Raw genomic sequence first — 227,765 nt, 5'->3', positions numbered from 1 at the left:
ACCGATGCATCCATGAAATAAGGCTCGCCGGTGGATAGTAGAGACCATTTCCCGGTATCGCCGAAACGATCTGCGCCGCTCAGGGTGCCGAGCCTTGCCAGCCAGGAGGAGTCTGTGTCGGGCATGTGCACGACGACGGATTCTGTCTCGAGGATGACGGGTGCGTTCGAGGAGAGATCGGGTACCGAGAACACAAGCAACGGCGGTTCGGCGCTGAGCGAGGACAGGGAGCTGACAGTGAGAGCGATGTGCTGCCCGTTCTCGGTCGCGGTGACTAAGGCAAAGCCTGCGGGGTGATTGCGGAAGGCGCTCTTGAACTGGTCAGGGGAAACGGTCTCAACGGTTTGGAACACGCGGCCCTCATGCTCCTCCGGAGTTCTCGGGTTCCGTCCGGCGGCGATGGTGAGCCTGCTACGCAGCGATGCGAGCTCGGCGCGGAGAGCTGCCGGCAGCTTGTCGCCGAAGGTGTCGAAGAACTCCTCGGTCAGGTCGGCCTCGGCGAGCCAGGCGGCGGAGTCGATCGAGAACAGCTCCTCGAGATCGGCGTCGGCGATGTCGAGTCCGTCCAGATTGAGGTCCTCGACGCGCGGCAGGCGGCCGATGGGGCTGTCCACGGCGGGCACTTCACCGGCGACGCGGCGGATGATCCAGTCGATGACGCGCGAGTTGTCGCCGAATCCGGGCCACAGGAACCGGCCGTCGGAGCCGCGGCGGAACCAGTTGACCTGGAAGATCCGCGGCGCCCGGTCGAAGCGCAGGCTGCGGCCGACCTTGAGCCAGTGCGCGAAGTAGTCGCCCATGTTGTAGCCGCAGAACGGCAGCATCGCGAAGGGATCGCGGCGCAGCTCGCCGAGCGTGCCCTCGGCCGCGGCCGTGCGCTCGGAGGAGATGGTGGATCCGAGGAAGACACCATGCGTCCAGTCGGTCGCCTCGACCACCAGCGGGACGTTGGTCGCACGACGCCCCCCGAACAGGATCACATCGAGCGGAACCGCCTGCTCCCAGTCCTCGGCGATCTGCGGGCACTGGGCGGCCGAGACCGTGAACCGGGAGTTCGGATGCGCCGCCGGACGACCGGAATCGGGCGTCCAGGGGTTGCCCTCCCAGTCGATGAGCTCGGCCGGTGCCTCGTCGGTGAGGCCCTCCCACCAGACGTCGCCGTCGGGGCGGAGTGCGACGTTGGTGAAGATGGTGTTTCCCCACAGCGTCTCGACGGCGGTGACGTTCGTGGACTCGCCGGTGCCCGGCGCGACGCCGAAGAAACCGGCCTCCGGGTTGATCGCCCACATCCGTCCGTCGTCGCCGGGGCGGATCCAGGCGATGTCGTCGCCGAGCGTCTCGACCTTCCAGCCCGGGATCGTCGGGCGCAGCATCGCGAGGTTCGTCTTACCACAGGCAGAGGGGAACGCCGCCGCGACGTGGTACGCCTTGCCCTGCGGGTCGATCACCCGGATGAGCAGCATGTGCTCGGCGAGCCAGCCCTCATCACGCGCGATCACCGACGCGATGCGGAGGGCGAAGCACTTCTTCGCAAGGATCGCGTTGCCGCCGTATCCGGAGCCGAAGGAGTAGACCTCGAGCGAGTCCGGGAAGTGCACGATGTACTTCTCGTCGTTGCACGGCCACTCCACGTCCGCCTCACCTGCAGCGAGCGGGTCGCCGACCGTGTGCACCGTCTTCACCCAGGGCGCGCCCTCGGCGATCCGGCGGGTGACGGCGTCGCCGACCCTGGTCATGATGCCGATGGATGCCACAGCGTAGGCGCTGTCGGTGATCTGGACGCCGATGTGCGAGAGCGGGCCGCCGACCGGGCCCATCGAGAACGGGACGACGTACATCGTGCGACCGCGCATCGAGCCCTCGAAGAGGCCGGTCATCTTCTGGCGCATCTCGGCCGGATCCGCCCAGTTGTTCGTGGGTCCGGCATCCTCTTCACGCTCGGAGGCGATGAAGGTGCGCCCCTCGGTGCGGGCGACGTCGCCGGGGTGCGAGCGGGCGAGGTAGGAACCGGGGCGCCACTCGGGGTTGAGCTTGATGATCTTGCCCTCGTCGACGAGCCCGCGCAGCAGCCAGTCGTTCTCGGCCCGTGAGCCGTCGACCCAGTGCACGTTCGCGGGCTGAGTGAGGGTGCGGATCTCCTCGACCCAGGCGGCCAGCTCGGCCATCGCGGGCGTGTCATAGCGCGGCGCAGAGGGCGAGACGTTCAAACCTGAACTCTTCACGACGGTTCCTTCCCAAGAATCCTCGAGACCAGTTCCCACCCCACAGTGCCCCTTGATCAAAAGTGAGGGAGGGTGAGGCCACGAATCGTACGCTATCACTGAACGTCGGGCCGCGGTCAAGCATCACTTGAGTCATGACTGCGACGGCTGATTGTCACTCATCGCGCAGTTGCAAAGGATTGCATAGATGTTAAGCAAGGATTGACACTGTGAGCATGGTCCTGCGATGATTGGCCCGCTAGGCGCGTCGAACCCATTGCGGTCCCGGCCGCAATGGGCTTTGTCGGCGAGCAGGCAGCTCGCCGGCCCGACATACGAAGGCGAGATGATGGCGCAACTGGGTAACCTGCTGAATTCCCTCTCAAACGGTGACGTGACGATCATCGATCTGACGAACAAGCTGACCGAGAACACGCCCAGCCTGACGCTTCCCAAGCCGTTCCCGAGCCCGCTTCCGTTCTCGCTGGACGAGATCGCGGCCTACGACGAGCGTGGGCCGATGTGGGCGGCGAACGACATTCACATCGGCGAGCACACTGGCACTCACCTGGACGTGCCCATCCACTGGCTGACCGGACGCGAGGGCACAGACGTCTCGGAGACTCCCCTGACACGACTGGTCGGACCAGCGGTCGTCATCGACTTCACGGCCGAGGCTGCGGCCGACCCGGACTTCCTGGTGACCGTCGACCACCTGAAGGCGTGGGTAGCGGAACATGGAGAGTTCCCCGACAACGCCTGGCTTCTGTTCAGGACGGGCTGGTCAGTCCACAGCCAGAATCCGGAGAGGTTCGTCAATGCCGACAGCACGGGCTCGCATACCCCAGGATTCACCGCGGAGTGCGCACGCTGGCTGGCGGAGGAGACTCGCATCTCAGGCGTAGGGGTGGAGACCATGGGCCTGGATGCGGGACTCGGTCACGGTCTGGACCCCGAGATGCCGATGCACTACTACCTCCTCGGCAACGACAAGTACGGCGTCACCTCACTGCAGAACCTGGATCTGCTTCCGACGACGGGCGCAGTGATCGTGGTCGCCCCGCTCCCGATCGTGGGGGGCACGGGCAGTCCGGCTCGCGTCATCGCATTGGTGGAGCAGGCATGACTATCAGCATCGAACTGACGAAGTTCGGCCACGCGTGTGTGCGACTCGAGAAGAACGGTCGGCGGATCGTCATCGATCCCGGTGAGTACAGCGACCCGGCGCCGGCGCTCGAAGGCGCCGAGCACATCCTGATCACCCATCAGCATCCTGACCATCTGGAAGAGGGTGCGGTGCTGCGGCATCTCGCAGCGAACCCCGACGCCACGGTCCGCGCTCCCGAGGTCCCAGCGGCCCGTCTTCTCGCTCAGGCGGCGGGGGCCGGTGTGAAGGACAGCCAGATCATCGCCACTGGAGCGGGAGAGCAGTTCGACAGCGCAGGCTTCTCGCTCCGCACCGTCGGAGGTCAGCACGCGGTGATCCATGCCTTCATCCCGGTGGTGGCGAACACCGGGTACATCGTCGACGGCTTGGTGTATCACCCCGGCGACAGCTTCATCGTTCCGGCTGGGCCCGCCCCTGACACGCTGCTCGTGCCTTTGAGTGCACCCTGGAACAAGATGGCCGAGATGGTCGACTTCATCACTGCTGTGCGCCCGAGGCAGGCCGTCCCAGTGCACGACGCTCTGCTCAACGAGACCGTCGGGCGGCCGCTGTACATCAAGAGAGCGCGGATGTTCGCGGATCGTCACGGTGTGGAATTCACCGATCTCGGGGTGGGGGAGACGATTGTGATCGAGGGGCCGGCGCCGACTGACGTGGATGCCGGCGCGGACGCCGTCTTCTCGGACAAGTTGGATCTCCGGCACTTCAACGGCTGACAACGCCAGTAGTACGACAGCGACGCGTTCAGCGTCACAGCACGCACCCCGCCAGACCGCTGTGGCGGGGTGTTTTGCTGTCAAATCGGCCTTGGAGCGGATCTCCATCCGGAGAATCCACCCTTTGGAGTGTTAAGTATTGATTACGGCTTAACCGGTGACTTCAGTCGTGCTGTACGGTCGCGATCAGAGGACGCGAGCAATGAAGCTCAGATCCTGAGTCTGGTCGATGCCCACAAGGTGTCGAACGGGCTGACAAGTATCGAGCGATTGGCTCGAAGCCAGTCTCCTTCCGCAGCGTCCGAGAATCTCTCTGCTGCACACCCCGGTCCGTTCATTCACACATTCCGTGGGCGGGCGCCGGGGAGGGGCCCGAGCACCATCACAGAAACAGGTAGCGGTCATGACGCATCACAAATTCTCACAGGCAGCCAAGAACGTCGTATTGATCTCCTTGCTCGGCGGAAGCGTTGTCCTCGCGGGCTGCGCCGGACCTTCCGCTGACAGCAAGCCGGACTCTGCCGCCGGCGAGCTCTGCGCTGACGGCAAGATCACGATCGGCTCAGCGAAGGCGCTGAGTGGCTCCTTCTCGTTCTACGACACCGCAGGCTCCCACGCGGAAGAACTGGCTGTCGAACTCGTCAACGAGCAGGGCGGGATCAACGGTTGCAAGGTCGAGTTGGTCACGCAGGACATGAAGTCCGACCCTGCGGTCGGCCGGCAGGTGGCCCGTGAGCTGATCGCCGGCGGTGCGGAGGTCTTCCTGCCTCCGAACAACGAGGGCCTCGGCACCCCTGCTGCTCAGGCGGCCCAGAGCGAAGGGATCTTCAGCATGGCCGGTGCATCGGGCGACGACTATGCACCCGGCGTGGGATCCCTGTTCGCCACCGGCGGCAGCATGGCGAGCTTGAACGGCAGGGCGGCCGCTGCGTTCGCGAAGGAGCAGGGATATGACTCGGTCTACTACATCACCAACGATACGTTCGCGTACTTCGGCACTGTCGAGGACTACTTCCGCGAGGACGTCGGGAAGGACCTGAAGGAGCTCGGCAGCCAGGCGATCGAGTTCGGCCAGACCGACTTCGCCGCGGTGATCAGTGACATCAAGCGCACCGTGGATGGTGGTGAAAAGCCGATGATCCTCCTGGCGACGAACTACCCGGATGCACCGACCATGATCAAGCAGCTGCGCAAGGCCGGACTGGATACTCCTGTGGTAGGCAACGCGACATGGGCGACTAAGAACATGGTCGATGCCCTCGGTGGCTCGACGAACAACGTGTTCTACACGGCCGGTGCCTACACCGAGGGCGACGATGCCGATGAGGCGACCGTCGCGTACGTCAACCGCTACAAGGAGGCGTACGACACCTTCCCGGAGAACCACCAGGCGGTGGAGTCCTACTGGACGATGTGGGCGTTGTTCGACGCGATCGAGAAGGCCGATTCGACGACCGGAACGGAGATCGAGAAGGCGCTGTTCGCTCAGAAGGATGTCGAGCTTCCGATGCGCACCGTCTTCGAGTGGAAGGACGGGCACATCCTCGGCAGCAACGTGGTGGTGGGGTTCACCGCCGACGGCGCCTTCGAGCAGGTCAGCTCGTACAACCTAAGCGGCGGGGAGTGAGGACCGTTGGAGGCGCACACGCAGCCGATCGTCTCCGTCCGCGGGGTCGGGATGTCGTTCGGCCAGTTGATGGCTCTGGCCGATGTGACACTCGACCTCGAGCAGGGCGTCTGCACCGGACTGATCGGGCCTAACGGCTCGGGGAAGAGCACTCTCGTCAACTGCCTGTCGGGACTGCTGAAGCCGACGACGGGATCGATCGCCTTCGGGGGCAAGGAACTCCATCATTCATCGATGCGCGCACGCGCGAAGGCGGGTCTCGCTCGGAACTTCCAGAACCTCAGGCTGTTCGATTCCCTGACTGTTCGCGAGAACATCGCCGTGTCCGCCGGCCTGGCCAGCGGCGAGCGGCGTGCTTCCGAAGAGATCGTCACGCAGACTGCGCGTCTGTTCGGTCTCGAAGACGATCTCGATGCTCGCGTCGGTGACCTTTCCTGGGGTCACCGGCGCAGGGTGGAACTCGCGCGGGTGATCAACGGCGTTCCTCGATACCTGCTCCTGGATGAGCCGGGAGCAGGACTGGACCTGTCCGAGCGTCAGAAGCTCCCCGGCATCATCGGAGACCTCACGGCTCGCGGGGTGGGATCACTTCTCGTGGATCACGACATGTCGCTGATCTCGAGAGTGTGCACGCGGGTACTCGTGCTCCGCCAGGGGCAGCTGATATTCGACGGAACTCCGGCCAGCGCGTTCAAGGACCCGCAGGTTCTCGAGTGCTATTTGGGAGAGAGACATGACGCTGCTTGAGGTATCGGATCTCTTCGCGGGCTATGGCGCCGGTGACATGGTCCTCCATGGAGTGGACCTCAGCCTCGCCGCCGGACAGGTCACCGCTCTGACCGGAGTGAACGGTGCGGGCAAGACGACCCTCGCCTCGGCTCTTGCGGGGAGGGTGATCCCGACTGCGGGCCAGATCCTCTTCGACGGTGTGGAGGTGACCAAGACGTCGGTGCAGGACAGGGTCCGTAAGGGCATCGTGCTGTGCCCGCAGGGGCGGGAGGTGTTCCCCGCTCTTTCGGTGGCGGAGAACATCCGTCTGGGCGCGATCAACCGTCCGGCATCGACCCGGAAGGGCGCCGTGGAGCAGATCTTCGATCTCATCCCACTGCTCACGCCCTTCCGCAACAGCCGCGCCGGCTCACTGTCGGGCGGACAGCAGCAGCTGGTCGCGATCGGTCGTGCGCTGGCCGCGCAGCCCGAGGTTCTCATCGTGGATGAGCCCTCCATGGGATTGGCGCCGACGACCGTCGACTCGGTCTACGAGATCCTGGGCGCGCTGACGTCGACCGGCGTGGCGCTTCTCGTGATCGAGGAGTCGCCGCTGCGGCTGGTCGACCTCGCCGATCACGTCGTCGTGATGCGCGGTGGAGAGATCGTGATCTCCGGAGGCGCATCACTTCTGCAGGACGAACGGGTACTCACCGAGGCCCTTCTGGGTGAGGGGACGGCACAATGACTCAGCTTCTTCAAGCGCTCTTCGACGGCCTCTCGCAGGGCGGCGTCTACGCCGTGCTGGCGGTGGGTGTCGCACTGGTGAGCGCGGTGATGTCGTTCCCGAACTTCGCCCACGGCTGGCTCGTAATGTGGGCGGCGTCTCTGACCGTGTTCTTGAGCGCCTTCGTTCCGCTTCTCGTGGCGGTCTCCATCGCGACGCTCGTCGCCGTGGTGATCACGGCTGTCGGCGGTCAGCTCACTTTCATGACGGGACATCGGGCACCCAGCGAAGTGATCATGCTCAAATCGCTGGCGCTCGGGCTGGTGTTGCAGTCCGCAGCGGTCCTCATCTTCGGCGACGCACCGCGGCTGTATGCGACCCCGGAGTGGTTCGGAGAGGTCGTGGTCGTCGGAGACCTGCGCATCGGAGTGTCCAGCCTGGTCAGCCTAGCGGTCGCGGTCGTGGCGCTCACCGCGCTGCTGGTGCTGCTTCGGGGCACGGACCTCGGTTTGATGATGCGGGCCACTGCCCAGAACCTGTCGACATCGGCGCTGGTCGGAATCCGCACCCGCCGAGTCGTCCTGACAGCACTCATCATCGCGGGTGTCCTGGCGGGCATTGCCTCCTTCCTCTGGTATGCGAAGGCCGGCAGCGTCACGCCTCGCTCGGGCCTCGAAGTCACCATGGTCGCGTTCGTCGCGCTCGTCCTGGGCGGTCTGCGCAACGTGGGTGGCGCGGTCGTGGGGGGACTTCTGCTCGGAATGGTCGATGCATTCATGGCCACCTACCTGCCCGGTGAAGTCCAGGGCTACACGCGGGCGTTCACATACATCCTGCTCATCGTGGTGCTGGTGCTGAGACCCGATGGAGTGCTGCAACGAAAGGTGGTGCTGACGAAATGACACGCATCTTCACGATGTCCCAGGACCGAGTGCAGACGACGGGAGGATATCTCAGCGCTGTCTCAGGGCCGACGACACTCGCTGTCGTCGCCGTCGCGGTGGCATTGGCAGTTGACAGCATCACCGGCGGGACGCTCGAAGCGATCCTGGTATCCGGGCTCGTCTTCCTCTGCCTGACGGTCTCGCTTCAGGCCCTCATGGGCAACACGGGACTGATCTTCTTCGGCCAGTTCGCGTTCGTCGCGGTCGGCGCATACGTCTCGGGGGTGCTCACCGTTCCGGTCGCTTCTCGCGGCGCGCTCCTGCCCGATCTCCCGCCGTGGTTGGAAGAGCTCGAGGTGAGTTTCGGTGTCAGCATCCTGGCCGGCGCTCTCGCTGGCGCTGTGGTCGCGGCCATCGCGAGCCCTGTGCTGGTCAGGGTGTCCGGTCTGGCTGCCGCAGTGGTGAGCCTCGGCCTTCTGTTCATCGTCGGCGACATCATCCGCGAGTCGCCCTCGATCACGAGGGGCGCGATGATGTTCCCCGGTGTGCCCTTCGACACCAACCTCGGTGTCGCCGGACTCACGGTCGTGGTCATGACGCTGGCCGCTTCGGCGTTCAAGTTCTCCCGGTGGGGGCTGCAGGCGCGAGCCGGTCGTGATGACGCGGTCGCCGCAGAGTCGTCCGGTCTTTCCCAGACGCGGGTGAGGATGCCCGCGCTGGTGCTCGGTGGACTCCTGTCCGGCGCCGCCGGCGCTGTCTGGGCTCACTATCTGACGTCGTTCTCTCCGGCGACCTTCGGCATCGACCCCGCGATCGTGGTCGTCATCATGGCGGTGATCGGGGGACTCAACAGCGTCAGCGGAGCCATCGCCGGCGCATCGATCGTCGTCATCTGGCAAGAGCTGGCGAGGCAAGTAGAGGGTGGTCTGCTGCTGTTCGGGACACAGCTTCCTCGTCTGCCGGAGTTCGGCACATTGACGCTCGGCATCGGCCTCATCATCGTGCTCGCCGTTCGGCCGCACGGACTACTGGGCTCGCGGGAGCTCCAGTTCCTGCGTCCGTCGCTGAGCCGCTCGTCGGCGTCCTCCGGCTCTCAGCCCGGAGTGCAGGGCGCGACGGATGACTTGCAGAACCAGAGAGGAAAGGATCAGAAGTGAACAGAATCCGAATCGGAGCGATCGGCCTCGGCATGGTGGGCTCCGCGCAGGTGAAGACGATCGCACGCTCGGTCGGCGCAGGAGAGCTGGTGGCCGTCGCCGACGTAGACCAGGACCGAGCGCAGACCATCGCCGAGTCGCTGCCGGGTGATGTGAGAGTGTTCGCCACGGCGGAGGAACTGATCGCCTCCGACGCGGTCGATGCGGTGACGATCGCGTCCAACGCCGAATCTCATCTCTCGCTCGTCCTCGCCTGCATCGAACACCGCAAGCCGGTGTTCTGCGAGAAGCCTCTCGCCCTCACCGCAGCGGACTGCGAACTGATCGTCGACGCGGAGGTCCGCGCCGGACGGCGTTTCGTCCAGGTGGGGTTCATGCGCCGCTACGACGCGGCATTCGTCGATCTCAAGAACGCGGTCGACACCGGGGATCTCGGCGAGGTCGTGTCGTTGCAGTTCGTCCACCGGGCCGCAGACGTCCCGTCGAGCGTCGGTTCGTCCGCTCACACGACGGAGGCGGTCGTGCACGAGGCAGACAGCACTCGGTGGCTCCTGGACGACGACATCGTAGAGGTGCGGGTCACCGGCAACGGTGGGCGGTTCGGGCTCGACGAGTGGCTGGATCCGCAGTTCTTCTACTTCCGCACCGCACGCGGCGTCATGATCTACTCCGAGGTCTTCCTGCACGCGACCTACGGCTACGAGATCGGATGCGATGTCGTCGGTCGCTCGGGAGTGGCTCGTCTCACGAACTCGCCGCCCGTCGCGGTGAGCCTGGACTTCCGCACGGCGGGTGTGCGGGAGAAGGACTTCACCGTCCGGTTCGGTGACGCCTACCGGCGTGAGCTCGAGGTCTGGGCTGCAGACGCGGTCCAGGGCATCGTGAGCGGACCCAACGCCTGGGACGGCTACTGCGCGGCTGCGGTGACCGATGCTTGCCTGGAATCCCTACGCAGCGGTACCCCGGTCCAGGTTCAGACACGTACGCGCCCTCCGCTCTACGGATGATCCGCAGCGCGGTCGGTCCTGTTCATCAAGTGCCGGAAGGCGGTCCAGATGGTGAGATCAGCGGCCGGCCGCGTAGCCCTGCATGCCGCGAGCGTTCGCCGCGGCTACCAGCATCCCGTCCTCCCGGAATCCTGCCGCGCTGATCCTGCCGAGCGTCCACGGGGCCCCCACGACGAGCTCGTGTCCGCGCGCGCGAAGGTCCGTCAGGACGTCGGCTCCCAGCGAAGCTTCGGCCACGAGCCCGAGGGGAGTGAAGCTTCGCGGGAAGAACGAAGACGGCATGTGCGTCGAGTGCCAGGTGGCGGCGTCGATGGCTTCTTGCAGGTTCATCTTGTGGACCAGCAGGTTCAGCAGGAAGGGAACAGTCCACTGGTCCTGCTGGTCTCCTCCCGGAGTGCCGAACGCGAGAAAAGGAGCACCATCGCGAAGGAGCATGCCGGGGCTCAGCGTCGTCCGAGGACGCTTCCCCGGAGCGATCGAGTTGGGCAGGCCGGATTCCAACCAGAACATCTGCGCTCTGGTCGGAAGCGAGAACCCCAGACCGGGGACCACCGGAGAGCTCTGCAGCCACCCACCGCTGGGAGTGGCGGCGACGACGTTTCCCCAGCGGTCGACGACGTCGAGATGACACGTGTCTCCGCGAACCGTTCCCATGCTTCGCACCGTCGGTTCGCCTGTTCCGGCGCCGCCCTGGGCGCGCTCGCGGAAGATCTCGGGCGACAGGCGTGGGTGTCGACCGCCCGGAGAGCCGGGCCGCAACTTGCTGGAGGCGTGCGAGGTGACGAGCGCCGCACGTTCGCGGGCGTACGAGTCCGAGAGAAGATCATTCAGGGGAACATCGACGAAGTCAGGATCGCCGTAGAACGCCTCCCGGTCCGCGAAGGCGAGCTTCGCCGTCTCCGCGACGGTGTGCACCATCTGCGCCGAGCCGGGATCACCGATGTCTTGGTGCGCCAGCATGGCGAGCTGCTGCAGCAGAACAGGCCCCTGCCCCCACGGGCCGGTCTTCGCGACGGTGACACCGGCGAACTCGACTGTCGTCGGAGCCTCCCACGTGGGTTCCCAGCGCGCGAGGTCGTCGGCGGTGAGCAGACCGGCGTGGTCTTTACCTGTCACATCTCTGACCGGCTGTCGCATGAAGGCGTCGATCCGCTCGGCGACGAACCCGCGGTAGAAGACGTCGCGCGCACGGGCGATCACCGCCTCCCGAGTTCCCCCGCCTCGCGTCGCCTCAGCGACGATGCGTTCGAGGGTGTCCGCGAGCTGCGGATTGCGGAATCTGGCACCGGCGGCGACATGCCGATCAGAACCCAGATAGACCTCGGCAGACGACGTCCAGTGATCGGAGAACAAGTCGGACACCGACTCGATCGCCGCGACCGCGTCGGGAATCAGGGGGTAGCCATCCCGCGCGTATCCGATGGCGAATCGCGTGATGCGCTCGAGCGGAAGCGTGCCGTGACGTTCGAGCATGCTCATCCACGCCCCGAACGAGCCCGGCACGACGGCGGCGAGGTGTCCGGTTCCGGGGATGACGTCGAGCCCCAGATCCGTGAACGCCGCGCTCGTCGCTGCCGCGGGGGCGGGCCCCTGTCCGCACAGAACCCAGGGCGTGCCGGACTTCGCATCGAAGCCGATGATCGGCGTGTCCCCGCCCAGCCCGTTCAAGTGCGGTTCGACCACGTGCATCAACAGTCCGGCGGCGGCGGCGGCGTCGAACGCGTTTCCCCCCTCTTCGAGCACCGCCATGCCTGCTGCCGATACGAGCCAGTGAGTCGAGGCAACCATGCCGAACGTGCCGACCAGTTCAGGACGAGTGGTGAAGCGCATCGTGGTGATCCCTTTCTGACTCCGCGTCGTGTGGAGTTCCTTGCCCGGCCGTCGTGAACGGTAGGCGGTCGAACTTTTTTGATCGTATACGTAACGCTTCAGAATGCGCGAGAGGCGTTTGGTGTGCATTGCGCGAGAAGTCGGTAGTCCGGGCGGCTCTGGCGCCCCGCACTGATCTTCGTTGTTGCGCGGATGGCGAGTATTCTTTTGCTGCTGACCAGGCAAAAATGCGTGCAACTGTCATGCGGCAATCTGCGAGGGACGCGGTCGATCGAATCGCGACCATAACGTGACAATTGCCCTCTTGTCCTCGGGGGCATGTTGCGGCTACCTTGGCGACACCGAGAAGTCGTATACGAACATGATTGTCGGCTTGCTCTCGGACAGGCGTCCCGGCCTGGCGTTTCCTGCTCAACTGCAATGCCCGACAGAAAGTGAGTAAGCGAACCATGAGATTTTCGACACGAACGATTGCGGCCGTCAGCGTCGCGGCGGTCTCCGCTCTAGCGCTGGCCGGGTGCGTCGCCAGCGCCGCCGCTCCGGGTGGCTCCGGTGACGGCGGCAACTCGAAGACCATCCTTCTCGGCGCGGCGGTGGCCGAGACCGGCTTCATGTCCGTCGTCGACCTGCCGGCGATCAACGCCCTGAAGATCGCCATCGATCAGCTCAACGAAGACGGCGGTATCGACGGAACACCCGTCGAGCTCCGCATCATCGACACCGGCTCGGACCTCGACAAGTACGCACCGGCCAGCCAGCAGCTCGTCGACGCGGGTGCCAAGGCGATCATCCTCACCTGCGACTTCGACCTCTCCAGCCCGGGAGCCCTCGTCGCCGAGCAGGCGAACGTCCTCAGCATCTCTCCCTGCATCGGCGACGCACTGTTCGGCCCGGCGAGCGGCCTCAACCTCGCCTTCTCGATGGGCAACTCGACGATCGGCGAGGGCGTCGTTTTCGCTGAGTTCGCCGAGAGCAAGGGATGGAAGAATGCCGTCTTCCTCACCGATACGACGCTGAAGTACACGCAGAGCCAGTGTGAGATCGCACGCAAGCGATTCACGGAACTCGGTGGCACCGATGTGGGCAGCTTCGACTACGTGCAGGGCAGCAGCATCCCCGAGATCGTGTCGAAGATCTCGGGAGGCACGACTCCCGATGTGGTATTCAACTGCGGCTACAACCCCGGCGGAGCCCAGGTCGCCAAAGACCTGCGTGACGGCGGCATCGATGCTCCCATCGTCTCCGGCTTCGGCATGGACGGGACGTTCTGGCTCGACGCGATTCCCGGGCTGAGCGACTACTACGTGACCACGTACGTCTCGACGACGGGCGACGACCCCGACCCCAAGGTCAACGAGTTCGCCAACTTGTACGAGAAGACGTACAACGAGCGGCCGGTCACCGGCAGCTTCGTCGCCGGTCCGTCGGTTCTCGAAGCGCTCGTCAAGGGTCATGAGATCGCAGGAAGCTGGGACGGCGACAAGCTGGCCGAAGCCTTCCAGACCTTCAAGGATGAGAAGTTCCTGGTCGGAGACACGACTTTCACCTCCGATCTGCACATCGGTGTCGACCGGCCGCAGAGCGTGTTGGTGGTCAAGGACGGGACGCTCGAGTTCCTCGAGCGCCGTGCCCCCGAGAAGATCGACGTCAATGGTTGACATCCGCCCTGTTCCGGGAGTCGGGCACGAAGGCGCCCGGCTCCTGGGCCGCGGAATCACACGATCCTATAAAGGCGTGAAAGCGCTGAACGATGTCAACATCGAGATCCCTCGCGGCCGGGTCACCGGACTGATCGGTGCGAACGGCGCCGGAAAGTCGACGCTTGTCAACATCCTTAGCGGATATGACCGGCCGGACGACGGCGTCATCTCGATCGACAGCGAAGAGATCGCCCGCGAGTCGGCGCAGCGGAGGACTCGCCGAGGCATTGCGCGGACGTTCCAGCACGGACACCTCTTCCCCCGGCTCACCGTCATCGAGAATGTTGAGGTGACGGCGCTGGCGTGCGGACTGTCGCGCGCGAAAGCACGTTCCCTCGCCACCGACGTACTGACAGAGTTCCAGCTCGAGGAGTGGGCGCTGCACGAGGCGGATCACCTGCCTCACGGTGTCGAACGGCGTCTCGGGGTGGCGCGGGCTCTCGCGACTCGGCCTCGCTGGGTCTTGTTCGACGAGCCGGCTGCCGGCTTGAACGAAGGCGAGGCGCAGCACTTCCGCGAGACGATGCGCGCGCTCGCGGCACGTGGTATCGGCGTTCTTCTGATCGATCACAACATGCCCTTGGTCTTCGGCAGCTGCGACCACATCTTCGTGCTGGGCGCGGGTCGCAACGTCGTCGACGGCACGCCGGATGAGATCCGTCACGACGAGCGCTTGGCGACGTCGTACCTGGGCAACGCCGCCCGCCAGATCGCCGAAGGAGGAGCCGATGTCACAGCCTGACGCGGAACGAGTACTCACGGTATCGGGCCTGCGCGTCGCCTACGGGGGCGTTCCCGCCGTATCCGACGTGAGCCTGCATGTGAACGCCGGGGAACTGGTGGGAGTCATCGGGCCGAACGGAGCCGGCAAGTCGTCGACTCTGCTCGGAATCGTGAACGCGGTGCGATCCGAGTCCGAGGAGACCAGCCTGCGGGGCGTCGACTTGCGGCGCATGGCCCCCGAGCGCGCCGCACGGTCCGGGCTGGCGCTGGTGACCGAGGGGCATCACATCTTCGGACGGCTGAGCGTCCGCGACAACCTGCGACTGGGAACCACCGCGCGCCGTGATCGCAAGGGGCTCAAGGACGACCTGGAGTGGGTACACGATCTCTTCCCGATCCTCGCGGAGTTCGCAGACCGCCCCGCCGGGCTCCTCTCCGGAGGACAACAGCAGCAGCTCGCGATCGGGCGGGCGCTGCTGGCTGCTCCGACTCTGCTCGCCCTCGACGAGCCCTCTCTGGGGCTTTCGCCGACCGCGGTCGACACCGTCTTCGCCGCCATCGAAAGCGTCTGCGCTCGCGGCACGGCCGTTCTTCTCGTTGAACAGCGCGCCCAGCAGACCGTGGCCACGGCGACCAGAACCTACGTGTTGAGCGAAGGACACATCACCATGACACTCTCCCCGACCGATGCGGATGACTCCGCGCTGCTCATGAAGGCGTACCTCGGATCGTGATCCCCGTCATCCAATCTCTCATCGATGCCACGTCTGCGGGAGCCGTGTACGCACTCGCCGCGCTCGGCATCGGGCTGGTCTTCGGCGTGCTGCGGCTCGCCAACTTCGCCAACGGCGAGATCATCACCGGCGCCGGCTACGCGCTCGTGCTCCTCTGGCCGCTCTCCTGGCCGCTTGCGCTCGCAGCATCCGTCCTGGTCGCCATCGGGCTCTCCCTCCTGATGGATCTCGCCGTGTTCCGCTGGATGAGATCGCAATCCCCGGCGGCTCTCCTGATCGCGAGCTTCGGCGTGAGCATCCTGCTGCAGCGCGCCTTCGAGGGAATCTTCGGCGTCAACGTCAGAAGCGGCGCGGTCGCGCCCGCGCTGACGAAATCGGTCAATGTCGGAGGACTGCGTCTGAGCCTGCTCGCGATCGTCGCGATCGTCCTGGCCGCGCTGCTCCTGCTCGCCGTGCATCTCTTCCTGACGCGATCACGGATGGGTCTGCAGGTGCAGGCCGCCGCAGCCGACTTCCGGGAAGCGCGCATTCTCGGCATCCGTTCGGGTGCGGTGATCGCGGTCACTCTGGGGATGAGCGGACTCCTGGCCGCTGCCGTCGCCTTCGTGCTGACGGCACAGTCCGGGTCGGTCAACCCCAGCTTCGGTGTGCAGGTGACGGTGTTCGGCCTGATCGGTGCCGTCATCGGAGGCCTCAACCGGATCGGCGGTGCACTCGTCGGTGGCTTCGCCGTCGGCTTCTCGCTGTCGTTGTTCACGACGTGGCTGCCCGCAGGTCTCGGAGACTTCCGGGTCGCCTTCGTCTACCTACTCGTCATCATCGTTCTGGTGATCGTCCCCAATGGGATCTTCGCCGGACGCACGGCCAAGGAGCGCGCATGATGTCCTCTGATACCCGTCGCTCTCCCCGTTTGGGCTGGAGTGTTCCGCAGCCCGTGCTCTCGTTGTGGACCCTCGCGGTGCCGTTGGTCGTCGTGTGGCTCTTCAGCTCGGCAGCGAGTCGTCTCTCCCCGGCCGCATCGATCGATCTGGGCTACGCGTTGGCGACTCTCATCATCGTCGTGGCGATGTGGACTTTCATCGGCAACAGCGGGGTGCTGTCGTTCGGGCACATCGCCTTCGTAGCGGTCGGAGCGTGGACTATGTCACTGCTGACGATCAGCCCCACGGTGAAGTCCTCCATCATGCCGAACCTCGCGCCGTTCCTAGCCGACACGACGCTGGATCCCTATGTCGCGTTGCTCGTCGCCGCGGCGGTCGGCGGGCTCACCGCCATCATCAGCGGTTTCGCGCTCATGCGTCTGCACGGGCTGGAAGCGGGCATCGCGACGTTCGCGCTGCTCATGCTCGTCGTGCAGATCCTCACCTACTGGGACGCCATCGGGCCAAGGTCCGGGCAATCCATGACCGGCGTTCCGCGGAGCTTCGACCTGCAGAGCACCCTTCTGATCGCCCTCATCGTCATCGTCATCGCTTGGGGATACGGGCAGAGCGTCAGCGCGCGGATGCTCCGTGCATCGCGAGAAAGTGTTCAGGCCGCGCCCGCCTCCGGCATCAGCATCACATGGCACCGCATCATCGCCTTCGCCGTGTCCGGAGCACTCGCGGGAGTGGGAGGAGCGATGTGGGCCCAGGCGAACCGCGTGGTGCAGGCATCGCAGTTCGGACTGGACTTCACCTTCACGACGATCGCGATGCTGGTCATCGGCGGGATGCTCTCGCTCTGGGGTGCTGTCGTCGGAACCCTCCTCATCTCGGCGATGAACCACGTCATGGGACTCCTGGAGAACGGCGTGCAGATCGGCGGCTTCATCGTCTCGCTGCCCTCCGGAAGCCGCCTCGTGGCGGTGGCGGCGTTCATGGTGTTCATCATCATCTTCCGTCCCTCCGGTATCACCGGTGGTAGAGAGGTGAGATGGCCATTCCTCTCGCGCGATCCTTTCTCACAGCGCCGGGTGCAGCGGCTGGCTCAGCGAAGTTGACGTGACGAACATCGTGTCGTGTGGACCAGATCCCATCCGGCCCGCACGAGGTCAACCGGAATCGTTGCGAGCATCCGCCGCAGCATCGACAGTCAGGAGCAACGGATGAGCCTTTCCCCTCACAAGCCCATCGAAACGGTCGCCGAGGCGCGAGCGCGCGCCAAGAAGCTGCTTCCGAAGGACGTCTTCACGGCGCTCGAAGCGGGGAGCGACAGCGGGGCGACGATGCGGAACAACCTGACCGCTTTCGAGCAGGTGGGCATGATCCCCCGAGTGGGCGTAGACCTACCCGCGAGCCTTGACCTGAAGACCACCTTCATGGGCCAGAGCATCGACCTTCCGGTGGTCATCGCGCCCGCAGCAGCCCAGGCCATGCATCCGGATGGCGAGGTCGGTGTCGCTCGCGCGGCGCGGCGCGCGGGGACGGCGCTGGGGCTGAGCAACTTCGCATCGATGCCGGTGGAGGACGTGGTGCGCGCCAACCCCGACACGTTCGCGCACGTGTACCTTTCCGGTGACCGCGACATCATCGCCGGCCGTGTCGAGCGGTTCCGCCAGGCCGGCGTCAAGGGGCTCATCTTCACGATGGACCTGTCGGGCGGCCGTGTCGCGAACCAGCCTCGCGACTGGGGATCGCCGGTCTACCCCGACGGCCTGGGCCTCAGCACCTTGATCAAGTACGCCCCCATGGCGCTGACCCATCCGCGATGGACCATGAGATATCTCCGCCGAGGAAGTGTGCCGGGGCTCTACGCGCCGAACATGAGCAAGAAGGACGGAGTCGTTCCGACCCTGGTCGGTGGGTTGTACGAGTGGGTGGACACGCACGTCCCCACCTGGGACGACATGGCATGGCTGAGCGATCTCTGGGGCGGTCAGTTCATGATCAAGGGTCTGGTGACGCCTGATGACGCCCGGCGTGCCCTCGACGTCGGTGCGACCGCGATTGGGGTGTCCAACCACGGCGGAAACAACCTCGACACCACCCCGTCGCCGCTGAGATTCCTTCCTGCGGTCGTCAAAGCCGTCGGCGACCAGGCTGAGGTCACCTTCGACAGTGGAGTCCGCCGGGGGACCGACGTCGTCAAGGCGCTTGCGCTGGGAGCACAGTCAGTGATGATCGGACGACCCTGGTTCTATGGCCTTGCCGTCGACGGGGAGCGAGGTGTTTTCGAGGTGATGGAAACGTTCCGTATCACCATCGAGCGCGCCCTCATCGGCCTCGGGAAGTCCTCGATCCACGAGCTCAGCCCGGATGACCTCGTGATCCCCGAGGGATTCCTCATCGGCTGAGCCCCCGGGTCGCGGGATACATTGGTCTTTAGCTCGCATTCCGAGGGAGAACATTTTGGCGCAGCCGAGCCTAAGGGGACGAGACCTCGTCGATGCCATTCGGGATCTCGTGATCACCGGAGAGCTCACTCCGGGATCGCGGGTGACAGAGCCGTCATTGGCGAACAGGTTCGGTGTGTCCCGCGTGCCCGTGCGGGAGGCGCTGAGAGCGCTCGCCGCAGAAGGATTCGTCGATCTGCGCCTCTACGGTTCGCCGACGGTGCGGGAGCTCAGCGCGGAGGTGGTGAATGAGGTTCGATCTGCGAGGAACATCTTGGAGCCGCCCACAGCTCGCGAGGCTGCGCTTCACCATACGCAGGCGCAGCTCGAGTCGATCGAATCGATACTCGCGGAGGGTGACGCAGCGCTGGCGGCGGGCGAGGTCGCACGGTTGCATCGGCTGAACTCTCGCTTTCACGACGCCATCGCGTCGGCGTGCGGAAACAGCATTCTGGAGGCATTCGTTCATACGCTCTCCAGCAGATCCGAGTGGATCAACGTCGCGGCCATCACTCCGGAGAACAGGCATCTCTGGGGAGATCACCACGAGATCAGCGCGGCGATCGCCGCCGGCGATGGAAACCTGGCGGAAGCGCTTATGGCCGCTCACGTGCAGAGAGCAACCTCGGGTCCGCTGGCCGTGGCCGATGTCGGCCACAGCCAGCTACAAAGCTGACAGAAGATGCTGGATCAGCTGATCCGCCACCCGCGGTCGACGTTCAGGCTGTGCGCCGACACTCCCTTGTTGAACAGCAGGAACTTGGTGGCTTCGACGATGTCGGCCATGGTCGCGAGCTCACCACCGGGAGTGCGATTCCGATAGCTGTCGATGATGGCCTCGGGCTTCGAGGCCCAGAAGGGGCTGTCGCCGATGATGCCGGGGTGAAGGGCATTGACACGGATCGGTGCGAGCTCGAGCGCGAGCGTGTTCGTCAAGCCGTCCACGCCGCCGTTGATGGTCGAGACTGTCGTCGATCCGGGATACGGCGCGTCCTTCCCGCGACCTCCGAAGAGTACGATTCCGGTCGAGACGCTGGGCTCGAGACGATCGAGCAGCGTGTGGATCGTCTCGGTGTAGCCGACGAGCTTCAGAATGACGAGCCGTGTCGCCCGAGCGACGTCGAAGTCTCGCACGGTGTTCGCGTCGCGCTCGATCGCGCTGAGCACCACGCCGTCGAGCCGGCCGACGGCTTTGAGCTGATCGGCGATGCCTTCGGGGTCGGACACATCCAAGGCGTACCCCTGTGCGCCGCCGCCGAGCTCGTCGGCGGTTCGTTCGGCGGTATCCCGCGAGCGGCTCGTGACGACGACGTCGTCACCCGAGACGATCAGGTCCTTCGCCAACTCGAGGCCGATGCCGCTCGAGCCGCCCACGATCAGGATTGTCTTCTTCGTCATCACAGTCTTCCCAGAGCGTTCGGATTGGTCTTCAGAGCGGGGGGCACTGTCTGTGCAGTGATGCTCTTCACGTTTACGAAGGGCCGCGCCTCCACTCGTCGTCGGGTGCAGGCGCGGTCGCGGTAGTGGGATCAGGTCAGGAGAACGCCGGCGTTCGCAGGTGCCCGCGATGCCTCGTTCTCGCGTCGGTTGACCTCGATGACGTAGTTGCCGCTGTCCGTCGTCCAGGACTTGTAGCGCTGCACGATGTCGACATCGTGGCCGGGGATGATGCGGCTCGTCTCGTCCTTGAGCTCTTCCTTGAGGGTCTTATAGAGCTTGATGAGGTTGAAGTCGTTGCCCTGTCCGTATCCCGGAGTCCACATCTTCTCGACGTTCGAGTACCAGTACACGGTGTCACCGGCGACGACGAACGGTCCACTCTGCGTCTCGACCTTGAACCACTGCGAGCCGAACGTGTGGGAGTCGCGGGCCAGGCGCGCGGTGACGCCGGGGAGCAGTTCCTCGTCACCGTTGACGAATCGGATGCGACCGTCAGCGATTCCCTTGGCGGCGCGTGTCAGGTCGGTGGGGTCGAAGGAGGAGAAGATCCACGCCCGATCGGCGTCAGTCGGCATCTGGTTCGCGAGGTCCACCGCCTGCGACCAACCGACGTACTCGTCGAACTGCACGTAGAGCTGCGCGTTGGGGAAAGCCTCGAAGTTGCCCATGTGGTCGAAGTGCATGTGGGAGACGAGGATGACGTCGATGTCTTCGGGCGTGAGGTCGACCTTCGCGAGGACCTCTGCCGGGCTCTCCCAGCTCTGGAACGGGTAGCGGTCAAGCCAGTAGTCGTTGCGGAAGCCGCAGTCCACGAGGGCGATGTGCTGCTTACCGCCCACTTCGCCTCCGATGAGCAGCGTGTACAGCATGGGGATACGAATAGTTCCCGCGTTGCTGTACAGGCCGGAGCCACCAAAGAAGTCGTGAGGCATCGTCCCTTGGCAGAACTCGAGGGAGTAGATCGAGTAGTCGGTCTTGCGTTCGCTCATGGTTATGGCCGGTCTTTCTCGGGATTCGGGTTTCGAGTGACCGTAAGCGTCACTGCTGGCGGCGTGCAGTCATGGTACATGCCTGCCTATCGGATGCGCAACGAAAATATGTTGAAAACCAGCGGATGCAATCGATTGACGCGCCGGCAGCCAATCTTGGACAATCAGACGTCTGAGGATCAAGCTGTCCAGATGGACTTAACTTCAGTGCCCCACACAGATTGGCCCGCCATGTCTCGCAACCGCCTCGTCCGAATTCCTGCCCCCGTGGTTCCCGGGATCTCCGACAGTGTCCTGGACACCGAGTCAGGACTTCTCTTCGTTTCCGGCGTTTATGTCCCCTTCCCTGAAGACGACGAGCGCGCAATCAGGTTGACCTTCGGAGCGTTGGAAGAAGCGCTACACCGAGGGGGAGCGACCTTCGCGGACCTTGTGCGCGTCAACGTCTACGTCACGCATCTCACTGAGGAGAAGCTCCAGGCCTATCGGCGGGTCCGCGACTCGATCATCGATGCAGACCAGCTGCCTGCGAGCACGGTCGTCGGCGTGCAGTCGTTGTACAACGGCGCCGTGATCGAGATCGACGCGATTGCTGCCGTCTGAGCAGCTCCGTCCTGTGCAGTCGGGGTGCACGAATTTCGGTCGTGAGACGATAGTGTTTCCCAATCGCTCAAATTGAGGCAACGGAGATTCTATTGTGGCTGCCGATGAACTGGGAACGCGCCTGCGACAAGCTCGGCAGTCGCGGAGCCTGAGCCTTCGGAGTGTCGCGCAGTCGCTCGGGGTGTCGCCAAGCCTCATCTCGCAGGTCGAGACGGGGAAGTCTCAGCCCTCTGTGGCCACGCTCTATGCCCTCGCCAATCTCCTCGAGGTCTCGGCAGACGACCTCCTCGGCATGGATTCGAATAATTCGAGAGATACTTCCGCGACTGTCGCGCGGTTCGATGTCCAGCGCGCGGGCGAAGGCCCGGTGATCGAGATGGAGAACGGCGTCCGCTGGGAACGGTTGGCGATGGCGCAGGGCGGTGGGGTCGAGGCATTGCTCGTCACCTACGAGCCCGGCGCTTCCAGCTCGATCGACGGCAGATTGATGCGGCATGCCGGAGTCGAGTACGGGTACATGCTCGAAGGCGTGTTGACACTCCAGCTCGATTTCGACACTTACGAGCTGTCGCCGGGTGATTCGCTTCACTTCGAGTCTTCGCGTCCGCACATGTTGGCGAACCGGGGAGCGGTCACGGCCCGCGGGGTCTGGTTCGTCGTCGGTAGGCACGAAGGCGCGAGCGCCTGAATCCGTTTTCAACCGCTGCCTCGTGGAACTGCTCCATTCCCACCGGCGGGGCTCGATCTCTTGAGGAGATCGCGGCGATCCTGATCCCCTGATCGTTCGCCCAGCCTCTTCGCTTCGACCGTTGCCCCTGCGCGCTTCAACATGCTCATCTGCCATGCCGAATGGCCTGTCCGCGGCGACCTGTCCGCGTGCCAACACAAATAGTGTGCAGTGACACTTGACAGTCTTGGCCCCTTCGGTCATCCTTGGTGAACGCATAAGCCCCGGCCGGAACAGCCGACCGCGACGCCACAAGGAGAGTTCCATGGCAACGACAGCAATTCGGCCCGAGATCGCAGCGATCATCGAGAAGATCGACCAGTTGCGGCCTCAACTCATCGCGGGTGGACGTGAAGCCGATCTGACCCGGCGCATCTCGCCCGAGGTTTTCGACGCGGTCGCTGCAACCGGTGCTTTCAGCATCTCGGCGCCGACCAAGTTCGGCGGTCTGGCCGCCAACACTCGCGAGGCTCACGCGGTGGCCCGGGCTATCGGCCGCGGCGACGGCAGCCTGGCCTGGGTGGACGGCATTCTCGATTCCGGCGCTTGGGTTCTTGGCCTGATGGACGAGCGTGCACAGCGGGACGTCTGGGGCTCTGGCCTCGACTCGTTCATCTCGATCGTGCTCGCCACGACTTCCGAGGCAGAGCCGGTCGACGGCGGGTATCGGGTCACCGGCAAGTGGGGTTACGGTACCGGCAGCATGCACGCGACGTGGTCGCTGCTCGGAATTCCTCTGAAGAACGCTGCCGGCGAGGTTGTCGACGCCGGCCTCGCGCTCATCCCGACCGCTGACCTCACATACGAAGACAACTGGTTCGTCGCGGGGATGAAGTCGACAGCGAGCGTGATGCAGATCGCCGAAGACGTGTTCGTGCCTGCGCATCGAGTCTTTCCGTTGACCGCGGCCGTCGAGGGCAGATATCTCGGTGACAACCCGGAGTCCACGTACAAAACGGTCTTCGTGCCGTCGCTGTTCATGAAGCTCGTCGGGCCGCACCTCGGAATGGGGCGTGCGGCTCTCGACCTGGTGATCGCCAAGGCCGAGACCAAACCGATCGCCTACACGGGCTATGCGAAGCAGGCGGACTCCGTTCTGTTCCAGACGGCGATCGCGAAGGCGACTGTCGACCTCGCCGCCGCTGAGCTCGTCGCTGCGCAGGTCGCCGACGAGATCTATGAGGCGACCGAGACCGGGTGCTACGCGCCCTATGCCGAGCGCATCGAGATGCGCGCGAAGGCCGCGTGGGTGGTCGAGACGATCACCAACATGATCCACGACCTGATGACTGCGCACGGCTCGGGGGGCTTCGCCGATGTGTCGCCGCTCCAGCGGATCTGGCGAGACCAGGCCACGGCGTCGCGCCATGGGCACACTCTCGGTGCCAGCGGCTACGAGGCGTTCGGCAAGGTGATCTTCGGACGGGAGGACGACGCACGTTTCGTCCTCCCGATCGTCTGACCTGACCCCGCCGGCTGTCTAACTTTACTTAACTAGATTTGCGGCGTGTTTCGCGTCCAGGTAGGGGGAATTTCGATGAAGAGCACGGGGACAGCCGGGACTAACGGCGTCGATTGGGAGGCGCGCGTCGATTTCGATCGGCTGCGGGACGAGCGTCTCGGGAAACTGAAGAACGAGCTGGCTGCGTCGGATCTCGGGGCCATACTGGCGTTCGACTTCTCGAACATCCGCTACATGACGTCGACTCACATCGGAACCTGGGCGATGGACAAGCTGATCCGGTTCAGCCTCCTCACCCGCAACACCGATCCGATCGCCTGGGATTTCGGATCGGCGGCAAAGCACCATGCGCTCTACAACCCGTGGCTCGATGTGACGTCGTCGGAGATGGACGCGGATCCGCATGCTCCTCACGAGGGAACCAAGAGGCCCCGCTTGGAGTCCGGTGCTCGCGCCGGTATCTCCACGCTCCGCGGTGCATTCCCTCCCGATGCGGGCATCGCGCAAGAGGTCGCTCGCAAGATCAAGCGCGAGCTCGAGAAGTTCGGCGTGGCCCACGAGCCCCTCGGCGTCGATGTCATCGAGCTTCCCATCCTCTTCGCGTTGCAGAAGGAGGGCATCACAGTCGTCGACGGCCAGCAGGTCTTCATGGAGGCACGGCGCATCAAGACGCACGACGAGATCCGACTGCTCACTCAGGCAGCCTCGATGGTGGACGCAGCCTATGAGGATCTCTATCGCTTTCTGAGGCCGGGGGTGCGCGAGAACGAGGCCGTGGGCCTCGTCGCCAAGACTCTGTACGACCTCGGCTCCGAGTACGTCGAAGGCGTGAACGCGATCTCCGGTGAGCGATGCTCGCCGCACCCTCACGTGTTCAGCGATCGTCTCATCCGCCCGGGCGACCCTGCGTTCTTCGACATCCTGCACAGTTGGAATGGCTATCGCACCTGCTACTACCGCACTTTCGCCGTAGGGTCGGCCTCGAGACAGCAGAAGGATGCGTACACGCGCGCGCGGGAATACATGGACCGAGCGATCGCGCTGGTGAAGCCGGGGGCGACGACGGCCGACATCTGCGCAGTGTGGCCCACCGCTCAGGAGTTCGGTTTCGCCGACGAGGAAGCGGCGTTCGCTCTGCAGTACGGCCACGGCGTCGGACTGTCGATCTGGGAGAAGCCGATCTTCTCGCGCCTCACATCCTTCGACCACCCGGAAGAGCTCAAAGAGGGCATGGTCTTTGCGCTCGAGACCTACTGGCCGTCCGCTGATGGGTGGGGAGCCGCGCGGATCGAAGAAGAAGTGGTCGTCACGGCGACCGGTTGCGAAGTCATCACGAAGTTCCCGGCCGAAGAGCTGCTCATCGCGGGTCCACGCTACATCGCCGTCGGAGGTCCGCTGAAGAACGAACGCGACTCGCAGTCGCACCTCAACACGATCTGGGGACGGGGAAATGCGTGATGACGCACGCCCGTCGCACCCTCGCACTCTCGCCGAGAAGGTCTGGGACGACCACCTCGTCGTGAAGGGCGAGAACGGCGAGCCGGACCTCATCTACATCGACCTCCACCTGGTCCACGAGGTCACCAGCCCGCAGGCGTTCGACGGCTTGCGAAAAGAAGGGCGTCCGCTGCGTCGTCCAGATCTGACGATCGCCACCGAGGACCACAACACCCCGACGTGGGACATCGACAAGCCGATCGCGGACCTGACCAGTCGGACGCAGATCGAGACGCTGCGACGCAACGCTCCCGAGTTCGGAGTGCGTCTGCACTCGTTGGGTGATGCAGAGCAGGGCATCGTGCACGTGATGGGTCCGCAGCTGGGCTTGACGATGCCGGGGGTGACGGTCGTGTGCGGTGATTCTCATACCTCAACCCATGGTGCCTTCGGCGCCATGGCCTTCGGTATCGGCACCAGCGAGATCGAGCATGTGATGGCCACGCAAACGCTGTCGTTGAAGCCGTTCAAGACCATGGCGATCAATGTCGAGGGGACGTTGCGTCCGGGCGTGACCGCCAAGGACATCATCTTGGCCGTCATCGCGAAGATCGGCACCGGTGGGGGACAGGGCTACGCGCTCGAGTACCGCGGCGGTGCGATCCGTGCGCTCTCCATGGAGGGCCGGATGACGATCTGCAACATGTCGATCGAGGCCGGAGCGCGAGCGGGCATGGTCGCGCCGGACGAGACGACCTTCGCGTACCTGGAGGGTCGTCAGCATGCCCCCAAGGGGCAGGACTGGACGGATGCGGTCGCCTATTGGCGGACGCTTCCGACGGACGAGGGCGCGGTGTTCGACGCCGAGGTGTTCATCGACGCCGATCAGCTCGAACCGTTCGTGACCTGGGGCACGAACCCGGGTCAAGGAAGCTCCCTGTCGTCGTCGGTACCGAACCCCGCCGACATCGTCGACCCGAACGAGCGTGCCGCGGCAGAGCGGGCGCTGGAGTACATGGGCCTCACCCCTGGTACGCCCCTTAAGGAGGTTCCCGTCGACGCCGTGTTCATGGGCTCCTGCACGAACAGCCGCATCGAGGATCTGAGGGCGTTCGCGTCGATCATCGAGGGGAAGAAGAAGGCCGACGGCGTCCGTGTGATGGTCGTGCCCGGTTCCGCGCGTGTGCGCCTGGAAGCCGAGGCGGAGGGTCTGGACAAGATCATCACGGACTTCGGGGCGGAGTGGCGGTTCGCCGGCTGCTCGATGTGCCTGGGGATGAACCCCGACCAGCTCGCACCAGGTGAGCGTTGTGCGTCCACCTCCAACCGCAACTTCGAAGGACGCCAGGGCGAAGGCGGACGGACCCACCTGGTGTCCCCGCTCGTCGCCGCGGCCACCGCCATCCGCGGCACGCTGTCGAGCCCCGGCGATCTGCTCGTCGCCATCGGAGAGGAGGCCTGATCATGGAGAAGTTCACGACCCATACCGGCATCGCAGCGCCGCTGAAGCGCTCCAATGTCGACACCGATCAGATCATCCCCGCGGTCTTCCTCAAGCGCGTGACCAAGACCGGCTTCGAAGACGCGCTGTTCCATGAGTGGCGAAAGAACCCCGACTTCGTGCTTAACGACATGGCCTATAGCCGCTCCTCGGTCCTGGTCGCCGGCCCCGATTTCGGCACCGGGTCGAGTCGAGAGCACGCGGTGTGGGCATTGCGAGACTTCGGTTTCAAGGTGGTGCTCAGCCCGCGATTCGGCGACATCTTCCGCGGCAACGCCGGTAAGCAGGGCCTCCTCGCCGCCACGATCTCGGAAGAAGATCTCGAGCGCATCTGGGCCGAGATCGGCCTGTCGCCCGCGATGGAGATCACGGTCGATCTGAGCGCACGCACCGCACGAATCGGGCAGAACGAGATCCGCATCGGTGTGGATGACCACACACGCTGGCGGCTCCTCGAAGGGCTCGACGACATCGGGCTCACGCTGCGCAACGAAGACAAGATCGCGCAGTTCGAGGGCCGTCGCGAGTCGTGGCGGCCCCGGACCCTCCCCGTCTCCGCAAACGGGAGCTGATCTCCGTCCGACTGGTAGAACTCACCCGATCGCGGGCTGCGGCTCCCAGTCACAGGCAAGGGGGAGATCATGGACTGACGCACCGGCGCGAAGGGTGAAATGCCCTTCCTCGAGGCCCCAGCCGTGCGCAGTCCAGTGCGCGAGCCGACGCGAGTCGATCGGGATGGTGGCGGTGACGGTCTCTCCTGCCGCCGCGTGCACGACAGCGAACCCCACCAGCCATCGGGCGGGACGCTCGATGGTGGAGTCGGGGCGCTCTGCATACACCTGAACAACCTGTTTGCCAGCTCGTAAGCCTGTGTTCGCGAGGATCACCTCGAGCGTGTCATCGACGCGGGACGCCGCCCCCCAACTCCAGGTCGTGTATCCGAGACCGTGTCCGAAGGGGAACGCCGGCTCCGCCTCAGAGGTCAACCAGGAGCGGTAGCCGATGTGAATGCCCTCGCCGTAGGTCAGTCTGCCGTTCTCGGGAACCACATTCGTGGTCGGTGCGTCCGAGAGCGCGGCGGGCCACGTCGTCGGGAGGCGGCCGCCCGGCTCCGATGTGCCGATCATCATGCTCGCGATGGCGCTACCGAACTGCTCACCGCCGAAGTATCCGTGAAGAACCGCCGAGACCTCGCCGGCCCACGGAAGCGCGACAGGAGAACCCGCGTTCACGATCACGATCGTTCGTGGATTCACAGCCGCCACCGCGCGCACCAGGTCGTCCTGGCGGCCGGGAAGAGCAAGGTTCTCCCGGTCGTGCCCCTCGGATTCCACCCGGGAATTCGTGCCGACGACCACGATCGCGACATCCGCACCGGTTGCGGCGGCCACCGCACGAGCGATGAGGCCGTCGGGGTCGGAGTCATCCGGGGCGATCCCCACCGTCACGCTGAGCGAGCCGGCGAGCGTGCCGGCGGTGGCGAGAGAGAACTCGGCCCGCACATCCACCGGGATCCCGACGGTGACCGGCACCGTCACCGTCGCGGACGCCGGTGACGTGATCGCCGCACCCAGATCGTTGCCTCGGGCCACCGGAGCGTCCTGGAGAGCGAGCTCCCCATCCACGAAGATCTTGCCCGGGTTGGAGCCCGAGAATCCGAGCAGAATCGTTCCCGATGCCTGGGGTGTGTAGGCCGCACGGATCTCGAGCGTCCCGGCCCCGGCCAGTGCGCTGTCTCCGCCGAACCAGATCAACTCCGTCGAGCGTCGGTCCTCGTGGCAGAGTTCCTCGCCGTCGGCATCGAAGAACGTGACACGGGCGCCGGGTTCGCCGGTGATCGGATTCGTGATCGTCTCCAGGGGGAAGCGGGACACGCCCTCCTGCACGACGGCTCCGATCTCGTAGTCGATCTGCACGTGCGGCAACGCCTCGCGAAGACCTTCCAGAGGCGAGACGACATGTGCAGGAAGCACCGTCGCCGAGCCGCCGCCCTGGGTGCGGGCCTCGCGGGCATTGTGGCCGATCAGCGCGATTCGCGAGAGCGCCGCTGCGTCGAGGGGGAGAGTGCCGTCGTTTGCGAGCAGGACGCTTCCCTGGATTGCGGCAGTGCGCGCAAATGCGATTCCGTCGAGGGGAGCAGGGACCGCCGCAGACGCGTCTCCGAGAGCCCCGACCCGTTCGGCCAACAGCAGTAGACGCAGAACCTTGCGATCGAGGTCCGACTCCTGCACGATACCGTCGCGAATCGCGCCGAGGAGGTCGTCGTACGCGGGGGCGGGTCCCGGCATCGCGAGGTCCTGTGCGGCTGGGATCGCGTCAAGGCTACGCACAGCGGTCCAATCGCTGATGACCACTCCATCGAAGCCCCACTCGTCATTGAGGGGACTGTCGAGCAGGTCGTTCTCGGTCATCGTCACCCCATCGACAGAGTTGTACGCGCTCATGATGCTCCAGGCACCGGCTTCGACCGCCCTCTCGAACGGCGCCAGGTAGACCTCGCGCAGCGGACGCTCGTCGACCCTGATGTCTACCGTGAACCTGTCGGTCTCCGAGTCGTTCGCGACGTAGTGCTTCGGGCAGGCTCCGACGCCGTTGTCCTGCAGCCCGGCGACGTAGGTCGCCGCAAGCGCGGCGGTGAGCTCGGGATCTTCGCTGAAACACTCGAAGTTGCGACCTCCGAGGGGTGTGCGCTGCAGATTGATGGTCGGGCCGAGCACGACGTCGACACCCTTGCGTCGTGCCTCGGATGCCGCGGCAGCTCCATATCGGTACGCGAGATCGACATCCCACGATGCCGCGAGTGCAGATCCGGAGGGCAGGTTGAGGGAGGGATCGCGCTCATCCCAGCGGGGCCCACGGACACCTGCGGGCCCGTCAGACAGCGTCATCGCGCGCAGCCCGATCGAGGGGAGGGGAACCGTCGTCCAGAAGTCGGCACCCTGGATGAGCGCAGCCTTCTCTTCGAGGGTGAGCTTCGCTAGCAGGGGCAGGAGATGATCGGTGGGGGAAGTCAAAGAAGGGTCCTTCGTCGTGCGGGGGAGATCGATTGGACTCCCGATGGGCACGTGCTCACGGCGTGTGCCCACCGGGAAGCGAGATCACGCGGGGGCGTCGTCCGTGTTCAGCAGTGCGCGTCGTTCGAGCCGTCGGGCTTCCTGCTTATCGGGGTCGGGCACCGGTGACGCCATGAACAGTCGCTGTGTGTATGGGTGGGCGGGACGAGCCGTGACCTGGTCGCCGTCGCCGGTCTCGACGATCTCGCCGTGATACATCACCGCCACCCTGTGACTGATGTGGCGGACGACGGCGAGGTCGTGCGTGATGAAGAGGTAGGAGACGCCGGTGCGCTCCTGGATCTCGATGAACAGGTCCAGCACGCGCGCTTGGGTCGACAGGTCCAGCGCCGAGACGGGCTCGTCGCACACGATGAGCTTCGGCGCGAGCGCGAGCGCTCGCGCGATCGCGATGCGTTGACGTTGCCCGCCGGAGAATTCCCGCGGCAGACGGCTGCGCGCGCCCGACGGGAGCCCGACATGATCCAGCAGGTCGCGGACGCGAGTCTTGGCGGTGTTCGCGTCGACGCCTCGAGCCTGGAGCGGCTCGGCGAGGATCTGCTCGATCGTCAGCGAGGGATTCAGCGACGAATACGGGTCTTGGAAGACGACTTGGATCTCAGAGCTGAGCGCTCGCCGTTCAGCCCGGCGGAGCTGGCTGATGTCCCGAGAGTCGTAAGTGATCTTCCCGCCGGTGACGGGAGCGAGTCCTAGCACGGCGCGGCCGAGCGTGGTCTTCCCTGAGCCGGACTCGCCGACCAGACCGACCGTTTCGGCGGGTTTGATGTCGATCGAGACGCCCTTCAGCGCCTGGAAGGGTTTTGCCCGGAACCCCTTGCCCGGGTACTCGACGACGAGGTCGTCGACGGTCAGCAGCGACTCGCTCACGCGATGCCTCCCTGAGATGCGCGGCCGCCGGTGGTGGCCAACGGCGGACGGGCGGGGCCCTCGTCGAGGATCGACGCGAGCAACGACTTCGTGTACGGGTGCTCGGGGCGCTGCAGGATCGCGCGCACCGGGCCTGTCTCGATGAACATACCGCTCTGCATGACCGTGACGCGGTCGCACAGGTCGGCGACGACACCGAAGTTGTGTGTGACCAGGAGGATCGCCAGTTCGCGCTCAGCCTGCAGATCGCGCAGCAGGTCGAGTACTTCGGCCTGCACCGTGACGTCGAGCGCGGTCGTCGGCTCGTCGGCGATGATCAGGTCGGGATCGGTCGAAACCGCTCCCGCGATGAGCACCCGCTGCGCCATACCGCCCGAGATCTCGAAAGGGTAGGCCTGGAAGGTGCGCACCGGGTTCGGGATGCCGACTCGTTCGAGCAGCGAGAGCGCCTTGTCCCTGGCCTCTTTCCTGCTCATCCCGAGGGACATCCGCAGCGGTTCCGTCAGCTGGCTGCCGATCGTGAACGACTGGTCGAGGTTGCTCATCGGCTCCTGCGGGATATAGCCGATGCGACGACCGCGGATGCCGGCGTAGACGCCGTCATCCCCGTTCTCCAGGCGCGTCCCTTCGTAGTCGATCGATCCCGCCGTGATGCTGCCGCCTTTGGGGAGCAGGCCGAGGACCGCGAACGCGGTCTGCGACTTCCCGGAGCCGGACTCGCCGATCAGTCCATGCACCTCTCCCTTGCGGACGTCGAGGGAGACGCCGTGCACCACCTCGGTCGAGGTGCCATCCGGCTGCTGGTAGCCAACACGGAGGTCCGTGATGCGCAGGAGCGGCTCCGAAGATCGGGCGGCGGTCCGCGCGTCTTCGTCATGAACGATCGGCTCACCATCGCGGGTGACGATGTCGACCTCGTCGCCCAGGTCGGCGAGGTCGGTGTTCGTCGTGACTGCGGCGACAGAACCGGTGCGGCTGGTCACCGCGCGACGACGCTTGCGGCGCACCACGACGGTGCGTTCGATCACGTCACGGATCGCATTCGCGAGCAGCATCGACGCGATGCTCGTCAGCCCGATCGCGAGTGATGGCCACAGCATGAGCAGGGGACCGACGTACATCTTCGTGAAGGCGTCCTGCAGCATCCCTCCCCAGGTGGGGACCGAGGCATCGCCGAGCCCGAGGAACTCGAGTCCGGACTGGATCCCGATCGCGATGATCGCGACCACAGCGGTCTGGATGATGATCGGTGCCCGGACGACCGACAGGACGTGGCGGCCGATGATTCGCAGATCGCTCAGTCCCGACACCCGTGCGGCATCGACATAGAGTTCTGATCTGACGGCAGTCACCATCGTGTAGACCAGTCGGAAGTATGCGGGTGACAGCACGACGCCGAAGATGATCATCGAGATCCAGACGGAAGGCCCGATCGCTGCGCGCGCCGCGAGCAGAATCACCATGGCCGGCAGCGCCATCACCAGTGAGGTCGCCCACGACGCCAGGTTGTCGAACCAGCCCTGGTAGTACCCGGCGATCAGCCCGGACGTGACGCCGAGCACCAGAGCGGTGAGGACAGCGAGGAGTGCGGCAGCGACGCTGATCTGCGTCGCGACGAGCATCCGCGACAGCACATCGCGCCCGGCGCTGTCGGTCCCGAGCAGGTGCTCGGTGCTCGGCGGTTTCAGGATCGACTGAAGGTCAGCGGGGTTGGGGGAGTACGGCGCGAGGAGCGGCCCGATGAGAGCGATCACCACGACGAGAGCGAGGAGGATCAGCGAGATCAGAGCCACCGGGTTGCGCAGCAGCTTCCTCAGCAGGCGGTCCGTACCCGCTGTCGCGGTGGTTGGAGAGACTTCGATGGTGGTCATGACAGTCGCACCTTCGGGTTGAGCGCAGCCTGCGCTAGGTCGATGAGAAGGTTGACGACCACCGCGATGATCGCGGTGACGACGACGATCCCCATCACGACCGGGATGTCGCCCTGTGCCGTCGCCTGCACCGTGAGCGAGCCGATTCCGGGGAGGGCGAAGATCTGCTCGACGATGACCGCGCCACCGATCATGCCGACGAACTGCACGGCGAGAAGTGAGAGCGCGGGCCCCCCGGCATTGCGCAGCACGTGCTTGTACACCACGCGATTCGAGCTGAGGCCCCTGCTGCGCAGCGTGCGCACATAGTCGCGGGAGAGTCCATCGATGATGGAACCGCGCACCTGCTGAGCGATGGTCGCCACCCCGCCGATCGCGAGGGCGATGATGGGCAGTGTCACGCTGCTGAGCCACCCCGTGAAGGACTGAGTGATGGGGATGTACCCGGTCGCTTTGAACCACTGCAGATTGATGGCGAACAGCAGCACCAGGAACAGGGCGATGAGGAAGCCGGGGATCGCGAAGCCGAGGATCGAGAGGAACTGGATGGCGCCGTCCACCGCTCCGTCGCGGCGAGCGGCGACGATGCCGAGGACCACCGAGAAGATCGCGGTGAGGATGATGGATCCGATGACGATCGACAGCGTCACCGAGAGTCGGCTGGAGAGCTGGACCGACACGAGCTGGCCGGTGAACCAGGAGCGACCGAGATCGCCGGTTGCGGCGGAACTAAGCCAGTCCCAGAACTGAGCGGGGAGTGGTCTGTCGAGCCCGAGTTCCGCGGTCTTCTGCGCGACCACCTCATTGGTGGCGTTCTGGCCGAGGATCGAGCGGGCGATGTTGCCGCTGCCGAGATACAGCAGTGTGAAGGCGATGACCGTGATCGCGACGATCAGGATCACACCCGAAACTGACCGCCGCAGAATGAAAGTGAGCATGGCTCCACTCCTGTGTAGAGGGACCTCGAAGATGGATGCCGGTCCGCCCGATCTCTCGGGCGGACCGGAGGGCGACTACTTCTTCGGCCGGAAGTCGTAAAGCGCCGGGTAGGTGTTCGTCGGGAGCATCGTGACGGCCGTGTTGGCGTCCGTCGCGAAGCTTCCCTGCACGCGGTAGAACGGGGCGAACCAGGCCTGCTCCACGATGTAGGTGTTGAGCTCCTTCGCGACTGCGGCCTGGGTCGCCTCGTCGCCGTACTGGATCTGCTTCAGGTACTCGTCGACCTGCGGGTCCTGCGACTTGAACGGGTTGAACGACGCGGTCGGAGCGATCATGAACTGAACCAGCTGCCAGTCCGGGTTCTGCTCGAGTGCCATGAAGGAGGCAGGGTACTTCGGCGCCAGCAGATCGGCGAAGAAGTTGCCGACCGGTACGTCCGTCGGCTCGACCGTGATCCCTACATCCGCGAGCTGCTGGGCGATCAGGGCGTAGGTCGTCGTTCCGAACACCGAGAGCGTTGGCATCGCGAGCGTGAGACCGTCCGGGTAGCCGGCTTCGGCAAGAAGCTTCTTCGCCTTCTCCGGGTCGTACGTGTAGTAGTCGTCCAACTCCGGATCGAACGCCTTCGAGCCGGCGGGGAAGACCTGGGTGGTCACGGTGCCACGATCCGACTGGAGCGCGCTGAGCAGACCCTTGCGATCGAACGCGTAGTTGATCGCCTGACGCACCTTCACGTCGCCCAGGGCGGGGTTCATCTGCCCGGCTCGGTCGAGGAGCAACAGTCCCTGGAAATCGATCTCGGCGGAGCTGACGGTCCAGCCGGCGGCTTCGACTTCGGAGACAACGTCGTTACTGGAGAGCTTGACTCCGTTCGCCTCGCCCGCCTTGATCGCGTTCAGTGCGGCGGTGGCGTCGCTCAGAACGTTGATGACGACCTTGTCGTAGTGCTGGACTGACGGGTTCCAGTAGTCCGGATTCTTGGTGTAGGAGTACGAGGTTCCCGTGACAGTTGCGTCCGTGTCGAGAATGTACGGGCCGGAGCCGACCGGCGTCGTCGCGACGTCGGCGCTCTCGAGCGAATCCGCGGCGCCGACGAGGCCGGCATCGCGGGTCAGATAGCTGAGAAGTGCAGGGTCGGGCGCGCTGAGGGTGATGACGACTGTGGTGTCGTCAGGAGCCTCGACACTCGCCACACCGGCGAAGCTCCCCGCGTTCGGAGAAGTGCCTTCCTTGTAGCGAAGGAGGTTCGTGGCGACGACATCACCGGTGAGCTTCGTGCCGTCTGTGAAGGTCACGTCATCACGGAGGGTGAGCGTGAGGATCGTGTTGTCCTCGTTGTACGACCATTTCGTCGCGAGCCAGGGCTCAATGGTCCCCTCCGGGGTCGCGAGCAGCAGAGTGTCGAAAACGGCCTGATAGAACGGCGACCGGTTTCCCCACTCCGTGCCGGACGGGTCGAACGTGACAGGAGCGGCGCTGGCGCCGAGAATCAGGGTCTCGCTGGCGGTGTCTTCATTCGCGCCGGCCGCGCAACCCGCGATCGCGAGCGTCGCGGTGACAGCGATGGCCGCTGCGGAGACGACCTTCTTCCATCGCATCATTTGCTGTGTCCTCTTGGTAGGGGCGATGCCTCGTCGGATCGCTGTATGCGTAAGCTAGCACCTAAAATGAATGTTCACTAGGTTTTTGCAAAATTTAGTATCACTGTACGAAACGGGCTCCGCGTGGGGGTTGCAGAATGGAGGGGGCCGGCGTATCCGTCGACCCCGGAGTGTACGAGGGAGATCATGACGGATTCGCGCAAGCGGAAGCCCCGCGGGGAGTATGCGAAGACAGGAGCGAAGCGGGTAGCGATTCTCGATGCTGCGCTCGAAGTGTTCGCCCAAGTGGGGTATCGTGCGGGATCGCTCCGCGATGTGGCTGAGCGGGTCGGAATGAGTGAGGCGGGGCTGCTGCACCACTTCCCGACCAAGCCTGCGCTGCTGGCGGCTGTGTTGGATCGCCGCGATCAGCACAGCCTGGAATGGGTGCGCATGGCCGAGGGCGATGGAGACGTGACTCTGCGCGGGCTGGTCACCACGGCGGCTCGTAACGCCTCCGCGCCCGGCGTTGTCGAGTTGTACTGCGTCCTGTCCGCGGAGGCCACGCAACCCGGGCACCCCGCGCGGGACTACTTCATTGCTCGTTATGAAGAAGCCCGCACCAACCTGCGCAAGGCGTTCGAAGATCTGGAGCGGCAGAATCGCACGCGACCGGGAGTCGCGCCGCGAAGCGCCGCCGTGGCTACCCTCGCGATGATGGACGGGTTGCAGGTGCAATGGCTGTTGAATCCCGAGGCGGTCGACATGGCGGCGGAGCTGAGTGACTTCCTCGCAGCCTTGGTGGACATCGACTTCACTGCGACCCGATAGCCAGGTCCGGTTCGCGCTCAGCCTTCGCAGGGCGGAAGTTTTCAAAACCGAAACACAAAAGTAGCCATCGGGCGTATACCATCATCGATAGAAGCAAACGATTGCAATCACACGCAGGCTCCAGGCCGGCGTCATCGAAGGAGAGCGACAGTGAGCAGTTCAGTTCAAGAAGCACCGGCCATGGACGCCTTTTTCGGCGCGCCCGGCCCCGACTACGAGATCATCGCGAAAGCACAGGCACTGCAGCCTCTGATCCGCGAGTACGCCCAGCAGGGTGAGGAGAACCGTCGTGTCTCGGAAGAGGTCATCACGGCGATGCGGGACGCAGGTCTTCTGCACATCTCGATCCCGAAGCGCTGGGGCGGCCTCGGCGGCAACTTCCGCACCTTCATCGATACCGTTGCGGCCGTCGGCCAGGCTGACGGTGCCACCGGTTGGGTTTCAGCGCTGCTGAACTCGTCCACGTGGTTCGCCACCCTGTTCTCCGAGCAGGCTCAGGAAGACGTCTTCGGCTCCAACCCCCGCGCATCCGTCGCCGCCGTGCTCTCGCCGGGTGGTCCCTTCATGCAGGCGAATTCCACCAAGAAGTTCGAGCGCGTCGAGGGCGGCATCCGCCTCACGGGCGAGTGGGGCTACTCCACCGGGTCGCTGCACGCGGACTGGTCCATCGTGCCGGTGCGCACGGGCGAGGATGAGAACGGTCTCCCCGTGAACTCGCTCGTGCTGATCCCGAAGTCGGACTCGAACATCAGGGACACCTGGTACGTGGCCGGTATGCGCGGAACGGGTTCGAACACCGTCTTCGTCGAGGACATCTTCATCCCTGACCACCGCATCGAGCCGATCGGGAACTTCGCGACCGAGCAGTACCCCCGGGTCTGGGCCGAGGAGGACAACTACAATGCCTCCTTCGTGCCTGTCGCGGAGATCGTGCTGAGCGCTGCGCAGATCGGAATGGCGCGCGGTGCCATCGAGATCGCCCGTGGCGTCGGTGAGAAGCCGATCACGTACTCGGTGTACCAGCACGCGAAGAACTCGGTGGTGCACCAGATCGAGCTGGCCAAGGCGCAGTCCGAGGCAGACCAGGCGTACCTGCTCGTCACGCGCAGTGTTGCGATCATCGACTCCGCCGCCCGTGACCGTCGCCCGATGACGGTGGAAGAGCGTGCCAGGACTCGTATGGACAACGGCCAGGCGGCAGCGCTCGTGCGCAAGTCGATCAACCGCTGCCTCAGCATCGCCGGAGCCTTCAGCTTCGCCGAGATCAATCCGCTGCAGCGTTTCTGGCGCAACAGCGAGACCGCGAGCCGTCACGCTCTGGTGCACCCGGAGATCGGCGCCGAGGTCTACGGCAAGTTCCTCTTCGGTATCGAGGACAACGTTCAGCCCTTCTGATCGTTGGACGAAAAGGGGCCCTCGGAGCGGCGACGGAGACGTCCCACCGCGCCGAGGGCCCCTTCTCCTGTCGCTGAGGCGCTGCGCCCGGGCATGCAGAACGGCCCCGTGGACCTCTCCACGGGGCCGTTCTGCATACGTCGCGCGCTCTCGGGTGAGTTCCGCTACGCGTCTTGGTGGGTCAAGCGACCCACACCGTCTTGAGGTTGCAGAACTCCCGGATGCCCTCCGCCGAGAGCTCGCGGCCGTACCCGGAGCGCTTGATGCCTCCGAAGGGCAGCTCGGGATAGGAGATGGTCATGCCGTTGATGAAGACGGCGCCGGACTCGATCGTCTTGATCGCGTGTCCGATCTCCGCTTCATCCGAGCTCCAGAACGCCGAGCCCAGGCCGAAGTCGAGACCGTTGGCAATGTTCAGAGCGTCTTCGAGCGACGCGGCTTCGTACAGGCTTGCGACAGGTCCGAAGGCCTCTTCCTCGAACAGGCGCATCTCCGGAGTGATCCCCGCGATCACGGTAGGCGGGTAGAACCATCCGTCGGCGCTGTCGTCGAAAGAGCCGCCCACGATGATGTCCGCGCCCTTCTCTCGTGCATCATCGACCAGCTCGACGATGTCGTTGCGGCCCGACGAAGTCGCCAGGGGTCCGATGTCGGTGCTCTCGTCCTGCGGATCGCCGATCTGCAACTGCGCCATCTTCGCGGCGAACTTCTCGGAGAACACGGCGTAGGCATCGGTGTGCACGATGAAGCGCTTCGCGTTGATGCAGGCCTGACCATTGTTGCTGGTGCGGGCCTTCACAGCCATTTCCGCGGCCGCCTCGAGGTCGGCAGAGGGCATCACGATGAACGGGTCTGAGCCGCCGAGCTCGAGCACGACTTTCTTCAGCACGTCGCCGGCGATCGACGCGACCGACCTCCCGGCTGGCTCAGAACCGGTCAGCGTGACGGCGGATACGCGCGGATCCCGGATGACGCTCTCGACCCGTCCAGCGCCGATGAGAAGGGTCGAGAAGGAGCCTTGAGGAAAGCCCGCACGCGTGAAGAGACTGCCGAGGTAGACCGCCGCCTGAGGCACGTTCGAGGCGTGCTTCAGGATGCCCGCGTTCCCGGCCATCAAGGCCGGTGCCGCGAAACGGATGACCTGCCAGATGGGGTAGTTCCACGGCATGACGGCGAGGACGACGCCGAGCGGGTCGAAGCGCGTGCCAGCTTGGCTCGCGCCGACCGCGGAGGGGTCGTCGAGAGTGCGCCCGCTGAGGAAACCTTCGGCGTTCTCGGCGTAATATCGCATCGCGTAGACGGACTTCGCCACCTCACCACGCGACTGTGCGATGGGCTTGCCCATCTCGTCCGTGATCATCGCCGCGACCACTTCGAGGTCAGCCTCCAGGAGGTCCGCGGCGGCGTTCATGAGCTCGGCTCGGCGAGCCCACCCTGCCGCCTTGAGCTGCGGTACAGCGGTGTTGGCGGCGGCCAGCTTCTGTTCGACGACAGTGTCGCTATCCTGCTCGAACGTCGCCAGTTCCTCCCCGGTGGTGGGGTTGACACTTCGCATGATTGCCATGGTTGCTTTCTTTCGTCAGGTCAGGTCAGGTCAGATCAGGATGGTGAGAGGGTTCTCGATGCGTCGTTGGAAGGCGGCGAGCCACAGGGCCGCGACCGCCCCGTCCAGTACGCGATGGTCAGCTGAGAGCGTCACGGTCATGACCTTCCCGGTAGAGAGAGCCCCGTCCGAGTCGATCACCGGCACCGCCCGCGCGGCGCCGACCGCGAGGATTCCCGCCTGCGGCGGGTTGAGGATGGCGGTGAACTGCGACGTGCCGTACATGCCGAGGTTCGATACAGAGAAGCTGCCTCCCTCGAGCTCGTGCTGCTTGAGCCGCCCTGAGCGTGCGCGCTCCGCCATCTCGGCGATGGTGGCGCTCACTTCTGTCAGCGACATGCGTTCGATTCCGCGCAGCACCGGAGTGGTCAGGCCGCCTTCCGTGGCGACGGCGACCGAGACATCTGCGGAGGAGAACTGACGGATGCTGTCGCCGTTCCACGTCGCGTTCGCCTGCGAGACCTCCATGAGAGCTGCGCCGACGGCCTTCACCACGAAGTCGTTGACGGAGATCTTGCGACTCGCCGTCTGGTTCACCGTCGCACGCAGGGCCATCAACTCGTCCACGCGGCAGTCGGCCACAAGATAGAAGTGCGGCACGGTCGACTTGCTCTCGGTGAGGCGACGGGCGATCGCCTTGCGCATGCGATCGAGGGGGATGTCCTCGTAGGGTGCTGTGCCGGCAGCCGCGACCTCCGAAGTGCTCGCACTCGACGGCTCCTGCGCGGGCGCGGGAGAGGGCGCGACCGGAACGGGAGGAGCTGTCGTCAGCCGGGTCAGGTGCGTCTCGAAGTCGCGACGCACGATCCGCCCGTTGGGACCGGTTCCTTGTACGTCTTGCAACGCCACGCCGTGCTGTTCCGCGAGCCGACGGACGATGGGGGTAGCGAAGAGTCGACGCGCTTCAGCTGCATCGCTCTGCTCCGGGGCGGGGACGGTCGCCTGCTCCATCGCAGTGACCGGGGGCGTCGGCTGGGCCGAGTTCGACGGTTGCGGCTCTGGATCGGTGGCCTCTGCGGGCGGCGCCGATGGCGTCTCGCCCAGGCCGATAGCCGCGAGAGCAGCATCGATATCCTTCTCGCTGTCGCCGGGGGCGAGCATCACGAAGATCGGATCGCCCACCGCCACGCTGTCGCCCTCGGGAACGAGGAGGCGTCCAACCACTCCGGCGGCCTCCGACAGCATCTCGACGCTCGCCTTGTCGGTCTCGATCTCGGCGATCGGCTGATTCTGTGCGATGGTATCGCCCGGGGAGACGAGCCAAGACTGGACAGCCGCTTCTTCGGCGCCAGCGAGGATCTCGGGCATGCGGATGATTTCAACCATGATCAGGATCCGAATCCGGCGCGGACTGCTTCCAGGCCCGCGACCACTTCTTCCGTGCGGGCGATGGCTGCCCGCTCCAACACGCGAGAGATGCTGGGCGATGCTTCTTCTCCGGTGACTCGGGCGACCGGCTGATCGAGCCAGTCGAAGAATCGCCGCTGGATCTCGTCGGCGAGCCATGCGCCGTAGGACGTGCCCTGCGAGCCCTGCTCGACGATCAGCACGGCGTTCGTCTTGCGGATGCTGTCGCCGATGGTTTCCCAGTCGATGGATGCCCGGTCGAGCCAGCGCAGGTCGATGAGTTCGGCATCGATGCCGGTCTGCTCGATCGCTTCCTTGGAGTGAGCGACCATTGCCAGGTAGGTGAGGACGGTGACGTCGGAACCTTCCCGGAGCACGGCGGCCGAGCCCGGCTCGATGATGTAATCGAGATCGCCCTCCGGGATCTCGTCAGCTGTGCCATAGAGGTCGACATGCTCGATCACGAGCACCGGGTCCTGCAGCGCGAGAGCCGCATTCATCAGACCGATGTAGTCCCTCGCGTTGGAGGGGGCGACGATTCGCCATCCGGGGCTGGTCGCGAAGATGCCCGCGGGGTCCATCAGGTGCTGTGACCCGTAGCCGGATCCCATCGCGACCTTGGTGCGCAGCACGAGAGGCACATCGTTGTCGCCACCGAACATGTGCCGCGCCTTGCCGATCTGGTTGAAAACCTGGTCGGCGGCCACCCACATGAAGTCCGGGTACATGAACTCGACGACCGGACGGAAGCGGCCGTCCAGGGCGAGGCCACCGGCGAGACCGACGAAGGCGTTCTCGCTGATGGGGGTGCCGAGGATGCGATCCTCGCCGTACTTCTTCGGCAGCCCCTTGGTGGCGCCGTTGGTGCCTCCGTTGAGGCGATGCACGTCTTCGCCCATCACGACGATGCGCGGGTCCGTCTCCATGCGGCGGTCCATCACCTGGGCCACGGCCTCGATGAACTTCACCGGGCGCAGGGGAGCGGACTCATCGAGCGCGGGGAGACCCTGCAACTCGCTACCGTCGCCTCTGACGCCCACGTTTACGAAGCTCGTCTCCGGCCACAGCTCCGGTCGGATGCGGCGCTTTCCGGGGCGATCCGGATCTGACTCGAGAAGTTGAGCTGCGGCCTCCGTCATCGCAGCCTGAACGCGTTCGCGAAGGGCCGAGACGCCGGCGTCCTCGATGAGTCCACGACGGATCATGTGCCGGGCCACGAGGTCCAGGGGATCGCGGGCGAGCCAGAGTGCCTCCTCCTCCTTCGTGCGGTATCCGAACGCGCTGCCGGGGTAGGCGCCGTTCTGGTGGAAGAACCGGTACACCTCTGCCTCGATGACGGTCGGGCCTTCGCCCGAGCGCATCCGCTCTGATGCCTCCAGGGTTGCCAGGTGCACCGCGAGCGGGTCCATTCCGTCCACACGCCAGGAGGGGATTCCGAAGCCCTGGCCGCGGACGGAGAACCTCGGATCCGCGGTGATCTCGTCGGCGCGCGTCGACACCGCGTAGAGGTTGTTCTCCACGAAGAAGCAGACCGGCAGCTTCCATGCGGCAGCGAGGTTCATCGACTCCAGCACCGAGCCGATCTGCGCTGCGCCGTCGCCGAAGTAGTTGATGGACAGATCCGTCGTCCCTGAGTGCTTCTGCGCCCAGGCGTTACCGGTGGCCATCGGTGCGCCGCCGCCGACGATCGCATTGGTTCCGAGTGCCCCGGCTTCGAACCACTGGAGGTGCATCGACCCGCCGCGGCCACGGCAGTAGCCCTGCGCGAGGCCAAGGATCTCCGCCAGGGTCCGCTGCAGGACCGTCTGGATGTCGTCGTTCACCGGCTCGGCGGGATCGATCGTTCCGGCGCTGACGTGGGTGAGAGCTTTCGCGAGGAACTGATGGTGACCCCGGTGAGACCCGTTGACGCCGTCGGTGGAGCGAAGCCCGACGATTGAGCCGACTGCTCCACCTTCCTGCCCGATGCTCGAGTGCGCTGGCCCATGGACGAGTCCCTCGCCGGCGATCTCGAGGACCGTCTCCTCGAACGCGCGGATCAGATGCAGTTCACTCAGCATGGTCCCCAGAAGTGCGGGATCGGCTGCATTCCAATCCGCGTCGGTGGTGGTCAGCTGGAACCAGTCGACGCCGGTCTGGAGTCGCTTCTTCTTCGGCATCTTCGCCATTCCTCTCGCGCGATCACCTAGACCGCTGAGTCGACGGTAGCGGAGTATCGGATCCAATACAAACGTTTGCATATCGGAATATATCGTCGTAGACTGCCGATACGGGTACGGTGTATCCAATTTGGTTGCGACAGAGGAGTCCACATATGGCTGACGCCGTGCGGCCGGGCATCCCCGGCATCCACGGGACCGACCACATCGGATTCACCGTCCCGGATCTGGAAGAAGCTGAGCGATTCCTCGTCGACATCCTCGGTTGCGAACGCGTCTACACCCTCGGATCGAAGAAATCAGACGGCGACTGGATGCACACGCATCTGGGAGTGCATCCGCGCACTGTCATCAGTGAGATCCGCTTCTTCCGGCTGGGCAACGGGGCCAACTTCGAGGTCTTCCTCTATGAGGCGGCCGATGGTCAGGCGCCCCATCCCCGCAACAGCGACCTCGGCGGGTTTCACATCGCGTTCTACGTCGATGACATCGACGAGGCCGTGCGCTACCTGAATGACAACGGCGTCGAGGTCATGGGGTCTCCGACATCCAGTGCCCAGGCTGCGGAAGGCCAGCGCTGGGTCTATTTCACCAGCCCGTGGGGTCTGCAGTTCGAACTTGTGAGCTTCCCCCAGGGCAAGGCGTACGAGAAGCAAGCCGACAGCCTGCTCTGGCACCCGGCGCACCCCGAGCGATGAGGTCGACATGTCGATAGAGACCAGCACGCTCATCCACGGTGCGACCGGCGCTCGCATCGCGGCGACGCTGCGTGATGCCATCCTCTTGGGTGAATACGCACCGGGCGAGCGTATCCGTCAAGGCCAGCTCGCCGATCAGCTCGGCGCCAGTCGCTTGCCCGTGCGCGAGGCGTTGCGGATGCTGGAGGCGGAGGGCCTCGTCACGCTCGTCGCGAACACCGGCGCCTGGGTGTCGAGGCTCACGATCTCGGACTGCGAGGAGATGTATCGCATGCGGGAGAGTCTGGAACCGCTGCTTCTCGGGTTGAACGTCCCTCTCCTGTCGGACTCGGTGATCGACAACATGGATTCCCTTGCCAACGCGATGGCGAGCACCTCCGATGTCGAGCGCTTTCTGCTCCTGGATCGCGAGTTCCATCACTCGAGCCTGCAGGCTGTGCAGACCACTGTTCTCGGCGAGACGGTCTTTCGCCTGTGGAATCGCACGCAGCACTATCGGAGGACTGCGACGCGCCTCTTCTATCGCGAGGGCGATGATGCGGTGCATCACGACCATCACCTTCTGGTCACGGCTCTACGTCGTCGAGATGCCGACGAGGCCGAGCAGGTCCTCCGCCGACATATCCGTCGCAGTCGGCTCGAACTGGTTCGACATCCGGAGGTCTTCGATGCATAGCCTGCAGGCGGCGGCACTCTTCCCATGCGACGCAGGCGAATCCGGCAACTTACGACCTTGAAACATCGCTGCAACAATCTCGGCCTAGCATAAGGCGCAAGCAATCGTTTGCATTTTGTCTCTTGCTTCAAAAATTCAGACGTCCCGAGGAGGAACACCCTTGTTTGACACACTTGTTCGACCATCGATCACTGAAGTCATCGATCGAATCACGGCGCTTCGCCCCGAGCTCGCAGAAGGCGGACGTGAAGGAGACCTCTCCCGGCGTGTTCCGGAACGCATCTTCGAGGCTGTACGGGCCACGGGAGCATTCAGCGTGTCGGCGCCGGAGAAGTTTGGCGGGCTCGCCGGCAACACTCGTGACGTGCAGGCCGTGACGAGTGCGATCGGTGCCGGCGACGGCAGCCTCGCCTGGATGGCCGGCATCTACAACACCGGCGCTTGGGTGCTGAGCCTCATGAGCGATCAGGCGCAGGGCGATGTCTGGGGGGAGCGGGGGAAGGCGGGCGCGCTCGTCTCCATCGTCCTTGCCACCACGTCAGAGGCCGTCGTCGTTGACGGGGGATACCGCATCACCGGTCGATGGGCGTACGGCACGGGCAGCCGCGAGGCAGAATGGTCGCTTCTCGGCGTGCCGCTCAAGAACGTCGCGGGTGAGATCATCGACGCCGGTGTTGCGTTGATCCCTCGAGAGGACCTCACCTTTGAGGACGACTGGTTCGTCGCTGGGATGAAGTCGACGGCGAGCGTCACCCAGCTCGCGAACGATGTTCTTGTGCCGAGTCACCGCATCTTCCGGCTGACCGCAGCGATCGAGGGTGAGTACATCGGCAGCAACCAGGAGACGTCGTATCGCACGATGTTCGTGCCGTCGCTCTTCATGAACTTGGTGGGGCCCCACCTGGGAATGGGCCGCGCAGCACTGGACTTCGTGGTGGCGGCGGCGGGAACCAAGTCCATCGCCTTCACGGGATATGACCGTCAGGCGGATTCGACGATCTTTCAGTACACGCTCGCCAAAGCTGCGGTTCAGCTCGCGGCGGCCGAAGCTCTGGCTGAGCAGGTCGCTGACGAGATCTACCTCACGGCCGAACGAGGCGAGTATGCGCCTTACGCCGATCGCATTGCATTGCGTGCGAAGGCGGGCTGGGTCATCGACACGATCACTCAACTCATCGGTGATCTAGTGACGGCGCACGGCTCCGCAGGGTTCTCCGACTCGTCGGTGCTCCAGCGGATCTGGCGTGATCAGGCAGCAGCAGCCCGACACGGGCACACCCTCTCGGCGAGTGGCTACGAGGCTCTCGGGCGGGTGATGGTGGGCCGTGAAGGCGATGCCCGCTTTGTCCTGCCTGTGGTGTGAGTCCCCGGTCGAGACCGACTTCGAAAACAACCAAGTGAACGGTGAGAAAATGACCATGACTGAGACTCATTCCGCCATCTCCGCTGATGACTTTCGCTTCGCCTTCCGGTCGCACCCGGCCGGCGTCGCGATCGTCACCGCCGACGCTGGCGATGGCCCGGTCGCGATGACCGTCAGCTCTGTCGCATCGGTGTCCATCGATCCGCCGACGCTCGTCTTCTCGGCGTCGGCCCTCTCTTCGAGTACGCCGACGATCCTCAAGGCTGAGACAGTCGTCGTGCACATGCTCGCTGCAGACCAGGTCGCCCTTGCCAAGCTGGGTGCGCAGCGGGGGGTCGACCGGTTCGGACCGGACGTCGAGTGGAGCCGGCTCCCCACCGGTGAGCCTTACTACCCGGGGGCGCACTGGTTGCGCGGACGGGTCGTACAGCGGGTGGATGCCAACGGCTCGACCCTGATCCTCGTTGAGGCGATCGAGTCCAAGCAGCACGGCGAAGACGTCGACCAGGAGCCGATTCCTCTCGTGTATCACAACCGCCGGTGGCACACGCTCTCGGACCGATCTTCGCTACCCACATCTTCCGTCCCGTTCTGCGTCGTCTACGGACGAGACGAATGAGAACCTTCCGACCATTCGCATTCAACAAGGAGTAATGAATATGACCAACGAACGTATCTCCCGCATCCCGGCTCCCGTGGTTCCCGGCATCTCTGACAGCACCCGCGTCACCGCGGGTGAGCTCATCTTCATCTCTGGGCAGGTTGGGTTCGAAGAAGACGGATCTGTGCCCACCGACTTCGTTCGCGCTATCGAACTCACGTACGGCGAGTTCGAGCGCGCCCTGCATGCCGCCGGCGTCACGTATGACGACCTGGTTCGCGTGAACGTGTACATCACGGAACTCGACCAGGAGAAGCTTCACACCTGGCGAGAGACGCGCAACGGCATCGTCAAGACGACCACGCCTTCCGCGAGCACCGTCATCGGTGTGCACTCCCTCTACAACGGCGCGACGATCGAGATCGACGGCATCGCCGCAGTTCGATAAAGAGCGGACAGGGTGGGCAGCCTCTCTTGATGAGCGGGCTGCCTCTTCCTCCTCTCGTTCCGGGCAGCGCGATGCTGCGTGTCGTGACTGCTGGATGGTCAGCTAAGTCGGCCATCTGATGGTCACCTCACGATCCGGAGGAAGTGGTTGCGATTCCCCAGGGGATCGGTTTCCGCTCGCAATGCAATCGTTTGAATTTGCGGTACCGTCGAATACGACCACCGTCCCAATAGAGAGATCGCCACCGATGGCCGAGGCCGCCAACACTCCCCGACCGCTCCTGACTCCCGGACAGATGGGTGTCGACTACGAGATGCGGGTCGACTTCTCCCGCCTTCGGGACTATCGCCTCCAGCGCGCCCAAGCCGCGCTGGAAGCGAGCGAATGCGGTGCCTTCCTGTTGTTCGACTTCTATAACATCCGCTACACCACGTCGTCGTGGGTCGGTGGCGCGCTGGGCGACAAGATGATCCGGTACGCCCTGCTCACGCGTGGCGGGGAGCCGCACCTGTGGGACTTCGGTTCTGCGGTCAAGCACCACCAGCTCTACTCGCCATGGCTGAAGCAGGACCACAATCATCCCGGCTTCCTCGGATTCCGGGGCGCGGTGGCTCCCACCGCGGGCCTCATGGTCGATGCCGTGACCGAGATCAAGGGCATCCTCAAGGACCTCGGGCTGCACAATAGCCCGGTCGGGATCGACATCGTCGAGCCACCGTTCCTTTTCGAGATGCAGCGCCAGGGCCTCACAGTGGTCGACGCCCAGCAGCACATGCTCGATGCCCGCGAGATCAAGAGCGCCGACGAGATCATGCTGTTGAACCAGGCAGCGGCGATGGTCGACGGTGTCTATACCGACATCGTCGAAGCGCTGAAGCCCGGTGTGCGCGAGAGCGACATCGTCGCTTTGGCGGCGAAGAAGCTCTACGAGTACGGCTCCGATCAGGTGGAGGCGATCAACGCGATCTCCGGAGAGCGTTGCAACCCGCATCCGCACAACTTCACCGACCGGATCATCCGTCCGGGCGATCAGGCGTTCTTCGACATCATCCACTCGTTCAACGGGTATCGCACGTGCTATTACCGCACGTTCAGTGTGGGTCGTGCGACAGGTCCCCAGAAGAGTGCATACTCGCAGGCGCGGGAGTGGATGGACAACGCGATCGCAGCCATCAAGCCCGGGGTGGGCTCAGACGAGATCGCGTCGTTGTTCCCCACCGCGGAGTCTCTGGGGTTCGATGACGAGCTCTCGGCCTTCGGTCTGCAGTTCTGCCACGGACTCGGGCTCGGACTTCACGAGCGGCCGGTGATCTCACGGCTGAACAGCTACCGCGAACCAGTCGAGATCAAGACCGGCATGGTGTTCGCGGTCGAGACATACTGCCCGGCGAGTGACGGCTATTCGGCTGCGCGCATCGAGGAGGAGGTCGTCGTGACGGAAGACGGTCCGATCATTCTCACGAAGTATCCCGCCGACGAACTCATGGTCGCCAACCCGTACTGAGTGGCGGAGTATCTCTCGCGAGACCATGGACCAGGATGAGGGTACCGACAGCGCGGCCCGAGACTTCGCGGGATCGGTACGCGCTGCGAGGAGCACGGACCGAGTGCGCCTCGGGCGAATGAACGGGCATTACAGTGCGAATATGGCCGAATCCCGAGTTCCCAACCTGAAAGATGTCGCGCGCGAGGCGGGCGTCCATGTCGCGACGGCGTCACGAGCTCTGAGTGATGACCAATCCCACCTCGTGAGCGAGGCGACCAAGGCGCGGGTGCACGCCGTGGCAGAGGGGCTCGGCTATCGTACGAACGCGGTCGCGCAAAGTCTGCGCCGGGGGAGAACGGGCACGATCGGCGTCGTGGTAGCCGACTTGGCCAACTCCTTCGTGGTTTCCTTGCTGCGAGGGATCGAGCACGAAGCCCGCACCGGCACCTATACGCCACTTGTGGCCGAAACCCACGATGACCCGGCGATCCTGCGTAGCGTCGTGATCCGACTTCTGCGCAATCAGGTGGATTGCATCATCCTGAGTGCCGCGCAGGTCGATGACGAGGATTTCGTCTCGGATCTCGAGCGCCGGGTTCCGGTGGTGCTGGCGGTACGAGGATTCGGTTCGTCCGGGCTCGCCGGTGCCGAGCGACGTCACCTCGAGGTATTGCCGGACGACTTCGTGGGTGCCCGGGTGGCGGTAGAACACCTCCTGGCTCTGGGGCACCGGCGCATCGCCCAGATACCAGGTACGTTCCAGATATCCTCCTTCGTCGAGCGCGCGCGGGGGTTCGGCGCGGCGATGCGCGAGCACCCCGAAGCCTCCGATGTGTCGACAGGTGCCCATGCGCCGGAGAGCACCGTCGAGGAGGGGCGACGTCAGGCGGAGATGCTTCTGCGTCAGCCGCCTGACAGGCGACCCACTGCGGTCTTCGCGCACAACGACCTGATGGCAATCGGCGCGATCGATGCGATTAGAGCCGCCAGATTGCGGTGTCCCGAGGACATCTCAGTAGTCGGCTACAACGATGCGCCGCTCGTTGACCATCTCGACCCGCCGCTGACGACCGTGCGCCTCCCCGGTTTCGAGCTGGGTCGTCGTAGCGCGCGTATCGCGTTCGATCTCCTCGAGGGAGTGAGACCGACCGACGTCCGTCAGATGCTCGAGCCCGAGTTCATCGAGCGTGGCTCGACAAGCGCGAATTTCCCCTGACCTCCTCTTTTCCAGGACTATCGAACGGAGTTTCTCGTGACAACAGTTGGTTTCCTCGGCCTTGGCGCCATGGGCGCAGGCATGGCTCGCCGTCTCATCGATGCGGGGCACGAGGTGCTCGTCTGGAACCGATCGCGCGCGCCGCTGGAGCCGCTCGTTGCGGCCGGAGCCCGACCGGTGGCGACACCCGCCGAGGCGCTTCGCGCCGGAGTCGCGGTCTCGATGCTCGCGAACGACGCGGCCGCAAACGCGGTCTTCTCCGACGAGACACTCCGCAGTGCGGCCGGCTCGGTGCACGTCAACATGTCGACGCTGAGTCTCGATACCGTGCGGGATCTGGTCGCGCGTCATCGCGAGGCTGGTGTCGACTATGTCGCCGCTCCGGTGCTGGGCCGCCCTCACCTGGCAGCAAGCGGTGGTCTGAACATCGTCGCCGCCGGACCTGAGGCCGCTCTGGACCGTGCCGAAGAGTTCCTGACGGTTCTCGGAAAGCGCACCTGGCGCCTCGGCGACCAACCGGAGCGTGCGAACCTCGTCAAGATCGGGGTCAACTACAACCTCATCCACACGCTGCAGGCGCTGGCCGAGTCGGTCAACCTGATCGAGCGGGGAGGTGTCGACGGTTCGGTCTTCGTCGAGATCCTGACCGACGCCGCCTACACCGGGAGCGCATACACCGGATACGGCAAGATGATCGCCGAACGCGGGTATCTGCCCGTCGGATTCTCGGCGGAGCTGGGACTCAAGGATCTCAATCTGGCACGGTCGGCTGCGCAGGAGTTCCGTGCAGCCCTGCCGACTGCGTCGGTTCTCACTGACATCTTCGAGCAGACGCTCAAGGATGAAGAGCTCGCCAGGCTCGACTGGTCGGCGATGGCGGAGATCACGCGCCGACAGGACTGACGGCCGTCGGACAGGAATCCCGCTCAGCGGGAGGAGGATCTCTCGGCCGCAGCGAACCCGACGCGGTGGAGCGGATCGAGTCGCTCGACGAGCGGCGCCAGAATGCGGGTCAAAGCTCGGAGATCGTCGACGGACAGATGGTCGATGACGACCGACTTGGCGAGCGCGATGTGATCAGGTACCGCGCGGATGAGTTCACGTCGCCCTGCCGCGGTGAGCCTGACATTCACGACGCGGGCATCGTCATCTGCTCCGATGCGTTCCACCAGGTCGCGAACTGCGAGTTTACCGACGACCCTCGACAGGCGAGGCAGCGTCGAGTTCGTGGCGGAGGCGAGGTCCTTCGTGCGCAGAGTGCTGTTCTTCGCCTGCTGCAGTGTGCCGATGACTATGAACTCGAAGTGTGTCAGACCGGAGTCCGCCTGCAGTTGCGCGTCGAGCGCTGCCGGGAGCAGCTCCGCCGTCCAGACGAGCGCCAACCAGGCGCGAGATTGCTCATCGGTCATCCGAGGGACTTTGTAGGACATATCGCACCAACTCTAGGGGGAACAGATCAGGCCGAGAGTAGGTTGTGAGAAGTAGTTGTAGTTGCAACCTAATTGAGCAGGAGGACGGAAACGTGGCAAGCATCTCCATCATCGGAACAGGGAACATGGGCTCGGCGATCGCCGGTATCCTCGCGAAGGGCGGCGCGTCGGTGCAGGCTGTCGCGAGGGACTCGGCGAAAGCTGCCGCCCTGGCAGAGCAGGTCGGAGGCACGGCGGCCGCCTTCGGGGAGGCGCTGACGGGTGAGATCGTCGTGCTCGCAATTCCTTACCCTGCGGTCGCAGACGTTATTGAGACGTACGCCGAGCAGCTGCAGGGCAAGATCGTCGTCGATGTCACCAATCCGGTCGATTTCGACACGTTCGACGCACTCACAGTGCCCGCCGACTCCTCCGCTGCTGCTGAGTTCCAGCGAGCGGTTCCCGACGCGAAGGTCGTGAAGGCCTTTAACACCAATTTCGCCGCCACCCTCGGGTCGCGCGAGGTGGGCGGAGTCCCCACGACCGTGATCGTGGCGAGTGACGACGACCAGGCCAAAGCGCAGCTGACCGAGATCATCTCGGCCAGCGGCGTCTCCGTGACCGACGCGGGGTCGCTGAAGCGGGCGCGGGAACTCGAGGCGCTCGGATTCCTGCAGCTCGTCCTCGCGGTGCGCGAAGAGGTGCCCTGGACCGGTGGCTTCGCCATCCGTTCCTAATCAGCGCGAATGCGGGCGGAGCGTGTCGGTCGGCGCTTCGTCCCGCTCTCCCGCGTCCGCGCCCGATAAATGGGGGCTGGCCGTGAGCAGATCTGCGTGGGCGGAGTTCTGGAGATAGCCGATGACGGCCTCGCGGCTCTTCTGTAGGCAGAGGATGCGGTTCTCCACCACACGCAGCTCTCTCGCCAGCTCTACGGCGGAGGCGCGATTCTCCGCCGTCGACGGCCGGTCGGCTGCGGGGGACTCAATGTCCAGCACTATCTTGATCATGCGAGTGGAGAGCCCCGCTTCGACGAGGGCACGGACGTGGCGGGCGTGTTCCACCTGCTCTTCGAAGTAGTCGCGGTACCCGTTTCCCGAGCGTGATGCCTCGATGAGTCCCTGTTGCTCGTAGTAACGCAGCATCCGCGCCGGCGCGCCGATCTCCGCCGCAGCCTCGCTGATCCTCATCAGGTGCATCCTTCTGTCGGGGGTGATCGATTTGACCTTGACACTGATGTCAAAATTTACGCTTTGTGAACGGCATCGCGATCCTCGAGATGCCGCAGGAAAGGAAGAACACATGTCAGTGCGCAGCTGGGACGGCTCGTCGCGGAGGATCCTCGTCATTGGGGCGGGCGAACTCGGAATGCCCGTGCTGCGCAACGTCGCGCGCCGGGTGGCGGACATGCCGGGAGCCTCCGTGGATGTGCTGCTGCGCGCCTACACGATCGATTCAACGGTTCCGGCGAAGCAGCGCGACGTTGCGGAGATCCGCGCCCTTGGCATCGGGATCGTCGCCGGCGACCTGGTGGAGAGCACCATCGACGACCTCGCGGCGATCTTTTCGGACTACGACACTGTCATCGGCTGTACCGGGATCACCGCCGGTCTTGACACCCCAATGAAGGTTGCGCAGGCGGCGCTGCAGGCGAAGCTCCCACGGTACTTCCCGTGGCAGTTCGGAGTCGACTTCGATGTGATCGGGCGCGGGAGCCCTCAGGACATCTTCGACTCACAGCTCGACGTGCGAGACCTCCTCCGATCACAGGACGACACCGAGTGGGTGATCATATCCACAGGCATGTTCATGAATTACCTCTTCGAGCCCGGGTCGGGGATGGTCGACCTGCCGAATGACACCGTGAACGCACTTGGCACCCCGGACACCGCCGTCACCGTTACGACCCCGGAAGACATCGGTGCGCTCACCGCGGCGATCCTGTTCGCCGAGCCGCGGATCCGGAACGAGATCGTCTACGTCGCCGGCGATACCATCACTTACGGCCAGCTGGCGGAAACGCTGGAACAGGTTCTGGGGCGCTCGTTTGAGCTACGCGTATGGTCGGAGCCCCTCCTCATGGCTGAACTCGCCGCCGACCCAGACAACATGACCAGGAAGTACCGCGCAGCGTTCGCGCAGGGACGCGGCGTGGCCTGGGAGAAGGAAGGCACGTTCAACTCGCGCCACGGCATCTCGACCACGACTCTGCGCGAATGGGTGGAGCGGAACCTCGTCGATGTGGTCTGCTCTGGCGAATAGTCGAACCGCACATTGCCCGCGAAGAGCGACGCGTTGAGATGCCGTCCCGTCCGCCGCGAGGAAGCTCGAGCGAGATTGGATGCGGCTCCTAGAGTGCGGCGACGGTGATCATCGGATTCGCTCGTGCATTGCACGCTCGCGCGGTGTGCGAGCGTGCGATGATGAGAAGGAATTGGCAACGGCGTGGCAAGTCGTCGCAGTGCTGGTCGTCGTGGACGGCGGCGCCTTCTCGACAGTCCTCTACTCCATCCTCGGATCCATCGCCGCCGGGGGGCACATGGTCGCCGTCGTCACGTTCCTCGTCGCCGCCACCTTGGGGATCGACGCGGAACAGCACGGACTCGCCACTGGTCTCGTCACCATGACCCAGCAAGTCAGCATGACCCTCGGAACGCCCATCGTCTCCGCCATCACGATCGCAGCCGGCGGCCTCACCAGCCTCTTCGCACTTCGGGTCGGCATCGGAATCGATGCCGCGATCGTCGTCGTGCTCATGCTGCTGATACTGGTTGTCCTACGACGCGCCGACGCGCCGACGGCCGACGGCCGACGGACGACGGGCGCCGTCGACGGAAACGGCACGGGTCGGTCAGACCGCGGCATGAGACGGGTAGCACCGTGCCCAACCGAGCGCACTCCAGCGACGTCAGGCGACGTCAGTGACGCCGAGGTCAGCCAGCAGTTTCGTTCTCAACTTCACGAAAGACCCGCCCGCCTTGGTGCGGGGATGCGGCAGATCGATCTGGGTGTCCGAAACGAACTTCCCGCCCTCCATGACCAACACTCGATCGGCGAGCAGGATCGCCTCCTCCACGTCGTGGGTCACAAGCAGGACTCCGGGCCGGTGGGCGCGGAACAACTCGAGCAGCAGCGCGTGCATCTTGATCTTCGTCAAAGCGTCCAGCGCACCGAACGGCTCATCAAGGACCATCAGCTGAGGCTCGCGGATGAGCGCCCTCGCGAGAGAGGCCCGCTGGGCCTCCCCGCCTGAGAGCGTGAGCGGCCAGGCATCCGCGCGGTGCTCGAGCCCGACCTCCTGCAAGGTGCGCTGGGCCCGCCGCTTCAGGTCGGAACCGGGAAGCCCGAGTGCGACGTTGCGCCATACCTTCTTCCACGGCAGCAGTCGAGGTTCCTGGAAGCCGACGGAGAGGCGGTCGGTGACGGCGATCCGGCCAGTCGCACCGGTGTCGAGTCCCGTCACGATCCGCAGGAGCGTACTCTTGCCGGTTCCCGACCGCCCGAGCAGCGCGACGAATTGTCCACTCTCGATGTCGAGGTCGATATCCGAGAGCACCTTCGTATCCCCAAACGAGCGCGACACGTCGCGCAGCGACACGACAAGGGCACCGAGGCCAACATCTGCCTTCTCGGGTGCCTTCGCACTCATACCGTCTCCAATCCCTGACGCCAGGCCAGTGTGCGCTTCTCGATGAGCCTCACGAGCAGGTCGGACAGATAGCCCGCAGCCGCGTAGATCAGGATGCCGAGCACGATCACGTCTGTGCGCAAATACAAACGCGCGTTGTTCATGAGGTACCCGACGCCCTCGTTGGCATTGACCTGCTCGCTGATGACAAGGATCAGCCAGGCCACGCCCAGTGACATCCGCAGACCAGTCAGGAATCCGGGCAGCGCGCCGGGAAGCACGATGTGCCGGATCCGTCCGATGGGTGTGAGTCGCACGATCGTCCCCACCTCCATGAGCTTGCGATCGACCCCGCGGATGCCGGCGTATGTGTTCAGGTACACCGGGAACACCACAGCCAGCGCGATCATGAGCACTTTGGACGGCTCGCCGATACCGAACCAGAGGATGAACAGCGGAACCAGCGCGAGGACCGGCACGGTGCGCATCATCTGCATGAGGGGATCGATCAGCGCGTCGCCGACCTTCCAGATGCCGGAGAGGAGTGCCATCACCAAACCGATGCTCACGCCGAGCAGGACGGCATAGGCGATTCGCTCCAGGGACACCAGCAGGTGCATCTGGAGTTCACCCGTCTGCAAGAGTTCCCACCCCGTGACGAACACCTCGGAAGGCGGAGGCAGGACGGTCGGCGGCACCAGACCGGTCATGGTCGTGACCTGCCACAACACCAGGACGATGACCGGTCCGGCCGTGCGCAACGGCTTCATGCGCGACCACCACTGAGTGCGCTTGGGTGCGTGACGCGGTTCGGGCCCGATGTTTCTCGCGTGGGGTTCGGTGAGAGCGGAGGAATTTTGCGTCGCCATGACAGGGCCGCGGTCAGCTCGCGGGAACAGAAGCGACGTCGAACACGATGTCCTTCGCCGCGAGCTTCTCGCTCAGCGTACCGATCTCGTTCCAGCTGTCGATGCTCTCCTGAAGCTCGGCGAGCGTCTGAGCGTCGTAGGCTTCGTACACGAGCAGCCGATCGAAGATGTAGTCCATCTGCTCCGGGCTGAAGTCGTTCGCGGTCTTCTGGATCGACAGATACTCGTCGGGATCCTCGATCACGTGCTGACCGCCTTTGGTGTAGCCCTTCAGCACGGCGGCCGTGACCTCGGGGTGCGCCTCGGCGAAGAAACGGGTCACGACGAGCACCGGGTAGTCGAACTTTCCGGTCAACTCGTCATCGCCGGTGATCAGCACACGTGCTCCCATCTTGGTGACGGCCGCAGGGATAAAGATGTCGAAGGCCGCCCATGCGTCGATCGAACCCTGGATGAACGCGCCGGCCGCGTCGCCTGGGCCGAGGTAGACCTTCTTGATCGAGTCGGCCGGCATGCCGTGGTTGAGCATCGCCTGGTCCACGATGTACTCGCCGGCCGCGCCCTTGGTGACCGCGACCGACTTGCCGGCCAGGTCTTCCACCGTCTTGATGTCGCTGCCGGCCGGCACCACGATCGACGAGCTCTGTCCTGCCGAGGCCTTGGCCACGCCGAGGAAGAGGTAGTCGCCGGTGCCGGTGAGTCCGGTGAGTGCCCCGGAGGTCACGATCGTGGCGAAGTCTGCCGCACCGCCGCTGAGTGCTTCGAGGGCTGGCTGGGTGGAGGGGAAGTAGCCAGCGTCCTCCGCCCCGCCTCCGGCTGCTTCGACGGCCATAGGGATGTCGTCGAAGAGGAACCCCACGTTGGTGCCGGGGGTGCCGACAGTGACGATGCGGGCGATCGGCTTCTCCGAATCGCCGCTGGTGCTGTCGCCGGTCTCGCCTGCGCAGGCGCTGACCGCGAGAACGCTCACCAGAAGAGCAGGAAGGACGGTGGTTCGGAAACGGTGACGAGCGGACACGGTGCCTCCATTGACGGGTGGGTTGGAGCATCTATCAAAAGCGGTCGTTACCGGGCCATAGTCGCGATGTTCGTATACGAACTTGCCCGTGGCGTCCATTTACGCATGCTCCCGGGAAAACTGCAACCCATTGCATTCGGGAGATGGCTACAGCGTTCCGTGGACCACATCCCCTCCGATGACGATGGCTGAGGCGCGGATCGCTCTGAGTGCGCTCGCGGGGCAAGTAAGCGGATCGTGGTCGAGCACGGCGAAATCCGCCGCCATGCCCGTCGCCAGTGCCCCGCGAGTATCCTGCTCTCCGGTGGCCGAGGCCCCGCCCCTCGCGGCTGCGATCAGGGCTTCCTCGCGAGACAGGGCATTCTCCGGTCCAATAGCGGCTCCGCTCTCGGTGAGGCGCTCGGTTACCGCGTAGATCGACTCCCAGATCGAGATCGGAACGTTATCGCTACCGAACGCGAACGGCACTCCGGCAGCTTTCAGTGCAGGCAGAGGCAGAATGCTTCCCGGGGCCGAACCACCGCGGAGGAGTGCGTCGCCGCCTCGAATCAGGGTGTACGGCGCGATGGTGGTCACCATCATCCCCAAGTGTGCGATCTGATCGATCTGTTCCGGAGACAGAACGGGGTGGTGCGACAGCACCCAGCCCAGCGGCGTGACAGGTGTGACGGCGTCGACTTCGGCGATGAGAGGCAGCAGGCGCGCGTCTAGGCCCGACACGCGGATGCCTGCCTCAGCCGCCCTGTGCAAGAGGCGAAGAAGCTGCTCCTCGGGAAGCGCCGCTCCCGTCGTAAAGCCGGCCCAGCCGGAGTGTGAACGTCCCCGAGCGCGCAGCGCGGCATCGCCGGAGCCGTCATCGATCTCGACGAACACCCCCTGCAGATCAAGGCGCGAATCGGCCGCCTGCAGTTGGCGTCGCCGGCCGGCCAGCAGCGCGCCGACCTCATCCGGATCATCCTGAGTCCAGTTGGAACTCCACATCAGGGACGCACGCAAGCCCCCAGCACCAACCTGCTGGTAGGCGTCCAGGACATCGTCCGACAGCCCGTGGCCCTCGAAGAAAGCGGTGGTGCCATAGCCCGCGTAAGCGGCAGCTCCGGCCCTGATCGCCCTGGCTCGTTGCGCGGTCGTGAACGTCGGCGCATCTGCCAGCAGGGTGTGCTCGAGGATGGGGTTTCGGACGCGCTCGACGAAGACGCCCGTCAACTCTCCTGACGAGTCGCGGAGGAGCTCGACCGTGGCGCTGGGCGACCGCGTCGTGCGCAGATCGATACCGGCCGCCCGGAGTGCGGCGGTGTTCGCCGCCGAAACAAGGTCGAGCTCCGCATTCCAGTAACCCCAGATCGGGCGGATGTACACCGGGTTGTCGGGGGCGACCCGGTCGAGTTGCGCACGAGTCGGGACGAGAGAACCCTCACCCAATCGGGCACGCTCGTAGTGCGGCGGCGCCCCGATCGGCCGAGTCACGATCCACTCGCCCGGCTCCCGGGTCTCGACCGCGTGCGCGATCACTTCGAGCACATCGGCGACGCTCACGCAGTCCTCGAAGCCGGGGAGATCTGCACCGAGACCGTAGCGGTCCAGGTGAGCGTGGGCGTCCGTGAGGCCGGGGATGACGGTTCGACCCGCGAAGTCCACCGCATCAGCAGGATCGGCGCCGGTCAGTGCCAGTACGTCACGATCGCTGCCGACGGCCACGACGGCGCCATCGCACCATGCCATTGCGGTTGCGCGCGAGGAGTGATCATCAAGGGTCAGGATGTGACCGCCGAGCGCGATCCGGAGTGGTTGAGCCTGCGTGCTGTCCATGCGTATACGATACGAGCCGCCTCTTGTCAGCCGCCCCTGGAACTCATCAGCATCAGGATGCCTTGCCCTGCCCGGCTTCGTACCGGGCGCGCAACTCCTCGTCGATCTCCGGCCACTCGCTTTCTGCGGTCCAGCCGAGCACCCAATCGCGGGCATCGTCCAGTCTGCGTCGCACGACGTTCATGTCGGACGTGAGGTGGGTGCCGTTGTGGACCACCAACTCGCCGTCGACATAGACGCTGCGGAGATTACGCGCCGTGGCCTGGTACACGACGAAATCAGCGGCGGTGCCGGCGCCCAGACCGAACGGCGCCGTGTCGATGACGAGCAGGTCAGCGCGCTTTCCTGGCGTGACCGTGCCGATCTGCTTCTCGAGCCCGAGCACGCGTGCACCGTCGATCGTCGCCATCCGCAGCAAGTCCATCGTGTCGAGGCTCGGATGCGACGCCGTTCGCGTGCCAGGTCGGTTCTGAGCGCGTTCGGTCTGTGTGTCGATCGTCCGGGTCACCGCTCGAGCGATCCGGAGCTGCGCGAACAGGCTGCCGTTGATACCCGACGGAACGTCTGTTCCGATGGAGACGGGAACACCGCGACGTCGTGCGGCGCCAACGCGAGGTGCGACGCCCATCATCGCCGCCTCCACTTCAGGTGTGAAGGCGATGGAACCGCCGTGCTCGGCGAGCAGAGCGATCTCATCGTCGTCGATGGCGGCAGCGTGCACCCAGCTCAAGTCTTCGCCGAGGAGCCCGTTCCGCGCTGACAGCGCGACCTGTCCAGGCAGGTTCGAGTGCAAGCTCTGGCGCAATCCCAGTGACCGTGCCGCGCCGACCTCCTCGGCATGCACCCTTGGAGGGACGTGGTCGATGTTGTTGAGGGCGACGCCCAGGCCCAGCCGATCATGACTCTTCCAGTCTGAGACGAGTTCTGCGAGAACATCGAACCGCTCCTGGAGCGTCGTGAATCCTTCCACGACGGCCTCTGGACGATGACGAAAACAGAACCCGAAGAGACCGCGGATGCCGGATTCGTCGAGCGCCTGCAATGAGGCCTCCGCATGCTCGCGGGAGTTGGTCGCGTGACAGAAATCGAAGACCGTGGTGGTCCCGGACAGCAGGAGCTCGATGGCGCCTCCGAGAGTGGACGCATGCATGTCTGATGCGCGGAACCTGCCCGACAGCGGATGCACGAGGCCGAAGTACTCGCGTGCCCACGTCCCGGAGGCGATACCACGGATCGCGGACTGCCACAGGTGGATGTGCGTGTCCACGAGGCCCGGCATCACGATCGCACCGCCAAGTTCGACGATATCGGCGGCGTCGGCGCGAATCGATTCGGCGATCTCGATGATGACGCCGTCCTCGATCAGCACATCACCGCCGCGTTCGCCGATCTGGTCGTCCAGAGCCAGCACATGGGCGTTTCGAAGGATCGTTCGTCGTGTCATCGTCAGCTTCCTTCCGTGGCCACCGTTTGCGGGTCAGATCACGGCGCCCTGGTGTCATGCTAGAGGTGGAGGCGCCTCAACTGCAATCGGTTGTAGTAAATTCTGAGCACGACTCGCCTGTCGTGCAGTTCCCAATGGTCTGGAACCCACGCACGCCTCTCTCTCGATCTCTTGTTTCATTGCAATCGATTGTGTAGTGTGATCGCCACATAGCGATGCCGGTGCCATCCGGTGCTGGTGAGGAAGGTGTAGATGATGACGAGCGCTCCCGAAACCCGAGCAAGCGATACAGCGATCGATCACGCCCACAGCATGTGCGACCAGCTGCGCTCTCACGCCGCGGCCGCGGACACGGAGCGCCACCTCGACCCGGCTGACGTCGAGGCGATCACCAGTGCCGGTCTGACGTCTCTGCTGACTCCGACCCGGTTTGGTGGCGGCGAGGCATCATTCCGCACCGTCGTTGAGACTGCGATCCTGCTCGGCCAGGGCGACGCGGCGGCCGGCTGGTTCATGGGTGTGAACAATGCGGCGGCATTCGTGTTCGCACTGTTCAGCGAGCAGGCCAAGGCGGAGATCTGGGCTGGTGGTGCCGGAGTCCGCGGGGCCGGCGTGCTCGCTCCGTCAGGCCACGCGGAGGCTCGCGAAGGGGGTATCGAGCTCACAGGTCGTTGGCCCTACATGTCAGGCGTCACCGTCGCAGACTGGATCTTCGTCACCGCACCGCTGAACGGGAGTCTCGGTCCGGGGGCAGAGCTCGGGTTCGTGTTGCTGCCCCGCGAAGACATCACGGTGGACGACACGTGGTTCGTCACCGGGATGCGTGCCACGGCCAGCTCGACGGCCGTGATCGACGGGGTCTTCGTCCCGGAGCACCGAATCCTTCGCTGGCGCGACTACGACAGCAGCGTCTACCAGGGCATCTACCGCTCCCATATTTATTCTGTGCTGAACATTGCGATCGTGAGCACTCTGGTCGGCGAAGCGGAGCATGCGCTCGAACTGGTCACCGGCAAAGCAGCCTCGCGGCCGATCGTGACCACGACCTACCGGACACAGGCGGAGTCCGCCGCCTTTCAGGTGGAGTTGGGGCGGGCGACCCAGATCATCGAGACCGCGCGGCTGCGGATGCTAGCCGTGGCCGATGATCTGGATCGGATCGTCGCTGAATCGAGGCCGGCCAATGATCACGAGAAGACCAAGAACCGAGCGGACTGCGCCTACGTCGCACAGGCGTGCTGGGAGGCAGTGGACGCACTGGCGAGCGCGCACGGTACGTCGACCTTCTCCCAGGTGAACCCGCTGGAGCGGATCTGGCGGAACACCGCCGTCGGAAGCCGCCATGCAGGGCTCTCCGGTCGCGTCGGATACGAACTCCTGGGGCGTGATGTTCTCGGCATCGAGACCCAGTCGATCGGGCCGACCCTCTAGGAGGAACACCCGTGGCTGCCGCGAGTGACATCGTGCGACAGCACCGGATCCAGCACGAATTCATGGATCCGTCCCAATGCCGGCGACTTCACCTGGAGTCGCCGCACGCCTCAGAACGATGCCGCCAGAGTTGGTCGGTTGCGTGACGAGATTTCAGCACTACTCGAGTTGAAGGTGGGTCACAGTGGTCAATTCCGATGGACAGATTCAGATCGCAGCAGTCTGCGGGAGTCAGCGCGCCGGCTCGTACAACGCCGGCCTCATCCGGGCTCTGCAGGAGATCGCGCAGAAGCGCGGAACCATGGTCATCACGCCGGTCGACGGTCTCTCCGACCTGCCGTTCGCCAGCGTCGAGTACTACTTCGGCGAGGTGCCGGACAGCGTGAAGCATGTTCACGGCCAGATCGGTGCGGCCGACGGTGTGATCATCGCAACGCCGGAGTTCTGCTACTCGCTCCCGGCAGTGCTGAAGAACTTCTTCGACTGGCAGACTTTGCCCGTTCCGGCGCTCAACCCGTTGCGGCACAAGCCGCTGGGGATCATCGGCGCATCGATCGGCACCATCGGCACCAATCGCGCGCAGATGGACCTGCGAAAGATCGCGCTCTACTCCGACCTCGAGGTCATGGGTCGCCCCGAGATCTACGTGAACCACGCGGGGGAGAAGTTTACTCAGGAAGGCGACCTCACCGATGAGGGCGTCCGCACCCTGCTGGAGCGCTGGCTCGACGACTACGAGGAGTTCGCCCGGTCCACGATCGCTCGCGACCTTGCGAGCAAGAACCGCGAGTACCTCGTGACGTGACAACCGAGCCGCGCACGGGGTGCGAGCCGCGTGCGCGGCACGGTATCAGTCGGTACTCGGTCCACATCCCCATGCGGGCGCATTCGCGCTCGTCACCTGAAGGGAGAGCACATGCAACCATTCAGCGATGCTGAACACCTCCTGTCGATCGGCTCGGCGGAGGAGGTGTACGGAATCCCTGGCCTCCCCTTCACGCCAGCGATTCGGGTGGTCGGCAACCACGAGCTCATCTTCGTCGCAGGGGTGCTCGGACCTCCGACGTCCGACGAGCCGTCCGATTCTGTTGAAGCAGAGGTCATCCGGGCATATCGGAACCTCGAGCGGATCCTGGTCGCGGCTGGCGGGACGCTGAGCGACATCGTGTCGATGACGAAGTACGTCCGCGACATCGAAAAGAACAACGCTGTCGTCGAGGCCGTGACCAAGACGTCACTGCCCCACCTCACGACGACGACCACTGTCGAAATCGTGCGCCTCGTTCCCGCGGCTCTCAACTTCGAAGTCAGCGCCATCGCAGCGGTCCGGACGTGACGCGATGCACATGCGCGCGACGTCCCAGCGGCTTCGACCCAAGTAATCGATCGCCAACCAACCAGATTGGGAACCATCATGTCCACTTTCGCCGGAGCGCAGGCCACTGAGATCGCGGCCGCAGTCACCTCGGGGGATCGGAGCGTTGAAGAGATCGTGGACGATGCGCTGAACGCGATCGAGAACGCGGAGCCGCACCTCAACGCTTTCACTCACATCGATCCCGAAGGCGCGCGAGAATCCGCACGCCGACTGCAGCGACGCATCCAAGCCGGCGAGGACGTCGGAATCCTTGCGGGGGTTCCGACGGCGATGAAGGATCTGTACAACATGTACCCGGGTTGGCCGTCCACCTTCGGGGGAGCGCTCCAGCGCACTGGATTCGTCGGGGACATCTCATCCACGTTTCCGCGCCGGATGGAAGCCGCGGGTGCGATCATCGTGGGGACGACCAACAGCCCGGCACTCGGATTCCGCGGGACATGCGACAACGCAATTTTCGGCGCGACGAGCAATCCTTTCGACCTGCGGCGTAACAGCGGTGGCTCCTCTGGAGGAAGCGCGGCACTCGTCGGGGCGGGTGTACTCGCGGTCGCCGACGGCACGGACGGCGGTGGATCGATCAGGATCCCGTCAGCGTGGAGCGGCACATTCGGGTTCCAGCCCTCATTCGGGCGCGTACCGATCGTCATGCGACCGAATGCCTTCGGCGGTACGGCGCCGTTCGTCTACGAGGGGCCGATCACCCGCAGCGTGGCTGATGCGGCGCTCGCACTCCAGGCGCTGAGCGGTCGTGATCGACTCGACCCATACTCGCTGAGGGAGACCGTGGACTGGAGCGGCAGTCTCGACGGCGCGATCGCCGGGAAACGTATCGGTTACACGCGGGACTTCGGAGTCTTCGCGGTCGATCGCCGCATCTCCGAAGCCGTCGAGGCGAGCCTCAATGCGTTCGAACAGCAGGGGGCGATCATCGTGCCCCTGGATGTCCGACTGCCGTTCTCTCGAACCGAGTTGAGCGACCTGTGGTGCCGCATGATCAGTACGGGCAACCTTGCTGCTGTCAAAGGATTCAGGCAGGCCGGACTCGACATGATCCCGCAGCTTCCGGATCATGTCCTGCACTGGATGGACGTCGCCGGTGGTGCCGGCTTCGACGACCTCCAGCGGGACCAGATGATGCGCACTCGTGTTCATGACATCGTCGACGGGCTCTTCGACCAGGTCGACTTCATCGCGTCGCCGACGGTCGGTGCTCTGGCGGTGGAGAATCGTGAGCACGGTGAGACGGTCGGTCCCTCGATGGTCGACGGTGAACAGGTGAATCCGCTCATCGGCTGGTGCCTGACCTACCTCACGAACTTCAGTGGGCACCCGGCTGCTTCCCTGCCGGGCGGGCTCATCGACGGCCTCCCCTTCGGCATCCAACTCATCGCCCCTCGTTTCGAGGACGGAATGCTGATGTCGGCGTGCGCACGCTTCGAAGAAGCAGCACCCTGGCGATGGATGTACGAACAGATCGCGCCCGAACTGCGTGGGGTCGCCGCCGCGGAATAGAGCCTTGAGGCACCGTGAGCGACGCCTGATGCGCAACAGCGTTGCGCGCGTACGCGGCACCTCAAAGGAAAAGCAATCGATTGTTAAATGAAGGAGCACGTTATGACCGCTAAGGCGACTGTGGGTTGGATCGGCGTAGGACGTATGGGGTACCAACTGGCAAAGCGCCTGCTGGATGCGGGATACGACGTCGCGGTCTACAACCGCACGCGTACGAAGGCCGAGGCGCTGACAGAGTACGGTGCCACCGTCGTGGACAAGCCGGTCGAGTTGGCCGACAGGGACATCGTCTTCAGCATGGTCTCTGCATCCCCAGACCTCGAGCACGTCATGCTCGGGCCCGATGGTCTGCTCACCGACAAGAGCCGGGTGCCGAAGATCATCGGCGATGCATCGACGGTCTCATCACAGGCGAGCGCCATGGTCCGTGAGAAGGCCGAGTCGCGCGGCGTGGGCTTCCTGGCCACACCTGTCTCCGGAAATCCGAAGGTCATCTCGACGGGCAAGCTCACTGTGGCCGTCTCCGGCCCACGCGACGTCTTCTCGGTTGCGCTTCCACTTCTGGAGACGTGGGGACGCGGCGTCACGTACGTCGGCGAGGGGGAAGTCGCTCGTACCGTGAAGATCGCGCACAATGTGTTCCTCGGTGTCGTGACCCAGTCTCTCGCCGAGATCACGGTTCTCGCTGAGAAGTCCGGTGTCACGAGGGAGGCATTCCTCTCCTTCCTGAACGACTCCGTCATGGGGTCCGTCTTCACTCAGTACAAGACGCCTGCCCTGGTGAATCTGGACTTCACGCCCACGTTCACTCATGAGCTGCTCCAGAAGGACTTCGACCTCGGTCTGGCGGCTGCGCGCGAACTGGGCGTCGTCATGCCCGTCGCCTCGGTGACACGCAACATCGTCGCTCAGGAAGTCGGCAACGGCAATGTCGAGCAGGACTTCGCCTCGCTCATCCTGACGTCCGCGCATGGCTCGGGGTTGGATCTCCTCCCCGAGGGCGTGGCCGTCAGCGACGGCCTGGAGGAGGAATGACCAGCCTGCAGTTCAGCGGAATGGTCTTCGTCGCGAACCATTGCTGAGCACAGCACTCGGGGTGGGGCCGAGCCTCTCGACCCCACCCCGAGCGTCGTGTCAGGAGGCGGGCAACTGGTGGCGGGAGAAGAACTCCCACATCAGTTCGCTGGCGTTGATGGACATGTCAGTCGGTCCGAACGGGTCTTCGGGCAGAATGAATCCAGCTCCCGGCCACGTGTGTCCGCCGCCTTCGACGGTGTAGAAGATGACTTCGGCATCCTCTGGGCACGGATACGCCGCGCTCTTGACAGTCGGAGTCACCGATTCGATCGTCGGTTCGCCTTCGCAGCCGTTTATGGACGCCCACTGCTCGACGGCGGTATCGACTCCGTAGCCGAAGTTGGTCGTAGTGCCGGTGCCGCCCGTGAACCTGTTGATCGGATCCGCATCGCCATGAAAGGCGATCACGGGGACGGGACGCGCGGGGTGGCAGTCCGTCGGGTCCGGCTCCGGGCCGGCCCGCAGGCCGCCGACGGCGCCGAACGCCGCGATCAGATCTGCATTCGTGCACGCGAGACGCGAGGCCATACGTCCACCCGCTGAGAATCCCGTTGCATAGATGCGTGTCGCATCGGTGCAGACGACCTGTTGCACTTCTTCGATGAGGTCTCTCACCATGAGATCGTCATCGGGTGTGCCCTCGGCTGCCAACTCCGTCCCGCCGTACAGCGGGAATCCGGGGAAGTTCCAGATGTATCCGCGGGTGAACTCGACCGCTCCTGTCGGAGATGCGATGGCGAAAACATGCTCGTCCGCCACCGACATCATGGCGCTGTAGGCGAGGTGTTCCGCCCCGTCGCTCGTGCTGCCGTGACCGTTGATCACGATGGGGATCGGCGTATGTCCGTCGTAGTCGGCAGGGACGTAAAGCTGGAACGGCCGAGACACGCCACCGGACTCCAGGGGAACCTCATTGATGCCGGGCTCGACGTCCAGTGCGCAGCTCTCCGCGGAGGGGGTGCTCGTCGCTTCTGTCGTGAGAGTAGGTACGCATGCGGTGAGGCCTACTGCTGTCGCAAGTGCCGTGATCATCGCGCCGGCTCTGGTGCATCGGCGCAACTTCCGGGCCGCCGCGGTTGTCGTGTCGGGCATGGCTGTGTCCTTTCCGTTGTGTTTCGACGGCGCACCTGTCATGGCCAGACAGAATCTGCAATCGATTGCGGTAGCTTAGGGGCGCGCAAGGATCAGCACAAGAGGTTTAGCAATCGGTTGTAGAGTCGTTTCGACTTCGGGCGAGAGCCGTCCATGGAGGGTGTGCCAATAGCATGTTCGTTGCAGAGCATGAGGTAGTCAGGGGTGAGGCAACGGTGCGTAACGGACGTCCGACGATTGCCGACGTGGCCGCGCTCGCGGAAGTCCACAAGGGCACCGCTTCCCGCGCGCTCAATGCCAGCACGAGGTCGATGGTCAACGCGCGGACCGTTGAGCGCGTTGTTCGCGCCGCAGAGCAACTGGGCTATGTTCCGAATACTCTTGCGCGCGGCCTTCGCACGAACAGTTCGATGACCGTGGGTGTCGTCATCCCAGACATCACCAATCCGCTTTTTCCGCCTCTTGTTCGCGCAATCGAAGCCCACCTGCAACCCCATGGTTACTCCGTCCTCATCGCGAATACAGACGGTTTCGCGGCGGGTGAACGCGGCGCACTCACGTCGTTGCTCGATCGGCGCGTCGACGGATTGATCATCGCCTCAGGCCAGCGCGACGAGTCGCCGATCGCCGATCTCTACGAGGCGGGAGTGAAGGTGGTGCTCCTGAACCGTGACGCTGGCCCCGTGCCCTATCCGCTCGTGGCCGGCAACGATGCGAGCGGCATCACGGCGGCTGTTCGCAGTCTTCACGATCTCGGGCACCGTCGACTTCTGCACATCGCCGGGCCGAGCAACCTCTCGACGAGCACGACGAGAGCCGACGCCTTCGAAGCGGCGTGGCGTTCCTTCGGTGATATGACGGGAACGGTTGTGATCGCCCAAGCTCTGTCGATCGAGGCGGGTCGTGCGGCGATGCTGCCTCTTCTCCACGACCGATCTCACGGCGCCACCGGTGTCGTGGCCAGCAACGACCTGATCGCCGTCGGAATCCTGCGTGCCATGAGGCAGACCGGGATCGAGTGCCCTCGTGACATGTCGCTCATCGGCTTCAACGACGTTCAGTTCGCAGAGGACTTGGCACCGCCGCTGAGCACCGTTCGTGTTCCGGCGACGAGCATGGGCATCCGCGCCGCTCAGCTTCTGCTGGAGGCGCTTTCCGGTGCCGAGCAGGTGCAGGAGACGATCATGCTTCCGGTCAGCCTGATCATGCGCGGATCGACCGCGGCGGTATCAGGGTAATAGTCTGACGAGCGTGGGTGCCCGCTTTGTCGGGAGGCCCACTCTCGTCATTGTGAGCTGTCGGGCTGAACCCTCGGAGCACTCTGCAGCAGGTCGACGGGCAACGAGATTGGATAGTAGGGTCACGAACCCTACTATTCATGTGAGGGGCACGAACCTTGCCGGGTGCGGTGTGGCTCAGACATATCCCAGCATGGAATTCAGATCCCACGGTCCCCAGCAGTGTCCCAGAACGGCCCGAAGTGGATAGGAACGCGCGGACTCAGCGCGAACCCGCGCTGCCGTTGATGTGGTGTGTGGTGTGCGGCAGGCATGTGGGAAGTGCATGTTTTCGCCTGTGATGGGCGCAAGACGGCCCTGCTAAGGTGGATTCCCTTTTCGGACATTAGAGGTATAAGCGGCAACCAGAGGTCGGAGTCCCATCGTCTCCGGCAGGAGTCGCGGCCGGGCTTCTAGATTCACGACGACCACGAAGCTCGCAAGAGCCCTCGATCTGATGCTCGCACTCACGCGTCGCGCGCTGACCAATCGGCGTGGAGTCTCGTGGCAACGTCGTGGCAACAACTGAATCCAATCGACTCCGAACCACCTGATCGCCCGCGAACTCGAATCCCAGTGGTTCCGCGCGAAACGAGGCTTTCATATCGAGCCTGATCTCGTCTTCATGGGTTCAAATCCCACCGTCACCGCCAGAATTGAAGCCCCGCAATCCCTTGAAAACACTGGGATCGCGGGGCTTCTTATTTGCGTGAATCTGCTCCGTGGGAACAATTTGGGAACAAGGGTGTCCCCATGACGCCTAGGCGACCCGTCTTACTGGAGTCGAGAGCGGCAGATTCGTCGGCTGGGCTGCCCACATATCCGGGAGCTAGGGCGTGTCTGACAATTGCCTGGTCCATGCGATGATGCCGTGGAGGATGACCGCGGCTCGGTAGGTGGTCGCGTGTTTGTCGTATCGGGTGGCCAGGCCGCGCCACTGCTTGAGGTGGCTGAAGCGGCGCTCGATGACGTTGCGGTTCCTGTAGTCGGCCGTGTCGAGCGCGACGGGGCGTCCGCCTCGTGATCCTCGGCGTTTGCGGTGACCCTTCTGGTCGTTGGGCTCGGGGATGACAGTCTTGATGCCGCGGTCGCGTAGGTGCGAGCGGATCGCGCGAGACGAGTACGCCTTGTCGCCGCGTACCGCATCCGGTCTGGTTCGTGGCCGGCCGATCTCACGCCCAACGCGCAGGTGCGACATGAGAGGCAGGAACATCGGCGAGTCACCGGCCTGACCGGGCGTTATCATGGTGACCAAGGGCAGCCCGTTACCATCGACGAGCTGATGGACTTTGGTCGATAGCCCGCCGCGTGAGCGACCGATGCCGTGGTCAGGCGGCTCTTCCCGCAGATTCGTGTAGTTCGACCCAGCCCCCTGTGAGGCGCGTCGTGTTCGTCGCGTGCTGATGTGCACGAGCGATCGTGGAGTCCACCGACAGCGACCAGTCCACCAATCCGGCGGCATCCGCGGCAGCGGTCAATCGAGCATGCACCTTCTCCCACGTGCCCTCCACCGCCATCCGGCGATGCCAGGTCCACACCGTCTGCCACGGGCCGAACACCTCAGGCAGATCCCGCCACGCGATCCCGGTCCGATACCGGTAGACGATGGCCTCGACCATCGACCTGGCATCGGAGAACGGTCGCCCTCGTCGCCCGGTCCGCGCCGGGAGCATCGGCTCGATAAACGACCACTGAGCATCCGAGAGCACTTGGAACCGCGACACCCGCTCAGGCTCCCAGCCCGTCACCCGCACTTCTGTCAGGCACACCCGAGTTCGATGCAGCAAGCGGCCTGGTCATATGAAAGTTTGTCATCGGCACACCGGCCGTCATGGGGTGTTGCTCGGCCTCCACGATGAAGCCGTGACGTTCGAAGAAGGGGCGCGCCGTGAGACTGACGTCGGCCGAGAGCGCGATGGCACCAGTGGCCCGCGCCTCGGCTTCTAGCAGCGCGAGCAGCGCAGAGGCCAGGCCGCGACGAGCATGACGCGGCGACACGAACATCATGTCGATGTACCCCGTCGGGCTCACATCGGAGAATCCTGCGATCGCATCATCCACGACGCAGACGTAGCTGTTGCGGCCCTTCATCGCACGGTCCCAGTCGCTCTCGTTGCGTTGTGCCGGACGCGCCCATGCGGCGATCTGTTCGGTCGAGTAATCAGCTGCCGCGATCACCGTCACCGCATCAATGAACACCGCCAGGGTCGCGCGTGCGTCCTTGCTCCGGTACGGACGAATCTCGACATCGGGGTTCTCGTTCACTCGACCATCTTCGCAGGACGCATCCACGCTCGCTCCGGCCAACCGATCCGTGACCAGTGTCAACTGCGCCGCCGTCGCATTCGACGGCATCATCGCCAGGACCACGCAATTGTCAGACACGCCCTAGTTGTACCCGGCTATGAGGTTGGTTCCGTTTTGGGTCTTGTGAAAGGGGAGAACTTCCGGGCTTAGTGGAGATATCTGACGTCCTCACGAACTCGGAGGTCTCGTGTCCCACCGTAAGCCCGCCTGACCGGTGCATGGCGGGTTGCTCATCGTCCACCGCGCTGTGCTGGGTGGAAGCAGGCGCATTTTGCCGCCGCAAGGGGGCGTCTCCACGCTGCGTGAAGCGGTGGCTGGATCGCTATCGCGCCGTGGGTGAGGCCGGTTCCCCACGACCGATCCTCGCGCCCGCATCACCTCGCCAATCGCACTCCCGAGACCGAGGCGGCAGCTGATCGCGATCCGGAAGAAGGAACGTATCGGGCGTGACGAGGCCGCGGCCCGGACCGGGTGCCGGCGCGGACGGTGTCACGCATCATCGCCAGGTGGGGGTTGCCTCCGCTCGCCGATCTGGACCCCATGGCCGGCGAGCGGATCCGCGCGTCGAAGACCACAGCGGTCCGTTACGAGCGCGAACGTCCAGGTGAGCTGGTGCATATGGACGTGAAGAAGCTCGGTCGCATGCCTGACGGCGGCGGCTGGAAACTCACGGCCGAGCGATAGGCTCCACCAGTGCTATCGCTGATGCTTCGCAGGCCTCTTAAGCGCCTTGCGTCGCGCCTTGTCCAGACAGCGGCCCATTCGAACAATCCCCCACTTTCTTTTAGAGCCGCTGACCACCGCACGACGGCGGAAACTCGCAATCATTGAGGCACGGGGAGTGCCAGCATCACCGAGTCAGGCCCGATGATCGGAGGACGAGTCGCGTTGATATGACAAAGGCTCCGCCGATGGCGGAGCCTTTGTCATACCGCGCGTACCGGTTGGATTGAGTACGAACGCCAGGATATCGACCCCGGCAGTTGCCGGGTTCCCCGATCCGTCTGGGATCCGTGGAGCCGAGTTCAATGGCGCCCGGGGCGACGTCACGCGTTGTCGAAGGCCGCCTGGAGTTCGCTCGACTCGATCTTGCGCATCTTGAGCATGGCCGCGGACACCGCCTGCGACTTGGCAGGGTCGGGGTCGTCGAGCAGCTCGAAGAAGAGGTTCGGGAACACCTGCCACATGACGCCGAACTGGTCTTTCAGCCATCCACAGGGCTTCTCCTCGCCACCGTCGGTGAGTTGGTTCCAGTATCGATCGACCTCGTCCTGGCTATCGCAGCGCACCTCGATCGACATTGCGTCGGTGAACGGATCGCCCGGTCCAGCGTTCAGCGCGGTGAAGGCCCGGCCGCCGAGTTCGAAGTCGACGGTCATGATCGATCCGGCGTCGTCTGGGGAGCTCGGGTAGTGCCGGATCTGGTTGATCCTGCTGTCCTCGAAGATCGAGGTGTAGTACTCCGCTGCCTCCAGAGCCTGTGTATCGAACCACAGGAACGTGGTGAAGGTGGTCATGATGCTTCCTTTCGTGGGTGTTGGGCGTTGGGTGATGGATGGACGATGGGCCCTAGCGGTGATATAGACGTGATCGGGACAGGTGACGGCCGTGCTCATGGATCTGCGCGCCGCGGCACTGCGGTCGACGGGAGGTCACGCGACGGCGCGACCATCGCGGCGCGTCGCGTTCGGCGCCGGTCCAGGAACGTGAGCAGGTCGAGGACGGGATGGCGCAGCGAATCGTCGACCACCGGGGCATCTGGCAGCGCGCTCCAGACCAGGTCACCTTTCATCGGACGACCGGATTTCGGTGTCAGTGCGATGTTGTTCATAGTTCGCCTCGTTTCATCTCGCTTGCGCTTTGCGACGACGCCTGGGATCACCGACATCAGCGCGGGTTGGTGGTGCGCCACGTCACGTAGTGGTCGACGGCGCGGGCGACATCGAACTCCGGCGCGAAGCCGGTTTCCTCCACCAGGCGGGCGATGTCGAGATACGGGTCGGTGCCCGGGCCGCGCTGTCGCCCGTGCCGTAGTTCGATTCGCGTGCCGTGCGCGGTTGCTTCCAGGGCCTGCGCGACCTCGCGATTGGTGTAGCGCCGTCCGCTAGACACGTTGTAGGTGTCATGCCGAAGGCTTGGGGCGGTGGTCAGGAGTGCGATCGCTCGGCCGGCGTCGGGCGCGTAGCAAAAGTCGCCACCATCGTCGGCATACAGGGGCGGGGGCTGCTCACCGCGGAGGAGCGCGCCGGTGTAGGACGGGATGAAGTTGAAGGGCGACTCTGGGGCCATGAGCGGTCCCCAGGTGCTCCCGACCCGGAGCAGAATCGGCTGCACGCCACTGCCTCGAAGCACGTGGGTCGTGATCGGCTCAACGGCCTTCTTGAGCGCGACGATCAGGTGTGGCAACTCTGCGGGCGGCAATGCGAGCTCTTCGTGCCAAGGGATCTCGGTTCGGCCGGAGTACACGCCGATGCTGCTGGCGACGGCGAACCGGCGTACTCCCCAGATGCGTGCGGCGTCGAGTGCGTTGAGCAGCCCGGTCATGTCCGAGCGAATGAATGAGACAGGATCCGTTCCGGGAACGCTCCCCGCCAGATGGACTATGTCGCTGACGTCGTAGCGGTCGCCGAGCGCCAGGAACGCGCTGCGATCGGTGACGTCAAGGGCCTCCACGGCGACGCGGCCCACAAGGAACGACGGCAGTTCGACGCTTCGATGGCCGGTCACCACGACGTCATGCCCCAAGTCGACAAGCACATCAGCGGCATGGGCACCGATCATTCCGAGACCTCCGGTGACGAGAATCACATTCCCACCTCTTCTCAACGTGAACTCCTTGGGTCGCTGCCTCTTCGCTTCTGGGTCTGGTGACTTGTCTCGATTCTCAAAGCTCGGGGACACGGGAGTAAGAACCAAACCACACCGTTTTGATAAGTTGGGCGAATGAATCTCGATTGGCGCGAGGTCGAGGTGTTTCTGGAGGTCGCGCAGGAACTTCACTTCGGCCGGGCAGCAGAGAACCTGCGCCTTTCCCAGGCGCGAGTCAGCCAGACCATCAAAAGCCTCGAAATGAGGATCGGTGCACCACTTTTTGAGCGCACCACTCGGCGAGTCTCACTAACGAGCATCGGGAACGGTCTCCTGAAGGAACTGCACCCAGCGCGTGAAGCCGTCATCAACAGCTTCGCGCATGCAATAGACCAAGCCCGCAGCGCATCCGGCACGGTCACCGTCTCCTTCTTCAGCACCCTCGCTGCGCGCGTCGCCGTCGACATCTTCACCGAACTCGCGACTCGCCATCCCGGAATGACCGGTGAACTCCGCGAGACTCCGCTGACCGACCCGTGCCAACCGTTGCGGGATCACGAGGTCGAAGTCGCCATCACCCAATTCCCAGTGAACGAGCCCAGCATCACGTCGGGACCGGTGATTCTCCGAGAACCGCTGGTGTTGGGCGTCGGAATCGACCATCCCCTTGCCTCACGTGAGTCCGTCACGCTCGAAGAACTTGGGGATGTCCAAATCTTCCGACCCGGCGGCTCGCCCTCCCGGCATTGGCTCGAGAACTATCTGCCGTGGAACACGCCCGGCGGCCGGCCGATAGCTCGCGGGCCCTCTGTAACCACGTTCCAACAGATGCTCGCCCTGATCGCCAATGGAGAGGGGGTGAGCCCAATGGGTGCGCACAACGCCCGGTACTACCCTCGGCCGGACATCGCGTACGTACCCATCAGCGACGCTTCCCCCCTCGAATTCGGTCTCGCCTGGCTGACCAGCAACGAAAACGCTCGAATCCGTGCATTCGTCGAGACCGCCGTCCTGGTTGTCGAGGGATGGGGTGGCCCGTCCGCGGCCGCGCGGAGGTAACAGAACGGCACCGCCGCCTGGGCTTTAGTGTGAAAACGGATAACGGTCTTCACCAGCAGAAGTCGCGTTACCCGTTGCGAAGTCAGCAATCACCCTCCCCGCTCAGACGGGCCGTTATCGGGGTGCGTGCATGGGTCTTTGCGAGGATTGAACGCTAGCGGTGCATGACGCCCACGCTGTTTGGGATTGGCTCGCGGCGCGGCACGGTTCGGGGTCCTCGAGCGCCGAATATGAAGAAACGGATAACGGGATTACCCATCAAAGAGCTCAAGCCCGCAGTGCGCTGCGCAGCCATACGGCATCCCCCAGGCCACATCAGTCTCCATGAGGCCCACCGACTCGTGGATCGCCTTGTCTCGAAGACCATGATGGCCACTGCGCCCCTCCCGCTCGAGGTCTCCGCATGGACGGTGGCAACCATGCGGAACGGCTGACTGCATCGGCTCCCCGTTATCTGGCGGCACACTGATAGGGGTCTTCATTTCAACTGGAGCATTCTTCGACCGTTCGTACAAATACGATGTGGTCATGGCCGAGAATCTTATTCCGACCGTTGTCGATGACGACGCAGAGCACCCGGGTGCTGCCCCACGTCGGGGGCGCACGATGGGACTGGGCAGTCTTGCTCCCCGATTCGGCGAGCCTGAGCATCTGGTGTACTTCGATCTGCTCGAACGGGCCATCGCGCACGACGACACCCGGAATATCGCCATCGTCGACGCGCACACCGACATGGAGTCAGGAGTGGTTGGCGGCAAAGCCGTCGTGGTCCTCTAGCTGCCGAATGAGTACTCGGCTCCGTCGCCCCCGCGTTGCGTTCACGCGGCTGCGGTGACGCGGATGAGCGAGCGCTGCCAGCCCGACGATCCGTCGGGAGCGATCGGTGCGCGTTCCTCGATCTGGAGGTCGCCGTTCTTGTTCACCGCGCGGACGGCGACGTAGTGCGTGCCGGGAGTCGCGTCCCACTCCATGAACCACTGCACCCACGTGTCATCGTTGATGGGCGTCGACATGGTGGCGGGCATCCACTCGCCGTCGTCGATGCGCACCTCCACGCGCTCGATCCCCACGGACTGCGCCCAGGCTACGCCGGCAAGGGGGATGGTTCCCGCCGGAACGGCCTGGCCGATGCTGGGGGTGTCGAGCCGGGAGGAGAACTTGATGGGCGCCTGCGCGCTGTACCCGCGCGGAGTCCAGTAGGCCTCGTCGTCGGCGAAGGTGGTGACCTTGAGCTCGGTCAGCCACTTCGTCGCCGACACGTAGCCGTAGAGCCCAGGAACAACCATGCGCACCGGGAAGCCGTGCTCGAGCGGGAGCGGTTCGCCGTTCATACCGACCGCCAGGATCGCGTCGAGGTCGTCGTCGGTCAAAGCCGCCAGCGGTGTGCTCGCGGTGTATCCATCGACGCTGCGCGACAGCACCATGTCGGCGCCGGCCTTCACCCCGGCCTTCTTCAGCACGTCGCGCAACGGCACGCCGAGCCACATCGCGTTGCCGACGAGCTCGCCGCCGACCTCGTTCGAGACGCAGGTCAGGGTGATCGCGTACTCGTCGAGACCCATGTCGAGGATGTCCTGGAACGACATCTCGATGCGCTGGTCGACCATGCCGTCGATCACGAGGCGCCAGGTCTCGGGATCGATCGTCGGAACGGTGAGGGCGGTATCGACGCGGTAGAAGTCCTCGTTCGGCGTGAAGAGGGTGCTCAGGCCTTCGATGTCGAGTTCTGCCCCCTTCGGAACCGTCACCTTCGTGCGCGCCGCCGGGAGTCTGAGAGCGCTGCGGATCGAATCGACCGATCCCACCGCCATGCTCACGGTGCGCGCCGTGATGCCGACGATGACGGCGGATGCTCCCGAGATCGCGGCAAGCATGAAGAAGCGGCGGCGGTCGAAGCCCTTCGGGGCGGCTGGGTTCTCGGGTATTGCGTCGGTCAGAGTGTCATCCGACCGCCCCCCGAGCGCCGTGTTCCGCCATGTGCGCAGGCGACCGATGAGCAGGATGAGGATGAGCGCGCCCGCGATCGTTCCGAGGAGGGGCGGTACGAATGCGAGCGGCGTCACGCCGGCGCGGGTGACGATCGCAGCGGTCGACAGCACGCCCGCGATGATCAGTGCGACGACGCCGAGCGGCGGGCGCACCCATTGCAGCACGCCGGCGATCGCCGAGGCGATGACCACGGCGAGGCCGAGCCCCGCCAGCAGGGCGATCTTGTCGTACTCGCCGAACGTGGCGATCGCGAACTCCTTGAACGGCTGCGGCACGATGTCGATCACGAAGCCGCCCACCGCCAGGATCGGACTGGCCGCGCGCGCGAAGAGCAGTGCGAACAGCTCGGCGGTCGCCAAGAAGACGGCGCCGCCGATCACGCCCGCGAGGGCAGCCCACGCGATGAATCGTCTTCCGCTGCGGCGCTGGGCCATGATCGTCTCCTGTCCACCGGGGTGTTCCCTGGTTGTTCGGAGGCGACGCCCGAACGGATCGGACGACCTGCCCGTGCATCGGTAGCTGTGGCATCCGAAAGCAGCTAGCGCCCCACGGATGCCGCGCCATACGATCCAATGAGATCGCTCACCATGGAGGAGGCCGTCGATGACGCAGCACACGCTCGAGCTACCAGAGGTCGACCTCGTTTACGACGTCCACGGACCACTACCGACGGTGGATGGTCGTCCGCCGCTGGTCATGATCGGCCAGCCGATGGACGCGAGCGGTTTCCAGGCCCAGGTGAAGCTTTTCGAGGATCGCACCGTCGTGACCTACGACCCGCGCGGACTGGGCCGGAGCACGCGGAAGGATGGCGAAGTCACGAACCGGCCGGAGACTCAGGCTGAGGACGTCCACGCGATCATCGAGGCGCTCAATTCCGGACCTGTGGAGATGCTCGCCAGCAGCGGTGGTGCGGTGACCGCGCTCGCGTTGGTCACGGCGTACCCGCACGACGTATCGACCCTGGTCGCGCACGAACCGCCGATCGACTGCGTGCTGCCGGATGCGGAAGCAGTCCAGCGAGCTCGAGTGGCCTACACCCAGGTGTACCAGGACAGGGGCTGGGGCGCCGGGATGGCAGCGTTCATCGCGATGACCTCGTGGGAGGGCGAGATCACGGACGAGTACCTCGCCCAACCCGCGCCGGATCCGGCCGCATTCGGGATGCCGACCGACGACGACGGCACGCGGGGGGACCCGCTACTGTCGGACCGGTCCTGGGCAGTGTGCCTCCATGAGCCAGACCTCGAGGCACTGAAGGCGGCGCCGACCCGCATCGTCGTCGGCGTCGGTGAGGAGTCACTGAAGGTCTACACGGGTCGGACTGCGATCGCCCTGGCTGAACAGCTCGGCCAGCAGGCGACGGTCTTCCCCAGCCACCACGGCGGCTTCATGGGTGGCGAGTTCGGCTACGCCGGCCAGCCCGAGGCCTTCGCGGCCAAGCTCCGCGAAGTACTGAACCAGCCATAGACGCTGTTCCTCGGGACTTCGACGTGAGAGGGTTCGGGTCCGTGACCCCCGTAAATCCCCAGGTCATCCGGGAGCGCCGTCTGCCCGCGGCAGCAGGTCGAGGTCGGGATGCTTGTCGACGAGGGCGCGCACGGCCTCGATGGTCGCCTGCACTCGGCGCAGGGGAAGCCCGATCTCCGGAGCGATCATCCAGTAGGCGCGCTTCACGGCGAACGACTCCGGCAGAACGGGGACGAGGCGCGGTTCCCGCTCTCCGATGAATGTGGGAAGCGGTGCGATGCCCAGCCCGTTGATCGCCGCCTGGACCTGACCGGTGATGTTGTTGCACTGCACGCGAGCGTGTGCCCCGGCGAGAATCGTGTCGAGCAGTCGTAGCGGCCGCACGTCCAGCATCGAATCGATGTACCAGATGACGCTGTGTCCGTCGATCACGTCCCGTGTGCTCGAGGGTTCGCCGTTGCGGCGGAGGTAGTCGGCGGAGGCGTAGAGCCGCAGCTCGTACTCGGCGAGCGGTGCGGCACGCACGGTGGGGACGCTCGAGGGCTCGAGTGAGATCGCCACGTCGAAGTCGCGTGCGGTGACGGCGCCCTGACTCGTCGCCGTCGAGATCTCGAGTGTGAGATCAGGGTGCTGGTCCCGAAGATCAGCGAGGCCGGGAATCAGGACGTAGACGCCGAATCCATCCGGTGCGAGCACGCGGATGGCCCCGCTCAAGGTCTGCCGGGATGTCGAGAGCTCGTCGACCGCGGCGAGCCGAGCGTTCTCGATCGCTTCGGCGTGGGGGATCAGTATCTCGCCGGCCGCCGTGAGCTGCCAGCCGTGTCGTCCGCGATCGATGAGCCGGCTGCCCACGCTCTGCTCGAGCCGCGCAAGTCGACGTGACACGGTCGTCTCGTCGAGTTGCATGCGGCCGGCGACGGCGTTGAGTCGCCCCGTACGCGACAGCTCCAGCAGGATGCGGAGATCATCGGTGTTCATCCCCGCAGGCTACTGCATTTCTGCAGGTCAGCCTGCGGAAACTGCCATTGACGCCTGCGGTCCTACAGGAGACGCTGAGGCGTGCCCGCATCCGGGCGACAGTACGGAGGAGTGAAGCATGGTTTTCCAGGTCGCGGTCCCTTCGGATCTCCGCATCGGCGGCGGATCCCTCGCACAACTGCCCGACGTGCTGCGGCGCCTCGGTTCTGCTCGGCCATTGATCGTCACCGATGGGTTCCTCACCGGCAACGGCACGGCCGATCGAGTCGCCGCTCTGCTCCGAGACGCGGGCCTGAACCCTGCGGTCTTCTCGGGTGTGGTGCCCGATCCGACCACGATCTCGCTCCGCGGTGGACTGGAAGCCTCGAAGGAGCACCAGGCGGATGTCCTCGTCGGGCTGGGCGGCGGGAGTCCGATCGACACCGCGAAGGCGCTCGCCGTGCTCGCCGTGCGCGGCGGCGAGCTGCGCGATCTCAAGGCTCCGTTCAGCTATGACGGGCCCGCTCTCCCCGTCGTCGCCGTGCCTACGACGGCCGGTACCGGCTCAGAAGCGACGCGGTTCACCGTCATCACCGACAGCGACACGGGAGAGAAGATGCTGTGCGCGGGCCCGTCGTACCTCCCGGTCGCCGGAATCGTCGACTTCGAGCTGACCATGAGCATGCCCCCTCGCCTCACCGCCGACACCGGGATCGATGCGCTCACCCACGCGGTCGAGGCTTACGTCAGCCGTCATCGGAATGCCTTCTCCGACTCTGTCGCCCTTCGCGCGATGACCATCATCGGGCGCAATCTGCGCGCGGCCTATCGTGACGGCGGTGACCGAGACGCCCGCGCCGCGATGATGGAGGCGGCCACACTCGCCGGCATCGCCTTCTCGAACTCGAGCGTCGCGCTCGTCCACGGCATGAGCCGTCCGCTCGGTGCGCACTTCCACGTGAGTCACGGCATGTCGAATGCGATGCTCTTCGCCACCGTCACCGAGTTCTCGCTCGGCGTCGCCGACGACCGCTACGCGGACTGCGCCCGCGCTCTGGGGCTGGTCGACGACAGCATCGCGGATGCGGATGCCGCCATCGCTCTGGTCGACGAACTCCGCGCGCTCGCGACCGAACTCGCGGTCCCGACCCCGGAGGAGTTCGGAGTCTCGAGCGCGGACTGGGCGGCACTCGTCCCCACCATGGCCGAGCAGGCGCTGGCCTCCGGGTCGCCGGGCAACAACCCCCGGGTGCCGACGGCATCCGACATCGAACGCCTCTACCACCGCGTCTTCGACGGCGGCATTCGATGACGAACCACAGCCGAGAACATCAGAAAGGCATCACCGCCGTGACCACCACAGACATCCCCGTCATCTCCCACTGGATCGACGGCGCCGAGAGCGCCTCGACGAGCGGCCGCACCGCGCCCGTGTTCAACCCCGCCACGGGTTCGCTGAGTGCGCATGTCGCACTCGCCGACCAGGCGGAGATCGACGCCGCAATCGCCTCGGCCAAGCGCGGCTATCAGATCTGGAGCGGATACTCGGTCGCGAAGCGCCAGACCGTGCTGTTCGCCTTCCGTGAGCTGCTCAACGCCCGCAAGCAGGAACTCGCCGAGATCATCACCGCCGAGCACGGCAAGGTCGTCTCTGACGCGATGGGCGAGATCCTCCGCGGCCAGGAGGTCGTCGAGTTCGCCACCGGCTTCCCGCACCTGATCAAGGGCGCTTTCACCGAGAACGCCTCCACCGGCATCGACGTCTACTCCTTGAAGCAGCCGCTCGGCGTGGTCGGCGTCATCAGCCCGTTCAACTTCCCGGTGATGGTGCCGATGTGGTTCTTCCCGATCGCGATCGCCGCCGGCAACGCGGTCGTGCTCAAGCCGTCGGAGAAGGACCCGTCTGCCGCTCTGTGGATGGCGCGGCTCTGGAAGGAAGCCGGTCTGCCGGACGGCGTCTTCACGGTGCTGCAGGGCGACAAGCTCGCCGTGGACGGGCTGCTGGAGAGCCCGGATGTGAAGTCGATCTCCTTCGTGGGCTCCACGCCCATCGCGCAGTACATCTACGAGACGGCGTCGAAGAACGGCAAGCGAGTCCAAGCACTCGGCGGTGCGAAGAACCACATGCTCGTGCTGCCGGACGCCGATCTCGATCTGGTCGCCGACCAGGCCGTCAACGCGGGATACGGTGCCGCGGGGGAGCGGTGCATGGCGATCTCGGTCGTGCTGGCCGTGGAGCCGGTCGCCGACGAGCTGATCGAGAAGATCTCCGAGCGCATCAGTCGACTGCGGATCGGAAACGGGGCCGGCGACTCGGCAGGTGAGCCCGACCTCGGCCCGTTGATCACCGGTGTGCATCGCGACAAGGTGTCGGGATACGTCGACATCGCCGAGCAGGACGGTGCCACGATCGTCGTCGACGGGCGCGGTTGCTTGGTCGACGGGCACGAGGACGGGTTCTGGTTCGGACCGACCCTCATCGATGCGATTCCGACCACGTCACGCGCCTATCAAGAGGAGATCTTCGGGCCGGTGCTCTCGGTGGTCAGGGTCGAGTCCTTCCAGGACGGGCTCGATCTGATCAACTCGGGCGCCTTCGGCAACGGCACGGCCATCTTCACCAACGACGGCGGCGCGGCCCGCCGGTTCCAGAGTGAGGTGGAGGTCGGCATGATCGGCATCAACGTCCCGATTCCGGTGCCGGTCGCGTACCACTCGTTTGGCGGATGGAAGGCGTCGCTGTTCGGCGACGCCAAGGCATACGGCGTGCACGGGTTCGACTTCTTCACTCGGGAGAAGGCGATCACGAGCCGCTGGCTCGACCCGGCGACCCACGGCGGCATCAACCTCGGATTCCCCCAGAACGACTGAACGACCTGAAGAAGCCCCGGCGGGAACATCCTGCCGGGGCTTCTTCGCGTGTTCACGCAGAGGGCGTTTCAGCTCTGCGCATCCTGGTGCTGTGCGTCCCAGAAGCCGTGAAGAACCGTGGCGAGGTCGCGCGAGACGCGGAAGCGGCGATCGTAGTGCGCCGACATGACGGCGTCGGGCTGGTAGACGTGCCTCGTGCGGGTCATGCGTGCGGCTGCGGCTTCGAAGTCGGGGAACACCCCGGCGCCGACACCCGCGCTCAGCGCCGCTCCCAGCGCGCCCGTCTCGTCTTCGGCCGCGACCGCGATCGGGAGGCGAAGGCAGTCTGCGAGCATCTGCCCCCACACCGCACTGCGGGAGCCGCCTCCGGAGAGGGTGGCCTTGTCGATCTGCGCTCCGGCGTCGCGAAGACGTTCGATGTGCCGGCGGTGCTCGAACACGACGCCTTCGAACAGCGCCCTGATCAGGTGTCCCTCGCCGTGCCAGCCGGCCACTCCGTTGAACCCGGCGCGATGCTCGGCGCCCTGCGGTGATCCGTAGAGGTACGGGTGGAAGTACGGATCGTCGATCCGGGGGGCGACCTCGGCCAGCCGCAGATGGCAGAAGCCGAAGGGATCGTCGTGATGGCTGCCTCGTTCGACGAACTCGCGGACGTACCACTCCAGCTGCGACGCCGACGTGGCGCTGTTGTCCATGATCATGAATCGCTCGGGTCCGAAGGCGGCGACCATGAGGACGTCACGGTTCACCACCGGCTCCTCGGCCAGGTACTGGTTGACCGACCAGGTTCCGGCGATGATCGAGGTCGCGCCGGTCTCGACGACGCCCGCGCCGAGCGCACTGGCGATCACGTCGAAGAGTCCGCCGACGACCGGCGTGCCTTCAGCGAGACCCGTCTGGGCAGCCGCATCCGCCGTGACCGTTCCGGCGATCTCGGTCGGATCGACCAGCCGCGGCAGAAGCGTTCGCAGTCCGGCTAGGCCGTAGAGAGCGAGCAGCTCGTCGTCGTACCGGCATTCCGGCATCTTCAGCAGTCCCGCTCCGGACATGTCCGAGATGTCGCTGACCTTCTGCCCCGTGAGCTTGAAGGTGATGTAGTCCTTGCACATCAGGAGGGTGCCGGCGCGTTCGATCACGTCGGGGCGGTGCTGCCGCATCCAGGCCAGCAGGACAGGGGTCTGCGACGGCCACGGCTCCTGCAGCGCAGCAGCGTGCAGAGCATCGCCGTGGGCGACCGCCAGCTCGCCGGCGACGCCGGCCGCACGCGTGTCCAGCGACTGGATCCCGACGAGCGGCCGATCGTCGTGATCGAGGAGATAGAGGCCGTTGCCGTGCCCGGCGCATCCGGCCGCCACGATCTGGCGGGGATCGATTCCGGCCGCGACGATGCAGTGCTGCAGGGCCTCTCGCGCGTTGCGCCAGAGCTCTTCGAGATCCCTCTCCACGTGCCCTGGCTCCGGGGTCGTCGATTGGCCGTCGATCGCATACGACGCGACCCGTTCGCCGTCGAGATCGAACAGCACGGCCTTGATGACGGTGTTGCCGACGTCGATTCCGAGCAGGTACTGCTTCTCGTCAGCCGGCATTGTAGATATCCCACGCTTCGGCGCCGGAGGCGCCCCGGTGGACGATCCCCATCAGTGCGTCGACGACGGCCTTCGGGTTCTCGTGCTGGTAGATGTTGCGGCCGTATACGAGTCCGGATGCGCCCTGCGCCATCAGGGCCGCCGACTTCGCCAGCACCGACTCGAGTCCTTCCTTGCCGCCGCCTCTGACCAGCACCGGCACGCGGGCGGCTTCGACGACGCGATGGAAGTCCTCGGGGTCGTCGGTCGGGTCGGCCTTGATGATGTCGGCACCCATCTCGCTGGCGAGGCGCACGAGCGTCACGATCTTCTCGGCGTCGCCGTCGACCTGGTAGCCGCCTCTGACGTCGTTGGGCAGCATGACCAGCGGTTCGATCATGAGCGGCATCCCGTACTTGGCGCAGGAAGCGCGGACTCTGCTGATGTTCTCGACGCACTGGCGGAAGAGCTCTGGTTCGTCCGGCAGCATGAAGAGATTCACGACGACGCACGCCGCATCCATCTCCAGCGCCCCGATGATCGGCTCGTCGTGGTTCTGCAGCATGGACCACATCACCCGGTGCTTCTGAGCGTTGTAGGGGTTGCCCATGTCGATGCGCATGACGAGTGCGGGCTTGTCCTTGCCGGGGGCGGACTGCAGCAGGTCGGCCTGTCCGTATGCCATCTGGATGGCGTCGGGCCTCGCATCGATCAGTGACGAGACGACGCTCGGCATGTCTTCCAGTCCGACCAGGAAGCCGGGCTCGTTGCACACTCCGTGATCGATGGCGACATCCAGACAGCCCCCATCGCTGAAGAGACGGTTCATCCTCGCAAGGTTGCTCAGGCGCATCACACGGTCCTTTCCATAGTTCGACGGTCGAGGGCGTCGCGGTCGACGCGGTGATACCTCTCGAGATCCGTCACCAGTTCACCGATCTCGGCGAGACGGCGTTCGTCATTCCAGCCCAGTTCCGCAGCAGCGACGGTGGCGATCGTCTCGATCAGGCCGGCATCCACTGCCCCCGTGATCGCGACCGCTGTGCGACGCAGGATCAGGTCACCGAGTCTGGTGGCGTACTCGTGATGCACCATGAAGGCGATCTCGGCAGCAGTGAGCTGGACGCCGGCGCCGATCGGCTGATCGTCGTCGCGTCCGGCGCAGTACTCCATGACCTCGGACGCCCGGGTGCCGTATGCGTCGACGAGATGCGCTGCACGGGCATCGGACACGCCCCACTTCGCGATCAGCGCGGCTTGGATGCGCGACGCATCGACGAAACCCCGCCCTCCGCCGATTCCCAGTTCCGCGGACGACGTGGTGCGTTCGCGTCCGAGCTCGGCGAGAACCTCATCGGTCATGTCCTCGGCGAAGGCGCGGAACGTCGTCCACTTGCCGCCGATCATGCAGAACTGGGGAACGTCGCCGTCGATCCGCTTCACATCGTGACCGCGCGTGATCCTCCCGGTGAAGTCGTGTTCGCTCTTGAGCAGCGGGCGGATGCCGCTGAAGGAGTAGACGATCTGGTCCGTGGACACCGGCACCCGGGGGAAGACGGCCTGCAGGGACTCGAGGATGTAGTCGCGCTCGTCGTCTTCGCACCGCACGCGCTCCGCTCGCTCGACCTTGATGTCGGTGGAGCCCGCGAGTACCCGGCCGAGATAGCCGAAGGCGATGCAGATCCGGCCGTCGGAGTTGTCGAAGTACACCATGTGCCCGTCGAGGGCATCGTGCAGTTCCGGATTGTCGAGAACGAGATGCGACCCCTTCGTGCCCTCGACCAGCTGACCCGGCAGGTCGCCGGCGGGGACGAGCGTGGCGAGGGATTCGTCGAGCCACGCGCCGGTGGCGTTCACGACCGTCTTCGTCGTCACCGGGTATCGCGTGCCCGTCTCGCTGTCGGTCACCACGAAGCCCGATCCGTCACTGGCGATCTCGGCGTAGTTGAGCGCGATGGAACCGGGCGCCATCTCCGACGTGTCCATGACCAGCTCCACACCCAGCCGCTCCGGGTAGCTGATCCACGCGTCGTAGAAGACGGCGGCGAACTTCATGCGCTCGGTGAGTTTCGGCCACTGCTGGAACGCGGCACGGGTGCCGAGGAAACGGTGTCGAGGCAGCGCCCGGCGCTCTCGCGTGACCCAGTCGTAGATGCTCAGTCCGATCCGCAAGGGCACGGCCCCGCGTCTGGCCGGCCGGGTGGAGAGCCGGAAGAAGCTCGCCGCGGCGTTGAACAGACCGGAGAACACCGAGGTGATCGGGACCACCGTCGGCAGAGGCCGCACCATATGCGGTGCATTGCGCAAGAGCGCATCGCGCTCCCGCAGGGATTCGCGCACGAGGCCGAACTCGCCGTTCTCGAGGTACCGGAGTCCGCCATGGATCATCCGGGACGGGGCGGCGCTGCAACCGGAGCAGAAGTCCACGCGCTCGACCAGCAGCACTCGAAGGCCCTGGAGGGACAGCTCCCGGAACACTCCGACGCCGTTGATCCCGCCGCCGACCACGATCGCATCGAACGAGCCGTCGGCACGGATCTGATCGAACCTGGCGCTCCTGGGGGTGGTCATGAGTCTTCCTCCTGCGTGCTCCGTCGGTGGGATGGCCGATCTGTCGACCGCGGCCGCGGGGTCATGCGTCGAGATCGGTCAGGCTCAGTGCCGCGGCGTCGTCGATCAGCTCGAGCTCGTCGCCGGACAGTCGGATGCGTCCCGCCGCGGCGTTCTCCCGAGCCTGCTGCGGGTTGCGTGCACCGCAGAGCGAGTAGGTGATGCCCGGTTGCTGCAGCGTCCACGCGATCACGATCTGCGCCTTGGTCGCGGCGTGCGCCTCGGCGACGGGTTCGATCACCTGCATCAATCGGGCGACCTTCTCCCGATTCGCGAGCGAGAAGCGAGGGTTGTCCTTGCGCTGGTCGTCGCCCGAGAAGGTCCGGTCGGGACCCATGCTCCCGGACAGGAGTCCGAGTGCGAGCGACGAGTAGCTCAGCGTCGAGACGCCGGCGCCCTGGGCGATCGGCAGGAGATCCTTCTCGATGCCGCGGGCGATCATCGAATACTCCTCCTGAATGGCATCCAGAGCGCCCGTCGCCAGGTAGGAACGCAGGTTCTCCTCTGAGACGTTGCTCGCGCCGATGGCGCGGATCTTGCCCTGCTCACGCAGCTGGACGAGCGCCGCGACCGTCTCATCGATCGGAGTCGTGGGGTCCTGCCAATGGGTGATGTACAGATCGATGTGGTCGGTTCCGAGGCGCCGCAGACTCTCCTCCACTTCGTGGACGATCGATTCGCGGCCGAGATAGCGGTGAACGGGTTCTCCGTCGTAGTCGAAGAAGTGGTTGCCCTTCCGGGTGTGCCACACGAGACCGCATTTGGTCGCGAGGACCACGTCGTCTCGACGCCCCCGGATCGCCGTGCCGAGGATCTCCTCGGCGCGCCCCTGCCCGTACGCCGGCGCTGTGTCGATGAGCGAGATCCCCTCGTCGATCGAGGCCTGGATGGCGGCGATGGACTCCGACTCATCGGTGCCGCCCCACATCCACCCGCCGATGGCCCAGGTGCCCAGACCCACTGCGGATGCCTCGATCGATGAGTTTCCGATCGTGCGCGTGAGCATCTCAGTCATTTCTCTCCTTCTGGGCCGGTGCGACCACCGACGCCGCGGTCTGCTCATCGACGATGAGCGATCGGATGAAGCCGCCGGCCAGGGCGGCGCGGATGGGGCGCACCTTCTCCGGGCCGACGGCGACGCCGATCGAGGTCGGGCACGCGGAGAGCTCGGACGGGCTGAGCGCCAGCAGACGCGAGTTCAGCGGCGAGTCCGCGAGCGATCCGTCGTCGTTGATCACGTGTGCGAGGAACTCTCCGCCGACGTCGCCGCTGCGCAGCAGCTCGCGATCCGACTCCGAGAGCGGTGCCAGATCGTAGTAGCTGGACCCCTCCGTCTCCACCGATCCGATGCCGACCAGCGCCACGTTCGCGCGCCGAGCGAGATCGAACGCCTGCTTGATCGAGCCGACTTCCATGAGGGTGTCTCGTTGTTCGCGGCTTTCCGCGAACAGCGGGGCGTGGAGCAGCACGGCCCTGCCGCCGAGGCGGTCGGCGAGCTGGGTCGCCAGGTGATTGACGTCGGTGTAGTACTTGCCCTGCACGCCACCGGTGAGCGGGACGACCGTCACATCGAAGACGCGGTCCGGCGCGAGGCCGTCGACGACGGCGCTGAGCGCCTTGCCGCCGGTGATCGCGATCACGTCGCCGTCGCGGATCGTCGCGAGCAGTTCGTTGGCGGCAGCGCGGCCGACGACCTGCAGATTCGTGTCGGGATTTCCCTCCACAGTGGGCGTCACGACCGCGTTGCCGAGCCCTGTCGTCCGGACCAGTTCGCCTTCAAGATCGACGAGCGGCTGGAACGGCCCCGCATCGATCGTGATCTTGACCATGCCGAGCTCGCGCCCTCGCCGGATGAGCCGATTCACTTTGGAAGTGGAGAGATTCAGACGCGTGGCGAGCTCTGACTGCGTCATTCCCTCGACGAAGTGAAGCGTGACGACGGTGTGGATCTGACGGATGGTCGCGATGTCTTCTCTGTTCTCGAACACCATGATCACGCCCCCCGTCGACGCGACAGGTAGTGGTCGACGAGGAGGGCGGCGAGCAGGATGCTGCCGCGCACGATGTCCTGCCAGTAGACCGAGACGTCGAGAAGGGTCAGCGAGCTCGAGACCACCGAGAGCAGGATCGCGCCGAGCGTTGCTCCGAAGATGGTCCCTGACCCGCCCTTGAGGCTCGCTCCGCCGATGACGGCCGCGGCGATGACGTTCAGCTCCATTCCGATTCCGAACGTCGGCTGCGCGGATCCGAACCGTGCCATGTAGATGATGCCGGCCACGCCGCAGAGCGCGGAGCACAGCACGGTCGTGAAGAAGATCGCGCGCTTCGTGCGGATGCCCGAGTACGCGGCGGCCTTCTCGTTGCTTCCGGTGTAGAACACCTTCCGGAACGCGGTCGTGCGTCGAAGCATGAAGTCGAAGGCGATGACCACGACCAGGAAGATGACGATCACGAGCGGGATCGGTCCGAGGGAGCCTTGGCCGATGAACTTGAACTCACTCGGCAGCGAATACAGTCCCAGCGGGCGGCCGCCGGTGAGGAGGAGGCAGACTCCGCGGGCGATGACCATCACGGCGAGCGTGACCACGAAGTGGTTCAGCCCGACCTTGGTCACCAGGACTCCCATCACGGCGCCGGTGGCGATGCTCGCCAGGATCGCGATGCCCGAGGCCAGCCAGGGATCGATGCCCTGCAGGTAGAGCCACCCGGCCAGCACCATCGACAAGGCCGTCACCGAACCGACCGACAGGTCGATGCCGCCGGAGATGAGCAGGATCGTCATGCCGACGACCACGATCCCCTCGACCGCGAAGACCATGGCCATCGCCTCGATGTTGGCGATCGTGAGGAAGTGCGGTGAGGCGAACGACATCGCGACGACCAGGACGAGCAGGATCAGGATCAGACCCGTCTCGCGCATCCGGAGGAAACGGGAGACGTAGTGCTTCAGATCGGGTCGCGCGTCGGGCGCCGCCGGCATGGGCGGCGCGGTCATCAAAGTCTGAGATTGGGTCATCATCACACCAGCTCCTGCTTCCGCTCGACCATCGAGGCCAAGCTCAAGATGTTCTCTTCTGTCATGTCATCGCCGGTGACTTCGCCGCTGGTCTCGCCTTCCCGGATGACTATCACCCGGTCCGAGACGCCGATCAGTTCCGGCATCTCCGAGGAGATGACCACGATGCCGATCCCTTTTCGCGCGAGATCGCGCAGAAGGGCATGGATCTCCGCCTTGGCCCCGACATCCACCCCGCGGGTGGGTTCGTCGAGGAAGATCACCTGCGGGTTGACGGCCAGCAGTTTGGCCAGAGCGACCTTCTGCTGATTGCCTCCGGAGAGCGTCGAGACGGCATCGTCGAGTTCGCCGAACTTGAGGCGCAGCCCGCGGCCGACCTTTGCGGCGAGGCGATGCTCGCGACGTCTGCCGATCAGGCCGAAGCGCGAGATCTCGCGCAGCGACATCGCCGAGGTGTTCTCCGCGATCGACATGTCGAGGAAGACGCCCTCGCCTTTTCGATCCTCGGACAGGTAGACGATGCCGTGGGCGATGCAGTCCTGATAGTGCTTCAGGCGAAGAGGCTCTCCCTTGAGGATCACCTCACCCTTCGCATCCCCCTCCAGCCGGCAGATGCCCTTGGCGATCTCACTGCGGCCGGCGCCGATGAGACCGCCGAGGCCGAGGATCTCTCCCCGGCGCACATCGAAGGAGATGTCCTGGTATCGGGGGGTGTCGGTCAGACTCCGCACCGACAGGATGACGTCATCTGAGCGCTCATCCTCCCGTTGCTTCTCGGGGTACTGATTGTCGAGTGCGCGTCCCACCATCGAGCGGACCAGCTCCGATGGGGTGGTCTCGGCGACATTGCTGGTCATGATGTGCTGACCGTCGCGGAACACGGAGACCCGGTCGCAGTTCTCGAAGATCTCCACCATCCGATGGGAGATGTAGATGATCGAGATGCCGCGGGCGGAGAGCTCCCGCATGATGCGGAACAGCGTCTGCGCCTCGATCTCGGTGAGGGCGGCCGTCGGCTCGTCGAGGATGAGCACTCGGCAGTCGAGGGTGAGCGCCTTCGCGATCTCCACGAGCTGCTGGTTCGAGATCGACAGATCTCGAACCAGCGCCCGCGGATCGATGTTGCCGAGCTGCCGGAGGATCTCACCCGCTCTGCGTTCGAGCGAGTCCGGGTCCATCAGCCACGAGCGACTCGCGTTGGTGGCTGCCATGAACATGTTCTCGGCGACCGTCACATCGGGGCACAGCTCGATCTCCTGATGCACGAACCCGATGCCGAGCTTCTGGGCCACGGCCGGCGAAGAGATCTCGACCGGCTGGCCATCGAGCAGGATCGTGCCGCTGTCGGGCCGCACGATCCCGTCGATGACGTTCATCAGGGTGGACTTGCCCGCGCCGTTCTCGCCGGCGATGGCGTGGATCTCCCCCTTGCGGAGGCTGAAGTCGATGGACCTCAGTGCATGGATCGAACCGAACGACTTGCTGACGTTCTTGATATCGAGGATCGTCGTGGGTTCCATGGTTGTCTCCATCCATCGAGCTCGAGGGCAAGGGGCGGGGGCAGGGCCGAGTTACTCGGTCGTGCGCCCTTCCATGTACTTCTCGAGGTCGAACGAGGCGGCGTTCTCCTTGGTGATGACGGAGAATCCGTTGTCGACGAACGGGACCTGGGCGGGGTTGTACGCGGACTCCTTGTAGTCGTTGAACGGATCGATCAGGTCGGGGTGCGCCGCCATGAAGAGCGTCATGAAGCCCATGAATCCCTGGATGCCCTGGTTCGGGTTCACCGACAGGTGGATCGTTCCATCCTTGATGAGGTCGAGCGTCGTGGGAGTGATGTCGGCGTGGAGGATCAGCACGTCGGCGTTCGCCTCGGTGATGGCGGCGGCGGCGCCTTCGGCGGAGCCGGCTTCGGGGATCCACATCGCATCGAGGTCGGGGTTGGCCTGCAGGATCGAGCCGGTGGCCTGGTATGCCTTGGTGCTGTCCTGGTTGGTCGCCTGGCGGCCGACGAGCTTCATGTTCGGGTATTTGTTCTCCATGTACTCGATGAATGCGGTGACGCGCAGGTCGTGGTTGCTCTGACCGGGGTTCTCGAGAACCGCGTACTCGCCTTCCTCGCCGACGACCTTGACGATCTCTTCGGCCGCGAAGGCAGCCTCAGCGCGGTTGTCGGAGGTGACGTAGGAGGTCCGGTTGGACTCGGGCGAGTCGGCGGCGAAGGTGACCACCTCGACCCCGTCTTCGATGGCGGAGTTGATCGGCTCGATGAACGGGTCCGCCTGCATCGGGTGCAGCAGCACGCCGGCGGGCTTCTCGACCAGATCCTGTTCGAACGAGGCGAGCTGCTTGCTGATGTCGTAGTCGGGAGTGCCGGAGAACACCGTCTCGCATCCCATCGCCTCAGCGGCCTGCTTGAACCCCTGGTAGACGGGAACCCAGTACTGGTGGGCGGAGACCATGACGTTCATCACGTAGGTCTCGCCTTCGGCGCACTGGAACCCTTCGGATTCCGAGGCGGTCGGCTTCTTGTCGGCTGGCGCCGTGCAACCGGTGATCGCGAGGACAGCGAATGCTGCGACGACGGCGGCGGTGGTGCGGGAGATCTTCATTGATTGCCCCTTACTTGGTGTGGATGATGCAGGACGACTGATTGATGGTGACAGAGTTCCTGCCTCGATGCAATAGATTTCGTTGGCTGAAATATCTTGCACCGGTGGCGTGTTGCGACGCGTGCGTTCTCACCCGCGAGAGCGAGGCGGTTCGCCCGGATGAGGGACGATCGCGCGAACGCGGCGCTCCAGGCTGGATGCATGACGAATCAACGAGGCGCAGCATCCGTTTCCGCTCCAGAGAGCACCCTCGGTGCGCGCACCCCCGCAGACCGGTTGACCATCGCCGCAGGCGTGTCGCTGCTCGTGATCTGCGCTCTGCACACGGCCCTCTTCGCGGTGCATCCATGGTGGGGGGAGTGGCTGGCCGGTCCGTTCCGGACCACGCAGCCGCCGGTCGACGCGAGCGTGCAGTTCTGGGGACTGCCCGGTGGCTTCGTCGTTCCGGGAGTGCTGCTGGCGCTCCTGATTCTCGGAGCCGGCCGGCGTGGGAAGACGATGCCCGCATACGTCGGCACGACTCTCGGGCTCTGGGCGCTCGCGTGCTTCTGGATGGTCGGCCCCAGCGGGTTCGTGATGGTCCTGGTGCCCGCTGTGCTGATGATCGTCGCACGAGCCCGATCGCGGCGTCGTGGCGCAGAGGCGGCCGGATGAGCGTGCGGGGCGGACGACTCGTGGTGCGTCAGTCGGCGGATGCGGACGGTCGGCGACGATAGCCGGTCGGACTGATTCCGTACAGCCGGGAAAACCGCCGGGAGAAGTACAGCGGGTCGGACAGGCCCACATCGCGCGCGATGTCGTTCACCGCGCGATCGGTCGTGGTGAGGAGCTGCGCCGCACGAGCGAGCCGCTCGCGTTCCACGTAGCGCTGGGGTGAGACTCCGAGGCCTTCGGTGAAGAGGTGGGAGAGGCGCGAGGGCGACAGCCTTGCCACACCGGTGAGTGCCGGCACGCTCAGGTCGGCTGCGAGGCTGCTGCCGATGTGCTCGATCACGCGGAGCAGGCGTTCGTCCATGCGACCGCGCAGAGGGTTCTGGGTATCGATCCACAGCAGCGCGGACTCGAGGCTGTTCATCGCGAAGAGCTCCGACTGCGGCATGGATCCTGCGGAGAACGCGGCAGACGATCGCAGCCCGCCGAGGATGCGCAGCCGCACCTCGCCCGGTGCGTGCACGAACCCGACGCCTCCACCTCGGATCGGCCAGTCCAGAAGCGGCGCCCACTCCGCGCGTGCGTGGAAATGGGCGTAGGCCAGGGTCCACGCGCTCGCCGCCGTGCCGTAGTCGTGCCGCGCATGCGGGCGCAGGAGGATGCTGTCGCCGGCCGCGGTGATGACGTCACCTGCGGGTCCGGCCACCCGACCCGCGCCGGCGATGGTGTGGATGAGGAGCCAGTCCGCCGTGCCGTTCTCGCGCCAGGTCGAGTAATCGCTGCCTGCGGCGAACTCGCCGGCGATGACGCGGATGACATGAGGGTGCGGTGTCTCCGCCGGAGGAACCGCGCTGACAATCACAGCAGAATCTTCCATGTCATCGACAGAAAATGCAATGGTGCAGGCGGGATTCGCGGACCAGAGTTACTGTCATGTCCATCTCAAGCAGTGTCACCTCAACCCTCGCCGTCGACTATGAGAACCGCGGCGTGGTCCAGCTTCGCGGCCTCCTGAGCGCGGCCGAGACCGCCGAGATCCGCGACGTGTTCATGGATCAGGTGCAGACCGACAACGACTTCGGCCACGACGACCGCATCAGCGATGGTGATCCCCTTGCCCGGTATCCGCGCTTCATCCATCCGCATCGACGCACCGAGCTGGCTGTCGGTCGTCTGGCACGTCAGTGGATGCTGGACCCTCGCATCGTCGATCGGGTGCAGGAGATGGTCGGGCCGGTGTACGCGGCCCAGTCGATGTTCTACTTCAAGCCGCCGGGAGCCCGCGGACAGGCGCTTCATCAGGACAACATCTTCCTGCAGGCGCACCCGGAGACCTGCATCGCAGCGTGGGTCGCGATCGACGACTGCGACGGTGTGAATGGCGGGCTGAAGGTGGTGCCCGGCTCGCATCGCTACGAGATCATCTGCCCGGGCGAAGCCGACCCGGAGGAATCCTTCACGAGCACCGAGATCACCCTGCCCGAAGGCTTCTCCGCCGAGCAGACCGAGCTCGCCTCGGGAGATGTGCTCTTCTTCCACGGGAGCATGGTCCACGGTTCAGGTCCGAACCGGTCGGACGATCGTTTCCGGCGATCGCTCATCTTTCACTACGTCCCGGTGGACAGCATCGAGATCTCGAAGTTCTACAACCCCCTGCTGCGTCTCGACGGCAGCGAGGTCACGATCGCCGAATCCGCTGATGGCGGAGCATGCGGTGACGGGTGGACGCCGACCGCTCCTCACTGAGTCCGCTGTGAGCTCATCGGTTCCGATACGGTAGCGGGATGCACCAGGCCCTCCGCACATTCGGGCGCATCCTCGCCCGGCACTGGCTAGCGCTCATGGCCTGGTACCTCGGTGGAGAGGCCCTGCACGAGGTGCTCGTGCAGGGCGCCGGGTTCGTCGGAGGTCACACCACGCTCGGCGGCCTGCTGCTGTTGCCGCTGGCCGTCGCCGCACGGCTCATCTCCTATGTCGCGATGTACCTGACGGTGCGCTCGTCTTTGCCGCACGTCGCGGCAGACGACGCGGAGAGTAAGTACCGCGGCTTCGCGCGGTCGACCCTCGTCGCGATCCTGCCGTTCTTCGCTTTCTACGCGGCCTGGGGAATGCTGGACGCCGACATGAAGGACTTCTTCGCGATCGCGATCAGTATCGCCTTCGAAGAGTCCGGTTACGGGATCGACGAGGCGATCGGCGATCGCGGCGGTCTGATCTCTGTCGGGCTGATTCCGGTGGTCGTTCTGGTGGTCGCGCTCGTCGCTCGTCTGTTCCTCGCGCGGTTCCGTGAGCGGCTGCCGTCGTGGACACTCGCGCTCGCCGCATACACGGAGGTGCTGTGGACCTTCATGCTCTTCACTCTCGTCGGCCAGTGGTGGGCGGGAGTGAAGGAGTGGTTCTCCGGACGTGCCGGGGCGGTATGGCTGGATGGAATCGGCGACTGGGTCGCGGCATCCCTCCCGCCGCTGGCATCGCTGTGGGAGGCGGCGCTGTGGCTCGTCGGCATCATCGCCGCTGCGGTGATCGTTCCGGCCGCCTGGCTCGCCGTCGCCGGCGTGATCTACGGCGCCGACTTCGACACCTTGCCGCCGCTGCTGCGGCGGGGGACCGAATCGCTGCGCGGCGCCGTCGGCAGTCTGTCCCGGACCCTGTTGCAGCGCCTCGAGGATCTGTGGGCCGCCATCGCCGCGATCTGGCGCGGTGGACCCCTGCTGTTCGGCCTGTTCGCCTGCGTCTATGCCGTCTGGGCTCTCGCTGAGCGGGTCGGGGCGCGAGGAGTGCTGCAGCTGATCGGAGGCCACGAGAACAACTTCTGGAGTGCGTACTTCCCCTTGATCATGGTGGGAGTCGCCGTCATCGCCGAGCCGCTGCGGGTCGCCATCGTTGCGACGGCCTTCGACTCGATCGTCGCCAGGCCCGGCGCCGGAATCGGGGTGCGATCGTCAGAGTTCGATACGGAATCGCGCGGTCTCGTCGATCCCGACGGGAACGTCGAGCCAGAAGGGGCCGGTCGCGTCCTCCGGCAGCAGGAAGACCGAGAGGATGCGATAGAAGGGTGATCCTTCCCTGCACGTCGCCTCAGCGTCACGCGCGTCCGCATCGGAAGAGGTGTCCAGGTCGGACTGCGCATCGAGCCACGTGCGACTCCCGCTCATCTCCGTGAGCGTGATGCTTCTGCACGGGGCAGCGTCATCGTCGCTGCGAGCGTCGAGCCATACGCTCAGCGTCTTCGAGCCCGCAGGCGCTTCGAACTCGCCCGGCCTCGTGGAGATGAGCGTCAGCTCGTGTCCGCCGATCTCCGTCGTTCCCTCGGCGAGGACGTACGCCGGCTGCTCCGGTCCTCCCGCCTGCAGCACATCGAACCAGATGTGCACTCCCACCGTGGTCGTGGCCGCCACCAGCAGGGCCGCCAGCGCGCGGCCATGCGTCCGCCGCCAGGTCATGGTGCCCCGATTCGCGGCGCGTCGAGTCCGATGCTCGATGCGGTCGGCGCTCCGTCGAGCGGAACAGTGATCGTGATGACGTCGTCGAGTTCGGGTGTCAGATATTCATGCGTCAGCCGCAGTTCGCCGACGCCTCCGCGCAGACCCTCCGGAAGCTCGAACGCCAGGGTGCCCACCGTGTCGGTACCGACATGCAAGCGGGTATTCAGCAGCGACTTCGGCGCCCGCTCGCTCGCATGGAACACGAGGCCGTCGATGTGCAGGGTCGCCAGCGGGATCTCTGCATCCACCTCTGTGCGAGCAGCCGATACCGCGAGTTCCACCACCAGCCAGTTGCCCTCGGCCTCCCATTCCCCATCTGCCGACACGACGCGGTCCGCGAATGAGGCGCCGGAGACGGTCGCGATCAGCATGCGCGAGGTCACCGTGTCCGCGGAGTCCCCCCTGATGAGGAATGGGTCGACGAGGGAATCCTGAGAGGGGGTGACGCCGCTCACGAGACCTGCGGCGACGACGAGCGCAGCGCCGATCAGCCAGGGGCGTGCTCGCCTCACGACCGCACCTCTACGGCGATGCGGGTCGCCAGCTCGGTGCGACGCCAGGTCACTGCGGACGCCGACAGGATGGCCTGCCCTGTCCGCTCTCTGGCATCGAAGACGTCGAGGTGCGCGATGCCGTCGGGGAAGGAGCCTTCGGGGACCGGCCAGACGAGCCGGACTTCGGCGGGGACCCCGGGCTGCAGGATGACCCCGCGGAGCGTGCCGTCGGTGCGCCAGGCGCGGGGGTCTTCTGTTGCCGTGACGCCGGAAAGGGCCAGCAGCGGCTCTTGGGCGCGGATCAGCTGTGATTTGACGCGATCGGCCCCCTGGTCGACGCCGACCGCCTGTGAGCTCAGGTTCTCGAGCCGAACCGTGACGATGAGCAGGTCGTCGCCTGGTTCTGCCTCGAAGAGCTGCTCGTCGACGGAGTCGGCGAGCTCGGCGCTCAGCACGGTCACGGCGTACAGCGATGTGCGCGCTTCTTCGCCCGCAGGCGTGAGGGTCGGGGAGCTCTCGGCCTGCCGCAGGCCACCGAACGCGATGAACCCGAGGATGACTGCGAGCGCGACGATCGCGGCGATCCATACCGGCGCGGAAGAAGAGGCGAACAGCGAGCGCCTGGTCCGACCCCAGAAGGTGCCGACCTTCGCGGCGACACCCCCCGAGTTCGTCATGGGGTCAGCCTACCCACCGTCCCGAGCGAGGTAGGCGTCGTAGCCCAGGCGGCCGCGAGTGACGATGATCAGCACGAGGGCGGTGCCGGTGAATCCGATCAGCACGGGCAGAAGCCCGTAGTCGTCGAAGATCGGTGCGGGAAAGAGCGGGTATCCGACCTTGTTCGCGAACGTGTTGAACGATGCATGCATCAGCATCATGAGAAGCACGCTGCCCCTCGCATGGTTGAAGACCCAGGTCATCATGATCGTCAGCGCCGTGATCATGACGACGAACATGACCATGTTCGGGATCGTCGGAGGGGTCCACACGCCGCTCCAGAAGAGCGGGAAGTGCCACAGCGCCCACAGCACTCCGAGGATCACGCTGCCCCACAGCGGGCCGTTGCGCTCCTGCAATCTCGGCAAGGCGAAGCCTCGCCAACCCGGCTCCTCTCCCAGCGGACCGCCGAAGAGGAATGTCATCAGGAAAGCCAGCGGATAGGCGGCGAGCAGAGTGCCGAGGATGGGCTGAAACGACTCCAGGGCGCCCGGCACCACGATCGTGCCCAGGATGATGATGATCGGCACCCCGACCAGCAGGAACAGATACCACAGGAGCCCCACACGCCACCGGACGCATCGGCGCAGCAGGTGGACGACGCCGCTCCTGCCCTCCGTCACGCCGGTCATGATGAACGCGGCGACCATGGGCCCGAAGGTCGCCGCGATGATGGCGATCGCCACTGCCGGTTTCGGAATCACCGGGATGATTCCGTGCGTCGAGAGGGCGACGGGTATCTCGATGAGCCATGAGAAGAGGTACGCGATCGTGAAGAACGAGATGAGCGGGTATCGGGCGAGGATGCCGCCTCGAGCGATACCGGACGATGAAACGGGGTTGTCGACGACGCTCATGCTGCGGTCCTCCCAGTCCGGGATAGGCCCGTGGTGACGCGGGCCCGGTGTGTCATGCCTCAGTGTTCCACTCGGGGGCCCGTGCCGCCAGAGGCATATATCGCGCTGCCGCTGACCGCTCGTTCAACTGCACGACCGTTCAACGAGGACAGAGCTCGAACACGTAGCCCTCGTCGCCCGGAGTGACGAGGTTGCGATCACGCAGCACCATCGAGGCCGGCGACCGGTCATCGGCGCACATCTCCGCGAACGATCGGGGCAGGTCGTCGGCGTACTCGATGTCGATGACGTGCTCGCCGTAGACGGCTTCGTAGGCGCCGCACTCCTCATAGACCGCGCACTCCTCGGTCACCGCGAAGTCGAATCCGGCGTGCTCGTGGAGTGCCGGGGCATCTTCGGCCGCGTTCTTCTGCCCGGCGGCCAGGCCGGCGGCATGGGCGGCATCGACGAGCATCGTGGCGAGAGCCAGATTGTTCTCCAGCGTCAGTGCGCCGTGAGAACGCGTGTACGAGTCGAGGTTGTCGAACTCCACGGCATCGAAACCGGATTCGGCGCAGCCCTCGACCCATTCGACCACCACGTCACTGATCCGTTGCCGACGCTCTGCGGTCGACGTGTCGAGCAGGGCCTCGTCCGGCCAGTCCGGGTCGAACACCGTCTCGCCGTCGCGCTGGAGCAGAAGGCCGGACGGCCACGACTCGATCTCGCCCGGCTGCGTCTGGAACCCGTTGATGTAACAGATCGAGTACATCCCGGATGCCGGAGAGGCGCCGCGATCGCGACCGACGACACCGACACCGGCCTCGGGATCGTAGGCGTCGCCGAGCTGGTAGTCGGGGAGGGCGCCGGGCGGCGGCAGCGTCACCGTGGCCGGCGGTGTCGAGCACCCGGTGAGGGCCCACGCGAGCGCGAGCGCCCCCGTCGCAGCGACCGCAGCCACCGCGCGCAGGGGTCGACCGACGCGAATCAGCTTCCTGCTCCGTACAATTCCGCGATCTCCTTCGAGCCCATGCCGCGCGAGTGGGGCGGATGCCGCGGCCACCCGTCCGGCTTATCCTGCCACTCCTCCCGGCGTCCGCACGGGAGTTCGCCGGAAGTCGTCAACGGGGACGCGGAACGCCGGCCATAGAATGGCCGGCGTGGTGCGCGCGGATGCCGGTGAGATCGATGCGGTCGGCGAGCTGCGAGCGATGGTCCTCTCCGGCGAGTTCTCGGCAGGAGCGCGCCTGCCCACCGAAGTCGAGCTCGCCACGCGGCAGGGGGCATCGCGCGGCGCCGTTCGCGGTGCGCTCGCCGCGCTCGCTCGACAGGGCTTGATCGAATCGCGCCGCGGCTCGGGCTGGTTCGTGACCTCAGCGCAGCCGCACGGCTTCGACCGCATGATCTCGTTCGCGCAGTGGGCGCGGGGGTGGGGCAGGACACCCGGCGGCCGCGTCTTTTCGCGAGAGCTGCGGCGGGCCACGCCACGCGAGGCTCGATTGCTGGGGATCGGCACGGCCGCACAGGTGCTGTATGTCGTCAGGGTGCGCACTCTGGAGGGGCGCGAGGTCATGATCGAACGTTCGACCTGGGCCCCCTGGGTGATCGGACACATCGAGCGCATGCCCGACGACGCCGTCTCCACCACGCGGCTGCTCGCCGATGCCGGCATCGTCATCACCCACGGCGATCACCGCATCGAAGCCGTCGCCGCCTCGAGTGAAGACGCGCGGCTGCTCCATGTGCGTCGCTCGAGCCCGATGCTGCAGGTGCGCCGCGAGACCTACGCCGCGGACGGACGACCGGTCGAATGCGGTGAAGACCGATATCTGCCGCACACGATCTCGTTCAAGGGACAGGCTGCAGGCGCGGCGGAGTGGCCGGACACGCGCTGATCGCGTCCCGGGCATCCGGAAAAGCCCACTGTGCGCAGTGGGCTGTCGGATTCGCTCGATCCCTCGTCTCTGTCGCCCAGACGTCTCGTCGCGTTCACCCGATGGACACGTTCGGCCGGTGTTCTGGCAGGGTTCCGACCCAGGTCACCCGAAGGACGTATCGTGTCGCAGCCCCCTGCCCCCACCTCTCCCGCCGCCGCCCGCCGTTCCTGGCGTCGCGCGGCACTGATCGTCGCCACGACGACGGCGCTCGCCGTCAGTGTCGTCACTCCCGCCTACGCCTCGTCGACGCCGCTCGCTCCGGCTGCCGCGTCGCCCTCCGCGGTGCCGACGAGCACGCCGGCACCGACACCGAACGCCGAAGCGCCACTCGGCGCCCGGACCGGAGACGCGACGCCAGTGCCGGCGAGCGCCTCGCTCGGCGACGTGATCGCGTTCTCCGCGCCCACCGGACTCGAGGGTGAACTCGTCGTCACGGTGACCAGCCCCGACGGAGTGGTCGCCGCGGTGAGCCCGGGCGACGACGGCCTCTACCGGTTCACGCCGGCCCTCGCGGGCGACTACGAGGTCGCCTTCTCGGCGACGGATGCCGCCGGCGAGATCACTCAGGAGACGCAGGTCGTCGCGGTCATCGGGGGCGCGGTCGAACAGCAGGCGCCCGAGGCATCCGCACCCGCATCCGAATCGACCGAGGTGGCTCCCGCTGCGGGCGAACCCGACATCCGCTTCGCAGCGATCGGCGACATCCACAACAACTGGAGCGAACTCGCCGAGGCGTACGACTTCTGGAAGGCCGAGAACGTCGACACCGCGCTGTTCGTGGGTGACCTGACGAACAACGCCACCGCGAGCGAGTACGCCGGATTGAAGTCCACCCTCGATTCCAAGGCCGGCCTCGGCATCAAGCTCGTCGCCTCGCTGGGAAACCACGATGTCGCCGCCATCTCCTCGTACGACCTGTTCACGCAGGCCACCGGAGGGCAGAAGCCGAACGCGGACTACACGATCAACGGCTACCACTTCATCACCGTGTCGCCGGGCGCCGGGACCCTCGACCCGACGACGGGCAAGCCCTCGTCGGCGAGCTCCGGAAACTACGCCTACGCCGCATCCTGGCTGCAGCAGCGACTCGCGGCCGCCACGGCCGAAGACCCCACGAAGCCCGTCATCGTGCTGGTGCACCACCCGCTGCAGTGCACGCACTACGTCTCGAACGAGTGGTACGGCACGGGGCTGTCGAGCGGATGCGGCGACACGCTGCAGTCGGTGTTCGACGATTTCCCCCAGGCAGTCGTCTGGGGCGGCCACATCCACACGCCGCAGAACATCCCGACCTCGGTCTGGCAGGGGCAGGAGGATCGCAGCGGCGACAAGGCGGGCAAGGGCTTCACGACGGTGAATGCCCCGCCGCTGGCCTACTACGAGTTCGAGTCCGGTGTCGTGAACACCAGCCCGACCAGCCGCTCCAATGACACGACGCCGGATGACGCCGGCAACAACCGTCAGACGGCCATCGTCGAGATCACCGGTTCGAAGGTCACGATCAAGAACTATGATCTGCTCGCCGACGAGTGGATCGATCAGACCTGGTCGTGGGATGTCGCTGCGTCCGCCGACACCAGCAAGAGCTACGACGAGCGCTTCCCGCTCAACAACACCCACCGTGCGAGCCTGAGCCAGGCGCCCGTGTGGCCAGCAGGCTCCGCGGTGGCCGTCGACGGGATCGCGGAGGACAAGGCCATGGTCGCCTTCCCGCAGGCGGTACCGGCACCCAACACCGTGCAGGACATCGTGCACAAGTACCGCTACACCACGGTCGACGTGGCCTCGGGTCAGACCGTCAACACCTTCCTGCAGTGGTCGGGCTTCTACAACCTGCCGATGCCGGCGAACCGCAATCACGAGGTGTGGAACCTGCGCCCGTCGCGCGACTACGAGGTCAGAGTCACCCCGATCAACGCCTGGGGCAAGGAGGGCGCGCCCCTCACAGCGCGGTTCACGACCAGCGGTTCGACAGGACCGGTGGACCCGCCCTTCGACCCGGCATCCCTCACCTTTGACGATCTGCGCGAGCAGATGCCGAAGGCCGACCTGCTCGACGTCTCCTTCGCCGACGGCAAGGCGGCGGATGCCTCGCCCAAGGCGTGGACGTTGACGGCAGGCAGCGCGGCGAAGGTCGCCGACGATGTCGACCTGGGAGCTCAGGTCGCGGTCGGCGCGCAGGGCACGGCATCCGCCATCCGTACAGCGGCGTGGAGCGATGCGGACTACGCACGACTCCAGGACGGTTTCACACTCGACGTCACCTTCAAGGTCGACTCGATCGACAAGCCGGTCGGCGGCTACGTCGACATCTTCGGCGGCATGCAGGGCGGCGGTATCGGTCTCGAAGCGGTGCGCACGTCCTCCGCGGAGAACTTCGACCTGGAGTTCTGGTACTCGAACCCCCGCCCGACCGTGCAACTGGAGTACGGCACCTGGTACCACGTCACCGGGTGGTACGACGGCACGGACGCGCGTCTGTACGTCGATGGTCTCGAGGTGTCTTCGGCGGACAGCGTCACGTTCCCGGTCAAGCCGACCAGCGCCGAAGCCCGCTATATGACGATCGGCGGAGACGCGAACACGAGCGGTTCGCTCGATGACGCCACCTTCAACGGCCGCATCGCGAGTGCGGAGATCTACAGCACCGCGCTCTCGGTCAAGAACGTGTACCGGGTGGCCAACCGCGAGCTGAAGCTGCTCGACGAGACCCCGCCCCAGGTGCAGGTCGTCCCCGCACCCGGTGCGAATGCGGTGGTGGGCCACGCCTACATCGCCCCGGCTCCGCAGGCGGTGGACAACTCGGGCGTCGTCAAGGTCGCCGTCGAGGTGACCGATCCGTCGGGCGGCGTCATCGACGTCACCCGCACGAGCGGCGGCCGTTTCGCCTTCACCCCGACCGCGCCGGGCGCGCACACGGTCACCTATGTGATCACCGACGCGGCCGCGCGCCAGACGCAGAAGACGTTCACGGTGACCGCCGTGAACGGGTCGGCGGAATTGGCCGAGCTGCTCGAGCCGCTTCCGGTCGCGGACCTGCTCGATCTCGACTACGTCGGCGGCAAGCCCGTCGATCGGTCGCCTGGTGCGCATGCCGTCACCGCGGGCACAGCGGCGGTGGCGGTGGATGCCGCACTCGGCAGCGAGGCGGCGACGTTCACGGCCAGCTCCGCCGAGGGCGCGCGCATCCCCTGGTCCGACTCCGACTATGCGAAGACGGAGGATGGCTTCGCCATCGAGTCGGTCTTCCAGGTGCCGGCGATCACCGCCGAGCGCGACATGATCTCGAACACCCAGAGCTCGGGTCAGGGGCTGGAGATGCTGCCAGGCACCCAGCCCGGCAAGGTGACGCCCGAGCTGTGGGTACGCGTCGGCGGCAAGTACGTCGTCGCACGGGCCGAGAACGCGGTCACGGCGGGGAAGTGGACGCACATCGTGGCGACGTACGACGCCCAGAGCGGCGACCTGCGCGTCTACGTCGACGGGCGCGAGGCCGGTTCGGCCGTCGCAGCCGGAGGCGGCAAGGTGCAGAACCCGTCGGGAGCCGCACGCTCCTTCGTGATCGGCGGCGACATCTCCTCGTCTGGGGCCGTCGAGTACCCGTTCGAGGGTGTCATCGCGACGGCGAACATCTACGGCGATGTGCCATCGGTGAGCGACATCACGCGGCTCGCTGCGGCCGCATTGAAGACCAACGACGTGACGCCGCCGCTGCTGGAGGTCGTCCCCGAACCCGCTTCGACCGCGATCCCTGGTGCCGAGTACACCGTGCCGGCCGGCGTCGCCGGAGACGACTCGGGTTCGGCCACCGTCGCGATCACGGTGTCCGGACCGATCGGAACGGACGTGCCGCTCGAACCGGGCGTCATCGTGCCGCCGACTGCGGGCGAGTACACGCTGACGTACACGGCTGCCGATGCCGCCGGCAACACCACCACTGCCGACTACGTCGTCACCGTGGAGCTGCCGGCGCCGGTCGCCACCGTGGCGCCGAGCATCACCGGAACGGCCGAGGTCGGCGGCATCCTCTTCGTGAACCCTGGCGAGTGGGATGCGGACGGGCTGACCTTCACGTACCAGTGGAGTGCGGACGGCGAGGAGCTCTCCGGGGAGACCGGTTCCCAGCTGAAGGTCGGGCCGGCGCTCAACGGCGCCGAGGTCGCGGTGACCGTGACGGCGAACGGCGCGGATCTCGCGCCCGGCGTGGCCGAGTCGGCGCCCGTGCAGGTCAGGGCGCTCCCGGTCTGGAAGTCAGGACAGGTCTACGGGGCCGGCGACACGGTGCTGCACTCGGGTCGCGTGTTCGTGGCGCAGTGGTGGACGAAGGGCAACGTGCCGGGTGGCGCCGACCGCAACGGGGCCTGGGCCGAACGCGGCGTCGAGGTGGGTACCTCGCGCGGCGTCGTGCGCGCCTGGACCTCGTCCTGGATCTACACGGGCGGCGAGACCGTGGCGCACAAGGGGCACCTCTATCGCGCATCGTGGTGGACCCGCGGCCAGGAGCCCGGTGCCGCGAAGCCCAAGCACTCGGCATGGGTGGACCTCGGTGCGTACTGAATCACGACGCGCCAGGAGCGCGCGCGCACTGCGCGTGCTCCTGTGCGCCCTCGCCGCCGCCTGCTTCCTCCTCCCTGCCGCTCCCGCCGCTGCACACAGTTATGCCGCGACGGTGTTCGCCGAGGTGACCGAACCCGAGCGGGGCCTCGTGCGCACGGTTCTCGAGATCGAGTACGTGCTGCTCGCGACCGACGGTGCCAGAGAGATGGGCGACAGCGCGTTCGAGGCGGAGGCCTATGCCGACGTGCAGGCATCAGGGCGTGACGCGTCGAAGCTCACGACCGCTGTGCTGGAAGAGCACTCCGACACGGTGCTCGGCTACATCCTGCCGCGCTATTCCGTCACGGTGGAGGCAGCGGGCGCGGATGCCGGCACCGCGTCGGATCCCTGCCGGAACGCGCTCGCCGAGCCGTACGCGATCACACTGCGTGATGGTGTTCCGTACGCGCGGATCGTCGTGGATTCCGACTGCCGCTCGGAGGTCGGCGCGGCGCCGGCGGTGTATCGGATCGGCACGGAGCTGTTCCCGGGTACTGCGCCGGGGGGCAAGACGACGACGATCGTCAGCTACGACCTCCGCTCTGGCTCCGGTGTCACGAACCTCGACACCGATACGGATCCGACGATGACCACGACGCAGGACTGGGGATCCCAGATGGGGGATTTCCTGATCCTGGGTGCCGAGCATCTGCTGCTCGGCCCGGATCACCTCCTGTTCCTGCTCGCGCTCATCGCCGGATCGCGTCGCCTGCGCGACATCGTCGTGGTCGCCACGGCGTTCACCGTCGCCCACTCGCTGACGTTCGTGCTGGCCGCGCTGGGCGTCGTGAGCATCCCCGCAGCCATCGTGGAGCCGATCATCGCGCTCTCGATCGCCGTCGTGGCGCTCTGGAGTGTCTGGGTGCACCGACGCGGTCGGATCGACGCAGGAGTGCCGGTCGACTCCTCGCGCGCGGATTCCGCCGGGCGGCAGGCCGCCGCATCCGCTGCCGGCGCGCCCCGGACCGCGGGCGGTCTGGCTGTACGCGAACGTGTCGCCACCGCAGCACCACACGGTCGGCACGATGCGCGCCGCGGATTCAGCCGGTCGGACCTGGTGCGGGTCGCGGTCGTCTTCGCGTTCGGACTGATCCACGGGGTCGGCTTCGCGGGCGCGCTCGGCATCGACGAACCGTTCTCGTGGGGCCTGCTCGGCGCGCTCCTCGTGTTCAACGTGGGCATCGAGCTGGCGCAGCTGCTCATCATCGCGGTCGCCTTCCCGCTCCTGCTCTGGGTGCGACGCCGACTCCCGCGGGTGCCGCTGTGGATCGAGATCGCCGTGGCCGCCGTCGGACTCTTCTGGTTCGTCGAACGGCTCCTCAGCCTGGGATGACGGGCGGCTGAGTGAGGGGCGCTCACCCCTCCTGTGCCGTGGGGGCGGCGCCCTCAGGCTCAGCCTCCACCGGGTTGCGTCGGATGCCGATCCAGGACACGATGCCGCCGAGCGCCATCAGCGCCGCCGTCACCCACGCTGCGCTGTGGAAGCCGTCGAGGTCGAGCGTGCCGCCCACGATGGTCGACAGCACGGCGACGACGAGGAGACCGGCGACCCTGGCCACCGCGTTGTTCACCGCCGACGCGATGCCGGAGTGCGCCTCGTCGATCGCGCCGAGGATCGCCGAGGTGAGGGGAGCGACGGTGAGGGACAGGCCGAGACCCATCACGATCATCGCCGGGAGCACCTGCCACCAGTAGTCGAAATCCGAACCGACGGTGAGCAGCAGCAGGGCACCGGCCGCCATCAGCAGGGGCCCGACCGTCATGAAGATCCGTGGCCCGAACCGGCCGGCCCATGCGCCGGCTCGTGAACTGAGCAGGATCATCAGGATCGTCAGAGGCAGGCTGGCGAGCCCCGCAGCAGTTGCGCTGAGTCCGGCGCCCTGCTGCAGATACACACCGACGACGAAGCCATTGAGCGCGAGCGCCGCATAGACGAAAAGTGTCGCGAGGTTGCCCCAACCGAAGTTGCGCACCCGGAACAGCGACAGCGGCATGAGCGGGGCCGGCGAATGCTCCTGCCGCACCAGGAACAGCGCGAACAGGGCCGCCCCGACGACGCCGGGGATCCAGATCGCCGGTGACTGCCAGCCGAGGTTCGGCTGTTCGATGAGCGCGAAGACGACGGCGCCGAGTCCGATGGCGCACAGCGCACCGCTCCACCAGTCGACGCGAGCGCCGCGTGGTTGATGCGGCAGATGCAGTCGCGCCAGGAGCAGCAGCGTGATGCCGATCGGGATGACATTGATCAGGAAGACGAGCCGCCAGGAGAGGAAGTCGACGAACAAGCCGCCGAGGAGCGGACCGACGAGCATCGCCGCGGTCGTGAACGCGGTCCACACCCCGATGGCGCGCGCTTGCACGTCGGCGCGCATCGTCGCCGTGATCAGCGCCAGCGAACTCGGCACGAGCAGGGCTCCGGCCGCACCCTGCAGGGCACGGGCGATGATGAGGATGAGCGGGTCGGGTGCGGCGGCGACGGCGACGGATGCCACGCCGAAGGCGATGAGCCCGACCCGCATCACCATGACGCGGCCATAGGCATCGGATACGGAGCCGGCGAGCAGGATCAGAGCGCTGAGCGTGATCAGGTACGCGTCGACGACCCACTGCTGGGTAGTGATGCCGCCGCCGAGTTCGCGGCTGATCGCCGGGAGAGCGACCGTGACGACGGTGCCGTCGAGGAACGTCACGAAAGAGGCGAGAACGGCGATCGTGATCACGAGCCGCTGGAGCGGGGCGAAGGATGTCACGGCCCGACCCTACTCCCGGCCGAGGACGCCGGGGGCCGTGAGCGCGGAACCGGCTCGACGGTCACGGGGAGAGTGCGGGGGTGCCCTCCCGGTACAGGTCGCGCAGACCGTCGATGCCGGCACGCGCGAACGCCTGCAACTGCCGCTGCGCGCCGGTCCCGTGGCGGCGGATCCGTTCGAGGTGCTCCGCCACGAACTCCTCGTCGCCGAGCTCCGCGAGCACGGGGCGGGTCGCGTCCAGCATCCGTCCCGCCACCTGCCAGGCGTCGGCGACCGCTCCCGTTGTGGGATCGACGACGCGCGCGTCCATCCCGCTGCGCGCGGCCATCCAGAGCGAGGCGTCGATGCCGTCGATCTCACCGATCGACACCCGGTCGTCGGTCAGGACGATCGCACGGCTGAGCGCCGCAGCGAAAACAGTGTCCTCCGGCAGGAGCTGGGCATCGAACACGCGCACCTCGACCGTCGGAAAGCGGTCGGACAGGCGCACGGCCCAGGCGAGGGATGCCGGATCCGGCACCGCCTGCAGATCGACCAGTTGCGCGATGTGCGCTCGGTAGTCGGTGAGGTCCCGGAATCGCGGAGGACACCAGGACGAGGGGAGACGCCGGATCAGGATGCTGCGCCAGCTGGCGAAGCCGGAATGCACGCCGTCCACGAACGGGCTGTTCCCGGTGAGGGCCAGGAGCACGGGCAACCATCCGCGCACCCGATTGAGTGCGCGGATCCGCTCTTCGTCGTCGGTGACCTCGACGTGCACGTGGAGGCCGTTCACCGCGTGCTCGCGGGTGATGTGCGCGAGGTGCGCGGACACATCGTCGTAGTGCGGGGAGGGGGAGACGGCAAGCGTGTGGGTCGAAGCGAACGGAGTTCCGGATGCCGCAGCGATCACGGACTGTCCCGCGGTGTGCGCGCCGAGCAGGCCGCGAAGGTGGCGCAGTTGTGCTTCGGCATCCTCGCGCGTCGTAACCGGATCCGTCGCGCACTCCAGCTGGCAGGTCAGATACTCCGGCGTCACGGAGCCGAGCGTGCTGCTTGCGGTGATGCGCTCCCTCGATCCGTCGCCGAGCGCGAGCGGTACGAGCGATTCCTCATCGAGGAGGACGAACTCCTCCTCCACCCCGAACTTGGCCATGGCGCGCCTCAGTGATCTCTCAGAGCGGAGATCAGCTCGGACTTCCGTTTGCGGCTATAGCCGGTGAGGCCCAGTTCCTTCGCGCGCTTGCGCAACGCGGGGACGGTCCAGTCGTCGTAGTCGCCGTGCTCGCCGCCGCGACGACCGATCGCGCTGCGTCCCTCTTTGGCGGCGGCATTCGAGATCCGCGCTGCCTTCTCCTTGGACGCGCCGTCGTCGCGCAACTCTTCGTACAGTTCCGGATCCTTCAATGAGGAGTTCCGCCGTGTCGGCATGGTCCCCTACTCCTTTCACAGGCACTTGTAGGGCCCTGAGTCAACCCCCTGAGTCGTAGCGGGCGTTCGTCGCTACGGTGAGTCACCGAACACGGGCGCTCGTCGCCCCTGGCAGAAAGGGAAATCTGATGAACATCCTGTTGATCATCGTCGTCGTCGTCGCCGTGATCCTTGCGATCACCGGTGGGCTCGTCCAGTCGCTCCAGTTTCTGCTGTGGGTCGGCCTGGTCCTGCTGGCGATCGCCGTCATCGCTTGGCTGATCCGCGCGGTCAGCGGAAAGCGCAGCGTCTGACGACCGGAGAAGAAAGGGCCCGCCGGAAGGCGGGCCCTTTTTCTCAGTCCTTGAGGCCGTCGCGGACGCTGTTTCCTGCGTGTCGGGCGGCATCCTTGACGTGTTCGCCGGCCTGCTTCGCGTCTGCCTTGGCCTGATCGAGCTTTCCTTCGGCTTCCAGCTTCTCGTTGTCGGTGACCTTCCCGACACCCTCCTTGATCTTTCCGCTCAGCTCTTCGGCCGCGTTCTTGATCTTGTCGTCGAGTCCCATGTCCTCGTCCTCTCATTCGTAGATTCGGTGGAGGTGCCACCCTCGCACCACCTCTCGAACTTCACCAAGGCATTGACATCCGCGCGCGAGCATGGCAACCGAATCACGCCGCGAGCATGGCAACGGAATTGAGCATCGACGCCGGGCATCGCGAGGACTAGCCTGGCGTCAGGCGGGTGCACCTGCCCGCACGGGACTCGGCGGAAGCCGACGACGGAAGCGGTGTGCGATGGACTCGATGATGATGAACGCCATGTCGAAGGACATGATGGCGATGCCGGGCATGGACATGATGGACATGTCGGTGATGCAGGCGTGCATGGACGCCTGTTCGGCGTGCGAGCAGGCGTGCACCGTCTGCTCGACGCAGATGATGGACTGCTCGCCCGCGTGCATGAACTGCGCGGACATGTGCAACACCATGATGCGATCGATGATGCGAATGCAGGGCATGACGCCCGCCTCGATGATGGCGATGCTCAACGCCTGCATCGCGATGTGCCAGATGTGCATGGACGAGTGCATGAGGCACGCCGACCACAGCGAAGTCTGCAAGATGTGCGCTCAGGCCTGCCAGGCCTGCATGGATGCATGCATGGCGATGAAGGACATGATGATCGCTGCCTGACCCGCATCCTCGACGGGCTCAGGAGCCCGACGCCGTCACGCCGTGGCGACGTTGAACTGCACGCGTCCGACCGCCAGCACGCCGTAGCGAGCATGGAGCGCGACCGGGGTGCCCGGGGATGCTTCGAGCGCCGCGCCGGAGGCGTTCCAGAGCGCGCGGGCCTGACCGTCGAGCGTGCGCACCACGAGGTCACCGCTCACGGGATCCGCCGACTCGACGATCCCGTCGATCCAATCGGCGGGAGTCGCCGACGCCAGCCGCGCCTGGATCAGGTGGAGGGCGTGTCCCGGAGCGAGCGAGGAGCAGACGTCTCCGTGCTCGCACATGCACGCTGCACGCTCACGCACCTGGAGGGGCGAAAGGCGGTTGAGCGGCGTGGACACGATGGGTCTCCTTCTGGATGGTGTGTGGGCAACGTTAGATCGCCGTCGGCGGATGCGGAACCCGTGGTGACATGGAACGACACACAGTGATCACAAGATCGGCGGGTAGAATCTCGGGCGTGTCCATCATGAGCAGAGTGCCCTCCGGCAGATCGGAGGTCGTCGGCGTCCACTGCGCCGGCGGCAGAGGCTGACCTTCGTCGCCTCCGATTTCGGCGCCACGGCGCCGCCCGATCGCACGTCTCCTGCGTGCGCCTCTGCTGACACCCGCGTACACGCCCTGCGTGCTGCGCACCTCTTGAATGGATTCCCATGTCTCCCGTGACCGAGCGCGACATCCGCGCCAGCTTCCGCAACGCCTCCCGCAAGGAGGTCTCCGATCTGACCCTGCCTCCCGGCTTCGCCGACGTCGACTTCGAGCGTCTGGACTACCTCGGATGGTCCGATCCGAAGTTCCCCCGGCGCGCGTACGTGGTCGCCGAGACATCCGACGGGGTCGTCGGCATCGTCCTGCAGCGCGCGGAGCAGCGCGTCGTGGCGCGTGCCCAGTGCTCATGGTGCGACGACGTCACGCTCCGCAACGACGTGCAGCTCTTCACCGCACGGAAGGCGGGTGCCGCTGGGCGCAAGGGCGACAGCACCGGCACGCTCGTCTGCGCGAACTTCGAGTGCTCAGCGAACGTGCGTCGGCTGCCGCCGCTCGCCTACGAGGGCTTCGACCGCGAGACCGCCCGTGATCTGCGGATGCTCCGACTGCAGGAGCACGTCGCCGGCTTCATCCAGGCTGTGACGGGCTGAGCGGCGCGGCGGGGGACACGATCTCGAGCGTCGTGGTCGTCTCCTCGTCATCGCACGATCGGCCGACCCACAGCTGAATCCGTCCGGGCTCGACCCGCCGGTTCCCGTCGACGCCGGTGAAGGAGAGGCGATCGCTCGGCACCTCGAAGCACACCACCTCTTCGGCACCGGCGTCGAGCGTGATCCGCTGGAAGCCGATCAGCTGCGCCAGCGGTCTGGTCACGCTCGCGACTTCGTCGTGCGCGTAGAGCTGCACGACGTCGGTGCCCGTTGTCGTGCCGGTATTGCGCACCACCACAGACGCGCGGAAGCTACCACCCGCCGCGACCGATGCGTCGACGGTCAGCTGCTCGTGCGAGAACGTGGTGTAACCCAGGCCGAATCCGAAGGGGCGCACAGGCGTCGAGTCGGCGCTGGTCACATCGGTCCTTCCGCCGAGCACCGGGCGCAGATACGAATACGGCTGGGCGCCGGCGGATCGAGGAAGCGAGACCGGCAGTCGACCGGAGGGCGAGACCCTGCCGCTCAGCAGCGCGGCGATCGCCGGTCCGCCCTCCTCGCCGGGGAAGAACGCCTGCAGGACGGCGGCCGGCCGCGCTCCGCCGGCAGTCGTGGCCGCGGCCGTCGGCGCCGCGGAGTTCACCGCACCGAGGCCGGTGATCACCCCTCCACCGGCGTCGAGGGAAGGCAGCGCCCAGTCCCACACGTACGGGCGCCCCGTGAGCGCCACGAGGATCACGGGCGTGCCTGTTGCGACGACGGCCTCGACGAGTACCCGCTGGATCCCGGGAAGCTCGAGCGACTCGACGTCGTTACCCTCACCGACCGTGCCGCGCCCGAACAAGCCGGCACGGTCACCGACGACCACGATGGCGATGTCCGCCGTGTCTGCCTGCGCGACGGCTGCCGCGAGCAGGCCACGATCAGGCGATTCGACCTCGCAGCCGGGCGCGTGGCTGATCTCGGCATCCGGGAACTCCGCACGCAACGACTCCAGCACCGTCGGCAGGGCGATTCCCGGCGGGGTGCCCTGGTGGTGCACGAGCACGTGATTGACGAACGAATAGCACCCCATCAATGCCTCCGCGCTGTCAGCGTTGGGGCCGATCACCGCGATGCGACGCGGCGAGGTCGGGTCGAGCGGGAGGATGCCGTCGTTGCTCAGGAGCACGACCGATTCCTCGGCGAGCCGACGTGCGATCGCGCGGTGCGCCGGTGGGTCGAGGTCGACGACGGCGGGTTCGACGGTGAAGTCGGCGTCGAGCAGGCCGAGCTCCTCCTTCTGCGTGAGCACTCGACCGACTGCCCGGTCCAGGATGTGCTGCGGGAGCGCGCCGTCGCGCACCTGCTGGGCGAGCGTCGTGTACGCGTCCGGTGAGGGGAGCTCGACGTCGATTCCCGCGGTGATCGCGAGCCGAGCAGCCTCTGACGCGTCGGCCGCCACGCGGTGCATGCTGCGCAGGAAGTCGACGGCGAAGTAGTCCGACACGACCACCCCGTCGAAGCCCCAGCGCTCCCGGAGGATCTCGTCGAGATAGCGGGGGTCGGCGGCGACCGGTACGCCGTCGATGTCCGTGTAGGAATTCATCACGCTGCGTGCTCCGCCTTCGCGCAGCGCCATCTCGAAGGGGGGCAACAGCACGTCCTCGATCTCCCTGAGGCCGATGTGCACCGGGGCGTGATTGCGCCCGGCCTGCGAGGCGGAGTATCCGACGAAGTGCTTGAGGGTCGCGTGCACGCCTTCGGACTGCAGGCCGCGGACGTAGGCGGTGCCGAGCACTCCCACGACCAGCGGATCCTCCGCGATGCATTCGTCGACCCGACCCCACCGCGGATCGCGGATCACGTCGAGCACAGGCGCCAGGCCCTGATGGATGCCGAGGGCGCGCATCGTGCCGCCGATCGCGCGGCCCATCTCCTCGACGAGCTCGGGGTCGAAGGAGGCGCCCCACGCCAGCGGGGTCGGGAAGGTGGCCGCCTGCCACGCGGCAAGGCCGGTCAGACACTCCTCGTGAACCAGCGCCGGTATGCCGAGACGGGTCTCCTGCTGCAGCCGCCGCTGTTCGGCCCAGAGCCACTTCGCCCGCTCCAGCGGTGCCACAGGGCGGGTGCCGTACACCCGTGTCAGGTGACCGATCCCGTCGGATGTGGCTTCCTCGTAGCGGGTCGATGTCTTCTTCTCGCCCGACATCGGCGCCACGACCTCATCGCCCTGGTCGACCCAGAAGCCCACGAGCTGCGCCTGCTTCTCTTCGAGGGTCATCCGGGCGAGGAGCGCCTCGACGCGCGCGGAGAAGGGGCGCGGGGTCTGCTGCAGCACGTTCATCTCTTTCTTCGTTCTGATGGGATTGCTCTGGTGAAGGTTTTTCCTGTGACGCCCGGTCGGCTTCAGCCCTTGACCGCGCCGGTCAGCCCGCCGACGATGCGTCGTTCGAACAGGCTGAAGAACACCAGCGCCGGAATCATCGAGAGCGACGTGAACGCGAGCACCTTGGCGGTGTCCACCGAGTACTGGGATGCGAAGGCCTGCGTCCCCAGCGGCAACGTGTACAGCTGCTCATCGCTGAGCAGGAACAGCGGCAGCATGTAGCTGTTCCAGCTCCCGATGAAGGCCAGGATGCCGACGGTGATGACTCCGGGCACGGCGAGCGGGATGACCATCCGCCAGAAGAACCCGAGGCGGCTGCATCCGTCTATCGATGCGGCCTCCTGAAGTTCGTTCGGAATCGCCGCCAGGAACGGCACCAGGATGATGATCGTCACGGGGAGCGCGAACGCGATCTGCGGGACGATGACGCCGGCGAGCGAGTTCGACAGGCCGAGGTCGCGCACCAGGATGTACAGCGGCGTGATCGCCACCGTCATCGGGAACATCAGCCCGGCGGTGAAGAGCGCGAACAGGGCCCCTCGTCCGCGGAACGTGTACCGCGAAAGCGCGAAGGCCGCCATGAGGCCGAGGACGACCACGACCGCGGTGGTGGTCCCCGCGGCGATCGTGGAGTTGAGCACCTGCCTCCAGAAGGCGCCGCTGGCGAGAACGTCGACGAAGTTCTCCCAGCGCCACACAGACGGCAGACCCGACGGATCGACAGTGATGTCGGAGTTCGTGCGGAATCCGCCGATCACGGTATAGACGACCGGAGCCAGCATCAGTCCGATCAGGAGCAGCGCGGCGAAGTAGATGAGGAACGTGCTGCCACGGCGCCGGCTGGGGACATACCGTGCTCGGGGCTCGGACGTGAGGATGAGTGCGGTGGCCATCATGGTGTCGCTTCCGCTGTCGTGTCGGGTTTCTCGGTCAGTGCTCCCGCGGTGTCTCGGCGCAGCACGAAGCGCTGGTAGATCAGCGCGATGGCGAGCGAGATGAGGAAGAGGACGACGGCGACGGCGCTGCCGTATCCGAAGCTCCCCGCGCCGCGGCCATTGGCCACCATGTAGGGCGCCATCGTCGAGGTCCCAGCCGTCGACGAGACGTACTGACCCCAGATGATCCAGACGAGGTCGAACAGTTGCAGTGAGCCGATCACCGACAGGAACGCCCAGATCCGGATCGTCGGTCCCAGCAGCGGCAGCACGATGAGGCGCTGCACCTGCCAGTACGACGCACCGTCGATGGCGGCGGCCTCGGAGAGCTCATCGGGGATGCCCTGCAGGCCGGCGAGGAACAGGATCACCGCGAAGCCGATGTACTTCCAGGTGATGATCAGCATCAGGGTCCAGATCGCGAGCGCCGGGTCCGAGAGCCAGTCCGCCTGCAGCTGGGCCAGCCCGATCTTCTCGAGCAGGCCGTTGAAGGCTCCTTCGGTCTGCAGCATGAGGCTCCAGCCGATGCCGACCACGACCTCGGAGATCACGTACGGCACGAAGATCAGCACCCGGATGACCGATTGGAATCGCAGTTTGCGGTTGAGCAACAGGGCGAAGACGAGAGCGATCGGCCCCTGCAGGACCAGGGACATCACCAGGATGAACAGGTTGTGGCCGAGCGCCTCGTGGAAGGCCGGGTCGCTGAGGATCGTGACGTAGTTGCGGAAACCGACGAAGTCGGTCGGCGTCCCGAAGCCGGACCAGCTGAAGAATCCGTAGTACGCGGCCAGGCCGACGGGAAGGATGACGAAGGCGAGGAAGACGATCAGGGCGGGCCCGATCAGGATCATCAGTTCGGCACGGGCTCCCCAACCGATGCCCCGACGTCGGGGTGGCTGCGACGCCGGCCGGGAGATCGGCGGTCGCCCGACCGGGGGCTGCGCCTGCACGCCCCCGGCCGAGTCCGGTGTCCCTGGCGCGATCGCAGCGCCCTGCGGTGACACGCGAGTGGTAGTCATGCGATGCCGTTCAGGACTTCGCGGCGGCGCTGTTCACCGCGTCGACGATGTCCTGCGCGGTGCCTTGGCCGGCGAACATGTTCACGACTGCGACGTTCAGCGCGTTGCCCACGCTCTGGCCGTAGAGCGTGTCCAGCCACACGACGACGTACGGTGCCGCGCTGTAGGCGTCGAGGATGTTCTTCAGCACCGGGTCGGTGACGGCGGCCTGGGCTTCGGAGGAGGCCGGCACGGTCTGGAACGCCTTCGCGTAGGCCTCCTGGTTGCCCTTCTCGGCGATGAAGTCGAGGAAGTCGACGCACTCCTTCGGAGCGTTGACCCAGCACGAGAACCCGTCGACTCCGCCCATCATGGCGCCGGGTTCGCCGTCGCCGCCCTCGACCTCGGGGAACGGGAACCACGCGAGGTCGGGCAGCGACTTCTCATCCGGGGTCAGCGAGGCGATCACGCCCGGGTCCCACGCGCCCATGAGTTCCATCGACGCCTTGTGGTTGGCGAGCAGGCCCGCGGAAGATCCGGCGCCCTGCTGCGCCGTCGTCGTGAGGAAACCGTCGTTGAAGGGTTCGGCGTCGATGACCGTCTGCAGGTTCTCGCCGGCGGTCAGCCAGCACTCATCGTCGAACGTCCTGGTGGATGCGGCCTCGTCGAGCGCCTCTTTCGAGCACGCACGCAAGGCGAAGTTGTAGTACCAGTGCGCAGCGGGCCAGGCGTCTTTCGCGCCGACCGCGATAGGTGCGACGCCGGATGTGCGAAGTTCCGCCGTGACGTCGGTCAACTCGTCGATCGTGGTGGGCGTCGCCGTGACGCCGGCGGCCTCGAACAGGTCGGCCGAGTAGAAGATGCCGGAGGGCAGCACGGCCGTCGGCACCCCGTACTGCTTGCCGTCGATCTCGAACGCCGACAGCGAGCTGCTGACAGCGGACTTCGTGGCATCCGAGATCTTGTCGGTGATGTCCATCACCTGACCGGCTTCCACGACGTCGGCGAGTTTTCCTCCGCCGCGCGCCATGAAGATGTCCGGACCCTCGTTGGAGTTGAGCGAGGTCTGCAGCTTGCCGTCCATCTCCTCGTTCTGGATCGACTGCATCTTGACCGTGACGTCGGGATACTTGGCCTCGAAAGCGGCGATCGTGTCCTTCCAGTACTGCTGGCCGTCGCCGGTTGTCGAGTTCTGCCAGAACGTGAGCGTGACCTTGCCGTCGGCGGATTCGCCGGGAGGGGCGCTGCATCCGCCGAGGGCGAGAACGCCCGCGGTCACGATGGCCGATGCCAGCAGGAGCTTGTTGGCTTTCATGTGATTCCCGTTCTCTTCGTTGAGGGCCTCGTCGTCGTCAGCGTCAGGTGAGGCGTGGGAGAGCTTCGCGGGAATCGACCGCAGCGTCAAACGTTTTCGAAAACAGTTTCCATCCGTGGATGGATCGCCGCTACGCTGTGCAGACATGAGCGGACGAACGACGATCCACGACGTCGCGAAAGCGGCGGGGGTGTCGGTCTCGACCGTCTCCAAGGCGGTCAACGGACGCTACGGAATCGCAGACGCCACGGTTCGGCGCGTTCTCGATGCGGTGCGCGAGCTGGGGTACGAGTCCAGCCTGGTCGCCAGCAGCATGCGGGCGCGACGGACCGGAGTGATCGGAGTCCTCCTGGCGGACTTCGAGCCGTTCAGTGCGGAGATCCTCAAGGGGGTCGGATCCGCGGCGCACGGCACGGCCTTCGATCTGCTCGCCTACAGCTCTCGCCAGGGTGCGGCGGAAGGATGGGAGCGCCGGTCGCTGAGCAGGCTATCCGGCACGCTCATCGACGCGGCGATCATGGTGACGCCGACGGTCGTGAGCGCGTCGACGGAGATCCCCGTCGTGGCGGTCGATCCGCATACCGGCCGGGCCGGATTGCCGACCGTGGAGTCCGACAGTTTCGGCGGTGCCCTTGCCGCCACGCGACACCTGATCGAACTCGGACACCGACGCATCGGCTTCCTCGCAGGGCGACCGGATCTGCGTTCAGCCGGGCTTCGTGATGCCGGCTACCGCCGGGCGCTGGGAGATGCCGGCATCCTCGTCGATCCCGCGCTGATCGGTGTCGGGCGTTACGACCTGGAGACGACCCGAGAGTCGGCTCGTCTCATGCTCGCAGGCGACACCCGTCCGACCGCCGTCTTCGCCGCCAACGATCTCTCTGCGATCGCCGTCATCGATGTCGCCCAGGAGATGGGGTTGAGAGTGCCGGATGATCTGTCGGTGATCGGCTTCGACGACGTTCCCGAAGCATCGCGGCGGGCACTGCCGCTGACCACCATTCGGCAGCCGATGCATCGCCTCGGCGTCGTCGCTGCCGAGATGGTGTTCGCCCAGCTCTCGGGGGAGCCGCTCGAGCAGCTGCACGTGATCCTGCCGACGCGACTCGTGGTCCGCGCCACCACGGCCCCGCCGCGCGTCAGTCCGCGCTGAGCGCCGCGCCGTCGTCGGGCCTCGCGGACGCCCGATCGGCGATGGCCGTACGCACGAAATCCCATGCCGGCCCGGCGAGCTGCGCCGACAGCCGGGCGTGGGCGGCGAAGCTGCGGTGCCCTGGCCAATCCGCCGGAAGCAGCGCTGCGGGAAGGCCGGGATCGCGATAGGGCAGCACGCGCCAAGCGTCGATGAGCCGCACGTACGCGGCGAAGGGTCCGGGGGCGTCATCCGGTAGCGGAGCGATCGACTCCTGGAAGAGCTCGTGCTCCGCGCGGAGGGCGGTGAGATCCCACCAACCCGAGACCGCATCGGCGAGGGGGCCGGCGACCTCCGGAGTCTGGGTGCGGAAGAGGGTCGCCCACTCGCGTGCGTGCAGCTCTGTCAGGATCTCCTTGACCTCGTCCTGCAGGTAGCCGGGGCAGATCCACAGCGCGGGCGAGACCATGCCGCAGCCGATCCACTGCAGCCGTCGACGCAGCTGATGGCGCAGGTCGCGGCGGGTCTCCGGAATCGAGAACGAGAGCAGGCACCATGGGTCGCCGAGCGCCATCTGCCGGACTTCGAAGATGCGCCGGTCGCCACGCTCGAGCATCGGGATCGCCGCGGGATTGAGGCGGTAGCCGATGCCGCCCTCCCGCTCGGCGAGCAGGAGGCCCTTCTGTTTGAGCCGGGTGACGCCGGTGCGCGCGGTCGCGGCAGGGATGCCGAGGAAGCCGGCGATGCGCACCAGATCGGCCGCGGAGATCCAGTCGTCGAGACGACGCAGATAGAGTCCGATGAACGTGCGCAGCAGCGAGGCGGTGCTCCCGGGGCGCGCGTCGATGTCGTCGAGGATCACGCCCTCGACGGGCGGGGGGACCACGGCATCTGGCATTCGGCTCATCCGCGCAGGGCGTCCCGGATCGCGAGCACTCCGGTCACGGTCTCGACGTGCGAGGTGCTCAGCGGGGACAGGCCGAGACGGATGCCGTCGGGGAAGCGGAAGTCCGGGATGATGCCGTCCGCCCATAGGCGCTGGGTGACGGCGCGGAAGTCGGGGTGGCCGATGGTGACATGACCGCCGCGCAGGTCCGCCTCGCGCGGGCTCAGCAAGCGGACGCCGATCGGAGCGAGCACCTCGTCGTACGCGCGCACGGCGAGGTCGGTCAGCGATTTCGATTTCGTGCGGACCTGCTCGATCGTAGACTGCTCGATGAGATCGAGCATCCCCTGCATCGCGAGCATCGAGGTGACCGGCGGGGTGCCGCTGAGCAGTTGGCGGATGTCGCCGGCCGGCACGTACTCAGGTCCCATCGCGAAGATGTCGGCGGCACTCCACCATCCCTGGATCGGCTGCCGAAGGACGCCCTGCAGCGAACGGCGCAGGTAGGCGAAGGCCGGAGAGCCGGGCCCGCCGTTCAGGTACTTGTAAGTGCAGCCGACCGCCATGTCGACGCCCCAGGCGTCGAGCTGCATCGGGATGACGCCGACCGAGTGACAGAGGTCCCACATCATCAGCGCGCCGGCGTCGTGCGCGACGGTCGTGATCGCCGGCATGTCGGCGAGGGCGCCGGAGCGGTAGTCGACGTGGCTGAGCGAGACGAGCGCGGTGCGCTCGGAGACGACAGCCGCGACATCCGCCGGCCGTACTCCGTGCACCGGGTCGGGTTCCAGCCACCGCAGGGTCATCCCGGTCTCGCCGGCGACGCCCTCGGCGAGGAACCGGTCGGTAGGGAAGTTGCCGGCCTCGATCACGAGCTCGGTGCGGCTCGGGTCGGCGGCCGCCGCGGCGCGCATCAGCTTGTAGATCAGCACGCTGGTGGAATCGGCGACGACGGTCTGGCCGGGCGCAGCGCCGAGGGCGACACGGCCGATCCGATCGCCGAGCTCGAGGGGGAGTGCCATCCACTGCTCGTCCCAGGCGCGGATGAGACGTGTGCCCCAGTCCTCGCGCACGAATGCGGCGAGCTTCTCGGGGATGTCCTTGAGCGGTCGTCCGAGCGAATTGCCGTCGAGGTAGGCGCCGACGCCCGGCGCTTCGGCGAACGCGCCGAGGTGAGCCGCGAGCGGGTCGGCGGCGTCGAGGGCACGGGCGGCTGTGAGGAGGTCGGTCATGTCATGCCTTCAGAGGTCTGGCGTCGAGCGGATCGAGAGTCGTCGCGGGAAGGAGGAGAAGGGCGGATGCCGGATCGAGCGGGTCGGCAGGTGCGAGTGCGCGCAGCAGATCGATGCCGTCGACCCCCGCTTCGCGCAGCGCCGCAATTTCGCCGGGATTCAGGCCGACAGGCGTCGGGCCGTTGCCCATATCGGTGCCGTAGCGCACGGTGCCGCCTGAGGCGTGGAAGCGACGCACGTTGTCGATCGCTCGGTCGCGGTCGTCACCGTCGTGGATGGCGAGAGTGGAGATCCAGGAGACGGATGCCGCCTGCTCGACGATCTCCTCATCGGTGAGGAGATCGGTGAACGGTGCGTGGGCGAGCGCCCTGGCGCCGAGTCGGGCCACGCGCTGCGCTTCGCCCGTTCCTTCGGCGTGCGCGATCACCGGGAGGCCGCGCTCCGCCGCGAGCTCGACGATCGTGCGCAGGATCCCGTCGCCGAACACCGGTCCGGCGGTGCGGTTGCTGGCGACCTTGATGCAGGATGCTCCGGCATCCGCCATCTCGGCGATCGTCGCCTCGGCATCCGCGACAGTACCGATCTCGCGCCATGAACCCTCCGGCGCCCAGTCGCGATCCGACGGATATCCGCCCGGCGCGGTGAGGAACGCCCCCGCGTACTCGATCGTCACCGATCTCCGGTCGTCGAACGTCGGATCGATGCGTTTCGTCTCGCTCCGCCCGCTCAACGACCGCGGGGCAAGGTTTCGCTCGTTGAGTGAGGGAGCGCCAGCGAGTGAGACGAAACGCGCTTCTCCGGCGTACGACCGGAGAACGTCCGGGTTCCCGCCGAGATCGACGACCCGCCCGAGTGCGGAGTGGGCGAGGAGCGACGCATCCACGAGCTGCAGGTGCACGTGGTGGTCGGTGAACCCGCCGACCACGACGCCGTCGAGGTGGGGGAGATCGGGGGTCGAGGGCTCGTCGCGAAGCAGCATCCGGCCGCCGTCGTCGACGGACAGGATGCCGTCGCGCCATCCCTCGCCGTCGAAGAACGTGGCGGCGCGCATCAGCTGCCGATCGAGGTGCGCACGGTGTACAGCTCGGGGAAGAACGTCAGTTCGAGGGCGCGCTGCAGGAAGCCGGCCCCGCTGGACCCGCCGGTGCCGACCTTCATGCCGATGGTCCTGGTGACGGTCTTGAGGTGGCGGAAGCGCCAGAACTGGAAGTTGTCCTCGAGATCGACGAGGTCTTCGCAGGCCTCGTACAGATCCCAGTGCTGCTGGTGGTTCTCGTAGATCTCGCGGATCGCCGGGACGAGCGCGGAGGACTCGCGGTAGGGCAGGCGCACGTCGCGCTCGAGGATCTCGGTCGGAACCGGCAGCCCGCGCCGCGCGGCGAAGCGGAGGAACTCGTCGTAGAGGGTGGGCTTCTCCCACTCGGCGGTGAGCAGGGCGAGGTTCTCCGGGTGATCGGCGAAGACCTGCAGCATCCGCTCGTTCTTGTTGCCGAGCGCGAACTCCACGGCCCGGTACTGGACGGACTGGAACCCGGAGGAGTTGCCGAGCGCACCGCGGAACTGCGCATATTCGGTGGGCGTGAGGGTGGCGAGCACGGACCACTGCTGCGTCATCACGTCCTGGATCTTCTTGACGCGCGCGACCCGCTTCAGGGCCTCGCGGAGATCGTCGCTGGCGAGCAGGTCACGCGCGGACGAGAGCTCGTGCAGCAGCTGCTTCAGCCACAGCTCGGTGGTCTGGTGCTGGATGATGAACAGCAGTTCATCGTGGTGCTCGGGGCTCGAGACCGGATGCTGCGCGCTGAGCAACTGGTCGAGGCCGAGGTAGGACCCGTAGGTCATTTTGCCCGAGAGGTCGGTGACGATCCCCGTCTCGAGTTCGCGCTCGTTCTGCTCGGTGCTCATGGCCCGAATATATCACCAATGTGGCGGGCGTCACAGATCTGAAATGTTTAATTGCGGCACCGACCGCCCCCGGTTAGCGCCGACGCCCCCAGTTATCGCCGAGACCCCCTGACACTGACGTGAATACCAGGGGGTCTCGGGGACAGGCGGGGGTCTCGGCGAGGGCGGCGGTCTCCCGACAGCGGCGAGCGTCCGGGTGAAGCTTCAGTCGTCAGAGGCGGGGCGTGCGCGGTGGTGGTGTGCGGCGAGAGCCAGGAGCTCCGACCGCCTCGAAGCCCGCGGCGAGGCGGAGCAGTCGGGCATCGTCGTAGGCCCGGCCGGCGAAGGTGAGGCCGATCGGCATGCCGATGTCAGCCATCAGACCCATCGGCACCGTGACCGTCGGGATGCCGAGGTGCCGCACGGCGAGGTTGCCGTTCGCGATCCACACGCCGTTGCGCCAGCCGAGATCAGCGGATGCCGCATTCACATCCATGTCGGCCGGGCCCACGTCGGCGACGGCGGGGAACACCACAGCATCGAGGCGGTGGTCGTCCATCCACGACTCGAGGTCCACGCGGCGGGTCTCCTCGAGTCCGCGAATGCCCGACTCGAGCTCCGGTATCGCGTCGAGGCCGGCGCTCGGGTTGTCGCGCACCCATTCGGGGTACTCGGCGATGTCGTCGTCGAACCCGGTGTATCGGTCGGGCAGTGCACCTTCCGGATGAGGGAAGATCGCTGCTCCGTCGACATCGGCCAGCGTGCGCAGCTGAGGGTCGCCGTTCGCCTGCAGGAAGTCCTCCCAGCCCCACGCGCAGAGGTCGACGATCTCGCGCTTCAGGAACGCGGGCGAGACGAGACCGCGGGTCGCGATCGTCGGCGCGCCTGGTCGGTCTCCCTCGTAGTTCGACACCACCGGGAAGTCGACCTCGACGACGGTCGCGCCGGCCGCTTCGAGGTCGCGGCGAGCGGCCTCCCACCGGACGATGACCGAAGCGCGCGTCTGGATGCGCCGGCCAGTCGGTCCGCCGATTCCGGGTTCGTCCGCCGTTCCTGCGACGGGGTCCGCGTTGATGTACATCCGCGGAATGCCGATGCGGGCGCCGGTCAGTGCGCTCGACGCGTCGGCCGCCAGTTCCGGATATGACGTCGGGCGAAGAGTCGAAGCCTGCGGAATCGGCACCCACGGCTGCACGCGCCAGAAGTCACCGCGGGTCTCGGTGTCGTCGGCGACGATCACGTCGAGCACCTCGAGCAGATCGGCCATGCTGCGCGTGTGCGGCACCACGACGTCCATCGTCGGGACCAGGGGCCAGTTTCCCCGCACCGAGATCACGCCGCGGGAGGGTGTGTAGGCGCACAGAGCGTTGTTGGTGGCGGGGCCGCGGCCGCTCGACCAGGTCTCCTCACCGAGGCCGAAGGCGGCGAAGCTCGCGGCCGTCGCCGTGCCGGAGCCGTTCGACGACCCGGAGGCGAACGGTGCCGTCAGCCAGTCGCCGTTGTACGGGCTCTCCGCGCGGCCGTAGACGCCGCGCTGCATGCCACCGTTCGCCATCGGCGGCATGTTCGTCAGGCCCAGGCAGATCGCCCCGCCTGACCGGAGCCGTTCGATCGTGAATGCATCGTGCTGGGCGATGAGGTGCTGGAAAGCGGGGCTGCCGGCGGCGGCGGTGAGCCCTCGCACGAGGTAGCTGTCCTTCGCCGTGTACGGGATGCCGTCGAGCGGGCCGCGCACCTCGCCCCGCGCGCGGCGTTCGTCGGATGCGGCGGCCTCGGCGCGGGCATCCTGGTTCGAGACGACGACCGCGTTCAGCGCCGCGTCGGTGCCGGGGGCGTCGAACGCGGCGATACGGGCGAGGAACGCGTCGACGAGTTCGACCGAGGTCGTGGCCCCCGTCTCGAGGGCGTGGCGGAGGTCGGCGATGGATGCTTCGTAGACGTCGATCATGCGGGGCTCCTTGGCGGATGGGGGCGTTTCGTCTCGGTCGCTGCCCTCCCTCGCTCAACGACCGGCACTGGTCGTTGAACGAACGGAGCGAGACGAAGGGGGCGGTCGAGGTCAGAGCGAGGGCTGCTGCTGGGTGATGCAGTGGATGCCCCCGCCGCGGTCGAACAGCGGCCGTGCATCGACGGTGACGACGCGGCGGCCGGGGTAGGCGTCGGCGAGGATCGCGCGCGCTGCGGCATCCGCCTGCTCATCGCCGAAGCCGCACGCGACCACGCCGTCGTTCGTGACGAGGTGGTTCACGTAGCTCCAATCGACGAAGCCTTCGCCGTCGCGCAGCGTCGAGGGGGCGGGAAGGTCGATGATCTCGAAACGGCGGCCGGCGGCATCCGTCTGCTGCTCCAGATGCGCGCGCAGTTCGCGCGTGACGACGTGGTCGGGGTGTTCGGGGTTCGGCTGGTCGTGCAGGAGAATGCGGCCGGGCGAGGTGATCGTCGCCACGATGTCGACGTGCCCCTTCGTGCCGAAGTCGTCGTAGTCGCGGGTGAGGCCGCGGGGCAGCCAGACGGCCGTCGTCGCGCCGATCGTGCGCAGCATCTCGGCTTCGACGCGCTGCTTGTCGGCGTAAGGGTTGCGGTTCGGGTCGAGCTGCACCGTCTCGGTGAGCAGCACCGTGCCCTCGCCGTCGACATGGATGCCGCCGCCCTCGTTCACGAGTGCAGAGCTCACGAGTTCCGCACCGACGGCCCCGGCGACGAGGCGAGCGTGCTGGGCCGCCTTCTGCCACTCGGCCCAGTCCGGCGCGCCCCAGCCGTTGAACACCCAATCCACGGCGCCCAGCGTGCCGGATTCGTCGATGACGAAGGTCGGGCCGGAGTCGCGCATCCAGAACTCATCCACCGGTGCCTCGATGATGTCGATCGCTCCGCTGAGCATGCGCCGTGCGCGCGCCACCTCGCTGGGATCGACGAGCATCGTGACCGGCTCGAACTCGGCCACCGCATGCGCGACAGCGGTCCAGGTGGCATACCCCTCCTCCCGCTCCGATGCGGTCTCGCCGAGGGTGACCCCTTCGGCGGGGAACGCCATCCAAGTGCGGTCGTGGCGTGCGGTCTCTGCGGGCATGCGCCAGTTCATCGTGATCTCCTCGCTGCAGCGCTCTATTGAACACATGATCAACAGGTGCTACGGTATCCGGTGATGAAGACCACGTCAACAGGTGCGGCGCCTCGGCGGATGTCGCCGGAGCAGCGCGATCGCGCCATCCTCGATGGCGCCATCGCCCAGGCGCGCGAAGAGGGACTCGACAGCGTCACCGTGCGCGCTGTCGCCGCCCGCGTCGGCGTGACCCCTGCTCTCGTCGCGCACTACCGGCCCGGCATGGGGGCGTTCGTCGCCGACGTCTTCGGGACGATCGTCGCCGCTGAGCGCGACGAGGTGTTCGCCGGGTTCGCATCCGGCGACGTCCAACGTGCCGATCTGCTCCGTCTGGTCGAGACGCTCCTCGACCCCGCTCGCGACGACGTCACTCTGATCTGGGTGCAGGCGTGGGCGCTGGGCACCCGCAACGACGATCTCGCGGCGCGCGTACGGCAGGAGATGGATCTCTGGCAGCGTGCCCTCGAGGGAACGCTCGCCCGCGCCGCATCCGCCGGTGGGATTCCCGCTGTTCATGCCGCTTCCGCTGCCTGGCTGCTGCTCGCGATGGTCGACGGCATGAGCGCGCATTCCCTGGTGAAGTGGGCGCCGCACGACCGGGCCGACCTCGCCCGCCGCGCTCTCTCCGCCGTCCTCGACCGCACCGATCCACCCGCACCCGTTCACTCCGACGAACCCTAAGGACCGCCCATGGATGCTGTGCGCATGCACGCCGCCTCGCCCGAATCGACAGCGATCGTCGATGCCGTGCTCGACTACTCGCGGCGCCGGATGCTCGCCTCCGACGTGCCGCTCGACAAGCCGCAGACCGAGGCAGAGCTCAACCGACTCGTCGGCCCGACGATCACCGACTCGGGTCTCGGCGCGCAGCGCGCGCTGAGCGTGTTCGAGCACATCCTCGCACCGGCCTGTCTGACGACGAGTCATCCGCTCTACCTGTCGTTCATCCCCACCGCGCCGACCATCGCGGCCATGGCGTTCGACCTCGTGGTGTCGGCGTCCGGCCTCTACGGCGGCAGCTGGCTCGAGGGTGCGGGCGCGGTGCACGCCGAGAACGAGGTGCTCTCCTGGCTCGCCGCCGAGTTCGGACTGCCGGAGACCGCGGGCGGGGTGTTCGTGCAGGGCGGCACGATCGGAAACCTTTCTGCGCTGGTCGCCGCGCGCGAGGCGGCGAAGGCGCGGCTGGCCGCGGAGGGCAAGCAGCCGCCGGCACGCTGGAAGATCATCTGCAGCGTCGAGGCGCACTCTTCGAACAAGTCAGCGGCGAAGATCATGGATGCCGATGTGCTTCTCGTTCCGGCGGGTCCGGATGGCGTGCTGCGGGCGGAGGGCGTGCGTGAGGCGCTCGCCGAACACGGTGATGAGGTGTGCGCCGTGGTCGCGACCGGCGGGTCGACGAACTTCGGGATCGTCGATGACATCGCCGGCATCGCTGCTCTCAAGGACGAGTTCGACTTCTGGTTGCACATCGACGGCGCATACGGACTCACCGCGATGCTCGCACCGGAGGCGCGGCACATCTTCGCCGGTGTCGAGCGGGCGGACTCGGTGATCGTCGATCCGCACAAGTGGCTGTTCGCACCGTTCGACTGCTGCGCGCTGATCTACCGCGATCCGGACAGCGGGCGTCGGGCCCACACCCAGCACGCCGAGTACCTGGATACGCTGACGGACGCCGAGGAGTTCAGCCCCTCGGACTACTCGATCCAGCTGACCAGACGCCCCCGCGGGTTGCCGATGTGGTTCTCGGTGGCGACGTACGGCGTCGCGGCCTACCGGGATGCAGTGAGCTCGACGCTCGCGCTGACCCAGCGGATCGCCGCCGAGATCGCGCGTCGCCCTGAGCTCACGCTGGTGCGCGACCCGCAACTGTCGGTCGTCGTGTTCGAGCGCAACGGCTGGGAGCGGTCCGACTACGACCGCTGGTCGGACGAACTGCTCGATTCGCAGCGCGCCTTCGTGGTGCCGAGCTCGCACGCGGGCCGGCCGAACACCCGGTTCGCGATCCTGAACCCGATGACGACGTTCGAGGACCTCGTCGGGATCCTCGACACGATGAAGTAGGGAACGCGGCGCGGTACACATGCAGGCCGAAATTCCAGATGCAGGTCGAAACACGCTGTTCTCGACCTGCATCCGTGATCTGAGCATGCATCTGTACCTGCGTGCCCGGCGGCAGACCGTCAGCGGGTCGTGTGCGCGTCGAGGAAGTCGATCGTCTTCTGAAGCGCGGTCTGGGCGTCAGGCATGTCCAGATGGAACTGGTACTCGTGCGGCAGCGCCGGCTTGTGCGGCGCGGGCCAGAAGAGCGTGGTCACGTCGACACCGAGCTCGTCGAGTCGCTGCGCCATCGGGATCGACTGCAGCCAGGTGAGTCCATCGCCGTTGCCGCCCGAGATGTACGTGGTGGGGAAGTCGGCGGTGACCCAGTCCACCGTCGACATCGTCGCACCGGTGGAGTCCTCGGCCCAGGTGCGGGTGCCGGAGTATGCCCACATCGATGTCTTGAGTCCCCAGCCGATGATGCCGTCGAGCGCCGCGAGTGCTGCGAGGTCGTAGACACCGCAGTTGAGCACGGTGGCGACCACCTGGTCGGATTCGATCTTCGGGGTGATGTCGAGGATCTCGGCGTAGTCCTCACTGGTGACGAGAGTCGCCATCTGGCTGGCCAGTTGCGCTCCGGCCGAGTCGCCGGCGAGCACGATCTGCGCCGGATCGACACCGAGTTCCTCGGCGTGCTCGTCGATGTAGCCGAGCGCATCGTTGAGCTGGTGCACCGCGAGCGGGTAGACGCCCTCCGGCCCGATCGTGTAGTTCACCGCGATGGTGGTGTAGCCCTCGGCGGCGAGGATGCGCATGTACGGGTCGACGTTCTCCTTCGACCCGGAGACCCAGGCTCCGCCGTGGATCCACACGATCGTCGGCAACGGCCCGCTGGCGGATGCCGGGCGGAAGACGTCCATCGTGGTGTCGGCGCCGCCGTCCGCGTAGGACACGTCGAGCGTCTCGGTCAGTTCCGTGTCGGGAACGTGCTTGTCCATTTCGGCGGCGGTCTCATCGCCGCCCTTGGTGAACACCGAGCGGATCAGCATCGCGGAGGGCCACGGCGTGATGGAGCCGACGACCACGACCGCGACGACCAGCGCGGCCAGCACGCCGACGGTCACCTTCGTGCGATGCCAGGGGCGGCGTGCCGCCTTGCGCTCATCGGTGTTCTGGCCGTCGGGCTCATCGGTGTGCGCGTGCGCGGTCATGGCGCCCCCCTTCTGGCATCAGTCTGGCAGGCCGGCCCCGCTCAGCTGTCGAGGCTGGCGAGCACTGAGGCCGTGTCGCTGACCGTGATCTGGGGCGGATACAGCCCCATCACCTGGATCGCCGCGGCGTGGTTCTCGGCTGTCGAGCCGGCGCAGGCGTCGGCGGCGATGGTGATGTGCGCCCCGGCATCCGCTGCCGCCAGCGCGGTCGAGACCACGCAGCAATCGGTGGAGACGCCGGCGAGCACCACGTGGGCGCCGCGCCCCACGATCGCCTCGAGTTCGGGGCCCCACTTGCCGAAGGTCGGCAGATCGAGGGTCGGCCGGATGCTGAGATCCCGTGCCTCGGCGACGAGTTCGTACAGCGGATCGCTCGGCGGCTGATCGGCGAACGGCCAGGCCGCGAAGTAGGCGCCCCACGAGGTGGAGCGGTCGGCCGTCGGCATCCACCGCGTGATGATGACGCGGTCGCCGAAGGCGGCCGCCAGGGCGCGGATACGCGGCATCGCGTCGGCGAAGAAAGGCGAACCCCACGCCGAATCCGCCGAAGCGAAGATCGCCTGCGGGTCGATGACGACCAGCCAGGGGCCCGTCGGCGCGCCGGCGGCATCCGTCACGCCTGCTCCTGGCGTCGGATCTTCCCCGCCCTCGCGAACCAGGTCACCAGGAACGACAGCACCAGGGCGATGAAGACGCCGAGGTTCGCGTAGGCCCACTCGCCCTCCCTGCCGCCGACGAGGCCCAGCAGGTAACCCTGCCAGTTGTTCCACGGCGCAGCATCCGCGAAGAGATTCACCACGAGCCCCCAGCCGATGACGGAGGCGACGATCATCGTGACGATCGAGACGGCGTCCCAGGCGCCATATCGGCCGTTCGCATCGAACAGCGCGTCGTCGTCGTAGTCCTTCTTGCGCCGCAGGATGTCGGCGATGAGGATGCCGGCCCACGATGCCAGCGGAACTCCGAGCGTGATCAGGAAGCTCTGGAATGGGCCGAGGAAGCCCTCGTCTCCGAAGACGACGTAGATCGTCCCGATCGTGAGGATCACGCCGTCGATCGCCGCGGCCGAGGGGCGCGGGATGCGGATGCCGAGGCTGATCAGCGTCAGACCGGAGGAGTAGATGCCGAGCACCGCACCGGAGACGAGGGCGAGGACGGCGGTGAGCAGGAACGGCACCAGCACCCAGATCGGGAGGATGCTCGCCAGGGCGCCGATCGGATCGCCGGCGATCGCGGCGCTCAGGTCGTCATCGGAGCCGGCCAGCAGCAGTCCGAAGACGACCAGGATCACCGGGGCAATGGAACCACCGATCGTGTTCCAGGCGACGATCGCGCCGTCTGATGCCGTGCGCGTCTGATAGCGGGACCAGTCCGCGGCGATGTTGATCCAGCCGAGGCCGAATCCGGTCATCACCATGACGAGCGCGCCGATGACCTGGCCGATACCGCCGTCGGGCTTGGCGAGGACGGCGGCAAGGTCGATGGCGGGGATCGCGAGGATGACGTAGAGGATCGTCACGACGCCGGTGACCCAGGTGAGCACCGACTGCAGCTTCATGATCGTGTGATAGCCGAGCACGGATGCCGTGACGATGAGCGCCGCGACGATCACCGTGGCGGTGATCTTCAGCGCGACGCTGTCTCCATCGCCGCCGAGCTGCGTGATCACGGTCGCCGTGGCGAGCACCGCCATGATCGCCAGGAACGTCTCCCAGCCGATCGATGTCAGCCAGGACACGATGCCAGGCACCTTCTGGCCGTGCACGCCGAAGGCGGCGCGGGAGAGCACCATCGTCGGCGCGGAGCCGCGCTTGCCGGCGATCGCGATGAGCCCGCAGAGCAGGAAAGACACCACGATGCCGATCACCGACACCAGGGTCGCCTGCCAGAAGGAGATGCCGAACCCGAGCACGAACGATCCGTACGACATGCCGAACACCGAGACGTTCGCCGCGAACCACGGCCAGAACAGGTCTCGCGGCTTCGCAGTCCGTTCGGATTCGGGGATGATCTCGATCCCGGCGCGCTCGATCAGCTCGGGGCGTGTGACGGGAGAGGCGCTGTTCTCGCTCATGCCCTCATCCTGGCACCGCGGCGGGTGTTCCGGGGGGAAGGTGTGTTTCGTCTCGCTTCGCTCGCTCAACGAACGAGGCGGTCGTTGAGCGAGGGAGCGCCAGCGACCGAGACGAAACGCGCCTCTCCGCGATCGAGGTCAGGTGATGCGGCTCAGTCGCGAGCTCGACGCCGGGTCCGCGTCAGCAGGAAGGCGCCGATCGCGAGCAGGACGCCGGCGGCGGCGACGAACGGAGCAGGGTTCGCTCCACCTGTGGCGGCAAGCCCGGAATCTCCGGGCTTGCCGCCAGGGCCGACCGCTCCCGGATCACTCGGAGTCGGCGTCGGCGTCGTCGTCACCGGGATGAGGGTGAAGTTCTGATCGACGATCACCTCGCCGGAACCGGTGATGGTCACGGCGAGCTCCGCGGGCTCAGCGACGGTGTATCCATCTGGTGCGGTCACCGTGATCGTGTACTCGCCCGGCACCAGCTCATCGGCGACGTAGGTGCCGTCGTCTTCGCTCGTGACCGTGCGGTCGCCATCCGGCCCGTCGATCGTCAGGGACACGCCGCCCGCGGGTGTTCCCTTCGAATCTTCGACGACGCCGGATACGGAACCGAGACGGGCCAGCGCGAAGTCCACGCCGGTCACGTCTTCGGACGCCACCGTCTCGGTTCTCCTGGTCGCTCCGACCGGAACCGTGCCCTCGGGCACCTCGATGCTGATGGTGTACTCGCCGGAGGTCAGCTCGGGGAACGAGTAGTTTCCGGAGTCATCCGTGACGGTGGTCAGCGTCCCGGTCGGCCCTACCGCCGTCACCGGGACGCCTGCGACACCGGTTCCTGCCGCGGTGACCCGGCCGGAAAGGGTCTCCGTCACCGGCGCGACGTCGCGCATGCTCAGGTCGACCACGGCGTCTTCGGTGCGGAGGTCTGCAGTGCCGGAGCCGATGACGGTCTCTTTGCCTGCGGGTGGGGTCGCCGTGACCGTGTATCCGTCCGTAGCGATGTTGCCCGGGAACGCGTAAGTGCCGCCGGCAGCTGTCGTCGTCGTCGCGATCACATCGCCGTTCGCGTCGGTGAGGGTGACGGCGATGCCGTCGAGCGGGCCGGAGTCCACATCGACGACGGTGCCGGTGATGTCACGCGCGAGGACCGCGAACCACGTCTGGTAGATGGGGAAGCCAGAGCGTCGTGTGAACTCGAACGTGAGGGTCGAGAGCGGTGTGGTCGGTTCGAACCACGCGGCTGATCCGAAGGTGTCGACCGCGCCGGCGTTGCCGGTGAGGGTGAGTGCGACCGGATCCCAGGCGGGCACATCATCCGCGGCACCGGTGCACGACGGCTTCCCCGCGGTGCCAGGAGCGCAGTAGTTGAAGCCGCCCTGGAACCCGAGATCGGTGGCGGTGATCGGTGCGCCGGCCGCCGTGGTGCCGTGAATCCGCACGGCATCCGCGTCGATGTCGCCGAGCGCGAAGGCCCAGCCCGAGGACGGGGTGGGCGACGCGAAGGTGTACGTCGTCGTCGAGGGGGCGCTCGCCGAGTCGGCTTTCGGGCGGAGGTTGAGGTAGGGAAGGTCGCGACTGGAGCCGTACTTCGCTCCGATGGGGGTGCCCTCGGAGAGCCAGGTCGAGGCGCCGGAGATGACGCCGACCTGTCCGGCGCGGGAGTCGCTGGTCACGGTGGCGGTGAGGGAGGGCTGACCGGCGAACGACACGGCGGTCGTGTACGCGCCGCCGGAGCCGGAGAGCGGCGCCCATTCCGCCCATGCCGCGGTCGTCGCCGCCGATGCCGTCATCGCGCCGGAGACGCCCAGCGCGGCGATTCCCACGACGGCGAGCAGCGCGCGGACGGGTCGACGGCGCGGTCGGGAGCCTTGTCCCTGCGCTCGATTACGGGTGTGCGGCGTCGCGAAATACGTCATGTCGGCCCTCCGGTTGGCTCCGGATCAATATAGCGGCGCCGCACGACGGGGTGAGAACGTCAGCCGCGGAAGAAGGCCTCTGCCACCCGGGTGAGATCGTGCAGGTCGGCGACGCCGGCGAGTTCGCGGGCGGAGTGCATCGACAGGATCGGGATGCCGACGTCCACTGTGCGCAATCCCAGACGGGTCGCCGTGATCGGGCCGATCGTCGAGCCGCACGGAACGGTGTTGTTCGAGACGAATTCCTGCGAGGCGATGCCGGCGCGCTCGCACCACGCCGACCAGGCGGCAGCGCCGACGGCATCCGTCGCGTAGCGCTGGTTGGCGTTGATCTTCAGGATCGGCCCAGAGCCCAGGACCGGCTGCACGACGGGGTCGTGCTTGGCGATGTAGTTCGGGTGCACCGAGTGTCCGACGTCGCTGGACAGGCACCAGGACGAGGCGTAGGCCTGACGGCGCTGGGAGGAGTCGGCGCCGAGGTGTGCGTACACGCGCTCCAGGACGTCCTCGAGGAAGGGACCGGCCGCGCCGGAGCGCGAGGCGGAACCGAGCTCCTCGTGGTCGAAGGCGGCGAGCACGGCGATCGGTCCGTCGGCGGCGGCCTCGAACGATGAGAGCGCCACGAGTCCGGCGTGCACCGAGGCGAGGTCGTCGAGGCGGCCCGCGGCGAAGAATGCGTCGTCCTTGCCGAACACGGCGCCGCGCGCCGAATCCGCCACGACCACGTCGTAGCCGCGGATATCGGCGGCATCGACGTCCGCGGAGGCGGCGAGCTCGGCGAGGAGATCGGCCGACGTCGGGTCGCCGAGTCCCCAGACCGGCTGGGTCTGGAACTGCTTGTCGAGTTCGAGTCCGCTGTTGGCACCGCGGTCGAGGTGGATCGCCAGTTGCGGCAGGCGCAGGAGTGCGCCGGTGTCCGCCAGCACGACGCGTCCGTCGGCGAGGGCGAGGCGTCCGGCAAGGCGAAGCTCGCGGTCGAGCCACGAGTTCAGCAGCGGGCCGCCGTAGATCTCGACCGCCGCCTGCAACCAGCCCTTCGAGCCGGTTGTCGGCTGCGGCTTGAGCTTGAACCCGGGGGAGTCGGTGTGTGCACCGAACACCTGCGTGGGTGTCGTCGCGGCAGCATCCGTCGGCACGACCCAGGCGATCGCCGCACCGTCGCGGACGACCACGAAGCGTCCGCCGGACTGCGCCGGCCACGGCTGGCTCTCGTCGAGGCGGGTGAATCCGGCATCCTCCAGGCGCCGGGCGACCTCGGACGCCGCGTGGTAGCTCGACGGGGATGCGGCGATGAAATCGGCGAGATCGTCGGCGTGAGCGAGGGCAACCGGGGTGACGGGCATGAAGGGCCTTCCTGAAAGGGGGTACTTCGATCGTAATCGGGCAGGGACGGGGAGGCCGCCGGGCGGTCACCGGCTCCTCGCGGTCACCTGCGCCGGATAGGGTGTGCGCGATGTCTCCCCTTGCATTCGCCCTGGTACTCGCCGCCGCCCTGGCTCACGCGTCCTGGAACATCATCGCTCACGGTGTCAGTCGTGCCGGCGTCCCGTTCCTCTGGTGGGGAGCGGTCGGGAGCACCGTGATCTGGGCCGGGGTCGTGCCGTTCACCGGTGGTCTCGGCACAGACGATCTCGCCGGCTTCGCCCTCGGTGTCGGCGTTTCAGCAGTGCTGCACGTCTGCTACATGGCCGTGCTGCAGCGCGGCTACCAGGCAGGAAACCTCTCCACGGTCTATGCCACGGCGCGTGGTACCGGGCCGTTCCTCTCGGTGATCATCGCCGTTCTGGTCCTGGGCGAACGGCCATCGCCGATCGCCTTGATCGGGGTCGCGGCCGTCATCATCGGCGTGGTCGCCGTCGGTCTCGTGGATCGGGGGCGGAGCGCCAGGGGCGGCCTTGACCGCGGGCTCGTCTTCGGTCTGCTCACCGGGGTGGCGATCGCGATCTACACGATCTGGGATGCGAACGCCGTTCGTACCTGGAACCTGTCGCCGGTCGCGTTCATGGTGGGCACCACGGTGCTTCAGGTTCCCTTCTATTCGATCGCCGTGCGCGGGCGGTGGAAGGCGGTCTGGGCGCTGGGGCGGACCGAATGGCGCCGCATCGTCGCCTTCGGGGTGCTGTCGCCGCTGTCGTACATCCTCGTGCTCACCGCGATCCAGATCGCGCCGGTCGCGCTCGTGGCGCCGCTGCGCGAGGTGAGCGTCGTGCTGGTCAGCCTTTTCGGCGCCTTCGTGTTGCGCGAATCGCGACCGGGATGGCGAGTGGCCGCTGCGGCCATCGTCGTGGTCGGGATCGTGTTGCTGGCGGTGTGAGAGCGCGCCGCAAGCAACTGTTGATCGTTGCGCTGGAACCACGCCTGCGCCGCGCAGGAACATCGGCGGGAAAAGGCTGTTGATCAGGATGATTTAGGGGCTGAAATGTCGGTGGCCCGGGGTTGAATGGAGGTATGAACAGCACCGCAGCGCTCCTGGATCAGGTCGTCGCCGACCTTGGTCCGGTGCTGCGGATGGATGCTCCAATGGGCCGTTCAGATGCCGAGAAGATGGACATTCTTCGTGCTGCGGGGGAGGTGCAACGTCTGCTGGATGCTCTGGTCGTCGAGACAGTCGCCTCCGTGGATGGGCGCCCGGAAGGACCGGGGGAGCCGTCGTTCGCGGGCCGGTTCGGATGCCGGAACACGAACGAACTCCTTCAGCGGGTCCTCCGGGTCGATGCGGCAGGAGCTGGCCGGGTGGTGAAGGCAGCGAAGGTTGTGTATCGCGAGACGGAGCTCACCACGGGTGCCCCGTTGCCGGCACGGTGGCCGGAGTTGCGGGGCGCGCTGCTGGACGGCGTGGTCGGTGTCTCGGGGTTGCTCGCTGCGACCGGACCGATCGAACAGGCCGGTCGTCGAGTCGGATGCGAGGACCGGGTGCGGGCGGATGCGCAGCTTGCGGCGTTCGCGCGAGGGTGTGCGATCGCCGACGCGGACGCGACGACCGCTGAGTCGATCGGGGAGTCCGGGCCGCCGGCCACACCGGATGATCTGCGGTTGTTCTCCCAGGTCATCGCCACGTATCTCGACCCGGACGGGGCAGAGCCCGCAGACGACCGTGCGATGCGTGCACGGTTCCTGAGCTTCGGGCGGGAGAAGGACGGCGGCATCCCGGTCCACGGGAACCTGCTCCCCGATGCTGCCGGACAGTTCCAGCGTCTTCTCGACGCCTACAACAACCCGAAGGTCGACGGCCCAGCCGCGCCCCACGCGAGCGGGGTGATGTTCCGCCCGAGCGATGAAGACTCCACCGACGATCTCCGCGATAGCGAGGACACGCCTGAGCGCGACCTGTGTCCGGCACCGTACGACTCCCGAACGCCCGGGCAGAAACGCCACGATGCGCTCGCGGCGATCCTGACCATCGCCGCCCGCCACGACGACGTCCCGACCCTCGGTGGTGCCGCCCCGACCTTGGTCGTGTCCGTCACGGCGGAGGATTTCGCGTCCGGGCGCGGGTGGGCGCACGTTGACGGCATCGACACTCCGGTGCCGGTATCCGTCGCCGCCCACACCGCGTGTGCCGGGAACGTGCAGCGGGTGCTGTTCGACGAGAACGGACGTATCCGGAGCATCAGCACAACCGACCGCATATTCAACGTCCACCAGCGCCGGGCCATTGCCCTCCGCGACAGGGAATGCCTCATCCCTGGCTGCCACGTCCGCGCGACCTGGTGCGAATACCATCATGTCCGCGACCACGCGTACGGCGGTCCGACCCACACCGATAACGGTGTCGCTCTGTGCTGGTGGCACCATCGCAGCCTCGACACCAGCGGGTGGGAGATCCGCATGAACAACGGACTCCCCGAAATCCGCGGCCCCGCCTGGTGGGACCCCGACCGGCACTGGCGCTACCCGCAGCACCTCCGATCGTTGCAACAGGCCGGGGCTCCATAGGGTGCGAGCCGTCGGTCGATTCCGGCATCCGCCGAGGTCCTCCGCTGGGCCCCCTGTGTAGCATCGCAGGCATGCAATCGTCGGGCTGGAACTTCCTCGCTGCTGTGCTGTTCCTGGGCGTCGGGATCTACATCCTGCTGACGGGGCAGACCGACTGGTGGTCGATCGTCACGATCGTCGTCGCCCTGTCCGGATCTTTGGTGTACTTCGTCAGGGGCATCGCTGAGCGCAGGCGGCTCAAGACTCCGTCGCGAGGTGATTCCGGACAGTCAGGCCCCTGATTCAGGAGGCCCATTCCTCCGTTACCGTTGTGCGATGGAGACCGCCTCGACAACCAGGACCGCGTGGGATGAACTGCCCGATGACGTGCATGAGCTCGTCGCCGAGCGTCTGGGCGGGCCGGTCACCCTTGCGGTGAGTCAGAGCAACGGCTTCTCGCCGGGCAGCGCCGACCGGGTGCGCAACGACGCCGGCGAGCGCGCATTCGTCAAGACCGCGCATCGCACACCGCACCACCCAGGCACCTACGACCTGCATCGTCGCGAGCTGGGCGTGATGAAGGCGATGCCCCGCGGCATCCGCGTGCCTGCCCTGCTCGGGTCGTTCGTCTCGGACGACTGGGCGGTACTGATTCTCGAGGACATCGACGGCAGGCATCCCGGAGCCGCGCTCGACGGTGCCGACGTCGTCGCCGTCCTCGATGCTCTGGGGACACTGCCCGAGTTGCGGGGAGCGGATGCCGCCGGCCTACCGCGCGCGACGGACGAGTTGGCCGTCGATGCGTCCGGTTGGGCCGAGATCCAGGAAGCGGACGCCGTCGGCGACTTGCCCGAGTGGGTCGTCGAGAACTTCGATCGCCTCCGTGACGTGGCCGATCAGATCGTCATCGCCGCTGAGGGCGACCACCTCCAGCACCTCGACTGCCGCGCGGACAACGTGCTCATCGACCGCGCGGGAACGGCCTGGATCATCGACTGGCCGTGGGCCGCCGTCGGTGCGCACTGGATCGACGGGCTCTGCTATCTCTTCGATGTACGCCTGCGAGGCGAAGAGGTGGACACCGAAGAACTTCTGCGGACTCATCCGCTGTTCACCGGCGTCTCTGCCGCGCACATCGACGCACTTCTCGCTGCCCTCACCGGCGGCTTCTTCGCCAAGGCACGACGTCCCGCGGTGCCGAGCATGCCGACACTGCGTGAGTTCCAGCGCAGCGAAGCGCTCGCCGGAATGGCCTGGCTCCAGGAGCGCTGGGGCTGACCCCGAGGTTCGGGGTCGTCGTCAGCGGAAGTCGACGAGCCCCGCGTGTGCGGCCGTGACGAGGATCTGCACCCGGTCGCGCACCTGCCACTTCGACATGATGCGGCCGAGGTGGGCCTTGACTGTGCCTTCGGACACGATGAGCGTCCGCGCGATCTCTGCGTTCGACATGCCCTGAGCCAGACGTTCGAGCACTTCGGACTCGCGCTCGGTGAGGGACTCGAGGTCGCGCGCTCCGCGGCCGGTGGGTTCGGTGTCGCGGACGTGCTTGATCAGCATCGACGCGATCCTCGGCGAGAGCGAGCTGGCGCCCTTGTAGACCTCGCGCACTCCGAGCACGATGTCGTCGGCGCTCGAGTCCTTGAGCAGATACCCGGAGGCGCCGGCGTTCAGCATCGGAAGAACCGTGTCGCTGCCGTCGAGCGTCGTCACCGCGAGGATGCGGACATCGGGCCAGCGCTCGGCGATCGCCGCCGTCGCCTCGATTCCGTTCATCTCGGGCATCTGGACGTCCATCATGACGACGTCCGGGCGGTCGCGCTCCACGGCGGCGATCGCTTCGACGCCGCTTTCGGCCTCACCGATGACCTCGATCTCCGGGTCGCGGGATACGAAGTGCGAGAGCGCTGAACGGACGAGGGGATCGTCATCGACGATGAGAACGCGGATAACCGGCATGGAGGAAGCCTAACGGCGGCAATAAGTCCGTCAATTTGTCGATGTAGACCTTTGGCCAGAAAAGACTGCCGGGTAGTCCGATGTGGTCGCCGCAGATCACCGAGAAGATGAAGTCAGTTCTCGACAAAAGACCAATAAGGGAGGTGAAAGACCATGACTTTTTGGCAGCAGCTTTGCTACATTCTGGGCATCATTCGCTAGATTACCTGGCGAGTAGGAGATAGTGAACCATGGCGTTCGCCACTTCAACCCGAGAAGACTCGGGCATTCTCCGGCTGAGCCGCGGAGAGGCGTTGAGCGTTCTCGAGCGCATCTTCGTCCTGGTGGTCATCGTCGTCGTCGTCGCTGTCGATCTGCTCGGCGTGTTCTTCTCGCCCGGCGTGAACGTCATCGCGTCCGTGCTCAGCATCGCGACCACGTCCGTGCTGATCCTCTATCTTTGGTCGCCCCTCCTCGCCACCTGCGCGTTGGGGCTCATGCTGGCTCTCTCATTCGTCACGGGCAACGAGATCCAGACACTCTTGGCTGTCGCCGTCGCAGCAGCGCTGGTCATGCGGCTCGGGTGGAATTCGCTGATCCTCTCCTACATCGGTGGCTTCCTCGTCGCAGCGGCGATCATCGCCTACGGCGATCTGAGCGGTCCGGTGAACGTCGGGATCTATCTCATCGTCGCCACCGTGGCCGGAGCGATCGGCTTCGCCCTTCGGATGGCCTTCGCCCGCGGTCGCCGCCTCGAGCAGCAGCTCGTGGAACAGGAACTGCAGGAGCGCGAGGCCGTGCTCGCCGAGCGCCGATGGATCGCCGGCGAACTGCACGACAGCATCGCGCACCACCTCACCGTCGTGGCCATGCACGTCCAGATGCTGGACGACGCACAGGTGACTCGGCAATCCCAAGAGGCGATCCGCGTCGCCGCCAGGAAGGCGATGGCCGATCTGCGGTTCGTGATCGAACTCGCCGATGACGGACCACGCGCGTCCGCACTGCAGACCGGGGATCTCGCTGTAGCCGTCGACGAAGCCAGAAGCGAGTTCGAATCCGCGGGACACCCGGTGGTCAGCGAGGGAGACCCCCGAGACGAGCGGATTCCTCGCGCCGCAGAGATCGTCTTCGCACGGATCATGCGCGAATCGGCCACGAACATCCTGAAGCACGCGGGCCCCGGTGAAGTCGCGATCGGATTGCAGGTCGACGACGAGGCGGCGACGCTGACCATCAGCAGTCCGCTTCCGGCAACGCCCCGGCGAGACCTTCCCTCCAGCGGCACCGGCCTGAACCGGATGGCGGAGCGCGTGCTCGGGGCGAGTGGCACGTTCAGCGCGGGCGCGGTCGACGGTCAGTGGCGCGTGTCGGCCCGGCTGCTGATCGCCTGAGCGGCCGGTCGACGGCGTCTCCGCGCCGTTGGATCCTGGACGAACGTCTATACGACTTTCGACCTTTGGCGCTTCTGGGTGACGTCTCCTATTACTACCGTGGGGAATGCCCCAATTGAGGCGCCCCCAGCGCCTTGGCGAGAAGCGTCCCCAGCGCTTCTGCGATCGCGAGCGCGATCTTCGGCTTCTGACTTCCTATCGCGCTCGCGGTCGCACTCTCTGTCCGGATCCCGGACTCAGCCGCCGACTGCCCGCATGTAGTGGCCGTCGGTGGAGATTCCTGATGCTGCCACCGTGAATCGCACGAAGTCGCTGAGGTAGCGATCCTCCGACGCCTCGAAGATGAGGCCGTCCGCGTCACGGGAGATGCGGCTGAGTCGCAGGATCGGGGTACCCAGCGGCACGCGCAGTAGCGCGGCATCCTGCTCATCCGCGGCCACCGCGTCGATCTCGTGCTGCAGTCCGACGATCGGATGCCCCTGCGCGGCGAGGTACTCGGTGATGGACACCGTGTCGAGGTCCACGTCGAACAGTCGACGCCCCACGGCCTCGGTGTAGAAGAGTCGCTCGAGCATCGTCGGGCGACCGTCGAGCAGCCGCAGTCTCACGACGCTCACGATCGTGTCGTCGGGGGAGACCCCCAGAGCCGCGGCGCGTGTACCGGCCCGGCGAAGGCTCAGTTCCTGGGTCTGGGCGCCCGGTGTCACACCCAGCTGCCGTGCCCAGCGCGTGAACGGCACCGAGACATCCACCGCTTGGTTCGCCTTTCGAGCGACCACCCGCGCGGGCCGTCCGCGGCTCGTCTCGATGAGTCCGTCCGTCCGCAACGCGGCCAACGCGTTCCGGATCGGGCCACGCGACGTGCGCCAGCGTTCTGCAAGCTCCGCCTCGGTCGGAACGTCGTCGCCGGGGCGCAAGGTGCCCGCCGCGATCTGCGCTCGGAGGTCGTCGGCGATCTGGGTGTACACAGCTTCGGCCACATAGGAATACTACTTGGCTTCTTGGGAATGGCTGCCCTGTTCTGTCGATGTTCACCCGGGCAAAATCCGGGTAAACAGCCGTTGAACAGTTCCAAGTTAGGTATATTTCTCGATCGCCGTCCTGTCAGAGTTGCTCGTGGATCACCCCACCCACCCTGAAAGGTCCTCATGAAGCTCCGCGCTCTCCCCGCCCTCGCCGGCGTCGCGATCCTCGCACTCGGCCTCGCCGCCTGTTCCGGTTCGGCCGAGGCCACCGGTACACCGGGCGCCGATGAGTCCTCCGCCGCCGGCGGCTTCGCCGTCGACGAGAGCACCCTCGTCTTCGGAGTCGTGCCCGACTCCGTCGACACCGAGACCAACTACCAGCCGCTGATGGACTACATCGCCGAGCTCACGGGCAAGACCGTCGAGTACCACGAGTCCACCGACTACGCCGCTCTCATCGAGGCGGCCGTCGCCGGCAAGGTCGACGTCGCTTCCTTCTCCGGCTTCACCTACGTCACCGCGACCAACAACGGCGCGAAGCTCACCCCGATCTCCTCGATCGTCACCGAAGAGGGCCAGGAGCCCGGCTACTTCTCGCAGGCGATCGTCCCCAAGGGCAGCGACATCTCCAGCATCGCGGACTTCAAGGGCAAGAAGGTCTGCTTCGTCGACCCGTCCTCGACGTCGGGATACCTCTTCCCGTCTTACAACCTCCTCAAGGCCGGCATCGACCCGAAGACCGACATCACCCCGGTGTTCGCCGGAAAGCACGACGTGAGCGTGCAGAAGACGGGCGAGGGCGTCGAGTGCGAGGTCGGCTTCGCTGAGGACTCCGAGGTCGAGAAGTCGGATGCCGTGAAGGTCATCGACGAGACCATGGTCCCCGGTGCGCCGCTGGTGTACTCGTCCACGCTTCCGGACGACGTCTCCTCGAAGCTCGTCGACGGTCTCGCCGAGGTCACGATCCACGACATCATCGCCGCCGGCATCGACAGCGCAGACAGCGACTCGTTCCGCAGCGTCTTCTACGCCACCAAGCCGGTCGATGACAAGTACTACGACCTCATCCGCGACATCTGCAAGGAGACCGAAGCGGAGCAGTGCCAGGGCTGATCCACCTGGATCGCCCCTGAACAGCTGAGACCCTGGAGACCTGACCATGAGCGCGAACACCATGACCGCGGCATCCGATGCCCTCATCCGTCTGACCGGCGTGACGAAGACCTTCGGGTCGACCACGGCGTTGAAGGATGCTTCGCTCGAGGTCGCCCGCGGCGAGATCGTGGTGCTGCTGGGTCTCTCCGGTTCCGGCAAGTCGACGCTGCTGCGCCACCTCGACGGGCTGGAGGTTCCCACCTCCGGCTCCGTCGAGGTGCTGGGCTCGCAGGTTCCCGCTCTCCGGGGCAAGAACCTGCGGCGCCTGCGCAGCCGCGTCGGCTTCATCTTCCAGCAGTTCGAGCTGGTTCCCTCCCTGACCGTGCTGGAGAACGTGCTCACCGGCTCGCTCTCCGGCGTGCGCGGACCGCGTCTCGGTCTCTGGGGCTACTCGAAGGCGGCGAAGATCCGTGCTCTCGAGCACCTCGACCGCGTCGGTCTGCTCGACCGCGCGTATCAGCGCAGCGACACCCTGTCCGGCGGGCAGCAGCAACGCGTCGCCATCGCACGCGCCCTGATGCAGCAACCGGAGATCCTTCTCGCCGACGAGCCGGTCGCATCGCTCGATCCCGAGTCCAGCGACCAGGTGATGGCCCTGATCCGCGAGATCGCCGCCGACGAGGGCCTCACCGTCGTCTGCAGCCTGCATCAGGTCGATCTCGCGATCACCTGGGCCGACCGGATCGTCGGCCTCCGCCATGGCGAGGTCGTCCTGGACACACCCACGACCGACCTCACCAAGTCCGAGGTCATGGAGATCTACGGCCGGGTGGCCACGACGACCGCTGAGCTCAGGGCGGTCTCGATCGAATTGGCGAATGCCGGCGACGCTTCCTCGGACTCGGAGGAGGCCGCGGCTTCCAGAGTCAAGGTGCAGGAGCGGGTCTCGTGACTCTCCTCGCCGAGCGGTCGGGCACGGCGTCGTCCGACGTCGCGGATCGCGCCCCGAAACGCCCGATCTCCCCGGAGCGGATCGCCGCCTCCCTCACGCTCCTGACGCTCGTCGTCGTCGGTGTGCTCGCCGTGAACGAGGTCGGCATCTCCATTCCGGCGATGATCAAGAGCTGGGGCAACGCCGAGAACTTCATGGGCCGCGTCGGCGGACTCTCCTTCCCGGAGCCCGGCGACCTCGTCTGGTTGATCGCGCTCACGGTCGGCCTCGTGCTGGTCGGCACGCTGCTGGCCGCCGTGCTGTCCGTGCCGATCGCCTACCTCGCCGCGTCGAACACGACGCCGGGGAACGGCTGGCGTGCGGTGGCCCGTTTCGTCGGCGTGTTCACGCGCGCGCTGCCCGATGTCGTCCTGGCGATGGCTTTCGTGCTGATGTTCTCGTTGGGGACGCTTCCCGGCATCCTCGCCATCGGCATCCACTCGATCGGCATGATCTCGAAGATGTTCGCCGATGCGATCGAGCAGATCGACGAAGGGCCTCGTCTGGCGATCCGGGCTGCCGGCGGCACGAAGATGCAGGAGTTCGCCTCCGGCATCCTGCCTCAGGTGCTGCCCAGCTGGGTCGCGACCGTGTTGCACCGCAACGACATCAACCTCCGCGGCAGTGTCGTGCTCGGCTACGTCGGCGTCGCCGGTCTGGGCCTGGAGATGTCCTACGCCTTCAAGTCGCTGAACTACGGCAAGGGCCTCGGCATCGCCCTGGTCATCTTCCTCCTCTGCATCGCAATGGAGATCGTCTCCAGCCTGGTCCGCGGCGCAATGCTCGGGCAGCAGAGGCACACGCGCTCCTGGATCGACCGGATCATCCACCCGCGCCTGCAGGAAGCGGAAGCAGGCACGTCGTCGTCGTCCCGCGCGGCGTGGGCGACGAGCCCGACCACGGCCGTTCGCCGCCCGTGGACGGCGGAGCGCGTGCGAAACACGATCGGCGGCGCCGTCGCCGTGCTCGTCGTGATCGGAAGCGTCATCGTCAGCCAGATCAACTGGCTCGACTTCTTCACCTTCTGGGGCAAGCTTCCCGAGGTCGCCGCCAAGTTCTGGCCGCCGTCGTTCGGCAGCTACGAAGCCTCGGCGATGTTCGAGGCGATGCGCGAGACGGTGTCGATCGCGCTGGCTGCGACCGTGCTGACCCTCATTCCTTCGATCGTTCTCGGGTCCCTCGCAGCCACGAACGTCGCCCCCGGTTCGGGTGTGCGTGCAACGGCCAGATTCCTCCTGGTGGGTATCCGTGGCATCCCCGAACTGATCCTCGCCATCGTCCTCGTGGTGATCACCGGACTCGGGGCCCAGGCCGGTGTCATCGCCTTGGCCATCGGCGGCATCGGACTGCTCGGCAAACTCATCGCCGACTCCTTCGAAGAGGTCGACCGCGGCCCGGAGCGTGCGCTGCGCGCCGTGGGTGCCAGTCGTCTGCAGACCTACGCCTCGGCCACCGTGCCGCAGGGGATGCAGGCGCTGATCGGACACATCTTCTACATGCTCGACACCAACATCCGCGCGGCGACGATCCTCGGCATCGTCGGCGGCGGCGGGGTCGGCTACTACCTGCTCAATGCCAGCCAGGGGTCGCGCTACGAGACCGTGACGGCCATCGTCCTGATGATCCTCGTCACCGTTCTCGTCGTCGAAGGCCTCGCGATGTGGATGCGGAAGGTGTTCCGATGAACGCGCCGATGAATGCAACCCAGAACCACGCCGATGTCGTGGTCGTCGGATCCGGCATCGTCGGACTCGGCGCGGCCTACGCCGCCGTGCGCCGGGGACTCCGTGTCATCGTCGTCGACCGCACCGATGCCCCGGTCGGTGCGACGATCCGTAACTTCGGCCACCTCTGCATCGGAGCGCAGTCCGGCGAAGCACGCCGCTATGCGGACACCTCGCGCGAGCTGTGGCTGCGTCTCTCCCACGACGCCGGCTTCTGGCTGCGCGAGTCCGGCACGCTGGTCGCTGCCAGGCACGACGACGAGATCGCCGTACTCGAGGCGGCGACGCGCAGCGGCGGGATGCGGATGCTGGCGGCAGACGAGCTGCTCCGTCTCGCCCCGCTTCGCGCCGAAGGGCTCGTCGGCGGTGCCCACATCGAGACCGACCTGCAGACCGATCCACGTTCCGCCGCAGGCGCCATCGTCCGTCACCTGATGAGTCTGGGCGTGGAGTTCCGATTCCGCACGGCGGTCACCGCGGTGACCACGGAGATCGTCGAGACCAGTCGCGGCTCGATCACGGCCGGCAGCATCGTCGTGGCCGTGAACCACGACGTCGATCAGCTGCTTCCTGAGATCGCTGAACGACGTGGCGTCGTCCGCTGCTCGCTCGACATGATGCGCGTCGCCGTCTCCTTGCCGCGTCCGCTCGGGGCGCCGTTGCTCACCGGGTGGTCGCTGCTGCGTTACGGACGCTTCACCGGCGGACCCGAGGCGACCGCCCTGCGCGAGCGACTGCACTCTGAGAGACCGGACCTCGCGGCGCTCGACCTCAACCAGATGTACACCCAGCTGCCGGACGGCACACTCATCGTCGGCGACTCGCACGTGACCGCGGTTGCGCCCTCACCGTTCCAGCCGGAGGCGGCCTTCGCGGCGTTCCTCACCGAGGCGGAGGAACTGTTCGAGATGCCTGCGCCTCGTGTGCTGGAGCGCTGGCAGGGGGTCTACGCGAAGGGGCCGGGGGAATTCGTCATCGAATCCGACGTACCCGGCGTGCTGGTCCTTGCCGCAACGAGCGGTATCGGCATGACGACGGGTCTGGGGCTCGCTGAAGAGAATCTCACCGCCACCTTCGGGTGGACACCCGCAATGGAAGGAACATCATGACCACTCCGCTCGAATTCGCCCCCATCGAACTCGTCGTGCTCGACATGGCCGGCACGACGGTGCTCGACGATGGGGTGGTCGAGCAGGCGTTCCAGCGCGCTGCAGAGCAGACCGGCGTCGCTGACCGGATGCCGTGGCATGACGCCCTCGAGTACGTCAGGGCGACCATGGGCCAGTCGAAGATCGACGTGTTCACGCACCTCGCCGCAGGTGATGTCGCCGCGGCCGAGCGCGCCACCGCCGCGTTCGAGGGGGCCTACGCGGACATCGTCTCCGAGCAGGGCGTCTCCGAGATCCCCGGCGCGGCCGATGCCATCCAGGGTCTGCGCGACTCGGGTCTGACCGTGGTGCTCACCACCGGCTTCGCGCCGGTGACGCGCGACACGTTGATCGACGGTCTCGGCTGGCGCGACCTCGTGGACTTCGCACTCTCGCCGGCGGATGCCGGTCGCGGCCGTCCCGCGCCAGACATGGTTCTGACGGCGATCATCCGCACGCAGACGTCGCACGTCGCCGCGGTCGCCGTCGCCGGTGACACGATCAGCGACGTCGAATCCGGCCGCCGGGCCGGTGCGGGATTCGTCGCCGGTGTTCTCAGCGGTGCGCACGATCACGCAACGCTCACCGCGGCGAGTGCCGACATCGTGCTCCCCGATGTCACCGGACTCCGTGGCGCGCTCGCCGAGCGCGGACTGCTTCGCCTGAGCGCAACGCACTGAGAGTCGAGCGTCTGACATGGGCTCGGCTCTGATTCGGCCTTCCGTCCCGCGTACCGACGTCGCGCTGCGCCCGTCCGCAACGGCGATGGTGTGGATCGGGGAGGGGCATCCGCACGAGACGATCGCGGTTCCCGGCGTGGCACTCGCCGACGGCGACGTGCTCGTCGCGGTGGAGATGTCGACGATCTGCGGCTCCGATGTGCACACGGTGCGCGGACGGCGGACAGCGCCCACGCCGCTGGTGCTCGGCCACGAGAGCGTCGGCCGGGTGATCGCCACCGGTCACGCCGGAGCGGCCGCCGTCGACGGCACGCCGCTGCGCATCGGCGATCGCGTGGTGTGGTCGGTCACCGTGTCCTGCGCGAGTTGCGATCGCTGCCTGCGCGGGATGCCGCAGAAGTGCCGCACGCTCGGCAAGTACGGGCACGAGCGCATCGGCGCGCACGGCGACCTCACCGGCGCATTCGGCAGTCACGTGCAGCTGCGAGAGGGCACGGCGATCGTGCGCGTTCCGGAGTCGCTGCCGGCAGCCGTGCTGGCGCCGGCGTCGTGCGCGACGGCGACGGCGTGGGCGGCCGTGGCCCGCGCCGGCCGCGATCGCGATCTCGAGGGCGCCGCAGTACGGATCCACGGGGCCGGCCTCGTCGGGCTGTCCGCTGCGGCGATAGCGACCGAGCAGGGGGCATCCGTCGAGGTACTCGACCCGAACGCGTCCCGCAGCCAGCTGGCCACCCGATTCGGCGCGGGGGCGCTCGGCCGCGATCCCGACGTGGTGATCGAAGCATCCGGTCATGCCGTCGCCGAGGCGCTCGCCGGCGTCGACACCGGCGGCACGGTGGTGCTCGTCGGCAGTGTGTTCCCGACAGAACCCGTCGCGCTGGATGCCGAGAGCATCGTGCGACGGTTGATCACCGTGACCGGCGTGCACAACTACACCGGCGCCGAGCTCGCGGAAGCCGTCGCGTTCCTCGCCGGCCGAGGTCGCGCTTACCCGTTCGCCGACGTCGTGGGCGACGTCCGGCCGTTGACCGCCATCGACGACGCGTTGCGCGCGGCATCCGCCCCCGATGCTCCGCTGCGGATCGGCCTCATTCCCGGGCGCTGACGGGCGTCGCCGGATCGTGCCCGCGTCGAGGGCCGGCCGGGTGGAGAGTCTCGATGTGGAAGGCGAGCAGATGCGTCGCCGCGGCCACGCAGGCATCGAGCACGCTCCGCGGATCTCCGGGCAGAGCGAGCCGGCGATGTCCGACGGCGGTGGGCGTCGCCCAGCCGAGATAGACGGTTCCGGCCGGATGCCCGCCTTCCGGGCCAGGACCGCCGACACCGGTCGTCGATACGCAGATGTCGGCGTCGAAGAGCAGCCGCGCACCGGAGGCGAGTTGCTCCGCGCACGCCGCCGAGCACGGATCGGTACCGGGGGCGAGACCGAGAACCCGTTCCTTCACATCGGTGAGGTAGGTGACGATCCCGCCGGCGAACCAGGTGGAGGCATCCGCACCCTGGCCCACGGTGTTCGCCAGCTGCCCTGAGGTGAGAGACTCCGCTACGCAGACGCGCAGCCGGCGGCTGGCCGCGAGTTCGCTCAGGCGATCGATGTGATCCACGCTCGAAGCCTCGGTCACTGCGAGATGCTCTCGACCGTCTCGCCGGTCTGCTCGGCCGAGAGCGACCGGGCGATGTCGGCCTGGCTCACGATTCCGACGAGCAGATGGTCTTCGATCACGGGTACCCGGCGGATCTGGTGCTTCTGCATCAGCTCGAGTGCGACGTCGATGTTGTCGTCGATGTCGACCGTCACCGGCTTTCCCTGAGCGAGCGCACTGGCCGGAGTGGTCTCGGTGTCGAGACCGACGGCGACGGCGCGCACGATGATGTCGCGGTCGGTCAGCATTCCCTTCAGCTTGCTGTCCTCTCCGCAGATAGGCAGGGACCCCACGTCGAGGTCGGACATGATGTTCGCGGCGATGCGCAGCGAGTCGTTCTCGCCGATGCAGCGGGGGCTCGGAGTCATGATGTCGCGTGCGGTGGTCATTGCGCTCTCCCTCTCGTGCCATTCGATGTTCTTTCCTTCTGCGATCGACGCTAAGGGCAATAGCGCGACTCGTGAGGGGCATTGACAAGGCGGCGTGCGTGCGTCAACCCCGCCAACGCGGTTCAGTGGTCGGGTGCGCGTCGTCCCGGTAGTCGGGACGCGGTGGCTGCAGCCGCTGATCCGAGTATTCGCCGCCCAGGCGCCCGCCGTAGGGTCGGCCGTGATCGGCGTATTCCTCACGCGCGAAGACGAAGGTCCACGGCCCCGCGGTGAAGCGCGCGCCGGTGCGGAGGGTCTGAGTGCGCTCGCCCGCGTGGGTCGCGGCTGCATCCGGTTGGGCATTCATCTCGCCTTCGCCGTGCAGTGTAAGAACGTACTCGTCGCGCTCGTCGTGCTGGATCGTCGCATGCACCGGATCGGTGTCGCTGAGCTGCAGTTCATTGCCGCCGGCAGAGCCGATCCGGACGACATCGACATCGAGCGGATGCTCCGTCCGCTCGTCGTCCCGGGTGATCAGCAGGTGCGGGTTGCCCGCACCCCATTCGGCGTGGGTCGTGGTGGGGGTGTTTCCGTCGAGCGTTTCGCTCTCATCGGTGCGGTTCTCGTCCATGGGGCGCCTCCTCAGCGGGTCTGCTTGACGACGCTAGACGCGACCGCCCACCTCGCCGAGGGGGTTGACTTCACGACGACGCGGCGTCAACTCCGTCGGGGGGCGTCATGTGCTCGGGGACCAACGTGATACCGCCACTGGTGTTCGCAGAATTCGCCAAGGCCGTGATCCATTCGACGTGCAGCTTCGGCGGCTCCGGCTCGTCGAAGACGAACCGCAGGGGGATGGACGGATGCAGCCATATCGTCGATCGTCCGGGCGGATGATCATCGGAGTGCTTCCAGGACAGGGTGAAGCTCTCGTTACGACGAAGCTTGGTGGCGATGACGACCTTCAGATGCGCGAGGGTTCGGTCCTCGATCAGGATGGGGTCGGCCGTGCCGCCGTAGAAGAGCATGCCCATAAGGCTTACGCTACGCATGAGGGTTGAATCCGACAATCCCCTAGAGACGGAAGGGCGAATCTGCATGGGCAAGTTCATCTACGAGGGCGGCGTGAAGACCGAGATCGAGGACCGTGCTCTCACGCATCTGCAACTCGTGATCACGGCCAAGCTGCGCCGGGGTGAGCCGTTCCCGTTCAGCTGGCGAGAAGATGCGAGCGTCGGCGGTGGACGCACCACCGTGTGGATCCAGCCGAGCAGTTCTCTGGTCTTCAAGTACTTCGGGAGCAGGCAGCCGTCGATCAATCGGGCCTGGATCGAAGCACTGGCCTTCACGGCCAACGCACCGAGCGGTCTCTACCTCGTGCCAGAGCCGGCTGAGACCGGCGAAGCGCCCAGCAGCCCGGACCTGCCGGTCACGCCGCCGCTCTAGCGCTTCGTCAGCGCTCGCGTTGCCAACTCCCGCGTGATGCCGGAATAGCCGAAGGTGTGTCAACCCCCTGGGGCTCACCGGTCGGGGTATCGGATGCTCGTCTGACCGGACCCATGACTCGAGGAGACATCACGATGGCAGAGAACACCTCCGATCCCCGCACGCTGCACACGGGCGGCCCTTTCCCTCCGCAGCAGCAGGATCAGCCGGGGCTGACCGACGAGACGCGTCCGACGCCGGACCACGGCGAATCGAGCTACGTCGGCCATGGCCGCCTCGAGGGGCGGCGGGCGCTGATCACCGGCGGAGACTCCGGCATCGGCCGCGCGGTCGCGATCGCCTTCGCCCGAGAGGGTGCGGATGTCGCGATCGTGCACATGACCGAGGAGCAGGAGGATGCCGACGCGACACTCGAACAGGTACGAGCGGCGGGGCGGAAGGGTGTGAGTCTCGCGGGCGATGTGCGAGAAGAGTCGTTCGCATCGGATGCCGTGTCCCGGACGCGCCGTGAACTCGGCGGCCTGGACATCCTGGTCCTGAACGCGGCGTACCAGCACGACATCGACGGCTTCGAGAGTCTCCGCACCGAGGACATGCGCCGGGTCTTCGAGACGAACCTGTTCGGGCTCCTGTATTCCGCGCGCGCGGCGTTCTCGGCGCTCGAAGCGGGTGCCAGCATCATCGTCACCGCATCGATCCAGGCATACAACCCCTCGCCTGGACTCATCGACTACGCGATGACCAAGGCGGCTCAGGTGGCGTTCGTGAAGGCGCTCGCCGAAGAGGCGGGGCCCAAGGGTATTCGCGTGAATGCCGTCGCGCCCGGTCCGATCTGGACGCCGCTGATCCCCGCCACAGGGTGGGATGCCGAGAGGCTGGCGTCGTTCGGGCAGGACACGCCGCTCGGGCGGGCCGGACAGCCCGCCGAGCTCGCCGGAGCCTATGTCTACCTCGCCTCGAACGAATCGTCGTACGTGTCCGGTGCCGTACTCCCGGTGACGGGCGGGAAGCACCTCTAGAACAAGCGCGGCAGCACCCCGCGCCGAATGGACGCGGCGCAGGGTGATGCCCCAGGGTGGAGTACGTGCCATCGAACGCGTCGCCTCGTCCTCTCCTCGGTGTCGCGCTCGTCGTCGGATCGTGCCTGTCACTGCCCTTCGGTGCCGCCATCGCGACCCAGCTCTTCCCGGTGCTCGGCGCCTGGGGCGTGACCTCGCTGCGCATCGCGATCGCCGCACTGCTCCTCGTCGTGATCGTGCGCCCGAGACCACGCCGTTGGACCCGCACGCAGTGGATCGCCGCGGCGCTCTTCGGGCTCTCGCTGGCGGGGATGAACGGCTTCTTCTATGCCGCGATCGACCGCATTCCGCTCGGTCCCGCTGTCGCGATCGAATTCCTCGGCCCCCTCATCCTCGCCGCCGTGCTCACCCGCCGCCTCGCTGACGCCGCTTGGGTCGGCGTCGCGCTGCTGGGCATGGCGCTGCTGGGCATCGACGGGATGATCGGTGCCGATCCGCTCGATCCGCTCGGTGTGCTCTTCATCCTGATCGCGGCGGGCTTCTGGGTGATGTACATCCGGATGAGCGCGCGCGTGGGCGCGCTCATCCCCGGTAGCGCGGGGCTGGCGGTCGGACTGGTCGTCGCCGCGGTGCTGCTGCTGCCGCTCGGTGTGCCGGCCTCGATCACGATCGCGGCAGATGGCCAGCTGATTCTGCTGGCAGTTCTCACCGCGGTGCTGTCGTCGGTGATCCCGTACAGCTTCGAGCTCGCCGCGCTTCGCCGTCTCCCGCAGCGGGTGTTCGGGGTGCTGCTCAGCCTCGAGCCCGCGTTCGCGATCCTGGCAGGCTGGCTCGTGCTCGGTCAGGACGCGACACCGTTGCGGCTGGCCGCCGTCGGTCTGGTCGTGGTGGCGAGCGTCGGAACGACTCTCGGTGTGCGACACGCACGGCGGCGAGCGGATGCCGAGGCGAAGGACGTCGACGACCCGCCCACCGTGTTCACCGGGACGATCCCGCTCCCGGACTGACCGCCGCAGGCAGCGGGAACCGCCTGCGCAGCAGCATCCGCTGGACGAGCGTCCAGACGACCGTGACGGCGAGATAGAGGGCCGCGGCGAGCGGGACCAGCACGGCGAAGACGGCGGTCAGATAGTGCATGGCCGCCACCACCCGCAGCATTCCCGGGGAGTTCAGCGGTGAGTCGTCGACCTGCGTCGGCCGGAACACTCGACGGGTGACTTCGGCCACGGCGATCATGAGCGCGAGGAGGGTGCCCCACACGAGCATGGTCGCTGCGTCGGCGGAGCCGCCGAACACGACCGAGACGAAACTCGCGCCCAGCGGAGCGCCGAGCAGATCGTGGGAGAGCAGCGCGTTCGGATGCCCGGCGATCTCGGGTCGCAGGAACAGGGTGTACAGGATGCCGATCACCGGCGCTTGGGCGAGCACGGGCAGCATCCCGGCGAAAGGCGAGGTGTTCTCGCTGCGATACAGCGCCATGGTCTCGCGCTGCAGCCGTTCGGGGTTCTTCTTGTGCCGCCGCTGCAGTTCGCGCAGTCGGGGGGCGAGGCGCGAGCGGGTCTGCTCGGCCTTCGCCTGCGAGACCCCGACAGGGATGAGGAGTGCGCGCACCAGCAGGGTGACGAGAACGACGGCGCCGGCGGCGGCGATGCCGCCGAGGGCAGGCGTGAGAGCTGTGGAGAGGCCGGCGAGGGCGCCGTAGGCGGCGTTCAGGAGCGCGGCGAGGGGTGGAAAGGCAAAGGGGTCCATGAGGGTCCGTTCGTGGCATCGGGAAGGGTCGGCCGAGGCCGCGTTTCCCGAGCCAGGAAGGACGGGTTACGCGGCGGGCACGACTCCCGGCGCACGAGGACGCGGATGACCAGCGGCATCCGGATCGCTCTGGGTGAGGAGGGTTCCGATATCGATCGCGCGACGCGGATGGGGCGAACCGCCGCCTCCGGTGGGAAGTGCGCTGAGCGTGATGGCGAGGGCGAGAACGGCGACCGCGACGACGGCGATGGCGAGCCCGAGGGCGGTTGCATCCGGCGTGGAGACGAGGCCGAGCGCAGTGAGGACGATGCTCAGCATCTGCCCGAACCATTCGCCCATGTGTGCGCTCCCTTCGCTGCGAGGGTAGCACTCGTGGTCGAGTCGTCGGCCGAGAACCCGGTCGCGGAAGCCAGCTAGCATCGCGGGGACGGCACTCTCGGCGACTCTGCGTCGCGACGGCGGGGCAAGCCGACTTCCTGGAGCACGCAATGATCACTTACCGGCAGGATGACTGGGCCGCGAGCCCTTCGCATCCGTCGACCGTGACCGGACCGTACCTGATGGGTACCGGGGTCGTCACAGGTGAAGACACCGGCACCCGACCGCTCTCGCCTCCGCATTCGCACGAGGATGCGATGCTCGCCTGGTGCTACCGCGGCACGGTGTGGGTGCACCTGCAGGATGCGATGTGGCGCCTCGCGCCGGGGCAGGGAGTGTGGATCCCCGCGCACACCCCGCACACGGCCCACCACGAATCCGACTCGACCGGCTGCTACACCTACATCCCCGACTCGTCGCTGATCGCCCCGATCGACGACGTCACGCGGGTCCTCGTGCCGCGCGCGGTGCAGGAGATGCTCCTCCACCTGGGCATCAACGACATGCCGACCGACCTGCGCGTGCGCATCCAATCGGTGCTCATCGAGATGCTGCAGCAACCCCTGCCGGAGGCCGCGACCGAATGGGGTGAGGTGCCGATGCCCGCCGACGAACGGGTCGCTCCGCTCGTGCAGGCGGTGCTCGCGGACCCCGGCGATCCGCTCAGCACCCAGGACCTCTTCTTGGCGCACGGGCTGCACGAACGAACCGTTCTGCGCATCTTCCAGAACGACGTGGGCATGAGCTTCGGGCGGTGGCGCACCGGCGTACGGATGACCCTCGGAGCGCGACTGATCGTCGCCAGTACGCCGATCGGGGCGGCGGCGCACCGCTGCGGCTACGCGACGACGAGCGCCTTCTCCGCGGCATTCAAGCAACGGTTCGGTCTCACGCCGCGGCAGTACGTCGCGCGTGTGCAGGCCGATGCCGCTCACCAGACGTACTGGCGGTGACGTCGAGCCGGTCCGGTTCACGACAGTTGTCGGTTCTTCGACACAAGTCGTCGATCCTTCGACACTGAGCACCGCATCCGCGTTCTACCATCGAATAGTTAGGACATGCTTACCTAACTTCTCGCTGCGTTGACGCGGCACACCCCCTCCCCATCCCGAAGGAGAATCATGACGCACACTCTTGCGCGCCCGAAGATCCGGCGAGGTGCCGCGCTCGTCGCCGCAGCCGTCGCCGCCGCCCTCACCCTCGCGGGGTGCTCGGCACCGGAGGAGAACTCCGGATCCGCAGCTGCCGCCACGGACGGTGTGGTCATCGAGCACGCCCACGGTGAGACGGTGATCCCCGAGAAGCCCACGCGTATCGTCGCCCTCGGCTGGATGACTCCGGATATCGTCGCCGCTCTCGGAACCAACCCGGTCGGCATCGAAGAGGTGTGGGGTGCTGACGAGAGCGGCTATCAGCCGTGGTTCGAGGACTTCGTCACCGAGGAGTACGGCGACACTCCAGAGATCATCCCCTTCGTCGAGGACGGCCCGAACTACGAGGCGATCAAGGAGCTCAAGCCCGACCTCATCCTGAGCCTCTACTCGGGAGTCACCGACATCGAGTACGACCGGCTGAGCGAGATCGCCCCGACCATCCCTTACATCGAGGGACCCTGGAACCCGGGCACCTGGGAAGGCATGACGCGCACCATCGGCGCGGCGATGTCCGAGGACGCCAAGGCCGAGGAGCTGATCGGCGAGACCGAGGACCTCATCACCTCGCTCGCCGACGAGCACCCCGAGTTCGACGACAAGACGTTCGTCTGGGGTCTGACCCTGAACGAGGGCGGCACCGATCTCGGCGTCTACCTCGAGTACGACCCGCGCGTGCGCATCACCGAAGCGCTCGGGTTCACCTCGACTTCGGCGATGGACAGCTTTCTCGCCAGCGCCGAGGGCGACAACTGGTACACGGGCGTGAGCCTCGAGAAGCTCTACGACGTCCCGGCCGATCTGTTCGCCGCCTGGGGCGGCAGCGCCGCTGAGGGCACGTACACGGTGGAGAACAAGGTCGTGTCGCGCTGGGACCCGATCGCCAACGGTTCGTACGTCATCTACGCGGACGACGCCGAGGCCTCGGCGATCAGCGCACCGACTGTGCTCTCGCTGCAGTACATCCTGCCGAAGTACGTCGACGACCTCGCCGCCGCGCTGCAGGGCAAGCCGACCATCGCGGGGAAGTGACCTCGGCGATGCTCCGGCCGGCTTCTCCCCGGACCCCGCTGGCGGCAGAAGACGGCACCGATGTCTCGAACACGGGTGCGGGGAGTCGTGCAGACGGCTCCCCGCACCGCAATGGGACCCTCATCACAGGTCTCGTGATCTCGGCGGTGGTGCTGGTGGTCGCCGCCGTCGCCTCGCTCGCGGTCGGCAACCGCGCGATCGATCCGGTGACCGTACTGCAGTCTCTCTTCGCCTACGACGACGACAACCCCCTGCACCTGATGGTCACGGAGCTTCGGGTGCCCCGCACGCTCCTCGGTATCGCGGTGGGGGCCGCGCTGGCCGTCTGCGGCGGGCTGATCCAGGCCTTCACGCGCAACCCGCTGGCCGACCCCGGCATCCTCGGTGTGAACGCCGGAGCATCGTTCGCCGTCACGTTCGCGATCGGCGTGCTCGGTCTGACCGCCCCGGGCGCATATGTGCCCTTCGCCCTTCTCGGAGCACTCGTCCTCACTCTGCTCGTCTACGTTCTGGGCTCGTTCGGGGCGTCGGGCGCCACGCCCATGAAGCTGACGCTCGCCGGAGTCGCGTTGGGCGCAGCCTGCACGGGCTTCACGACCGCGATCGTGCTGCGCGACCACAGCACCCTTCAGGTCATGCGCTTCTGGGGGGTCGGCTCGATCGGTGGACGCACCCTCGACCAGCTCACCTGGGCGGTTCCCTTGATCGTGATCGGCCTGCTGATCGGGCTCCTGTGCGCACGTTCGCTGAATGCTCTGGCACTGGGCGATGACCTGGCGCAGGCACTCGGAGCGCGCGTGCGCGTGACCCGGGTGACGGTGATCATCGCCGTCACCCTGCTGGCGGGAACGAGCGTCGCCGCCGCCGGACCCATCGCGTTCGTGGGGCTGATGATCCCGCACATCGTCCGCTGGTTCACCGGTCCGGACCAGCGCTGGGTGCTGAGCTACTCGATGATCATCGGTCCAGCCTTCCTGCTGTTCGCCGACATCCTCGGCCGAATCGTGCTTCCCAGCGGGGAGCTCCGCGTCGGTATCGTCACCGCGCTGCTGGGGGCGCCGATCCTGATCATCCTCGTGCGCCGCAAGAGGGTGAGCGGACTGTGAGCACCGATCAGAAGTCCGTCGCCCCGCGGGGCGCAGCAGCGCAGCACACCGCATCCGCGCCGGTCGACCGCGGACGCCGCCTGATCCGGATCGAGACCCCGCGTATCGCCGCACTCATCCCGGTCCGTTCGGTCATCGTGTGCGCCGCACTCGTCGTCGTGATCGTCCTGGCGGGCCTGGCCTCCATGACCATCGGCGCGTACGAGGTGGACTTCGGCTCGGTTGTCCGGGCGATCGCAGACCCGGCATCCGATCCGGACATCCGGCAGGTGGTGTTCGAATGGCGACTCCCGCGCGTGCTGTTCGCGGTGCTGTGCGGGGCGGCGCTCGCTCTCGCCGGCGGCATCTTCCAGTCCCTCACCCGCAACCCGCTCGGGTCTCCTGACATCATCGGCTTCGGAATCGGCGCCCAGTTCGGCGTGACGCTCGTGATGATCGTCCTCGAGCTGAACACGTACATGTTCAAGGCGGCGGGCGCGCTCGTCGGCGGTCTCGCCACCGCACTGATCGTCTACGTCCTTGCGAGCAAGAACACGATGTCGTCGTTTCGTCTGATCATCGTCGGCATCGGCGTCTCGGCGGGGCTCGGATCCCTCACCTCCTGGATCCTCATCTCGGTCAGTGTGGAGAAGGCCATGATGGCGGCGACCTGGGGCGCAGGCTCTCTCGCCTCGCTCGGCTTCGACCAGCTCATCCCCGCGGCGATCGTGTTCGCGATCGTGACCGTTCTCTCCCTCCCTCTCCATCGAACGCTTCCGGTGCTGGAGATGGGCGATGACGCGGCGACCGCGCTGGGCGTCAGCCCTGGGCGCACCCGTCTCGCGGCGATGGTGTTCGGCGTCGCTCTGGTCGCCCTCGTCACCGCGGCAGCGGGACCCATCTCTTTCATCGCGCTCGCGGCTCCGCAGATCTCGCAGCGTCTCACCCGTTCGAACACTCCGATGGGCACACTTCCGGTGATGCTCACCGGCGCCGCCCTCGTGGTGGTGTCGGACGCCGTCGCCCAACTCATCGCCGTGCCGGTAGGCGTCGTGACGGTCTCGGTCGGCGGCGTCTATCTCGCCTGGCTGCTGGCCGCCCAGTTCACGCGCCGCACCTGAAAGGAACACCCATGACCGCTTCGCTGCTGGCCCGCGACATCACACTCGGGTACGGAGACGTCCCCATCGTCTCCGCGCTGTCGCTGCAGGTTCCCGATGACTCGTTCACGATCATCATCGGCCCCAATGCGTGCGGCAAGTCGACGCTCCTGCGCGGGTTCGCCCGCCTGCTGCGCCCGACCACCGGCGCCGTGTACCTCGAGGGCGACGAACTGCGCTCCCTCCGGCCGAAGGAAGCCGCGCGCAAGCTCGGGCTTCTGCCCCAGTCATCCATCGCGCCTGACGGCATCACGGTCGCCGACCTCGTCGGCCGGGGGCGTTTCCCCCACCAGAGCGCCATGCGCACATGGAGCAGCGCCGACGAACGCGCGGTGTCCGAAGCGATGGCGGCGACCGGGGTCACCGACCTGTCGCGCCGGCTCGTGGACGAGCTCTCGGGAGGTCAGCGGCAGCGCGTCTGGGTGGCGATGGCCCTCGCTCAGCAGACGAAGCACCTGCTGCTGGACGAACCGACGACCTTCCTCGACATCGCGCACCAGATCGACCTGATGGAACTGTTCGCCGATCTGCACCGCAACGGCACCACTCTGGTCGCCGTGCTGCACGATCTCAACCACGCCGCGCGGTACGCGACCCACCTCGTGGCGATGCGCGACGGGGCCATCGTGGCGCAGGGCGATCCTCGTGAGATCATCACCGCCGAGCTCGTCGAGGCCGTGTACGATCTTCCGTGCATGGTGATCACGGACCCCGTCTCGGGAACACCGCTCGTGCTCCCGCTCGGTCGGCGGACGTCGTGACGAGCACACCACGGCGCCTCTTCGGCATCGCGTTGTCCGCCGAAGGACGCGGGGTCGCTCTCGCCGCTGCGACGGCGCTCCTCGTCGTGCACACGCTGGCCGAAGCCGCGATCCCCGTCATCATCGGCGCGACGATCGATCGCGCGGTGCTCCCTGCTGACCCGATCGCGCTCGGGATCTGGGTCGGCGTGCTGGTCGGCACCTTCCTCGTGCTGACCGTGAGTTACCAGTCCGCATCCCGCCTCATGGTGACGATCTACGGACACGGCGAGCAGGCGCTGCGCCACCTCGCGCTCTCCCGAATGCTCCGGCCCCGGCTCTCCCGTCGCACCGTGACCGCGGGTGAGGCATTGACCTTCGTCACCTCCGATACCTATCGGGTGGCCGGCGTCGCCTGGTCGGTCGCGCAGCAGTGCGCCGCGATCGCTGCGATCATCGGCGCGGGGCTGGCCATGCTGGTGATCTCGCCGGCTGCGACAATCGTCGTGTTCGGCTCGACCATCGCGATGATGCTCGTCATGCGCGTCGTCTCGCGGCCCCTCGAGAACCGCGGTCTGGTCGAGCAGCGGGCGGCGACCGAGGCGGGGGCGGTCGCCGCCGACTTCATGAGCGGATTCCGGGTGCTGGTGGGCATCGGTGCCCGTGAAGAGGCCGTGCGGCGTTATGTCGCCGCGAGTGACGTCTCCCGTCGCGCCGCAACGGCTGCCGGCCGATCGCTCGCCGCATACGAGGCGGTGAGCGCGACCCTCGCAGCCGTGGCCACGACCGCTCTGGCCGGCATCTCGGCATGGTTCGCCGCGGAGGGCAGGATCAGCATCGGCGAGCTGGTGACCGTGCTCGGACTCGCCCAGTTCATCAGCGGCTACCTCGCCTATGCCGGGTCGTTCCCCTCGAACTGGATCCACAAGCTCGCCTCGGCGAAGAGGCTCGCCGAGGTCATCGACGCCGAGGATCTCCTCGAGGTGCCATCGGAGCCGGAGCGCCCCACGACTCCGCCGAACGGCGCGGTGCTGGCCTTCCGCACGGGTTCCGCGGATTCGCCGCTCGTGGAGGTGCGCGCGGGTGAGCTTCTCGGTATCCGCCCCGCGGACAGCGACGCGTCCCGAGCCCTCTCCCGTCTCCTCGGCCTGCGCACGCGCGCGGATCGGGGCCGTGTCTCGCTCGTCGTCGACGGGGAGTTCAGGGACGTGTCCGATCTGGATCCGGTGGAGTACCGCCGCCGCGTCGTCGCCCCGCCGCACGGGCAGACGATCATGAGCGGCACGCTGCGCGAAGCGGTTCGGGGACGCTCGATGACGGATCTCCCACGTCCCGCCGTCATCCAGATGGCGGCTCTGCACGAGACCGTCGCGGAGATCGGCGGCTGGGACGCGCAGGTCGGCGAGGCCGGAAGGCGATTGTCCGGCGGACAGCGGCAGCGCATCGGGATCGCTCGCGCCCTGCACGCGGACGCCGATGTGCTCGTGCTCGACGAGCCGACCTCGGCCGTGGATGCCATCACCGAGGCACACATCGCCCGCGCGCTCTCGGCGCACAGCTCGACCGTCGTCGTGATCACGACCTCTCCTGTGCTGCTCGGCATTTGCGATCGGGTCGTCGAACTCTCCGCCGAAGGATCGGACGCTCGAGATGAGTAGTGATCCGAGCTCGACAGCCGCGCTGCTGCCGATCGCCTCCAGCGCCCGCGTGCGCGCCGCCGTCGGAGCGCTGCTGCGACAGCACCGGGGGAGGACCGCAGCGGTCGCTGGGCTCTTCCTCATGGCATCCGCTCTCGGGATCGTGACGCCGACGTGCCTCGGCCGCATCGTCGACGCCGTCTCGTCACACGCGGGGTTCGCCACCATCGCCGGCTGGGTGATCGGCGCCGGTGCGGGCGCCATCGGCGCGGCCATCGTGATGCTGTGGGCGGTACGGATGCTCGCCGGGCTGGTGCAGGACATGCTCGCCACCCTGCGCGAGGACGCGTTCGCCTCGGCGATGCGTCTTCCCGTGAGTGCGATCGACGACGGCGAGAGCGCCGATCTGCTCTCGCGGGTCACCGGCGACGTCGACGCCGTGGCGGAGGCTGGAGGGAACGTCGCCCCGACGCTCCTCTCGGCGGGGTTCGCGATCGGAGTCTCGGTCGTCGCGCTGACCGCTCTGGACCCCTGGCTCGCTCTCGCCGGCGTCGCCGCTGCTCCGTTCTATGCGCTCGGCACCCGTGCGTTCCTGCGGAGATCCCGCGTGGTGTTCCGCGAGGTCCGGGTGCGCGAAGCAGCCCGCAGTCAGGCGGTGCTCGATGCGGTCGAGGCCATCGACACGCTCACGGCGTTCAACGAACAGGAGCACGCGCTGGAGCGGGTGCGGGAGCGCGCCGAATCCTCGATCCGGATGCAGGTCGAGGGCGTTCGCGTGACGAACCGATTGTTCCGGTGGATCAACGCCGGAGAGCTCGTCGGCCTCGCCGCGATCCTCTGCACCGGCTTTCTGCTGCATTCCGCCGCTGCGATCACCGTGGGGACGGTCACCACGGCGGCGCTGCTCTTCCATCGGCTGTTCGACCCGGTCGGGCAGCTGATCTTCGGACTCGACGACATCCAGCGGGCGACCATCGGACTCGCGCGACTCGTGGGGGTCATCGATCTCGCGCCTGCGGCGGTCGCGGCGCGGGAGTCGGCGTCGGATGCTGCGCCGAAGCGCACAGCGGTCATCGAGGCAGCGGGAATCGAAGTGCGCGATGTCACCTTTCGCTACCCGAGCACCGGTCGCGGGATCAGCGAGGTGACGCTGCAGGTGGAGCAGGGCACCACCGCGGCTCTCGTCGGGACCTCCGGGTCCGGCAAGAGCACGCTCGCCCGCGTCATCGCCGGCCACCATCCGCCGACATCGGGCAGCGTGCACCTCGCCCCGGGGGGAGGCACCCCGTACTACCTCTCGCAAGAACTGCACCATTTCCGGGGCACGATCGCCGACAACCTCCGACTCGTCGCACCCGGGGCGAGCCACGACGACATGGTCGCTGCCCTGCGCGCGGTCGGGGCGGGATGGGCGGTCGAGGCGATGGCGACGGACCTCGCCGAGGACCCCTCCGCGAATCCCGTCGCGCCCCTCGACGAAGGCCGCATCCAGCAACTCGCTGTCGCGCGCGCGTTCCTCGCCGACCCGGAGGTGGTGATCCTCGACGAGGCGACCGCCGATGTCGGGCTGCATCATCGCGATGCGGTGGAGGAGGCGATCGGGGTGCTGCGCCAGGGCCGCACCGCGCTGCTCATCGCGCACCGGCTGCAGCAGGCGGCGAGTGCCGAGCAGATCATCGTCTTCGCCGACGGCCGGGCGACGCAGCGCGGCACCCACGAAGAACTCCTCGCGACGGACGGACCGTATCGCTCCTCTTGGCTCGTCCAGACGCCGAGCACGCCAGCCCCTCAGACCACCCCAGAAGAGACGGAGACTCCGTGAACATCCACCGCGGCATCGTCAGCAGCACCACCACCCTCACACCGACGCTCGTGCGCGTGACGCTCGCAGGCAGCGGCATCGCCGACTTCCTCAGCACCGGCATCGGCGACGAATACGTGCGGGTGTTCTTCCCGCACGGCGAAGACCCCACCGACGTCTCGCTGCCCGTGCCGGCCGGCGACTGGTGGGAGACACCCGAGGGCGCACCGGAGGCCCCGATGCGCACCTACACGATCAGCGGCGTCCGTCCGGATGCCGACGAGCTCGACATCGATTTCGTGATCCACGAAGCGGGAGTCGCCGGGCCCTGGGCCGCGCGCGCCGAACCGGGGCATGTACTCGGGTTGAACTCCCCGACGGGCCTGTATTCGCCGCCGCCGGGAATCACCTGGCAGGTGCTGGTGGCGGACCTGACCGGGCTCCCCGCGGTGGCGCGGATCGCCGCCGAGACGCCGGAGGGCGTGCGGACGCGGGTCGTGCTCGAGGTGCCGAGCGAAGCCGATCAGGTCGCGTTCGAGGTGGGTGGCGACGTCGAGGTCACCTGGGTCATCGGCGGCAACGGCCACGGGCCGAGCGCGCTCGGTCCGATCCTGCGCGGCATCGTCGACGACCGACTCCGGCTCGAAGACGGGTACGTGTGGGTCGCCGGTGAGACCGTCGCCCTGCGCGACGTGCGCAAGTACCTGCGCAAGGAACTCGGCCTGCCGGCGACGCGGTTCAAGGTCGTCGGCTACTGGACGCCGATCGCAGCGTGGGATGAGAAGTTCGCTGCGCTCCCCGACGCGGTGCAGAAGGAGCTCGATGCGATCTGGGCCGAGACCGATGACGCCGAGCCGGAGGATGTGCAGATCCGCTTCGAGGAGCAGCTCGACCGGCTCGGCCTCTGAACGCGGGCACCGGCACGCGCCTCGCCTCTCCGTGCCGGGCGTAGCCTCGGATCATGAGTGATCTGCGCACCCTTCTCGGCATCGAGCATCCGATCGTCCTCGGCCCGTTCGGCGGACTCTCCTCCGTCGCGCTGGCGGCGGCGGTGAGCGACGCCGGCGGCCTGGGCTCGTACGGCCTCTACGGTTACGACGGCGAGCGCATCCGGTCGACCGCGTCCGCCCTGCGTCAGGCCACCTCCCGACCGTTCGCGCTGAACATCTGGCTGCCCACCGGCGACGAGGTCGCGCCGAACCCGCAGCATGCGATCTTCGCGCAGGCGCTCCAGCCGTTCTTCGAAGCGGTCGGCGTGGACATGCCGCAGCGGCCGACGGCCTACCTCCCTGATCTCGGCGAGCAGCTGGAGGCGATCTGGCATGCCGCGCCGGCGGCGCTCAGCGTCGTGTTCGGAGTGCCAGCAGCGGACGTCGTCGAGGAGGCGCATCGCCGTGGCATCCGTGTCATCGGCACCGCCACCACGGTTGCCGAAGCCACGGCTCTCGCCGACGGCGGCGTCGACGCGATCGTGGCGACCGGCGCCGAGGCGGGTGGGCACCGCGTCTCGTTCCTGCGCCCGGCCGAAGAATCTCTCATCGGGACATTCGCACTCGTACCGCAGATCGTCGACGCCGTCTGGGTGCCGGTGATCGCGGCCGGCGGCATCGCCGATCGTCGCGGCGTGGCCGCGGCGTTCGCACTCGGAGCCGCCGGCGTGCAGGTGGGCACGGCGTTCCTCGCCACGGCCGAGTCCGCGGCGAACGATGCGCATCGCGCGGCGATCCACTCGACAGCCGCTGATGAGACGGTGCTCACCAGGGCGATGAGCGGGCGGCTCGCGCGCGGCGCGCGGAATCGGGTGGTGCGCGCGATCGAAGCCAGCGGCACGATCGCGCCGTTCCCGATGCAGAACTGGCTCACCGGGCGCTTCCGCACCGCCGCCGGTGAGCAGAACCTGGGGGAGCTGCAGTCGCTGTGGATGGGGCAGTCCGCGCCGCTCGTGCGCTTCGACACCGCGGCCGACGTGTTCGCCGAGCTGGTCGTCGGTGCGCCGGAGCGCTAGAGGATGACGGTCGAGCGGCCGTGCACGATCACGCGATCTTCCGCGTGCCACTGCACGGCGCGGGCGAGCACCAATCGTTCGACGTCAGCGCCGCGGCTCTGCAGCTCGGCAGCGGATTCGGAATGGGTCACCCTGGTGACGTCCTGCTCGATGATCGGTCCCTCGTCGAGGTCGGCCGTCGCATAGTGCGCGGTGGCGCCGATGAGCTTCACGCCGCGGTCCTTCGCCCGTGCATAGGGGTTGGCCCCGATGAAGGCCGGCAGGAAAGAGTGGTGGATGTTGATCACCGGCGCACCGACGCGTTCGATGAAGTCGTCGGTGAGGATCTGCATGTACCGGGCGAGCACGACGAGGTCGACGTTGCCCTGCAGCAGCTCGAGCTGGCGCGTCTCCATCGCGGCTTTGTCGCCGGAGGGGATGTGCACGAAAGGCACCCCGAAGGAGCGCACCGACTCGGCGAGGTCAGGGTGATTCGACACCACCATCGTCACGTCGATGTCGAGCTGCCCGCGCTGGGTGCGCCAGAGCAGTTCCATGAGGCAGTGGTCGTACTTCGACACGAAGATCGCGACCCGCTTGCGGCGTGCGACATCGTGCAGCGACCACTCCATGCCGAAGCGCTCGGCGACGGTCGCGATGCTCGCCTCGAGTGCGGGTCGCGCGGCGGACAGCCCCTCCAGGTGGATGACGGTCCGCTGGAAGAAGCGCCCGCCCTCGGCATCCGTCGAATGCTGATCGAGCGAGATGATGTTCGCACCGTGCTCGGCGAGCACGCCGGCGACGGCGGCGACGATGCCGGGCTGGTCGTCGCACGCGATCAGAAGACGGGCGGTATCGGGCTGGGACATGAGGGCTCCTCAGAGGGTGTCAGTCGATTCTGTCGCGGATGCGGCGACCGGGCGAATCGCGCGGTCGGGTCGCTAATCTGAGAGCGTGAACGCGGGCGACGTCGGACTGGTGCTGATCCCGCTGCTCGCGGTCGCAGCACCGCTGCTCGCCCGAGGCGTGCGCCGGGTCATCCGCGTTCCGATCATCGTCTTCGAGCTGGTTCTCGGGATCCTGGCCGGACCCGCCGTGCTCGGCTGGGTCGAGCCGCACGAGATCCTGCAGAAGCTGAGCGATTTCGGGTTGGCGATGCTCTTCTTCGTCGCCGGATCTGAGATCGACTTCCGCGCCGTGTCGGGGAAGCCGCTCATGCGGGCCTCGATCGGCTGGGTGATCAGCGTCGCGCTCGGCATCGGCGTCGGTCTCTTCTTCGCGCCTGGCGACGGCATGATCGTGATCGGTATCGCGCTGAGCTCGACCGCGCTCGGCACGTTGATGCCGATCCTGCGCGATGCGCGCGAGCTCGACACGCCGTTCGGCAAGGTGGTCACCGTGATCGGTGCGGTCGGCGAGTTCCTGCCCCTCATCGCCATCTCCGTCTTCCTCAGCGCGCGCTCGACGCCGGTGGCTGCCGGGATCCTGCTGGCGTTCGTCGTGCTCGCCGGACTGGCCGTGCTGCTGGCGCGTCGGCTGCCGCACGGTGGACTGCACGAGTTCATCCGGGTGACCCTGCACACCTCCGACCAGTTCGCAGTGCGCTTCGTGCTGCTGCTCATCGCCGCACTCGTCGGCATCAGTGTGATGTTCGATCTCGACATGCTGCTCGGCGCCTTCGTCGCCGGAGCCATCTGGCACATCATCATGGCCCGTGCACCGAAGGACGACGCCGCGGCGGTCGAGAGCAAGGTCGAGGCCGTCGCGTTCGGCTTCCTCGTGCCGATCTTCTTCCTCTACACCGGCGTGAACTTCGACCTGGCAGCATTGCTCGCGTCTCCGGCGGCGCTCGGACTCGTGCCGCTGTTCCTGGTCGCCCTTCTTGTGATCCGCGGCTCGGCGGCGCAGTTGTCGGCGCCGCGGGGAATGAATGTGCGCGATCGTGCGGCGCTCGGGATGCTCGCCGCCACCGGGCTGCCGATCATCGTCGCGGTGACCGCGATCGGCGTCGAGCGAGGGATGCTCGACAGCGGGACGGCCGCCGCGCTGGTCGGAGCCGGGATGCTGTCCGTGCTGATCTACCCGCTCATCGCGATGATGGTGCGCGGGGACCGTGAGCGCGTCGTCGGCCCCCGGCCCGCCGACGAGCGGCCGCAGGGAGAACTGTGATGACGGCATCCGATCTGCTGAGTGAGGCGCGGGCCGCGCTGGCCGGTGCGCCACAGGAGGGACTGGGCGAGGAGCGCAGCTCGCGGTGGCGCGGGCGGCGTATCGTTCGGGTCGGTTCCGCGTGGCATCTCGGCGTGCTGCTGCTCACGGACACGCGCGTGCTGGCCACCGCCGAGGTGCTGCGGGCGGCCGACCCCGGCCGACGCGGCTACACGGCGGAATCCGCTCGCGCGCGTGCGGCTCGCCGCGAGGAGGCGCTGCGCGGGGGCTTCGCCGAGGGCGAGGTCGTGCACGTCGGCTGGAGCGTCGTCGATGTTTCGGCCGTGGACGCCGGCGGGTCATCCGGTCCGCTCGCCGTCGTCGACGCGGTGGTGTCCGTGCGCTGGAGCAGCGCCGGCGGCTACATGCCGCTGGCGACATACCTACGGGAACGGGTCGAGCTGCTGCAAACCCCCGGTCGTTGAGAGCGGAGCGCAGCGACGAGACGAAACGATCTCATCGGGCGCTCTAGGTCGGCGAGGCGCGTTTCGTCTCGTGAAGACCTGCACTGAGCGAGCGCCAGCGAGTCGAAGCGTCGCTCAACGACCGGGAACGAAGGTTTCTGCGAATCGGCGCAGGAGAGCGGCGCCCTCGGTGACGGATGCCGCGAGCACCTGTCCCTGCACCGCGTCGAACTCGGACGGATCGAAGTATCCGGTCGTGCGGTAGAACGTCATCCGATCCGCGAAGTCGCGCGGGGTGGGCTCGGGATGGAACTGCGCCGCGTACAGATGCGTGCCGACGCGGTAGGCCTGCACCGGGCACACGTCGTTGGTGGCGAGCAGCTCGGCACCGGGCGGGACGGATGCCGCGCTCTCTTTGTGCGCAGTGAAGACGGTCAACGCGGGAGCGCTGGGGCCGAACAGCGGGTCGGCGTCGCCGGCGGCAGTCGTATGGATGACTGTGGCGCTCGCGGCCTCCGGCGTGTCGATCGTCACGTCGCCGCCCAGCATCCGGGTCACGACGCCGATGCTGAAGCAAGTGAAGAACGCGGCCACGTCGCCCTCGATGGCGCGGTCCGCGATGGACTCGAGGTCTGCTTCGACGCGGGCCTGCAGGGGCGACTTCGTCGCGTCGCTCACATTGAACGGCGACCCGCCGACGACGATGCCGCGGTAGTGCGCGAGCCGCACCGGATCGAGCGACTCGGTGAGCAGATCGAGGCGATCGACGACGTCCACGCCGAGCGCTCGCCGGAACGAGGCGTGCTCGGCATCCGCCGCCCCGATCTCCGGGCGCACGCAGACGTAGAGAAGCGAGGCCATCCGGCGATTCTAACGAGCGCGGATGGCCGTCACCGAACGCCCGTCACACGGCGTCGCCGTCAGCGCGAGGAGTTCTGGGTGCGCCCGCGGACGATCCCGACGAACGTCTCGACGTCGGCAGTGGTGCGCTCACGTGGCCAGACCAGTGCGACAGTCGACGTCGGTCCGTCGAGAAGAGGCCGGTGGCCGACGTCCTTGCGATGGTGCAGTCGCGCCAGCGACATCGGCACGACGACGATCCCGACGCCGGTCGCGACGGTGACGATCGCCTCTTCGGTCGTCGAAAGCGACGGAAAGGACGGGGCGAGGGTGCCGGGCAGATCGAGCGTCGCGAGGACGTCATCCTCCGGCCTGATCAGCACCTCGCCGGCCAGATCCGCAGCGGAGAGCTCGTCGACGGCCATCAGATGAGAGTCGACGGCGGCCACGACGACGGGAGTCTCCACATAGAGCGTGATGATGTGGAGCGTGTCGTCCTCCAGCGGCAGGCGCATCAGCGCCGCATCCAGATCGCCCAGCGCTTCACGCTGTCCTGCGGCCTCGATCGGGATCAGCTCCAGCGGGACCTGCGGCATCCGCTGCTTCCAGGCATCGATCCACTTGCCGGGTGTCGCACCGGGGACGACGCCGAGGCGGAAGGTGCGGGATTCCTCCATGGGAACCGCGGCGTCGAACACGACCGTCGGCTGCTTCTGCGGGCGCTTCTGGGGCTGCGCCTTCTTGGATCCCGCACCGAGAGGCCGCTTCGTGCCGCGCGCTGGCACCGTCTTGCGGCCGCGCGCGCCGCCCTGTTTCGCCATGCCCTCAGGGTATCGGGCTGTTCAGTGCGAATGCCGTCGCTGAGCGTGACGGATCAGACCGACTGCTCCGCTCACCAGAACCAGGGCGCCGATGCAGAGGAGCACGGTGGCGGTGATCGTGCCAGGAGTCATCCCGAGCGCCCAGTCGGCGACGGCATCGCTGCGATCGCGGTCGATCAGCAGCCAGAGGCCGAGGCCGGCGAGCGTGGCGAAGACCGCACCCCACACGATCGCTGCCCAGCGCGTGCGCGGCAGCGCGTCAGCTGTCGATCCCTCTGCGGATGCGGAAGGAATCGGTGCCATGGTGTCGATGCTCATTCTTCGCCGTCCTTGCGTTCGTAGACCGTGATGGAGATCTCCCCGGCGGTCTGTTCGATGGTCATCTTCTGTTTTGTCACGATCGGGCCCTCCGCGCTGATCGTCTCAGCGAAGACGCGCTCGCCCTCACCGTTGGTGCGTGCCTGCCAGGTCCCCACATCGATCACGGTCCCGGTCGTCGGGTCGACGCGCTTCCACACGATCGAGGCGGTGTCGACGGTGGCCTCGAGATCGAGTTCCACTCCCTCCGAGACGGAGATCAGCGTGCTGCCGGTGCCCTTCTCGACGCTCATCGACGGGGGCGTGCCGTCGTAAGGGTCGAGGGTGATGTCGAGGTTTCCGAACGGCTGCTGGATCCCCAGAGAATGGGCGTTGCTCGCCCAGGCGTCGCCGAATGTGAACTGTCGCAGTGTGGCGACGCCGGTCGCGACCGCACCTCCGACCAGCACCAGCACGGTCAGGAACGCGAGGAAGCCGCTACGGCGGCGAAGTGCACCGGCGACGATCATTCCCACCGCGAGCACGAGCGCCGCGGAGAGCAGTCCCACGGCCAGCCTGAGTCGCTCGTCGCCCCCGGACCAGAGCCCCATGGCGGCGCCGGCCACCAGCGCCAAGCCGATCACCGATGCGACGAGAGGGAAGCTCGCGCGTGGGTTCGACGCGCGCCGGATCCGCCGGCGTTCCGCAGCCTCGGCGGCGAAGGCCGTCGCCACCGTCTGCCGCTCGCGCCGAGCCTGCTCGCGCGCTGCGCGCTCGGCATCCTGCTGCTGGCGCCGCCAGGCCTGATCCTGTTCCTTCCAGGCGGCGTGCTGCCGGCGCCAGGCGTCGAGATCCTCCGGATTCTCCGGCCGTTCCGGGAGCGGGGCCGGCGCGGCCGGCGGGCTCGTGAGGAGAGCGGATGCCGGAGCCGCCGAATCGGCGAGCGCTCCGGCATCCGACTCCAGCGCGTCCGCGTGCTCGACGGCACCCGAGCCGTCGAGCACAGGAGACGCATCCGGGGCCGCATCGTTCGTGGAAGCCATCGACGGACGAGGCGCAGAAGCACCCGGGGTGTGGCGCGCAGCGCGCACGATGAGGACGATCAGCGTGCCGACGAGCAAAAGTCCGACGATCCAGGCGATCACCGACAGGGCCGTCCAGTCCGCGTACCAGAAACCGAACAGTGATCCGGTGATGGGCGCCGTCGGAATCAGTCCGATCACCGCCATGCCGAGGATGCCCAGCTGTGTCGGTTGGAAGTCCTGTGCCAGCAGATCACGGGTGTGCACCCGGCCATCGGCGTCGGGGAGAAGCGCCCACGCGACGGCGTAGAGGAAGATCGCCGGCAGGCCGAACAGCGCCGCGACGACGAACACGCCGCGCACGATCAGCGGGTCGATGCGCAGCCGTGCGGCGATTCCCGCGCACACGCCGCCGAGCCACCCGTCCGAGCGGATGACACCGAGGTCGGCAACCCAGAGGAAGAACTTGTCGGCGGGAGGCACCGGCGCAGCGGGCGAGGTCGTATCGGCAGCGGGTGGCGGCGCGGTCGGAATCGTCATGATTCGATCCTTGCGCCCGGCAGTGGGCCCCGACCATGGGGTGTTCCCCTGAGTCGACCCTGATCTTCGGCTGCTGGTCTGCCCTGGTCGCCTTCCGGGTGATTGGATGGCGACATGTCTTATTCGGCTCCGATCGTGCCGGTGCGACCCGCGCCGGTCGCTCCGCCGCCGCGTCCGCCGCTCGCTCGGGATCGCGAATGCCTGGTCGCCGGGGTCAGCACCGGACTGTCACGGCACCTCGGAGCGCCGCTCTGGGCCGTGCGCGCGCTGTTCGTCGCTCTCACCCTCTGCGGCGGGGCAGGAATCCTGCTCTATGCGTGGTGCTGGGTATTCATGCCCTGGCAGCCGGGGGAATCAGCGCCGACGCGGAGGGCGCCGGTCGCATGGCTGCTCCTGGTGCCGGCGAGCATCGGCACCCTGCTGGTGAGCATCCGGTGGGCCGCCGGGGACTCATGGGGTAATGACGCCCCTGTCAGCTCGTCGAGTCTCGCGCTCGCAGGCGCTGTGGTGTTCGCGACGGCTGCGAGTCTGTGGGCGACGCTCATCGATCGCACCGACACGGCGAGAGGGCCGCGGCACACGGCGGTGATCCGGATCGTGGCGGTGGCGCTCTTGGTGCTGGTGTTCCTGATCGTTCTCGGGCGGCCGGTCGGTGGAACGGCCTTCGCTCTGATGCTTCCTCTCGCCGGGCTCGTGGCGGTGGCCTCGTCGACATTCATCCACCGCTGGCGGGAACTTGCCGGCGAACGCGTCCGGCGCATCCGTGAGGAGCAGCGCAGTGAGATGGCTGCGCACCTGCACGACTCGGTGCTGCAGACGCTCGCACTGATCCAGAACCGGGCCGGTGCCTCGAGCGAGGCTGCTCGTCTCGCTCGCGCCCAAGAGCGGGAACTGCGGGCGTGGCTGTACGACGGCGATGCCCCGGCCGACAGCGATCTGCCGACCGACCTGCGCGACTATGCGGGCGGCCTGGAACTCGACTATCCCGTGCGCATCGACGTCGTCTCGGCCGGTCTGTCCGCGGAACGCGCGAGTGGCGAGCTGGCGGCAGCCGCGCGTGAGGCGATGCTCAATGCGGCGCGGCATGCCGGCGGTGAGATCTCGGTGTACATCGAGGGCAACGACACCGGGGTCGACGTCTTCATCCGCGATCGCGGCCGAGGCTTCGTCCTCGCCGCCGTCCCGAGCGACCGCCTCGGGGTCCGGGAATCCATCATCGGACGGATGCGTCGCGCCGGCGGCACGGGCACCGTGCGCAGCGACGAGAACGGAACAGAAGTGCACCTGCACATCGACACGGCAGGGGACGACCGTGGCTGACGGCATCCGCGTCGTCATCGTGGACGACCATTCGATCTTCCGCTCCGGACTCAGGGCCGACCTCGATGCGAGCGTCGAGGTCGTCGGCGAGGCGGCGGATGTGCCGTCGGCGGTCGCGGTCATCCGGGCCACCGCCCCGGACGTGGTCCTGCTCGACGTGCACCTTCCCGGGGGTGAGGGTGCAGATGCGGCGGGCGGTGAAGCGGTGATCAGAGGCAGCGCTCCGACGGCATCCCGTTTCCTCGCGTTGAGCGTCTCCGATGCCGCCGCAGACGTCGTGCGGGTGATCAGGGCCGGTGCCAGGGGCTACATCACCAAGGGGTCATCCGGCGTCGAGGTGAGCAGCGCGGTTCATGCCGTCGCGGGCGGTGATGCGGTGTTCTCGCCGCGCCTGGCCGGGTTCGTGCTCGACGCCTTCGGGGCGGTCGCCGGAGAGACGGCGACCGCCGACTCCGAACTGGATCGACTCTCGGCTCGTGAGCAGGAGGTCATGCGGCTGATCGCCCGCGGCTACGCGTACAAAGAGGTCGCCGCCGAGCTGTTCATCTCGATCAAGACGGTCGAGACGCACGTCTCCGCTGTGCTGCGCAAGCTGCAGCTCTCCTCGCGGCATGAACTGACCGCGTGGGCTTCGGAGCGACGGCTGCTGTAGCGCCGCGCTCGCCTCAGGCGGCGAGCCAGAGACCCTTCGGGTTGGTCGCGATCCTCATGCCTGCCGCCACCGTCTCGTCATCGCCGATCTTGGCACCGCGCGCGATGCGCGCGCCGGCTCCGACCTCGGTGCGGACGCCGATGTGCGCGCCATCACCGACAGCGGCACCCTGGCCGATGTGCGCGTGCGCGTCGATGAAGGCGCCTTCGCCGATCACGGCATCCGGTTCCACCCACGCGCCGCGAGCGACCTTCGCCCCGGCAGCGACCCGCGCGCCCGGTTCGATATACGCGCCCGCTTCCACCATGGCCCTCGGATGCACCTTCGCGCCGTGCGCGACGAGACCCCGGCCATTCGCGTGCTTGCGGTAACGCAGCGTCGCTCCCTGGTCGTTCTCGATGTCGACGTAGTTCTTTCCCACGATTCCTCCCGTGCCCGGAGTTCTCCGGATATATCAACAACCACGGGTGGTACGGATTCATTCCCGCCGAGGGATGCTGTTCACCTCTGGCAGAACGGACACCAGAACGTGATCCTCTCGCGGGTCGGATCGGCCCCGAGTTCGCCCCTCTGAATGAGAGTTCCGCAGCGTCGGCACGGGCGTCCGGCGCGGCCGTACACCCACGTCGTCTGCCCAGGACGGTTGACCCCGGTGAAGGTGCGGTCGGGCCGGTCGCGATTGGCTCGAATCGTCCGCACGCCGAGGTCGAGAAGGGAGGCGACATCGACGTCGGGTGTCGGCGTCGTCGGCAGCACACCGCGCAGAAACAGCAGCTCCGCGGCGTATTCGTTCCCGAAGCCCGCGACGTTGCGCTGATCGAGGATGGCGACGTGGATGCTGCGCGCATCCGCGCCGAGACGCCTCGCCGCCTCCTGCGCATCCCAGTCCTCGGCGAGCGGATCCGGTCCGAGATGGCCGACCAGGCTGTCTTCTTCGCGCGTCGGCACGACCTCGATCTCAGCCAGATCGACGCCCACCGCCTCACGCTGCTCAGTGCCGACGATGGCCCGCACCTTGTACGCCGGATGCCGCCACTTCTCGCCCGGTCGGTAGACGAACCAGGCGCCGTCCATGCGCAGGTGCGAATGAACCGTGCTGTCGCCGATGCGCAGCAGCAGGTGCTTGCCGCGCGCTTCAGCTCCATGCACGCGCTGGCCGCGCAGATCGATGGTCGCCGCGCGAGGAACACGGAGATCGAAGCGGGTGACATCGGCTCCGGCCAGCGCCTCATCGAGGCGGCGGGCGGTGCGGTGAACGGTGTCGCCCTCGGGCATCAGACGGGTCCGGCCGGTGGCGCCCCTGCGCCCGGCGGAGGTGGCAGCAGCGGTGTCGGGGTGGCGCCCACAGGGGGCGGTGGCGGATTCTGAGTCCGTCCGGAACGGTCGAGCATGGTCCTGGCGAGCATCGTGGAGCCGGCGACCGCGGCGGGCATGGCCACGACCGCACCGAGCGGAATCAGGAAGCACAGCTGAGTCGCGACGCCGAACCCGAGAACACGGACCCTGCTTCCGGCGAAGAGCGCAGCGCGGTCCAGCGGCGTCAGATCCCTGGCGTCGAAGGCGCGCCCGGTGAGCTCGCGCGCCAGCAGGCGTCCGGTGAAGATCACGCCGCCCACCGCGCCGAGGACTCCGCCGACGATCGGGATGAGACCGACCACGAGGACGAGGATCGCGATGAGCAGGCCGAGCAGCACCAGTCGCACGCCTTCGCCGAGCGCGTTCCAGAAGCCGCCTCCGTCGACGGGCTGTTCGCCGCCGAGGTCGGATTCGACGGCCCGCCAGATCCGCCCGTAGAAGGGATCGCCGATCGTGAGCGCGAGGGCGCTGAACACGGAAGCGGCCAGCGCCAGCGCGGCGATGAACACGACGATTCCGACGGCTCCGCGCACGACGCCGCGCCAGGGCTCGGTCCAGCCGGCGGCGAACGGGGTGATCCACTCGGCGATGCCGCCGAGTGAGATCAGCAAGGGGACGAGCGCGGCGGCCAGGAGCAGGAAAGCGACCACGGCCGGGATGAGGCCGAGCGCCATCAAGCCCGGCCGAGTGCGCCACAGTCCGAATCCCCGCAGCAGCAGGCGGACTCCGGCACCGAACTCGCGAATCATGGATTCAGCCTATGCGGCGCTCGTGGTGGCGGCAGAGCTGCGCACAACTTCGGATGCCGCAGGCGACACCCCGCAGAATCGTTCGCCTGCACGGCGTGTCTCGAGGTCGGTCCGAAGTTGTGCACAGCCGCTCAGATGGCTTTGCGCAGGGTGTACCCGCGGGGGGTCACGACGAAGCCGGCCTCCTGAAGCGCGATCGCCAGAACCGTGCCGTAGACGCCTTCACCGTTCACCTTCTCGACGGTGAGCGTGTCGAGCCGCCTGGCCCTGGCCGTGGTCGCCAGGTCGGATGCCGCCGCCTGCAGCACATCTGGGTCATCGCTGAACGACAGCACGGTGCGGCCGCCGCGCTCGAGATACAGCACGAGCTCGCCGTCGACGAGCACGACCAGGCCACCCGCCTTCCGCCCAGGACGGTGCGAAACGCCCTCGCGGCGCGGCCAGCCGAGTGCGGCACCATAGGGATTCGCGGGATCGGTGGCGGCGAGGGTGATGGCCGTCCGAGGCGGGGGATCGCTGAGTCCGGCGAACGTGCGCAGCCGGTCGACCGTGGCGGATGCCGCGAACTGCGCCGCGCCGAGCTTCTCGATCACGTATCCGCGGCGGCAGTGCCCGGCCTCTTCGAAGCCGGCGAGCACGCGATATGCCTGGGCGAAACCGCCGGGCACGCCTTCGGTCTGCACCGCGCCGCGGGTGACGACGCCGTAGCGATCGAGGAGAAGACCGGCGGTGACGGTCGCCCGGCGCGCCGCATCTCTCTCGGCCGTGGGGAGCAGCGACCACCGTCCGCCGGCCGTCGTCGGTCGCGCCGTCGAGCGTGCCAGGGACATGCCCCGGTAGGTCCGCGCCCGTGGAGCACGGCGGGTCACCCGATGCGCCTGCGACCCGCCGCCGAGGAGTGCGCGGATCGGCGCGAACGTGTCGTTCGTCACCCGTCCGGCCCAGGTCAGCGTCCACAGTGCTTCGAGCACGGACTGCTCGTTCTCGGCGCCGGTCATCTCTTTGAGCTGCGCGGCGAAGTAGGCGCCACCGGCGCTGAGAGATTCGATCAGACGCGCGTCCAGCGAGTCGGTCGCGAGGTCGTCGTCCGGCTCGGGAAGTGTGAACGGCGCGAGATCGGCGGGATGCAACGAGACCCAGCCGTCGCGCCCTGGCAACGTGCCGTGTCCCGACCAGATCACCTCGCCGCTGGCGGTGAGCTCGTCGAGCAGGGCCGGCGTGTAGTCGCTGACGCGTGAGGGCAGGATCAGCGATTCCCATGCGCTCGCCGGGATCGGCACTCCCGCCAGCTGCTCGATCACGGCGAGCACGCCGTCGAGGCCCTCCTGCGGTCGAGTGAGGTGCTGCCATTCGGGGAGGAAGCGCGCGTAGGCGGCGGGTGGCACCGGCTCGACGCTTCCGCGGATCGCGGCCAGCGACCGCATCCGCAGTCGGCGCAGCACCTCGGTGTCGCACCATTCGATGTCGGAGGCGCTGCCGGCGGCCTCGGGCAGGAAGTAGCCGCTGGTGATGCGTCCGGCGTTCTCGAGTCGTTGCAGCGTGTGGCGCGCGACGGCGGTACCGATGCCGAATCGAGTGGCCACGGCGTCGGTCGGGAAGGGCCCGTGGGTGCGCGCATGCCGGGCGACGAGGTCGCCGAGCGGGTCGGCGACCGGGTCGAGGAAGGCCACGGGGATGCCGGTGGGCAGTGCGACCCCGAGTGCATCGCGCAGGCGTCCGGCGTCTTCGATCGCGGCGACCCGGGTGGCCCCGGCGATGATGACCGGGATGGCGCGGCGTGCCGCCACGAGGGCGTCGAGGTGGGCGGATGCCGCGTCTGGCTCCTCCAGCCGCGCGGCGACCTCGAGGGCATCCAGCGGGCCGAGCAGGCGCAGCAGGTCGGCTGTGCCCTCGAGCCCCCGTGCGTGACGTTCGGGATCGAGGCGCTGCGCCTCCTGTTCGAACTGTGTGATGACGGCGGGATCGAGGAGTTCCCGCAACTCGACGGTGCCGAGCAGCTCTCCGAGGAGCGCCGGGTCGACCGAGAGCGCGGCGGCGCGACGTTCGGCCAGCGGCGAGTCGCCCTCGTACATGAACGCGCCGACGTAGCCGAAGAGCAGATCGCGCGCATACGGCGAGGGCTGCGCCGGCTGCGTCTCGACGAGCCGGACACGGCGGTCGGCGATCGCGGTGGCGAGCTTTCGCAGCGATGGCAGGTCGTACACGTCCTGCAGCACCTCGCGCAGGGTCTCCAGGATCACCGGGAAAGTCGGATGCCGTCGCGCGACCTCGAGCAGCTGTGCGGAGCGCTGACGCTGCTGCCACAGCGGCGACCGCCGATTCGGATTCGTCCGAGGCATCAGCAGCGCCCGCGCTGCGCACTCCCGGAAGCGCGAGGCGAAGAGAGCGGAGCCGCCGACCTCTTCCGTCACGAGCTGTTCGAGCTCGGCCGGATCGAAGACGAACAGCTCCGCTCCCGGCGGCTCTGCTTCGGCATCCGGGATGCGCACGATGATGCCGTCGTCGCTGGCCACAGCCGATCCTTCGACCCCGAGACGTTCCCGGACGCGCGCGTTGATGGCCAGCGCCCACGGGGCGTGCACTTTCATGCCGTACGGGGAATGAAGGATGACGCGCCAGTCGCCGACCTCGTCGCGCCCGCGCTCCACCGTGAGCGTGCGGTCGGTGGGGAGCGTGCCGGTGGCCTCGCGCTGCTCGCTGAGGTGCGCCAGCAGATTGGCGCGGGCCTGCTCGTCGAGACCGGCATCGATGAGCCGCTGCGCGGCCTTCTCAGGGGTGGCCGCCGACACTTCCCGGGAGAACTTCCCGAGCGCCTCGCCGAGCTCGTACGGCCGGCCGATGCCGTCGCCGTGCCAGAACGGCACTTTGCCGGGCTGGCCGTATGCGGGGATGACATTCACCCGGTCGTGCGTGATCTCGGCGATCCGCCAGCTCGTCGTACCGAGGGTGAAGACGTCGCCGACGCGCGACTCGTAGACCATCTCCTCGTCGAGCTCACCGACGCGGGCGCCGGTCGTCTCGCCGGCGACGAAGACCCCGAAGAGGCCGCGATCGGGGATGGTGCCACCGCTCGTCACGGCGATCCGCTGGGCTCCCGGTCGTCCGGTGAGCGTGCCGGCGTCGCGGTCCCAGACCAGGCGCGGGCGGAGCTCGGCGAACTCGTCTGAGGGGTAGCGGCCGGCGAGCAGATCGAGCGTCGCCTCGTATGCCGAACGGGGGAGTGACTGGAAGGGCGCGCTGCGCCGCACCGTCTCGAACCACTCCTCGACGCCGATCGCCCCGAGGGCACTGGCGGCGACGGTCTGCTGGGCGAGGATGTCGAGCGGGTTGCGCGGCACCTGGATCGCTTCGATCTTGCCCGCCAGCATCCGCTCCGTGACGATCGCGGTGTGCAGCACGTCGCCGCGGTGCTTGGGGAACATCGCTGCCCGACTGATCTCACCGACCTGGTGGCCCGCTCGCCCGACTCTCTGCAGGCCGGATGCCGCGGAGGGAGGCGCCTCGACCTGGATGACGAGGTCGACGGCACCCATGTCGATGCCGAGCTCGAGGCTGCTCGTCGCGACGACGCAGCGGAGCACGCCTGACTTCAGCTCCTCCTCGACGAGGGCGCGCTGCTCCTTCGACACCGACCCGTGGTGCGCTTTGGCGAGCACCGGATCGGCTCCGGCGGTGGCGCCGGCCTGCGCCATCATCGCCGCGGGCACGGTGACTTCGGGAAGAGCGATGCCCATCCGCTCGGAGTAGATCTCGTTCAGACGACCGGTGAGGCGTTCGGCGAGCCGCCGGGAGTTGGAGAACACGATCGTGGAGTTGTTCTGCAGGATGCGATCGACGATCGCCTCCTCGACATGCGGCCACACCGAGCCGGTGACCTCCGTGTACTCGGCATCGGCGGCCTCGCCGGGGACACCCGGGGGCGGCGGGGGATTGGTCATATCGTCCATCGGGACGACGACGCCGATCTCGAAGGTCTTGGAAGCCGGTGGAGCGACGATCTCGACGGGCGACGACCCGCCGAGGAACCGTGCGACCTCGTCGATCGGCCGGACGGTAGCCGACAGGCCGATGCGTTGCGCGGGCGCGGCATCGGGATCGTACGACTGCCGCAGCGCATCCAGACGCTCCAGGCTCACGGCGAGGTGCGCTCCGCGCTTCGTCGCCGCGACCGCGTGCACCTCGTCGATGATCACGGTGTGCACGCCGCGCAGCGTCTCGCCGGCGCGGCTCGTGAGCATCAGATAGAGAGACTCCGGCGTCGTGATCAGGATGTCGGGCGGGTCGGAGACGAGTTTCCGCCGGTCGCTGGAGGTGGTGTCGCCGGAGCGGACGCCGACGGTCACGGCAGGAGCCGGGATGCCGAGGCGCCGCGCGGATTGCCCGATGCCGACGAGCGGCGAGCGAAGGTTGCGCTCGACGTCGACGCCGAGCGCCTTCAGCGGCGAGATGTAGAGGATGCGGGTACGCGGCTCGCCCTTGGCGGGCGGCGCGGCATCCGCCATCCGCTCGCGGAACACGCTGTCGATCGCCCACAGGAAGGCGGACAGGGTCTTTCCGGAACCGGTGGGTGCGACGACCAGCGCGTGCTTTCCCGCCGAGATCGCTTCCCACGCGCCCGCCTGGGCCGGTGTGGGGGCAGCAAAGGCACCCCGGAACCAGTCCTGCGTGGCCGGGGTGAAGCGGTCGAGCACGTCGCTCATCACTCCATCATGCGGCCTGCGTCCGACATCGGACCCGATGTGCCTGGCGGTCGGTCAGGAGCGGCTACTCGTTCGGCATCAGGATCCACAGGAGGATGTAGGCCCAGAGCGAGAGCCCGGCGAACAGGACGAGGATGACGGAGAGGATTCTCACGGTCGAGGGCTTCATATCGAATCGCCGAGCGATGCCGGCGCAGACGCCGGCGATGACGCGGTCGCCGCGAGGGCGTACGAGTGAGTTCATGCCTCCATCCTCTCTCGGGTGTCGGCGCGACACAGCGTTCGCGGCGAGGTTGGGTGATACTGAGGCCAGGAGGCACGACATGAAGCTCACGACCCCGGCCACGCAATCCGGCTACATCCTGAACGGCTCATCCGTGCAAACGCCCGGTTGGCTGCCGCCTGAGAAACCGCGCAAGGAGCCTGCCAAGGCCCGTGGGGTCATCATCGCGGCGTTGGTGCTCATTGCCGTCATCGGCGCCGCGATCGCGCTGTCCGTGAGCGTGCTCGCGCCCTCCACCAGGGACATCGAGATCGCGTCGACCTCGGGCATCGTCGACATCGACGGCGAAGACGTCGCGGTCCTCGTCTACCAGGACTCCTCGCGACCGGGGCTCTTCGTCTCGGGCTTCCAGACACGGATCTCGGCGATCCGCACCTCCGACGGCGAACAGCTGTGGGATCAGCAGCTCAACGACGATCTGATGGGCGATGCCGTCGTGCTCGCCGGCGATGCGGATCTCGTGTACATCGGCAGCGACGACGGCCTCGTCATCCTGGATGCCGCCACCGGCGCCGTGCGCTCCCAGGGGCTTGAGATCGCCGGGCTCGGCGCCGACGCGGTGCTCGCCGCCAGTGCCTATGGGTATGACGCGGAGGCGAACGCGGTGGTCGCCCTCGCCGGAACCGGGCAGGTCATGCAGCTGCCCGTCGGACAGGAGCAGGCGACGTCCGCCGATGCGGCGCTCGCCGGGCGCTGGAAGGACGTGCTGAACGCCGGGCCGTTCTACGACGACACCGTCCTCGTCGACCAGGTCGAACTCGCCGTGTCCGGAGAAGGCACCACCTACGAGGTGGAGTCCGTCTCCGAAGCCGTCGAGCGCGATGCCCTCACCGCCACCTCCGCCGATGGTCGGGCCGTCTTCCGGACCGAGCTCGTCGACATGTCGATTCTTCCGGCCACGGATATCAGCCCCAGACGCGGTGTGATGCTCGATACCGGACAGTTCCTCGACGGAGACTTCGGTGACATCGACGAGGATGACATGCAGGCGCTCATCGAGAAGGTGATGGGCACGGTGCCCGACGGGAACATGCCGCCGGCGCCCGCCGGTCTCGGGCAGGGGTTCCTGCTCGTGCAGCACAAGGAATCGGTCAACGCCGAACTGATGGCGCTGAGCAGCATCGACGCCGAGACGGGCCGGATCGTCGACACGGTCGAGATGAAGGTCGACGCCCTGCGCGCGCTGACCGGCCCGGGAGGGACGACGGCCGTGATCGCCGCCGCCCCCGACGCCTGGCGGCCGAACACCATGGTGGTCCTGCAACCGGACGGAACCCTCCGAACGGTCGAGGTCGGCACGCTGCCCTGGTGGCAGCGGCTGTTCATCTAGTTCATCTCGGCAAGCACCCCTTCCGCGTCGATCTCGAGTGTGAGGTCGAGATCGAGTCGCGCCAGGAACGCATCGTCGTGGCTGACGACGAGCACGGCGCCACGGTAGGCACGGAGCGCCTCCACGAGCTGATCGACCGTGTCGATGTCGAGGTTGTTCGTCGGTTCGTCCAGCACCACGAGATGCGGCGCGGGGTCGGCGAGCAGCACCCGTGCCAGCGCGACCCGGAAGCGCTCGCCGCCGGACAGACTCGCTACCGGCCGGTCCACAGTGCCGCCGCGGATCAGGAAGCGCGCCAGCCGGTTGCGCAGTTCCTTCTCGGGGATCTGCGGCGCCGCTTCGGCGATGTTCTCGATCACCGAGCTGTTCTCATCGAGGCCGTCGATGCGCTGCGGCAGGTAGCCGACTCTGCCGGTATGGGCCGTCGCGCTGGCGTGCGGTTCATAACCCCGGAGATCTGTCCCAGATTCGCCCGAATCGGTTCGTTCGGGTCCGATGTGCTCGGATTCTCCGGAGTTGTGGACAGCATCCGCCGCACTCTCGACGAGCTGCTGCAGCAGGGTGGTCTTGCCCGCCCCGTTCCGTCCGATCAGCGCCGTGCGCTCTGGACCCCGGATGACCCACGCGCGTTGTTCATCGCTGATCGTGGCGATGCGGCGACTGCGTGACACCAGCGGATCCGGCAGCTCGATCTTCATCGAGGCGTCACCACGGAGGCGATGACCGGCCTGATCGAGGGCCGCGCGCGCGGCCTCCTCCTTCTCTCCGACCTCGACGCGCAGCCTTCCCGCCGAAACCTCGGCCGCCATCTTGCGGCCGTGCGCGACGATCTTCGGCACCCGTTTCTCGAGTTCCGCCTTGCGAGCGGTCCTTGCGCGGTGCGCGAGCTTGGTCTCGGCCTCGATCCGCTGGCGCTTCTCCTTGCGGAGCACTTGGGCGGCGGCCACCTCGGCCTGCTTCGCAGCATTCTGCTCGGCATCCAGCCATGCTCGCCATTCGGAGTACGGTCCGCCGAACACGCTCAGCGTGTGCGCGTACAGTTCGGCGGTATCATCCATCAGCTCAAGCAGTGCGACGTCGTGACTGACGACGATGAGTGCTCCCTTCCATGAACTGATCATGGCGGCGAGCCTCGCCCGCGCGTCTCGATCGAGGTTGTTGGTCGGCTCGTCCAGCAGCGTGATCGGCGCGCGCCGAAGGCGGATGCCGGCGATCGCGACGAGAACGGCCTCGCCGCCGGAGAGTTCACCGACCCGGCGGTCGAGGAACGACGGATCGAGTCCGGCTTCGGCGAGGGATGCCTCGGCACGAGCCTCGATATCCCAGTCATCGCCGACCGCGTCGAAATGCGCCGGATCGACATCTCCCGCGGCGATCGCGCGGACCGCATCGAGCGGGCCGGCGACACCGAGAAGATCGGCCACGCGCCGATCGACATCGAGGGTCAGTTGCTGCGGCAGGTACGCGACTTCGCCGGTGACCTGGACCACGCCGGACGTGGGTTCCAGGTCGCCGGCCATCAGCCGCAGCAGCGTGGATTTACCGGAGCCGTTGCGGCCGACGAGTCCGGTACGGCCAGTGCCGAACGAGCCGGAGACCTGGTCGAGCGCGGTCGAGCCGTCCGGCCAGGTGAGGGTGAGGCGGTCGAGGGTGACCGATGCGTGCAGGGTTGGTGTTGACATTGAGCGTCTCCCGGAGGTGTTCGGGGTGCGCTGACGCCGGGCATCCGGGGACGTCGAAGAGTCGACGCCGGAAGGCGGATGCGGCCGTGTGAGTCGGCGATCGTCGGGTCAGCGCGCGGAAAGAAGAGCGCGGAGGCGACGGATCAGATCAAAGGACTTCCAGACACGGCGGACAGGACCCGTCGACTGTACTCCGGGGGTGTCGCGCCTCGCAACTCCCGGGCGTGTCGCGGGGCAACCGCGGCAGCACGAACGTCGCGGAACCGCAGGAATCTCGCAGGGATTCGCCGGATCCCTGCGAAGACCGTGCCTTTCTGCGACGTTCACCGGCCGGCCTTCAGGACGTCACCGGCTGGCGTTAGGGTGGCCCGATGAAGATCACGCACCGTCGAGCCCGCGCCGCGGGCCTTGCCGCAGTCCTGCTGGTGTCGTCCGTTGCGGTGACCGCCGCTCCCGCGTCCGCGGACTCCCGCCCCGCGGGCTCCCGCCCCGCGGCCGCTACCGTGGCGGATATGCGATTCGCCACGTTCAACGCCTCGCTCAACCGCGGCACCGAGGGTGCGCTGGTGCGCGATCTGTCGGCACCGGGGAACGCGCAGGCGGATGCTGTCGCGGAGATCATCCAGCGCGCCGCTCCCGACGTGCTGCTGATCAATGAGTTCGACTACGACGCCGAGGGCGCGGCGTTGCGTCTCTTCCACGACAACTACCTTGCGGTTCCGCATGGCGACGCGCCGGCGGCGTCCTACCCCTATCGCTACACCGCGCCGGTGAACACCGGTGTGCCGAGCGGGTTCGACCTCAACAACAACGGCAGCGTGTCCGGCGGCGACGACGCCTGGGGCTTCGGGCTGTTCCCCGGACAGTACGGGATGGCCGTCTACTCGAAGTTCCCGATCGATGAGGACTCGATCCGCACCTTCCAGAACTTCCGTTGGGCCGACATGCCCGGTGCACTCCTGCCTGACGATCCGAGCACCCCGGAACCGGCTGACTGGTACTCGCCGGAGGAGCTCGCCGAGTTCCCGCTCTCGAGCAAGTCGCACTGGGATGTGCCGATCCAGGTGTCGAAGAACAAGACCGTGCACTTCCTCGTCTCGCACCCCACGCCGCCCACCTTCGACGGCGCCGAGGACCGCAACGGCACGCGCAACCACGACGAGATCCGGTTCTGGGCTGATTACATCTCGGGCGGCAAGACCGGCGGGTACATCGTCGACGATGCGGGCCGTGCCGGTGCTCTGAAGGGCGGCTCACTGTTCGTCATCGCCGGCGACCAGAACGCCGACCCGAACGATGGCGACTCGACCGCGGGCGCGATCGATCAGTTGCTGACGCACCCCAGGGTGAACACCGGATCGGTGCCGACCAGCGAAGGCGGCGCGGAGGCGGCGGAGTTGCAGGGCGGGGTCAACCTCGAACACCTCGGTCGTTCCGCGGAGGACACCGCCGACTTCTCCGAGCCCCCGGGCAACCTGCGCGTCGACTACGTGCTGCCGAGCCGTCAGATCAAGATCGTCGATTCCGGCGTGTTTTGGCCGACCGCGGCCGATCCGCTCTCCCGTCTCACGGGCACCTACCCGTTCCCGTCGAGTGATCACCGACTCGTGTGGGTGGATGCCGACGTTCCCGGTGCGAAGTCCGGGCGCTGACGCGCGGAGCGACTCAGCTCTTGCCGGCTGCCTCGGCGACGGCATCCCGCCACTTGGTGACGAAGACGCCCACATCCGTGAGCTCCTGCTCCGAGATGCTGTGGGTGAGGCCGGGATACACACGTCCGGACAGTTCGGAGTGTTCGGGCAGCCACTGGGCGGTGTGGTCGACGAGGAACGCCGGGATGACGTCGTCGTGCGAGCCGCGCCCCCAGAAGACCGGCGGACGCCGCTCGCGCAGCGCCTCGTCGTGGGGGAGATCGCCTGGCGCGACGTAGCCGCTGAGTGCGACCACGGCGCCGAAGCGCTCTGGCGCGAGGCGGAGTGCCTGCAGAGACACGGCGGCCCCCTGGGAGAACCCGAGGAGCGCGATATCGGATGTCGGGGCATGGGTGTCGAGCCAGGCGAGAAGCGATTCGGCCGCCGCCGACACGGCTGCGTAGTCGCGCCCGTTGAGACCCTCGATCGGATACCAGGATCGCCCGGGCATCGGCCAGGGTGGGGCCAGGGGAGCGGCGACGGATGCCACGGCGATCCCATCAGGGAGATAGGGAACCAGACCGAAGAGATCGTTCTCATCGGCACCGTAGCCGTGCAGGAGCACGAGCAGCGGCATCCCTTCCCGCTTCTCGGGCGCCCACAGGGTCGCCGCGGCGTCGATGACGAGGGAAGAACTCATGCATCCATCCTGCCAGCGATGTCGGACGGCCCATCGGATGGGCGCTGCCGTATGCGGATGCCGATGCGGCTGATAGAAATGAGTCATGTCCGTGCGCACCCCTGACCCCGACCCCGAACCGAATGACGGTCTCGGCGGTTTCGGCGACGGCTCAACCGGCGGGAACCCGGGCTGGCTGACCGATGTCGAGCTCGAGGAGGCGCGTCGCCGGCTTCCCATGCTCTACGTCGAGGCCATCCCGGTGCGCACCGACGGATCAGGGCAGGTGACCGAGATCGGCATCCTGCTGCGGTCCACCCCGATGGGGGAGATGACCAGGACGATCGTGTCCGGCCGGGTCCGCTTCGGCGAGACCATCCGCGATGCGCTGTTCCGGCACGTCGAGAATGACCTCGGGCCGATGGCGTTCCCGTTGCTGCCGCCGCAGCCGCTGCCGTTCACGGTGGCCGAGTACTTCCCGATCCCCGGGGTCAGCGCGTACCACGACGACCGGCAGCATGCGGTGTCTCTGGCGTTCGTCGTGCCGGTCACCGGCACCTGCGAGCCGCGTCAGGACGCGCTCGAGGTCACCTGGTTCCCGCCGGAGGCCGCTGCGTCCGACGCGGTTTCGGCCGAGATGGAGGGCGGCCGAGGCACTCTGATCCGCCTGGCGCTCGCGAACCTGGGGCTGCTCCGCTAGCGAGCACCGTCCGCGTGTTCAGTCGCGCAGGCGCGCCGCCAGCGCATCGAGCCGGACGCTGTCGACACCGGCAGCGCGAAGGTATGCCCGGACATCCAGTTCCGCGATCCAGTCGCGAAGCACCGCGACACGATCGGCGATCCGCTTCTCGATCTCGTCGTCGCTGAACATCGGCTCGACGTATCCGCCCTGCCCGGGGATCGGCGTCGCGGGAAGGTCCCGCGCATGGCGCCGGCTCGCCTCGCGGAAGGCGGCGGCGTAGTCATCGGCGATCGCGTCCGGCGCGGCGCCGGTCAGCGCGAGCAGCATCGCCGAGATCATGCCGGTGCGGTCGCGTCCGCCCGCGCAGTGCACGAGCACAGCGCCCTGTGCATCGGCGATCGCGGTGAAGACGGCGGCAGCCTTCTCCGGATACATCTGCAGGTTGTCGGCGTACGAACGAGGGTGATCGAGCCACGGGCCGCAGACCCGCATGAACTCCGCGTCGTCCGGGTCCTCGGTCGGCGCGTGCACGATGTCGACGCCGGCGGAATGGTCGTCAGAGAGCTGCGGATCCGTCTCCCGCCGTTTCCGCTCCGGCTCGTTGCGCAGATCTATCACTGTCGAGACACCGGCACCGCGGAGCGCGGTCCAGCCGGCGTCAGTCAGCGTCTCCGGGCGCCCCGAGCGGTAGACGCGACGCGCAGCAGTGATGCCGCCGTCCGCCAGCGGAAGGCCACCGAGATCGCGTAGGTTGAACGCGCCCTCCCAGTCGGTCATCAGCGGGTGAGGCGCGCGAGCTCAGCGACGAAGGCGTCGACGTCTGACTCCTCCGTGTCGAATCCGCACATCCAGCGCACCTCGTTGCGCGCGGCATCCCAGTCGTAGAACCGGATCGATTCGCGCAGCGCATCGGCGATGCCGTCGGGCAGCGTCGCGAAGACGCCGTTCGACTGCGTCGGCTGGGTGAAGGCGACGCCGTTGATCGCCCCGTCCGCGATCCCCGCCTCGATCGCGCCGCGCAGACGCTGGGCCATCGCGTTGGCGTGGCGGGCGTTGCGCAGCCACAGGTCGCCCTCGAGCAGAGCGATCAGCTGGGCCGACACGAAGCGCATCTTGGAGGACAGCTGCATGTTGAACTTGCGCGAATAGATGAGACCGTCGGATGCTTCGGGGTTCAGCACCACGATCGCCTCGCCGAGCATGGCGCCGTTCTTGGTGCCGCCGAAGCTGAGCACATCGACGCCGACGTCGCTCGTGAAGGCACGAAGCGGCAGGTCGAGAGCGGCGGCGGCGTTGGAGAGCCGGGCGCCGTCGAGGTGCAGCTTCATGCCGCGCTCGTGCGCATGATCGGCGATGGCACGGATCTCGTCGGCGGTGTACAGGGTGCCCAGTTCGGTCGACTGCGTGATCGAGACCACGAGCGGCTGCGCACGGTGCTCATCGCCCCAGCCCCAGGCCTCGCGGTCGATGAGCTCGGGGGTGAGCTTGCCGTCGTCGGCGGGGACGGTGAGCAGCTTGAATCCGCCGATGCGCTCGGGCGCTCCGCCCTCGTCGACGTTGATGTGCGCGGTGGATGCCGCGATCACGGCGCCCCAGCGCGGCAGCATCGACTGCAGCCCGGTGACGTTCGCGCCGGTGCCGTTGAACACCGGGAAGGCCTCCACGCCTTCGCCGAAGTGCTGCTGGAACACCTCCTGCAGGCGGGCCGTGTAGAAATCCTCTCCGTAGGCGACCTGGTGGCCGCCGTTCGCCGCCGCGATGGCCGCGAGGACCTCGGGGTGGATGCCGGAGTAGTTGTCACTGGCGAAGCCCCGGATCGCGGGGTCATGCTGGATGCTCACTGCACAAGCCTATTGCCCGGGCGGGACCGCCCGGCCCACGGTGCGAGGGCTCGAAGGAGAGCACGAACTTCGCAGAATCGCAGCAGCTTCGCAGGAATGCTGCGATTTCCTGCGAAGTCAGTGACGTTCTGCGAGAGGGGGCGACCACGACAGAGACGAAGGGCACTACCGGATGTCGGAGCCCCGATCTACGCTCGAACCTGTGACCGATACCGCAGATTCCGCGGGCACGACCCGCGAAGCCGCAGGCCCCTCAGCACCGGGTGACCCGCGCACGCGTGCGTTCGCCAATGTCCTCGTGAACACCCTCATCGCCAATGTGACGACGAGTTTCCTGTGGTTCGCCCTCACCTTCTGGGTGTACATCGAGACCCAGTCGGTACTGGCGACAGGCATCATCGGCGGCGCGTACATGCTGTTCGTCGCCTTCTTCGCGATGCTGTTCGGCACGATCGTCGATCGGCACCGCAAGCACACCGTCATGGTGATCTCCAGTGTCATCTCCGCCGGTGCCTTCCTCATCGCTGGCGTGCTCTACCTCTGGCAGCCCGAGTCGGCTCTGCTCGACCTCACCGGTCCCTGGTTCTGGTTGTTCTCGGGGGTCATCCTCTTCGGCGGCGTGATCGAGCAGCTGCGCAACATCGCGCTGTCCACGACCGTGACCCTGTTGATCCCCGAAGAGAAGCGGGCGAACGCCAACGGCCTGGTCGGCACCGTTCAGGGCATCGCCTTCATGGTGACGAGCGTGTTCTCCGGGCTCTCCATCGGCTTCCTCGGCATGGGGTGGACCCTCGCGATCGCGATCGGCGCGATGGCGCTGACCTTCGCGCACCTGTTGTTCGTGCGCATCCCCGAGGGGGCTCCTGAACCTGATCCGAACGCATCGAGCGCACTCGACTTCCGCGGCAGTGTCCAGGCGATCCGGCTCGCGCCCGGCCTGTTCGCGCTCATCATCTTCTCCACGTTCAACAACCTCATCGGTGGCGTCTACATGGCCCTGATGGACCCGTATGGACTCACGCTGTTCTCCCCGCAGATCTGGGGCATCGTCCTGGGCGTCTCGTCGACCGGCTTCATCATCGGCGGCGCGATGGTGGCGAAGTTCGGTCTCGGCAAACGGCCGATGCGCACGATGCTGCTCGTCGTCATCGCGATGGGGCTCCTCGGCGCGGTGTTCATGATCCGCGAGTGGTGGTGGCTGTTCGCGCTCGGAATGCTCGTCTACATGGCTCTGATCCCGCCGGTCGAGGCCGCGGAGCAGACGGTGATCCAGAAGGTCGTGCCGTTCCAACGTCAGGGGCGGGTGTTCGGAGTTGCCGCCGCGATGGAGGCGGGGGCGGCCCCGATCACGGCTTTCCTGATCGCTCCGATCGCCGAGTTCCTGATCATCCCCTACATGAAGACACCGGCAGGGCAGCAGCAGTGGGCATGGCTGCTCGGCGAGGGTGAGGCCCGCGGGATCGCGCTCATCTGCCTCTTCGCCGGGCTCATCATGGTCGTCGCCGCGACGCTCGCGTTCTTCACCCGTTCGTATCGCAAGCTCACCGATCTGTATGCGCACGCGCCCGAGCAGGAGATCGACGCCGGCGAGTCAGACGCCGCCGAGGCGACGGATACCGCAGGTGCAAGTGCAGGCGCAGATGCAGAGCGGGCGGATCGCGAGCGCCTGTTCGATGCGCCGCCGCCCGTCCGCGGTCAGGCGCCGGACTACCGGGGTCCTCGAAGCTGAGGTCGCTCAGGCGTCGAGGTCGATGATCCGGTCGTTGAGTTCGGTGGCGTCGTCGTCCCACAGCCCTGCGATCGCGTGCGCCAGAGACTCTGAATCGAGCGCCTTGGCGCGGAACACGACGGATGCCGCGCGCAGCGGCTCTCCGGCATCCCTTGCCGTCTTGGCGAAGCCCTGCGCGACGGCGCGCGTCCACGCTTCGCTCGCGGCCTTCACCGCGGCGTAGTTCGCGCCGCCGGCCAGCGGGCGAGCGACGGCGGTCGATGAAACGATCGCGAAACGACCGGCCTCCGCTGCGCGAAGCGCTGCGTCGAAAGCGCGGCTGGTCGCACGAACTGCCTCCAGTGCGGGCAGCAGCGCCAGGAAGTCTTCGTCGGACTGTCCGGCGAGTCCGCCGCCGCCGCGCCAGCCGCCGACCAACGGCACGAGGGCATCGACGGTGCCGAGGCGCTCTGCCAGCGCCGTCATATCGGACAGCGAAGTCGCATCAGCGACCTCGACCTGCGCGCCTGCCGCATGCAGCGGCTCCAGGCGTGCGGCCGAACGGCCCGTGGCCACCACGCGCGCCCCGGCAGCGATCAGGGCGCGGGCGACGGCGAGACCCGAGTCGCTTGTCGCGCCAGCCAGCACGATGGTGCGTCCGGAGACGCCTGCAGCATCCGATGCGTTCATGAGTTCACTTTCGTGGATCGATGCGACTTCGGCGGCCGATCCCTGAGGATGTGGCCGCCGAAGTCGTTCAGGCTGGTGCGTCGACGTGAAGTCTTCTCAGTCGTCGGTGCCGCGGATGCCGACGGTCGATTCGATGACCGGCTTCATCTTCTTGTCGAGGGCCTCGAAGAACATCGACAGCGGGAACTCGTCGTCCAGTACGGCGTCGGTGAAGCCCTTCGGTGCGCCCATCAGGACCTCGTCCGACAGGCCACGAGCCCACGCGGATGCCGGGTGGGGGGTGAGCACGCTGCGCACCAGGTCGTACGCGGCGAGCCAGTGCGACGTCTTCGGGCGGTCGATCGAGCGCCAGTAGAGTTCGTCGATCGCGTCACCGAGGGCGACGACGGCATCCGGCACGCCGTCCCAGTCGAACGCGAGTTGCGTGTCGGTCCAGTGCAGCACGCCGCGCTGGTGCAGCCAGGCGAACAGGAGCTGGCCGCCGAGGCCGTCGTAGTTGCGCACCCGCGAACCGGTGATCGAGAACCGGAAGATCCGGTCGAAGATGACGGCGTACTGGGCGAGGGGAGCGTGCTCGAGCATCTCCTGCTCGGCTGCCGTGAGCTCCTCGCCGTTCGAAACGCGCGCCGACAGCGAGCGCTGGATCTTCACCGACTCGCGGAACGCGGTCAGGTCGCACCGCAGCTCCTCGAGCGAGTAGAGGAAGAACGGCATGCGCTGCTTGATCATGAAAGGGTCGAACGGCAGATCTCCGCGCATGTGCGTGCGGTCGTGGATGATGTCCCACATCACGAAGGCCCGCTCGGTGAGCGCCTGATCGTCGAGCATCGCTGCGGCGGCGGCCGGCATCTCCAGCTTCGTGATCTCCGCCGCTGCGCGGGTCACGCGGCGGTACCGGGCGGCCTCGCGGTCCTGGAAGATCGCGCCCCACGTGAAGGTCGGGATCTCGCGCATCGCGACGGTCTCCGGGAACAGCACTGCCGAGTTCGTGTCGTAGCCGGGCGTGAAGTCGACCAGGCGCAGCGAGAGGAACAGCTTGTTGCCGTAGTCGCCGGCTTCGAGCTCCGCGATGAAGTCCGGCCAGATCGCCTCCACGATGAGCGCCTCGACGAGGCGGTCGCTGGAGCCGTTCTGCGTGTACATCGGGAACACGACCAGGTGGCGGATTCCGTCGACGCGGTGCAGCTGCGGCTGGAAGGCCACGAGCGAGTCGTAGAAGTCCGGAACGCCGAAGCCGTCGGCAGCCCAGCGGTCGAAGTCGACGACGGATGCGGCCAGGTAGTCGGCGTCGTGCGGGAAAGCGGGCGCGAGTGTGCGGATGCCGGCCGTGATCGCGGCGACGAGCTCGCGTGCTGCGGCGTGGTGCGTGGCATCCGGAATCGAGCCGTCCTTGGTCTGCAGCTCGCGGATCGCGATCGCCGCGTCCTTGAGCTGGATCCAGGCGGCGGATGCTTCGACGAGGGAAGCGTCCTCGACGACCTCGGGTTCGCCGATGAAAGCGTTGCTGTGGGTGGTGGTGAGGGACATCGGGACCTCCGATCGCTGAATGCAGGAAATATTCCGGCGATTGCCGGTAACTACAGTTATTATTCCATGCATGGATGATCCTGTCGACCACGCCATCCTCGCTGCCATCTCCCTCGACGGGCGTGCCACGCTGTCGCAACTGTCGGATGCCGTCGGGCTCTCGGTGTCGGCCGTGCAGTCGCGCCTGCGCCGCCTCGAGACCCGCGGTGTCATCGCCGGTTACCGGGCGATCCTCGATCCGGAAGCGGTCGGAACACCGCTGTCGGCGTTCATCGAGATCACGCCTCTCGATCCCGCTCAGCCGGACAACGCCCCGGAGCTTCTCGAGCACCTCACCGCGATCGAGGCGTGCCATTCGATCGCCGGCGACGCCAGCTACATGCTCTTCGTACGGGTCGCCTCGCCGCGGGCGCTGGAGGAGCTCGTCCGTGACATCCGCCTCTCCGCGAACGTCAGCACTCGCACGACCGTCGTCCTGCAGACCTACTACGAGCACCGCCCGCTCGTGACGGCCGAAACGCCGTAGGCGATCACAGCACGGCGCCGACCATCGCCTCCCCGAGAGGGGTGCGCAGGTGCAGCATCCTGGCGCCGTCGCGTTCGCTTCCGATGAGCCCGGCCTCGCGGAGCACGGTGAGGTGATGGGATGCCGTGGATACCGCGATGCTCGTGTCCTCGGCGACCTGAGAGGTCGTGCGTACGGTTCCGGCGCTCATCAGGATGCCGGCGCGAGCGGGGCCGAGCAAGGCGCTGAGCGATGCCGCGACCTCGACCTGATCACGCGCCCACCCGGCGGTGACACCGCGTGCCGGATAGAACAGCGTCGGTTGCGCCGGCGGCTCGGTCAGCACCATGCATCCCCACGATGACATCACCGACGGCACGAGAACGAGCCCGCTGCCCTGGCAGTCGACCTGCTCGCTGTGTCTGCGCAGCGAGACGCGTACGGCACCGTCGCCCCAGCTGACCTTGGGGTGCAGGTCGTTCGCCATCCCCGAAAGACCATTCGTGGCGATGGTGCGCGCCCGTACGGCGATGTCTGCGCGCAGCAGTCGTTCGAGCTGCGGCCACACCGGTGCCAGCGCGGCATCCCAGACTTCCGACCAGGCGTCGGCGATCATGCTCCTCGCTCGCGCGGGGTGCTCCTGCATGCCACGCAGCGCCTGCTGTCTGGAGCCCGAGGAACGCTTCACCATCTTGCCGAAGTCGACCCTCATCGGCTCGAGCGCTGTCTCGCGGAGCGCGGCGAGTTCGGCGTCGGGTGTCATGTCCCAGCGAGGAGTCGCAGTCAGGAAGTCCGGCAGATAGCCGTCGTCGCCGATGACGGCCACGAGCAGACCGAAGCTGTCCCGGGGGAGGCGGTCGCGCACCGCGCGCAACCAACCCCATTGCAAGGGGTGCTGCTCGGGTCGCAGCAGGATGCGCACGGCATGCGCCAGCTCGTGTCCGGGGGAGATGCCGAATCGGACGGCCTGGATGTCGCCGGGGCTCAGCTGGAACTCGACGCGGTGGTCTGGATGCTCGACCCCTTCGATCGGGCCCTTGTTTCGATCCACATCGAAACTCTAGGCCGCCATTCTCACGCTGTCGAGACTGGGCACATGAACAGCACATCACTTCCTCACGGGGTCGTCGCCGGAGCTGACATCCGGATAGGCGCGGGCCGAAGCCGCAAGTTCGTCGGCGATGAGCACGGCGCCGACGTCTCGTACTTCTACGTGGAGAATCAGCCGGGCGAAGGTCCGGGTCTGCACTGGCATCCCTATTCTGAGACCTGGGTCGTCCTTGAGGGCACCGCCCGGGTCACCATCGGCGAGGAGACATTCGACGCCGAGGCCGGCGACACCGCCACCGGTCCGGCGTACGTGCCGCACTGCTTCACCAATGTCGGAGATGGGCTGCTGCGCATCATCGGCATCCACGCATCAGCCACCATCATCCAGACGTTCCTCGACGAGGACTGAGAAACAGGAGAACCAGATGTCGTTCCAGGCATACCTCGACAACATCGAGACCAAGACCGGCCTCACCCCGCGGCAGTTCATCGAACTCGCCACCGAGAAGGGGTTCGACGCGAGCACCAAGGCCACGCCCATCATCGCGTGGCTGAAAGAGGAGTACGCGCTCGGGCAGGGCCACGCCATGGCACTCGTGCACGTGATCACGAAGGGGCCGCATATCGGCGACAAGCACGTCGGAAGAAGCGGCCCGCACGGCGACAAGTCCGACACGCTCTGGCTCGACGGCAAAGACAGCAACCCGAACCCCTGATCCCGCACCGGAGGAGCGCGAACATGGCAGTACGCATCGACCTGAACATCTCACTCGACGGATTCGCGTCGACGACCGACCAGACGCCGGAGAACCCGTTCGGCGACGACTGGGGGCGCCTGGTCGCCGCCTATGTCTCGACCAGGACGATGCGCGAGCGCGTCCTCGGCGATGCGTCGGGCGCCGGCACGACGGGCGTCGACGAGAAGTACGCGAGTGGATACTTCGAGGGCGTCGGCGCCGAGATCATGGGAGCAGGGATGTTCGGGCTGCAGGCGAACCCCGATGATCCGGATTGGCGTGGATGGTGGGGCGACGAGCCGCCGTTCCATGCGCCGGTCTTCGTGCTCACGCACACGCCCCGCCCCGCGATCGAGATGCTCGGCGGTACGACTTTCCATTTCCTCGACGCGACTCCTGAGGAGGCGCTCGCCCGCGCGACCGAGGCCGCGGGTGGCAAGGACGTGCGGATCGGCGGCGGCGTCGAGGTCGCGCGCTCGTTCATCGCGGCACGTCTCGTCGACCGTATCCATCTCGCGGTGGTGCCGATCGTGCTCGGGCGTGGACAGCGCATCTGGGACGATCTGCGCGGTCTCGAGAACGACTACGACATCAGCAGCGAGGTCGCCGAGAGCGGCGTCACGCATGTGACCTTCACCCGGCGCTGACCGCGGCGCACGCCGGATCGACGCGTTTCGTCAGCCCGGGGTCGCTCAACGACCGGAAAGGATGCTGCCAGTAGGATTCCCTGCGTGGCAGCATCCTCCCAGCGTAAGAAGAGCACGAGCCCGAAGCGCACGCCGAACCGCACCAGCGGCAACCCGGCGCGGCGCCCTGTCGTGGAGGCCGGACCGGTCACCGTCCGCGACTGGATAGGGGCTGCCCGTCTGCGCACCCTGCCGCTCGCCGTGGCCCCGGTCCTGATCGGAACGGGGGCTGCCCGCAGCACCGGCCCGGAGTTCCACTGGGTCATCGCGCTCGCCTGCCTCGCGGTCGCGGTGCTGCTGCAGATCGGCGTCAACTTCGCGAACGACTACAGCGACGGCATCCGTGGCACCGACGCGCAGCGCGTGGGTCCTGCCCGGCTCACCGCATCCGGACGCGTTCCGGCGAAGCGCGTGCTCGCCGTCGGCCTCGTCTTCTTCGCGCTCGCCGCAATCGCGGGGCTCGCGATCGTGATCCGCACCGGGCAGTGGTGGATGCTCGCCGTCGGCGCCGTGTGCATCGCCGCGGCGTGGTTCTATACCGGCGGCAAGCGCCCCTACGGTTACTACGGCCTCGGTGAGGTCTTCGTCTTCGTGTTCTTCGGTCTTGTCGCAACCCTCGGCACGACCTGGGTGCAGATCTTCGACCTGCCGCAGCAGGCGTGGGTGGGAGCGATCGCCGCCGGCCTCTTCGCGTGCGCCGTGCTGCTCGCCAACAACCTCCGCGACATCGACCAGGACCGCGCGGTCGGCAAGCGCACGCTGAGCGTGCTCATCGGCCGCCGGGCGACCCAGGTGCTGTACACGGTGTTCGTGCTGGTGCCGTTCGGCCTCTCCAGCTTCCTCGCGCTGCTGTTCCCGATCGCCTGGCTGGCTCTGCTGGCTCTCCTCGCCGCGCTCCCGGCGATCGCCATCGTCTGGTCCTACCGCAAGGCGCAGGAGCTGGTCATCGCCCTCGGACTGACGTCGCTGGCGGCGCTCCTCTACGCGGGCGCGCTCTTCTGGGCGTTCGTGGGCTGATCCGTTCGGCGCCCTTCGCGCGTCGACCAGGACAGGGGACGCAGATGGTCGCCTCATCCCCTTCAACGCGACAATGTTCGTCCCCTCGTGCCGAGGCGCAGCTGCGAGGGGGTCGCAGATGGCCGCTTCCCAGTGGTCCACGCGACAATGTGCGTCCCCTCCCCAGGGGAGGTTTGTCAGTGCTGCAGCGTGATCAGGTGCGGTCGGCCGCTTCGTCTTCGGCATCCTCGTCGCGCTGACGGTCGGCCGCGCGTGCGCTTCGGCGCTCGTGCAGTTCCGCCGAGGCGCCCGACAGGGGTGCACGCAGGAAGAGCAGCGAGATGCTGGTGCCGATGAGGGCGGCGAAGATCGCTGCGAGCCACCAGAATTCGCGGAAGATGGGGAAGAAGAACCACAGGATCGCGAGCGGCACGAGGAACGCGAGCAACCGCAGCACGGTGTAGACGAGGAGGGGTGGCAACTTCACCTGACCAGTGTACGTTCGCGTTTCTATGCGTCGAATCCGAGCCGTGAGAAGGGAATGCCGCGGACCACGCGACGCCACGGATGCTCGCCGAGCGACCACAGCAGCCGGGCCTCCAGATCGAGTGCGAGATCTTCGCAGCCGACCGGCAGCGCAACGCTGTCGCGTTTCAGCGAATCGCGGCCTCCGCTCCACAGGACGCCCGCTCGCATCCCGTCGGACTGCGAGACGAGGTAGCGGTCGCCCCAGCGCACGGCGCCCTGCATGCTCGGGATGCCGGGGGAGAACTGATCCAGGCGATCGAACCGCCCGTCCGGATCTTCCGGAATCGAGAACTCGCCGATCCGCCCGTTCTCGTCGTCGCGGTACTCGCCGATGAGAACGCGGCGCAGCGGCTGGCCGGCATCATCGAACACCCGACCGAGGTAGGAGCATCGCAATGGCACTGGATGCACGCGGGAACGCACCGCGACGAGCGCGACCGCCCGCCGGCCCCGTCCCCGCGCGCCGGCCAGTCGCCGCGCGAGCGGACCGCGCACGCGGCGGAGGTCGGAGAGATCGAACTCCCAGATGCCCTGCCCGGTGGCGGCGGCGAACAGTCGATCGCCGAACCAGGCGAGACCCCCGGCATGGATCTGCGCGGGAAGCAGCTCGCCATCGGCGTCTTCGATGGCGAGCGCGACGTCGCGGTGACGCGAGCGCTCCAGATCCACGAATGCGATACGGGATGCGAGGTGCTGGCGCATCCGATCCTGCCGGAACCAGCTGACGGCCAGCGTGCGCCGCCCTTCCCAGATGCCGAGATCGATGCCCTGGGGATACCACTTCGTCGTCCAGGAGCGCGCGGTCAGCCACCGCAGATCGACGGTGCCGCGCAGCTTCTGCCGCATCGGACGCCAGGTCGATCCGAAGGGCCAGAGCATGCTCCCATCGTCGCTGATCCGCATTCGGATTGCACATTGCGACGAGGGAGCATGCCGGCGCTCAGCTGCTGCGACGGATGGACCGCACGCCGACGATCAGCCCCACCACAGCCACCGCGATCGCTGACACCGCACCCCATAGCACGGTGCTGCTGCCGAGATCACCCGCGAACAGCGCCCTTTCGGCCTGCACGATCCAGTTCACCGGATTCACCGATGCGACCGCGCGCATCCATGCCGGGCCGTCATCGAGCGGCATGAGCATGCCAGAGAGGATCAGCAGCGGGAAGATCAGCGACTGCTGCACGCCCCAGAAGAGCCATTCGCGATCTTTCGTGGCCAGCGCCAGCGAGTACGACAACGAGCCGAGACCGACGCCGAACACCGCGAGAAGTGCGAGCCCGATCAGGAGTCCGCCGACATGGATGGCGAACCCGAACGGCCAGGCGATGAGCACGATCACGAGCGCCTGGATGACGATCGGAGCGATCTCTTTCAGGGCGCGCCCGACCAGGAGAGAGGACCGCGCGAGGGGAGCGACCAACGTGCGCTCGTGCGAGCCGGTCATCATCTCGTACTGCAGGTTCGACCCGGTCGCGCCGGTGCCGAACAGCACGATCATCACGAGCACGCCAGGCACGAACCAGGCCAGCGTCTCGCCGGCGGGCTGCCCGGAGCTTCCGACGAGCAGCGGCCCGAAGAGGCCGAGGAACACCAGCGGCTGCAGCAGGCTGAAGATCAGCGTGAAGGGATCACGGACGACCGGCTTGAGCTCGCGGGCGAGCACGTTGCGAGTGTCGCGTGCGAGGTTCGGCCGGACGAGGGTTTCGTTCATGGTCATGACAGGACTCCGGTCTTCTCTGTTTCGGGAGCGGATGCTCCCGTGGATGATGCGGCCGTGAGGTCGTCCGCGGTGGATGATTCGGCTGCGCCTTCCCCGGCTTCGCGGAGTGTGCGTCCGGTGAGGGCGAGGAACACGTCGTCCAGGGTCGGGGGAACGCCGGTCGCGCTCCGCACGGTGATGCCGGCGGCGTGGAGCTCGCGGATCACGATCGGGAGGAGCTGATCACCGTCGGGCACCGCGAGCGAGAGGGAGGCCTCGTCGAGGGTGATGTCGGCGTTGCTGAGCCGTGCGACGATCGCCCGTGCGCGGGTCGCGTCTGCGGCATCCGCGAATCCGAAGGTGAGCACGTCGCCGGCGAGCGTCGCCTTGAGCGCGGTGGCGTCGTCGTCGGCGATGATGCGTCCCTTGTCCATGACCATCACCCGCTCCGCGTAGCGGTCTGCCTCCTCCAGGTAATGCGTGGTGAGGAACACCGTGGTGCCGTGCTGGGTGCGCAGGTCGAGGATGTGGTCCCAGAGGTTCGCCCTGCTCTGCGGGTCGAGACCCGTGGAGGGCTCATCGAGGAAGATGAGCGGCGGCGCGTGCATGAGACCGAGGGCGATGTCGAGCCGGCGCTTCTGTCCACCGCTGAGCTGCTGCACCGTACGTGTCGCGAAGCTGCCGAGATCGAGCGATTCGATCAGTTCGTCGGCTCGGCGGATGCTGTCGCGCCGCGACATCCCGTAGAACGCACCCTGGCTGAGCAGTTCGTCACGGACGCGCTGGGCGAAGCTGCCGCTGGTGAGCTGGCCGACGTACCCGATCCGAGCTCGTACGCCCGCGGCATCCGTGCGGATGTCGCGTCCGACGACCCGTGCCGTCCCCGAGGTGGGCGGGATGAGCGTGGTGAGCATCCGCAGGCTCGTGGATTTGCCGGCGCCGTTGGGCCCGAGGAACGCGACGAGCTCGCCGCGCGTCGCGGTGAAGGAGACGTCGGTGACAGCCTGCACCGAGGTCTTCTTGGCGGTGAAGACCTTGGTCAGGCCCTCTGTTTCGATGATCGGTTGATTCGTCATGGATCGACAGTAGAAAGCAACCAGGACAGATCCTGTCCGCAATGTCTGGCAATCTGTGAACATGTCCGACACCACCTCTCGCGCACTCGCACTGCTCAACCTGCTGCAGACGCACCGGCATTGGCCGGGGACCGAGCTGGCCGGACGCCTCGGTGTCACCGAACGCACAGTGCGCCGCGACGTCGACCGGCTCCGCGAACTCGGTTACCGCGTCGAATCGACGCCCGGCGCTGCCGGCGGGTATCGCCTGGAGGCGGGCAGCGCGGTGCCGCCGCTGCTGCTCACCGACGACGAGGCGGTGACGATGGCGATCGGCCTCCGCGTGGCGGCGACCCAGCAGCTCGTCGGCGGTGCCGAGGTCACGCTCACCGCGCTGGCGAAACTCGAGCAGGTGCTGCCGGCTGCACTCCGGCGTCGGGTGAACGCGCTCGCTGCGTCCGTGCAGCCGACGCGCATCGGCGACAGCCCGGTCGTCTCCCCGGAGGTCATCGGCGAGATCGCGCTTGCCGCCCGTGACAACGAGAGGCTGCGGCTGCGCTATGTCGACGCAGCCGGCGTCGAGAGCATCCGAAGGGTGGAACCGCAGGTGCTCGCGCCCGCCGGTCGCAAGTGGTATCTGCTCTGCTGGGATCTCGATCGCGACGACTGGCGTACCTTCCGCATCGACCGGATCGAGTCGGTCGAGCACACGCGAGCCCTGTTCGTACCGCGCGACATCAGCGAGAAGGAGATCGAGGAGCGCATCCTCGTCGCTTCGTCGTGGTCGCCGCAGAAAGTCGAAGTGGACGCCGTGATGGACCTGCCGCTCGCGAAGATGCAGGAATGGTTCGGCGTCTGGTCCCAGGGTGCGAGTGCCGAGGGGGAGACGCGGACCCGGTGGCCGGTCGGCGGCTCGGACTGGCGCGAAGCGATGTACGCACTGCTGTGGATCCCGGCGGGAGTGGAGTACGTCACCGACTTCCCCGAACCGGAGCGCGCCGAACTCCGCGAGGCACTGGAGCGGATGCTGCGCGCGATCGACGCCCCGACACCCAGCGTCCGCGGCTGATCGTCGATGTCATCGACCGACTCATAGGGTTATCCCAGGCAACGATCCTGGCCAGGCAGGTCACGGCCAGGTAACGTCATTCCCATCGCGGCGATCCGGGCGGTCCCGGGCCTCAGTTCATACCTGATGGCGTGGCGGGTTCGACTCCCGCCGTCGCGTCCACTTCGCAGATCATGCAGGGGATGATGGTTCCATGCCTGCTTCTCATCGCCCCGGTCTGCGGATCTCGGCGGGGCTCACGATCCCCGAATCCGAGTTGTCGTGGCGATTCTCGCGCTCGTCGGGTCCCGGCGGACAGAGTGTGAACACCGCGGACTCGCGGGTGGAACTCGTCTGGGATGCGGCCGGTTCGACGGCCCTCTCGCCGATTCAGCGCGAGCGGCTGTTCGAGCGGCTCAGCGGTCGTCTCGTCGGCGGCGTGTTGACGATCGTCGCTTCCGAGCACCGGGCGCAGGTGCGAAACCGTGATGCCGCACGGGATCGGCTCGCCACGATCGTGGCCGAGGCGCTGCGCCCGCCGGCACCGCCGCGCCGACCGACCAAGCCGAGTCGAGGCTCGAAGGAGCGACGGCTGAAGGCGAAGCAGCAGCGGACCGACGTCAAGCAGTTGCGCCGGAGGCCGCGCGATACGTGATTCAGTCCTTCCCGCCCCGCACGAGTTCCAGCCCGGCGCCGGCGAACTGACGCAGCGTGGCATCCGGGAGGAATGCCCGGGTGAGCGCTCCGCCGATGCGCGTCAGATCGCTCTCGTCGCGGAACAGCAGGTACATCGTCTCGTACCGCGGATTGAACTTCTGCTTGAACTTGTGCAACGACCCGAATCCATACACCGGCTCGAGAGACTCGGCGAGTTTGTCGCTGAGCGCAGCGATCATACCGGCATCCGGCGGGTAATCGTGGGCGAGTGGAGCCCCGGAGAGTGACATGATCTGCGCGCCCTCCTCGGAGAACAGCTTCGCCGAGGAGCCGATGAGGAACTCCATCACCGGACCGAATCCGCCGTCTCGGCGTCGCATGAGGTCGAGCGTCCAGCCGTGCACCGATCCGTCGCTCCCGTAGACCGGAAGCCACGACAGGAATCCGTCGACATCGCCGTTCGGGGCGACAGCCAGTGCCAGCCGCACTTCCGGGTCTTCAGCCTCATCGAGGGTGCCGAGAGTGAATCGCATCTCCGGAAGGTCCTTGTCGCCGACCCATGCCTCCGAGATCGCACGCAGTTGCTGCCGCACGCCCCACGTCTCGTCTTTGAGGTGCGTCATCCGGAAGGTCATCTCCTCGCGCCCCGCGCGGTTGAGGGATGAGCGCACCGAGTTCCACTGCTTGCCGGTGAAGGCGAGACCGGGCAGGTCGACGATGGTGTCGTCGGCGACGACGATGCTGCGCCACGACGATGGCACCGCAGCGCGGGTATCCGCATCGGCGCTGAAGAAGCACGGCACAAGGCCGGCGTGCTCCGCCATGCGGATGAACTCCTCGACCGCCTGACCACGCGTCTCGGCGGGGCCGATGGGGTCGGCGAGCGCCAGCGCCACCCCGCCGCGCCGTTGGTATGTCACGATGCCGTGCTCGGTGCGGGCGTAGCTGTTGCCTTCCCACGTCGACATCCACGACAGTGTCCCGCCGCCGTGCGCGTGCAACGCCGCCTTCACCTCATCGATGTCGGGAGAGGGCTGCAATCCGAGGGTGGAGGACCGGCGCGCGCGGAACGCGCGACGCACCCAGATCAGGTAGATGAGAACCAGCAACCACAGGAACCCGCTCCCGAGTGCGAGTTCGGTCTCGCCGTCGATCTGAGCCTCGATCCGCGCCTCGCTCGTGATGATGATCGCGGCCAGGATGAGTGCCGCCACGAGTACGTTGAAGACGCTGAGGATGATCGCCAGCACCCACGACCAGCGACGGCCGCGGCGCAGGCCGTTCACGACCATGAGGATCACGACGGTGTCGAGAGCCACGTCGATGAATCCGCCGGATGCCGGCTCGGTCGGACCGAAGGGGCCATCGGTGGGGACGAGGATCGTGATGATCTGCGTCACGCCGAGAACAAGCACCGCCATCACGGCGATGAGGCGCTGCTCGCGCACGGTGGTCCGCCGGATGCGGAGCGTCCTGTCGACGACGAGGATGAGCAGCACGGCGAGCAGATGCTCGAGGTCGGCGATCGCTCCCCAGAACAGCATCGCGACGAACACGAAACCCAGCAGGATGAGCCAGCCGCGCACCCGCCACGGCGGACGGAACAGCCCGATCGCGGCGGCGATGCACGCCATCGTGCCGCCGGAAGCACCGACATCGAGCGCGGTCGCCTGCACCTGCGCCCACTCCCACTGCAGCTGTGAGAAGAGGAGCAGAAGCAGAGCCGTGGCGAGGATCGCGAAGAGCTGCCCGATCCAGTAGTACGCCAGGGCCACGCGGGAGCCGCGCCGGAACTCTAGGTAGGCCATGCCCCAGAAGCCCGCGATCGTGAAGAGATAGACCCACGGCTGGTTCACGAAGAAGGTGCCGGTGAGGGGAGTCCACCACCGGCCGTCGGTGAGATTCGGAAGCCCGTAGGCCACCGCGCCGAACAGGTCGTTGCGCTCGAACGGAATCCACAGACCCTGCCACACGATCCCGACGACGAGAATCAGCGCGACCATGGTCAGCGTGGCCGGAATTCGCTTCAGGAAGAGCAGGATGCTGTTGGGTGTGCGGGTGCGAGGCTCGCTCATGCGTTCAGCGTAGCGATGCCGCTTCCTTGCCGGGCGTCGTTCGGCGCGGCGTGTAGTGGTTCCACGCCGAGCGGAAGCCGATCCCCCGTAGGTGGCGAAGCCCGCTCCGTCGAGCAGCCCGACACCGATCCCGACGGCCACCGCCCACTCGAACGCACCGCCGCCGGCGATGATCATCGACCCCGCGAAGAGGCCGATGACGCAGGCGTTGACGACGATGAGCAGCATGGCCGAGCTGCCGATGAGGATACTGGCGCCGCGGCGCCGCAGAAATGAGTACGTCACCTTCATGCCGTCGAAGTCGTCGTACGTCGAGGCGAGGAAGACGTCGCGGACGGACGGGTCGAGGTCGACGTACGCACCGCGGAGTCTGTTCATCGCGACGACGTACATCATGTCCTCTTCGGACACGTTCATGACGCGGGTCTGAGTCATGAAACCGATGAGCGTGAGAAACCCCAGAATCGCGATCGACGCGCCCCCGAACCAGCCACGGAATTCCGATGCCTGGCCCAGGAGTCCGATCGTGACAAGACCGGCGGAGACGAGCGTGAGGAAGATCGTGATGCGAGTGAGCACCTCGCTCTGTGCGGTGCTACGCGCTGCCAGCAGGCCCCAATGCTCTGTCGCGAGTATCTGCGCGCGCCGGGCGAGGGCCGCATCCGTCTCGTTCGACCCGGGTGCGGCTTCCGTCTCCGTTTCCGGGAGGGGATCGCCGGCTGTCGGCGGCTGCTCCGGGAGTGAGCGTTCGCTCATATCGACATTGTGCACCCGGTGGGCTCCGGCCGATAGAGCGCAGCGGCGACCACTCATGACTCGCTGTGACGTCTGCTCGAGGCCGTTTCCCTGCCGTTCTTTTTCGGCCTGTAGCCTTATCGCCCGTATCACGCTGCCGCGACCCGTTCAGCGGCGCCCCCGATGAGTGAAGAGGTATCGCGATGGCGAAGACGACGAAGGCCGTGAAATCGGCGAACGCAGCCCTGGCAGCGGCGGCGGATGCCGCAAAGGACGCCAAACGCCTGAGCAAGACCCTTCCCAAGAAGGACGCGAAGAAACTGCGCGCCCTCGCCGACGAGGCGAAGGACGTCGCCAAGGCGCCGAAGAAGAAGGTGGAGCGCAAGCCCCGCAAGGTCGAGAAGAAGGCTGTCGCCGCCATCGGCCGCATCGAGAAGGCATCGGACAAGATCGAGAGCAAGCTCGCTGCCGCCGCCGCTGCGGCGAAGAAGGATGCGGCGAAGAAGGCCGCAGCGAAAGCGGGCAAGGCGGCGAAGTCCGCCGAGAAGAGTGTCAAGACGGACAAGGAAACCAAGGCAGCGAAGCCGGCGACCGCGTCAGTGCCGGCTCCGGTGACGTCGGAAGTCACGGCGGAGAAGGCGACGAAGCCCGTGGTCGCGACGAAGCCGGCGGCCACGACCAAGCCGGCGGCGAAGCCGGCTGCTGCGACGAAGCCGGCGGCAGCAACGAAGCCTGCGTCAGCGACCAAGACGGCACCGGCCACCAAGCCTGCCGTGAAGCCCACGACTAAGCCGACCTCCAAGCCTGCAGCAAAGCCCGCCGCCGCACCCGCAACCCCCAAGGCCTCCACAGATCTCGCCGGCCTCACGGTCGCCGAACTGCGCGCACGGGCACGCGCCGCAGGGCGCACCGGCTACTCGAAGCTCACCAAGGCGCAGCTGCTCGCTCTGCTGTCCGCCTGATCGATGACAGCGCAGGAGTATCTCGACCGGACGGATGCAGCGCCGGCACCACGGACGCTGATCGACGTGCTGCGGGAGACCGCACGGCGGTTTCCTGAGGCCTCAGCGCTGGAGGATGCCGCCGGTGCGCTCAGCTACTCCGAGCTGCTCGCCAGCGTGTGGCGCACCGCCACCCGGCTGAGCGTGCAGGGTGTGCGTCGTGGCGACCGCGTCGGTGTGCGAATGCCGTCGGGGGATCGCGAGCTCTACCTCGCGATCCTCGGGATCATGGCGGTCGGCGCCGCCTACGTTCCGGTCGACGCCGACGATCCGCAGGAGCGCGCGGATCTCGTCTTTGGTGAGGCCGGTGTTCGCGGCGTCATCACCGGAAAGGGCGAGTACCGAGCACGCCACGACGAATCGCGAGCCGAGCCCGCAGCATCCGGCGGCCTGTTCGACGGCGCCGACCCGCATCCGAACTCGAGCATGACCGCCACGGTGCCGCCGCCGACTCTCGAGGATGACGCCTGGATCATCTTCACTTCGGGTTCGACAGGTGTGCCGAAGGGCGTCGCCGTCAGTCATCGTTCAGCAGCGGCCTTCGTCGACGCCGAGGCGCGCCTCTTCCTGCAGGACGCACCGCTCGGTCCTGGCGACCGCGTGCTCGCCGGCCTGTCGGTCGCGTTCGACGCCTCCTGCGAGGAGATGTGGCTCGCCTGGCGGCACGGCGCGTGCCTGGTGCCCGCTCCGCGTGCGCTGGTGCGCTCGGGCGAAGACCTCGGCCCGTGGCTGCTCGGGCATGGGATCACGGTCGTCTCGACCGTGCCGACCCTCGCCGCGCTGTGGCCGCAGGACGCGATCGAGAACGTCAGACTGCTGATCTTCGGTGGCGAGGCATGCCCGCCGGAGCTCGTCTCCCGGCTCGTTGCCGAGGGGCGGGAGGTCTGGAACACCTACGGCCCGACCGAAGCCACCGTCGTCGCCTGTGCGGCTCTCCTCGACGGCACGGGCCCGGTGCGCATCGGTCTTCCGCTCGACGGCTGGTCTCTCGCCGTGGTCGACGCCGATGATCGACCGGTCGCCGATGGCGAAGTCGGCGAGCTCATCATCGGGGGAGTGGGTCTCGCCCGCTATCTCGACCCGGTCAAGGACGCCGAGAAGTACGCGCCGATGCCCTCTCTCGGCTGGGACCGGGCGTACCGCTCCGGTGACCTCGTGCGCGCCGACGCGGCCGGGCTCCTCTTCCAGGGGCGGGCGGATGACCAGGTGAAGGTCGGCGGGCGGCGCATCGAACTCGGTGAGGTCGAGTCCGCGCTGCAGGCGTTGACGGCCGTCTCCGCGGCGACCGTCGTGGTCCAGCGGTCCGAGGGCGGAGTGTCGCTGCTCGTCGGCTATGTCGTCCCGACCGATGGCTTCGATCGGCAGGTCGCTCGGGCCGAACTCGCCGAGACGCTCCCCGCACCCCTGATCCCGCTCCTCGCCGTGATGGACGATCTCCCGGTGCGCACCTCCGGCAAGGTCGACAAGGCAGCGCTCCCGTGGCCGCTCGTCGACACGGACGCCGCGGACTCCACTCTCTCCGGCACGCAGGCGTGGCTCGCCGAGCAATGGGTCACCGTGCTCGGCATCCGTCCCACCGACGAGAAGGCCGACTTCTTCCAGCTGGGCGGAGGGTCGCTGGCCGCCGCGCAGTTGGTCTCCCGCATCCGTGCTCGCGCCCCGGAATTCACGATGGCAGACGTCTACGATCTGCCGCGTCTCAAGCAGATGGCGGATGCGGTCGACGCGGCGTCGTCCGACGAAGACCGTTCCGATTCGTTCAGCAGGGCACGCCCGACTCCACGGGTCATGCAGTGGGTGCAGACCATCGCCGGGGTGCCCCTCTTCATCCTCGCGGGCCTTCGCTGGGTCACCTGGCTGCTGACCGCGAGCTGGCTCCTGCGGCTCGTTCCCGGCTTCGATTTCCTGCCCACGGCGCCGGTGTGGATCATCGCCGGTGGCCTCCTGCTCTTCGTCACGCCATGGGGCCGGATGGCGGTCTCCGCCGGGCTCGCCCGCCTGCTCCTCCTCGGGTTGGAGCCCGGCGACTATCCGCGGGGCGGCGGCGTGCATCTGCGTCTCTGGCTGGCCGAGCAGGTCGCCCACCAGATCGATCCGGTGGGTCTGGCCGGGGCGCCGTGGGTCTCGTACTACGCCAGGGCGCTGGGTGCCAAGATCGGCCCGAACGTCGATCTGCACACGCTTCCTCCGGTGACCGGCATGCTCGATGTCGCCGAGGGAGCGGCCATCGAGCCCGAAGTCGACCTCACCGGGTACTGGATCGATGGCGACACGGTGCGCGTCGGCGGCATCCGCATCGGCGCGAACGCCACTATCGGCTCGCGCAGCACCCTCGCGCCGGGTACCAGGATCGGCCGCGGCGCCGAGATCGCGCCTGGCTCCGCCGTCTTCGGCAGGGTGCGCGCCGGACAGCGCTGGGCAGGGTCGCCGGCGGCACGCGTCGGCGGCACATCGAAGCCGCTCGCCCCCGCGCGTCCGCCCGCGCGTCGCCGCTGGCTCTGGGCGTACGGGCTCTCCTCCGCTGCGCTGGGCCTCCTGCACTTCGGCGCCTTCGGCGTCGGGGCGCTCGTCATCGCGCAGGGAATCCGGGGTGCGACGTCGCTGGCTTCCGCGATTCCCGGCGCATTGTTCTGGCTGATTCCGGCTGTCCTCGCAACCGGTGTCACCTTCGCCGGCGCGGTGCTGCTCTTCACCCGACTGCTCTCGATCGGCCTGACCGAGGGAGTGCATCCCGTTCGCGGACGGGTCGCCTGGCAGGCATGGACGGTGGAACGCCTGCTGGATTCGGCGCGCACGCTGCTGTTCCCGATCTACGCCAGCCTGTTCACCCCGGTCTGGCTCCGGATGCTGGGGGCACGCGTCGGCCGCGAGGTCGAGGCATCCACCGTCCTCCTCCTGCCGTCGATGACCACGATCGACGACGGCGCCTTCCTCGCCGACGACACGATGGTCGCCACGTACGAGCTCAAGGGCGGGTGGATGCGGCTCGCGCACGCCAGGATCGGCAAGCGGGCATTCCTCGGCAACTCCGGCATGGCAGGCCCCGGTCATCGCGTGCCGAAGGACGGCCTCGTCGCCGTGCTGTCGGTGGCTCCGGAGAAGTCGAAACCGGGTTCGTCCTGGCTCGGATCTCCCGCTGTGCGCCTGCGCCGGGTCGTGAACGACTCCGACCTGAGCCGCACCTACAAGCCCCGCACGTCTCTGCGTGTGGCTCGGGCGCTCTGGGAGGCGTGCCGCCTCATCGCGGTGTTCGTCACGTGCGGTCTGGGCCTCGCCGTCTTCTTCGTGCTCGCGGCACTGATCGACAGCTGGGGGCTCGTGGCCGCCGGCGTGCTGTCCGGCTTCGTGATGCTGCTCGCCGGTGCCGTCGCTGCCGCCGTCTCGACGATCGCGAAATGGGCGTTCGTCGGGCGGATCCGCCCCGGTGAGCATCCGCTCTGGTCGAGTTTCGTGTGGCGCACCGAGGTCGCCGACACCTTCACCGAGATGGTCGCGGCGCCGTGGTTCGCCAACGCGGCCGCCGGCACACCCGCCCTGGCGCTGTGGCTGCGCTCGCTCGGCGCGAAGATCGGTCGCGGCGTCTGGACCGACAGCTACTGGCTGCCCGAACCCGATCTGGTGACTCTCGGCGACGGGTCGACGGTGAACCGCGGATGTGTGGTTCAGACGCATCTGTTCCATGATCGAGTGATGAGCACCGACACCGTGACACTCGAAGCCGGCGCCACGCTCGGGCCGCACAGTGTGATCCTGCCTGCGGCGACCATCGGCGGCAACGCCACGGTCGGCCCGGCCTCACTCGTCATGCGCGGGGAATCGGTGCCGATCGGCAGCCGATGGAGCGGCAATCCCATCGGCCCCTGGCGTGCGGTGAAGGTGCGCGCGTACCAGGCGGACCACTCATGACCGGCGACCCGTACACACCCCAGTCCGGTGATGCGAACCTCGACGTCGCGCACTACGACCTGACGCTCGACTACAAGGTGAGCACGAACCGCCTGGCCGGCGTCGCGGTGATCCGCGGGCGGGTCATCGCATCCACCTCGTCGCTGTCCTTCGACCTCGTCGGCATCCGGGCGAGCAAGGTGCTCGTCGATGGTCGACGACCCGCATCCGTCCATCAGAGCGATCGCAAGCTGCGCATCTCGCTGGCTGGTCCGCTGGCGGCGGGTGCGGAGTTCACCGCAAGCGTCACGTATGCCGGTGCGCCTCGACCCCGGCGATCGCGCTGGGGAACGATCGGTTGGGAAGAACTCGAAGACGGCGTGCTCGTCGCTTCCCAGCCCACCGGAGCTCCGACCTGGTTCCCCTGCAACGACGTGCCGTCCGACCGGGCGACCTACGTGCTGAAGGTCACCACCGACTCGGTCTACACGGTCGCATCCGGGGGGAGCGCTTCGCGAGCGGTGCGCGGCGGCAAGACGACCTGGACGTTCGAGCGGGCTGCTCCGACACCGACGTACCTCGTCACCCTCCAGATCGGCAGATACACGACCGAGGCGCTCGACCTGGGGAAGACGAAGGGCGAGGTGCACTACCCGCGCCCGCTCGCGAGCAGGGTCCACGCGGACCTCGCCGACCTGCCGCGGATGATGGCGGTGTTCGAGGAGTCGTTCGGTGCCTACCCGCTCCCGGACTACACCGTCGTCGTCACTCCGGATGACTTGGAGATTCCGCTCGAGGCGCAGGGGATGGGCATCTTCGGCGCCAACCATGTCGACGGTGCCGGCGGATCCGAACGTCTCATCGCGCATGAGCTCGCACATCAGTGGTTCGGCAACGGCGTCGGGTTGACCCGGTGGCGCGACATCTGGCTCAACGAGGGTTTCGCCTGCTATGCCGAGTGGATCTGGTCCGAGCGATCCGGTGGACCGAGCGCGCACGCCAAGGCGCTCGCCCACCACGCCCGGCTCGCGGCGCTTCCGCAGGATCTCGTGCTCGGCGATCCGGGACCCGATCTGATGTTCGACGATCGCATCTACAAGCGCGGCGCGCTGACGCTCCATGCGCTGCGGCTCACGGTCGGAGACGTGCTCTTCTTCGAGATCCTGCACCGATGGACGACACGGTTCCACGGGAAGACCGTGACGACGACGGATTTCCGGGTACTGGCTGAAGAAGTGACGGGCCGGCCGCTCGCCGCGCTGCTCGACGCATGGCTCGAGGCGGAAGCGCTCCCTGCGCTGCCGGCGACGGCGCTGTCGGTGGAGCCTGCTCCGGTCACGGGGATGGTGCCGCAGCAGCCGACATCACCGCAACGCTGACGACGAAGCCGGCAGGTCCCGGCGCCGGGGCCACTTCGACCGGAGCATCTCGCCCCGGCATCCGCACCGCGAGTCCGCCGGGGAGCACCTTCGGGACGACGTCTTCGAAGCGCACGTCGGATGGCGGCACCTGCAGGCCTCGGCCGTCTGCCTTCAGCGCCGCCTCGATCAGCGTCCACCCGCGCAGCGTCGGGGGCGGGTGCGGGGCGAACAAGGGCGTGAGGTCGGCGAGGGCGGTGTGCTCGGATGAGGTCACCCGTTCGATGTCGACGCCGATCGCCGATATCCCGTCCAGCCGGGCGGCGGCCGCGACGACCATGTCGCCGGCGTAACTGACGCTCACACCGAACCGATCGCCGAGCACGCGGGGACGACCGTGATCTCCTCCGCAGCGCTCGCAGACGCTGGAGATGCGGATGCCGTCCAGCGGCGTGAGGGCGGAGAGAACGTCCGCCAGCAGCGCACGGCCGGTGGCGAATCGGGTGGCGCGAACCGGGTCCATGGCCTTGTGCCGTCGCTGCTGGGACTCGCCGAACTGTGCGACCGCCTCTCCGGAGCGCGTGGCGACGTCGGTCCAGGCGAGCCGGACCGGGCCGATCGTGCTCCGTTCGACGGTCATCCTCCCAGCGTAGGTCGCGGGCGCTGCCGCCGATCCGCACCCCGCTGCATTGTCAACGCCCGATCCCGACAGTGCAGGCACGCCTAGACTGGAGGGGTGGTGAGACTGTTGATCATCGGCGGCGTCCTCGCCGCCGTGTTCTGGGTGTTCAGTGTCGTCGACTGCGCAGTGCAGCCGGCGACGCGGCACCGTGGCGTGTCCAAGGCCGCATGGCTGGCGATCGTCGTCCTCATCCCGGTCATCGGCGGCATCCTCTGGTTCGTGATCGGCCGTCGCCGCGCGAACGACAACGGCGCGGTCGTCTACATCCCGCCGGATGACGACCCCGCGTTCCTGCGCAGCATCAACAAGACCGAGCAGGATGCCCGCATCCAGCAGCTCGAGGAAGACCTCGCGCGTCTGAACGACGAGACCGACGAGGGTCCGACGCCGGAACCGCGCCCGTGACCTCGTCGCCCGCGACGGATGCTGCGGCATCCTTGATCGCGGACCTCATCGGGCACGGCGTCCGCGATCTCGTGCTCTCACCCGGCTCGCGCTCGCAGTCGCTGGCCCTCGCCGCCATGCACTTCGCCCGTGAGGGCACCCTGCGGGTGCACGTCCGGATCGACGAACGAGTCGCCGGGTTCACCGCGCTGGGCATCGCGCGCGAGACCGGAGTTCCGGCCGCCGTGCTCTGCACGTCGGGGACGGCGGTGGCGAACCTGCTGCCGGCTGTGATGGAGGCGTTTCACGCCGGCGTTCCGCTGCTCCTGCTCACCGCCGATCGGCCACCCGAGCTGCGTCGGGTCGGGGCGAACCAGGCCACGATTCAGTCCGGCATCTTCGACCCCTGGGTGCGAACGGCGATCGATGCCGCGGTTCCTGGCGACGGGGAGTGGACCGGATTGGCCGCGCTGGCGGTCGCCGCCGCGATGGGGGCGTCGGTCGAGAACAGGCTCCCCGGTGTCGCCGGCCCCGTGCACCTCAATCTCCCCTCGCGGGAGCCGCTGTCCGGCGTCCTGCCCGAGATCGAGGTCTCGCAGGGGCAGGCTCCCCGACCGCCAGCGGAAGAGCCACTGTTGCTCGAGCGCGGTCCGCGTACCGTCGTCATCGCCGGCGCCGACGCCGGACCCGATGCCGAGGAGATCGCGCACGCCGGGTCCTGGCCACTGATCGCAGAGATCGTCAGCGGAGCGCGGTTCGGCCGTCACGTCGTGCACGGCTATCGCGCCCTGCTGAGCGACGACGGCCTGGGCGGGCGAATCGAGCGGGCTGTCGTCTTCGGGCATCCCACGCTCAGCCGCGAGGTCGCGCGGCTGCTCTCCCGATCCGATGTCGACGTCATCGCCATCCGTCGCGGCGGCGAGGCGCTGAACCTCAACCACCGCACGCGCGCGGCCGCGTCCGTCTCGATCGAGGACGGGGCGCCGGATCGCGCCTGGCTCGGTGCGTGGCTGGAAGCGTCGGCCGCGGCAGCCGTCGACCTCAGCGAGCGGGCACCCGACCAGGACGGCCTCGCGTCGGCCGACTTCGCCACCCGCCGTGATGCGGTGAAAGCCGAACTCGACGCCGTGCGTCGCCCGCTCGATCGGGAACTGCTCGTCGACGCGGTGTGGCGGGCGACCTGGCCGCACGACCGGCTCATGTTCGGATCCTCGCGACTCGTGCGCGTCGCCGACGCCGTCCTCGGCGGCAAGAAGGTGCCCGTGCACGCCAATCGCGGGCTCGCCGGCATCGACGGCACGATCGCGACTGCGACGGGCATCGCCCTCGCCAGTCAGGCCGACGGAGCGCCCGGCGTCACGCGGGTGCTGCTCGGCGATCTCGCTTTCCTGCATGACGTCGGCGCGCTGCTGCTGCCACCGGACGAGGCCGAGCCGCGTCTGCAGGTGGTCGTCGGAAACGACGGCGGCGGCACGATCTTCGACGGACTCGAAGTGGCGGCATCCGCGCCGCGCGCCGACCTCGACCGTGCGTTCTACACTCCGCATACGGTGCGCCTGGAGAATCTCGCCCTCGCCTACGGCTGGGAGTACCAGCGCGTGACGACCCGGACGGCGCTGGATCAGGTGCTGACGACCCCGTACGGGGGCCGCCAGCTCATCGAGGTCCCCCTGGCCCGCTGAGCAATTCCCCTGCGGGACTGCCGGATCGTGACGGTATTCGGCAGGATGAGGTCATGACTGCGCACAGCTGGACGACAGAGCCCGCCGACATCCTCCGCGTGGGTGAGGGCTTCCAGCTCGCCGATGTCGATCCGGACAGCACGCCGGGATTCGACGGCGACAAGGTTCGATGCAAGAAAGAGCTCGCGGCGCGCGTCACGGAGCTCGATGCTCTGCAGGAGCGGTTGTTCGCCGAGAGCCGCGTCGGCGCGACCACGGATGCCGTGCTGCTGGTGCTGCAGGCGATGGACTCCGCGGGCAAAGGCGGCATCGTCCGGCACGTCGTCGGGGGAGTCGACCCGCAGGGTGTGCTGCTCACGGCGTTCAAAGCGCCGAGCGACGAAGAGCGGGCGCACGACTTCCTCTGGCGCATCGAGAAGCGCCTGCCGGCGCACGGTTTCATCGGCGTCTTCGACCGCTCGCACTACGAGGACGTGCTGATCGGTCGCGTCCGCGCCCTCGCTCCCGACGAAGAGATCGAACGCCGGTACGAGGCCATCAACGACTTCGAGGCGCGCGTGGCGGCATCCGGAACGCGCATCATCAAGGTCATGCTGCACATCTCACCGGATGAGCAGAAGGAACGGTTGATGGAGAGACTCGACCGTCCGGACAAGCACTGGAAGTACAACCCGGGCGACGTCGACGAGCGGATGCGGTGGTCGGACTACATGGCGGCATACCAGACCGTCTTCGAACGGACGGCGACGGATGCTGCGCCGTGGTTCGTCGTGCCGGCGAACCACAAGTGGTACGCACGCCTCGCGGTGCAGGAGCTGCTGCTCAGCGCGTTGCAGGACATCGACCCGCAGTGGCCCGTCGCCGACTACGACGTCAAGGCCGAGAAGAAGCGCCTCGCCGCCAGCTGACCGCGCCGGTCCATGATTCCACTCTCTCCTCGGTCGTTGAGCGACACTTCGACTCGCTTCGCTCGCTCAGTGCGGGTCTCCGCGAGTCGAAACGTGCCCAACCGGCGTCTGACGTTGGATAAGCGCGTTTCGTCTCGTCGCTGCGCTCCTCGCTCAACGACCGAGAGTTGCGGGTCAGGTCAGGTCAGGCCAGGGCGTCGACGAGCGGGCGGAACTTCACCCGGGTCTCCAGCAGCTCCGTCTCGGGATCCGAGCCCGCGACGATTCCCGCCCCTGCGTAAGCCGTAACGCCGATCGCGTCGCCATCGTCTCCGGTGTCGAACTGGGCGCAGCGCAGCGCGATCGCCCATTCGCCATTGCCCGCGGCATCCACCCACCCGACCGGTCCGGCGTAGCGCCCGCGGTCGAAGGGCTCGAGCTCCCGGATCGCCTGGATCGCCGCATCCGTCGGCGTGCCGGCGACGGCAGCGGTGGGATGCAGAGCACCGACCAGGTCGAGGGCCGACTCGCCGTCCGACAGCTCGCCCTCCACGTCGGTCGCGAGGTGGAACAGGTTCGGCAGCTTCAGCAGGAAGGGCTGCTCGCTCGCGGCCAGAGCGCGGGTATGCGGGCGGAGTGAGGCGAGCACGCTCTGCACGGCGTACTGGTGCTCGTCGAGGTCTTTGTCGCTGGAGGCGAGGGATGCCGAGACAGCCGTGTCGGCATCCGCGTCGGCACCGCGGCCGATCGTGCCGGCGAGCACCCGGGCGGTGATCGTGCCGTTTTTCACGGTGACGAGGGTCTCGGGGCTTGCGCCGATGAGGCCGTCGACGGCGAACGTCCAGGTGTCGGGATACTCGGTCGCGAGCGCCCGCACCAGTCGGCGGAGGTCGGAGCCCCTGGGGATCGAGCCGGTGAGGTCCCGCGCGAGCACGACCTTGCTCAGCTCGCCGGCCGTGATGCGTGCGAGAGCCTGACGCACCGACTCCTGGTAATCCTGCGGAGTCTGCAGACCGGGGCCGACCGTGCCCGCCCAGTGCGGGCCGTAGGTGCGAAGGCCCTGGTCCGCCACGAACTCGCCGGCGGACGAGCGGACCCGCGTGCGCCAGAAGCGCCCGCGGTGCCGGCCGAAGAGCAACGAGGGCACGACCAGCACGCTGTCGGCAGTGGAGTCCTCGTCGAACGCGAACGCGCCGAAGGCCACGAGTCCGGACCCGGGCAGGCCGACGGGGTCGTCGATCTGAGCGGATGCCGCGGCATCCCGCCAGGCTTCGGCGATCAGTTGCGAACGGGGAGCGCCGGAGTCCGCCGGAACGCGGATCACGAGCGGGGATGCGGAGCCCGCGGCGACGATCCCGTCGCCGCGCCGAAGCCAGGCGAGCGGACGGGCAGGGTCCGCGTAGGCGAGGAGGTCCTCGACCGGATCGATCTCCCGTGTCTCCACGACCAGGTGAGTGGTGTTCACGCGTCCAGCCTATTCCGCCGCGGTGAGTCGACTTGCCGGGATGCCTAGAGTGAAACCATGAGTGCACGTCGTCCCGAGCCCGGTTCCGAGATGATCATGCAGTGGCGCAAATGGGACGGCTCGGCGCACTGGCGGCACGAGTGCGTGTACCTCGGCTCCGACGAGTGGGGGGACTGGCTCGGGCAGCCGACTGGCTGGCGCAGCGCCCGCCCCGGGGCATCCTTCATCGCGGCCACCCCGAACGTCACCCTGGTGCCCGCAGCCGGCGACTTCGCCCTCACCGTCAATCGCGATCACCCCAAGCGGATGCGGATCTACATCGACCTCGGCTGGGACATCCGCTGGTCGGATGATCCGCTGCTCGTCACGGGGATCGACATGGATCTCGACGTCGTGCGCGTCGAAGGCGAGCGGGGCACCTGGGTCGATGATCGTGACGAGTGGGCGGAGCACAGCATCCGCTACGGATACCCGGCCGAGGTCATGACGCACCTCGAGGCGCTCGCGCTCGACCTCGAGGAGCGCGTCCGTGCGCAGCATCCGCCCTTCGGCGATGCGGTCCCCGACGTCTGGCTCGACCGTCTCGAAGCTCTCGCACTGGCACCGACGCCTAAACTCGACCTATGACCCCGAACGAGCCCAATCGCCCGGACCTCGGCAAGGACCCCGCCCGCGTCAGTGCGATGTTCGACCAGGTCGCGGCGGGCTACGACCGCACCAATATCGCGATGACGTTCGGCAATGACGCGCTCTGGCGTGCTGCGACGACCCGCGCTGTCGCGCCGAAGCCGGGGGAGCGCATCCTCGACCTCGGCGCCGGAACCGCATCGTCGTCCGCGTCTCTCGCTCGCAGCGGAGCCGATGTCGTCGCCGCGGATTTCTCGCCGGGGATGCTCGCCGAGGCGAAGCGCCGCCACGGCAGCATGCGCAACCTCTCCTTCGTCGAGGCCGATGCGACGAACCTCCCGTTCGGCGACGCCGAGTTCGACGCCGTGACGATGTCGTATGCACTGCGGAACGTGAACGACCCGAAGAAGGCTCTCGCCGAGCTGTTGCGGGTGACGAAGCCCGGTGGCCGACTGGTCATCAACGAGTTCTCCACGCCTCCCGGCAAGCTGTTCCGCTTCGCCTACCGCGTCTACAACGACCAGGTGCTGCCGCGGGTCGCCCGCGTCGCCGGCACCAACGGCGAGGCCTACGACTACCTCAATGAGTCGATCCGTGAATGGCCGGACCAGAAGAAGTTCTCCGGGTGGATCCGCGAGGCGGGCTGGACGAACGTCGCGTACCGCAACCTCGCCATGGGAATCGTGGCTCTGCACCGTGCCACGAAGCCCGCGTAGGAACGGCGCGCAAACGGTGCACGCGACGAAGGTAGGCTGAGAGACGTGACTTCGAGCCCCGCCGCCCCGGGTTCGCGCCTGGCGAGCCGACTCGGCTTTAGCGACCGCGTGTTCATCGGTCGTGCCGCCCGCCGCGTGGCCCACACGATCGAGACCGGCCTCGAACTGGTCGAGACGGGTCTCGCTGAAGACCTCCGCGTCGCGGACTCCCTGGCGGATGCCGCCAGCCGCTATCTCTACGAGGCGGGTGGCAAGCGCATCCGCCCCGTGCTCACGCTGCTGGCCGCGCAGCTCGGCGACGGCAACACCGACGCCGTGATCGACATCGCCAAGGCGCTGGAGATGACGCACCTCGGCTCGCTCTATCACGACGACGTCATGGACGGCGCGGATCGTCGTCGCGGCGTACCGGCGGCGCACGCCGTATGGGGCAACAGCGTCGCCATCCTCACGGGTGACATCCTCTTCTCCCGCGCCAGCCAGCTCATGGCCAGGCACGGCGATCGCGCGATCCGGCTGCAGGCCGACACCTTCGAACGTCTGGTGCTCGGTCAGATGCACGAGACCATCGGCGCGCAGCCCGACGACGATCCGATCGCGTTCTACATCCAGGTGCTCGCGGACAAGACAGGTTCGCTGATCGCCGCCGCGACGCAGGCCGGCGTGATCTTCTCGAACGCGCCATCCGAGTTCGAAGAGCCGATGCGCGTCTACGGCGAGAAGATCGGCGTCGCCTTCCAGCTTCTCGACGATGTGATCGACCTGTCCGCGAAGCCCGAGGACACCGGCAAGGTGCCAGGCACCGACCTGCGTGCAGGTGTGCCGACCATGCCGTATCTGCTGTTGAAGGCCGAGTCGGATGCCGCTGCCGGTGCTCTCGCCACGCGCATCGACGAGGGCGTCGCCCTGATCGCCGACGGCGCGGATGCCGCGATTCTCGACGGCCCGCTGGCGGAACTGCGCGACCATGCCGTGACGCAGAAGACGCTCGAGCTCGCCCACACCTGGACCAGGGATGCTGTCGCGGCCCTCGAACCGCTGCCTCAGGGCCCGGTGCGCGATGCGCTCACCCGATTCGCCGAAACTCTCGCAGAGCGCTCGAGCTGAACGCGGCTGCTGACGAAAGGATCCCCATGACCAAGCTCAGGCTGGCCATCGTCGGGGCGGGACCGGCAGGCATCTATGCCGCCGACATCCTGCTCAAGGCCGAGCGCAAGTTCGACGTCTCCATCGATCTCTTCGAGCAGCTTCCGGCGCCGTACGGCCTGGTGCGCTACGGCGTCGCCCCCGATCACCCCCGGATCAAGGGCATCATCAACGCCCTTCGCGACGTGCTCGACCGCGGCGACATCCGGATCTTCGGCAACGTCCGCTTCGGCACGGACATCGATCTGGAAGACCTCAAGAAGCACTACAACGCCGTCATCTTCGCGACCGGCGCGATCCGGGACACGTCGATGGACATCCCCGGAGTAGACGCGGTCGCCTCCTACGGCGCCGCCGACTACGTCAGCTGGTTCGACGGCCACCCCGATGTGCCGCGCGAGTGGCCGCTGGATGCCGAGTCGGTCGCCGTGATCGGCAACGGCAACGTCGCCCTCGACGTCGCCCGGATGCTGGCCAAGCACGCCGAAGATCTGCTCGTCACCGAGGTTCCGGCCAACGTCTACGAGGGACTCAAGGCGAGTCGGGTCACCGACGTGCACGTCTTCGGACGTCGTGGCCCCGCACAGGTAAAGTTCACCCCGCTGGAGCTGCGCGAGCTCGGCGAGCTGCGCGATGTCGACATGGTCGTCTACGACGAGGACTTCGACTACGACGAGGCTTCGAAGGATGCTGTCGCCAGCAACAAGCAGGTCATGGTCATCGACCGCGTCCTGCAGTCGTGGCGAAAGCGCGATTCGGTGAACAACGCCGGTGGTACGGCATCCCGTCGCCTGCACCTGCACTTCTGGGCGCGTCCAGTCGAGATCCGCACGGATGAAGACGGCCGGGTCGCCGCACTCGTCTACGAGCGCACGCAGCCCGATGATGAGGGCGCTGCCGTCGGAACCGGCGAGATGCGTGAGGTTCCGATCCAAGCTTTGTACCGGGCCATCGGCTACTTCGGATCCCCGCTTCCCGGTGTGCCATTCGACAAGAAGCACGGCGTCATCCCGAACCGCGAGGGACAGGTGCTCGCCAAGGACTCCAACCAGCGTGTGCCCGGCATCTACGCGACCGGCTGGATCAAGCGCGGACCGGTCGGACTGATCGGCCACACCAAGTCCGACGCGATGGAGACCGTCCGTCACATCATCAACGACCAGGGCTCCTGGTGGCACCCGGAGGAGCTGTCCGAGGCGGCGATCCCGGCACTGCTGGCGGAGCGCGGCGTGCAGTGGACCGACCTTCAGGGCTGGCACCGCCTCGACGAGCACGAGGTCGCCCTGGGGGCACCCGAGGAGCGGGCGCGCGTCAAGGTCGTACCGCGCGACGAGATGGTGCGCATCTCTCGCGGCGAGTAGCGCGCCGCGGCCTGAGCGTCGTGCGGTCGAAGGACGGCTAGCCTGGCGGCATGGCCGATTGGATTCCGGATGTGCTCGGGGACGAGTTCGAGCAGTTGACGCTCGAACTCGACGACGACACCGAAGGGCCGGTCGTCGCGACGCTCGTGCGTGCGCTGCCGGTCGAGGCGACCTGGTGGCAGCGGCTGCAGGGGCTGCGACGTCTGCTCGACGGAGTCGACGTGCTGTACGTGCACGGCTGGTCCGACTACTTCTTCCAGAAGACGCTGGCTCGATTCTGGACGTCACGCGGTGCCCGCTTCTTCGCGCTCGACCTGCGCAAGTACGGCCGCAGCCTGCGCGACGGTCAGACGCCGGGATACATCGCTGACCTCGCCACCTACGACGAGGACATCGCGGCGGCGCTGGCAGCCATGGGACGCGGGACGGATGCAGGGGCATCCGGTCGTCGACTGGTGCTGTTCGGGCACTCGACCGGCGGCCTGATCCTGAGCCTGTGGGCATCTCGCCATCGCGGAGTCGCCGACGCCGTGATCCTGAACAGCCCGTGGCTGGAGTTCCAGATCGCACCGGCGAGGGCGGCCATCGCACCGATGGTCGAGCTGCAGGCGCGGTTGCGTCCACTCGACGTCGCACCCCAGGTCGATCTCGGCTTCTACACCCGTGCGCAGCAGGAGGTCGCCGACCCGGACGACCCGATGGACGTGAATCCGCTGTGGCGCCCTGCGCAGACGATGGCCGTGCACGCCGGATGGCTGCATGCGATCCTCAGCGGGCATAAGGCGGTCGACGCCGGTCTCGCGATCGATGCTCCGGTCTGCACGCTGCTCTCGGCGCGCAGCGCGACGCCGACGCGGTGGTCAGAAGATCTCACCTCGGCCGACACCGTGCTCGTCGTCGACGACATCGCGCGGGCCGCGCTCAAGCTCGGGTCGTCGGTCACGGTGGAGCGCATCGATGGTGCGCTGCACGACGTGTTCCTCTCCCGGCGCGATGCGAGGCAAGACGCCTACGTCCGGCTCGATCGTTGGGCGAAAGGGTGGGTCGCCGCTCGGCGCTAGTCCGCGCGGGCGAGGACACCCGATACGATTCGCGTGAGTTCCACGGCGGAACCGGAGGGCAGGAGCACACGATGACGACGACCGACACCTCGACGCGACCGAACAGAACCCGTGCGACCGTTTTCGCGATTCTGAGACTCGCCGTCGTCGCCCTCGTGGTGACCGCGATCGTCGCGACCTTCTTCGACACGGCGACCCGGGCCACGATCAACCCGTTCAACTTCTTCGGGTTCTTCACGATGCAGAGCAACATCATCACCGCTGTCGTGCTGCTCCTCGCGGCCGTGGCAACCCTCACCGGACGCACGCAGACGCCGGGGCTCGTGCTCGCTCGCGCGTGCGCGACGACCTACATCGTGGTCGTGGGCATCGTCTACAACACTCTGCTCACCGGCCTGGAAGGCGGCGTCTCGCTGGAATGGGCGAACTGGGTGCTCCACGTCGCGTTCCCGATCTACGCCGCGGTCGACTGGGTCTTCTTCGGCGATCGCACAGCTCTGCCGTGGAAGCAGCTCTGGGTCGCGCTGATCTACCCGGCGGTCTGGATCGTCGTGGTCCTCATCCGTGGAGCGACCGACGGCTGGGTGCCCTACCCGTTCCTCGACCCGGCCACCGGCTATGGGACCGTCGCGATCTACTGCGTCGCGATCCTCGCCGTGATCATCGTCGTGGCAACGCTCGTCTTCGCCGTCAGCTGGATGCGCAAGGCGAAGCCCTAGCGTCTGGCCGCCGGCTGACCCGCGGTCAGCGGTAGTTGATGAACTGGAGGTCGACGTCGAGATCCGCGCCCTTGAGCAGCGAGATCACGGCCTGCAGATCGTCGCGGCTCTTGGACTGCACGCGCAGCTCATCGCCCTGGATCTGGCTCTTCACGCCCTTGGGGCCTTCGTCGCGGATGAGCTTGCCGATCTTCTTCGCGTTCTCGGAGGAGATGCCGTCTTTCATCGTCGAGACGATGCGGAACTCCTTGCCGCTGGCGAAGGGGTCACCGGACTCGAGGCTCTTCAGTGAGATCCCGCGCTTGATGAGCTTCGTCTGGAACACGTCGAGGACGGCCTTGGCGCGCTCCTCGGTGTTCGCGATGATCAGGATCGATTCGCCACTCCACGCGATAGACGCGCCGGTTCCCTTGAAGTCGTAGCGCTGCTCGATCTCCTTGCGGGCCTGATTCAAGGCGTTCTCTGCCTCTTGGTGGTCCACTTTCGAGACGATGTCAAAGGAGCTGTCAGCCATGCCCCCATTCTACCGATCAGCGGGCACAACGGAATTTTGGAAGCGCTTGCACAGCCCGGGCGCCCAGCAGCTGGGTCACGGATCGATATCGACGCCCATCGGGCGTTGCTTCTCTGTCGACTTTCATTGCATACTGTAAGCGCTTGCAGTAACGCAGGCTTCCAGCATTGAGAGAGGCATACACCAATGAAGGTGAACAAGAGGGGCATCGTCGCCTTCGGCGCCATTGCCATGATTTCGACTCTGACGCTCGCCGGTTGCTCGACCGGATCCAGCGACGACGGCGCATCCGACGGGGACAAGGCCAGCGCGCTGACCGTCTGGGTCGACGCCGAGCGCGTGGACGCGCTGCAGGGCGCCGCGGACGCGTACGAGGAGAAGACCGGTGTCAAGGTCGAACTCGTCGGCAAGAGCGTCGATGACATGAAGGACGACTTCATCCAGCAGGTTCCGACCGGCAAGGGCCCCGACGTGGTCATGGGAGCGCACGACTGGCTGGGCGAACTGTCCACGAACGGCGTTGTCGCTCCGCTCGAGCTCGGCGACTCGGCATCCGACTACCTGCCTGTCGCTGTGCAGGCAGCCACGTACGACGGAACCGTCTACATGCTCCCCTACGCCGTCGAGAACATCGCGGTGCTCCGCAACGCCGATCTCGTCCCCGCGGCAGCGACCAGCTTCGATGACATGATCTCGAAGGGCAAGTTCGTCGTCGAGCAGGGCGCCGAGGGCAACCCGTACCACCTCTACCCCTTCCAGACGGCTTTCGGTGCTCCGGTCTTCGGCACTGACGAGTCCGGCAGCTACGACTCCGCCGACCTGCAGCTCGGCAGCGAGGGCGGCACGGCCTTCGCCAGCTGGCTCGCAGCTCAGGGTGCGGCAGGCACGCTGAACACCGATGTCGACGGTGAGATCGCCAAGCAGCAGTTCCTCGACGGCACGGCGGCTTTCTGGCTGACCGGCCCGTGGAACGTCGGCGCAGCAGTCGACGCCGGCATCAACGTGGCGATCGACCCCGTGCCGAGCCCGACCAGCGAAGCGGCTTCGCCGTTCGCCGGCGTGAAGGGCTTCTTCGTCAGCGCCGAGTCCAAGAACAAGGTCGCCGCGAACGACTTCCTGGTCAACTACATCGGCACCGAAGACGTCCAGCTCGAGCTGTTCAAGGCCGGCAACGTCCTGCCCGCGCTGACGGCTGCGGCCGACTCCGCGGCATCCGACCCGATCATCGCCGGCTTCCAGTCCGTCGGTGCCGACGCCGTCCCGATGCCGGCCATCCCCGCGATGGGTTCGGTCTGGCAGTTCTGGGGCGTCGCAGAGGCAGCGATCATCAACGGCTCCGACCCGGCGACGACGTGGCAGAAGCTCGTCGACGACGTGACGGCCGCCATCAAGTAACGGTTCCACCACCCCTGCCGGGGCGGGCGATCATCGCCCGCCCCGGCAGATCCACGACGGGGACGAGATGACAGACACCACTGAGACCACGGCGCCTCCCACCAAGAGACAGCGCCAGGCCGCACAGATCGCCGAGGCCGCATCCGGTCCGATCGGCTGGATGCTGCTGAAGATCCTGCTGCTGGCGGTCGTCGACGCGATCGCTCTCTACGCGGTCTTCGTCCTCTTCGGCCACCAGGAATGGGTGCTCCTCGCCCTCGTCGTCGCCGTCACCGTCCTGGTCAACTACATCTACTTCTCGCGCAAGCGCGTGCCGGCGAAGTACCTCACGCCCGGCATCATCTTCCTGCTGATCTTCCAGGTGTTCACGCTCGTCTACACGGGCTACATCGGGTTCACGAACTACGGCACCGGGCACAACGGCACCAAGGATCAGGCGATCTCCGCGCTCCTCGCCAAGTCTCAGGAACGCGTCGAGGACTCGCCCACGTACCCGGTCAAGGTCGTCGAGCAGTTCGGCACCTACGGTCTTCTCGCCACCGACCCGGAAACGGGTGACGCTCTGCTCGGTACCAACGAGCAGCCCCTCCAGGAGGTCGACGCCGAATTCGAAGGCGGGCAGGCCGTCTCCGTCGACGGCTGGACCACCCTGCCGCTCGCGACCGTCTTCACCCTCTCCGAGGAGCTGGAGAACCTCGCGGTGCCGTTCAGCGACGACCCCAATGACGGCAGCCTCCGGGCGGCAGACGGGCAGAAGGGCAACCTCTACGTCTCGACGCTCGAGTACGACGCGGATGCGGACACCATCACCGACACCAGTGACGACGTCGTGTACTCCGACGTCGGGTCCGGGGCATTCACCGCCGAAGACGGCACCGAGATGCTTCCCGGCTGGCAGACCACCGTCGGTTTCGACAACTTCGTCCGCGCCGTGACAGACGAGTCGATTCGTGGACCGCTCATCTCGGTGACGGTCTGGACCTTTGTCTTCGCCCTGCTCTCCGTCGCGACCACGTTCTTCCTCGGCCTCCTGCTCGCGCTGGTGTTCAACAACACGCGGATGCGGTTCCGCAACGGATACCGGATCATCATGATCCTTCCCTATGCGTTCCCGGCGTTCCTCTCCGCCCTCGTCTGGGCCGGCATGATGAACGAGAGCTTCGGCTTCATCAATCAGGTCATCTTCGGGGGAGCGCAGATCCCGTGGCTCACCGACCCGGCCCTGGCCAAGGTGTCGGTCCTGCTCGTGAACCTGTGGCTCGGCTTCCCGTACATGTTCCTCGTCTGCATGGGCGCGCTGCAGGGCATCCCCGAGGATGTGAACGAGGCGGCCGTCATGGACGGCGCCAACCCGTGGCAGGTCTTCCGTCGCATCAAGCTGCCGCTGCTGCTGGTGACGGTCGCACCGCTGCTGATCTCGTCGTTCGCGTTCAACTTCAACAACTTCAACCTGATCTACATGCTCACCAAGGGCGGGCCGCGCTTCGAAGACGTGAGCATCCCCGTCGGGCACACCGACATCCTGATCTCGATGGTCTACAAGGTGGCCTTCACCGGCCAGAACCGCGACTACGGCCTGGCCTCCGCCTTCACCATCCTGATCTTCATCGTGGTGGCGACGATCTCGGTCATCAGTTTCCGCAAGACCAAGGCCCTCGAGGAGCTGAACTGATATGAGCACTTCCAGCCCCGCCACCGTCGAGCAACGCCTCGCCCCGCGTCGCCGCAGCCTCGGTGCCTGGTTCGCCGACACCGGATGGCGCCACCTGGTCGCCATCGTGGTGAGCGCGTTCGCGCTGTTCCCGCTGCTGTACGTGCTGTCGGCATCACTCAACCCGAAGGGCACGCTGACCGGATCCAACCGGCTGTTCTCCGCCATCGGCATCGACAGCTACGTGCGCATCCTCAGCGATCCGCAGAACCCCTACGGCCTGTGGTTCCTGAACACGCTGATCATCGCCGTCATCACGGGGGGCGCGACCGTCTTCATCGGCGCGTTGGCCGCATATGCCTTCTCGCGCATGCGCTTCGCCGGCCGTCGTATCGGCCTCGTCACGATCGTCGTCGTGCAGATGTTCCCGCAGCTTCTCGCCGTCGTCGCGATCTTCCTGCTCATGTCGACCCTCGGCGACTGGTTCCCGGCGATCGGCCTGAACACGCACACCGGCCTCATCCTGGTCTACCTCGGTGGCGCGCTCGGCGTGAACACCTATCTCATGTACGGCTTCTTCAACACGCTGCCGATGGAGCTCGACGAGGCGGCGCGCATCGACGGCGCCGGGCACGCGCGGATCTTCTTCACCATGATCCTGCCGCTGGTGGCGCCGATCCTCGCGGTGGTCGCACTGCTGTCGTTCATCGGCACGGTCAACGAATACGTGATCGCCAGCGTCATCCTCGGCGATGTCGAACAGCAGACATTGGTCGTCGGTCTCACTAAGCTCGTCGCGAACCCGCGTTACGCCGACTGGTCGGCGTTCTCGGCCGGCGCGGTCATGGCCGCAATCCCGGTGATGATCCTGTTCCTCTTCCTGCAGCGGTACATCGTCGGCGGGCTGACAGCGGGGTCCGTGAAGTAGGAGCTTCTCATGACTGTTCTGCTGCCCCATCACGATGGGTCGCCGCTCCACGTCTCGAACGACGCTCCGCGGCTCGGCGAGGTCGTCACCGTCCGCCTGCGGGTTCCGGCGGGGTACGGGCCGATCGCCGACATCCGCACCCGATCCAACCCCGACCATGAGCCGGAGTGGACGGCCGCAACCAGCATCGGAATCGCCGACGGCTGGGAGTGGTGGGAGGCGCCGATCACGGTGCGCAACCCGCGCCACGGTTATCGCTTCGCGATCGAGCACGCAGACGGCACGTTCGAATGGCTGAATCAGACGGGCATCCACCGCCTGGAGACCCTGGATGCCGAGGACTTCGCACTCGTCGCGAACTCGGCGCCGCCCGCCTGGTTGCATGAGTCCGTGATGTACCAGGTGTTCCCCGACCGCTTCGCGAGGTCGGCGCGGGCAGACGATCGGCCGACCCCGGACTGGGCGCTGCCGGCCGCCTGGACCGACCCCGTCGACCCGGTGATGCCGGCGCGGGCGACCCAGTTCTACGGCGGCGACCTCGATGGCCTGACCGAGAAGCTCGATCATCTCGTCGGTCTCGGGGTCAACCTGCTCTATCTCACCCCGGTGTTCCCCGCCGCCTCCAATCACCGCTACGACGCGTCCCGCTTCGACGCCGTCGATCCGATGCTGGGCGGCGACGAGGCCTACATCCGCCTCGTCGAGGCAGCGCATGCGCGCGGCATCCGCGTCATCGGCGACCTCACCAGCAACCACTCTGGCGATCGCCATGAGTGGTTCCGCGCGGCGTTGGGTCACCCTGGGGCTCCGGAAGAGGACTTCTACTACTTCACCGACGAGGGCAACACCGAGTACGAGTGCTGGCTGGGCGCCAAGAGCCTGCCGAAGTTCAACTGGGCATCCGAAGAACTCCGCGAGCGTTTCATCACCGGCGACGATTCGATCGTCGCGAAGTGGCTGAAGCCGCCGTACAACGCCGACGGCTGGCGCGTCGATGTGGCCAACATGACCGGTCGCCTCGGCGATATCGATCTCAACGCCGAAGTGCGCCGGCTGCTGCGCGAGACGATCCTGGGCATCAACCCGGAAGCGATCCTGCTGGGGGAGTCGACGAACGACGCGGCGAGCGATCTGCAGGGCGACGGATGGCACGGGGCGATGACCTACCCGTCCTTCACCCGTCCCCTCTGGGGATGGCTGAGCGAGCCGAACCTCGAGCCGTATCTGAATGCTCAGGGCGGCGAGGAAACCGTGCCCTGGTTCTTCGGGATGCCGATCGGCGGCATCCCGCGGTACACGGCGCGCGACTTCGTCGACGCGGTCACGCGGTTCACGGCCGGCATCCCGTGGCGGGTGCGCCAGGGGAACATGCAACCGCTGGACACGCACGACACCGGCCGATTCGCGACCAATGCCGCGCCGGGAACCATGCCGGTGGCGGTCGGGTTGTCGATGACGATGCCGGGGGTCCCTGTCGTGTTCGCCGGCGACGAGTTCGGTCTCACCGGGGTCGACGGCGAGGCGAGTCGCACGCCGATCCCGTGGGGCACCGAGACCGCCCCCGATGTGGCCGAGCGGCTGTCCGTGTATCGCGATCTGGTCGCGCTCCGGCGCGGGCATCCGGTGCTGGGAACGGGCGGGCTGCGGTGGCTGCACGTCGACGATGCGGCCGTGGTTTTCGTTCGGGAGTCGGCCGACGAGTCGGTTCTGGTGCTGGCGACGAGGGACGGTGTGGATGCCGGGCTTCCGGCGGGTGCGCTCCCTGGCGCTGCGGCTGCCGAAGCACTGTTCGGCGAAGCGACGCTCGCCGTGGCATCCGATGGCTCCGTCGACATCGTCGCCGAGGGGCCCGCATTTGCGGCCTGGAGCCTTCCCGGCGTGACCTTCCCGGCGTGACCTTCCCGGTTCGCTGAGGGGAACGCTGGTCAGTCTTCGGCCGCGACCTGCTGCTTCTGGCCGCCGCTGACGGATGCCAGGACCTCGTCCTGAGTGACCGTCACGGCGAGCCACAGCGCACCCGTGAGAACCGGGTTGCCGTCGACCCTCGTCAGTAGCACGGGTGGCCGCGCGGTGACGATCGCGTACAGATGGTGCTGCACGAGGCTGCGAAGACGGTCGGATCCGGCCGCGGCGAGGGAGCCGGCGAGTACAAGGAGTTCCGGGTCGATGATCGCGACGACGGCGGACAAGCCGAGGGCGAGGCGGCGTGCGATCTCATCGAGCGCGGCTGCAGCGCCCTCGGCATCCGAGTCGACGGCCGCAGCCAGCGCGTCGGTGACCGTGTCGCCCGTGAACCCGTGCTGGCGGAGAACCTCTTCGAGCGCCGGTGCGCCGGCTAGAGCCTGCATCCCGTTGCTGCCGTACTCCGGCGATTCCTGCACGGTCGGGGCGCCGGGAATGGGCATGTCAGAGATCTCGCCCGCGCCACCGGTGAGCCCGCGATGGAGCCGGCCACCCAGCATCAGCCCCATTCCGATCCCGTCTGAGACCCAGAGCAGCGCGAAGCTGTCGAGGCCCTCGGCGGCACCGCTCACCCGTTCTGCGATCGCAGCCAGGTTGACGTCGTTCTCGATATCGATCGGAACGCCGACACGCGCCTCGATCGTGCTGGAGAGTCCTGCCCGTTGCCACCCGGGGATGTGTGCGGCGAAGCGCAGGCGATCCGTGGTCGGATCGATCGCTCCCTGGATGCCGATGACGACCCGGCGTAGATCGGTGAGGTCGATCCCGGCGGCTGCGCAGGCGCCGGCGAGGGCGGCATGCACGTCCGCCGCCGGATCGGGGATCTTGCCCGACAGGGTCGGAAGCTCGAACTCGCCGACGATCGCGCCGGCAAAGTCGACCACGGCGGCAGCGATCCGCTCGGGGGTCACGTCCAACGCGGCCATGTGGGCGATGCGCGCATCGGCGCTGAACAACTCGGCGGCACGACCGATCGCGCCGTCGCGGTTGCCATCGCTCTTCACGAGCGACATCTCCCGCAGCTGGGAGAGGAGATGGGATGCCGTCGGCTTGGAGACGCCGAGACTGGCCGCGATCTCCGGTCGGGTCAGCGGACCATGATCAAGCAGCAGACGGAGTGCAGCACGAGCGTTGATGGCCCGGACCACGCCGGTGCCGATGGGAGGGCTGGCGCCGGTAGGTGGATTGAGCACGGTGTCCTCGAGGATTCTGGGTCGGGTGAAATCGAATGCTACCGAAGCTACGCCCCGGTGAACGCACTGAGAAGTATCGAGTTCACCATTGCGTCCGGGGGATGCTCGGTGTATAACTTCGGAAAGGACGTTTCTTAACGTTCAACCCGACCCCCCTCGGAGGAACTCATGCGTCATCGTCGACCATTGCTCGCCTTACTGGCTGCGGCCCTCGTCATACCCCTCGCCGGGGTAGTGGCGACGTCCGCGCAGGCGGCGCCCGTCACCCTTCGCGACCCGATCAAGCGCGAGGTCGCCATGGCGGTCATGATCTCCGCCGAGAACTCGGACATCGCGTGGTGGACCAAGTACGGCTATATCGAGCCCATCAACGACCACCGCGGCTACACCGCCGGAATCGTCGGCTTCACGTCGGGCACGGGCGACATGCTCGAGCTGGTGAAGTACTACACCAGCAAGGTTCCGAACAACAACCTCGCCAAGTGGATCGACGAGCTCGAGGATGTGAACGGCACCGACAACATCGGCCCGCTCGGCTCTGCATACGTGGCGGACTGGGAGGCAGAGGCTCAGCAGCCTCGCTGGCAGCAGGCGCAGCGCGACATGGTCAACCGGATGTACTTCGATGTGTCCGTCGACCAGGCCATCGCCGACGGACTGGGCCCGCTCGGCCAGTTCATCTACTTCGACGCCTACGTCATGCACGGCGACGGCGGCGACACCGGGTTCGACGCGATGCGCACCAGGACGCGTGCGAAGGCGAAGACCCCGGCCTCCGGTGGCACCGAGGCGGCCTATCTGAAGGCCTTCCTCGACGAGCGCCGCACGACGATGAAGAACGCGCCGGAAGACGTGGATGGGGCATGGGAAGACACCAGCCGCATCGACACCGCGCAGCGTGTCTTCCTCAACAACGGCAACTTCAACCTCAACACGCCCCTGACCTGGGCCGTGTACGGCGAGTCCTTCTCGCTTCCTGCCACCGTGACGCCGCACTGGCCGGCCGACATCCCCTACACGGACCCCGGTACGCCGACGCCGACTCCGACGCCCACCTCGAACCCGGGCACCGGCACGCTGATCTCGAAGAACCGGCCGGCGACGGCATCCACGGTCGAGGCACCCGGGCATGAGGCCGCGAAGGCGGTGGACGGCGATGTGAGCACGCGCTGGGCGAGCACCGAAGGTGTGGAGAACCAGTGGGTACGCGTCGACCTCGGCGCTGGTGCGAAGGTCGACAAGGTGGTTCTGAAGTGGGAGGCGGCCTACGCCTCGAAGTACCGCATCGAAACCTCCAACGACGGCACCACCTGGACTGTGCTCAAGACCGAGTCCGCCGGCAACGGTGGCACCGACGAGCACGCTGCCCTGAACGGCACCGGGCGGTACCTGCGCATCTTCGGCACCGCGCGAGGAACGGCCTACGGCTACTCGCTCTTCGAGGTCGAGGCCTACGGCACAGCCGGTGGTACGACGCCGACCCCGACGCCGACCCCGACGCCGACTCCGACCTCGACTCCGACTCCGACGCCGACTCCTACGGCCGACGTGCTGATCTCCAAGAACAAGACCACCACCACCTCCACGGTGGAGGCGGCGGGTCACGAGGGTGCCAAGGCTGTTGACGGCGATGCCGCCACACGCTGGGCGAGCGAAGAAGGCGTTGACCCCCAGTGGATCAGCGTCGACCTCGGTACCGGAGCGAAGGTCAACAAGGTCGTGTTGAAGTGGGAGGCGGCCTATGGCAAGAACTACACCATCGACATCTCCAACGACGGCACCACCTGGACCACGCTGAAGACCGAGTCCGCCGGCAACGGTGGCACCGATGAGCACGTGAACTTGAACGGCACGGGACGCTACCTGCGCATCAAGGGCACCGCACGCGGCACGACCTACGGGTACTCGCTGTTCGAGCTCGAGGCGTACGGCACAGCCGGTACCGGTGGGGGCAACCCCAACCCGGGTACGTCGTTCACGGTGGTCGCCGCTGGCGACATCGCCGGTCCTAACTGCACCACGCGTGGAGTGCCGACCGACAACGGAGACATGCAGTCCGACTGCAAGCACTTCGAGACGTTCGACCGTGCGAAGGCGATCAACCCGGCGTTCTACATCACCCTCGGCGACATGCAGTACGACGACGGTCACATGGAGGACTTCATGGGCGCGTACAACAAGACCTGGGGCACGGTCAAGAACAACACCTGGCCCGTTCCGGGCAACCACGAGACGTACGACGACTACGAGAACCTCGACCCGAAGGCGTACCGCGACTACTTCGGAAGCCGCGCCACGCCTCAGGGCAAGATGTACTACAGCTACGACTACGGCAACTGGCACTTCATCGCGCTGGACTCCAACAACGTCGATGACCAGGCGCAGCGCGACTGGCTGGCGGCGGACCTCGCGTCGAACACCAAGCAGTGCGTGGCCGCGTACATGCATCACCCGGGATTCAGCTCGGGCAGCCACGGCAACGAGCCGGTGGCCCAGCCCTTCTGGAAGATGCTCGCGAACGCGAATGTTGAGATCGTGCTCAGCGGACATGATCACGACTACGAGCGCTTCGCCGCGATGAACGCCTCTGGCGCTGCCTCCTCCTCGGGGACGGTCCAGATCGTCAGCGGCCTCGGCGGTCACGAGATGCGCGACTTCGGCAACACGAAGCCGAACAGCGTGAAGCGCATCAACACCGCGTACGGGGTGTCGCAGCTCGACTTCACCGACACCACCGTGACGCACAAGTTCGTCAACATTGCTGGCAACGTGCTCGACAGCAACACGATCACCTGCCACTGACGAACATGTATCTCGCCGGCAGCAAAGCGCGGCAAGACGAAGGCAGCACGGCGGTCCACCCTCAGGTGGGCCGCCGTGCGGCTGGAGTCGGCAGCACCGCGATCGCACTCGGAGCGGTGAGCCTGCTCACCGATCTCTCCTCAGAAATGGTCACGGCGGTCCTCCCGCTGTACCTCGTCATCGGGCTGGGCATGTCCCCGCTCGCCTTCGGCTTCCTTGACGGCCTCTACAACGGCGT

General features: G+C 67.0%; 207 protein-coding genes, 1 tRNA gene and 3 pseudogenes (2 of these 211 running past the window's edge). 115 read left to right on the top strand and 96 right to left on the bottom strand.

The genetic code is table 11. The features are described 5' to 3' along the window. Together MRBLWH12_RS10915 and MRBLWH12_RS10910 are read right to left on the bottom strand one after the other, a co-directional pair. A protein-coding gene (locus tag MRBLWH12_RS10915; RefSeq protein WP_341978331.1) for a flavin reductase family protein crosses the window boundary here: on the bottom strand, positions 1–353 show its 5' portion. Its footprint begins 271 nt before the window's first position; only the first 353 of its 624 coding nucleotides appear in the window; its start codon is at positions 351–353; the stop codon falls past the left edge of the window. A 51-nt stretch (positions 354–404) separates the two neighbouring features. Beyond that, a pseudogene (locus tag MRBLWH12_RS10910) lies at positions 405–2,165 on the bottom strand (phosphoenolpyruvate carboxykinase (GTP)); the annotation flags it as partial. Between the two features lie 385 nt (positions 2,166–2,550). Here MRBLWH12_RS10910 and MRBLWH12_RS10905 point away from each other — a divergent pair. From MRBLWH12_RS10905 to MRBLWH12_RS10870, 8 genes are all read left to right on the top strand, one after another. After that, on the top strand, positions 2,551–3,327 hold the full coding sequence (locus MRBLWH12_RS10905; protein ID WP_341977855.1) for a cyclase family protein: 777 nt from the start codon (positions 2,551–2,553) through the stop codon (positions 3,325–3,327). Beyond that, complete coding sequence (locus MRBLWH12_RS10900; RefSeq protein WP_341977857.1) at positions 3,324–4,085, top strand: MBL fold metallo-hydrolase; 762 nt, start codon at positions 3,324–3,326, stop codon at positions 4,083–4,085. The genes MRBLWH12_RS10905 and MRBLWH12_RS10900 overlap by 4 nt, the downstream gene beginning before the upstream one ends. Before the next feature lie 403 nt (positions 4,086–4,488). Beyond that, on the top strand, positions 4,489–5,712 hold the full coding sequence (locus MRBLWH12_RS10895; RefSeq protein ID WP_341977859.1) for an ABC transporter substrate-binding protein: 1,224 nt from the start codon (positions 4,489–4,491) through the stop codon (positions 5,710–5,712). Positions 5,713–5,718: 6 nt separating this feature from the next. After that, on the top strand, positions 5,719–6,459 hold the full coding sequence (locus MRBLWH12_RS10890) for an ABC transporter ATP-binding protein (protein ID WP_341977861.1): 741 nt from the start codon (positions 5,719–5,721) through the stop codon (positions 6,457–6,459). Beyond that, positions 6,446–7,168: an ABC transporter ATP-binding protein gene (locus MRBLWH12_RS10885; protein WP_341977863.1), complete on the top strand. Its 723-nt coding sequence runs from the start codon at positions 6,446–6,448 to the stop codon at positions 7,166–7,168. The genes MRBLWH12_RS10890 and MRBLWH12_RS10885 overlap by 14 nt, the downstream gene beginning before the upstream one ends. Then, a complete protein-coding gene (locus tag MRBLWH12_RS10880; protein ID WP_363548799.1) occupies positions 7,165–8,049 on the top strand; it encodes a branched-chain amino acid ABC transporter permease in 885 nt (294 codons plus the stop codon). Before MRBLWH12_RS10885 ends, MRBLWH12_RS10880 begins: the two co-directional genes overlap by 4 nt. Next, complete coding sequence (locus MRBLWH12_RS10875) at positions 8,046–9,188, top strand: branched-chain amino acid ABC transporter permease (protein WP_341977868.1); 1,143 nt, start codon at positions 8,046–8,048, stop codon at positions 9,186–9,188. Before MRBLWH12_RS10880 ends, MRBLWH12_RS10875 begins: the two co-directional genes overlap by 4 nt. Next, complete coding sequence (locus MRBLWH12_RS10870) at positions 9,185–10,195, top strand: Gfo/Idh/MocA family oxidoreductase (RefSeq protein WP_341977870.1); 1,011 nt, start codon at positions 9,185–9,187, stop codon at positions 10,193–10,195. Before MRBLWH12_RS10875 ends, MRBLWH12_RS10870 begins: the two co-directional genes overlap by 4 nt. A gap of 57 nt (positions 10,196–10,252) precedes the next feature. On the opposite strand, the gene MRBLWH12_RS10865 is transcribed toward MRBLWH12_RS10870, so the two are convergent. Beyond that, positions 10,253–12,025: a gamma-glutamyltransferase family protein gene (locus MRBLWH12_RS10865; RefSeq protein ID WP_363548796.1), complete on the bottom strand. Its 1,773-nt coding sequence runs from the start codon at positions 12,023–12,025 to the stop codon at positions 10,253–10,255. 449 nt (positions 12,026–12,474) lie between these two features. Here MRBLWH12_RS10865 and MRBLWH12_RS10860 point away from each other — a divergent pair, with 449 nt between their 5' ends. From MRBLWH12_RS10860 to MRBLWH12_RS10830, 7 genes are all read left to right on the top strand, one after another. Next, positions 12,475–13,683: an ABC transporter substrate-binding protein gene (locus MRBLWH12_RS10860; RefSeq protein ID WP_341977874.1), complete on the top strand. Its 1,209-nt coding sequence runs from the start codon at positions 12,475–12,477 to the stop codon at positions 13,681–13,683. Between the two features lie 76 nt (positions 13,684–13,759). Next, entirely contained in the window at positions 13,760–14,467 is a 708-nt protein-coding gene (locus MRBLWH12_RS10855; protein WP_363548793.1) for an ABC transporter ATP-binding protein, read from the top strand. Continuing rightward, complete coding sequence (locus tag MRBLWH12_RS10850; protein WP_341977878.1) at positions 14,454–15,182, top strand: ABC transporter ATP-binding protein; 729 nt, start codon at positions 14,454–14,456, stop codon at positions 15,180–15,182. The genes MRBLWH12_RS10855 and MRBLWH12_RS10850 overlap by 14 nt, the downstream gene beginning before the upstream one ends. After that, complete coding sequence (locus MRBLWH12_RS10845; RefSeq protein ID WP_341977880.1) at positions 15,179–16,063, top strand: branched-chain amino acid ABC transporter permease; 885 nt, start codon at positions 15,179–15,181, stop codon at positions 16,061–16,063. The genes MRBLWH12_RS10850 and MRBLWH12_RS10845 overlap by 4 nt, the downstream gene beginning before the upstream one ends. After that, positions 16,060–17,163, top strand: coding sequence for a branched-chain amino acid ABC transporter permease (locus tag MRBLWH12_RS10840; protein ID WP_341977882.1), 1,104 nt, complete (start codon positions 16,060–16,062; stop codon positions 17,161–17,163). The genes MRBLWH12_RS10845 and MRBLWH12_RS10840 overlap by 4 nt, the downstream gene beginning before the upstream one ends. Positions 17,164–17,268: 105 nt before the next feature. Further along, positions 17,269–18,456 (top strand): pre-mycofactocin synthase MftD, encoded by a 1,188-nt coding sequence (mftD, locus tag MRBLWH12_RS10835; RefSeq protein WP_363548790.1) that lies wholly within the window; start codon positions 17,269–17,271, stop codon positions 18,454–18,456. 55 nt (positions 18,457–18,511) lie between these two features. Continuing rightward, positions 18,512–19,171 carry a GntR family transcriptional regulator gene (locus tag MRBLWH12_RS10830; RefSeq protein ID WP_341977886.1) on the top strand — a complete coding sequence of 220 codons (660 nt, stop codon included), beginning with the start codon at positions 18,512–18,514 and terminating at the stop codon, positions 19,169–19,171. Positions 19,172–19,185: 14 nt separating this feature from the next. On the opposite strand, the gene MRBLWH12_RS10825 is transcribed toward MRBLWH12_RS10830, so the two are convergent. After that, complete coding sequence (locus MRBLWH12_RS10825) at positions 19,186–19,893, bottom strand: SDR family NAD(P)-dependent oxidoreductase (RefSeq protein ID WP_341977888.1); 708 nt, start codon at positions 19,891–19,893, stop codon at positions 19,186–19,188. Between the two features lie 131 nt (positions 19,894–20,024). After that, complete coding sequence (locus tag MRBLWH12_RS10820) at positions 20,025–20,924, bottom strand: N-acyl homoserine lactonase family protein (RefSeq protein WP_341977890.1); 900 nt, start codon at positions 20,922–20,924, stop codon at positions 20,025–20,027. A 36-nt stretch (positions 20,925–20,960) separates the two neighbouring features. Between MRBLWH12_RS10820 and MRBLWH12_RS10815 the strand changes: the two genes are divergently transcribed. The 6 genes from MRBLWH12_RS10815 (at position 20,961) to leuD (ending at position 27,226) form a co-directional block, all read left to right on the top strand. Beyond that, complete coding sequence (locus MRBLWH12_RS10815; protein WP_341977892.1) at positions 20,961–21,527, top strand: RidA family protein; 567 nt, start codon at positions 20,961–20,963, stop codon at positions 21,525–21,527. Positions 21,528–21,621: 94 nt separating this feature from the next. Next, on the top strand, positions 21,622–22,215 hold the full coding sequence (locus MRBLWH12_RS10810) for a helix-turn-helix domain-containing protein (RefSeq protein ID WP_341977894.1): 594 nt from the start codon (positions 21,622–21,624) through the stop codon (positions 22,213–22,215). A gap of 304 nt (positions 22,216–22,519) precedes the next feature. Next, positions 22,520–23,716, top strand: a complete 1,197-nt coding sequence (locus tag MRBLWH12_RS10805; RefSeq protein WP_341977896.1) for an acyl-CoA dehydrogenase family protein — start codon at positions 22,520–22,522, stop codon at positions 23,714–23,716. A gap of 75 nt (positions 23,717–23,791) precedes the next feature. Further along, positions 23,792–25,174 (top strand): M24 family metallopeptidase, encoded by a 1,383-nt coding sequence (locus MRBLWH12_RS10800; RefSeq protein ID WP_363548786.1) that lies wholly within the window; start codon positions 23,792–23,794, stop codon positions 25,172–25,174. After that, positions 25,167–26,615 (top strand): 3-isopropylmalate dehydratase large subunit, encoded by a 1,449-nt coding sequence (gene leuC, locus MRBLWH12_RS10795; protein ID WP_341977900.1) that lies wholly within the window; start codon positions 25,167–25,169, stop codon positions 26,613–26,615. The genes MRBLWH12_RS10800 and leuC overlap by 8 nt, the downstream gene beginning before the upstream one ends. 2 nt (positions 26,616–26,617) lie before the next feature. Further along, positions 26,618–27,226 carry a 3-isopropylmalate dehydratase small subunit gene (gene leuD, locus MRBLWH12_RS10790; RefSeq protein WP_341977902.1) on the top strand — a complete coding sequence of 203 codons (609 nt, stop codon included), beginning with the start codon at positions 26,618–26,620 and terminating at the stop codon, positions 27,224–27,226. A 21-nt stretch (positions 27,227–27,247) separates the two neighbouring features. Here leuD and MRBLWH12_RS10785 read toward each other — a convergent pair whose 3' ends face one another. From MRBLWH12_RS10785 to MRBLWH12_RS10765, 5 genes are all read right to left on the bottom strand, one after another. Then, complete coding sequence (locus MRBLWH12_RS10785; protein WP_414685045.1) at positions 27,248–29,542, bottom strand: beta-glucosidase family protein; 2,295 nt, start codon at positions 29,540–29,542, stop codon at positions 27,248–27,250. 210 nt (positions 29,543–29,752) lie between these two features. Further along, complete coding sequence (locus MRBLWH12_RS10780; protein WP_341977906.1) at positions 29,753–30,595, bottom strand: ATP-binding cassette domain-containing protein; 843 nt, start codon at positions 30,593–30,595, stop codon at positions 29,753–29,755. Beyond that, positions 30,592–32,466, bottom strand: coding sequence for a dipeptide/oligopeptide/nickel ABC transporter permease/ATP-binding protein (locus MRBLWH12_RS10775; RefSeq protein WP_341977908.1), 1,875 nt, complete (start codon positions 32,464–32,466; stop codon positions 30,592–30,594). The genes MRBLWH12_RS10780 and MRBLWH12_RS10775 overlap by 4 nt, the downstream gene beginning before the upstream one ends. After that, the gene (locus tag MRBLWH12_RS10770; RefSeq protein ID WP_341977910.1) at positions 32,463–33,404 is read right to left on the bottom strand and encodes an ABC transporter permease; all 942 of its coding nucleotides are present in this window, start codon (positions 33,402–33,404) and stop codon (positions 32,463–32,465) included. The genes MRBLWH12_RS10775 and MRBLWH12_RS10770 overlap by 4 nt, the downstream gene beginning before the upstream one ends. Before the next feature lie 75 nt (positions 33,405–33,479). After that, positions 33,480–35,003, bottom strand: a complete 1,524-nt coding sequence (locus MRBLWH12_RS10765; RefSeq protein ID WP_363548782.1) for an ABC transporter substrate-binding protein — start codon at positions 35,001–35,003, stop codon at positions 33,480–33,482. Between the two features lie 189 nt (positions 35,004–35,192). On the opposite strand from MRBLWH12_RS10765, the gene MRBLWH12_RS10760 reads away from it, so the two are divergent. Continuing rightward, positions 35,193–35,816, top strand: a complete 624-nt coding sequence (locus tag MRBLWH12_RS10760; protein WP_341977914.1) for a TetR/AcrR family transcriptional regulator — start codon at positions 35,193–35,195, stop codon at positions 35,814–35,816. Positions 35,817–35,996: 180 nt separating this feature from the next. Next, positions 35,997–37,211 carry an acyl-CoA dehydrogenase family protein gene (locus tag MRBLWH12_RS10755; RefSeq protein ID WP_341977916.1) on the top strand — a complete coding sequence of 405 codons (1,215 nt, stop codon included), beginning with the start codon at positions 35,997–35,999 and terminating at the stop codon, positions 37,209–37,211. 181 nt (positions 37,212–37,392) lie between these two features. Here MRBLWH12_RS10755 and MRBLWH12_RS10750 read toward each other — a convergent pair whose 3' ends face one another. The 3 genes from MRBLWH12_RS10750 to MRBLWH12_RS10740 are packed head-to-tail and all read right to left on the bottom strand — an operon-like array spanning position 37,393 to position 42,320. Further along, positions 37,393–38,775, bottom strand: coding sequence for an aldehyde dehydrogenase family protein (locus MRBLWH12_RS10750; RefSeq protein WP_341977918.1), 1,383 nt, complete (start codon positions 38,773–38,775; stop codon positions 37,393–37,395). Between the two features lie 30 nt (positions 38,776–38,805). Beyond that, positions 38,806–40,140, bottom strand: coding sequence for a dihydrolipoamide acetyltransferase family protein (locus MRBLWH12_RS10745; RefSeq protein WP_341977920.1), 1,335 nt, complete (start codon positions 40,138–40,140; stop codon positions 38,806–38,808). Positions 40,141–40,142: 2 nt separating this feature from the next. Beyond that, positions 40,143–42,320: an alpha-ketoacid dehydrogenase subunit alpha/beta gene (locus tag MRBLWH12_RS10740; RefSeq protein ID WP_341977922.1), complete on the bottom strand. Its 2,178-nt coding sequence runs from the start codon at positions 42,318–42,320 to the stop codon at positions 40,143–40,145. 155 nt (positions 42,321–42,475) lie between these two features. On the opposite strand from MRBLWH12_RS10740, the gene MRBLWH12_RS10735 reads away from it, so the two are divergent. The 8 genes from MRBLWH12_RS10735 to MRBLWH12_RS10700 all read left to right on the top strand — a co-directional run bounded on the left by MRBLWH12_RS10735 (position 42,476) and on the right by MRBLWH12_RS10700 (position 49,711). Next, positions 42,476–43,018: a VOC family protein gene (locus MRBLWH12_RS10735; RefSeq protein ID WP_341977924.1), complete on the top strand. Its 543-nt coding sequence runs from the start codon at positions 42,476–42,478 to the stop codon at positions 43,016–43,018. Between the two features lie 7 nt (positions 43,019–43,025). Continuing rightward, entirely contained in the window at positions 43,026–43,694 is a 669-nt protein-coding gene (locus MRBLWH12_RS10730; RefSeq protein ID WP_341977926.1) for a GntR family transcriptional regulator, read from the top strand. A gap of 160 nt (positions 43,695–43,854) precedes the next feature. Next, positions 43,855–45,057, top strand: a complete 1,203-nt coding sequence (locus MRBLWH12_RS10725) for an acyl-CoA dehydrogenase family protein (RefSeq protein WP_341977928.1) — start codon at positions 43,855–43,857, stop codon at positions 45,055–45,057. Positions 45,058–45,112: 55 nt separating this feature from the next. Continuing rightward, a complete protein-coding gene (locus MRBLWH12_RS10720; protein WP_341977930.1) occupies positions 45,113–45,676 on the top strand; it encodes a flavin reductase family protein in 564 nt (187 codons plus the stop codon). Positions 45,677–45,716: 40 nt separating this feature from the next. Then, complete coding sequence (locus tag MRBLWH12_RS10715; RefSeq protein ID WP_341977933.1) at positions 45,717–46,106, top strand: RidA family protein; 390 nt, start codon at positions 45,717–45,719, stop codon at positions 46,104–46,106. Between the two features lie 247 nt (positions 46,107–46,353). Beyond that, positions 46,354–47,610 (top strand): M24 family metallopeptidase, encoded by a 1,257-nt coding sequence (locus MRBLWH12_RS10710; RefSeq protein WP_341977935.1) that lies wholly within the window; start codon positions 46,354–46,356, stop codon positions 47,608–47,610. Between the two features lie 142 nt (positions 47,611–47,752). Then, positions 47,753–48,808 carry a LacI family DNA-binding transcriptional regulator gene (locus MRBLWH12_RS10705; protein WP_341977937.1) on the top strand — a complete coding sequence of 352 codons (1,056 nt, stop codon included), beginning with the start codon at positions 47,753–47,755 and terminating at the stop codon, positions 48,806–48,808. A 36-nt stretch (positions 48,809–48,844) separates the two neighbouring features. Continuing rightward, positions 48,845–49,711 carry an NAD(P)-dependent oxidoreductase gene (locus MRBLWH12_RS10700; protein WP_363548777.1) on the top strand — a complete coding sequence of 289 codons (867 nt, stop codon included), beginning with the start codon at positions 48,845–48,847 and terminating at the stop codon, positions 49,709–49,711. 23 nt (positions 49,712–49,734) lie between these two features. Here the strand turns inward: MRBLWH12_RS10700 and MRBLWH12_RS10695 are convergent, their stop codons facing one another. After that, entirely contained in the window at positions 49,735–50,217 is a 483-nt protein-coding gene (locus tag MRBLWH12_RS10695; protein ID WP_341977941.1) for a MarR family winged helix-turn-helix transcriptional regulator, read from the bottom strand. Positions 50,218–50,330: 113 nt separating this feature from the next. Between MRBLWH12_RS10695 and MRBLWH12_RS10690 the strand changes: the two genes are divergently transcribed. Continuing rightward, entirely contained in the window at positions 50,331–50,954 is a 624-nt protein-coding gene (locus tag MRBLWH12_RS10690) for an NADPH-dependent F420 reductase (protein WP_341977943.1), read from the top strand. Here the strand turns inward: MRBLWH12_RS10690 and MRBLWH12_RS10685 are convergent, their stop codons facing one another. Continuing rightward, a complete protein-coding gene (locus MRBLWH12_RS10685; protein WP_341977945.1) occupies positions 50,955–51,404 on the bottom strand; it encodes a MerR family transcriptional regulator in 450 nt (149 codons plus the stop codon). Positions 51,405–51,516: 112 nt separating this feature from the next. Between MRBLWH12_RS10685 and MRBLWH12_RS10680 the strand changes: the two genes are divergently transcribed. After that, positions 51,517–52,476 (top strand): aromatic alcohol reductase, encoded by a 960-nt coding sequence (locus MRBLWH12_RS10680; protein WP_363548774.1) that lies wholly within the window; start codon positions 51,517–51,519, stop codon positions 52,474–52,476. Positions 52,477–53,122: 646 nt separating this feature from the next. Here the strand turns inward: MRBLWH12_RS10680 and MRBLWH12_RS10675 are convergent. The 5 genes from MRBLWH12_RS10675 to MRBLWH12_RS10655 all read right to left on the bottom strand — a co-directional run bounded on the left by MRBLWH12_RS10675 (position 53,123) and on the right by MRBLWH12_RS10655 (position 58,982). Then, a complete protein-coding gene (locus MRBLWH12_RS10675; protein ID WP_341977951.1) occupies positions 53,123–53,863 on the bottom strand; it encodes an ABC transporter ATP-binding protein in 741 nt (246 codons plus the stop codon). Beyond that, entirely contained in the window at positions 53,860–54,612 is a 753-nt protein-coding gene (locus tag MRBLWH12_RS10670) for an ABC transporter permease (RefSeq protein ID WP_341977953.1), read from the bottom strand. Before MRBLWH12_RS10670 ends, MRBLWH12_RS10675 begins: the two co-directional genes overlap by 4 nt. 112 nt (positions 54,613–54,724) lie before the next feature. Further along, a complete protein-coding gene (locus MRBLWH12_RS10665; RefSeq protein WP_341977955.1) occupies positions 54,725–55,729 on the bottom strand; it encodes an ABC transporter substrate-binding protein in 1,005 nt (334 codons plus the stop codon). 147 nt (positions 55,730–55,876) lie between these two features. Further along, positions 55,877–57,538, bottom strand: a complete 1,662-nt coding sequence (locus MRBLWH12_RS10660) for an amidohydrolase (protein WP_341977956.1) — start codon at positions 57,536–57,538, stop codon at positions 55,877–55,879. 52 nt (positions 57,539–57,590) lie between these two features. Beyond that, on the bottom strand, positions 57,591–58,982 hold the full coding sequence (locus MRBLWH12_RS10655; protein WP_341977958.1) for an amidohydrolase family protein: 1,392 nt from the start codon (positions 58,980–58,982) through the stop codon (positions 57,591–57,593). Between the two features lie 255 nt (positions 58,983–59,237). Here MRBLWH12_RS10655 and MRBLWH12_RS10650 point away from each other — a divergent pair, with 255 nt between their 5' ends. The 5 genes from MRBLWH12_RS10650 to MRBLWH12_RS10630 all read left to right on the top strand — a co-directional run bounded on the left by MRBLWH12_RS10650 (position 59,238) and on the right by MRBLWH12_RS10630 (position 64,341). Then, positions 59,238–60,413 (top strand): hypothetical protein, encoded by a 1,176-nt coding sequence (locus tag MRBLWH12_RS10650; RefSeq protein ID WP_363548771.1) that lies wholly within the window; start codon positions 59,238–59,240, stop codon positions 60,411–60,413. A 184-nt stretch (positions 60,414–60,597) separates the two neighbouring features. Continuing rightward, the gene (locus tag MRBLWH12_RS10645) at positions 60,598–61,218 is read left to right on the top strand and encodes an NADPH-dependent FMN reductase (protein ID WP_341977962.1); all 621 of its coding nucleotides are present in this window, start codon (positions 60,598–60,600) and stop codon (positions 61,216–61,218) included. A 111-nt stretch (positions 61,219–61,329) separates the two neighbouring features. Further along, positions 61,330–61,749 carry a RidA family protein gene (locus MRBLWH12_RS10640; RefSeq protein ID WP_341977964.1) on the top strand — a complete coding sequence of 140 codons (420 nt, stop codon included), beginning with the start codon at positions 61,330–61,332 and terminating at the stop codon, positions 61,747–61,749. 78 nt (positions 61,750–61,827) lie between these two features. Further along, a complete protein-coding gene (locus tag MRBLWH12_RS10635) occupies positions 61,828–63,306 on the top strand; it encodes an amidase (protein WP_341977966.1) in 1,479 nt (492 codons plus the stop codon). 102 nt (positions 63,307–63,408) lie between these two features. After that, a complete protein-coding gene (locus MRBLWH12_RS10630) occupies positions 63,409–64,341 on the top strand; it encodes an NAD(P)-dependent oxidoreductase (RefSeq protein ID WP_341977968.1) in 933 nt (310 codons plus the stop codon). Between the two features lie 99 nt (positions 64,342–64,440). Here MRBLWH12_RS10630 and MRBLWH12_RS10625 read toward each other — a convergent pair whose 3' ends face one another. Then, a complete protein-coding gene (locus MRBLWH12_RS10625) occupies positions 64,441–65,475 on the bottom strand; it encodes an alpha/beta hydrolase family esterase (protein WP_341977970.1) in 1,035 nt (344 codons plus the stop codon). A gap of 173 nt (positions 65,476–65,648) precedes the next feature. Here MRBLWH12_RS10625 and MRBLWH12_RS10620 point away from each other — a divergent pair. Beyond that, a pseudogene (locus tag MRBLWH12_RS10620) lies at positions 65,649–65,840 on the top strand (LacI family DNA-binding transcriptional regulator); the annotation flags it as partial. A 45-nt stretch (positions 65,841–65,885) separates the two neighbouring features. Next, positions 65,886–66,713, top strand: a complete 828-nt coding sequence (locus MRBLWH12_RS10615; protein ID WP_363551351.1) for a substrate-binding domain-containing protein — start codon at positions 65,886–65,888, stop codon at positions 66,711–66,713. A gap of 868 nt (positions 66,714–67,581) precedes the next feature. Here MRBLWH12_RS10615 and MRBLWH12_RS10610 read toward each other — a convergent pair. Both MRBLWH12_RS10610 and MRBLWH12_RS10605 read right to left on the bottom strand, forming a co-directional pair. Next, a protein-coding gene (locus tag MRBLWH12_RS10610; protein ID WP_363548768.1) for an IS5 family transposase occupies positions 67,582–68,476 on the bottom strand; the annotation gives its coding sequence in 2 pieces (ribosomal slippage) (positions 67,582–68,124 and positions 68,126–68,476; 894 coding nt in all). Between the two features lie 4 nt (positions 68,477–68,480). Further along, a complete protein-coding gene (locus MRBLWH12_RS10605; RefSeq protein WP_363548766.1) occupies positions 68,481–69,017 on the bottom strand; it encodes a GNAT family N-acetyltransferase in 537 nt (178 codons plus the stop codon). A gap of 256 nt (positions 69,018–69,273) precedes the next feature. Between MRBLWH12_RS10605 and MRBLWH12_RS10600 the strand changes: the two are divergent. After that, a pseudogene (locus tag MRBLWH12_RS10600) lies at positions 69,274–69,725 on the top strand (helix-turn-helix domain-containing protein); the annotation flags it as partial. A 380-nt stretch (positions 69,726–70,105) separates the two neighbouring features. Here MRBLWH12_RS10600 and MRBLWH12_RS10595 read toward each other — a convergent pair. Genes MRBLWH12_RS10595 through MRBLWH12_RS10585 form a run of 3 tightly spaced genes read right to left on the bottom strand, consistent with a single transcriptional unit; the run spans position 70,106 to position 71,867 of the window. After that, positions 70,106–70,675: a VOC family protein gene (locus tag MRBLWH12_RS10595; protein WP_363548764.1), complete on the bottom strand. Its 570-nt coding sequence runs from the start codon at positions 70,673–70,675 to the stop codon at positions 70,106–70,108. Continuing rightward, complete coding sequence (locus MRBLWH12_RS10590) at positions 70,672–70,890, bottom strand: hypothetical protein (RefSeq protein ID WP_363548762.1); 219 nt, start codon at positions 70,888–70,890, stop codon at positions 70,672–70,674. Before MRBLWH12_RS10590 ends, MRBLWH12_RS10595 begins: the two co-directional genes overlap by 4 nt. 56 nt (positions 70,891–70,946) lie before the next feature. Next, on the bottom strand, positions 70,947–71,867 hold the full coding sequence (locus tag MRBLWH12_RS10585; RefSeq protein WP_363548760.1) for an NAD-dependent epimerase/dehydratase family protein: 921 nt from the start codon (positions 71,865–71,867) through the stop codon (positions 70,947–70,949). A 135-nt stretch (positions 71,868–72,002) separates the two neighbouring features. Here MRBLWH12_RS10585 and MRBLWH12_RS10580 point away from each other — a divergent pair, with 135 nt between their 5' ends. Both MRBLWH12_RS10580 and MRBLWH12_RS10575 read left to right on the top strand, forming a co-directional pair. Then, positions 72,003–72,926 (top strand): LysR family transcriptional regulator, encoded by a 924-nt coding sequence (locus MRBLWH12_RS10580; protein ID WP_363548758.1) that lies wholly within the window; start codon positions 72,003–72,005, stop codon positions 72,924–72,926. A gap of 528 nt (positions 72,927–73,454) precedes the next feature. Further along, on the top strand, positions 73,455–73,703 hold the full coding sequence (locus MRBLWH12_RS10575; protein WP_363548756.1) for a hypothetical protein: 249 nt from the start codon (positions 73,455–73,457) through the stop codon (positions 73,701–73,703). 41 nt (positions 73,704–73,744) lie between these two features. On the opposite strand, the gene MRBLWH12_RS10570 is transcribed toward MRBLWH12_RS10575, so the two are convergent. Continuing rightward, positions 73,745–75,349, bottom strand: a complete 1,605-nt coding sequence (locus MRBLWH12_RS10570) for a molybdopterin-dependent oxidoreductase (RefSeq protein ID WP_363548754.1) — start codon at positions 75,347–75,349, stop codon at positions 73,745–73,747. Between the two features lie 169 nt (positions 75,350–75,518). Between MRBLWH12_RS10570 and MRBLWH12_RS10565 the strand changes: the two genes are divergently transcribed. Beyond that, the gene (locus tag MRBLWH12_RS10565; RefSeq protein WP_363548752.1) at positions 75,519–76,385 is read left to right on the top strand and encodes an alpha/beta fold hydrolase; all 867 of its coding nucleotides are present in this window, start codon (positions 75,519–75,521) and stop codon (positions 76,383–76,385) included. 63 nt (positions 76,386–76,448) lie between these two features. Here the strand turns inward: MRBLWH12_RS10565 and MRBLWH12_RS10560 are convergent, their stop codons facing one another. Then, on the bottom strand, positions 76,449–77,363 hold the full coding sequence (locus MRBLWH12_RS10560) for a LysR family transcriptional regulator (RefSeq protein WP_341978006.1): 915 nt from the start codon (positions 77,361–77,363) through the stop codon (positions 76,449–76,451). A gap of 118 nt (positions 77,364–77,481) precedes the next feature. On the opposite strand from MRBLWH12_RS10560, the gene MRBLWH12_RS10555 reads away from it, so the two are divergent. Beyond that, positions 77,482–78,654 carry an iron-containing alcohol dehydrogenase gene (locus tag MRBLWH12_RS10555; RefSeq protein WP_363548750.1) on the top strand — a complete coding sequence of 391 codons (1,173 nt, stop codon included), beginning with the start codon at positions 77,482–77,484 and terminating at the stop codon, positions 78,652–78,654. 38 nt (positions 78,655–78,692) lie between these two features. After that, a complete protein-coding gene (locus tag MRBLWH12_RS10550) occupies positions 78,693–80,213 on the top strand; it encodes a CoA-acylating methylmalonate-semialdehyde dehydrogenase (protein WP_363548748.1) in 1,521 nt (506 codons plus the stop codon). Between the two features lie 68 nt (positions 80,214–80,281). Here MRBLWH12_RS10550 and MRBLWH12_RS10545 read toward each other — a convergent pair whose 3' ends face one another. From MRBLWH12_RS10545 to MRBLWH12_RS10510, 8 genes are all read right to left on the bottom strand, one after another. After that, complete coding sequence (locus MRBLWH12_RS10545; RefSeq protein ID WP_363548746.1) at positions 80,282–81,799, bottom strand: FGGY-family carbohydrate kinase; 1,518 nt, start codon at positions 81,797–81,799, stop codon at positions 80,282–80,284. Further along, a complete protein-coding gene (locus MRBLWH12_RS10540; RefSeq protein ID WP_363548744.1) occupies positions 81,789–82,607 on the bottom strand; it encodes a class I fructose-bisphosphate aldolase in 819 nt (272 codons plus the stop codon). The genes MRBLWH12_RS10545 and MRBLWH12_RS10540 overlap by 11 nt, the downstream gene beginning before the upstream one ends. 23 nt (positions 82,608–82,630) lie before the next feature. Further along, positions 82,631–84,349 (bottom strand): glycerol-3-phosphate dehydrogenase/oxidase, encoded by a 1,719-nt coding sequence (locus tag MRBLWH12_RS10535; protein ID WP_363548742.1) that lies wholly within the window; start codon positions 84,347–84,349, stop codon positions 82,631–82,633. A 61-nt stretch (positions 84,350–84,410) separates the two neighbouring features. Next, positions 84,411–85,403 (bottom strand): aldo/keto reductase, encoded by a 993-nt coding sequence (locus MRBLWH12_RS10530; protein ID WP_363548740.1) that lies wholly within the window; start codon positions 85,401–85,403, stop codon positions 84,411–84,413. Next, positions 85,396–86,379 carry a sugar-binding transcriptional regulator gene (locus MRBLWH12_RS10525; RefSeq protein WP_363548738.1) on the bottom strand — a complete coding sequence of 328 codons (984 nt, stop codon included), beginning with the start codon at positions 86,377–86,379 and terminating at the stop codon, positions 85,396–85,398. Before MRBLWH12_RS10525 ends, MRBLWH12_RS10530 begins: the two co-directional genes overlap by 8 nt. Positions 86,380–86,381: 2 nt before the next feature. Continuing rightward, a complete protein-coding gene (locus tag MRBLWH12_RS10520) occupies positions 86,382–87,383 on the bottom strand; it encodes an ABC transporter permease (protein WP_341978022.1) in 1,002 nt (333 codons plus the stop codon). Positions 87,384–87,406: 23 nt separating this feature from the next. Next, positions 87,407–88,924 (bottom strand): sugar ABC transporter ATP-binding protein, encoded by a 1,518-nt coding sequence (locus MRBLWH12_RS10515; protein ID WP_363548736.1) that lies wholly within the window; start codon positions 88,922–88,924, stop codon positions 87,407–87,409. A gap of 51 nt (positions 88,925–88,975) precedes the next feature. Next, the gene (locus tag MRBLWH12_RS10510; RefSeq protein ID WP_341978026.1) at positions 88,976–90,016 is read right to left on the bottom strand and encodes a substrate-binding domain-containing protein; all 1,041 of its coding nucleotides are present in this window, start codon (positions 90,014–90,016) and stop codon (positions 88,976–88,978) included. A gap of 201 nt (positions 90,017–90,217) precedes the next feature. Between MRBLWH12_RS10510 and MRBLWH12_RS10505 the strand changes: the two genes are divergently transcribed. After that, entirely contained in the window at positions 90,218–90,670 is a 453-nt protein-coding gene (locus tag MRBLWH12_RS10505; RefSeq protein WP_363548734.1) for a DUF6463 family protein, read from the top strand. Between the two features lie 28 nt (positions 90,671–90,698). On the opposite strand, the gene MRBLWH12_RS10500 is transcribed toward MRBLWH12_RS10505, so the two are convergent. Next, positions 90,699–91,529 (bottom strand): helix-turn-helix domain-containing protein, encoded by an 831-nt coding sequence (locus tag MRBLWH12_RS10500; RefSeq protein WP_363548732.1) that lies wholly within the window; start codon positions 91,527–91,529, stop codon positions 90,699–90,701. 71 nt (positions 91,530–91,600) lie between these two features. Between MRBLWH12_RS10500 and MRBLWH12_RS10495 the strand changes: the two genes are divergently transcribed. Further along, entirely contained in the window at positions 91,601–92,413 is an 813-nt protein-coding gene (locus tag MRBLWH12_RS10495) for a phytanoyl-CoA dioxygenase family protein (protein ID WP_341978032.1), read from the top strand. Positions 92,414–92,451: 38 nt separating this feature from the next. Then, positions 92,452–93,726, top strand: a complete 1,275-nt coding sequence (locus tag MRBLWH12_RS10490) for a hypothetical protein (protein ID WP_341978034.1) — start codon at positions 92,452–92,454, stop codon at positions 93,724–93,726. Here MRBLWH12_RS10490 and MRBLWH12_RS10485 read toward each other — a convergent pair. From MRBLWH12_RS10485 to MRBLWH12_RS10465, 5 genes are all read right to left on the bottom strand, one after another. After that, a complete protein-coding gene (locus MRBLWH12_RS10485) occupies positions 93,610–94,110 on the bottom strand; it encodes a hypothetical protein (RefSeq protein WP_363548729.1) in 501 nt (166 codons plus the stop codon). The genes MRBLWH12_RS10490 and MRBLWH12_RS10485 overlap by 117 nt on opposite strands. Then, positions 94,107–94,664, bottom strand: coding sequence for a hypothetical protein (locus tag MRBLWH12_RS10480; protein WP_363548727.1), 558 nt, complete (start codon positions 94,662–94,664; stop codon positions 94,107–94,109). Before MRBLWH12_RS10480 ends, MRBLWH12_RS10485 begins: the two co-directional genes overlap by 4 nt. Next, positions 94,661–95,323 (bottom strand): hypothetical protein, encoded by a 663-nt coding sequence (locus MRBLWH12_RS10475; RefSeq protein ID WP_363548725.1) that lies wholly within the window; start codon positions 95,321–95,323, stop codon positions 94,661–94,663. The genes MRBLWH12_RS10480 and MRBLWH12_RS10475 overlap by 4 nt, the downstream gene beginning before the upstream one ends. 9 nt (positions 95,324–95,332) lie before the next feature. Next, the gene (locus MRBLWH12_RS10470; RefSeq protein WP_363548723.1) at positions 95,333–96,220 is read right to left on the bottom strand and encodes a CPBP family intramembrane glutamic endopeptidase; all 888 of its coding nucleotides are present in this window, start codon (positions 96,218–96,220) and stop codon (positions 95,333–95,335) included. Positions 96,221–96,359: 139 nt separating this feature from the next. Then, complete coding sequence (locus MRBLWH12_RS10465) at positions 96,360–97,160, bottom strand: endo alpha-1,4 polygalactosaminidase (RefSeq protein ID WP_363548721.1); 801 nt, start codon at positions 97,158–97,160, stop codon at positions 96,360–96,362. 199 nt (positions 97,161–97,359) lie between these two features. Here MRBLWH12_RS10465 and MRBLWH12_RS10460 point away from each other — a divergent pair, with 199 nt between their 5' ends. The 3 genes from MRBLWH12_RS10460 to MRBLWH12_RS10450 all read left to right on the top strand — a co-directional run bounded on the left by MRBLWH12_RS10460 (position 97,360) and on the right by MRBLWH12_RS10450 (position 104,065). Further along, positions 97,360–98,094: a GntR family transcriptional regulator gene (locus MRBLWH12_RS10460; protein WP_363548719.1), complete on the top strand. Its 735-nt coding sequence runs from the start codon at positions 97,360–97,362 to the stop codon at positions 98,092–98,094. A gap of 162 nt (positions 98,095–98,256) precedes the next feature. Further along, complete coding sequence (locus MRBLWH12_RS10455) at positions 98,257–102,693, top strand: LamG-like jellyroll fold domain-containing protein (RefSeq protein WP_363548717.1); 4,437 nt, start codon at positions 98,257–98,259, stop codon at positions 102,691–102,693. Continuing rightward, positions 102,683–104,065, top strand: a complete 1,383-nt coding sequence (locus MRBLWH12_RS10450; protein ID WP_363548715.1) for a HupE/UreJ family protein — start codon at positions 102,683–102,685, stop codon at positions 104,063–104,065. Before MRBLWH12_RS10455 ends, MRBLWH12_RS10450 begins: the two co-directional genes overlap by 11 nt. 22 nt (positions 104,066–104,087) lie before the next feature. On the opposite strand, the gene MRBLWH12_RS10445 is transcribed toward MRBLWH12_RS10450, so the two are convergent. The 3 genes from MRBLWH12_RS10445 to MRBLWH12_RS10435 all read right to left on the bottom strand — a co-directional run bounded on the left by MRBLWH12_RS10445 (position 104,088) and on the right by MRBLWH12_RS10435 (position 106,892). Next, entirely contained in the window at positions 104,088–105,482 is a 1,395-nt protein-coding gene (locus tag MRBLWH12_RS10445) for an MFS transporter (protein WP_363548713.1), read from the bottom strand. A gap of 61 nt (positions 105,483–105,543) precedes the next feature. Beyond that, the gene (locus MRBLWH12_RS10440) at positions 105,544–106,617 is read right to left on the bottom strand and encodes a carboxylate-amine ligase (RefSeq protein ID WP_363548711.1); all 1,074 of its coding nucleotides are present in this window, start codon (positions 106,615–106,617) and stop codon (positions 105,544–105,546) included. A gap of 8 nt (positions 106,618–106,625) precedes the next feature. Next, positions 106,626–106,892 (bottom strand): DUF7218 family protein, encoded by a 267-nt coding sequence (locus MRBLWH12_RS10435; protein ID WP_363548709.1) that lies wholly within the window; start codon positions 106,890–106,892, stop codon positions 106,626–106,628. A 128-nt stretch (positions 106,893–107,020) separates the two neighbouring features. On the opposite strand from MRBLWH12_RS10435, the gene MRBLWH12_RS10430 reads away from it, so the two are divergent. Continuing rightward, positions 107,021–107,185 carry a hypothetical protein gene (locus MRBLWH12_RS10430; protein ID WP_341978056.1) on the top strand — a complete coding sequence of 55 codons (165 nt, stop codon included), beginning with the start codon at positions 107,021–107,023 and terminating at the stop codon, positions 107,183–107,185. A 43-nt stretch (positions 107,186–107,228) separates the two neighbouring features. Here the strand turns inward: MRBLWH12_RS10430 and MRBLWH12_RS10425 are convergent, their stop codons facing one another. Then, positions 107,229–107,435: a CsbD family protein gene (locus tag MRBLWH12_RS10425; protein WP_341978058.1), complete on the bottom strand. Its 207-nt coding sequence runs from the start codon at positions 107,433–107,435 to the stop codon at positions 107,229–107,231. 253 nt (positions 107,436–107,688) lie between these two features. Here MRBLWH12_RS10425 and MRBLWH12_RS10420 point away from each other — a divergent pair, with 253 nt between their 5' ends. Then, positions 107,689–108,063 (top strand): hypothetical protein, encoded by a 375-nt coding sequence (locus MRBLWH12_RS10420; RefSeq protein WP_363548707.1) that lies wholly within the window; start codon positions 107,689–107,691, stop codon positions 108,061–108,063. Between the two features lie 35 nt (positions 108,064–108,098). Here MRBLWH12_RS10420 and MRBLWH12_RS10415 read toward each other — a convergent pair whose 3' ends face one another. Beyond that, complete coding sequence (locus tag MRBLWH12_RS10415; RefSeq protein ID WP_363548705.1) at positions 108,099–108,446, bottom strand: hypothetical protein; 348 nt, start codon at positions 108,444–108,446, stop codon at positions 108,099–108,101. A gap of 312 nt (positions 108,447–108,758) precedes the next feature. Between MRBLWH12_RS10415 and MRBLWH12_RS10410 the strand changes: the two genes are divergently transcribed. Beyond that, the gene (locus tag MRBLWH12_RS10410) at positions 108,759–109,244 is read left to right on the top strand and encodes an FBP domain-containing protein (RefSeq protein WP_363548703.1); all 486 of its coding nucleotides are present in this window, start codon (positions 108,759–108,761) and stop codon (positions 109,242–109,244) included. Here the strand turns inward: MRBLWH12_RS10410 and MRBLWH12_RS10405 are convergent. From MRBLWH12_RS10405 to MRBLWH12_RS10390, 4 genes are all read right to left on the bottom strand, one after another. Further along, positions 109,222–111,570: a beta-glucosidase family protein gene (locus MRBLWH12_RS10405; protein ID WP_363548701.1), complete on the bottom strand. Its 2,349-nt coding sequence runs from the start codon at positions 111,568–111,570 to the stop codon at positions 109,222–109,224. The genes MRBLWH12_RS10410 and MRBLWH12_RS10405 overlap by 23 nt on opposite strands. A gap of 62 nt (positions 111,571–111,632) precedes the next feature. Beyond that, positions 111,633–112,508: a carbohydrate ABC transporter permease gene (locus MRBLWH12_RS10400; protein ID WP_363548699.1), complete on the bottom strand. Its 876-nt coding sequence runs from the start codon at positions 112,506–112,508 to the stop codon at positions 111,633–111,635. After that, on the bottom strand, positions 112,505–113,569 hold the full coding sequence (locus tag MRBLWH12_RS10395) for a carbohydrate ABC transporter permease (protein ID WP_363548697.1): 1,065 nt from the start codon (positions 113,567–113,569) through the stop codon (positions 112,505–112,507). Before MRBLWH12_RS10395 ends, MRBLWH12_RS10400 begins: the two co-directional genes overlap by 4 nt. A 10-nt stretch (positions 113,570–113,579) precedes the next feature. Beyond that, positions 113,580–114,863: an ABC transporter substrate-binding protein gene (locus MRBLWH12_RS10390; protein WP_341978071.1), complete on the bottom strand. Its 1,284-nt coding sequence runs from the start codon at positions 114,861–114,863 to the stop codon at positions 113,580–113,582. Positions 114,864–115,008: 145 nt separating this feature from the next. Here MRBLWH12_RS10390 and MRBLWH12_RS10385 point away from each other — a divergent pair, with 145 nt between their 5' ends. Then, positions 115,009–116,016 carry a LacI family DNA-binding transcriptional regulator gene (locus tag MRBLWH12_RS10385; RefSeq protein ID WP_341978073.1) on the top strand — a complete coding sequence of 336 codons (1,008 nt, stop codon included), beginning with the start codon at positions 115,009–115,011 and terminating at the stop codon, positions 116,014–116,016. On the opposite strand, the gene MRBLWH12_RS10380 is transcribed toward MRBLWH12_RS10385, so the two are convergent. The 6 genes from MRBLWH12_RS10380 to MRBLWH12_RS10355 form a co-directional block, all read right to left on the bottom strand. Then, complete coding sequence (locus MRBLWH12_RS10380; RefSeq protein ID WP_363548695.1) at positions 116,003–116,902, bottom strand: PaaX family transcriptional regulator C-terminal domain-containing protein; 900 nt, start codon at positions 116,900–116,902, stop codon at positions 116,003–116,005. The genes MRBLWH12_RS10385 and MRBLWH12_RS10380 overlap by 14 nt on opposite strands. Continuing rightward, complete coding sequence (locus MRBLWH12_RS10375) at positions 116,899–118,113, bottom strand: kynureninase (protein WP_363548693.1); 1,215 nt, start codon at positions 118,111–118,113, stop codon at positions 116,899–116,901. Before MRBLWH12_RS10375 ends, MRBLWH12_RS10380 begins: the two co-directional genes overlap by 4 nt. Position 118,114: 1 nt before the next feature. Further along, the gene (locus tag MRBLWH12_RS10370; protein WP_363548691.1) at positions 118,115–119,164 is read right to left on the bottom strand and encodes an amidohydrolase family protein; all 1,050 of its coding nucleotides are present in this window, start codon (positions 119,162–119,164) and stop codon (positions 118,115–118,117) included. Further along, complete coding sequence (locus MRBLWH12_RS10365; protein ID WP_363548689.1) at positions 119,164–120,018, bottom strand: tryptophan 2,3-dioxygenase; 855 nt, start codon at positions 120,016–120,018, stop codon at positions 119,164–119,166. Before MRBLWH12_RS10365 ends, MRBLWH12_RS10370 begins: the two co-directional genes overlap by 1 nt. A gap of 211 nt (positions 120,019–120,229) precedes the next feature. Then, positions 120,230–121,945: an amidase gene (locus MRBLWH12_RS10360; protein ID WP_363548687.1), complete on the bottom strand. Its 1,716-nt coding sequence runs from the start codon at positions 121,943–121,945 to the stop codon at positions 120,230–120,232. Between the two features lie 111 nt (positions 121,946–122,056). Further along, entirely contained in the window at positions 122,057–123,079 is a 1,023-nt protein-coding gene (locus MRBLWH12_RS10355) for an agmatine deiminase family protein (RefSeq protein WP_363548685.1), read from the bottom strand. A gap of 63 nt (positions 123,080–123,142) precedes the next feature. Between MRBLWH12_RS10355 and MRBLWH12_RS10350 the strand changes: the two genes are divergently transcribed. Together MRBLWH12_RS10350 and MRBLWH12_RS10345 are read left to right on the top strand one after the other, a co-directional pair. Next, positions 123,143–123,781 carry a TetR/AcrR family transcriptional regulator gene (locus MRBLWH12_RS10350; protein WP_363548683.1) on the top strand — a complete coding sequence of 213 codons (639 nt, stop codon included), beginning with the start codon at positions 123,143–123,145 and terminating at the stop codon, positions 123,779–123,781. Positions 123,782–123,790: 9 nt separating this feature from the next. Continuing rightward, positions 123,791–125,164: a pyridoxal phosphate-dependent decarboxylase family protein gene (locus MRBLWH12_RS10345; protein WP_341978090.1), complete on the top strand. Its 1,374-nt coding sequence runs from the start codon at positions 123,791–123,793 to the stop codon at positions 125,162–125,164. A gap of 119 nt (positions 125,165–125,283) precedes the next feature. Here the strand turns inward: MRBLWH12_RS10345 and MRBLWH12_RS10340 are convergent, their stop codons facing one another. The 5 genes from MRBLWH12_RS10340 to MRBLWH12_RS10320 all read right to left on the bottom strand — a co-directional run bounded on the left by MRBLWH12_RS10340 (position 125,284) and on the right by MRBLWH12_RS10320 (position 131,675). Next, positions 125,284–126,354, bottom strand: a complete 1,071-nt coding sequence (locus MRBLWH12_RS10340) for an alpha/beta hydrolase (protein ID WP_363548680.1) — start codon at positions 126,352–126,354, stop codon at positions 125,284–125,286. Positions 126,355–126,395: 41 nt separating this feature from the next. Then, complete coding sequence (locus tag MRBLWH12_RS10335) at positions 126,396–126,971, bottom strand: cysteine hydrolase family protein (RefSeq protein ID WP_363548678.1); 576 nt, start codon at positions 126,969–126,971, stop codon at positions 126,396–126,398. Continuing rightward, positions 126,968–128,428, bottom strand: a complete 1,461-nt coding sequence (locus MRBLWH12_RS10330) for a purine-cytosine permease family protein (protein WP_363548676.1) — start codon at positions 128,426–128,428, stop codon at positions 126,968–126,970. The genes MRBLWH12_RS10335 and MRBLWH12_RS10330 overlap by 4 nt, the downstream gene beginning before the upstream one ends. 152 nt (positions 128,429–128,580) lie before the next feature. After that, entirely contained in the window at positions 128,581–130,332 is a 1,752-nt protein-coding gene (locus MRBLWH12_RS10325) for an MSCRAMM family protein (RefSeq protein ID WP_363548674.1), read from the bottom strand. Positions 130,333–130,391: 59 nt separating this feature from the next. Beyond that, a complete protein-coding gene (locus MRBLWH12_RS10320; protein ID WP_363548672.1) occupies positions 130,392–131,675 on the bottom strand; it encodes a M18 family aminopeptidase in 1,284 nt (427 codons plus the stop codon). A gap of 110 nt (positions 131,676–131,785) precedes the next feature. Here MRBLWH12_RS10320 and MRBLWH12_RS10315 point away from each other — a divergent pair, with 110 nt between their 5' ends. From MRBLWH12_RS10315 to MRBLWH12_RS10300, 4 genes are all read left to right on the top strand, one after another. Then, positions 131,786–132,646 (top strand): EamA family transporter, encoded by an 861-nt coding sequence (locus MRBLWH12_RS10315; RefSeq protein ID WP_363548670.1) that lies wholly within the window; start codon positions 131,786–131,788, stop codon positions 132,644–132,646. Between the two features lie 134 nt (positions 132,647–132,780). Continuing rightward, complete coding sequence (locus MRBLWH12_RS10310) at positions 132,781–134,268, top strand: HNH endonuclease signature motif containing protein (protein WP_363548668.1); 1,488 nt, start codon at positions 132,781–132,783, stop codon at positions 134,266–134,268. Between the two features lie 71 nt (positions 134,269–134,339). Beyond that, positions 134,340–134,549 (top strand): hypothetical protein, encoded by a 210-nt coding sequence (locus MRBLWH12_RS10305; protein ID WP_363548666.1) that lies wholly within the window; start codon positions 134,340–134,342, stop codon positions 134,547–134,549. Positions 134,550–134,583: 34 nt separating this feature from the next. Further along, a complete protein-coding gene (locus tag MRBLWH12_RS10300) occupies positions 134,584–135,525 on the top strand; it encodes a hypothetical protein (protein WP_363548664.1) in 942 nt (313 codons plus the stop codon). Between the two features lie 21 nt (positions 135,526–135,546). Here the strand turns inward: MRBLWH12_RS10300 and MRBLWH12_RS10295 are convergent, their stop codons facing one another. Further along, positions 135,547–136,203 (bottom strand): response regulator transcription factor, encoded by a 657-nt coding sequence (locus MRBLWH12_RS10295; protein ID WP_363548662.1) that lies wholly within the window; start codon positions 136,201–136,203, stop codon positions 135,547–135,549. 293 nt (positions 136,204–136,496) lie between these two features. Here MRBLWH12_RS10295 and MRBLWH12_RS10290 point away from each other — a divergent pair, with 293 nt between their 5' ends. After that, positions 136,497–137,576, top strand: a complete 1,080-nt coding sequence (locus MRBLWH12_RS10290) for a sensor histidine kinase (RefSeq protein ID WP_363548660.1) — start codon at positions 136,497–136,499, stop codon at positions 137,574–137,576. 236 nt (positions 137,577–137,812) lie between these two features. On the opposite strand, the gene MRBLWH12_RS10285 is transcribed toward MRBLWH12_RS10290, so the two are convergent. After that, positions 137,813–138,556: a GntR family transcriptional regulator gene (locus tag MRBLWH12_RS10285; RefSeq protein WP_363548658.1), complete on the bottom strand. Its 744-nt coding sequence runs from the start codon at positions 138,554–138,556 to the stop codon at positions 137,813–137,815. 168 nt (positions 138,557–138,724) lie between these two features. Here MRBLWH12_RS10285 and phnD point away from each other — a divergent pair, with 168 nt between their 5' ends. From phnD to MRBLWH12_RS10255, 6 genes are all read left to right on the top strand, one after another. Further along, complete coding sequence (gene phnD / locus MRBLWH12_RS10280) at positions 138,725–139,654, top strand: phosphate/phosphite/phosphonate ABC transporter substrate-binding protein (protein WP_363548656.1); 930 nt, start codon at positions 138,725–138,727, stop codon at positions 139,652–139,654. Positions 139,655–139,715: 61 nt separating this feature from the next. Beyond that, complete coding sequence (gene phnC / locus MRBLWH12_RS10275) at positions 139,716–140,588, top strand: phosphonate ABC transporter ATP-binding protein (RefSeq protein ID WP_363551349.1); 873 nt, start codon at positions 139,716–139,718, stop codon at positions 140,586–140,588. After that, positions 140,585–142,312 carry a phosphonate ABC transporter, permease protein PhnE gene (gene phnE, locus MRBLWH12_RS10270; protein WP_363548654.1) on the top strand — a complete coding sequence of 576 codons (1,728 nt, stop codon included), beginning with the start codon at positions 140,585–140,587 and terminating at the stop codon, positions 142,310–142,312. The genes phnC and phnE overlap by 4 nt, the downstream gene beginning before the upstream one ends. Continuing rightward, a complete protein-coding gene (locus tag MRBLWH12_RS10265; protein WP_363548652.1) occupies positions 142,309–143,460 on the top strand; it encodes a TIGR03364 family FAD-dependent oxidoreductase in 1,152 nt (383 codons plus the stop codon). Before phnE ends, MRBLWH12_RS10265 begins: the two co-directional genes overlap by 4 nt. Continuing rightward, positions 143,457–144,179 carry an HAD family hydrolase gene (locus tag MRBLWH12_RS10260; protein WP_363548650.1) on the top strand — a complete coding sequence of 241 codons (723 nt, stop codon included), beginning with the start codon at positions 143,457–143,459 and terminating at the stop codon, positions 144,177–144,179. The genes MRBLWH12_RS10265 and MRBLWH12_RS10260 overlap by 4 nt, the downstream gene beginning before the upstream one ends. Before the next feature lie 16 nt (positions 144,180–144,195). Further along, on the top strand, positions 144,196–145,284 hold the full coding sequence (locus tag MRBLWH12_RS10255; protein WP_363548648.1) for an alcohol dehydrogenase catalytic domain-containing protein: 1,089 nt from the start codon (positions 144,196–144,198) through the stop codon (positions 145,282–145,284). Here MRBLWH12_RS10255 and MRBLWH12_RS10250 read toward each other — a convergent pair. From MRBLWH12_RS10250 to MRBLWH12_RS10235, 4 genes are all read right to left on the bottom strand, one after another. Beyond that, positions 145,268–145,783: a CinA family protein gene (locus MRBLWH12_RS10250; RefSeq protein WP_363548646.1), complete on the bottom strand. Its 516-nt coding sequence runs from the start codon at positions 145,781–145,783 to the stop codon at positions 145,268–145,270. The two genes, MRBLWH12_RS10255 and MRBLWH12_RS10250, sit on opposite strands and share 17 nt — an antisense overlap. A gap of 14 nt (positions 145,784–145,797) precedes the next feature. Further along, a complete protein-coding gene (locus MRBLWH12_RS10245; RefSeq protein WP_363548644.1) occupies positions 145,798–146,211 on the bottom strand; it encodes a CBS domain-containing protein in 414 nt (137 codons plus the stop codon). A gap of 103 nt (positions 146,212–146,314) precedes the next feature. Further along, entirely contained in the window at positions 146,315–146,821 is a 507-nt protein-coding gene (locus tag MRBLWH12_RS10240; RefSeq protein ID WP_363548642.1) for an FHA domain-containing protein, read from the bottom strand. A gap of 70 nt (positions 146,822–146,891) precedes the next feature. Further along, positions 146,892–147,224, bottom strand: a complete 333-nt coding sequence (locus MRBLWH12_RS10235) for a hypothetical protein (RefSeq protein ID WP_363548640.1) — start codon at positions 147,222–147,224, stop codon at positions 146,892–146,894. Between the two features lie 64 nt (positions 147,225–147,288). Here MRBLWH12_RS10235 and MRBLWH12_RS10230 point away from each other — a divergent pair, with 64 nt between their 5' ends. The 3 genes from MRBLWH12_RS10230 (at position 147,289) to MRBLWH12_RS10220 (ending at position 149,662) form a co-directional block, all read left to right on the top strand. Then, the gene (locus tag MRBLWH12_RS10230) at positions 147,289–147,636 is read left to right on the top strand and encodes an ATP-dependent DNA ligase (protein WP_341978154.1); all 348 of its coding nucleotides are present in this window, start codon (positions 147,289–147,291) and stop codon (positions 147,634–147,636) included. Positions 147,637–147,770: 134 nt separating this feature from the next. Beyond that, the gene (locus MRBLWH12_RS10225; protein WP_341978156.1) at positions 147,771–148,655 is read left to right on the top strand and encodes an SDR family oxidoreductase; all 885 of its coding nucleotides are present in this window, start codon (positions 147,771–147,773) and stop codon (positions 148,653–148,655) included. Positions 148,656–148,720: 65 nt separating this feature from the next. Then, on the top strand, positions 148,721–149,662 hold the full coding sequence (locus MRBLWH12_RS10220; protein WP_341978158.1) for an EamA family transporter: 942 nt from the start codon (positions 148,721–148,723) through the stop codon (positions 149,660–149,662). On the opposite strand, the gene MRBLWH12_RS10215 is transcribed toward MRBLWH12_RS10220, so the two are convergent. After that, positions 149,634–150,404 (bottom strand): YidC/Oxa1 family membrane protein insertase, encoded by a 771-nt coding sequence (locus MRBLWH12_RS10215; RefSeq protein WP_363548637.1) that lies wholly within the window; start codon positions 150,402–150,404, stop codon positions 149,634–149,636. The genes MRBLWH12_RS10220 and MRBLWH12_RS10215 overlap by 29 nt on opposite strands. Positions 150,405–150,470: 66 nt before the next feature. Beyond that, entirely contained in the window at positions 150,471–150,743 is a 273-nt protein-coding gene (locus tag MRBLWH12_RS10210) for a DUF6412 domain-containing protein (protein WP_341978162.1), read from the bottom strand. 149 nt (positions 150,744–150,892) lie between these two features. On the opposite strand from MRBLWH12_RS10210, the gene MRBLWH12_RS10205 reads away from it, so the two are divergent. From MRBLWH12_RS10205 to MRBLWH12_RS10165, 9 genes are all read left to right on the top strand, one after another. Continuing rightward, on the top strand, positions 150,893–151,735 hold the full coding sequence (locus MRBLWH12_RS10205; RefSeq protein ID WP_363548635.1) for an AraC family transcriptional regulator: 843 nt from the start codon (positions 150,893–150,895) through the stop codon (positions 151,733–151,735). Between the two features lie 168 nt (positions 151,736–151,903). Beyond that, complete coding sequence (locus MRBLWH12_RS10200) at positions 151,904–152,965, top strand: ABC transporter substrate-binding protein (RefSeq protein WP_341978166.1); 1,062 nt, start codon at positions 151,904–151,906, stop codon at positions 152,963–152,965. Beyond that, positions 152,962–154,071 carry a FecCD family ABC transporter permease gene (locus MRBLWH12_RS10195; protein ID WP_363548633.1) on the top strand — a complete coding sequence of 370 codons (1,110 nt, stop codon included), beginning with the start codon at positions 152,962–152,964 and terminating at the stop codon, positions 154,069–154,071. The genes MRBLWH12_RS10200 and MRBLWH12_RS10195 overlap by 4 nt, the downstream gene beginning before the upstream one ends. After that, a complete protein-coding gene (locus MRBLWH12_RS10190; RefSeq protein ID WP_363548631.1) occupies positions 154,068–155,171 on the top strand; it encodes a FecCD family ABC transporter permease in 1,104 nt (367 codons plus the stop codon). The genes MRBLWH12_RS10195 and MRBLWH12_RS10190 overlap by 4 nt, the downstream gene beginning before the upstream one ends. 11 nt (positions 155,172–155,182) lie before the next feature. Then, positions 155,183–155,971, top strand: a complete 789-nt coding sequence (locus tag MRBLWH12_RS10185) for an ABC transporter ATP-binding protein (RefSeq protein WP_363548629.1) — start codon at positions 155,183–155,185, stop codon at positions 155,969–155,971. Continuing rightward, positions 155,968–157,608 carry an ABC transporter ATP-binding protein gene (locus MRBLWH12_RS10180; RefSeq protein ID WP_363548627.1) on the top strand — a complete coding sequence of 547 codons (1,641 nt, stop codon included), beginning with the start codon at positions 155,968–155,970 and terminating at the stop codon, positions 157,606–157,608. Before MRBLWH12_RS10185 ends, MRBLWH12_RS10180 begins: the two co-directional genes overlap by 4 nt. Further along, the gene (locus MRBLWH12_RS10175) at positions 157,601–159,409 is read left to right on the top strand and encodes an ABC transporter ATP-binding protein (RefSeq protein ID WP_363548625.1); all 1,809 of its coding nucleotides are present in this window, start codon (positions 157,601–157,603) and stop codon (positions 159,407–159,409) included. The genes MRBLWH12_RS10180 and MRBLWH12_RS10175 overlap by 8 nt, the downstream gene beginning before the upstream one ends. After that, entirely contained in the window at positions 159,406–160,296 is an 891-nt protein-coding gene (locus MRBLWH12_RS10170) for a siderophore-interacting protein (RefSeq protein ID WP_363548623.1), read from the top strand. Before MRBLWH12_RS10175 ends, MRBLWH12_RS10170 begins: the two co-directional genes overlap by 4 nt. 53 nt (positions 160,297–160,349) lie before the next feature. Beyond that, entirely contained in the window at positions 160,350–161,393 is a 1,044-nt protein-coding gene (locus MRBLWH12_RS10165; RefSeq protein WP_363548621.1) for an NAD(P)H-dependent flavin oxidoreductase, read from the top strand. On the opposite strand, the gene purU is transcribed toward MRBLWH12_RS10165, so the two are convergent. Then, positions 161,390–162,241, bottom strand: coding sequence for a formyltetrahydrofolate deformylase (gene purU / locus MRBLWH12_RS10160; protein ID WP_363548619.1), 852 nt, complete (start codon positions 162,239–162,241; stop codon positions 161,390–161,392). The genes MRBLWH12_RS10165 and purU overlap by 4 nt on opposite strands. Positions 162,242–162,326: 85 nt before the next feature. Between purU and MRBLWH12_RS10155 the strand changes: the two genes are divergently transcribed. Together MRBLWH12_RS10155 and MRBLWH12_RS10150 are read left to right on the top strand one after the other, a co-directional pair. Then, the gene (locus tag MRBLWH12_RS10155; RefSeq protein WP_363548617.1) at positions 162,327–163,541 is read left to right on the top strand and encodes a cation:proton antiporter; all 1,215 of its coding nucleotides are present in this window, start codon (positions 162,327–162,329) and stop codon (positions 163,539–163,541) included. Next, positions 163,541–164,005 carry a glutaminase gene (locus MRBLWH12_RS10150; protein WP_363548615.1) on the top strand — a complete coding sequence of 155 codons (465 nt, stop codon included), beginning with the start codon at positions 163,541–163,543 and terminating at the stop codon, positions 164,003–164,005. The genes MRBLWH12_RS10155 and MRBLWH12_RS10150 overlap by 1 nt, the downstream gene beginning before the upstream one ends. A 114-nt stretch (positions 164,006–164,119) precedes the next feature. On the opposite strand, the gene MRBLWH12_RS10145 is transcribed toward MRBLWH12_RS10150, so the two are convergent. From MRBLWH12_RS10145 to MRBLWH12_RS10130, 4 genes are read right to left on the bottom strand one after another with little or no spacing between them, the layout of a single operon-like run. Beyond that, the gene (locus MRBLWH12_RS10145) at positions 164,120–164,845 is read right to left on the bottom strand and encodes a glutamine amidotransferase-related protein (RefSeq protein ID WP_363548613.1); all 726 of its coding nucleotides are present in this window, start codon (positions 164,843–164,845) and stop codon (positions 164,120–164,122) included. Between the two features lie 59 nt (positions 164,846–164,904). After that, positions 164,905–165,645 carry a LysR family transcriptional regulator substrate-binding protein gene (locus tag MRBLWH12_RS10140; RefSeq protein WP_363548611.1) on the bottom strand — a complete coding sequence of 247 codons (741 nt, stop codon included), beginning with the start codon at positions 165,643–165,645 and terminating at the stop codon, positions 164,905–164,907. Between the two features lie 21 nt (positions 165,646–165,666). Continuing rightward, on the bottom strand, positions 165,667–165,963 hold the full coding sequence (locus tag MRBLWH12_RS10135) for a hypothetical protein (RefSeq protein ID WP_363548609.1): 297 nt from the start codon (positions 165,961–165,963) through the stop codon (positions 165,667–165,669). Continuing rightward, positions 165,960–167,504 (bottom strand): PspC domain-containing protein, encoded by a 1,545-nt coding sequence (locus MRBLWH12_RS10130; RefSeq protein ID WP_363548607.1) that lies wholly within the window; start codon positions 167,502–167,504, stop codon positions 165,960–165,962. Before MRBLWH12_RS10130 ends, MRBLWH12_RS10135 begins: the two co-directional genes overlap by 4 nt. A 114-nt stretch (positions 167,505–167,618) precedes the next feature. Here MRBLWH12_RS10130 and MRBLWH12_RS10125 point away from each other — a divergent pair, with 114 nt between their 5' ends. Continuing rightward, a complete protein-coding gene (locus MRBLWH12_RS10125; protein WP_363548605.1) occupies positions 167,619–168,824 on the top strand; it encodes a PspC domain-containing protein in 1,206 nt (401 codons plus the stop codon). Further along, complete coding sequence (locus MRBLWH12_RS10120; RefSeq protein WP_363548603.1) at positions 168,817–169,476, top strand: response regulator transcription factor; 660 nt, start codon at positions 168,817–168,819, stop codon at positions 169,474–169,476. The genes MRBLWH12_RS10125 and MRBLWH12_RS10120 overlap by 8 nt, the downstream gene beginning before the upstream one ends. A gap of 13 nt (positions 169,477–169,489) precedes the next feature. Here the strand turns inward: MRBLWH12_RS10120 and MRBLWH12_RS10115 are convergent, their stop codons facing one another. The 5 genes from MRBLWH12_RS10115 to MRBLWH12_RS10095 all read right to left on the bottom strand — a co-directional run bounded on the left by MRBLWH12_RS10115 (position 169,490) and on the right by MRBLWH12_RS10095 (position 176,525). Continuing rightward, positions 169,490–169,897 (bottom strand): transferase, encoded by a 408-nt coding sequence (locus tag MRBLWH12_RS10115; RefSeq protein ID WP_102191599.1) that lies wholly within the window; start codon positions 169,895–169,897, stop codon positions 169,490–169,492. Between the two features lie 80 nt (positions 169,898–169,977). Beyond that, complete coding sequence (locus tag MRBLWH12_RS10110) at positions 169,978–170,751, bottom strand: DNA-formamidopyrimidine glycosylase family protein (RefSeq protein ID WP_363548601.1); 774 nt, start codon at positions 170,749–170,751, stop codon at positions 169,978–169,980. After that, positions 170,751–171,581, bottom strand: a complete 831-nt coding sequence (locus MRBLWH12_RS10105) for an EI24 domain-containing protein (RefSeq protein ID WP_363548599.1) — start codon at positions 171,579–171,581, stop codon at positions 170,751–170,753. Before MRBLWH12_RS10105 ends, MRBLWH12_RS10110 begins: the two co-directional genes overlap by 1 nt. 131 nt (positions 171,582–171,712) lie before the next feature. Continuing rightward, positions 171,713–176,281, bottom strand: a complete 4,569-nt coding sequence (locus MRBLWH12_RS10100; protein ID WP_363548597.1) for an ATP-dependent helicase — start codon at positions 176,279–176,281, stop codon at positions 171,713–171,715. A 64-nt stretch (positions 176,282–176,345) separates the two neighbouring features. After that, positions 176,346–176,525, bottom strand: coding sequence for a PspC domain-containing protein (locus MRBLWH12_RS10095; protein WP_341978208.1), 180 nt, complete (start codon positions 176,523–176,525; stop codon positions 176,346–176,348). A gap of 79 nt (positions 176,526–176,604) precedes the next feature. On the opposite strand from MRBLWH12_RS10095, the gene MRBLWH12_RS10090 reads away from it, so the two are divergent. After that, a complete protein-coding gene (locus MRBLWH12_RS10090) occupies positions 176,605–177,894 on the top strand; it encodes a PA2928 family protein (RefSeq protein ID WP_363548595.1) in 1,290 nt (429 codons plus the stop codon). Here MRBLWH12_RS10090 and MRBLWH12_RS10085 read toward each other — a convergent pair. After that, positions 177,891–179,576, bottom strand: a complete 1,686-nt coding sequence (locus tag MRBLWH12_RS10085) for an ABC-F family ATP-binding cassette domain-containing protein (protein WP_363548593.1) — start codon at positions 179,574–179,576, stop codon at positions 177,891–177,893. The genes MRBLWH12_RS10090 and MRBLWH12_RS10085 overlap by 4 nt on opposite strands. Before the next feature lie 371 nt (positions 179,577–179,947). On the opposite strand from MRBLWH12_RS10085, the gene MRBLWH12_RS10080 reads away from it, so the two are divergent. After that, the gene (locus MRBLWH12_RS10080; protein ID WP_363548591.1) at positions 179,948–181,228 is read left to right on the top strand and encodes an endonuclease/exonuclease/phosphatase family protein; all 1,281 of its coding nucleotides are present in this window, start codon (positions 179,948–179,950) and stop codon (positions 181,226–181,228) included. A gap of 13 nt (positions 181,229–181,241) precedes the next feature. Here MRBLWH12_RS10080 and MRBLWH12_RS10075 read toward each other — a convergent pair whose 3' ends face one another. After that, entirely contained in the window at positions 181,242–181,907 is a 666-nt protein-coding gene (locus MRBLWH12_RS10075) for an alpha/beta hydrolase (protein WP_363548589.1), read from the bottom strand. 85 nt (positions 181,908–181,992) lie between these two features. On the opposite strand from MRBLWH12_RS10075, the gene MRBLWH12_RS10070 reads away from it, so the two are divergent. Continuing rightward, positions 181,993–182,586: a DUF4916 domain-containing protein gene (locus MRBLWH12_RS10070; protein ID WP_341978217.1), complete on the top strand. Its 594-nt coding sequence runs from the start codon at positions 181,993–181,995 to the stop codon at positions 182,584–182,586. 18 nt (positions 182,587–182,604) lie between these two features. Here MRBLWH12_RS10070 and MRBLWH12_RS10065 read toward each other — a convergent pair whose 3' ends face one another. Together MRBLWH12_RS10065 and MRBLWH12_RS10060 are read right to left on the bottom strand one after the other, a co-directional pair. Next, positions 182,605–183,345 (bottom strand): tyrosine-protein phosphatase, encoded by a 741-nt coding sequence (locus tag MRBLWH12_RS10065; protein WP_363548587.1) that lies wholly within the window; start codon positions 183,343–183,345, stop codon positions 182,605–182,607. Continuing rightward, entirely contained in the window at positions 183,345–184,409 is a 1,065-nt protein-coding gene (locus tag MRBLWH12_RS10060) for a threonine aldolase family protein (RefSeq protein WP_341978221.1), read from the bottom strand. The genes MRBLWH12_RS10065 and MRBLWH12_RS10060 overlap by 1 nt, the downstream gene beginning before the upstream one ends. A 172-nt stretch (positions 184,410–184,581) precedes the next feature. On the opposite strand from MRBLWH12_RS10060, the gene MRBLWH12_RS10055 reads away from it, so the two are divergent. After that, positions 184,582–186,138 (top strand): MFS transporter, encoded by a 1,557-nt coding sequence (locus tag MRBLWH12_RS10055; RefSeq protein WP_414684964.1) that lies wholly within the window; start codon positions 184,582–184,584, stop codon positions 186,136–186,138. Between the two features lie 6 nt (positions 186,139–186,144). On the opposite strand, the gene MRBLWH12_RS10050 is transcribed toward MRBLWH12_RS10055, so the two are convergent. After that, positions 186,145–186,807, bottom strand: a complete 663-nt coding sequence (locus tag MRBLWH12_RS10050) for an SDR family oxidoreductase (RefSeq protein ID WP_363548584.1) — start codon at positions 186,805–186,807, stop codon at positions 186,145–186,147. Positions 186,808–186,903: 96 nt separating this feature from the next. Beyond that, positions 186,904–188,334: a DUF6421 family protein gene (locus tag MRBLWH12_RS10045; RefSeq protein ID WP_363548582.1), complete on the bottom strand. Its 1,431-nt coding sequence runs from the start codon at positions 188,332–188,334 to the stop codon at positions 186,904–186,906. A 70-nt stretch (positions 188,335–188,404) separates the two neighbouring features. Between MRBLWH12_RS10045 and MRBLWH12_RS10040 the strand changes: the two genes are divergently transcribed. Further along, on the top strand, positions 188,405–188,860 hold the full coding sequence (locus MRBLWH12_RS10040) for an Lrp/AsnC family transcriptional regulator (RefSeq protein WP_341978227.1): 456 nt from the start codon (positions 188,405–188,407) through the stop codon (positions 188,858–188,860). 4 nt (positions 188,861–188,864) lie between these two features. Here the strand turns inward: MRBLWH12_RS10040 and MRBLWH12_RS10035 are convergent, their stop codons facing one another. Further along, the gene (locus MRBLWH12_RS10035; protein WP_363548580.1) at positions 188,865–189,890 is read right to left on the bottom strand and encodes an ArsR/SmtB family transcription factor; all 1,026 of its coding nucleotides are present in this window, start codon (positions 189,888–189,890) and stop codon (positions 188,865–188,867) included. A gap of 45 nt (positions 189,891–189,935) precedes the next feature. Between MRBLWH12_RS10035 and MRBLWH12_RS10030 the strand changes: the two genes are divergently transcribed. The 4 genes from MRBLWH12_RS10030 (at position 189,936) to MRBLWH12_RS10015 (ending at position 192,329) form a co-directional block, all read left to right on the top strand. After that, a complete protein-coding gene (locus MRBLWH12_RS10030) occupies positions 189,936–190,298 on the top strand; it encodes a cupin domain-containing protein (RefSeq protein WP_363548578.1) in 363 nt (120 codons plus the stop codon). A 16-nt stretch (positions 190,299–190,314) separates the two neighbouring features. Then, complete coding sequence (locus MRBLWH12_RS10025; RefSeq protein WP_363548576.1) at positions 190,315–190,605, top strand: DUF4287 domain-containing protein; 291 nt, start codon at positions 190,315–190,317, stop codon at positions 190,603–190,605. 23 nt (positions 190,606–190,628) lie between these two features. Further along, entirely contained in the window at positions 190,629–191,273 is a 645-nt protein-coding gene (locus tag MRBLWH12_RS10020) for a dihydrofolate reductase family protein (RefSeq protein ID WP_341978236.1), read from the top strand. An 84-nt stretch (positions 191,274–191,357) separates the two neighbouring features. Beyond that, entirely contained in the window at positions 191,358–192,329 is a 972-nt protein-coding gene (locus MRBLWH12_RS10015) for a 1,4-dihydroxy-2-naphthoate polyprenyltransferase (protein ID WP_341978238.1), read from the top strand. Positions 192,330–192,522: 193 nt separating this feature from the next. Here the strand turns inward: MRBLWH12_RS10015 and MRBLWH12_RS10010 are convergent, their stop codons facing one another. From MRBLWH12_RS10010 to MRBLWH12_RS09995, 4 genes are all read right to left on the bottom strand, one after another. Then, positions 192,523–192,795 carry a DUF4229 domain-containing protein gene (locus MRBLWH12_RS10010; RefSeq protein WP_363548573.1) on the bottom strand — a complete coding sequence of 91 codons (273 nt, stop codon included), beginning with the start codon at positions 192,793–192,795 and terminating at the stop codon, positions 192,523–192,525. 23 nt (positions 192,796–192,818) lie between these two features. Next, complete coding sequence (locus MRBLWH12_RS10005) at positions 192,819–193,715, bottom strand: hypothetical protein (RefSeq protein ID WP_363548571.1); 897 nt, start codon at positions 193,713–193,715, stop codon at positions 192,819–192,821. A 61-nt stretch (positions 193,716–193,776) separates the two neighbouring features. After that, positions 193,777–194,556 carry an ABC transporter permease gene (locus tag MRBLWH12_RS10000; RefSeq protein ID WP_363548569.1) on the bottom strand — a complete coding sequence of 260 codons (780 nt, stop codon included), beginning with the start codon at positions 194,554–194,556 and terminating at the stop codon, positions 193,777–193,779. Continuing rightward, a complete protein-coding gene (locus MRBLWH12_RS09995; protein ID WP_363548567.1) occupies positions 194,553–195,614 on the bottom strand; it encodes an ABC transporter ATP-binding protein in 1,062 nt (353 codons plus the stop codon). Before MRBLWH12_RS09995 ends, MRBLWH12_RS10000 begins: the two co-directional genes overlap by 4 nt. A 61-nt stretch (positions 195,615–195,675) precedes the next feature. Here MRBLWH12_RS09995 and MRBLWH12_RS09990 point away from each other — a divergent pair, with 61 nt between their 5' ends. The 3 genes from MRBLWH12_RS09990 to arfB all read left to right on the top strand — a co-directional run bounded on the left by MRBLWH12_RS09990 (position 195,676) and on the right by arfB (position 197,296). After that, entirely contained in the window at positions 195,676–196,662 is a 987-nt protein-coding gene (locus MRBLWH12_RS09990; protein ID WP_341978246.1) for a helix-turn-helix transcriptional regulator, read from the top strand. Between the two features lie 86 nt (positions 196,663–196,748). Beyond that, positions 196,749–196,824 (top strand) — tRNA-Met (locus MRBLWH12_RS09985). A gap of 31 nt (positions 196,825–196,855) precedes the next feature. Continuing rightward, positions 196,856–197,296 carry an alternative ribosome rescue aminoacyl-tRNA hydrolase ArfB gene (gene arfB / locus MRBLWH12_RS09980; RefSeq protein WP_407357802.1) on the top strand — a complete coding sequence of 147 codons (441 nt, stop codon included), beginning with the start codon at positions 196,856–196,858 and terminating at the stop codon, positions 197,294–197,296. 1 nt (position 197,297) lies between these two features. Here arfB and MRBLWH12_RS09975 read toward each other — a convergent pair whose 3' ends face one another. Next, positions 197,298–199,373 carry a bifunctional lysylphosphatidylglycerol flippase/synthetase MprF gene (locus MRBLWH12_RS09975; protein ID WP_363551344.1) on the bottom strand — a complete coding sequence of 692 codons (2,076 nt, stop codon included), beginning with the start codon at positions 199,371–199,373 and terminating at the stop codon, positions 197,298–197,300. A gap of 938 nt (positions 199,374–200,311) precedes the next feature. Between MRBLWH12_RS09975 and MRBLWH12_RS09970 the strand changes: the two genes are divergently transcribed. Genes MRBLWH12_RS09970 through MRBLWH12_RS09960 form a run of 3 tightly spaced genes read left to right on the top strand, consistent with a single transcriptional unit; the run spans position 200,312 to position 206,373 of the window. Next, a complete protein-coding gene (locus MRBLWH12_RS09970) occupies positions 200,312–201,070 on the top strand; it encodes a hypothetical protein (RefSeq protein ID WP_363548564.1) in 759 nt (252 codons plus the stop codon). Positions 201,071–201,073: 3 nt separating this feature from the next. Next, positions 201,074–205,015, top strand: a complete 3,942-nt coding sequence (locus MRBLWH12_RS09965; protein ID WP_363548562.1) for a Pls/PosA family non-ribosomal peptide synthetase — start codon at positions 201,074–201,076, stop codon at positions 205,013–205,015. After that, positions 205,012–206,373 carry a M1 family metallopeptidase gene (locus MRBLWH12_RS09960; protein ID WP_363548560.1) on the top strand — a complete coding sequence of 454 codons (1,362 nt, stop codon included), beginning with the start codon at positions 205,012–205,014 and terminating at the stop codon, positions 206,371–206,373. Before MRBLWH12_RS09965 ends, MRBLWH12_RS09960 begins: the two co-directional genes overlap by 4 nt. Here MRBLWH12_RS09960 and MRBLWH12_RS09955 read toward each other — a convergent pair. Further along, complete coding sequence (locus MRBLWH12_RS09955) at positions 206,330–206,992, bottom strand: 4'-phosphopantetheinyl transferase family protein (protein ID WP_363548558.1); 663 nt, start codon at positions 206,990–206,992, stop codon at positions 206,330–206,332. The genes MRBLWH12_RS09960 and MRBLWH12_RS09955 overlap by 44 nt on opposite strands. 96 nt (positions 206,993–207,088) lie before the next feature. On the opposite strand from MRBLWH12_RS09955, the gene MRBLWH12_RS09950 reads away from it, so the two are divergent. Genes MRBLWH12_RS09950 through MRBLWH12_RS09940 form a run of 3 tightly spaced genes read left to right on the top strand, consistent with a single transcriptional unit; the run spans position 207,089 to position 210,008 of the window. Further along, the gene (locus MRBLWH12_RS09950) at positions 207,089–207,439 is read left to right on the top strand and encodes a PLD nuclease N-terminal domain-containing protein (protein WP_341973725.1); all 351 of its coding nucleotides are present in this window, start codon (positions 207,089–207,091) and stop codon (positions 207,437–207,439) included. Next, on the top strand, positions 207,436–209,100 hold the full coding sequence (gene menD, locus MRBLWH12_RS09945) for a 2-succinyl-5-enolpyruvyl-6-hydroxy-3-cyclohexene-1-carboxylic-acid synthase (protein WP_363548556.1): 1,665 nt from the start codon (positions 207,436–207,438) through the stop codon (positions 209,098–209,100). The genes MRBLWH12_RS09950 and menD overlap by 4 nt, the downstream gene beginning before the upstream one ends. 53 nt (positions 209,101–209,153) lie before the next feature. Continuing rightward, positions 209,154–210,008, top strand: coding sequence for a polyphosphate kinase 2 family protein (locus MRBLWH12_RS09940; protein WP_363548554.1), 855 nt, complete (start codon positions 209,154–209,156; stop codon positions 210,006–210,008). A gap of 184 nt (positions 210,009–210,192) precedes the next feature. On the opposite strand, the gene MRBLWH12_RS09935 is transcribed toward MRBLWH12_RS09940, so the two are convergent. Continuing rightward, positions 210,193–211,452 carry an isochorismate synthase gene (locus MRBLWH12_RS09935; RefSeq protein WP_363548552.1) on the bottom strand — a complete coding sequence of 420 codons (1,260 nt, stop codon included), beginning with the start codon at positions 211,450–211,452 and terminating at the stop codon, positions 210,193–210,195. A 57-nt stretch (positions 211,453–211,509) separates the two neighbouring features. On the opposite strand from MRBLWH12_RS09935, the gene MRBLWH12_RS09930 reads away from it, so the two are divergent. The 6 genes from MRBLWH12_RS09930 (at position 211,510) to MRBLWH12_RS09905 (ending at position 217,082) form a co-directional block, all read left to right on the top strand. Continuing rightward, positions 211,510–212,079, top strand: coding sequence for a hypothetical protein (locus MRBLWH12_RS09930; protein ID WP_341973729.1), 570 nt, complete (start codon positions 211,510–211,512; stop codon positions 212,077–212,079). Next, entirely contained in the window at positions 212,076–212,795 is a 720-nt protein-coding gene (locus MRBLWH12_RS09925; RefSeq protein ID WP_341973730.1) for a ubiquinone/menaquinone biosynthesis methyltransferase, read from the top strand. The genes MRBLWH12_RS09930 and MRBLWH12_RS09925 overlap by 4 nt, the downstream gene beginning before the upstream one ends. Positions 212,796–212,840: 45 nt before the next feature. Continuing rightward, positions 212,841–213,902: a polyprenyl synthetase family protein gene (locus MRBLWH12_RS09920; protein WP_341973731.1), complete on the top strand. Its 1,062-nt coding sequence runs from the start codon at positions 212,841–212,843 to the stop codon at positions 213,900–213,902. 26 nt (positions 213,903–213,928) lie between these two features. After that, on the top strand, positions 213,929–215,302 hold the full coding sequence (locus MRBLWH12_RS09915; RefSeq protein WP_363548549.1) for an FAD-dependent oxidoreductase: 1,374 nt from the start codon (positions 213,929–213,931) through the stop codon (positions 215,300–215,302). A gap of 50 nt (positions 215,303–215,352) precedes the next feature. Then, positions 215,353–216,363 (top strand): alpha/beta hydrolase, encoded by a 1,011-nt coding sequence (locus MRBLWH12_RS09910; RefSeq protein WP_363548547.1) that lies wholly within the window; start codon positions 215,353–215,355, stop codon positions 216,361–216,363. A gap of 71 nt (positions 216,364–216,434) precedes the next feature. Further along, positions 216,435–217,082, top strand: a complete 648-nt coding sequence (locus MRBLWH12_RS09905; RefSeq protein ID WP_363548545.1) for a Pr6Pr family membrane protein — start codon at positions 216,435–216,437, stop codon at positions 217,080–217,082. Positions 217,083–217,107: 25 nt separating this feature from the next. Here MRBLWH12_RS09905 and MRBLWH12_RS09900 read toward each other — a convergent pair whose 3' ends face one another. Further along, positions 217,108–217,596, bottom strand: a complete 489-nt coding sequence (locus MRBLWH12_RS09900) for a YajQ family cyclic di-GMP-binding protein (protein ID WP_341973735.1) — start codon at positions 217,594–217,596, stop codon at positions 217,108–217,110. Between the two features lie 186 nt (positions 217,597–217,782). Between MRBLWH12_RS09900 and MRBLWH12_RS09895 the strand changes: the two genes are divergently transcribed. From MRBLWH12_RS09895 to MRBLWH12_RS09880, 4 genes are all read left to right on the top strand, one after another. Further along, a complete protein-coding gene (locus MRBLWH12_RS09895) occupies positions 217,783–218,991 on the top strand; it encodes a sugar ABC transporter substrate-binding protein (RefSeq protein WP_341973736.1) in 1,209 nt (402 codons plus the stop codon). A gap of 67 nt (positions 218,992–219,058) precedes the next feature. Beyond that, entirely contained in the window at positions 219,059–220,663 is a 1,605-nt protein-coding gene (locus MRBLWH12_RS09890) for an ABC transporter permease subunit (protein WP_363548542.1), read from the top strand. Position 220,664: 1 nt separating this feature from the next. After that, complete coding sequence (locus MRBLWH12_RS09885; RefSeq protein ID WP_363548540.1) at positions 220,665–221,570, top strand: sugar ABC transporter permease; 906 nt, start codon at positions 220,665–220,667, stop codon at positions 221,568–221,570. Positions 221,571–221,579: 9 nt separating this feature from the next. Next, a complete protein-coding gene (locus MRBLWH12_RS09880) occupies positions 221,580–223,466 on the top strand; it encodes a glycoside hydrolase family 13 protein (RefSeq protein WP_363548538.1) in 1,887 nt (628 codons plus the stop codon). A 29-nt stretch (positions 223,467–223,495) separates the two neighbouring features. Here MRBLWH12_RS09880 and MRBLWH12_RS09875 read toward each other — a convergent pair whose 3' ends face one another. Next, positions 223,496–224,725 (bottom strand): ROK family transcriptional regulator, encoded by a 1,230-nt coding sequence (locus tag MRBLWH12_RS09875; RefSeq protein WP_363548536.1) that lies wholly within the window; start codon positions 224,723–224,725, stop codon positions 223,496–223,498. A 168-nt stretch (positions 224,726–224,893) separates the two neighbouring features. On the opposite strand from MRBLWH12_RS09875, the gene MRBLWH12_RS09870 reads away from it, so the two are divergent. Together MRBLWH12_RS09870 and MRBLWH12_RS09865 are read left to right on the top strand one after the other, a co-directional pair. Further along, positions 224,894–227,527, top strand: coding sequence for a chitosanase (locus MRBLWH12_RS09870; protein ID WP_363548534.1), 2,634 nt, complete (start codon positions 224,894–224,896; stop codon positions 227,525–227,527). A gap of 5 nt (positions 227,528–227,532) precedes the next feature. After that, a protein-coding gene (locus MRBLWH12_RS09865; protein ID WP_363548532.1) for an MFS transporter crosses the window boundary here: on the top strand, positions 227,533–227,765 show its 5' end (the start). Its footprint extends 1,036 nt past the window's final position; the window shows 233 of its 1,269 coding nt (coding positions 1–233); its start codon is at positions 227,533–227,535; its stop codon lies beyond the right edge, outside the window.

It is taken from the genome of Microbacterium sp. LWH12-1.2, from assembly GCF_040675825.1.
In the GTDB taxonomy this organism is placed as follows: domain Bacteria; phylum Actinomycetota; class Actinomycetes; order Actinomycetales; family Microbacteriaceae; genus Microbacterium.
The sequence above is the reverse complement of the archived record's forward strand: the minus strand, read 5'-3'. Positions and strand labels throughout refer to the sequence as shown.

Coding starts and splice junctions, on each gene's coding strand:
- MRBLWH12_RS10905 (WP_341977855.1), top strand. CDS start 2,551: ATGGCGCAACTGGGTAACCTGCTGAATTCCCTCTCAAACGGTGACGTG.
- MRBLWH12_RS10900 (WP_341977857.1), top strand. CDS start 3,324: ATGACTATCAGCATCGAACTGACGAAGTTCGGCCACGCGTGTGTGCGA.
- MRBLWH12_RS10895 (WP_341977859.1), top strand. CDS start 4,489: ATGACGCATCACAAATTCTCACAGGCAGCCAAGAACGTCGTATTGATC.
- MRBLWH12_RS10885 (WP_341977863.1), top strand. CDS start 6,446: ATGACGCTGCTTGAGGTATCGGATCTCTTCGCGGGCTATGGCGCCGGT.
- MRBLWH12_RS10880 (WP_363548799.1), top strand. CDS start 7,165: ATGACTCAGCTTCTTCAAGCGCTCTTCGACGGCCTCTCGCAGGGCGGC.
- MRBLWH12_RS10875 (WP_341977868.1), top strand. CDS start 8,046: ATGACACGCATCTTCACGATGTCCCAGGACCGAGTGCAGACGACGGGA.
- MRBLWH12_RS10865 (WP_363548796.1), bottom strand. CDS start 12,025: ATGCGCTTCACCACTCGTCCTGAACTGGTCGGCACGTTCGGCATGGTT.
- MRBLWH12_RS10860 (WP_341977874.1), top strand. CDS start 12,475: ATGAGATTTTCGACACGAACGATTGCGGCCGTCAGCGTCGCGGCGGTC.
- MRBLWH12_RS10850 (WP_341977878.1), top strand. CDS start 14,454: ATGTCACAGCCTGACGCGGAACGAGTACTCACGGTATCGGGCCTGCGC.
- MRBLWH12_RS10840 (WP_341977882.1), top strand. CDS start 16,060: ATGATGTCCTCTGATACCCGTCGCTCTCCCCGTTTGGGCTGGAGTGTT.
- mftD (WP_363548790.1), top strand. CDS start 17,269: ATGAGCCTTTCCCCTCACAAGCCCATCGAAACGGTCGCCGAGGCGCGA.
- MRBLWH12_RS10825 (WP_341977888.1), bottom strand. CDS start 19,893: ATGACGAAGAAGACAATCCTGATCGTGGGCGGCTCGAGCGGCATCGGC.
- MRBLWH12_RS10820 (WP_341977890.1), bottom strand. CDS start 20,924: ATGAGCGAACGCAAGACCGACTACTCGATCTACTCCCTCGAGTTCTGC.
- MRBLWH12_RS10805 (WP_341977896.1), top strand. CDS start 22,520: ATGGCAACGACAGCAATTCGGCCCGAGATCGCAGCGATCATCGAGAAG.
- MRBLWH12_RS10800 (WP_363548786.1), top strand. CDS start 23,792: ATGAAGAGCACGGGGACAGCCGGGACTAACGGCGTCGATTGGGAGGCG.
- leuC (WP_341977900.1), top strand. CDS start 25,167: ATGCGTGATGACGCACGCCCGTCGCACCCTCGCACTCTCGCCGAGAAG.
- leuD (WP_341977902.1), top strand. CDS start 26,618: ATGGAGAAGTTCACGACCCATACCGGCATCGCAGCGCCGCTGAAGCGC.
- MRBLWH12_RS10785 (WP_414685045.1), bottom strand. CDS start 29,542: ATGACGCTGTCTGACGGGCCCGCAGGTGTCCGTGGGCCCCGCTGGGAT.
- MRBLWH12_RS10775 (WP_341977908.1), bottom strand. CDS start 32,466: ATGACCACCATCGAAGTCTCTCCAACCACCGCGACAGCGGGTACGGAC.
- MRBLWH12_RS10770 (WP_341977910.1), bottom strand. CDS start 33,404: ATGCTCACTTTCATTCTGCGGCGGTCAGTTTCGGGTGTGATCCTGATC.
- MRBLWH12_RS10765 (WP_363548782.1), bottom strand. CDS start 35,003: ATGCGATGGAAGAAGGTCGTCTCCGCAGCGGCCATCGCTGTCACCGCG.
- MRBLWH12_RS10760 (WP_341977914.1), top strand. CDS start 35,193: ATGACGGATTCGCGCAAGCGGAAGCCCCGCGGGGAGTATGCGAAGACA.
- MRBLWH12_RS10755 (WP_341977916.1), top strand. CDS start 35,997: ATGGACGCCTTTTTCGGCGCGCCCGGCCCCGACTACGAGATCATCGCG.
- MRBLWH12_RS10750 (WP_341977918.1), bottom strand. CDS start 38,775: ATGGCAATCATGCGAAGTGTCAACCCCACCACCGGGGAGGAACTGGCG.
- MRBLWH12_RS10745 (WP_341977920.1), bottom strand. CDS start 40,140: ATGGTTGAAATCATCCGCATGCCCGAGATCCTCGCTGGCGCCGAAGAA.
- MRBLWH12_RS10740 (WP_341977922.1), bottom strand. CDS start 42,320: ATGCCGAAGAAGAAGCGACTCCAGACCGGCGTCGACTGGTTCCAGCTG.
- MRBLWH12_RS10735 (WP_341977924.1), top strand. CDS start 42,476: ATGGCTGACGCCGTGCGGCCGGGCATCCCCGGCATCCACGGGACCGAC.
- MRBLWH12_RS10730 (WP_341977926.1), top strand. CDS start 43,026: ATGTCGATAGAGACCAGCACGCTCATCCACGGTGCGACCGGCGCTCGC.
- MRBLWH12_RS10720 (WP_341977930.1), top strand. CDS start 45,113: ATGACTGAGACTCATTCCGCCATCTCCGCTGATGACTTTCGCTTCGCC.
- MRBLWH12_RS10715 (WP_341977933.1), top strand. CDS start 45,717: ATGACCAACGAACGTATCTCCCGCATCCCGGCTCCCGTGGTTCCCGGC.
- MRBLWH12_RS10710 (WP_341977935.1), top strand. CDS start 46,354: ATGGCCGAGGCCGCCAACACTCCCCGACCGCTCCTGACTCCCGGACAG.
- MRBLWH12_RS10705 (WP_341977937.1), top strand. CDS start 47,753: ATGGCCGAATCCCGAGTTCCCAACCTGAAAGATGTCGCGCGCGAGGCG.
- MRBLWH12_RS10695 (WP_341977941.1), bottom strand. CDS start 50,217: ATGACCGATGAGCAATCTCGCGCCTGGTTGGCGCTCGTCTGGACGGCG.
- MRBLWH12_RS10685 (WP_341977945.1), bottom strand. CDS start 51,404: ATGAGGATCAGCGAGGCTGCGGCGGAGATCGGCGCGCCGGCGCGGATG.
- MRBLWH12_RS10680 (WP_363548774.1), top strand. CDS start 51,517: ATGTCAGTGCGCAGCTGGGACGGCTCGTCGCGGAGGATCCTCGTCATT.
- MRBLWH12_RS10675 (WP_341977951.1), bottom strand. CDS start 53,863: ATGAGTGCGAAGGCACCCGAGAAGGCAGATGTTGGCCTCGGTGCCCTT.
- MRBLWH12_RS10670 (WP_341977953.1), bottom strand. CDS start 54,612: ATGAAGCCGTTGCGCACGGCCGGACCGGTCATCGTCCTGGTGTTGTGG.
- MRBLWH12_RS10660 (WP_341977956.1), bottom strand. CDS start 57,538: ATGGACAGCACGCAGGCTCAACCACTCCGGATCGCGCTCGGCGGTCAC.
- MRBLWH12_RS10655 (WP_341977958.1), bottom strand. CDS start 58,982: ATGACACGACGAACGATCCTTCGAAACGCCCATGTGCTGGCTCTGGAC.
- MRBLWH12_RS10650 (WP_363548771.1), top strand. CDS start 59,238: ATGACGAGCGCTCCCGAAACCCGAGCAAGCGATACAGCGATCGATCAC.
- MRBLWH12_RS10640 (WP_341977964.1), top strand. CDS start 61,330: ATGCAACCATTCAGCGATGCTGAACACCTCCTGTCGATCGGCTCGGCG.
- MRBLWH12_RS10635 (WP_341977966.1), top strand. CDS start 61,828: ATGTCCACTTTCGCCGGAGCGCAGGCCACTGAGATCGCGGCCGCAGTC.
- MRBLWH12_RS10630 (WP_341977968.1), top strand. CDS start 63,409: ATGACCGCTAAGGCGACTGTGGGTTGGATCGGCGTAGGACGTATGGGG.
- MRBLWH12_RS10625 (WP_341977970.1), bottom strand. CDS start 65,475: ATGCCCGACACGACAACCGCGGCGGCCCGGAAGTTGCGCCGATGCACC.
- MRBLWH12_RS10615 (WP_363551351.1), top strand. CDS start 65,886: ATGACCGTGGGTGTCGTCATCCCAGACATCACCAATCCGCTTTTTCCG.
- MRBLWH12_RS10595 (WP_363548764.1), bottom strand. CDS start 70,675: ATGAGCACGGCCGTCACCTGTCCCGATCACGTCTATATCACCGCTAGG.
- MRBLWH12_RS10590 (WP_363548762.1), bottom strand. CDS start 70,890: ATGAACAACATCGCACTGACACCGAAATCCGGTCGTCCGATGAAAGGT.
- MRBLWH12_RS10580 (WP_363548758.1), top strand. CDS start 72,003: ATGAATCTCGATTGGCGCGAGGTCGAGGTGTTTCTGGAGGTCGCGCAG.
- MRBLWH12_RS10575 (WP_363548756.1), top strand. CDS start 73,455: ATGGCCGAGAATCTTATTCCGACCGTTGTCGATGACGACGCAGAGCAC.
- MRBLWH12_RS10570 (WP_363548754.1), bottom strand. CDS start 75,349: ATGGCCCAGCGCCGCAGCGGAAGACGATTCATCGCGTGGGCTGCCCTC.
- MRBLWH12_RS10565 (WP_363548752.1), top strand. CDS start 75,519: ATGACGCAGCACACGCTCGAGCTACCAGAGGTCGACCTCGTTTACGAC.
- MRBLWH12_RS10560 (WP_341978006.1), bottom strand. CDS start 77,363: ATGAACACCGATGATCTCCGCATCCTGCTGGAGCTGTCGCGTACGGGG.
- MRBLWH12_RS10555 (WP_363548750.1), top strand. CDS start 77,482: ATGGTTTTCCAGGTCGCGGTCCCTTCGGATCTCCGCATCGGCGGCGGA.
- MRBLWH12_RS10545 (WP_363548746.1), bottom strand. CDS start 81,799: ATGCCGGCTGACGAGAAGCAGTACCTGCTCGGAATCGACGTCGGCAAC.
- MRBLWH12_RS10540 (WP_363548744.1), bottom strand. CDS start 82,607: ATGAACCGTCTCTTCAGCGATGGGGGCTGTCTGGATGTCGCCATCGAT.
- MRBLWH12_RS10535 (WP_363548742.1), bottom strand. CDS start 84,349: ATGACCACCCCCAGGAGCGCCAGGTTCGATCAGATCCGTGCCGACGGC.
- MRBLWH12_RS10530 (WP_363548740.1), bottom strand. CDS start 85,403: ATGACTGAGATGCTCACGCGCACGATCGGAAACTCATCGATCGAGGCA.
- MRBLWH12_RS10525 (WP_363548738.1), bottom strand. CDS start 86,379: ATGGTGTTCGAGAACAGAGAAGACATCGCGACCATCCGTCAGATCCAC.
- MRBLWH12_RS10520 (WP_341978022.1), bottom strand. CDS start 87,383: ATGACCGCGCCGCCCATGCCGGCGGCGCCCGACGCGCGACCCGATCTG.
- MRBLWH12_RS10515 (WP_363548736.1), bottom strand. CDS start 88,924: ATGGAACCCACGACGATCCTCGATATCAAGAACGTCAGCAAGTCGTTC.
- MRBLWH12_RS10510 (WP_341978026.1), bottom strand. CDS start 90,016: ATGAAGATCTCCCGCACCACCGCCGCCGTCGTCGCAGCATTCGCTGTC.
- MRBLWH12_RS10505 (WP_363548734.1), top strand. CDS start 90,218: ATGACGAATCAACGAGGCGCAGCATCCGTTTCCGCTCCAGAGAGCACC.
- MRBLWH12_RS10495 (WP_341978032.1), top strand. CDS start 91,601: ATGTCCATCTCAAGCAGTGTCACCTCAACCCTCGCCGTCGACTATGAG.
- MRBLWH12_RS10490 (WP_341978034.1), top strand. CDS start 92,452: ATGCACCAGGCCCTCCGCACATTCGGGCGCATCCTCGCCCGGCACTGG.
- MRBLWH12_RS10485 (WP_363548729.1), bottom strand. CDS start 94,110: ATGACCTGGCGGCGGACGCATGGCCGCGCGCTGGCGGCCCTGCTGGTG.
- MRBLWH12_RS10475 (WP_363548725.1), bottom strand. CDS start 95,323: ATGACGAACTCGGGGGGTGTCGCCGCGAAGGTCGGCACCTTCTGGGGT.
- MRBLWH12_RS10470 (WP_363548723.1), bottom strand. CDS start 96,220: ATGAGCGTCGTCGACAACCCCGTTTCATCGTCCGGTATCGCTCGAGGC.
- MRBLWH12_RS10440 (WP_363548711.1), bottom strand. CDS start 106,617: ATGGCCAAGTTCGGGGTGGAGGAGGAGTTCGTCCTCCTCGATGAGGAA.
- MRBLWH12_RS10435 (WP_363548709.1), bottom strand. CDS start 106,892: ATGCCGACACGGCGGAACTCCTCATTGAAGGATCCGGAACTGTACGAA.
- MRBLWH12_RS10430 (WP_341978056.1), top strand. CDS start 107,021: ATGAACATCCTGTTGATCATCGTCGTCGTCGTCGCCGTGATCCTTGCG.
- MRBLWH12_RS10425 (WP_341978058.1), bottom strand. CDS start 107,435: ATGGGACTCGACGACAAGATCAAGAACGCGGCCGAAGAGCTGAGCGGA.
- MRBLWH12_RS10420 (WP_363548707.1), top strand. CDS start 107,689: ATGTCGAAGGACATGATGGCGATGCCGGGCATGGACATGATGGACATG.
- MRBLWH12_RS10410 (WP_363548703.1), top strand. CDS start 108,759: ATGTCTCCCGTGACCGAGCGCGACATCCGCGCCAGCTTCCGCAACGCC.
- MRBLWH12_RS10405 (WP_363548701.1), bottom strand. CDS start 111,570: ATGAACGTGCTGCAGCAGACCCCGCGCCCCTTCTCCGCGCGCGTCGAG.
- MRBLWH12_RS10400 (WP_363548699.1), bottom strand. CDS start 112,508: ATGATGGCCACCGCACTCATCCTCACGTCCGAGCCCCGAGCACGGTAT.
- MRBLWH12_RS10395 (WP_363548697.1), bottom strand. CDS start 113,569: ATGACTACCACTCGCGTGTCACCGCAGGGCGCTGCGATCGCGCCAGGG.
- MRBLWH12_RS10390 (WP_341978071.1), bottom strand. CDS start 114,863: ATGAAAGCCAACAAGCTCCTGCTGGCATCGGCCATCGTGACCGCGGGC.
- MRBLWH12_RS10385 (WP_341978073.1), top strand. CDS start 115,009: ATGAGCGGACGAACGACGATCCACGACGTCGCGAAAGCGGCGGGGGTG.
- MRBLWH12_RS10380 (WP_363548695.1), bottom strand. CDS start 116,902: ATGAGCCGAATGCCAGATGCCGTGGTCCCCCCGCCCGTCGAGGGCGTG.
- MRBLWH12_RS10375 (WP_363548693.1), bottom strand. CDS start 118,113: ATGACCGACCTCCTCACAGCCGCCCGTGCCCTCGACGCCGCCGACCCG.
- MRBLWH12_RS10370 (WP_363548691.1), bottom strand. CDS start 119,164: ATGCGCGCCGCCACGTTCTTCGACGGCGAGGGATGGCGCGACGGCATC.
- MRBLWH12_RS10365 (WP_363548689.1), bottom strand. CDS start 120,018: ATGAGCACCGAGCAGAACGAGCGCGAACTCGAGACGGGGATCGTCACC.
- MRBLWH12_RS10360 (WP_363548687.1), bottom strand. CDS start 121,945: ATGATCGACGTCTACGAAGCATCCATCGCCGACCTCCGCCACGCCCTC.
- MRBLWH12_RS10355 (WP_363548685.1), bottom strand. CDS start 123,079: ATGAACTGGCGCATGCCCGCAGAGACCGCACGCCACGACCGCACTTGG.
- MRBLWH12_RS10350 (WP_363548683.1), top strand. CDS start 123,143: ATGAAGACCACGTCAACAGGTGCGGCGCCTCGGCGGATGTCGCCGGAG.
- MRBLWH12_RS10345 (WP_341978090.1), top strand. CDS start 123,791: ATGGATGCTGTGCGCATGCACGCCGCCTCGCCCGAATCGACAGCGATC.
- MRBLWH12_RS10340 (WP_363548680.1), bottom strand. CDS start 126,354: ATGACCGCGCACGCGCACACCGATGAGCCCGACGGCCAGAACACCGAT.
- MRBLWH12_RS10330 (WP_363548676.1), bottom strand. CDS start 128,428: ATGAGCGAGAACAGCGCCTCTCCCGTCACACGCCCCGAGCTGATCGAG.
- MRBLWH12_RS10325 (WP_363548674.1), bottom strand. CDS start 130,332: ATGACGTATTTCGCGACGCCGCACACCCGTAATCGAGCGCAGGGACAA.
- MRBLWH12_RS10320 (WP_363548672.1), bottom strand. CDS start 131,675: ATGCCCGTCACCCCGGTTGCCCTCGCTCACGCCGACGATCTCGCCGAT.
- MRBLWH12_RS10315 (WP_363548670.1), top strand. CDS start 131,786: ATGTCTCCCCTTGCATTCGCCCTGGTACTCGCCGCCGCCCTGGCTCAC.
- MRBLWH12_RS10310 (WP_363548668.1), top strand. CDS start 132,781: ATGAACAGCACCGCAGCGCTCCTGGATCAGGTCGTCGCCGACCTTGGT.
- MRBLWH12_RS10305 (WP_363548666.1), top strand. CDS start 134,340: ATGCAATCGTCGGGCTGGAACTTCCTCGCTGCTGTGCTGTTCCTGGGC.
- MRBLWH12_RS10300 (WP_363548664.1), top strand. CDS start 134,584: ATGGAGACCGCCTCGACAACCAGGACCGCGTGGGATGAACTGCCCGAT.
- MRBLWH12_RS10295 (WP_363548662.1), bottom strand. CDS start 136,203: ATGCCGGTTATCCGCGTTCTCATCGTCGATGACGATCCCCTCGTCCGT.
- phnD (WP_363548656.1), top strand. CDS start 138,725: ATGAAGCTCCGCGCTCTCCCCGCCCTCGCCGGCGTCGCGATCCTCGCA.
- phnC (WP_363551349.1), top strand. CDS start 139,716: ATGACCGCGGCATCCGATGCCCTCATCCGTCTGACCGGCGTGACGAAG.
- MRBLWH12_RS10265 (WP_363548652.1), top strand. CDS start 142,309: ATGAACGCGCCGATGAATGCAACCCAGAACCACGCCGATGTCGTGGTC.
- MRBLWH12_RS10260 (WP_363548650.1), top strand. CDS start 143,457: ATGACCACTCCGCTCGAATTCGCCCCCATCGAACTCGTCGTGCTCGAC.
- MRBLWH12_RS10255 (WP_363548648.1), top strand. CDS start 144,196: ATGGGCTCGGCTCTGATTCGGCCTTCCGTCCCGCGTACCGACGTCGCG.
- MRBLWH12_RS10245 (WP_363548644.1), bottom strand. CDS start 146,211: ATGACCACCGCACGCGACATCATGACTCCGAGCCCCCGCTGCATCGGC.
- MRBLWH12_RS10240 (WP_363548642.1), bottom strand. CDS start 146,821: ATGGACGAGAACCGCACCGATGAGAGCGAAACGCTCGACGGAAACACC.
- MRBLWH12_RS10235 (WP_363548640.1), bottom strand. CDS start 147,224: ATGGGCATGCTCTTCTACGGCGGCACGGCCGACCCCATCCTGATCGAG.
- MRBLWH12_RS10230 (WP_341978154.1), top strand. CDS start 147,289: ATGGGCAAGTTCATCTACGAGGGCGGCGTGAAGACCGAGATCGAGGAC.
- MRBLWH12_RS10225 (WP_341978156.1), top strand. CDS start 147,771: ATGGCAGAGAACACCTCCGATCCCCGCACGCTGCACACGGGCGGCCCT.
- MRBLWH12_RS10215 (WP_363548637.1), bottom strand. CDS start 150,404: ATGGACCCCTTTGCCTTTCCACCCCTCGCCGCGCTCCTGAACGCCGCC.
- MRBLWH12_RS10210 (WP_341978162.1), bottom strand. CDS start 150,743: ATGGGCGAATGGTTCGGGCAGATGCTGAGCATCGTCCTCACTGCGCTC.
- MRBLWH12_RS10205 (WP_363548635.1), top strand. CDS start 150,893: ATGATCACTTACCGGCAGGATGACTGGGCCGCGAGCCCTTCGCATCCG.
- MRBLWH12_RS10200 (WP_341978166.1), top strand. CDS start 151,904: ATGACGCACACTCTTGCGCGCCCGAAGATCCGGCGAGGTGCCGCGCTC.
- MRBLWH12_RS10185 (WP_363548629.1), top strand. CDS start 155,183: ATGACCGCTTCGCTGCTGGCCCGCGACATCACACTCGGGTACGGAGAC.
- MRBLWH12_RS10175 (WP_363548625.1), top strand. CDS start 157,601: ATGAGTAGTGATCCGAGCTCGACAGCCGCGCTGCTGCCGATCGCCTCC.
- MRBLWH12_RS10165 (WP_363548621.1), top strand. CDS start 160,350: ATGAGTGATCTGCGCACCCTTCTCGGCATCGAGCATCCGATCGTCCTC.
- purU (WP_363548619.1), bottom strand. CDS start 162,241: ATGTCCCAGCCCGATACCGCCCGTCTTCTGATCGCGTGCGACGACCAG.
- MRBLWH12_RS10150 (WP_363548615.1), top strand. CDS start 163,541: ATGACGGCATCCGATCTGCTGAGTGAGGCGCGGGCCGCGCTGGCCGGT.
- MRBLWH12_RS10145 (WP_363548613.1), bottom strand. CDS start 164,845: ATGGCCTCGCTTCTCTACGTCTGCGTGCGCCCGGAGATCGGGGCGGCG.
- MRBLWH12_RS10140 (WP_363548611.1), bottom strand. CDS start 165,645: ATGGCGAAACAGGGCGGCGCGCGCGGCCGCAAGACGGTGCCAGCGCGC.
- MRBLWH12_RS10135 (WP_363548609.1), bottom strand. CDS start 165,963: ATGAGCATCGACACCATGGCACCGATTCCTTCCGCATCCGCAGAGGGA.
- MRBLWH12_RS10130 (WP_363548607.1), bottom strand. CDS start 167,504: ATGACGATTCCGACCGCGCCGCCACCCGCTGCCGATACGACCTCGCCC.
- MRBLWH12_RS10125 (WP_363548605.1), top strand. CDS start 167,619: ATGTCTTATTCGGCTCCGATCGTGCCGGTGCGACCCGCGCCGGTCGCT.
- MRBLWH12_RS10110 (WP_363548601.1), bottom strand. CDS start 170,751: ATGCCCGAGGGCGACACCGTTCACCGCACCGCCCGCCGCCTCGATGAG.
- MRBLWH12_RS10105 (WP_363548599.1), bottom strand. CDS start 171,581: ATGATTCGCGAGTTCGGTGCCGGAGTCCGCCTGCTGCTGCGGGGATTC.
- MRBLWH12_RS10100 (WP_363548597.1), bottom strand. CDS start 176,281: ATGAGCGACGTGCTCGACCGCTTCACCCCGGCCACGCAGGACTGGTTC.
- MRBLWH12_RS10095 (WP_341978208.1), bottom strand. CDS start 176,525: ATGAACTCACTCGTACGCCCTCGCGGCGACCGCGTCATCGCCGGCGTC.
- MRBLWH12_RS10090 (WP_363548595.1), top strand. CDS start 176,605: ATGAAGCTCACGACCCCGGCCACGCAATCCGGCTACATCCTGAACGGC.
- MRBLWH12_RS10085 (WP_363548593.1), bottom strand. CDS start 179,576: ATGTCAACACCAACCCTGCACGCATCGGTCACCCTCGACCGCCTCACC.
- MRBLWH12_RS10080 (WP_363548591.1), top strand. CDS start 179,948: ATGAAGATCACGCACCGTCGAGCCCGCGCCGCGGGCCTTGCCGCAGTC.
- MRBLWH12_RS10075 (WP_363548589.1), bottom strand. CDS start 181,907: ATGAGTTCTTCCCTCGTCATCGACGCCGCGGCGACCCTGTGGGCGCCC.
- MRBLWH12_RS10070 (WP_341978217.1), top strand. CDS start 181,993: ATGTCCGTGCGCACCCCTGACCCCGACCCCGAACCGAATGACGGTCTC.
- MRBLWH12_RS10065 (WP_363548587.1), bottom strand. CDS start 183,345: ATGACCGACTGGGAGGGCGCGTTCAACCTACGCGATCTCGGTGGCCTT.
- MRBLWH12_RS10055 (WP_414684964.1), top strand. CDS start 184,582: ATGTCGGAGCCCCGATCTACGCTCGAACCTGTGACCGATACCGCAGAT.
- MRBLWH12_RS10050 (WP_363548584.1), bottom strand. CDS start 186,807: ATGAACGCATCGGATGCTGCAGGCGTCTCCGGACGCACCATCGTGCTG.
- MRBLWH12_RS10045 (WP_363548582.1), bottom strand. CDS start 188,334: ATGTCCCTCACCACCACCCACAGCAACGCTTTCATCGGCGAACCCGAG.
- MRBLWH12_RS10040 (WP_341978227.1), top strand. CDS start 188,405: ATGGATGATCCTGTCGACCACGCCATCCTCGCTGCCATCTCCCTCGAC.
- MRBLWH12_RS10030 (WP_363548578.1), top strand. CDS start 189,936: ATGAACAGCACATCACTTCCTCACGGGGTCGTCGCCGGAGCTGACATC.
- MRBLWH12_RS10025 (WP_363548576.1), top strand. CDS start 190,315: ATGTCGTTCCAGGCATACCTCGACAACATCGAGACCAAGACCGGCCTC.
- MRBLWH12_RS10020 (WP_341978236.1), top strand. CDS start 190,629: ATGGCAGTACGCATCGACCTGAACATCTCACTCGACGGATTCGCGTCG.
- MRBLWH12_RS10005 (WP_363548571.1), bottom strand. CDS start 193,715: ATGCTCTGGCCCTTCGGATCGACCTGGCGTCCGATGCGGCAGAAGCTG.
- MRBLWH12_RS10000 (WP_363548569.1), bottom strand. CDS start 194,556: ATGACCATGAACGAAACCCTCGTCCGGCCGAACCTCGCACGCGACACT.
- MRBLWH12_RS09995 (WP_363548567.1), bottom strand. CDS start 195,614: ATGACGAATCAACCGATCATCGAAACAGAGGGCCTGACCAAGGTCTTC.
- MRBLWH12_RS09990 (WP_341978246.1), top strand. CDS start 195,676: ATGTCCGACACCACCTCTCGCGCACTCGCACTGCTCAACCTGCTGCAG.
- arfB (WP_407357802.1), top strand. CDS start 196,856: ATGCCTGCTTCTCATCGCCCCGGTCTGCGGATCTCGGCGGGGCTCACG.
- MRBLWH12_RS09975 (WP_363551344.1), bottom strand. CDS start 199,373: ATGAGCGAGCCTCGCACCCGCACACCCAACAGCATCCTGCTCTTCCTG.
- MRBLWH12_RS09970 (WP_363548564.1), top strand. CDS start 200,312: ATGGCGAAGACGACGAAGGCCGTGAAATCGGCGAACGCAGCCCTGGCA.
- MRBLWH12_RS09965 (WP_363548562.1), top strand. CDS start 201,074: ATGACAGCGCAGGAGTATCTCGACCGGACGGATGCAGCGCCGGCACCA.
- MRBLWH12_RS09960 (WP_363548560.1), top strand. CDS start 205,012: ATGACCGGCGACCCGTACACACCCCAGTCCGGTGATGCGAACCTCGAC.
- MRBLWH12_RS09955 (WP_363548558.1), bottom strand. CDS start 206,992: ATGACCGTCGAACGGAGCACGATCGGCCCGGTCCGGCTCGCCTGGACC.
- MRBLWH12_RS09940 (WP_363548554.1), top strand. CDS start 209,154: ATGACTGCGCACAGCTGGACGACAGAGCCCGCCGACATCCTCCGCGTG.
- MRBLWH12_RS09930 (WP_341973729.1), top strand. CDS start 211,510: ATGAGTGCACGTCGTCCCGAGCCCGGTTCCGAGATGATCATGCAGTGG.
- MRBLWH12_RS09925 (WP_341973730.1), top strand. CDS start 212,076: ATGACCCCGAACGAGCCCAATCGCCCGGACCTCGGCAAGGACCCCGCC.
- MRBLWH12_RS09915 (WP_363548549.1), top strand. CDS start 213,929: ATGACCAAGCTCAGGCTGGCCATCGTCGGGGCGGGACCGGCAGGCATC.
- MRBLWH12_RS09910 (WP_363548547.1), top strand. CDS start 215,353: ATGGCCGATTGGATTCCGGATGTGCTCGGGGACGAGTTCGAGCAGTTG.
- MRBLWH12_RS09905 (WP_363548545.1), top strand. CDS start 216,435: ATGACGACGACCGACACCTCGACGCGACCGAACAGAACCCGTGCGACC.
- MRBLWH12_RS09900 (WP_341973735.1), bottom strand. CDS start 217,596: ATGGCTGACAGCTCCTTTGACATCGTCTCGAAAGTGGACCACCAAGAG.
- MRBLWH12_RS09895 (WP_341973736.1), top strand. CDS start 217,783: ATGAAGGTGAACAAGAGGGGCATCGTCGCCTTCGGCGCCATTGCCATG.
- MRBLWH12_RS09890 (WP_363548542.1), top strand. CDS start 219,059: ATGACAGACACCACTGAGACCACGGCGCCTCCCACCAAGAGACAGCGC.
- MRBLWH12_RS09885 (WP_363548540.1), top strand. CDS start 220,665: ATGAGCACTTCCAGCCCCGCCACCGTCGAGCAACGCCTCGCCCCGCGT.
- MRBLWH12_RS09880 (WP_363548538.1), top strand. CDS start 221,580: ATGACTGTTCTGCTGCCCCATCACGATGGGTCGCCGCTCCACGTCTCG.
- MRBLWH12_RS09870 (WP_363548534.1), top strand. CDS start 224,894: ATGCGTCATCGTCGACCATTGCTCGCCTTACTGGCTGCGGCCCTCGTC.